This window comes from Streptomyces sp. NPDC046759, assembly GCF_040645475.1.
In the GTDB taxonomy this organism is placed as follows: Bacteria; Actinomycetota; Actinomycetes; order Streptomycetales; family Streptomycetaceae; genus Streptomyces.
Genome location: NZ_JBEYYJ010000010.1, coordinates 57,284 through 246,140, shown reverse-complemented (window position 1 = coordinate 246,140; position 188,857 = coordinate 57,284). Strand labels below are relative to the sequence as shown.

The following is a 188,857-nucleotide window of genomic DNA, read 5'->3' as shown; positions in this document are numbered from 1 at the left end:
CGCATGACGAGGGCCCCGGAACCGGCTGGGTTCCGGGGCCCTCGTCATGCGCGGAAGGGGAGCGGGGGCCGCACGACCGGCCACGGCGGCGCCGCGGACTCACGGCGGCAGGTCGCGGCGATCCCCGCGCAGCGCTACGCCTTGGTGAGGTCCTCGAGCTCCTCCTCGGGTTCGCGGCCCGGGGTGGGAAGGTTGAACTTCGTGATCGCGAAGCGGAAGACCACGTAGTAGACCACCGCGAAGGCGAGGCCGACGGGGATCAGCAGCCAGGGCTTGGAGGAGATGCCCCAGTTGATGAGGACGTCGGTCAGACCGGCCGAGAAGCTGAAGCCCATGTGCATGCCCAGCGCCCAGGTGACCGCCATCGACACAGCGGTGAGCACCGCGTGGATGGCGTAGAGCAGCGGGGCGATGAACATGAAGGAGAACTCGATCGGCTCGGTCACACCGGTGACGAACGAGGTCAGGGCCAGCGAGATCATCATGCCCAGGACCGCCTTGCGGCGCTCGGGACGGGCGGAGTGCGCCATGGCCAGGGCGGCGGCCGGCAGGCCGAACATCATGATCGGGAAGAAGCCGGTCATGAACATACCGGCGTGCGGGTCACCGGCGAAGAAGCGGGGCAGGTCGCCGTGGAAGACCGTGCCGGCGTGGTTGGTGTAGTCGCCGATCTGGAACCAGGCCACGGAGTTGACGAACTGGTGCATGCCGATCGGGATCAGCGCACGGTTGATGAGGCCGAAGAGGGCGGCACCGAAGGAACCGAGGCCGGTCATCCACTCGCCGAAGTTGGTGATCTGGTCACCGATGGGCTGCCAGCCGACGACCACCAGAACACCGAGCGCGGCGCCGACGACGGCGGTGATGATCGGCACCAGCCGGCGGCCGTTGAAGAAGCCGAGCCAGTCGACGAGCTTCTTGCGGTGGTAGCGCTGCCACAGCACGGCGGTCAGCAGACCGATGATGATGCCGCCGAGCACACCCGGGTTCTGGAAGGTGGCGGTCTGCGCGGCCTCGTGCCCCTTCTGCCAGAAGCCGCCGAAGGGGGCGACCGGGGTGTAGGTGGCGCCCTCGTGCCCGTCCTTGATGGGGAACTGGTGGATCACCGCGTAGTAGGTGAGGAAGGACACCACGGCGGCCAGCGCCGTCGAGCCGTCCGCCTTCTTGGCGAAGCCGATCGCCACGCCTATGCAGAACAGCAGCGGCAGACCGAACGAGCTGTCGAACAGGACGCCGCCGGCACCCGCGAACACCTTCGCGACGTTCGTGGGAAGGTGGAGTTTGTCCTGGACGTCCGGCTGGCCGAGACGCATCAGGATGCCCGCCGCCGGCAGCACGGCGATCGGGAGCTGCAGGCTGCGGCCGACCTTCTGCAGACCCTGGAACAGGCCGGATCCCCGCTTCTTCGCGGGAGCCGCCGTGGCTGTGGCGGTGCTCATGGTGGGTTCCTCCATCGGTGGTGGTCTACACCACTACTGGTGTAGACCTGTTGTACACGATGAAGGCGGGATAAAGGAACCACGAAATCCGCTACGAAAGGGCTACGCCCTGTGTGCCCTCAGACCTTGGTCACGTCCTCGACCTCGTCCTCCGCCTCACGGCCGGGAGTCCTCAGGTCGAACCTGGTGATGGCGAACCGGAAGACGGTGTAGTAGACCGCCGCGAAGCACAGGCCGATCGGGATGATCAGCCAGGGTTTCCTCGCCAGGTGCCAGTTGATGAGGTAGTCGATGAGCCCGGCGGAGAAACCGAAGCCGTCGTGCACCCCGAGCCCCCAGGTCACCGCCATCGACACACCGGTGAGCACCGCGTGGATCGCGTAGAGGAAGGGGGCGATGAACAGGAAGGAGTACTCGAGCGGCTCGGTGATGCCGGTGACGAACGACGTCAGCGCCACCGACAGCATCAGGCCGCCGACCTCCTTGCGGCGGTGCGGTTTGGCGCAGTGCGTGATCGCCAGCGCCGCGGCCGGCAGCGCGAACATCATGATCGGGAAGAAGCCCGAGGTGAACTGGCCCGCGTGCGGGTCGCCCTCCAGGAACATGGTGATGTCGCCGTGCACCACACGGCCGTCGGGCGTGGTGTAGCTGCCGAACTGGTACCAGATGGGCACGTTCAGGAACTGGTGCAGACCGATGACGAGCAGCGCGCGGTTGGTCACGCCGAACAGTCCCGCGCCCCAGGAGCCGGTGTCCCGCAGCCAGCGGCTGAAGCTCTCCAGGCCGTCGCCGACGGGCGGCCAGACCCACAGGCACAGGACCGCGAAGACGATGGCGACGAACGACATGATGATCGGCACCAGGCGGCGGCCGTTGAAGAAGCCGAGCCAGTCCACCAGTCTGGTGCGGTGGAAGCGGACCCAGAAGAAGGCCGTCAGAAGCCCCATCACGATGCCGCCGAAGACGCCGGGGTTCTGGAAGGTGAAGGCCGTCACCGATCCGTCCGCGACCTGGCAGCCGATCTGCGGAATCGTCTTCGAGCCGACGGGGCAGTCCGCGGGGAACTGGTGCAGTACGCCGTAGTAGACGAGGAAGCCCGCCACCGCCGCGAGCGCCGTCGAGCCGTCGGACTTCTTCGCCATGCCGATCGCGACGCCCACGCAGAACAGCAGCGGGAGCCCGAGAGAGCCGTCCAGCAGGGCGCTGCCCGCCCCTTTCATCACCTCGGCCACGGTGGTCCAGCCCAGGCCGCCCGCCCCGATCACGTCCGGCTGGGACAGCCCGATCAGCAGGCCCGCGGCGGGCAGTACCGCGATCGGCAGCTGCAGGCTGCGGCCCATCTTCTGCATGCCCTGGAACAGCCGGTGCCGGCGGGCCCGCGCGGGGTCGACCGTGCTCTCGGCGCTCATCGGCGTCCTCCCTGAACCGCGCGACCCGGGGGCGGTTTGGCGACCGTCCTGCGGGTGGTGTAGACCAGTCGACGGACGGTTCCGCTGTCGTGATCGCCATCATTGGGCACCCACGGCACGACCGCTCGCGAAGATGGGCCAACTGTGGGTTACTGCGACAAAGCGGTTCGGATCAGGGAGAAGGAACATGGCCAGCAAGGCTGAGAAGATCGTCGCCGGCCTCGGCGGCATCGACAACATCGAGGAGATCGAGGGCTGCATCACCCGGCTGCGCACCGAGGTGTCCGACCCCTCGCTGGTCGACGACGCCGCCCTGAAGGCCGCCGGCGCCCACGGCGTCGTGAAGATGGGCACCGCCGTCCAGGTCGTCATCGGCACCGACGCCGACCCGATCGCCGCGGAGATCGAAGACATGATGTGAGCCGACGGGCTCACCGGCAAGGGGCTCCCCGACTCGGGACGAGCCCCTTCCGTATGTACGGCTAGGCTCATCGGCATGTCTCGCATCGACGGCCGTACTCCCCAACAGCTCCGCCCGGTCACCATCGAACGCGGCTGGAGCAAGCACGCCGAAGGCTCCGTCCTCGTCTCCTTCGGCGACACCAAGGTGTTCTGCACCGCCTCCGTGACCGAGGGCGTCCCGCGCTGGCGCAAGGGCAGCGGCGAGGGGTGGGTCACCGCCGAGTACGCCATGCTGCCCCGCGCCACCAACACCCGCGGCGACCGGGAGTCCGTCAAGGGCAAGATCGGCGGCCGTACGCACGAGATCTCCCGGCTCATCGGCCGCTCCCTGCGTGCCGTCATCGACTACAAGGCACTCGGCGAGAACACCATCGTCCTCGACTGCGACGTCCTCCAGGCCGACGGCGGCACCCGCACCGCGGCGATCACCGGCGCGTACGTCGCCCTCGCCGACGCCGTCGCCTGGGCCCAGGGCAAGAAGCTGATCAAGGCCGGCCGGCAGCCGCTGACGGGAACCGTGAGCGCCGTCTCGGTCGGCATCGTCGGCGGCGTGCCGCTGCTCGACCTCTGCTACGAGGAGGACGTGCGCGCCGAGACCGACATGAACGTCGTCTGCACCGGCGACGGCCGCTTCGTCGAGGTCCAGGGCACCGCCGAGGCCGAACCCTTCGCCCGCGAGGAGCTGAACGCGCTGCTCGACCTCGCCGTCACCGGCTGCGCCGACCTGACCGCCCTCCAGCGCGCCGCCCTCGAGGCGACCCCCGCCGAGTAAAGGCAGCCTCAAGGGCGGTGGGTGCACCGACGCAACCCCCGCCCCCCTCCCGGCGTCCTACCGGTACGGGCGCACGGCCACCGCCGTGCGCTCGGCCAGTCGTACCAGGGGAGGAAGACCACCATGGCCGCCAGCCGACGCCGAGGCCGTCTCACCGTGGTCGTAGCGACCGCGGCGCTCGCCGCCGGACTCGTCAGCGGCTGCGGCACCGTCGGCAAGGCCCTGGACTGCGTACAGACCGCCGACTCCATCGCCGACAGCGTCACCGACCTGCAGCAGGCCGTGGAGAACGCCGCGGACGACCCGGCCCGGGCCGACTCCGCCCTCGACAGCATCCGGAAGAACCTGCGGAAGATCGGCGACAAGACCGACAACACCGACGTCAACAAGGCCGTCGACCACCTCGGCAGGGCCGTGGACCACGTCCGCACGGCGATCAGGAACGGCGACCGCACCCCGGACGTCAGCCCCGTCACCGACGCGGCCGGCGAACTGACCAAGGTGTGTACGAAGTAGGCCCACCACCTCCGACGGGGCCCGGCCGGGCAGGCGTCGAGGGGGGATGGCGCCCGGGAGGGCCGGGCACCATCATGGCTCCGGCGCCACGATCACCACCGCACGCCCGACCCACCGGCACCGCCCAGGCAGCATCCGCACGCCGCACTGACAGGCCGTACCCGCAGGCAGCATCAGCACGCCGCACCGCCAGGCCGTACCCGCAGGCAGCATCAGCACGCCGCACCGACAGGCAGCACCCACCGGCCCCACCCAAGGAGCGGACATCGCCATGACACCCAGCCGACACTTACGCCGAGGTTTCGTCACCGCTGTCACCGCCGCGGCGGCCGTCGCGCTCACCGTCGCCCTCACCACCGGCTGCGACGCCGCGCACAGGGCGCTGGACTGCGCGCGGACCGCCAACGCCGTCGCCGACGACGTCGGCAACCTCCAGAGCGCCGCACGGGACGCCGCGCTCGACCCGTCCAAGGCCGGCACCTACTTCGACCCCATCGAGAAGGACCTCGAGAAGATCGGCGACCAGCGCCACAACGTCGACGTCGGCAAGGCGGTCGACGACCTCGCCAAGGCCGTGGGGAACGTCCGTACGTCCGTGCAGAACGGCGACAGGGACCCGGACCTCACACCGGTCGGGAACGCGGCGGGCGAGCTGACCAAGGCCTGCACCCGCTGACCGCCGCGCCGCGGAGCACCCGGCGCTCAGGACCCGTCGTACCGCCGCCGCTCCCGCTCGTCGCGCCGTTCCTCGCGCCGCTCGCGCAGCAGCTCGTGCCGCTGCTCCCTGCGCTCGAGCTTCTCCTGGCGGCGCCGCTCCGTCAGCCGCTGCTGCTCGGCGCGGGTGACCTTGCGCGTCACGTCGACCCCGCCCCAGAAGGCGACCCCGCCGATGATCACGCGCGGAGCACCCGGCTCGGGCGACCCGTCGTCCCTGGGATGGTCGAAGCCGCCCATGATGCCGATGCCACGGACGACGACCTCGACGCCGGGCGGCACGATGACCTGCACACCGCCCATGATCGCCACGCAGTTGATCTCGACCTCGCGATCCGCGAAGTCGGCCTCCCGCAGGTCGATCTCGCCGCCGCCCCAGAAGGCGAAGCAGTTGAACTGCTTCGGCACGGTCCAGTGCCCCTTGCGCTGGAACCCCGACATGATGGCGACCGCGCCCGTCGAGGACCCCTGGCCGCCGACGATCCGGCCGGCCCAACTCCCGCCCGGTGCGGGCTCCTTGGTGAAGGACACGGCAGCGGGCGACGCCGCGGTACCGGCCGTCGGCAGGTCGCGGGTCAGCGGTGCCAGCTCGCCGTACGTGCGCGCCTTGTACAGCGCCTCCAGCCGCTCCTCGAACTCCTCCATGTCGAGCCGGCCCTCGGCCAGAGCGTCCCGCAGGACCTCGGCGACCCGTTCACGGTCGGCGTCGGACGCCCGGAGCTCCGGACTTGCGTCGTCGGTCATGGCAGAAGCCTACGAGACCGCCTTCTCCGCGTACATCTTCGCGATGACGGCCTCGATGTCCGGCTCCCGCACCGACAGGTCCACCAGCGGGTACTCCGCCGCGAGACGCGCGACGAGCGGCGCCGCCGACTGACCCGCCGGGAACGCCAGCCACTGGCGCGGCCCCTCCACCCGCACCACCCGCGCCGACGGCACCCGGACCGGCGGGAGTTCGCGTTCCAGGTCCACCACCAGGGTGCGTTCGCTCTCCCCGGCCTCGTGCAGCCCCGCCAGCGGGCCGTCGTACATCAGCCGGCCGTGGTCGATCACCATCACCCGCGAGCACAACTGCTCGATGTCCTGCAGATCGTGCGTGGTCAGCAGCACCGTCGTGCGGCGCTCGGCGTTCAACTCCCGCAGGAATCCACGCACCTTCGCCTTCGACACGACGTCCAGGCCGATCGTCGGCTCGTCCAGGTACAGCACCTCCGGGTCGTGCAGCAGGGCCGCCGCGATGTCCCCGCGCATGCGCTGCCCCAGCGAGAGCTGCCGTACCGGCACGTCCAGCAGGGCGGCCAGATCCAGGAGTTCCACCATCCGGTCCAGGTTCTCGCGGTAACGGCCCTCCGGGATCCGGTACATGCGGTGCGCCAGCCGGTAGGAGTCGATCAGCGGCAGGTCCCACCACAGGGTCGTGCGCTGCCCGAACACCACTCCGATCCGGTGCGCCAGCCGCCTGCGCTCGCGCGACGGGTCGATGCCCGCCACCCGCAGCCGGCCCGCGCTCGGCGTCAGGATGCCGGTCAGCATCTTGATCGTGGTCGACTTCCCGGCGCCGTTCGGCCCGATGTACCCGACCATCTCCCCGCGCGCCACGGTGAACGAGAGCGAGTCCACCGCCCGCACCTCGCGCCGCTCCCGCTTCAGGAACCCGGTCTTCCTGCGTACCTCGAAGACCTTCTCGACCCGCTCCAGTGTGATGAAGCCGGCGTCGAAGTCCGCGATCACATCAGTCACGCTAACTCCCTGTGCTCCGGTACGAACGAAGTCCCGCCCGCCAGGCCAGCCCCGCCAGCGCACAGCACCCCACCGCCACCAGCGGCGAGGCGAACGCCGTCCACCGCGGCAGCCCCAGCGGATACGGCCGCCCCAGCACGTACGTCGCGGGCAGCCAGTTGACGAAGGCCAGCGGCAGCACGAACGTCACCCCGCGCACCAGGTCCTTCGCGAAGACCGTCGGCGGGTACTGCAGCAGCGCCGTGCCGCCGTAGGTGAAGGCGTTCTGCACCTCGGAGGCGTCCTGCACCAGGAACTGGAAGGCGGCCCCCGCCACGAACACCGCACAGAAGATTGCGCAGCCGCTTACCACGATCACCGGCATCAGCAGCAGCTTCAGCGGCGTCCAGCCGATGTCGAGCCGGACGACCGCCCATCCCAGCACCAGCAGCCCCTGCGTCACCCGGCCCAGCCGCCGGAGCGCGAACCGGTCGGCCGCCATCTGCGCCAGCACCGGCGCCGGACGCACCAGCAGCGTGTCCAGCGTGCCGTCGCGCACCCGGCGCCCCAGCCGCTCCATCGACCCGATCACCAGGTCGGCAAGGCCGAAGGCCGTACCGGACAGGCCGTAGAGGAAGGCCACCTCGGGCAACGACCAGCCGCCCAGGGCGTCCACCCGGGAGAACATCAGCATGATCGCCACGAAGTCGAAGAAGGTCGTCGCGAAGCTGCCGAACGTGGTCATCGCGAACGAGGCGCGATAGGCCATCGTGGACCGCACCCACATCCCGGCGATCATCAGATACGTTCGTACGCCCTCCCGCACCCGGCCGGTGCCCGCCTCACCCACCCTGGACCACCACCCGCCGCGTCGCCGCCGACTGCATCAGCCGCCCGGCGCCCAGCAGCACCACCGCCCAGGCCCCCTGGAACACGTACGTGCCCAGCGGATCACCGTGGCCCAGCAGGATCTGGGCCGGCGCCTGGAGCAGCGAGGACCAGGGCAGGGCCCGTACGACCTCGCCGAGCGTCCCCGGGAAGATGTTCAGCGGCAGCAGCATGCCCGAGCAGAAGTAGCCGACCAGCCACGACATCTGCGTCACACCCGTGCCGTCCAGGAACCAGAACGTGCTGAGCGCCACCAGATACCGGATCCCGAAGCCGACGAGCATCGCGAGCAGCACGGCGACGAAGAAGGCGACCCAGGTGCCGGCGTCCGTCGGCAAGTACGCCGGAAAGCACAGAGCCCCGAAGGCGAAGGGGATCAGCCCCCGCCCCAGCAGCTGGAAGAACGCCCGGCCCAGGTCCGTCGCCAGCCACCACAGCTGCAGATCGGCCGGCCGGTACAGGTCGGTCGCCACGTCCCCCGTACGGATGCGTTCCATCAACTCGTTCTCGACGCCCCCGCCGCCGATCGCGAGCGTCGCCAGGAACGCCTGGCCCAGCCACACGTACGTCACGACCTGCGCCTGGTCCCAGCCCCCGAGGTGCGGCCGCTCGTCCCACAGCGCGCGATACGTGTAGACGAGGATCAGCCCGAAGGCCGTGTTCGTGAACACCCCTGCCGCAGTGGCGGCCCGATACGTCGCGTACCGTCTGAATCCCCCCACCGCGACGGCCACGTACAACCGTCCCGCGCCCACGCCAGTCAACCTCCCGGGACCGCTCGACACCGAAGCGCAGGAGCCTAGTCCCGGAGCCCGGCGGCCGGCCACGGATTATCCGTGCCGGAAGAGTGCCGGAAGCCGGGAACGGAACGCCAGGTGCGAGAGTCTTCAAACTGGGGGCGCAGAAGCGTACGAGGCGTACGGGAACGTACGACGCGAAACAGGAGTCCGTGCACGACATGAGCGACGAGCCGCAGCCGCAGCAGCCGAACGAAGGCGAGCCGCCGAGAGAGCCGCTGCCGGCTGAAGGGCCCGGTGATCCCGGGGGCCGCGAGGAGACGCCGCCCGCCACGGTCACGGGGACCGGCAAGCCGACACAGCCCGAGGACACCGGCCGGCCGGCCGGCTCCGAGGGGTCCGGCACCCCGGGCAAGGACGGCGGTGAGACCCGTTCGGCCGAGCTGGGCCGAACGGGTGACCGTGCGTCGTCCGAGAACCCGGCGACCCCGGCGGCGCGGCCGGCTTCGGCGGAGCGGTCCACCTCGGCAGAGCGGGCGACCGTGGACCGGACGGTGTCCATGGCCCGGGCCCGCCAGGCGGCCCAGGGTGGCCGCAGCGAGCGGCAGAGGACTTCGGCGGCCGGCGGGGGCGCGGCTTCCGGCGCGGCTCCGACGGGTGCCGGCACCGGTCGGCCGACGGCCTCTGCGGGGCCGGCGTCCGGTGGGGGCAGGGGCGCCGGTGAGGCTTCCGTGGCTGGCGGGGGCTCACCCTCCGATGGAGCCTCGCGCTCCGCTGGGGGGTCGGCGTCCGGTGGGGCCTCGGGCTCTGCTGCGGGGTCGGCGTCCGGAGGGGCTTCTCGCTCCGCTGCGGGCTCGGCTTCCGGCGGTGGGCCGGCGTCTGGGGCTTCTCGCTCCGCTGGGGCCTCGGGCTCTGCTGGGGGCTCGGGCTCCGCTGGGGGCTCGGGCTCTGCTGAGGGTTCGGGGTCCGCTGGGGCAGGCGGCTCCGGTGGGGGTTCCGTGGCTGACGGGACCTCCGTTTCGGGCGGTGCTGAGGGTGATGCTTCAGCGGCACGTGGGGGCCGTGCGTCCGCTGAGGCCTCTCGGCCCGCTGGGGCGTCCGGTGGGGGCAGGGGCGACGGTGAGGCTTCCGTGGCTGGCGGGGGCTCACCCTCCGATGGAGCCTCGCGCTCCGCTGCGGGCTCGGCTTCCCGCGGTGCGCCGGCGTCCCAGGAGGCCGATCCGGCCGGCCGGCGGCATGACGGGTCCGGGAAGGCGCAGGTGCCGGGGGCCCGGGGCGGCTCCGAGCAGGCGCAGTCGGCCGAGAGCACGCAGGTGCTCCGGCGGGTCACGCCGCCCCGGGCGTCCCAGGAGGACCGGTCCGGCACGTCGGCCGGCGACGCCGGTGGGACGGGGGCACCGGAGACCACCCAGGTCCTCCGGCGGGTCAACGCATCCCGACCGGCCGAGCCCGGCGAGCCCGCCGGGCCCGACGCCACCGGCGGTACATCCCCGGTGACCGGATCGAACGCCGCCGGCCGAACCTCTCGTACCACCGCTCCCGGCTCCGTCCCCGGGCCCGCACGCCCCGGCGGCGGGGCGAACCGCGCCACCCAGGCGGCCGGAGCGGCCGCAGCGGTCGGCGCCGCCGCCGGTGCCGCGAGCGCCGCAGGCCAGGCGTCCCAGGCCGGCCCCGCCGGCGCCGCAGCCGCGCTCGGCGCGGCCGGAGCAGCCACCCGCGGCCCCGGCGGCGGCCCCCGGACCGGCACCGGCACCACCGGCACCGGCACCACCGGCACCGGCACGAACGCCCGCTCCGCCACCGGCCCCACCACCGCATCCCCCTCCGAGAAGGACACCGGCCTCCTCGCGGACACCCCCGGCGGCCCTCAGCCCGCCGGAGGCGAAGGCAACGGGAAGAAGACCAAGCGGCCCAAGCGCACCGGGTGGCGGCGGATCGTCCCCACCTGGCGCATGCTGCTCGGCACCTTCATCGTCGGCGTGCTTCTGCTCATCGGCCTCTTCTTCCTCGGCTACTCGCTGGTGAAGATCCCCCCGGCCAACGCCTTGGCCACCAAGCAGGCCAACGTCTACCTCTACGCCGACGGCTCCCAGATCGCCCGCGACGGCCAGATCAACCGGGAGAACGTCAGCCTCGCCCAGGTCTCCAAGGACGCGCAGCACGCCGTACTGGCCGCCGAGGACCGCGACTTCTACAGTGAGTCGGCCGTCGACCCCGCCGCGATGCTCCGCGCCGCCTGGAACACCGCGACCGGCAAGGGCAAGCAGTCCGGCTCGACGATCACCCAGCAGTACGTGAAGAACTACTACCTGGGCCAGGAGCAGACGGTCACCCGCAAGGCCAAGGAGTTCTTCATCTCGATCAAGCTGGACCGCAACAAGACCAAAGACGAGATCCTCGAGGGCTACCTCAACACCAGCTACTTCGGCCGCAACGCCTACGGCATCCAGTCCGCGGCCCAGGCCTACTACGGCGTCGACGCCAAGGACCTCGACCCGGCCCGCGCCGCCTACCTCGCCGCCCTCGTCAACGCGCCCAGCGAGTACGACGTCGTGGCCCACCCCGAGAACAAGGCCGCGGCCGTCGCCCGCTGGAACTACGTCCTGGACGGCATGGTCAAGAAGGGCTGGCTCAGCCCGTCCAGCCGCGCCGGCATGAAGTTCCCCATGCCGAAGGAACAGACGGTCTCCACCGGCCTGTCCGGCCAGCGCGGCTACCTCGTGGAGGCGGTCAAGCACTACCTGACCACCAACAACATCCTCACCGACGACCAGCTCACGGCCGGTGGCTACCGGATCACCACCACCATCCAGAAGAACAGGCAGGACGCCTTCGTCAAGGCCGTGAACGACCAGCTGATCTCCAAGCTGGACAAGAAGAACAACAAGGCCGACCGCTACGTCCGCGCGGGCGGCGCCTCCGTCGACCCGAAGACCGGCAAGGTCGTCGCCATGTACGGCGGCATCGACTACGTGAAGCAGTACACCAACGGCGCGACCCGCGGCGACTTCCAGGTCGGCTCCACCTTCAAGCCCTTCGTCTTCACCTCGGCGGTGCAGAACGGCTCGTCCACCCAGGACGGCCGCACCATCACCCCGAACACCGTGTACGACGGCACCAACGAGCGCCCCGTACAGGGCTGGAGCGGCGGCGCCTACGCCCCGCAGAACGAGGACCAGAAGTCGTACGGCCAGATCACCGTCACCAAGGCGACGGACCTGTCCGTCAACGCCGTCTACGCGCAGATGGCGGTCGACGTCGGCCCCTCCAAGGTCAAGCAGACCGCGATCGACCTCGGCGTCCCCTCCGACACCCCGGACCTCCAGCCGTACCCGTCCATCGCCCTCGGCACCGCCACCGCCAGCGTCCTGGACATGGCGGAGTCCTACGCGACGCTCGCCAACCACGGCAAGCACGGCGCCTACACCCTGATCGACAAGATCACCAAGGACAACTCCGAGGACGTCAGGCTGCCCGACCAGGAGGTCAAGCAGGCCGTCAGCCGCGAGGCCGCCGACACCACCACCTCGATCCTGCGGAGCGTGGTCGACAACGGCACCGCCACCGCCGCGCAGAACGCGGGCCGTCCGGCGGCCGGCAAGACCGGTACCGCCGAGAACGACACGGCCGCCTGGTTCGCCGGTTACACCCCCGACCTGGCCACGGTGGTCTCCGTGATGGGCCAGGACCCGGTGACGGCCAAGCACATGCCGCTGTACGGCGCCCTCGGCCAGGCCCGCATCAACGGCGGCGGCCCGCCGACCCAGATCTGGGCCCAGTACACGCACGACGCTCTGCAGGGCACGCCGTCCTCGGACTTCGACCTGCAGCTGCAGCAGGGAGCCGACCAGCCGCAGCCGCCCAGCGCCACCGGCTCGGCCCAGCCGGGCACGACCGGTGAACAGAACAACGGCGGCACCACCGGCACCCCGACGAACGGCGGTGCGACCACCAGCCCGACCGTCGGCGGCACCACCGGCACCCCGACGAACGGCGGCCCGACCACCGGCGGCGACACGAACACCACCGGCGGCGACGCGACCGGCGGCAACACGAACACCACCGGTGGTGACGCCACGGGCGGAGGCGTGAACGGCGGCGGAGATCCCACGGGCGGCGGCACCAACGGCGGCGGCACCGACGGGGGCGGCACAGCCACCGGCGGCGGGACCGACGGCGGAGGAGTCACCGTCGGCACGGCCGCCGGCGCCCAAGGAGGCGACCCCGGCGCCTGACGGCCCAGTGACGCCCCCATGACTCCTCAGTGACCGCTGGTCGCCTTCAGCCCCACCACGGCGACCAGCAGCAGGCACACGAAGAAGATCCGGGCGGCGGTGACCGGCTCACCCAGCACCACCATGCCGAGCACCGCCGCCCCGGCCGCCCCGATGCCCACCCACACGCCGTACGCCGTGCCGATGGGCAGCGACTTGGCGGCATACGACAGCAGCACCATGCTGGCGACGATCCCGGCCCCGGTGAACAGACTGGGAACCAGCCGGCTGAAGCCCTCGCTGTACTTCATCCCGATCGACCAGCCCACCTCGAGCAGACCGGCGACGACAAGCAGGACCCAGGCCACGACGAACACCTCCGGAAGACATCTCTGAACGGGGGTGCGTCGTCTTTGCCTGAGGGTCGGGGATCCCGGTACGGCGCGTCTCGTCGGGCTGGCCCTCCCGAACCTAGCAAAGACACGGAAAAGGGCTGGTGACGACGGTCACCAGCCCTTTTCCGGGCGCTGAGTCGGATCAGCGGCGCATCACAGGTACAGGCCGGTGGAGTCCTCCGACCCCTCGAAGCGGTCCGCGGCGACGGCGTGCAGATCCCGCTCGCGCATGAGCACGTAGGCCACGCCCCGCACCTCGACCTCGGCCCGGTCCTCCGGATCGAACAGAACCCGGTCACCCGGTTCCACGGTCCGTACGTTCTGCCCGACCGCGACGACCTCGGCCCAGGCCAGCCGCCGTCCGACCGCAGCGGTGGCCGGAATCAGAATGCCGCCGCCGGACCGCCGCTCGCCCTCGCCCGTCTCCTGCTTGACCAGAACCCGGTCGTGCAGCATCCGGATGGGAAGCTTGTCGTGCCGGGGGGTGCTGTGCTCGTTTCTGTTGGCGCTCACGTCTCGAACCTACCTGCCTTCGCCGTGCTCGTCCCCGCCCGGGTCAGCCCTTGCGCCGCTTCCTGCCCACGGCGAGCAGCCCGACGACACCCACGGCGAGCAGCGCCACGGGCACGACCCGCTCCATCCGGGGCCGGCCCTCCTCGTCGACGAACTGGGCCCGCACCTCACTCACCACCCGGTTGACCTGGACGTACGCCCGGCCGACCGTGTGATCGAGATTGGCGACGACCTTGGCCTTCGCATCCCCGATGATCGTCTGCGGGTGCACCCGCACCCCGATCTCGTCGAGCGTCTCGGCCAGCACCTCGCGGCGGCGCTTGATGTCCGCCTCGATCTGCGCCGGGGTTCTCGTGTCCGACGTCTCCGCCACCGTACGGCCTCCGAAATCTCCTGATGCTGTTCCGGACAGTCTGTCAGCTTCTCCTCGCGGTGCACCGCAAGGCCCCCCGGTTACGCTGGCCCGATGAGCGAGCGACTCCAGCCGGGGGACGTGGCCCCCGCCTTCACCCTCCCGGATGCCGACGGCACCGAGGTGTCCCTTTCCGCCCACAAAGGCCGCAAGGTCATCGTCTACTTCTACCCGGCCGCCCTGACCCCAGGCTGCACCAAGCAGGCCTGCGACTTCACGGACAACCTGGAGCTCCTGGCGGGCGCCGGCTACGACGTCATCGGCATCTCCCCGGACGCCCCGGAGAAGCTGGCGAAGTTCCGCGAGAAGGAGTCCCTGAAGGTCACCCTGCTCGCCGACCCGGACAAGAAGGTCACCGAGGCCTACGGCGCCTACGGCGAGAAGAAGAACTACGGCAAGACCTACATGGGCGTCATCCGCTCCACGATCGTCGTCGACGAGGAGGGCAAGGTCGAACGAGCCCTCTACAACGTCCGCGCGACCGGCCACGTGGCAAAGATCATCAAGGATCTGGGTATCTGACCGTCGGGCCCCGCTGCCCGGCCGCTAGCATGGCCGGGCAGTACCACGCGGCCGTGGTGGAATTGGCAGTCACGCTGGGTTTAGGTCCCAGTGGGGTAACTCCCGTGAGGGTTCGAGTCCCTCCGGCCGCACGAGAGTTCAGCCGAGCAGCTCCCGCACCACCGGCACCAGCGCCCGGAACGCCACCCCCCGATGGCTGATCGCGTTCTTCTCCTCCGGGCTGAGCTCGGCGCACGTCCGCGTCTCGCCCTCCGGCTGGAGGATCGGGTCGTAGCCGAAGCCGTTGGTGCCCGCCGGGGCGTGCCGCAGGGTGCCTCGCAGCTGCCCCTCGACCACCCGTTCCCTGCCGTCCGGCAGTGCGAGCGCCGCCGCGCAGGCGAAGTGGGCGCCCCGGTGCTCCTCCGTGATGTCGGAGAGCTGGGCGAGGAGGAGGTCGAGGTTGGCCTTGTCGTCGCCGTGGCGTCCGGCCCAGCGGGCGGAGAAGATGCCGGGGGCGCCGTTCAGGACGTCGACGCAGAGGCCGGAGTCGTCGGCGACGGCCGGCAGGCCGGTGGCCTGGGCGAGGGCGTGGGCCTTGAGCAGGGCGTTCTCGGCGAAGGTGACGCCGGTCTCCTTGACGTCGGGGATCTCCGGAAAGGCGTCCGCGCCGACGAGTTCGTGGCTGAGTCCGGCCTCGGCGAGGATCGCCCTCAGCTCGGTGATCTTTCCGGTATTGCGGGTGGCGAGGATCAAGCGGGTCATGCCCGCCAGTATTCCCCGCCCCCGGATCGGCGGTCCGCCCGCCCCGCTACAGCTCCGCCTGCCCCGCGCCCCTGAGCGCGCTCAGGTCGAAGACCTGGGCCATCCGGCTGAAGCCCAGGTCGCTGGGGTGCAGGTGGTCGCCGGAGTCGTAGTCGGGGAGCAGCCGGCGCGGGTCGTAGGGGTCGCGCAGGGCCTTGTCGAAGTCCACGACGGCGTCGTAGACCCGCTCGGCGCGGATCCGGGCGTTGATCTGCTGCCGTACCGCCTCGCGGGCCGGGGTCCAGCCGCGGTGGCCCCGGAAGGGCGTCAGCGTGGCGCCGACGACCTTCAGGCCGCGGGCGTGTGCCTCGCGGACCAGGGTGCGCAGGCCGGCGGTGATCCTGTTGGGGTCGGCGAGTCCCGGGTTGCGCAGGATGTCGTTGATGCCGAGGTCGATGACGACGACCTTGAGGTTCGGGTGGGAGAGCGCGTCGCGGCCGAAGCGGCCGAGGCCGCTCTGGTTCTCGGCGGGCCGGCCGAGTCCGTCGGCGAGGACCTGGTTGCCGCTGATGCCCTCGTTGACGACGCTGTAGCGCGGCAGGTGCTGGCCGCCCTCGATCGCGGTGCGCAGGCGGCGCGCGAGGATGTCGGGCCAGCGGTGGTTGGCGCCCGTGGTGGAGGTGATGCCGTCGGTGATGGAGTCGCCGAAGACGGCGACGGTGCCGTCGGCCTCGTTGCTGAGGACGTCCAGACTCGTCAAGTACCGCCAGTAGGGCGTCTGTTGGGTGTAGGGGGTGCCGGTGGCGTCCTCGGTGCGGTCGCCGGCCGCGACGTAGGAGATCTGCCGGGCGTGCGGGTGGTAGGTGACCGGGCCGGACGGGGTGGGGGAGTAGGTGGTGACCAGGACGTCGCTGTCGTGCGGGAGGGCGAGGTGCACGGCGTCGCTGACGATCTGTTCGCCGGCCGGTATGACCACGGTGGTGGAGCCGTCGAAGGTGAGCCGGCGCATGGAGTCCGGGTCGGCCGCCGCGGTGCCGTCGCCCGCGGAGAGCGCGATCGAGGCGTGGGTGATGGTCAGCGGGGTCTGGCCGTAGAGGTTGGACAGCGTGATCCGGGCGCTGGTGCCGCCGGGGCCGGTGTGGACGACGTTGCGCACCGAGCGGCCCGTGAGGCCTTCCGTCCCGGTGCCGGGTTCGCCGCCCACGGGGGAGGCGGACCAGGCGCCGACCCAGGTGCCGGTGGAGGCGGGGGCGACGGAGGCGCCGTGGTGGGGGCGGTCGTCGGTGAGGGCGCCGTGCGGGGTGCCGTCGCCGGACACCGTGGTGAGGTAGATGGCGGCGGACACGGCCAGGACCAGTGCGACGAGCGCACTCAGTACCGCATAACCACGACGTCTGGTCACGCTTGTGTTGTTCTCCTCGAGGATGGGAGCCCGGGCTCCGATCTTGGTGCGCCCATGATGCGTCATGGGTGGGGGAGGGCTGTCAGGGCCCTGCCCAAAACCCCCCGGGGAGATAGACGCCGGGAACTCTTGTTCCGTTCCGGGAGTCGGTCAGGAAGGGACAATTGTGTGCGGGATCACCGGGCGGAGCTGAACGGGTGGAGCTGATGGGACCTACGGAGACCGGAACAGCGCCGGGACGGGGCGTGTCGTACCGAACGATGACCGCCTTCACGCCGGCCGACGAGGAGCGCCGGCGCGGAGTGCGGCGGATGAAGCTGACGGCGACGGCCATGCTGCTGTTCGTGGCGGTGGTGTACGTCCTGGCGAAGCTCGCCTCGCACGAGGGGGCCGGAAACTGGGCGGGCTATGTCGCCGCGGCCGCCGAGGCAGGCATGGTGGGCGCGCTGGCCGACTGGTTCGCCGTCACCGCGCTGTTCCGGCACCCGCTGGGGCTGCCGATCCCGCACACCGCGATCATCCCGACCAAGAAGGACCAGCTGGGTGTGTCGCTCGGGGAGTTCGTCGGTGAGAACTTCCTGTCCGAGGACGTCGTACGGCAGCGGCTGCGCGCGGTCGGGATCGGCAGCCGGCTGGGGGCGTGGCTGGCCGAGCCGGGGCACGCGGACCGGGTGACGGCGGAGCTGGCCACCGCGCTGCGCGGTGCGCTGACGGTGCTGCGGGACGCGGATGTGCAGGCGGTGGTGAGCGAGGCGATCACCCGGCGGGCGAACACCAAGGAGATCGCGCCGGCGGTCGGCAAGATGCTGGAGGGCGTCGTGGCCGATGGCGGGCACCGGCGTGCGGTGGATCTGGTGGTGGCACGTGCGCACGACTGGCTGGTGCTGCACCGGGACGACGTGATGGTCGCGGTGGAGGGCGGCGCGCCCGGCTGGACCCCGCGGTTCGTGGACCGGAAGGTCGGCGAGCGGGTCTACAAGGAGCTGCTGCGCTTCGTCACCGAGATGCGTGACATGCCCTCTCACCCGGCGCGTGGCGCGCTGGACCGGTTCCTCACCGACTTCGCCTCCGACCTGCAGTCCGACACGGACACCCGGGCGCGGGTGGAGCGGCTCAAGGGGGAGGTGCTGGGCCGGAGCGAGGTGCAGGATCTGATCGCGTCCGCCTGGACGGCCGTACGGTCGATGGTCGTGGCGGCGGCCGAGGACGAGCGCAGCGAGCTGCGGACGCGGGTCCGGGCCGCGCTGCTGTCGCTCGGCCGGCGGATGGCGACCGAGCCGAACGTGCAGGAGAAGGTCGACAGCTGGGTCGAGGGCGCGGCGGTGCACGTCGTGACGACGTACCGCAAGGAGATCACCTCGCTGATCACGGACACCGTGGCGAGCTGGGACGCCGAGCACACCACCCGGAAGATCGAGGCGCACATCGGCCGCGACCTGCAGTTCATCCGGATCAACGGCACGGTCGTGGGCTCGCTGGCGGGACTGCTGATCTATGCGGTGACACGGACGCTCGGCGCCTGAGCCGTTTCGAGCGTTCCCGGCTCTTCCGCGTGTTTCCGCGGGTCGGGGGCACCCGACAGCAGTCCCCCCGCTGGGTGCCGGGGGGCGTCCTTCGACGTGGAGGGAGCCCATGAGCGCAGCCGAGACACCGGTGCCGTCCCCGCGGACCGGCCGGACCATCACCACCGACATCCCCGCCCGGCTGGACCGTCTGCCCTGGTCCCGCTGGCACTGGACGATCGTGGTCGGCCTGGGGACCGTATGGATCCTGGACGGTCTGGAGGTGACCGTCGTCGGCAACATCGCCAGCCGGCTGGCCGAACCGGGCAGCGGCCTCGCGATCTCGTCGGGGCAGATCACCGGCACCGCCGCCGCGCTGTATGTGGCCGGTGCCTGTCTGGGTGCCCTGTTCTGGGGCCGGCTGACCGACCGTTTCGGCCGCAAGAAGCTCTTCATGATCACCCTGGCGGTGTATCTGGCGGCGACGGCGTTGACGGCGGTGTCGTGGGAGGCCTGGTGGTTCTTCCTGTTCCGCTTCCTCACCGGTTTCGGTATCGGCGGCGAGTACGCGGCGATCAACTCCGCGATCGACGAGCTGATCCCGGCGCACTACCGCGGCCGGGTCGATCTGATCATCAACGGCAGTTTCTGGCTGGGCGCGGTGGGCGGCTCGCTGCTGTCGATCGTCGCGCTCAACACGAACCTGCTGGCCGCGAACGTCGGCTGGCGCCTGACCTTCGCCCTGGGCGCCGTCCTGGCCCTGGTCATCCTGCTGGTACGGCGCCATGTCCCGGAGAGTCCGCGCTGGCTGCTGATCCACGGCAGGGACCGGGAGGCGCAGGAGATCGTCTCCGACATCGAGCGCCGGGTGGAGGGGGAGAAGGGCGTACGGCTGCCCGAGCCGGAGGGCGAGCTGGAGATCCACCAGCGCAAGAGCGTGACGTTCCTGGAGATCGCGCGCACGGTCTTCGGCCGGTACCGCCGGCGCGCCGTGCTCGGCTTCTCCCTCTTCATCGGCCAGGCGTTCTTGTACAACGCGATCACTTTCGGCTTCGGCGCCATCCTGACCAAGTTCTTCGACGTGCCCTCCGACCACACCGGCTACTACTTCGCGGTGATCGCGGTCGGCAACTTCTGCGGACCGCTGCTGCTCGGTCACCTCTTCGACACGGTGGGCCGCCGGGTGATGATCTCCTCGACGTATCTGCTGTCGGGCCTGCTGCTGTTCGGTACCGCGTGGTTGTTCGACCGGGGTTCGCTGAGCGCGGACACGCTGACCGCCTGCTGGTGCGCGGTCCTCTTCTTCGCCTCGGCGGGCGCCTCCAGCGCCTACCTCACCGTCTCCGAGATCTTCCCCATGGAGACGCGAGCGATGTCGATCGCCTTCTTCTACGCGCTGGGTACGGCGGCCGGCGGCATCAGCGGCCCGCTGCTGTTCGCCGACCTGACCGGCACGGGCAAGGTGGGCGACACGGTGCTGGCCTTCTCCATCGGCGCGGCCCTGATGTGCGCGGCGGGCCTGGTCGCGGCGGCTCTCGCGGTACGGGCCGAACGCCGCTCCCTGGAGGACATCGCCCGCCCGCTGACGGCGGTGGCGAGCCGGGCCAGGGAGGCGACACGGGGTGCCAGGCCCGCTCCGGGCACCCAGGAGGGCCGGGGGCCTGCGGCTCCGCCGGCGCCGAGCAGGCCGTGACGGCCGAGCCGTGAGGGCGGCGAGGGTCAGGCGCCGGTGGTGGATCCCGGCCGCACGATCATCAGGACGGTGACGGTCGCCCACAGCAGGTTGAACATCCCGGTGAACATGGCGAGCCGCGCGGGATTCGCCTCCCGCCCTTCCACGAGGGCGCTCTGGGCGGGAAGGACCAGCGCGGCCAGGACGGCGGCGGCGAGAGCCGTCAGCCCGATGGACACGATCAGCCAGGCGCTGCCGAGCACGCCCATCCCGCTCGCGGTGGCGAACCCGAAGACGGGGACGACGACGCCGACGAGGGCGTACACCCGGCAGATCCGGTGCAGCAGCCGCAGCGTCCCGGCGGCGCCCTCGTCCTGTGGGGCGCGGAGCGCTCGCCGCGCGGCGGGCGGGAACATGCTGGCGGCGACGGTCACGGGGCCCACGGCGACGATGGCGGCGAGGACGTGGACGGCGAGGAGGAACTTGTTCACGCGGTGACGGTAGGCGGGGGAGGGATCTTGCAGAAGTGGCGGGACTGCCGACATTCAACGGATTCCCGCCAGTGCGACGAGCAGCCGCCGGTGCCCTATGGCCCTGCCCAACCCCGTCGGACGTGGTTGGCGGGAACCGGTCGCACACAGGTGTTCCCGCCCGGCCGCAGGTCAACGATCCCGGCCGTGGGCCTACGATCCCGCCATGCACACCGTGGCCGTACTGGCGCTGGAAGGCGTCGTCCCGTTCGACCTCTCCGCCCCCATCGACACCTTCGGGTGGGCGCGGCTGCCCGACGGCCGGGCGTCGTACCGGGTGCGGGTGTGCTCGGTGCGGGAGGAGGTGAACGCGGGCGCCTTCACGGTGCGGGCGCCGTACGGCCTTAGGGCGCTGGCCGAGGCGGACACGATCGTCCTGCCGGGTGTGGCGGAGCCGCCCCAGCAACTGCCGCCCGGTGTCGCGGAGGCGTTGCGCGAGGCGGCGGCGAAGGGCACCCGCATCGCCTCGATCTGCGTCGGCGCCTTCCTCCTCGCGGCGACGGGCCTGCTGGACGGGATGCGCGCGACGACGCACTGGTACGCGGCCGGCCGGCTGCAGGAGAGACATCCGGAGGTGACGGTCGACCCGAACGTGCTGTACGTGGACAACGGTCAGTTCCTGACCTCGGCGGGCGCGGCGGCGGCCCTGGACATGTGCCTGCACATGATCCGCAAGGACTTCGGCTCGGCCGTCGCCGCGCACGCGGCCCGGATGTCCGTGATGCCGCTGGAACGGGAGGGCGGGCAGGCCCAGTTCATCGTGCACGACCTGCCGCCCGCGCCTTCCGGTGCCACTCTGGAGCCGCTGCTGCACTGGCTGGAGGACCACTGCGACCGTGACCTGACGGTGGACGAGATCGCGGCCCGGGCGGGCATGAGCACCCGCACCCTCAACCGCCGCTTCCGCGAGCAGACCGGCACGACCCCGCTGCAGTGGCTGCACCGGGCCCGGGTACGACGGGCCCAGCACCTGCTGGAAACCACGGCTCACCCTGTCGAGCGCATCGCCGCCCAGAGCGGCTTCGGCTCGCCCACGGCGTTCCGGGAACGCTTCCGGAGGGTGGTGGGCACGAGCCCGCAGGCGTACCGGCGGTCGTTCCGGGCGGGGGCGCTGTAGGTGCCGTCGGTGGGCCGTCAGGCCTTGCGGTCGGCGACGGCCCAGGAGGCGAGGGCGACGGCGCCGGCGACACCGAGCACGGACGGCCAGGCGCCGATCTTCTTCGCCAGCGGGTGGGACCCGGCGAACGCGGCGATGTACGCGGCGCTCAGCGCGCCCGCGGCCTTCCCGCCGGCCTGCGCGCGCCACTGCTGAGCCGCGGCGGCCCCGGCGACGGCCAGCACGGCCCCGCCCAGCTGCCGCTTCTTGGTCCAACGGGCCACGCCGTACCCACCGACGAGCCCGGTGGCGGCGACGACCGCACTCGGAACCCTGGCCATGCTGCCTCCTCTTCGCGCTGTGCCCTGTCTGCGCTTGTCCTGCCTGCTGTTCGTCCGGTCCTGAGGCTAACGCGCAACCGAACGCGCTCCCCTAACCTGAGTCTCGGCTTGTCAAGTTTCCCGCGGAGAGCTATATAAGAAGCCGTAGGGCATCGCCTCCCAGCCCCTGGAGAGAGGAGTGACCTGTGATGCTCATGCGCACGGACCCCTTCCGTGAATTCGACCGTCTGACGCAACAGCTCTTCGGAGACGCCACGCGCCCGGCCGCGATGCCGATGGACGCCTACCGCGCCGGAGACGACTTCCTCGTCCACTTCGACCTGCCCGGCATCGACCCGGAGACGATCGAGCTGGACGTCGAGCGCAACGTCCTCAACGTCCGCGCCGAGCGCCGCAACCCGGCCCCCGAGAACGCGGAGGTGCTCGTCGCCGAGCGCCCCAAGGGAACCTTCACCCGTCAGCTCTTCCTCGGCGACACCCTCGACACGGAACGCATCGATGCGTCGTACGAGGCCGGCGTCCTGACGCTGCGCATCCCGGTGGCCGAACAGGCCAAGCCGCGCCGCATCCAGATCACGGGCGGCACCGGGGACCGTAAGCAGATCGGCAGCTGACCGTCTGTCAGGTGACCTCTGTGTCTGCCCGTAGGCGCCCGTCACCGTTCGTCGGCGGGCGCGCCACGGCCGGCGCCACCGTCGTCGCCACGCGTCCCGGATCTCCGGTCACGGGCCCCGCCCGCGCTCCGGGGCGCGTGGCGCGCCGAACCCACCCATCACACAAGACGGCTTTCGCACTGCATGCCACCACATGCCACACATGACACGAACTCCCGCTCATGGTCCTCGCATTACGGGGTACCGGCCTTCCGGTGCCGGAAGCGGCGGACTGCCGCACTGCCGAGCCGGAGAACCGGAGAACCGACGATCTGCCGAACGTCGAACGGTCGCACCGCCGATTGGCCGAGCCGGCGAACTGCCGAAGCGTCCTGGAAGAGGAGCCACCACGATGACGGTGACGACACCGCAGCCGAGAACGACGATCCCCGCGCCGCCGGCCCTCTCACGTGACGCCGACACCGCACGCTGGGACGAACTGACCGAGAAGGTGCGCGAGGCGGGCCAGTACCCCACGAAGGCGGAGGCGGAACACGTGACCCGCACCGTCCTCTCGGCCCTGGGCGGCCACGTGACCGGTGACGAACGCGTCGCCCTCGCCCAGTCCCTCCCCCTGGAGGCGGCCCGGTTGATCGCCTCCCAGATCCCCGCGACCCACCCCCTGACGGCGAGGGAGTTCGTGGAGTCGGTGGCCACCCGCATCGAGGGCTCGACGCCCGCGACGGCCCGCTGGCACGTCAGCTCCGTCCTCGGCGTCCTGGCCGACTGGGTCGGCGTCCCCCTGACCACCCACCTCCTCGCCCAACTCCCCCCGGGTTACGCCCTCCTCTTCGGCCGGGCGGACCTGGCGCGGACGGCGTAAGCGCGGTTCGCGCACGAGGACCGGGCGTCGCCGGCCATCTCCCCCCCCGCCCCGCCCCGCCCCGCCTCGAACCAAGCAGAGAAGCCACCGGCTGCGGGGGCTTCTCGGTGTGCTCCGTCGTTCACCGGGGATGCGCGTGCGGGTTCACGCCGGGATGTGTCCGTGCGCGGGTTAAGTCACCGCGCATGTCCCGTACCGGCGGCGGGCAGGCCGACCCACCGGACGGCCGGCCTGCCCCCGCTTGCCGCAGTCAAGGAACGCGAACCGACCTCTTAAAAGGCCTTGTTGCTGCAGCCCATCGTCGAGCCGATGTGGGTGTCCTGCGCGCCCGGGTTGCCCTCACCGTTCAGCGCGTTGCCCAGCACGCCGTTGGCGATGCCCACCTCGCCGAGGATGTCCAGGTTGAGGTCGTGCGACCTGCAGTTCGTGCTCTGCAGGACGCTGCTGCCCCCGCCGCCCTCACCGCCGGCGTAGGCGGTGCCGGAGGCCAGGAACCCGACACTGCCGAGGGCTGCGACCAGGACGGCAGTCTTGCGAAGCGTGTGCATGTCATCTCCATGGTGCGAGTGGTGTGGATGCGGTCGGTGACAGTTCGACCGCTTGCGGTTATGGAGGCTAGTGCGAAAATACCCCAAACCGGACAGCGGCGCGCCGACCTTGTGAGGGGGTTCGGGGCGACTGTGGCGACCTGTCATCCGCTGCCGTTCCGTCGATCGGCGGGGCGAGAGAGCTCCCGAGGTGTCGCGGTCGGCGGGCAGGGCGCCTGTCTTCGAGGCCAGGGGCTGCTGGCGTGGCGCGTCGTTGGCGGGGTGCATCAATCGTCCGGAGTAGTGGCGCAAGGCAATGGTGCGGTGTCGCCATGGGGCGCGGGAGGCGCACGGCCGCCGCGGGGCCAGGCCAGTGGGCGGAGTCCACGGAGGAAGAGGCGAGCCCCTCAGTGCCCAGAACCCTCATTGGGCCTGCCGCACCTCCGGCACTGACACGGCGGCCACTCGGCAGTGATCAGGGGCGGTAGACCAGCCGCGGCGAATACAGCCCGGGTAGGTCCCCATGTCTTGCCGGAGTCCTGCGAGACACGAATGGTCATGAGCGGACTATCGGTAAAAAGCCCAGCCTTCTCGCCGTGGCTCACGATGCGTACACCTCTGCCTGGTGCCAAGACGGCCGCGCTTCAGCCTCCTTCAGCGTCTTCTCCACGAGCATGGCGACCCATCACCGCCCGGCGTTATGACGCGTGCGAGCCGTCTCAATGAGAGTGATGATCGACCGCGGCGTGCATAGGTCACCCTCGTACCGGGGTGGGATCACCCAGTACGTCCCCGGCGGCTGTTGCTGGTCTAGTCGCGGCACTCCGAGGTACGTCCCCTCACCTAGACACGCGACGATGTCTCCATACGCCCAAGCCAGACCGGTGTGCGCCTGGATCAGTGCGTAATACGTCTCGCCGACGGCACGACGGTCGTAGATGATCGAGCCTCCCAGAGACGCACCAAGTGCGGGTGCCACTTCGTCGGGCTCACGCGCGCCCACAGCGGCGTGTACTACCTCTCCGGGCATGCGTACGGCAGCGAACCGAACACCGAGAGGCAGTAACGCAACGCCTTGAGTCGCCCACTCTGCCCGGGCCCGCTCCGGTGACGGGTGAGCGCGGACCAGCCATTCGCCCACCGCTTCGTCCAAGGCCTCTTGCGTGTCCAACGGACCACCTCCAGTACTGAGCTTCGGTCGAGCGTGCGCTAAGCGTCTAGCAACTCGGTGGCACAATCGAGGACTTATCAAGGCCACTAAAAGGACTCTAAGAGGGCGTACTTGACGCCCGGCGAGGGAAGGGTGCCGAACAGAGGACGGATGTGGGAGTGTTGAAGGAACCGCAGCAGGAGGTGTCCACGTGTCCAGGCCCAGCGGCAACGTCCGACTCAAGGCCGCTCGAGTAGCCGCCGGGTTCAACTCGCAGCAAGACCTGGCAGACGCCCTGACCCGGCATGCCGAGGACATGGGCCTCCGAGGGCTGTCGATCGGCGTGCGACAGGTTCGTCGCTGGGAGTCAGACACTCCGCCCTGGCCACAGCCGGACTGCCAGCGGATGCTTGTCCACCTGCTGGGGCAGAGCATGGAGGCCCTTGGCTTCACGCCTCCGTGGGCCCCTGATGGTGTGCAGCACGCGGAGCCAACGCGGCGTGCTGTGGTCGCAGGGGGAGCAGCGGCTTTCGGCGTGGCATCCCTGCCGCCCCGAGCTGCCGCGGCACCACAGCCCTCGACTGCTGGGACCGACTTTCAGGCAGTCACTCGGTCCCACCGAAGGCTCTACTGGTCTGTCGCCCCGCCCCAACTCCACCCCGCCGTCATCGCTCACGCGAGGCTGGGTTGCGCCTTGCTCCCGGACACCTCGGACTCGACGCGTCGAACGGTCGCCGCCGCGCTGGGGGAGACGTACCTCTTGGCAGGCCGGATTGAGTTCTTCGACCTTCGTGAACCGAGTGCCGCCAACGCTACGCTCCTCCTGGCACTGCAAGCCGCGGGTGAGGCCGATGATTCACTGCTTGGCTCGGCGATCCTCGCGCACATGGCTTTCATTCCTGGCTGGTTGGCGGATCGTGACGGCGCCTTGGAGCGGATGACGGCGGCCCGCACGTACGCTCGACGTGCCGCGGCATCAGCCGAATTCCTCGCCTGGCTCGATGCGGTGGAGGCTGAATGCGAGACCAGGTGCGGCAACACGCGCACCGCGCTGCATCTGATCGGGCATGCAGAGGACGTCCTGGCGGCCGGCAACGGACATTCGTCCCCAGAGTGGATGGACTGGTTCTCCCCGGGCCGCTTGGGTGCTTTCAAGGGAAACACACAGATGATCGCGGGCCACCTCCCCCAGGCTCGCGAGAGCCTGCTCCGAGCTTTGACATCCATGACGCCAGCCGAGGACAAGCAGCGCACGGTGGTCTACGGCGACTTGGCAGCAGTGGAGGCGGCGTCGGCGAATCCGGAGGGGGCCTGCGAGTACGCGGGTAAGGCCCTGGATCAGCTAGCCGTCACCTGGTACGCCACCGGTATGGAGCGAGTACGCGAGGTCCGTCGTGCGCTCGCGCCCTACCAGCACGAGCGCTGCGTACGTGACCTCGACGACCGGCTGTACGACTGGGCTACGACGCTCAGCGCACTGAGTCGTTGAACTCACGGATCAGTGCCGGCAGTTCCAGCAGGCTCTCCACTCGAAAGGTGGGTAGCTCACTGGCCTCGGGGGAGTGCCACTGAATCGTGGCCCAGGGGCCTCGATGCACGAGCGCAGTGTGCATACCTGCAAGGCTGGCCGGGCGGATGTCGTTGTCGCAGCGGTCTCCGACGTAGAGGATCTCATCGACGTCGAAGGGCACGACTTCGGCGACGCGTTTGAAGAACGCTGGGTCAGGTTTGCTAGCGCCCCAGTCATCCGAGGTACCGATCAGATCCACGTCGTTCGAGAACAGTTGACGCAAGATGCGCCCTGCTCGAACGGTCTGGTTTCCAGCGATGCCAAGCCACACTCCGTCGACCCGGAGCCGCGCCAGGGTGGGGCGGACATCGGCGTACAGGTCCTGCTCCCCAAACGTCTCCGGCTGTCCGGCTGCGGCACGCTTCTCCCGCTCCTGGTAGAGGTCGAACCCCGCACGGAACTCCTGGAAGACCTCCCGGTAGTCACGCCCTTGCGCGACAACAGCGCCGAACATCGCATGGAAGGTGTGCCGAGGCACGCCCATCCAGTCAGCCCAGGTCCCGTACTCCCGGGTCTCGTCTACCAGGCACTCACCGACGTCGAAGACCACTGCGCGAATCATGGGTGCAGCGTATCGATGGCCCCAAGTGGCATTGGCGGATGCGTCCCGGGCACCGATGACAGACCTACAGGTCCGACGGGTGCAGCCAGATTCGTGCAACCTCGTGACACGAGTGATCATCTTGCGCCACCATGGGGCGATGACAGAGCGAGTCATCGGTCACATAGATGGGGTAGTTCCAGGGGCGGTGTTCCGGCGCCGGACGGACGTGCTTCACGCCAAACTGCATGGCGACACACAACGAGGCATCTCTCGGCTAAGGGACACTGACGGCAGTTACGTAGCGGATGCGATCGTCTTGAATGGCGGCTACGAAGACGATCAGGATGATTGGGTTCGAGTCAAGTACACCGGCGCCTCGCCAAACAAGGACAAGACGCAGGACGGTAAGAGGCTCCTGCAGAGTCAATCTTGGGAATACCGGGATAATGCTGCACTCAAGCTCAGCTTCGAGCGAAATTACCCCATCCGCATCATTCGTGGTCCAGACGGAGACGAACGCTATTCACTGCCGGACGCGTACAGATACGACGGACTGTACGCGATCACGGAGATCCGTACAGCCTCCTCTATATCACCAGCTTCAGATGGCTCGCCGCTAAAGATATGCCAGTTCGAACTGGAGAGGCTTCCTCTGCCCGAGCAGGAGCAGACACCCGTAGAGCGGGAAATCGCATCTGTATTGATGGAGCAGCAGGAACTGTTGAAAGGCCAAGAAGCTGCCCCTGAGCTTGGTGAGCGTGCGTGGACGGACGGGGAGAGGTTCCCCGTGACGCGCGCTACTTCCATTCAACGAATCGTCCGCGACGCTGCCGCCGTACGTCGAGTCAAGGAGTTGTACGAGCATGAGTGTCAGATTTGCGGGGTGCGCTTGCTTGGGGCGGACGAGAGGCCCTACAGCGAGGGTGCTCACATAAAGCCGTTGGGAAAGCCGCACAACGGGCCGGATGTGGAGAGGAATATTCTCTGCCTCTGCCCCAACTGTCATGTGCGTCTTGACCTTGGGGCTGTCGTCATTGAAGATGATTGGTCGATCGTCCTGCGCGCCGGCATGTTTGGTGAAAACGTCCGCGCAAAACTGAAGCGACACAAGAAGCATAAAGTGCACGAAGAGTACGTGCGTTATCACCGAGATTGGTGGCGACTTGAGGGTGGCCCCGGCCAACCGTAAGGCCGGGGCTTCACGCACGTAGCACTGATGTCGCGGACCGAGTCACCTACTCAACCCGTGGCAGTCCGCGTACGTCCGCTCTGTTCCACACCAACACCCAGCCCCCCTCTGCGGCGGCCACCCCACCGCCCGCCCCCGTGCCGCCAAGGTCGTCGCGTACTGGGGGAGCAGGGTGGTGTCTGCCGGGGAGGAGCCCTCCGACGCGGCGAAGGCCTCGTACGACGGGACCGTGCCCGTGACGATGCCGAGGTTCGGCGTGCCCGAGGACGACAGCTCGCGCAGCGACGACTCTATGGTCGACAGGTGCGTCTCGTGGGACGGGTACTCCGAGGACAGGGCCGGATACGTCGAGAGCAGCTCGGTGAGCTCCTCGGCCGGCCAGTGGAGGACCGCCACCGGGAAGGGGCGGGAGAGGGCCTCGCGGTAGGCGCCCAGTTCGGCTCGCAGGCGGGAGATCTCCGCCGCCAGCTCCGCCGGGTTGTCCGAGCCCAGGGACCAGACCCGCTTGGGGTCGTGGAGTTCGTCCAGCGATACGGGGGACGTGTGGAGCGAGTCCGCCAGGGTGTCCCAGGCGTCGTGCGGGAGTCCCAGCATGCGGCGGACGCGGTGGCGGCCGTAGAGGAGGGGGTGGGTGGAGGGGGCGGGGTCAGGGCCGGCCTCCGGGCCCTCCGCGGGCGGCAGGAGCAGGCGGGCCCCCTCCGTGAAGGTCTCCGCCGCCGCCTCCAGTTCGTCGTGCGACTCCAGGGACTCGGCGATGATCACCCAGGGGGCGGGGTCGCGCGGGGCGGTCACCCGGATGCCCTCGATGATCGCCCTCGCCTCCGCCTCGTGGCCGTATTCCCAGAGGTTGGAGGCCTTCAGAGCCCTCACCAGGGCCGGGCTCTCCAGGCCGGCGGCGGACGACAGCAGGCGGTCGTAGAGCGCGGTGGCCGAGGGGCGGTCGCCGGACAGTTCCAGGTGGGCCGCGGCGCGGAGCAGCAGGGCCTCGGCGTCCTCGGGATACAGTCCGGCGGTCCGCTCCAGGCGTGCCGCTTCGGCGGTGTGGTCGACGTTCTCGGCAGGCGTGTCGGGGCGCATGGGGGACACCGTACTGCCGAGCAGTGACGGAAGGGAGCAAGTCCTGGTCAGGCTCCCCTCAAGATCCCCGATTGCACCGTCACCCCGTCCACCTGCGGCGTCTGGACCGATTTCGCCGCGAACGCGACCGACAGCGCGACCGACAGGAAGTTCCGGGAAAGGCGGGGGCCCGTGGTTTCTCGGCCTCGTTGAGGAAGTCGTACGACGTTCCCGGTCCCCCTCGGCTATGGCCAGTTGTACGCGCTGCGCCTACCCTGCGGGCGGCTCCCGTGGAGGTGGGTGCGGATGCTTGCGTCGTCGGGCGTGCGGGTCGTACGGCACACGGACCGGCGTCGGCGTGCCCGACGCCGGCGCGTGCTGTGGGGCGGGGCCGAGGCGCTCGTCACCGTGGGGGTGCTGCTCCTGCTGCTGGTCGTGCACCAGCTGTGGTGGACCAACCGGGAGGCCCGGCGCGGGGCCGAGCGTCAGGTGGAGGCGCTGGAGCGGGAGTGGGGGAGCGGGGGGTCCGGTAGGGGCGGCGGCGGCCCGGGGGCCGCGGAGGCTCCGGCCACCGCCTCGCCCGCGGCTCCCGCGTCGGTCCCTGGTGCGTCCAAGTCCCGTGCGCCGCAGCGCTCGTACGTCCCCGCCGCCCTGCCCCGGCGGTCCCAGGCGTACGCCGTCCTCATCATTCCCCGGCTGGGTCTGCGGGTGCCCGTCGCCGAGGGCGTGAGCAGGACGGATGTCCTCGACAAGGGGTACGTCGGGCATTACCGCGGGACCCAGCAGCCGGGCCAGGCGGGCAACTTCGCGCTCGCCGGGCACCGGAACACGCACGGCGAGCCCTTCCGGTACCTGCCCCGGCTGCGGCGCGGGGACGACATCGAGGTGGAGACGCGGACGGCGACGTACACCTACGACGTCGACCAGATCCTGCCGCAGACCTCCGCCCTGGACGCGGGGGTCGTCCGGCCGGTCCCGCGCTCCCTCGTCCGGCCCCGGTACGGGTACGACCGGCCCGGTTACTACATCACTCTGACCACCTGCACCCCCGAGTTCACCTCGCGCTACCGCATGGCGGTCTGGGGCAAGCTGGTCTCCGTGCGGCCCCGCTAGTGCTGCCCCCGCTCCCGCAGGGCCGGCACGGTCACCGCCCCGGCCGCCGCCAGCCCCGCCGACACCAGCAGGGCGATGTTCGCGCCGTCGGCCAGGGTGCGGGCGGAGGTGGCGAGGGCGATGGTCAGGGCCACGCCGGTGCAGGAGCCGATGTAGCGCAGGGTCTGCTGGGCGCCGGAGCCCATCGCGGCGCGCTCGCGCGGGACCGACTCGACGGCCAGCGACGGCAGCGCGCCGTTGAGCAGGCCGCTGCCGATGCCGCTGATGACCAGGCCGGGCAGCAGGCGGGTCCAGGACCCGGAGGCGACGGCACCGAGCATGGTCAGCACGGCGACGGTGTGGAGGGCGAAGCCGACGGCCAGCTGCGTGCGCGGGGCGATACGGCCGGCCAGGTGCTTGACCTGGAGGGCCACCGTGAAGCTCAGTCCGGACCAGATCAGCAACAGCCAGGCCGTGGCGAGCGGGGACAGCCGGAGCGCCTGCTGGAACAGGGCCGGCAGGAAGCTGAACGGGCCGATCACCCCGAGGCCGGTGAACAGGCCGCCGGCGGCCGAGGCCAGGAAGGGCGCCCGGCGCAGCAGGCCGAGGTCGATCATGGGGGTGGCGGTGCGGTGTTCGACCGCGGTGAACAGCGCGATCAGGAGGACCGCGGCGGCGAGGAGCAGGCCGACGGGGGCGCGCAGCCAGCCGTCGCGGCCCAGGGTCAGGGCCGCGACCAGGGCGACCAGGGCGAGGCCGAAGGTCAGGGCGCCGAGGACGTCGGGCCGGCCGCCGCGCGGGGCGCGGGACTCGGTGAGTGCCCGGGCGCCGAGCGCGGCCACCAGGAGCGTGGCGGCGCCGAGGACGCCGTACGCGATCCGCCAGCTCGGCAGCGCGCCCGCGATCAGCGGCCCGACCGCGATGCCGCCGCTGACGAAGGCGCCCCACACTCCGGTCGCGTGCAGCCGGCCGCGTGGTGAGGGGAAGGCCGCCACCAGCAGACCGAGGCTGCTCGCCAGGATGGCCGCGCTCGCCGCGCCCTGGCCGATGCGGGCGAGAGCGAACTGCCAGGTCGACGTGGTGAGGGCGCCGAGGGCGGTGGTGAGACCGAGGGCCAGCGTGCCGCCGAGGAAGATCCGGCGGCGGCCGTAGTCGTCGGCGAGACTGCCGACCACCAGCAGCAGGGCGGCGAGGCCGAGCGGGGTGCCGTTCAGCAGCCAGGCCTGGGCGGAGAGCGGGGTGTGCAGGGCGGCCGCCGTGTCCGGCAGCGTGACCATCGGGGCCGTGTACGTCATCAGGGCCACGGCGGTGGCCGCGCTGGTCAGGGCGAGGGTGGCCCGGGGGCGTACGGGGGCGTTCCGGACGGTCGCGGCGCGAACGGCTGCTGCGGTGGGGGTGGGGGTGGGGGTGGGGGTGGCGGTGGTGGTGGGGGAGTCGAGCCCGGTCATGGCGTGGTCCTGTCCTTCCGGGGCCTGCGGTGACGTGCGGGTCGGTCGTGGAATCCGGCACGTAGGTTCGTTCATTGAACTGACGTGGCCTCTTCACCGTAACACCATCGGTTCAGTGAATGAACTCAGGTCGGGAGGGTGGCTACAGTGGACGGCATGGCACTGGGCAAGGACTATGCGACACAGCAGTGCTCGATCGCCCGCGCGCTCGAGGTCATCGGCGAGCGCTGGACGCTGCTCGTCGTCCGGGACGCGCTGTACGGCGTGCGGCGGTACAACGACTTCCTGGTCCACCTCGGCATCCCGCGCGCCGTCCTGGCCGCCCGTCTGCAGACCCTGACCGCAGAGGGCATCTTCGAGAAGCGCCGGTACCAGCAGTCGCCGCCGCGCGACGAGTATGTCCTCACCGAGCGGGGCATCGCCCTGTGGCCCGCCCTGCGCGCCCTCGGGCTGTGGGGCCGCGAGCACCTGGGCGAGACGCAGCTGCGGTACTTCCGGCACGCCGCATGCGGCACGGAACTCGGCTCGTACGGCGAATGTGCCGCGTGCGGGGTCGTCGTACCGGTCGAGGACGTCGTCATGGAGCCCGGCCCCGGCCTCGACCACGACCCGGCGGACCCGGTCAGCCGGGCCCTGCTGAAGCCCAGGCGGCTGCTGGAGCCCCTGGAGACGGAACCCGCCTGACCACCCTGACCGCGCGGGCGGTCGGCTCAGGGCCCCGGGGTGCTCAGGCTGGTGTCCCGTGGTACTCAAGCGGGCGTCCCGTGGTGGTCAGGCGGGCGTCCCGTGGTGGTCAGGCGGGTGTCCCGGGGTGCTCAGGCGGGTGTCCCCGGGTGGTCAGGCGGTCCGTGAGGTGCTGCCCGTGAGCAGGTCGACGCCCATCCGGTCGGTCTGCTCCGCCCGGCCGCCCAGCCGGTGGACGACCACCCACCGGCCGTCCTCCACGGCTCCCGCGAAGAGTGAGGCGTGGCGGGTCGCGCCGTTGTGCCAGTGCAGCTCCCCGGTCTTCTGCCACGAGGGGGCGGGATCGCCCAGCCGGCGTTCGATCACCAGCCGGACCAGCAGCTCGGCGACCGCCTGCGGGGTGGCCCACAGGCCGCCCGCCGGAAGGATCGCCCCGTCCATGGTCCACGGCCTGCGGTCCCTGCCGAAGAGACCCGGCGCGAGCAGGCGCCGGGCGGCGTCGGGCCGTGCGCTCACCTCGTGGACGTCCAGCGGCCGCAGGACGTGTTCCGCGAGCAGTTCCTCGTACGGCCGGCCGGCCGCGGCGACCAGCGCCGCGCCCAGCACGGCGTACCCGAAGTTGGAGTACTCCTCCTCCTCTCCCGGCGGCCGTACCGCGACCTCGTCCAGCCGGCCGAGCGACCGGCGCAGAGCGTCACCGTCGAACGCGGCGTACGGATCGCGGCCCGCGACGCCGGGCGGGAGGCGCGGCAGTCCGGAGGTGTGCTCGGCCAGGTGGCGCAGCGTGATACCGGTGCCGGGGGCGGCGGGGAGCCAGTGTTCGACGGGGTCCTCGGTGCCGAGCAGGCCCGCGGCTGCCATGCGCATCAGGGCCGTACCGGTGAGCACCTTGGTGAAGGAGCCGATCTCGACGAACCGGTCCGGCGCGTGGCCGTCCTCGGCGCGTGCGGAGGACGCGTCGCTCAGGACGCAGGTGGGAGTGCGAGGCACGAAAGGGCGCCCTTCGGCTGCGGCGGTCGGTGTCGTCGGCGGGGCCGCTCGGCGAAGGGGCCCCGCTCATTGTCCGTCAGGTGCACGCGGCGGGAGCGGGTTTCGGTCATCCCCGGCCGCCGTGTTCGGTGTTCCGCATCCTCGCTGCTCAGGTATAAAGGGCAGGTAGACATGGGCGGTTGGCCGTGGGGAGGGGGGCGAGTGGTCCGCAGGCTCGCGCGGTCGCGTGCGTTCGCCCCGCTGCTGCTTCTGCTGCTGCCGGTCGTACTGCTCGACACCGGCAGCCTGTTCGCGGCCGTGGCGCTGGCCGCGACCGCCGCCGGTTCCGCGCTCGCCCTCTGCTCCCTCCTCGCCGCCCGCTCGGCGCCGGCCGTCCCGCCCACCCGGGTGCGCACGGCGATGCGCGACCGGGCCCGGCGCACGGCCTTCCTGCCGCAGCGCGATCCCGACGCGCCCGGCCGTCGCCGGCCCAGGGCACCCGGACGCGCCCTGCCGGCGACCGCCGCGTAGGGCACGCCCCACCGCACCTCAGCTGCGCGCGTGACCCGCGCGGGTCGTCATGCCGTTCTCACCTCTTCCGGCACGACGAGACCCCCGGAGGGCTCACCCATGTCCGTCTTCTCCGTCTTCGCCCACCTGGTCGAGCAACTCGCCGACCTGCTCCAGCCGCTCTTCCGCGGCTCAGCGGCCGCCGCCGCGATCGTCCTGTTCACCGCGCTCGTACGACTCCTCGTCCACCCCCTGTCCCGCGCCGCCGCCCGTGGCCGGCGTGCCCAGGCGGCGCTCCGGCCCCGCATCGCCGAACTGCGCGGGAAGTACGCCAGGGATCCCGAGCGGTTGCAGAAGGCGGTGCTGGACCTGCACGCGAAGGAACGGGTCTCGCCGCTCTCCGGCTGCCTGCCCGGTCTCCTGCAACTGCCCGCGTTCTTCCTGCTCTACCACCTCTTCTCCAGCCCCACGGTCGGCGGCCGAAGCAATGAGCTGCTGGCGCACCGGCTGTTCGCGGCGCCGCTCGACGGACGGTGGGCCGACGCGCTCGGCGCCGGCGGAGTGTTCGGGGACGCCGGGCTGGTCTATCTCGGGCTCTTCGCGATCGTCTTCGCCGTCGCCGCCTTCAACTACCGGCTTGCCAAGCGGACGAGGGCGAACAACCCGGTTGCGGTGGGCGCCGGGGGCGGTGAGCAGGTGCCGGGGCTCGGCGCGGTCGCCAGGGTGATGCCGTTCATGTCCTTCTTCACGCTGGTCACCGTGGCCGTCGTACCGCTCGCCGGCGCGCTCTACGTCCTCACCAGCACGGCCTGGACCGCGGTGGAACGGGCTGCGCTGGACCGGTGACCGGGTGCGGTTACGGTCCAGTACGTGAACAGGGTATTGCGGAGTGGACAGCGTGATTGGAGGATCGACCAGTCCTCCGATGGCTGCACCCATCGGTCCGGGCGCCCGCGATCGAGGGAGACGGTGACCATGAAGCTGCTGCGAGTCGGTACGGCGGGGGCGGAGCGGCCCGCGCTGCTCGACGCCGACGACACCCTCCGGGACCTGTCGGGCATCGTGGACGACATCGACGGCACCCTCCTCGCGGACGCCGCCGCGCTCGGCCGGGTACGGGCCGCGGCCGAGTCCGGCGAGCTGCCCGCGCTCGACGCGGCCGGGCTCCGCATCGGACCGCCGCTCGGCCGCATCGGCAAGATCGTGTGCATCGGGCTCAACTACCACGACCACGCCCGCGAGACCGGTGCCGAAGCGCCCGCCGAGCCGGTGGTCTTCTTCAAGGCGCCGGACACCGTCGTCGGGCCCCACGACACCGTGCTGGTGCCCCGCGGGTCGGCCAAGACCGACTGGGAGGTGGAGCTGGCCGTCGTGATCGGGCGCACGGCCCGCTATGTGGAGTCGGCCGAGGCGGCGCTCGCGCATGTCGCGGGGTACGCGGTGGCCCACGACGTGTCCGAGCGCGAGTTCCAGATCGAGCGGGGCGGCACCTGGGACAAGGGCAAGAACTGCGAGACGTTCAACCCGCTGGGTCCGTGGCTGGTGACGGCGGACGAGGTCGCCGACCCGCAGAACCTGTCGCTGAGGCTGTGGGTCAACGGGGAGCTGAAGCAGAACGGCACGACGGCCGAGCAGATCTTCCCGGTCGGCGAAGTCGTGCGGTACGTCAGCCAGTTCATGACGTTGTACCCCGGGGACGTCATCAACACCGGAACGCCGGCGGGGGTGGCCATGGGGCGCCCCGAGCCGAAGCCGTATCTGCGGGCCGGGGACGTGGTGGAGCTGGAGATCGAGGGGCTCGGCCGGCAGCGGCAGGAGCTGAAGGACGCCTGAGCGCCGCACCGACGGGCCGCTCCGCCCGGCCGGGCGGAGCGGCCGGTCCGTCATGGCCGGGGTGCCGGGCCCGGGCCGGCCGGCCGCCGTGAGCAGGGCGTCAACCGCGGTCCGCGTGGCGCGGCGGGCCGTTGCGGCGTCGGTACCCCGCTGCACCAGTGGGGCCGGCCGGCCGCCGCGAGCGGGCGTTGAGGAGAGCGGACCTCTCCTCCTCGCGCAGCCGGTCGCGTTCGGCGGAGAACACCCGGCGATCTGGTGCAGCCGTCGCTCCGCGGGCGCGTCGGCGAGGGCCGGGACGCGTCGGCGAGGGCCGGCTTGTCCGCCGAATGATGCAGCACCAGGCGCCTTGGCGCCCCGGCCCGTTGGGTGCCCTTCCCGGCGTCGATGATCTCTCGCGGGTACGCCGGCCGTGCGCCGCGGGGCCGCTCGTGGCAGGGCCGCTCGTGACGGGGCCGCTCGCGGCGGCCTGGCCCTGCTGGGCCGGGCCGCCTGATGGCCGGCGAAGGACCTGGACCGGCTGCCTCCTCGTGCCGCCGTCGAGTTGCCGGGTGAGTGAGGGGCAGGAGGTCCGCTCGCACCGGTGCTCAGGCCAGGAGAGAGGCGAGCCTGCGCCATCCTTCCCTCGGGAGGGCGTCCCTGTCGCCGCCGGTGATCAGCTGGAGGGCCACATGGTCGGCGCCCGCCTGGTGGAACGTGTCGATGCGGGACCGGACGCGGTCCTCGTCGCCCCAGGCGAACACCGAGTCGACCAGGCGGTCGCTGCCGCCGTCCGCCAGGTCGTCCTCGGTGAAGCCCAGGCGCAGGAAGTTGTTGGTGTAGTTCGGCAGGGCGAGGTACATCGCGAGGGCGCCGCGGGCCAGGGAGCGGGCGCGGACCGCGTCGGTCTCCAGGACGACCTTCAGCTCCGGGGCGAGCAGCGGGCCGGCGCCGAGGATCTCGCGGGCCCGGGCGGTGTGCTCGGCCGTGACCAGGTACGGCACCGCGCCCGCCGCCCTGTCGCGGGACAGCTCGAGGGTCTTCGGGCCGAGGGCGGCCAGCAGCCGGCGGTCCTCGGGCACCCCCGCCGCGTCGAGGGCGTCCAGGTAGGCGACCAGGGCCGAGTACGGGCGGCGGTACTGGTCGGCGAGCTTGGCGTGGCTCACGCCGAGGCCGAGCAGGAAGCGGCCGGGGTGGGCCGCGTCCACCTCGGCGAAGGCGGCCGCGCTCGCCACGGCGTCGTACTGCCAGATGCTCTGGATGCTGGTGCCGACGGTGAGGGAGCGGGTCTCCTCCAGGAGCGGCACGGCGTGCCGGGCGGCGCTGCTGCCGCCGAGCCAGACGGCTCCGTAGCCGAGTTCCTCCAACTCGGCGGCAGCCTCGCCGAGTTCGCCGCGCCGGCCGGGTTCCTCCGCACGCAGGCCGATGCTCCAGATGCCGTAACGGCCGATCCTGTCCTTCGAAGCGCTCATGGGCCGATCCCTCCGGGTGGGGCCGTGATCTTCACGTCTGCAGGCATTCCCAACCGGAGGGACCGCGCACGTCATTCCCGCGGGGCGATCCCCGCGTCACACCTTCAGGAACCGCTCCAGCGCCTCCACCACGAAGCCGTGGTCCTGCAGCTGAGGCAGGCCGGACACCGTCACCGCGCCGATGACGCCCACGTTCTCCACGGTCACGGGGAACGAGCCGCCGTGCGCCGCGTAGGTGTCGGGGTCGAGGCGGGAGGAGTCCTCGAAGGTGGTGCCCTTGGCGCGGAAACGGGCGCCGACCAGGTAGGAGGAGGCGCCGTAGCGCTCCACCACACGGCGCTTGCGGGCGATCCAGGCGTCGTTGTCCGGGCTGGCACCGGGCAGGGCCGCGTGGAACAGCTGCTGTCCGGCGCGGTGGATGTCGATGGCGACCGGAGCCTGCCGCTCCCGGGCCAGCTCGACCAGGAGCGAGCCGAGGGCCCAGGCGTCGTCGAAGGTGAACTGCCGGAAGACCAGGCGGCGTTCCTGCGCCTCCAGCTCCTCGACGGACGGGGCGAGCTCGGGGGTGGACCTGGATGTGGCCTGTGGCTGGTGCTGCTGGTGCTGCATCAGAGGGTCACCGTCACCTTCTCCGCGGCCGACTTGCGGGCCGCTTCCAGTACGTCGAGGGCGGCGGCCGCCTCCAGTGCGGTCACCGGGTTGGGGCCGTCGCCGGACAGGGCGCGGGCGACGGCCGCGTAGTAGGCGGGGTAGTCGCCGGGGAGGGTCGGTACGGCCGTGCCGCCGCCGGTCAGCGGCGACTCGCCGGCGCCGATGCGGCCCCACAGCGACTCCGGCTCCTGACCCCAGCGGGGGCCGGGGCGCAGGCCTTCGCGCAGGGCCGCCTCCTGCGGGTCGAGGCCGTACTTCACATAGCCGGCGCCGGAGCCGAGGACCCGGAAGCGGGGACCGAGCTGGGCGGTCGTCGCGGAGACGTAGAGGTGGGAGCGGACGCCGCTCGCGTGGGTGAGCGCGATGAAGGTGTCGTCGTCCGTCTCGGCCCCGGGGCGGCGGACGTCCGTCTCGGCGTACACCTCGGCGGCCGGGCCGAAGAGCACCAGGGCCTGGTCGACGACGTGGCTGCCCAGGTCGTAGAGCAGACCTCCGATCTCTTCCGGGTCGCCGGACTCGCGCCAGCCGCCCTTGGGCTGGGGGCGCCAGCGCTCGAAACGGGACTCGAAGCGCAGGACCTCGCCGAGTTCGCCCTCCGTCACGAGCCTGCGGAGGGTCAGGAAGTCGTTGTCCCAGCGGCGGTTCTGGAAGACGGACAGGAGCAGGCCGCGCTCCTCGGCGAGGGCGGCGAGGCCGCGGGCCTCGGCCGCCGTGCCGGCGACGGGCTTGTCGACGACGACCGGCAGGCCCGCCTTGAGGGCGGCGGAGGCGAGCGGGACGTGCGTCCTGTTGGGGGAGGCGATGACGACCAGGTCCAGCTCGTCCGCGCGGTCGAACAGCTCCTCGGAGCCGGCGGCGAGCGTCACGTCCGGGAACTCGGCGCGGGCCTGCTGCTGCCGCTCCGGGTTGGAGGTGACCACGGTGTCCAGGGTCAGGCCCTCGGTGGCGGCGATCAGCGGGGCGTGGAAGACGGAGCCGGCGAGGCCGTAGCCGATCAGGCCGACGCGGAGGGGGGTTGCAGTCATGCCTCCTACTTTCGCAACGCTGTTGCCAAAGTGCAAGCGCAGGAGACAATGGGGGGCGTGAACAGGACCAGGACGGGGAAGGCGGGCGCGGTGGGCGCCGGCACGGTGCCGGGCCGCGGCGGGCCGGCGGGGGCGAATCTCGGCGCCCTGCGGTCCCACAACACCGCGCTGGTGCTGGGACTGCTGCGGGACGCCGGGGCGCAGGGCGTCAGCCGGCTCGAGCTGGCCGAACGCACGGGGCTCACCCCGCAGGCCGTCAGCAAGATCACGGCGCGGCTGCGGGAGGAGGGGCTCGCGGCGGAGGCCGGGCGGCGGGCGTCGACCGGGGGCAAGCCGCGGACCGTGCTGCGGCTGGTGCCGGAGGCGGGGCATGCGGTGGGCGTGCACCTCGACCGGGACGAGCTGCGGGTGGTGCTGGCCGATCTGGACGGGGCCGTGGTGCGGGAGCGGCGGGCCGACCTGGATCTGGGGGCCGGTGCGGAGGCCGTGCTCGGCGCGGTCGGGGACGTGGTCGAGGAACTGGTACGGGACGGCCTCGGCCCGGGTGCGCAGGAGCCCGCCGGTGCGGGGACGCTGCTCGGGGTCGGGGTGGCCCTGCCGGGGCCGCTCGATCATGCGCGGGGGGTGCTCCACCGGGTCACCGGCTTCCCGGAGTGGGACGGGTTTCCGCTGCGGGACGCGCTCGGGGAACGGCTGGGCGTGCCGGTGGTGGTGGACAAGGACACCAATGCGGCGGCGCTCGGGCTGGCCGTCGGGGGCGAGAGCGGCTCCTTCGCGTATCTGCACCTCGGTACCGGGCTGGGGGCCGGTCTGGTGATCGGCGGGCGCGTGCATCGGGGGGCGCGGACCGGGGCGGGGGAGTTCGGGCACCAGGTGGTCCAGCTGGACGGGCCGCTGTGCGAGTGCGGGGACCGGGGGTGCGTGGAGGCGCTGTGCCTGGCGGCGGTGGGGCGCGGTGAGGTCGCCGAGGCGGCGCGTGTGCTGGGGGTCGCGGCGGCGAACCTGGTCGGGCTGCTGGACATCGACGTGGTGCTGCTCGGCGGGCGGACGGTCGCGGCCGCGCCGGGGGCGTTCGCCGCGGGGGTCGGCGAGGTCGTGGAGGCGCGGGCCCGACGGGAGGGGGCGCGCGGGGAGTCGGTGCCGGTGCGGGTCGCTCCACGGGGGGAGCGAGTGGTGGCCGAGGGAGCTGCGCAGCTGCTGCTGGCGCCGGTGTTCGGGCGGGGCGATGCGTGACGCCGGCGCTGTGCCCCGGCGGGCCGGGGGCGGGTTCCGTCGGCCGGTGCCGTCCAGGGCCCTGTTCCCGCAGGTGCGGGGAGCTGTGCGATCGGCCCCCACCCGTCCGCAGACGGGTGACCGGCTGTAGGCCGACGGCGGGGACTTCGCGGCTCCCACCGGCGTGGCGGAGCCGACGGGACCGGTGTGATCGGCATGGTCATGTGTTCATGCGACTGTGCACACCCCTGTCCCCCTGCGTCGCCGCAGCCGCCGCCGCGTCCGCCTCCGCCCTCGTCGTGGTCCCGGTGGGGCCGGCCGACGCCCTCGAAGACCCGCCGCCCGCCTGCGTCGGCGCCGACGCGCGGGCCTTCCCGCTGGCCACCCGGATCCGTGGCGGCCCGGACTCCTACGAGGCCGGCGGCGGATACGGCACCTGGTACATCGACCTCACCAACACCACGAACCGGACCTGCACCGGCGTCCACCCGGTGATCGTCCTGGTCGACGACAAGCGGGCGCTGCGGCCCGACCAGCCCCAGCTGGAGTTCTACGACGGCCCCACGGCCCGGCGGGTGACGTTCCAGGGCACCGACGAGCAGGAGCTGATCGGGGTGCTCGACGCCGCGGGGTTCGCCGGGTTCGCCGTACCGCCCGGCCGTACCGTCAGCATCAAGGTCAGACTGGAGCTCCCCTCCGGGGCCCCGTCCGAGCAGGTCACCGCCAACGCCGCCGTCGTCCAGCGCCGGGGCGACGACGGGGAGTGGATCGGGGAGTCCAACGCCTACCGGTTCGGGATCAGCCACGACGGGGACGAGCCGACGCCGGATCCGGACCGCACCCAGGAGGGCGGGGATGTCCGGCCCAGCCCGTCCGGCAGTGCGCAGGCCACGCCCGGCACCGGCACGGCCAGCCCCGCTCCCGACCCCGAGCCGCCGTTCGCCGTGGAGGCGGGGATGGCCGCGGAGCGGGACCGCGAGCTGGCGCGCACCGGAACCGACCTCGCCCGCGGGCTGCTCGTGGCCGGCGCGACGCTCCTCGTGGTCGGCGGCGCTGCGCTGCTGCTGGCCCGCAGGCGCCGCTGAGCCGGGGGCCGTACGGACGCCACCTGCCCGTCTGCGACGATCCCTGCGTGGACTACCCGAACGACCAGGCCCCCGGCGCCCCCGTCCGCTCCGGCATTCCCGAGCACGGGCGCGTCCCCAAGTACTACGCGGTGAAGGCACGGATCGCCGCGCTGCTGGAGGAGCTGGGGGAGGACAGTGTCATCCCCACCGAGCGGGACCTCGCCGAGCGGTACGACGTCGCGCGGGAGACCGTGCGGCAGGCCGTGCGGGAACTGGTGCTGGAGGGAAGACTGAGGCGGAAGGGGCGCGGGACCGTCGTCGCCGGCCCCAAGCTCGCCCAGCCGCTGTCCCTGGCCAGCTACACCGAGGGTGTGCGGCGGCAGGGCCGTACACCCGGTCGTACGCTCGTCTCCCTCGACCGCTTCCCCTGCCCGGACGCGCTCGCCGCCGAGACCGGACTGACCCGGGGCGAACCCGTCTGGCACCTCGAGCGGGTGCTGCTCGCCGACGAGGAGCGGGTCGGCCTGGAGAGCACGTACGTCGCCGTCGAGCGGGTGCCCCGGCTGGACTGCGACTTCGACCCCGACTCCTCCTTCTACGGCTACCTCGCCGCCCAGGGCATCACCTTCGGCGACGCCGACGAGCGGATCGAGACCGTGCTGGCCACGCCCCGCGAGGCCCTGCTCATCGGCACCCCGCCCGCCCTGCCCATGCTGCTCATCCACCGCGTCTCCCGGGACACCGGGGGCCGGCCGCTGGAGCGGGTGCGGTCGCTGTACCGGGGGGACCGGTTCTCCTTCACCGCTCACCTCGCGGGCTGAAGGACACCGGTACCGCCCCTCGGTCCAATGTCACGAAAGCATAACGGGTCTAGCCCAAAAGTGATGGGTCGTTCACGCTCTCGTTGTCAGCCGGATGTCTCCGGTTCCCCGGTCGCGAGGAGCGTTGCCGTCGTGAAAGTGACAGTCGTCGGAGCAGGCGTGGTGGGCACCATGCACGCCTGGCAAGCAGTGCAGCGGGGCCACCAGGTCGTCCAGATCGAGCGCGAGGCCGAGGCGCGCGGCGCCTCGCTGCGCAACTTCGGGCAGATCTGGGTCAGTGGCCGCGCCGGTGGAGAAGAGCTGGAGACCGCGCTGCGGGCGCGGGAGCTGTGGGAGGGCATCGGTGCGCGCGTTCCGGCGCTCGGGTTCCGGGCCAACGGGTCCCTGACCCCCCTCCGCAGTCCCCTCGAAACCGCCGTGGCCGAGGCCGCCGTGGGCCGCCCGGACGCCGCCGCCCGCGGTTACAAGCTCCTCACCCCGGGCGAGGCCCGCGCCCTCAACCCCGCCCTGCGAGGCGACTTCACCGCCGCCCTGTACTGCGAGCGGGACGCGGCCGTGGAGCCGCGCACCGCGCAGCTGGCCCTGCGGGAAGAACTGCTGAAGTCCCCGGACTACACCTTCCTGCCGGGACGGGAGGTGCGCGAGGTGGCCGGCGCCGGAACCGTCCGGGACGACCACGGGGACGTGCACCGGGCCGACGCCGTCGTGCTGTGCACCGGCGCCTGGCTCGGCGGACTGGTCCGCGAACTCGCCGGGCCGGACCTGCCCGTGCGCCGCGTCCGGCTGCAGATGATGCAGACCGACCCGCTGGGCGAGCCGCTGCCGACCTCCGTCGCCGACGCCGACAGCTTCCGCTACTACCCGGCCTACGCCTCCCCTGCCCTGGACCGGCTCAACGCCGACCAGCCCCAGCCGCAGACCGCCGCCACGCACAAGATGCAGCTGCTCATGGTGCAGCGTGCCGACGGCGGCCTGACCATCGGCGACACCCACGAGTACGAGCACCCCTTCGCCTTCGACACCGTCGAGGAGCCGTACGAGCACCTGACCGGTGTCGTCGAGTCCCTGCTCGGCCGGCCGCTGCCGCGCATCCGCCGCCGCTGGGCGGGCGTGTACGCGCAGTGCACCGAGGCCGGCCGGGTGGTGCACCGCCAGCAGGTGCGCGAGGGGGTGTGGCTGGTCACCGGGCCCGGCGGGCGCGGCATGACCTGCGCCCCCGCGATAGCCGAGACCACCGCGAACGAACTGGGCTGGTGAGCACCAGATGACCGACATCCGCAACGACATCCGGCTCGTCGTGCTGGACATGGCCGGCACGACCGTCGCCGACGGCGGCCTGGTCGAGCGCGCCTTCGAGGCCGCCGCCACCGAACTCGGCGTCGAACCGGGCTCGGCCCGGCACGCCGAGCACCTCGCCCACGTCCGCGCCACCATGGGCGAGTCCAAGATCTCCGTCTTCCGGCACCTGTTCGGCGACGAGGACCGCGCCCGGCGCGCCAACACCGCCTTCGAGGAGGCGTACGGCGATCTCGTCGACGACGGCCTGATCGCCCCCGTGCCGGGGGCCGAGGAGGCCATCCGGGAGCTGGCCGGCAGCGGCCGTACCGTCGTCCTGACCACCGGCTTCGCCCGCGTCACCCAGGACGCCGTCCTCGCCGCCCTCGGCTGGCGGGACCTCGTCCCACTCACCCTGTGCCCGGCCGACGCCGGCGGGCGCGGACGGCCCTACCCGGACATGGTCCTGGAGGCGTTCGTCCGCACCAAGGCCGCCGAGGACGTACGCCAGGTCGCCGTCGTCGGGGACACCTCCTACGACGTGCTCAGCGGGGTGCGCGCCGGAGCCGGACTGGTCGCGGGCGTGCGCACCGGCGCCCACGGCGAGGCGGAGTTCCGTACCGCCGGTGCCACCCACGTCCTGGACTCCGTGGCCGGCCTGCCCGCCCTGCTGGGAGACCGGTGAGATGAGCATCCGCTTCGACTCCGTCACCGTCGCCTACGACGCGAACGTCGTCCTCGACGCCCTCGACCTGACCGTCGAGCCCGGCGAGGTCATGGCGCTGCTCGGGCCGTCCGGCTCCGGCAAGACCACCGCGCTGCGGGCGGTCGCCGGTTTCGTACGGCCCGTGGCCGGGCGGGTGCTCCTCGGCGGCCGGGACGTGACGGACCTGCCGCCGTACCGGCGGGGCATCGGGATGGTCGTCCAGCAGTACGCGCTGTTCCCGCACATGCGGGTGGACGAGAACGTGGCCTTCGGTCTCAAGGCCCGCCGGACGCCCCGCAACGAGATACGGCCACGGGTCGCCGAGGCACTGGAGATGACCGGCATGGCCGCCTACGCCCGCCGGCATCCGCGTGAGCTGTCCGGCGGGCAGCAGCAGCGGGTCGCCATCGCCCGCGCGCTGGCCATCCGGCCGCACGTGCTGCTCCTGGATGAGCCGCTGTCCGCGCTGGACGCCCAGCTGCGGTCCGGGATGCTGGCCGAACTCGCCCGGCTGCACCGGGAGCTGCCGGACCTCACGATGCTGTACGTCACCCACGACCAGGTCGAGGCGCTGACCCTGGCCGACCGGATCGCGGTGATGGACGCCGCGCGGCTTCAGCAGTGCGGGACGCCTCGCGAGCTGTACCGTTCGCCGAAGAGCGAGTTCACGGCTTCCTTCGTGGGCGGCGCGAACCTGCTGCCCGTGACCGTCGGCGCCGCAGGCGTCGGCTTCGCGGGGACCGAGCTGAAGGTCGACACGGGGGACGCGGCCGCGGGGGCACGGGCCACGTTGTGCGTGCGGCCGCATCTGGTGGGGCTCGGGGACGGTCCCAACCGGCTCGCCGGTGTCGTCCGGGAGATCCAGTGGCGCGGGGCCACTCATCGGCTGTACGTCGAGGTCGGCGGGCACACGGTGATGGCGGACCTGCGTGAACTGAAGGATCCGCCGGCGTACGGCGACGACGTCAGCCTGCACTTCGCGGCCGAGGACGCGGTGTTGCTGCCCGCCGGAGTCGGTCATGAGTAGGCGGCTGTTGTGGGCCCTTCCCCCCGTCGCCCTCCTCGCCCTCTTCTTCCTCTACCCCCTCGCCCTCGTCGTCCAGCAGTCCTTCCAGCCGGACGGCGGAGGCACCTCCCTGCAGCCGTACGCCGACGTCTTCGCCTCGCAGGCCTTCCGGCACGCGCTGTGGACCACCGTCTGGCTGGCACTGGCGTCCACCGCAGGGTGTCTCGTCCTCGGATTCCTGCTGTCGCTGGTCATCTCGTTCGTACCGTTCCCCGGAGCGAAGGGGGTGGCCCGGTTCATCGATGTGTACCTGTCCTTCCCGTCCTTCCTGATCACGCTCGCGCTGCTGTTCATCTACGGCACGACCGGGATCATCGGCTCCTTCCAGTTCCTCACCACGCCCTGGGGCGTGCTGCTGGCGGAGGTCACCTACTTCACGCCGTTCGTGATGCGGCCGCTGCTCGCCGCCTTCTCGCAGCTGGACACCGCTCAGCTCGAGGCGGCCGGTTCGCTGGGGGCACGAGCGCCGAGGATCGTCCGGCAGGTGATCCTTCCGGAGGCGCTGCCCGCCCTGGCCGCCGGCGGGAGTCTCGTCCTGGTGCTGTGTCTGAACGAGTTCGGGATCGTGCTGTTCACCGGCGCCAAGGGCGTCACCACCCTGCCGGTGCTCGTCTACAGCAAGGCGATTCTGGAGTCCGACTATCCGGGCGCGTGTGTGGTCGCCGTCGTCAACGTCCTGATCTCCGTGGGCCTGTACGGCCTCTACCGGGTGGTGAGCCGTCGTGCTGGTGCATAGCCGCTGGGCCAGGTGGGCCGTGTGGGCGGTGTTCCTCGTCCTGTTCGTGCCGCTGTTCGCGCTCCCCCTCCTCGTCGTCCTCGGCGCCTCCTTCGCCACCCACTGGTCCGGCGTCCTGCCCTCGGGGCTGACCACCGCCGACTACCGGGCGGCGACCCGCGGCGAGGCGCTGCAGGCGCTCACCACCAGTCTCCTCACGGCCACCGCCGCCAGCCTGCTCGCGCTGGCCGTCGGCACCTGGGCCGCACTGGCCGGGGCGGCCCTGAAGGAGCGCCACCGCACGGTCATGGACGCGCTGTTCGTGCTCCCGGTCGCCGTACCGTCGGTCGTGGTCGGACTGGCGGTCCTGGTGGCGTTCTCCAAGCCGCCGATGCTGCTCAACGGCACCCGGTGGATCGTGATCCTCGCCCACGCCGTCCTCGTCACCGCCTTCGCCCACCGGTCCGTGTCGGCGGCGATCACCCGCCTCGACCCGGCCTGCGAACAGGCCGCCGCCTCCCTCGGCGCCCGGCCCTCCTACGCGCTGTGGCGGGTACGGCTGCCCCTGCTGCTGCCCTCGCTGACCGCCGCGGCCGGCCTCTGCTTCGCCCTCTCCATGGGCGAGCTGAGCGCCACGATGATGCTCTATCCGCCGGACTGGATCCCGCTGCCCGTCCTGATCTACGCGGCCACCGACCGCGGTGCCCTGTTCATCGGCTCCGCCGTCGCCGTGGTGCTGATGGCCGCGACCCTGCTCGTCCTGTTCGCCGTCTCCCGGGTCCGCACCCGGGCGTCGTACCGCTGACCACTCACTCCGCAACCTCCGTACACGCCAGGAGTTGGCCCCGCCATGCCCAGAAACCGCCTCACGCTCGCCGTAGCCCTCGCCCTGCTCGCCACCCCCGTGCTGTCCGCCTGCGGCTCCTCCTCGGCCGCCTCCGACGCCAAGGTCGTCACCGTCTACAGCGCCGACGGCCTCAAGGGCGAGAACGGTGACGGCTGGTACGACAAGGTCTTCGCCGACTTCACCAAGCAGACCGGCATCAAGGTCAAGTACGTCGAGGGCGGCTCCGGCGAGATGGTGCAGCGCGCCGTCCGCGAGAAGAGCAACCCGCAGGCCGACGTGCTGGTCACCCTGCCGCCCTTCATCCAGCAGGCCGACGGCAAGGGCCTGCTGCAGAAGTACCAGCCGAAGGACTCCGACCAGGTCAGCGGCGGCGACAAGGCCGTCGACGGCACCTGGACCTCCGTCGTGAACAACTACTTCGGGTTCGTCTACAACAAGAAGGAGCTGAAGCAGGCCCCCAAGACCTGGGACGAGCTGCTCGACGCCAAGTACAAGAACAAGCTGCAGTACTCCACCCCGGGCGTCGCCGGCGACGGCACCGCGGTCCTCATCAAGGCCGTCCACGACTTCGGCGGCAAGGACGCCGCCCTCGCCTACCTGAAGAAGCTGCAGGCCAACAACGTCGGCCCGTCCGCCTCCACCGGCAAGCTCGCCCCCAAGGTGGACAAGGGCGAACTGCTCGTCGCCAACGGCGACGTGCAGATGAACTACGCCCAGGCCAAGGACATGCCCGACCTCGGCATCTGGTTCCCGGCCGGCAAGGACGGCAAGCCCACCACCTTCGCGCTGCCGTACGCGGCCGGCCTGGTCACCAAGGCCCCGCACAGCGAGAACGGCCGCAAGCTGCTCGACTTCATGCTCGCGCAGAAGCAGCAGCAGGAGGTGAGCGAGATCGGCGGCGGCTTCGCCGCCCGCCAGGACGTCAAGGCCACCGACGCCAACGCCATCGCCCTCACCAAGATCATGGACGGTGTCGACCTCTTCCAGCCGGACTGGAACGACATCGACAAGAACCTCACCTCGTACGTCGAGGACTGGAAGTCCGCCACCGGAAGCTGAGCCGATCGGCCGCCGTACGCGCGGGTCAAGATCAGGCCACCCTGATTAGGCTGGGGGCGTCGGTACGCCGTGGTTCCGGCGCCCCCAGCCTTGTCGACCGTACGCACGCCAGGAGACGCACAACATGGCAGACCGCAAGCCGATCGAGTCGTGGCTCACCGACATGGACGGTGTCCTGATCCACGAGGGTGTTCCGATTCCCGGCGCCGACGCCTTCCTGAAGAGGCTGCGCGAGTCCGGGCGCCCCTTCCTGGTGCTGACCAACAACTCCATCTACACCGCCCGCGACCTGCACGCACGGCTGCGCCGCATGGGCCTGGACGTGCCGGTGGACAACATCTGGACCTCGGCGCTCGCCACCGCCCAGTTCCTGAACGACCAGCGGCCCGGCGGCAGCGCCTACGTCATCGGCGAAGCCGGCCTGACCACGGCGCTGCACGACATCGGCTACGTCCTCACCGACCACGAGCCCGACTTCGTGATCCTCGGCGAGACCCGCACCTACTCCTTCGAAGCCCTCACCAAGGCCGTGCGGCTGATCAAAGCCGGCGCCCGGTTCATCGCCACCAACCCCGACAACGTCGGCCCGTCCACCGAGGGCGACCTGCCCGCCACCGGCTCGGTCGCCGCCCTGATCACCGCCGCGACCAGGAAGAAGCCGTACTTCGTCGGCAAGCCCAACCCGCTGATGATGCGCGCCGGGCTGAACGCCATCGGGGCCCACTCGGAGACCTCCGCGATGATCGGCGACCGCATGGACACCGACGTCCTCGCGGGCCTGGAGGCCGGAATGCGTACCTTCCTGGTGCTCAGCGGCGTCACTCAGCCCGACGACGTCGACCGCTATCCCTTCCGCCCCTCCGAGGTCGTCGACTCCATTGCGGACCTGGTCGACCTGGTCTGACAGGCACCCGCCCCCTCCCCAACCCCGGTTCACCTGGGGTTTTCAAACCCTCATCCACCCGTTCGGAGCAATCGGGCGCCCTCCGAGGATGCGGGGGCGCCCGGGGCGGGGGAGCCTCCTGATAACTGGAGGTTCACGATGGGCTCACTACGCCTCACTCTCTGTACGGGGATCCTTGCCGTCTCCGTGTTCGCCCCGGCGGCCCACGCGGCCGACACGGGCCCGGTCTCCGTGACGCCCGCTGCCCCGGCGCCCGGCACCGACGTGTCCGTGCGCGTCCGGGGCTGCGCCGGGCAGCAGGGCACCGCCGTCTCGGCCGCGTTCGTCACCGACGCCCGGCTGACCGGCAGCCAGGGCACCCTGGACGGTGAGACCCGCGTGCGCTCCTCCGCCGCGCCGGGCACGTACGACGTCAGGATCACCTGCGGCGATTACGTGATCAACGGGAGGATCACGGTGACCGGCAGGGGCGCGGGGCAGCCCGACGAGCAGCCCGGGCGGCAGCCCGCCGATGCCGCCTCGCCCGTCGCTCCCGTGCCCGCGGGCGGCGGCGGCACCGCGCACTTCGCCACGGTGGCCACCACCGAGTCCGGCCCCGACACCGTCCAGACGGTGACCGGCCTGGCCCTCGCCGGGATCGCGGCGGCCGCAGTAGGGCTGCGCACCCGCCGCGACCGCAGTGACCGCTGACGGCGGCCCATGTCCGACGACCACGGGCACGCCACCGGCGCCGGGCGGCTCATCACCGGCCTGACCTGGGCGGTGCTGCTGCTCGGACTGTGGCTGTGGGGGCGCGGGGTGACGGGCGTACCGCACACCGCGCACGGCCCCGCCGCGGGTGACCTCTTCGCCGTCGCACCGGCCGACCCGGTCCGGCTGCCCAGCCCGGCCAGACCGCTCGGGTACGCGCTGCCCCAGCGCGTCGACATCCCGCAGCTGGGCGTGCAGGCACCGGTGGTGAGCCGGGGCCTGGACGCCGAGGGCGCCGTCGACCCGCCACCCTTCGACCAGCCGGGCGTGGTCGGCTGGTACGGCGCCGGCACCGCACCCGGCGCCGCGGGAGCGGCACTTCTGGTCGGGCACGTCGACACCGAGACCCGGCCCGCGGTCTTCTACAAGCTCAGCACCCTCGAGCCCGGCGAGACGGTCCGGGTGGTCCGCTCCGACGGCAGGGTCGCCCGGTTCACCATCGACGGCGTCCGCGTCCTGCCCCGCGCGGATTTCGACGCCCGGCAGGCCTACGGCCCGCACCGGGCCGGCCGCGCCGAGCTGCGCCTGATCACCTGTGGCGGCTCCTTCGACCGCGCCAGCCACAGCTACACGGCCAACGTGGTGGTCTCCGCGTACCTCACCGGAACCACCCGCTGACCCCCGTACGCCCCACCCCGTACGCCCCGCCGTGCGACCTCGCGGCCTCGTGACGGACCGGCCGGATATGCCACGATTGGACACCCGGACCAGTGCGCCCAGGGGGGAATCGCATGTACGACAGCAGGGGGGCCCGTTCTTCCGCGCGGGCGTCGGCGGCGGTGGTGCTGGGGGCGGCACTAGTGCTCGCCGGATGCTCCTCCGGAGGCGGGGACGAGAACGGGGAACCGTCGGCCCGGATCACCCAACAGCCCAAGGCCGCCGACCCGTTCTGGGTGAACCCGGACGGCACCGCGGCCCGCCGGCTCGCCGCCTACGAGAAGTCCGGCAAGAAGACGGAGGCCGCGCAGATCCGCAAGATCGCCGAGCAGCCGGTGGGCGAGTGGATCGGCCCGGAGAACCCGGAGCGGGAGGCCCGCGGCTTCACGGAGGCCGCCCGGCAGTCCGACCGCACGGCCCTGCTCGTCCTCTACAACATCCCGCACCGCGACTGCGGTCAGTACTCCCAGGGCGGCGCCGCCGACGGCAACACCTACCGGGCCTGGATCGACGCGGTGGCCCGGGGCATCGAGGACCGCTCCGCCATCGTGATCCTGGAACCGGACGCCGTACTCCACCTCGTCGACGGCTGCACCCCGGCCCGGTTCCAGGAGGAGCGCTACGACCTCCTCAGGGGCGCGATCGCCAAGCTGAAGTCCCTGAAGAACACCAGGGTCTACCTGGACGCCGGCAACGCCGGCTGGGGCCACCCCGACCAGATCTTCCAGGCCCTGAAGCAGGCCGGCATCGACCGGGCCGACGGCTTCTCCGTCAACGTCTCCAACTTCTACTCCACCCAGGACTCCATCGCCTACGGCAAGCAGCTCTCGTCGAAGGTGGGCGACAAGCACTTCGTCATCGACACCAGCAGGAACGGCAACGGCCCCTACACAGGCGGCGACCCGGCCCAGCGGTGGTGCAACCCGCCGGGCCGGGCCCTGGGAGAAACCCCGACGACGAAGACCGCGGACCCCTCGGTGGACGCCTACCTGTGGGTCAAGCGCCCGGGGGAGTCGGACGGAACGTGCAAGGGGGGTCCGAAGGCGGGGCAGTGGTGGGCGAGTTACGCACTCGCCCTCGCCGAGAACAGCAGGTGACTACGGAACCCTCACCCACTGCGCCTTGCTCGGCGTCCCCTGATCGTCGTCCACGAACAGCATGTACCACCCGGAGGTCACCAGGTTCCGGTTCTTCGGGACCGTCACCGTGATCTTGTTCCCGGACGTCTTGAAGTCCAGGGCGACCGACCGCTGGTCGACGTCCGTCACATGCGTCGAAGCGCTCGGCCGGATCAACCGCACCTTCTTGACACCGGCCGCGTGATCCGACGTGAACGTCCCCGAAGCGCCGCGGGCGATCGTCTGCGGACCCCCACTCAGCGTCGGCCGGGAGTCCCGGTACAGATAAGGCGGCGTGTAGATCTCGATCCGCTGCTCGAACTTCCCCGGCTTGGTGTTCGCCTTGTCCCCGTAGAGCGAGTCGGACCCGAAGAACATCACCCGCCCGTCCGGCAGCAGGATCGACCCGGAGTGGTAGTTCCGCCCCACCAGCGGATCGGCGACCCGGGTGAAGCTGTCGCTGCCGGGGTGGTACAGCCGCGCCTGGAGGATGTCGGAGTCGCCGCGGCCCCGGTAGTCCTCCGAGCCACCGGACACCAGCACCGTGTCGTCGGGCAGGATCGAGGCCTGCGGATACCGGGTGCCCTTCTCCAGCGCGGGCCCGTCCACGAACTTCGGGTTCCTCGCTTTCAGGTCGATCAGCCGGGTCCTCCTGCTCGACAGCTTCGACTCACCGACGCCGCCGCCCCCGATCACCATGAACCTCTCGTTCTGCGCCGGAGGCAGCAGCACGGTTCCGGAGGTCTCCATCATGTTCGGGTCGCTGAGCCCGGGCAGCTTCGTGAACCGGTTGGTGTCGACGTCCCAGATGCCGGGATCCCGGCCCACGTCGTCCGGGCCGTACCCCGCGTTCGAACCCGAGTAGAAGATCTTCCCGTTCTGCATCAGGAACAGCGCCGGATAGGTCGGGAACTGCCGGATCCTCTTGGTGTACGTCCACTTCCTGGTCTTCGGGTCGAAGATCTCGTTCTTGCCGGGCACCAGCTGACCGATGTCGTCGAGGCCGGAGACACTGAGAACCCTGCCGTCCGACAGCGTGGTGAGCGTCGGGTACCAGCGGGCCTCGTTCATCGGGTCGACCTTGATGTACCGCTCGGCGACCGGATCGAACTCGTAGGCGTCCTTGATCCCCTCGAAGTCCTTCTTGTCGAAGGCGAGTTTCTGCGCGATGCCGTAGGTGTTGCGCGCGTCGGCGCCGGTCAGGCCCCGGATCCGGTAGTTGTCCTGGGTGCCGGTCTCGTACTGGGCGCCCTCGGCCCGAGCCTCGACGTAGACCCGGCCGTAACCGGGGTTGTTCCGCAGCCACTTGCCGGTCTTGTCGAAGACCTTCGTGGCGCGCGGGACCAGCACCGGGTCCTGGGAGACGAACGTCCTGCCGTTCTGCCTGCCGGTGAACCGGGTCCCGGCGGGCAGTGTGATCGGTTTGTCCGGGTTCTCGTTGTAGAGGATCATGACGCCGCCGGCCTTCTTGACGTCGCCCTTGAGCTTCTCGTACCGCTTGGTCCCACCCGCGATCAGCAGGTTGCCGTTGGCCAGTTGCGTGTGGCCGGTGCAGAACAGGTCGTTGGGCGTGGGGATCTTCTTGATCGTGCCCTTGACCGGGTCCCAGATCCGGGTGTCGAACCTCTTCTTGTCGAAGTTGTCCTGGTTGTTGCCCGAGCCCGCGACGAGCAGCACCTTGCCGGTGTGCAGGAGCGCCGCATGGATGGTGTCCTGCCGGTACTCCGGCGGGAACTGGATGATGTCCCAGTGGCCGTTCCCGGCCTTGTACTCCGGTCTGTTGATCTTGTACTGGTGGTACTGCGCGGTACCGAAGCGGTAGACCCACGGCCCGTTCATCCCGGCCAGCGCGAGTACCACCGCCGTACCGATCGCGAGCCTGCGGGCGCGGCGGCGGCCGGCCTGGTCCTTCATTCCTCACGTCCCCCAAGTCCGCCAAGGGCGATCTGCATGGTCTGCTCGTTCTCCCCGTCCCGGTCCCCGTCCCGGTCCCCGTCCCGGTCCCCGTCCCGGTCCGCGTGCTGTTCGCCGGCCGCCCAGGTGGGCCGCTTGAGCGGCAGATGGGCCGCGTACGGCCCGGGCACCGCGTCCCGCGGTTCGGCGGCCGTCGCAGCCGCCGGTTTCGGCCTCCTCCGCTCCCGCCGCAGCGCGTACTGCCAGGCGAAGATCGGCGAGGCGGTGATCAGCAGGGCGACGCACGCCCAGGTGATCATCGCCGGGTGGGAGTGGCCGCACACGAAACCGGCGGCGAGCGATCCGGCGAAGACCAGGATGAAGAACCAGTGGACCCGGAACGTCCCGAACAGCGTGTCGGGGCTCGCCGACTCGCCCTTGGGGGTCACCACGAACTTGCTCTTGCGGCGCAGCACGGCGTCCATCAGGGAGCGGGCGTAGATCGGCGCGGACAGCGCGGACATCATCATGCCCGCGACACCTCCGGAACCCTCCGGCTCGTGCGGGGAGACGTTGTGCCGCCGGTTCCACACGTACAGGCCGATCTGGAGCGCGGAGGCGTTGCCGTACAGCATCAGCCACACGGTCGGGTCGATGTTCACGCCCGAGGCGCCCAGGCCGAGGAACAGCGCACAACTCAGCGCCGCGAGAATCCAGTTGAGGGCGGACATCGGATAGAAGACGATCATCATCGTGTAGTTGAAGAGCTTGCCCGGCCCCAGCGTGAACAGGCCCTTCCAGTACTGCTTGAGGATGGTCTCGTACGTCCCCCGCGACCAGCGCAGCTGCTGGGTGAAGAAGTCGGTCCAGGCGTTCGGGCCCTCGCCGACCGCGAGCACGTCCGGAGTGTAGACCGACTTCCACTTCCGGCCGGTCGCCGGGTTCTTGGCGCGGTGCATCTCGAAGCCCGTCGCCATGTCCTCGGTGATGGAGTCGTACAGGCCGCCGATCTGCTTGATGGCGCTGATGCGTACGGCGTTGGAGGTGCCGACGAACATCGGGGCGCCGTAGCGGTTGCCGGCGCGCTGGATCAGGGCGTGGAAGAGGAACTGCTGGGACTCGGCGGCCTTGGTGACGAACGTGTCGTAGTTGCCGTACACCTGCGGGCCGATGACGAAGCCGACGTCCGGGTCGCGGAAGTAACCGAGCATCCGCTCCAGGTAGTTGGGCAGCGGGACATGGTCGGTGTCGACGGAGGCGAAGAAGTCGTAACCGTCGCCGTGCGCCTCCAGCCAGGCGTTGTAGTTGCCGTGCTTGGTCCTGGCGCGGTGCGGGCCCTTCGGCTGGTTCCACCGCGCGACATCCTTGCGGGTGAAGTGGTGCACGCCGAGCCGGGCGCAGACCTCCTTGACGGCCGGGTCGTCGCCCTCGTCCAGCAGCCAGACGTGCAACACGCCCCGGTGGCGCAGCTTCACGGCCGCCTCCAGGGTCTTCGTCACCATCTCCAGCGGCTCCTTGCCGGGCACGTAGGTGGTGATGAAGGCGACTCGGGTGCCGGTCTCGGGGACCACGGGGACCGGGTCGCGGGCGACGAGTGTGGCGTGCGCGTTGGACAGCACGTTCATGCAGCGGAAGAACTCGATCAGGCCGATCGAGACGAGCATGACGACGTCGAGGGCCGGTAGGAAGGCGTGGGCGGGATAGTCGCGTTCGGTCCAGTGTCGCGGCTGGAGCAGCCAGAACAGCAGGACCAGGGAGAGTACGGGGGCCGCGCCCAGCACGAGCGCGGCGCGGATGCGGTGCGGCTCCTGCGAGAGCAGCGACCGGTACTGCACCTTGTACGGCACCGCCGGGTCGGGCTGGGTGAGGGGGCCCGCGAGTCGGCTGTAGTGCTCGTAGTCGTATCTCGGCAGGCTCTTTCTCAGCCGGCGGAACTGGCCCGTCCGGTGCCCGATCGTCCTGAGCTGTGTGGTCTGTGACGGGTCGTCGTGAACGTGGCTCGGTCCGGCGCCCCTCGGCGTCGACGTCATGAGTCATTCCCCCCACACGCAGGTCACCGCGTGTTTCGTCGGTTCCTTCCCGCCCGGCCGGCTCCCCTTGTGCCCGCACGCGCGGATCAGTGGTGGTGTGCTGTCCCCACGTCTTCCCCACGTCCATAGACACGGGACAGCGACCTTCCGGTTGCATGATGCCCCCCTCGGCATCGCTTCATGAGCGGGCCCCCTCCCGCCGTCCGGCAACCGGTTGTCTCCCCCCAACTGCCTGCAGACGGAGGCAGCTTGGGCATCCAAGGGTTCTACGGCGTTCCACGTGATCGCAAGACGCGAAACGCGGTGTTTACCGGTCAAACCCGTTCATTGCGGCGCGTGTGGGTGCCGGGAGGCGGGGGTGCGCCGGTGTCCCCGGAGGACCGGGGTGCGCCGGTGGCGGAGAGGCGGACACGGATGTTGCCGAAGTGGTCTCTTATGGCCTCCTCCGCCCGCAGTGAGTCGCCGGACCGGACCGCGTCCAGGATCTCCCGGTGCTGGCGGCAGGTGACCCTGGGGTCCTGCGGCACGTCCACCAGATCCCGCTGCACCCGGTGAAAGGCGTCCCAGAACGCCTCCAGCACCTCGCTCAGCAGCACGTTGTCCAGCCCCCGGTAGAGGGTGGCGTGAAAGGCCCGGTCGGTCTCGGCGAGGCCCGCCCCTTCGGCAGCCTCCCGTTCCATACGGTCCACGAGGGCGTCCAGTTCAACGAGGTCCGCCTCGGGCAGCCGCCCGGCCAGCCGCGAGACCAGCCCGGTCTCCACGGCCTCGCGCAGCTCCAGCAGCTGCAGCAGGGAGTCCTCGCCCCGGTAGTGCCCGGCGACGGTGCGGAAGGCCAGTCCCTCGATCATGGGTGCGAACGACATCGAGCCGACGTACGTGCCGAAGCCGTGCCGGATCTCCACGATCCCCATCGCCTGCAGTGCCTTCAGGGCCTCGCGCACGGAGTTCCGGCTCGCGCCGAGGTACTCCATCAGCTCCGGCTCCGTCGGCAGCGGGGCCCCCGAGGGCAGCCGCCGGTCGACGATCAGCTTCTTGATCCGCTCCTGAAGGTCCCGGGCTGCCATGGCCAGAGGGTATCCGGCCAAACGAGGGGATCGGCAGGGGCATGTCGGGGCGTGCAGAATGCCTCCCGCCGGCGCGCGGGGCTTTCCGGTCGGGGCGGGGGCGCGGAGCCCCCACTCCCGCGGCGCGGCCGCGCAACAACAGAGATGGCGACCCCCGTCCGCGCTTCTTGCGGACGTGGATCGCCATCGTCATCGTGCGCCGCCAGGGACTCGAACCCCGGACCCGCTGATTAAGAGTCAGCTGCTCTAACCAACTGAGCTAGCGGCGCCTGCTGACGGGGACAACTCTACCTGACCTCCAGGGGTGCCGATGACCACCCCCACGTGACCAGTGGGGGCGCAGGGGCCCGTGTACATCATTCGGACCGTCAAAGTGGCGGTCGGTTGGACAGTTGGGAAACTGACCAACGTGCACACTAGCGGACAAATCTCCCCCGAATGTGAGGCAGATCGCATGACGGTTCCGGTGTTCGTGGAATTCGACCCCGCGATCGACTGCGACTGTCCCGGTTGCGTCCAGGGCCGACGGGCGAGCCCTCGCCCGTCGTCGGGCCGACCCGGTGGCTTCGCGCTGACCTGCGGCATCGTGGCCTTGGCCGCCGCCGGCGCCGTTCTCGGCGCAGCCACCCCGGCCGTCGCCCGCACCCTGGGCCGTCCCGCCGAGGAGCGCCCGCACGAGTCCGGCGACGGTGAGCCCGCCACCCCCCAGGGCCCCAGGGCTCCGCTGTACGGCCCGAAGGGTCAACCGGCGCAGCCCCCCACCGTCCCGATCCCCGCGACCACCCGAACCAGGATCATCGACCGGGCCAAGATCTGGGTGGCCGCAAAGGTCCCGTACAGCATGAACGACTACTGGTCCGACGGTTACCGGCAGGACTGCTCGGGCTATGTCTCCATGGCGTGGGGCCTGCAGAGCAACGAGTGGACGGGCAGCCTCGACCAGTACGGCGTGAAGATCACCAAGGACGAGCTGCAGCCCGGAGACATCCTGCTGTACCACAACCCCGACAACCCTGAGGCAGGTTCCCACGTGGTGATCTTCGGCGGCTGGACGGACGACGCGCACACCTACTACACGGTCTACGAGCAGACGCCCCCGCAGACCCGCAGCCAGCCCACGCCGTACCCGTACTGGAGCAACGCCGCCAAATACGTCCCCTACCGCTACAAGGGCCTGGCCTCCGGCAGCAAGGGCGCGCAGCGGGCGGCCGCGGGGGCGAAGGTCTCCTATCCGGAGGCGGGCGGTCCCGATCGGCTCGCCGTGCAGGGGGCGCCCGCCTCGCACGGGGTGCCCGGCTATCCCGGGCGGAACCACTTCCGGCCCGGCGCGGAGAACGCGTACGTCACGCAGCTGGGCCGGCAGCTGACGGAGAAGGGGTTCGGCAGGTTCTACGCCAACGGTCCCGGTCCGCGCTGGGGCGACGCGGACCGGCGCGCGGTGGAGGCGTTCCAGCGCACCCAGGGCTGGCGCGGCGGCGCGGCGGACGGCTACCCGGGACCGGAGACCTGGCGCCGGCTGTTCGCGGACGCCGGCCCGGACCGGGTGAGCGACCTGTGACCGTCCGGCCGCCCGGTCGCCCCCCCGGCCACCGAGGCCCCTGTCCACCCCACCCCTGTCCATGACGCGTCTGGCGCGGAGGCTGGAGGCACACATGAGTACGACCACGTCACACACACCCCCCGAATCCGAGGGGCAGCCGGAGGGCACCCCGGGGCCGGGCGGGCGTCCGGCCCGGCTGATCCAGAACGAGACGACCGCCGAGATCCCGGTCCATCTGCTCTTCCGTGACGGCCCGGACCCGGGGAACCCGGTGAAGGTGCCGCTCACGCCCGCTGTGGTGGCCCGTCGGCAGGGCACCGGCGAGCAGCCCCGGCTCCGGGGCGCGCCGCCGGTGCGCCGCAGGCCGCTGCCGGAGGTCGACCCGGGCCTGGCGGAGCGCCCGGCGAGGGTGCTGCCGGGGGCGGCCGGACTGTTGGCCGGGGCATGCGGGGTCACCGGCTGTGCGGCGACCTCGTGGTGGGCGGGTCTGCTGTCGCCGGCCGTGGTGGAGACGCTGGGGCTGCCCGCGTCCCTGGGCGCGGGTCTCGGCCCGGCGCAGTGGGCGGTGTACGCCGGGGCGGGTGTGCTCGGGACGTTCGGCTTCGCCGGGCTGACCCGGGGCCGGAGCGGACAGGCCTGGGTGCTCGGCCTCTTCGGCCGCTACCGGGGGACGGTGCGGCGCACCGGACTGCTCTGGGTGAACCCGCTCCTGGCGCGCCGTCGGGTCGATGTGCGGCTGCGGCACTGGCGCAGTGAGGCGATGCCCGCGGCGGACCCCGACGGGGTGGCGCTGCGGGTGGTGGTGCTGGTGGTGTGGCGGGTGCGGGACACCGCCCGGGCCGTGCTCGGCGTCGAGAACCACGAGGCGTACTTGCGCGGGTGCGTGGAGGCGGCGCTGGCCCGGGTGCCGATGGAGCCGGCGGGCGGCACTGGCGGCCCGGGCGCTGCGGGCGACGGGGCGACGGCGGCCGGGGACGTACTGACCCGGCTGGTGGCGGAGGAGACCGCGCCGGCGGGGATGGAGGTGTTCTCGGTGCAGCCGGTACGCGTGGAGTACGCCCCGGAGGTGGCCGCCACCATGCGCCGGCGGCGGATCGCCGCGCTGGACGCGCGGCAGCGGGCCGGCATGCTCAGCTCGGTGGTGGACTCGGTGGAGGACACCGTGACCCGGCTGACCACGCGCGGGCTGGTCGAGCTCGACGACTACGAGCGGAAGGTGCTGGTGCGGGATTTGACGGTCGCCTTCTGCTCGGGGCACGGGGGACTGCCGTAGCACAGCCCGTACGGTGCGGGCGCGCTTCCTGTATGGACACAGTCAACCCACGGCAATAATCTGACACTTGGTCTAGACCTACCTGCACAGCTCACCGAACTCCCCACGTTCTCCAGGAGCGGCAGTATGCACACCAGGACCAAGCTGTCCGCGGTCGTGCTGGGCGTGGTGACCGCCGGAGCGTTCGCGCTCTCCACCGGCGGCGCCAGCGGGCACGGCTACACCGACCTCCCCATCAGCAGACAGAAGCTCTGTGCCAACGGCACGGTGACGGGCTGCGGCGACATCCAGTACGAGCCGCAGAGCGTCGAGGGCCCCAAGGGCTTCCCGGCCGCGGGGCCCGGCGACGGCCAGATCTGCAACGGCGGCCTGAGCCGGTTCGCCCAGCTCAGCTCGCCGGCCACTCCGTCCGGCGGGGCGTGGCCCACCACCAGGGTGACCGGCGGGCAGACGTACACCTTCCGCTGGCAGTTCACCGCCATGCATGCCACGACCGACTTCAAGTACTACGTGACCAAGCAGGGCTGGAACCAGAACCACCCCCTGTCCCGCTCCGACCTCAACCTCACCCCGTTCCTGACGGTCCCGTACAACGGGCAGCGTCCGTCGGCCACCCTCAGTCACAGCGGCACCCTGCCCACCGGGCTGAGCGGGCACCACGTCGTCCTCGCGGTGTGGACGATCGCCGACACGGGCAACGCGTTCTACGCCTGCTCGGACGTCACCTTCTGAGTGTTGTTGCGGTACGGCCCGGAAACCGGGCTTGTGCGAGCTGTTCTTCCAGGCCGTGCCGTGACAGCTCTCCCCATCTGACGCTACGTCAGTTAACGTGCGCCCTCATGGAGTCCAGTGCGCACACGGTCGCCGAGCTGGTCGCGGCGCGGTGGGGGGACCAGCGGCCGGGGCTGTGGTGCGGGGAGAGGGTGCTGACCCAGCACGAGTTCGCCGCGGGCGCCGCCGCCCGGGCCGCGCTGCTCGCCGACCTGCTGCCGCCGGGCGCCCCACCGCACGTCGGCGTGCTCCTGGACAACACCGAGGAGTTCCCGCTGTGGCTCGGTGCCGCCGCCCTCGCCGGCGCGGCCGTGGCAGGGATCAACCCCACTCGCCGCGGCTCCGAGCTGGCCCGGGACATCCGGCACACCGACTGCCCGCTCCTGGTCACCGACCGGGCCCACCTCCCCCTGCTCGCGGGCCTGGAGCTGCCCTGGGGGTCCCCCAGCGCGAGGGGGGCCGGGCGTGCGGCGGTGATGATCCTCATGACGGACGACGAGGAGTACGGCACCCTCCTCGCCCCCTACAGCGGAGCCGTGCCCGACCCGAGCCGCGCCGCACCCGCCGACCGGCTGCTGCTGTACTTCACCTCCGGCTCCACCGGCGCCCCCAAGGCGGCCATCTGCTCCCAGGGGCGGCTGGCGGCGGCCGGGCAGGCACTGGTCCGGCAGTTCGGGCTGCGCGCGGACGACGTGCACTACCTCTGCATGCCGCTGTTCCACGGCAACGCGGTGATCGCCGGCTGGGCGCCCGCGCTGGCCGCCGGCGCGGGGGTCGCGCTGCGGCGGCGGTTCTCGGCGTCCGGTTTCCTGGCCGATGTACGCCGGTACCGGGCGACGTACTTCACCTACGTCGGACGGGCGATCCAGTACGTCCTGGCCACCGAGGAGCGTGCGGACGACCGCGACAACCCCCTGCGGCTCGGCTTCGGCACCGAGGCCGGCGCGGTGGACGCGGCGGCCTTCGAACGGCGGTTCGGGGTGCGGCTGGTGGAGGGATACGGCTCCTCCGAGGGCGGCGCGGCGATCCAGTGGGCGCCCGGCACGCCGAAGGGCGCGGTGGGACCGGCGGGGCCGGGGCTGGTGGTGCTGGATCCGGCCACGGGGCGTGAGTGCCCGCCGGCCGTGTTCGACTCCGCGGGGCGGCTGCTCAACGGGGAGGAGGCGATAGGGGAGCTGGTGAACCGGGCGCCGAACCCCTTCGAGGGCTACTGGAGGAATCCGGCCGCCGAGGCCGAGCGGCGCCGGGGAGGGGCGTACTGGACCGGCGACCTCTTCTGCCGCGACGCCGAGGGATACCTGTACTTCGCCGGCCGCACCGACGACCGGATCCGGGTCGACGGGGAGAACCTGGCCGCCGCGATGATCGAGAACATCCTCGCCCGGTACGAGGGCGCGGTGGCCGTGGCCGTGTACGGGGTGCCGGACCCGGTGACGGGGGACCAGGTGATGGTGGCCGTCGCCGGATCCTTCGAGCCGGCGGGCTTCGCGGAGTTCCTCGCGGCCCAGCCCGATCTCGGGACGAAGATGGCGCCCCGGTTCGTGCGGGTGGTGCAGCGGATGCCGGTGACGGCCACGAACAAGATCCACCGGGCGCTGCTCAGGCGCGAGGGGTACGTGTGCGCCGATCCGGTGTGGTGGCGGCCACCGGGGGAGACGTCGTACCGGCGACTCACCACGGAAGACGCCGAAGGGCCCCTCGCCGTGGCGAAGGACCCTTCGGTCGTGGTGCGCCGCCAGGGACTCGAACCCCGGACCCGCTGATTAAGAGTCAGCTGCTCTAACCAACTGAGCTAGCGGCGCATGACTCCCGCCCGCTGCGGTTTTCGTCTTCCGCGGCTGGCGACGAAGAAAATACTACCTGGTTCCGAGGGGTGCTCGTGACCACCCCGGCCGACTAGATCGCCAGGGAGAGGAGGACCGGTGCCGCGCTCCGGTTGAGCGCTTCCGCGGCCTGCCTCAGGCGGTGTGCCTTCTCCACCGGCAACGACAGCGCCAGGCAGCCCACCGAGGAGCCGGCCGTGATCGGGACGGCCGCGCAGACCGTGCCGATCGCGTACTCCTGGAGGTCCAGCACCGGCACTGTGGGCGGCTGCGACTCCAGGCGGGAGAGCAGCAGCTTGTGGCTGGTGATGGTGCGGGAGGTGAGGCGGGCCATCCTGTGCCGGGAGAGGTGGTCGCGGCGGGCGTTGTGGTCCAGCTGGGTCAGCAGGCTCTTGCCGACCGCCGTGGCGTGGGCGGCGGTGCGGAAGTCGACCCACTCGTTCACCGCCGGTGTGGTGGGTCCGGCGGCGTACTGGGTGACCTTGACCTCGCCGTCGACGTACCGGCTCATGTAGATCGCCGCGCCCACCGAGTCGCGCAGCCGGTCCAGGGTGTGCTGGAGCTTCTCGCGCACGGCGCGCTCGCGGTCGTGCGCTGAGGTGAGACGGCGCAGGGTGTCGCCGGTCACGTACGCGCCGTCGGTGATCTGTTCGACATAACCCTCGCGGCGCAGCATGCGCAGCAGGGCGGTCAGCCGCTCGGAGCCGAGGCCGGTGCGGCGGGCCAGCTCGGTGTCGGTGACGCCGGCGGAGTGGCGGGCGACGGTCTCCAGCACGCGCAGGGCGTCCTGGGCGGAGTGGTACGGGGCGGTCGGCTCGTGCATCAGCGCCACGGTGTCCCCCTGCGCTCGCCTGTCTTGGCCGCGATTCCGGTCGGCGGATCGTTACCACGATAACGGGCAAACCCGCTGCGGGGAGAGGGGGTTGGCGAGATTGTTCCGCCCGCCAGGCCCCTCCCAACTGCGACGCAGACCCTCTGGCATATGTCAAAGTCATGACCCAACGGCCGGACCTCGAGACATTCCGCATCCAGACCCCGTCATCACAGGACCGCGCTGAGGAATTCCCGGGTACGGTCCTGCTCCGGCTCGGTGAAGATCTTCTCCGGGGAACCCGACTCGATCACCCGGCCCCCGTCGAACATGAGCACCTGGTCGGAGATGTCACGGGCGAAGCCCATCTCGTGGGTCACGCACAGCATCGTGATGTCGGTGCTGCGGGCGATGTCCCTGAGCAGGTCGAGCACGCCCGCCACCAGCTCGGGATCGAGCGCGGAGGTCACCTCGTCCAGCAGCAGCACCCGCGGCCGCATCGCCAGCGCCCGGGCGATCGCCACCCGCTGCTGCTGCCCGCCGGACAGACGCGTCGGCCGGGCGTCGCACTTGTCCGCCAGCCCCACCAGGTCCAGCAGCTCCCGCGCCCGGTGCTCGGCCTCGTCCCTGGACATGCCGAGCACCTGGACCGGCGCCTCGGTGACGTTGCGCAGCACGCTCATGTTCGGGAACAGGTTGAACTGCTGGAACACCATCCCGATCTTCTTGCGGACCTCGCGCACCCGCTTCTCCGGCGCCGGGAAGAGCTGCTCGCCGTCGACGGTGATCGTGCCCTCGTCCGGTGTGGTGAGGGTCATCAGGAGCCTGAGGATCGTGGTCTTGCCCGATCCGGACGGGCCGATCAGGGTCACGTGTTTGCCGGGGGCGACGGTGAAGCTGAGGTCGTCCAGGACGGTGTTCGCGCCGAACCGCTTGGTGACGCCGTCCAGCCGGACCAGTTCACCGCCGGCCGTGAGCGTGCCGGCGCGCGGCTCGGGTTCTTCCATCAGGGGAGTGTCAGCGGACAAGACGTCGCTCCAGGGCTCGCATGAGAAGGGAGGCCAGGTAGGAGATGAGGATGAAGGCCACGCCGATCACGGTGACCGGCTCGGTGAACTGGAAGTGCTGCTGGGAGTAGAGCCGGGCCTGGCCGAGCATCTCCAGCACGGTGATCACCATCAGCATCGGCGTGTCCTTGAGCATGGAGATCACGTAGTTGCCGAGCGCGGGCACCACCCGGCGGATCGCCTGCGGCAGGATCACCGCGGTCCAGGTCCGCCGCCGGGGCAGGTTGAGCGCCGTGGCCGCCTCCCACTGGCCCGCCGGGACCGCCTCGATACCGGCCCGGTAGACCTGCATGGTGTACGTCGAGTAGTGCAGCCCGATCGCGAAGACACCGGTGGTCAGCGCGGAGAAGGTCAGGCCCCACTCGGGCAGCACGTAGAAGAGGAAGAACAGCTGCACCAGCAGCGGGGTGTTGCGCACGAACTCCGTGACCACGCCGACCGGCCAGCGCACCCACCGGGCGGCCGTCCGCATCAGCAGCGTCCACACCAGGCCGAGGCTGAAGGACAGCAGCGAACCGAGGGCCAGGGCCTCCAGGGTGACCCGCAGCCCGTCCCAGAAGTGCGGCATGAAGCCGCTCACCGCGTTCCAGTCCCACTTCATACGAGACCACTCCCGCCCCCGTTGATGCCGACACCGGTCCTCTGCGCGCGCCCCAGCTCACGCGCCGCCGTGAACGTGCCGGCGTCCTTGCCGACACCGGCCTTCAGCCGCTTCTCCAGGGAGCGCATCAGCCGCGTCAGCACGAAGGCGATCGCGAAGTAGATCAGCAGGACGTACGTGTAGATCTCCGCGCTCTGCTGCAACGCCAGCCGGACCAGGTTCGCGCTGAACGTCAGATCGCCCATGCCCATGGCCGACACCAGCGCGGTGCCCTTGAGCAGCTCGATCAGCAGATTGCAGAAGGACGGGATCATCTCCGGCACCGCCTGCGGCAGCACGACCAGCCTCAGGCGCTGCCAGGGCGTGAGGCTGAGCGCGATCCCGCCCTCCTTCTGTGCCGGGTCCACCGCGTTCAGCGCGCCGCGCACGATCTCCGAACCGTACGCGCCGTACGTCAGGCCGAGCGCCAGCGTGCCCGCCCACATCGGCACCAGCTGCCAGCCGAAGGCGACCGGCAGCACGAAGAACACCCAGAAGATCATCACCAGCGCGGAGGTGCCGCGGAACACCTCGGTGTAGAAGCCGGCGACGAAACGCACGATCCACAGCCGGTGGGTGCGCGCCACACCGACGGCGAAGGACACCGCGGTGGCCAGCAGTCCGCTGAACACCAGCAGCTGGACGGTGGTCCAGACGCCCTTGAGTACCAGGTCCCACAGCCCCGAGGTCATCCGCCGCACAGCTCCTTCGCGGTGAGGCCGGTCATTTCGGCCTTGGTGAAGCCGAACGGCCTGAGGATGCGGAACAGTTCACCGCTCCTCTTCAGCTTGCGCAGCTCGACGTTGAAGGCGTCGCGCAGGTTCGTCTCGGTCGGCCGGAACGCGAACGCGCCGCCGTCGACGTGCGGTCTGCCCTTGACCAGCGGCGCGAAGGGCGCCGTGGCCTCCGCCTTGGCCGACTTCCTCACCACCTCGCGCGTGGTGAGCGCCGTACCGGCGAAGACGTCCACCCGGCCCGCCTCGACGGCGTTCAGCCCGGCCACCTGGTCCGGGACGATCAGGATGTCGCTCTGCCTGTACCCGGCCTCGACGGCGTACTGGATCTCCGCGTATCCGGTGCCGGTGGCGAACTTGGCCTTCTTCGCGACGACGTCCTTGTAGGAGTGCAACCCCATCGGGTTCCCCTTGCGGACGATGAACGAATCCAGCATCTGGTAGTCCGGATCGGCGAAGATCACCTGCCGGCAACGCTCCGGGTTGACGTACATCCCGGCCGCCACGACGTCGAACTGCTGCGAGTTGAGTCCCGGGATCAGCGAGCCGAACTCGGTCGGCACCGGCTGCACCTCGTCCACCCCGAGCCGCTTGAAGACCACCTTGGCCAGCTCGGGCGCCTCACCGGTGAGATGGCCGTCCTCGTCGATGTACCCGAACGGGACCTCACCGGCGATCCCGAGCCGTACGACGCCCTGTGCGCGGAGCCGGCCGAGCAGGTCGCCGCCCTTCTTGCCGGACGCCTCGGCCACCCGCGTGCAGCCCGCCGCGCCCAGCACACCGAGGGCCGCGAGACCGCCGAGCACGGACCGCCGGGTGCGTCTGTGTTCCGCCCGTATTGTGTGTGCGTCGTTCCCAAGTGGTGGAGCCATGGCGGCGCGGCTACCCAAGCGCACCCCGGCTATGCACCCTTGTTTTCATGGCCGATCGATTCGTCACCGTCTCGCTCGACAAGCGGGACGTGCACTGCACGGCACGACTGCTGACCGACCGCGCGCCCCTGACCTGCGCGGCGGTGTGGGACGCGCTCCCGCTCGCGGGGGACGTCTATCACGCGAAGTACGCGCGCAACGAGATCTACGCCCTCTTCGCGCCGTTCGCCTCCACGGAACCCCCACTGGAGAACCCGACGGTCACCCCGATTCCCGGCGACCTCTGTTACTTCTCCTTCGCCGGCACCGAGCTCGGCACCCGGGCCTACGGCTACGACCGCGAGGTCCGCCCCGGCACCACGGTGGTCGACCTGGCCCTGTTCTACGAGCGCAACAACCTGCTCCTCAACGCGGACGTGGGATGGGTGCCGGGAATCGTATGGGGCCAGGTGATCGACGGACTGGAGGCGATGGCCGAGGCCTGCAACGACCTGTGGCGGACGGGCGCGGCGGGGGAGACGCTGGCCTTTCGGCGGGCGTGAGGGGCCTCGCGCCCGCGCTGCAGCCGCCGTCCGCGCCCGCCGTTCAGGCCGTGCCGAGCGGGTTGAGCACGGCGAACCGCCGGCAGCCGTCGGCGCCCCGGCACGCGATGCCGGCGGTGGTGCCGGCCGGGGCGGCACGCTCGCCGTCGCTCGCCGACGCCCGAGTCGCCCCGGAGGCGCGACGCCGGCTCGTGCACGCCGGTCTGCCGGTCGCCGCGATCGGCCAAACGCCCGGCTTCTCGGAGCCCACCGACTTCGGCACGATCCTCACCCGAGAGACCGGCGAGGGGCGGGCGCCTTCCGCGCCCGCCGGCGTCGGCTACACCCCCGGCGCACGGGCGGCGCCGACCGCCGGTGCCGACGCCACGTCGGCCTCGTACAGCGCGTGCGCGGCCCGCAGCACGAGATCGTCCCGGTGCCGGGCGGCCACGATCTGCATGCCCACGGGCAGCCCGTCCCCGTCCGTTCCCACCGGGACGGTGGCGGCGGGCTGCTGGGTCAGGTTGAACGGGTAGGTGAACGGCGTCCAGCCCGTCCAGCGCCGGTGCGCCGAACCCCTCGGCGCCTCCAGGCCCGCCTCGAACGCCGTCACCGGCAGCGTCGGCGTCACCAGCAGGTCGTACCGCTCGTGGAAGCGGCCCATGCGCCGGCCCAGGTCCATCCGGACGTCCACCGCGGCCAGGTAGTCCAGCGCGCTGTACCGGGCGCCCTGCACACAGATCTCCCGCAGGCCCGGGTCCAGCAGCCGGCGCCGGTGCGGGGAGAAGCACTGGGTGAGCCGGGCCGCCCCGCTGAACCACAGGGTGTGGAAGGCCTCCACCGGGTCGCTGAAGTCGGGGTCGGTCTCCTCGACGAACGCGCCGAGGTCCGCGAGGGCGGCCACCGCGCGCCGTACCGCCGCCGCGACCGCCGGCTGCACCGCCACCTGGCCGCCCAGCGACGGCGAGTACGCCACCCGCAGCCCGTGCACGCCGCCCTTCAGCCCCTGCGTGAAGGAGCCCGGCGCGGCCGGCAGTCCCGACCAGTCGCGTGCGTCCGGGGCGCCGACGACATCGAGCAGCAGGGCCGCGTCGGCCGCGTCCCGGGTCATCGGACCCACGTGCGACAGCGTGCCGAACGCGCTCGCCGGATACAGCGGCACCCGCCCGTACGTCGGCTTCAGCCCGAAGATCCCGCAGAACGCGGCCGGGATGCGGATGCTGCCGCCGCCGTCCGTGCCCAGCGACAGCGGGCCGGCGCCGAGCGCCACGGCCGCCGCGCTGCCCCCGCTGGAGCCGCCCGCGGTCCGGGAGTGGTCGTGCGGGTTGCGGGTGATTCCCGACAGCGGTGAGTCCGTCACGCCCTTCCAGCCGAACTCGGGGGTCGTGGTCTTGCCGAGGAAGACCGCGCCGTGTTCGCGCAGCCGGGCCACCGAAGGCGCGTCCTCGTCCCAACTTCCCTGCTCGGAGATGGTTGTGGAGCCGCGCAGGGTCGGGTGGCCGCGCAGCAGCAGGATGTCCTTGACCGTCACCGGCACCCCGTCGACCAGCCCGGCCGGCTCACCGCGCCGCCAGCGCTCCTGCGACTCCCTCGCCCGTGCCCGCGCGTCCTCCTCGGTGAGGCGCACGAACGCGTTCACCTCCGGCTGGATCCGCCGGGCCCGCTCCAGGGCCTGCTCGGTCGCCTCCACGGGGCTGAACTCGCCCTTGCGGTAACCGTCGAGGAGCGACACGGCGGTGAGGTCGGTGAGCTGCATGCACCCTCCAAGGAGGTCAGTGACCGGGCACGTAACCACGCTTCTTGTCGACCACGTTCACCAGTGATCTTCCCGCCGCCCACCGCTCGTACAACTCGACGAACTGCACGGCCAGTTCGTCCCGCCAGCCGACCGTGTCCCCGCTCATGTGCGGGGAGACGATCAGCCCCGGAAGCCCCCACAACGGGCTGTCCTCGGGCAGGGGTTCGGTGGTGAACACGTCCAGTGCGGCGCCCGCGATCCAGCGCCGGTCCAGGGCCTGCGCGAGGGCGTCCTCGTCGACGAGCTGGCCCCGGCCGACATTGACGAAGAACGCCGAGGGCTGCATCACGCCGAACCGGTGGCCGTCGAACATCCGGTACGTCTGCTCGGTGAGTGGCGCCGCCGCGATCACCCAGTCCGCGCGGGAGACCAGCCGGTCCAGGTCGGCCGGACCGTGGATGCCGGTCCGCGGGACCCGGCCGACCAGCGCCGTCGTCACGCCCAGCGCCTTCAGGGTCCGTACGATCGCCCGGCCGATCGGCCCCGATCCGACCACGCACGCGCGCGTGCCCGCCACCCGCCGGCCCTCCCGGTGCCGCCAGGTCCGCTCCCGCTGGAGCTCCAGCGTGCGCGGCAGGTCCTTGGCGACCGCCAGCACGAGAGCCGCCACGTACTCGGCGATCGGCTGGTCGAAGATCCCGCGCGCGTTCGTCACCACCGTGCCGGAGGCGGCCAGCTCCGGGCACATCAGATGGTCCACGCCCGCGCTCGCCGTGTGCACCCAGGCCGGCCTCGGCCCGTCCCCCGGCCAGGCCTCGCGTACCGCGTGCGAGGTGAAGTCCCAGACCAGCAGGGCGTCCGCCCGCGGCAGCCGCTCCGCCAGGCGCGCGGCGTCGGTGTGCACGATCCGGGCGCGCCCGGTGAGCCGGCCGAGCCGGGGCGGCGGCTCCGCGTCCAGGACGAGGAGGGTGGGGAGGGTCGTCATACGGGGCGGCTCCGGGCGTCTGACATGCGCGGATTGTGTGCGGATTGACCACGCTCGCACCCGAACCTACCTTCGTCAACACGGGCGTACTCGCGATCCGTTGCCCACTCGTCCACTCACGGTGAGGCCGGTGCCAGCCATGGACGTCTCTTTTCTCGGCGGCCCCCGTCGCCAGCGCGGCGTCGGCGTGGTGGCTCCCTTCGACTTCGCCCTCGACCGCGAGCTGTGGCGCTGGGTGCCCGACGACGTGTCGCTGCATCTGACCCGGACCCCGTTCGTGCCGGTCGAGGTGAGCCTGGACCTGGCCCGGCTGGTGAGCGAGCACGAGACCCTGGGCGACGCCGTGCGCGCGCTGACCGCGGTCGCGCCCGAGGCCGTCGCCTACGCCTGCACCTCCGGCAGTTTCGTCGGCGGGATCGCCGGGGAGCGGGCGATGCGCGCCGCCATGACCCTGGCCGGCGCGCCGCCCTCGGTGACCACCTCGGGCGCGCTGCTGGAGGCGCTGGCCGAGCTGCGGATACGCCGGGTCGCCCTGGTCACGCCGTACACGGTGTCGGTGACCCGGGCGCTGGAGGACTTCGTCGCCGAGGCCGGTGTCCAGGTCACCGGGTGCGCCTTCATGGGGCTGACCCGGCACATCTGGCAGGTGCCGTACCGGGAGGTCGTCGCCATGGCCCGGCAGGCGGTACGGCCCGGCACCGCCGACGCGCTCTTCATCTCCTGCACCAATCTGCCGACGTACGACGTGATCCCCCAACTGGAGGCCGAGCTGCGCATCCCGGTGCTTTCTGCCAACCAGGTCACGATGTGGGCGGCACTGCGCCGGCTGGGTACCCGAGCCGTGGGGCCGTATCAGGCGCTGCTCGACGAGGCCGCGCGTGCCTGGCCCCCGGTACTGCCCGAAGAGACGCAGGAAGGCTGGACATGACCGCACTCGGATTCCTCTACCCGGGCCACTCCGCCGAGGACGACTATCCACGCATCGAGCAGCTCCTGGGCAGCGACATCCGGGTAGACCTGGTCCACACCGACATCGGCGAGGACGCGCACCGGGTGGCCGCCCTGCGTGAGATGGGTTCCGCCGAGCGGCTCGCCGCGGGCATGGAGAGCCTGCGGCTGACCGGGGCCGAGACGGTGGTGTGGGCCTGCACCAGCGGCGGCTTCGTGCACGGCTGGGAGGGCGCCCAGGAACAGGTACGCACGCTCGCGAGGCTGGCCGGGATGCCCGCGTCCTCGACGTCGTTCGCCTTCGTGCACGCGGCCCGGGAGATCGGGGCGCGACGGGTCGCGGTCGGGGCGACCTATCCGGAGGACGTCGCCGCGCTGTTCGCGGACTTCCTGCGGGCCGGTGGTCTGGAGGTGACCGGGATGCGGTCCTCGGGGATCATCACGGCGGCGGAGGTCGGCACCTGGGGCGAGGAGGACGTGCTGACGCTGGCGCGTGCCGCGGACGTCTCCGACGCGGAGGCCGTGCTGCTGCCGGACACCGCCTTGCACACGGCGGCGCATGTGCAGCTGCTGGAGAAGGCGCTGTCCAAGCCGGTGCTCACGGCGAACCAGGTGTCGGTGTGGGAGGGGCTCAGGCTCGCCGGCCGGAGGGTGAACGCTCCGGCCCTGGGGGCGCTGTTCACCAGGGAACCGATCGTGCAGGCCTGACCCGCGCCCGGCGCCCCCCGTCCCGGCCGGCGGCCGCCCACCCGTCCCGGCCGGCGGCCGCGGCACCGCCGCGGAATAAGCGGAGACCGCCTCCTGTTACGGCACCACTGGACGCCCACGCCACAAACAGGAGGCCCACACCGTGTCGGCAGACGAGATCCGGGGCACGACGCACGGGACCGCCCCCGTCCCCCTCTCCGTACTGGACCTGGTGACCGTCGGTGCGGGCAGCACCGCCACCGACGCCCTGCGCACCAGCGTGGAGCTGTCCCGGTTCGCCGAGGCCCGCGGCTTCCACCGGTACTGGGTCGCCGAGCACCACTCCATGCCGGGCGTCGCCTCCTCCTCGCCCGCCGTGATCCTCGCCCACCTCGCCGCCCACACCGACCGCATCCGGCTCGGCTCGGGCGGCGTCATGCTGCCCAATCACGCGCCCCTCGTCATCGCCGAGCAGTTCGGCACGCTGGAGGCGATGGCGCCGGGCCGCATCGACCTCGGCCTGGGCCGCGCCCCCGGCACGGACGGCGCCACGGCCGCGGCCCTGCGCCGCACCGAGACCCTCGGCGAGGGCGCCGACGACTTCCCGCAGCAGCTCGCGGAACTCACCCGCTTCCTGGACGACGACTTCCCCGACGGCCACCCCTACCGCCGTATCCACGCGATCCCGGGCCCGGTGCAGAGCACCGCCCCCGGTGGCGTCCAGTCCCCGCACCGTCCGCCGGTCTGGCTGCTCGGCTCCTCCGGCTTCAGCGCGCGCCTGGCCGGACTGCTGGGCCTGCCGTTCGCCTTCGCCCACCACTTCTCCGCGCAGAACACCATCCCGGCCCTGGACCTGTACCGGCAGACCTTCCGGCCCTCCGCGGTCCTCGACGAGCCGTACGCCCTCATCGGCGTCTCCGCGCTCGCCACCGACGACGCGCGCGAGGCACGCCGCCAGACCCGGGCGATGGCCCTGAACATGCTTCGGCTGCGCACCGGCCGGCCCGGCCTCTTCCCCGACCCGGACGAGGCCGAGAAGCACGAGTTCAGCCCGGTGGAGGAGGAGTTCATCACCTCCTGGACGTCCAACATCGTGCACGGCACGGCCGACGAGGTCCGCGCCGGCCTGGACGATCTGCACAAGCGCACGGGCGCCGACGAGCTGATGCTCGTCTCCCACGCACACCGCGGTGAACTGCGGCTTCGCTCCTACGAGTTGGTCGCTGACGCCTACGGCTTGCCCGCCGCGTAGGTCTGGGCGCCGAGGAGTTCGGAGATACGATCCGGCGGCACCGGGCGGGAGTACAGCCAGCCCTGGCCGGTGTCGCAGCCGATGCGGCGCAGCCGGGTGGCCTGCGCCGAGGTCTCCACGCACTCCGCGGTGACGGTGATGCCGAGCCGATGGGCGAGCTGGATCATCGCCTCGACGATGACCTCGTCGGCGGGGTTGGGGCTGATCGCCGGGTTCTTGTCGGCCTCGTACTGGAAGCCGCGCACGAAGGACCCGTCCAGTTTCAGCGTGGAGACCGGCAGGCGGCTGAGGTAGGCGAGGTTGGAGTAGCCGGTGCCGAAGTCGTCGATGGCGATGCGCACCCCCATGTCGCTGAGCGCCTGCAGGGCCTGCAGCGGCCGGCCGGCCGAACCCATCACGGCCGACTCGGTCAGCTCCAGCTGGAGCAGGTGCGGGGCGAGCCCGGTCTCGGCGAGGATCCGCGCCACGTCGGCCACCAGGTCCGAGTCCCACACCTGCCGCACGGCCACGTTGACGCTGACGAAGATCGGCGGTTCCTCGGGGTGGTCCAGCTGCCAGCGGCGGGCCTGGCGGCAGGCGGTGGCGAGCGCCCAGCGGCCGAGCTGCACGATCGAGCCGTCCTCCTCGGCCAGTCCGATGAACCGATTCGGCGTCAGTGTGCCGAACTGAGGATGATTCCAGCGGATCAACGCCTCGACGCCGGAGAGGCGGCCGTCCTCCATGCCGACCAACGGCTGGTACTCCAGCGCGAATTCATTGCGTTCGATGGCGGGACGCAGGGTGGAGGCCAAGGCCTGACGGGTCATCCGGTGTGCGTTGCGCTCGGGGTCGAACAGGGTCCAGCGGGCCTTGCCGTCGGCCTTGGCCCAGTACAGGGTCGTATCCGCCGCCTGCATCAGGCCGGTCGCGGTCGTGCCCGTCGCGTGGCGTTCCACGACACCGATGGAGGCGGTCAGCGACAGGCGCTGACCCGCCAGGTCGAAGGGCTCCTCCAGGGCCTTCAGCGCCGACTCGGCGAGATCGGCGAGCTGTTCGGTGCCGGTGGAGTCCTCCACGAGCAGCGCGAACTCGTCGCCGCCGAGCCGGGCCACCAGCGGGGTCACCGCGCGGGCGTAACCGGCTTCGTCGGCCACCCGGGTCAGGCGCTCGGCGACGGCGGCGAGGAGGCGGTCGCCGACCCGGTGGCCGAGGGTGTCGTTGACGGCCTTGAAACCGTCGAGGTCCAGATAGCACAGGCCGATCCGGCCGGTGCCGCTCTGCTCGTACGACTCCGCCTCCAGCGCGGCCGACAGCCGCTCGAAGAACAGCGTGCGGTTGGGCAGCCGGGTCACCGGGTCGTGCATCTGCAAGTGCCGTAGCTGCGCCTGGAGTTCGCGCCGGGCGCCGATGTCGGCGACGGACAGCAGGACGCCGGACTCACCGCTCAGCGGGGCCACGGTCACCTGCACCCACACGGAGTGCCCCTCGGGATGCTTCAGCCGGCGGGTGCAGCGCAGCCGGGCCTGCCGGCCGCGCAGGACCTCGCGGTAGGCGTGCCAGCTGCGGGTGTCCGAGGCCAGGTCGACCAGGTCGGCGGCGACCCGCCCGGTGAGCGTCTCCGGATCGGTGCCGAGCAGCTCGCCGAAGGCCGCGTTGGCGCCGGAGACGAGTCCCGCGCGGTCCACGACGGCCATGGCGAGCGGGGCAGCCGCGAAGACACGGTGGTAGGTGGTGTGGTCACTGTCTGTTACGGCTGACCGGTCGAGGTCTGCCGCGGGCGTCGGCCCTTCGGACGTTCCGCTCACCGCTCGCTCCCGCAGTGCACTCGATCGCTGTCCGTGCCGGAAAGTGTGCCGATCATAGAGGCTGGCCCCGGGCCCTTCCAGCCGGTCTCCATTGTCCCGGACCGGACACCGGTTCTGGCAGATCGTTTCTGCCCGCACCTGGACGGGTTCTTCGGGCCCTCGACCAGTTGTGACGTTCCGTGAGTGCTTCGGGGTGTCGGGCGCCGGAGTGCGCCGGCGCATCAGGGGGCGCACTCACCCTTGTGGTGCAGGCAAACAGGGCACGGCTTGTCAAACAGCAGCAATCTGGATGCGGATCCAGCGAACCGCATCCGGAGGTCATGTCCGTGCCCATGCTGCGCAGCACCGCCGCCGTGTGCACCACGCTGTCGGCGCTCGCCGCGACGACGATCCTCTCCGGTCCGTCGGCCGCCGAGCCCTTCTCCACGACACCCTGCGCCCTGCACCGGACCGATGCCCACCACTCCGAGGGCGTGGACACCTGGAACCCGGACTACACCCGCCCGATCGGCGCGCTGGACGCCGTGATGATCTTCCTCTCCTTCCCGGACGCGAGCCCGCGTACCACCCCCGCGGAGCTGACCGCCGACCACTTCCCGGCCACCAGCCACTACTTCGAACAGGCTTCCTACGGCAGGTTCACCCTCCGCCCGCACCCGCTGAAGCACTGGCTGCGCATGCCCCGCTCGTCCACGGCGTACGCCATAAAGCGGGACTGGAGCGCGGACGACCGGGCCGCCTATCTGCGCGACGCGTTCGCGGTGGCCGACAAGGAGGTCGACTTCTCCCGCTACCAGGTCGTGTACTTCGTCGCCGACCCGGACGCGCCCGGCGTCGACTCCGACGCCACGAAGGTCGTGAACCTCGACACGCCGGTGCACGTGGACGGCACGGACATCCGACGGGTCGTCACGGTCTTCGAGAAGCACCCGCCGGACCGGCTCGTCCTCGCACACGAGACCGGCCACATGTTCGACCTGCCCGACCTCTACCACCGCCCGGTCGACGGCAAGGGCGACTGGGACACCTACGTCGGCGACTGGGACCTGATGGGCAGCCAGTTCGGCCTCTCGCCCGACCTGTTCGCCTGGCACAAGTGGAAGCTCGGCTGGCTGGATCCGCGCCAGGTGGTGTGCGTGCGCGGCGCCGGGCCGACCCGGCTGACCCTGGAGCCGCTGGAGGCCGGCCCGGGGGTCCCGGTGCAGGGCACGGCGGGCGCCCCGGCCTTCGGCCTCGGACACGGGGTGAAACTCGCGATCGTGCGCACCGGCGCCGACAGTGCCCTGGGCTTCGAGGCGCGCGGCTCGGCCGGCAGCGACCGGGGCACCTGTCGGCAGGGGGTGCTGGTGTACCGGATCAGAGGCGAGGCGGAGTCCGGCGGCGGCCCGGTCGAGGTCGTCGACGCCCACCCGCGCACCGGGGCCTGCTGGGAGAACTCGGTCTACCCGCCCCTCGCCGACGCCCCGGTCGCGCTCGGCGAGAGCTTCACCGTGCCCGGGGAGGGCGTCAAGGTGGAGGTGGAGGGGAGGACGACGTCAGGGGCGTGGACGGTGCGCATCACGCCGGGGGTGCACGACGGCTGACCCTCGCGGGCCACGCCACCGGGTGCGCCGGCTGGCGGTCGGCCGGTTGTCGGGTCGCCGGCTCGTCCCGTCGGCGATGGCTGAACCGCTTGGCTCTCCCCGCCGAGGCTCATTGGGTGGCCGGCTGTCGGTCGGCCGGTTGTCGGGTCGCCGGCTCGTCCCGTGGGCGATCACTGAACCGCCTGGCAGTCCCCGCCGACGATCATCGGGTGGGCCGGCTGTCCGGCCGACGGCCACCGGACCGCCCCGATGGGGGCGTGGGTGGCGAAGCCCCCACACGCGCGGCGAAGCCGCGCAAAAACAACGATGGCGAGACACTCCGCGCGTTCTGCGGACATGCCTCGCCATCGCCATCGTGCGCCGCCAGGGACTCGAACCCCGGACCCGCTGATTAAGAGTCAGCTGCTCTAACCAACTGAGCTAGCGGCGCCTGCTGACGTCGTAGACATTAGCATCCTGGTCGGCGGGAGGAAAAATCGATATCCGCACCGCGGCGCGGGCCGCGCGCACGGCTGCCCAGAGGACGACTTCGGGGCCCGGCAGCCAAGGGTGACGGGTGTCCGGGGCGACCAGCCAGCGAGCGGTGCCGGTGCCGTCGTCCCCGGTGGGCGCCGGGACGGTCACCGCGTCGCCCGTGCCGTGACACAGCAGCGGCGGCACCGCCTCCGTACGGTGCGAGCCCCACTCCTCCCACGCCAGCAGCGAGGGCAGCCGATGGGCCGTGCCCGGTGCGGCGAACAGCAGCACGCGGCCCCGGAACACCGCGACCGGGCCCGAGCCCGGCCCGTCCTCCCACAGCCGGTCCAGCATCCGGCGGCCGAAGACCACCGGAGCGCTCACCACGTCGAAGACGGTGCCGCAGGGCAGGACGACCGGAGCGGTCGGGCGCTCGTCCCAGAGGGCCTGCATGCTCCGCGGATACGCCCCCGCCGAGGCGAGCCAGTCGACGCCGTCGGAGGTGACTCGGGTGACGTTCGGTGCGCTGGTCATGTCACCAAGGTGTACCGGCCGTGAGTGCGCGATTCCCCTGAGTTGCGGAAAGCCGGGACAGGGAGGTGAAGGCAGGAGTATCTTGCCCGCCTGGCATATGCCAAGCGAGGGATCACACGGGGTCGGCGGTCGTCCGCCCCTCGGCGTTCCCCCGCATCAGGTCCCGCCCGAACTCGACCATCTTCTTCGCGTAGTCCTCGGTCCACTCCGCCCGGTCGGCGATGTCCGCAGGGGTCAGCCGGTCGAAGCGGCGCGGGTCGGCGAGCTGGGCCGCCGCGATGGCCTGGTATTCCACGGCCCGGTCGGCCGCCGCGCGGAACGCCTGGGTCAGCTCGGTCGCCCGGACCAGCAGCGCCCGCGGATCCTCGATCGACTCCAGGTCGAAGAAGTGCTCGGGATCGGCGGCCGCCTCCGCGGGCTCGAAGATCAGGGGCGCGGGGCGTAGCCGCGGTTCGTTGCGACGCGGCGTGGGCTCCGCCATGTCGTGTCTCCTCCTCGTACGGTTCGCTGGGCACCGCCTTCAGGTGGGCCACCGTCCATTGTCCCGCGCGCACGCAAGGGGCCCTACGGCCGCAGGCTTCACCAGGCGTTCCGGTCACGCTCGCCAGGTCAAGCAGCAGGCTTCACCCCTGTTCCTGTCACGGTCGCCAGGTCACCCGGTGTTCTGTCAGGTGGGCCAGGACCGCATGGTTGGCCTCCCAGCCGTCCGGGCTGCATTCATCGGCCGCCTGCGGCGGCGTGCCGGACTCCGTCCGGCCGGGCGGGGGGAGTCGGTGGGAGGCGCGTCGAGCCGCTGCCGTGTTCCTGTCACGGTCGCCAGGTCACCCGGTGTTCTGTCAGGTGGGCCAGAACCGCATGGTTGGCCTCCCAGCCGTCCGGGAACTTCACCAGGGTTCCCAGCTGGACCGGTTCCGTGGACGGGTAGTCGTCCAGGAGGTCGCCCACGCCGGCGCGGCAGACCACGATGCAGGCGTGGCGGTGGCGGGAGGCCAGGACGCACAGGCGGCCGGTCTCCAGGTGGAAGGCGGTGGCGTCCGGGCGGCCGGAGAGCGGGTGCAGGACGACCGTGACGTCGTACTCCCGGCCCTGGAGGCGGTTCGCGGTGTCGACCGTGACGTCGGTGACGCCCAGCTCGGTCAGTGCCGTGCGGACCGCCGCCGCCTGGTCGCGGTGGGCCGTGCCGACGGCGATGCGGTCCGCGGTGAGGGGAGCGGGGGCCGGTGAGCGCTCCGAGGTCGCCGCGCCGCCTCTGTCCAGCAGGCGCCGGACGACCGTGGCCACGGCCCGCACCGCCTCCGGATCCGTGCGCGGGGTGTGCCGGGCGGGCAGTTCCAGCAGGCCCCAGCCGGATTCCGCCGCCTCGTCGAGCACCTGGTCCGGCCCGGAACCGTCGGACGGGACCGCGAAGGTCAGACGGCGGTCGCCGTGGTCCGTGCCGCTGCGGAAGGGCGTGTACGGGTAGAAGGCGTCCGAGACCAGCGGCGCCGCGGAAGCCGGCAGCCGCCAGGAGACCGGGAGGCGGTGCTGCGGCAGGCCGGGATTGTGGGCCAGCAGCGTCGTCACCGCGGAGGCCGACGGGTCGTACGAGAGGCTCGCCCACTGCTCACTGCCGACGATCGCGAACGGGTCCAGCTGGCCCGGGTCGCCGACGAACAGGGCGCGCTCGAACAGCCCGGCCACGGCGAGCAGGGAGTCGGAGCGCATCTGGTACGCCTCGTCCACGATCGCGTGCCGCCAGGGCTCGTCGACCTTCACATGCGCCCACTTCGCCGCCGTGGACAGGACGACCGGCAGGCCGTTCAGCTCGGCCGCCTTGGCCGACGTGCGCACCTGCGGCAGGTCGTCGAGCGCCTTGTCGTACGCGTCGGTGTCGCTGCTGTGCAGCCGGCCGACCGGCAGGTCCGGGTTCTCCCCGGCGAGCCGGAGGACGAGGTCGTCCACCTGGGCGTTGGTCTGCGCCACCACCATCAACGGGCGGCCCGCCTCGGCCAGTTCGAGAGCCGCGCGGACCACCAGCGTCGACTTGCCGGCGCCGGGCGGGGAGTCGACCACCACGCCGCGCTCGGTGCCGTGCAGGGTGTCGCGGAGGATCGCGTCGGTGGCGCGGGCGGCCGCGGCTCCGGGGCCGACGTCGACGGTCGTCACAGCACGTCCTCCTCGGTGACGGGATCGGCGGTCTCCGGCACGGCCTCACCGGGTGGGCCACCGTGGGTCCACGGGGTCTCCTCCGGATCGGGCAGCTTCGCGCCGCCGCGCTGTTCGTGCTCGAAGAGGGTGAAGCACACCCGGTCGCCCTTCTCCGGCACCGAACCGGGCTCGGGCTCCTTGCCGCGGCCCATCTTGTCCAGGATGCGGAGGATCAGCACGTCCCCGGCCGAGGGGTCCTCGTACCCGACGAACTCGGCCGACTGCGGCTTGCCGGCCAGCGAGCGGTACACCTTCGCCCGCTCGCCGAGGTGCGGCCGGTCCTGGGTGCGGACCGTCACCAGCGGGCGCGGACTCGGCCGCTTGCCCTCGCTGTACGCCATGACGACATCGGTGACCTCGCCGGCGAACGCCTCCCCGGCCAGCCGCCGTCCCGCCATCACCAGCGGGTCGTCCAGCGCCTCCTGCGCCTCCAGCCGTGCCTGCTCGCGCTCGCGCGTGGCCAGCTTGTTCGCCGCCGTCACCGCGTCGTCCCGGCGCGGCTGCGGGGGCTCGCCCGCCAGCACCCGGTCGCGGTGGCCGGTGAACGACCAGCGGTCCCGGGTCCAGCGCTCCTCCACATGCGCCCCCTCCGGCAGCTCCCGCAGCAGGTCCAGGCCCCGCCACACCGCGTCCCAGGTGGGCCGGGCGCGGCTCGCCACCAGGTCGCGGATCTCCCGCTCGGCCGCGGTCAGCACGGCCAGCCGGTCGTCGGCGGCCAGGGCGTCCTCGGCGGCGGCGAGTGCGATGCGGGCGCGGTCGTAGCGCTCGATCGCCGGGGCCAGCAGCTTGTTGTCGAACGCCGGGTCGGTGGCGGGACCGGCCGGCGGGCACAGCAACTGGCCGGCGGCGTCCCGGGCGAGCTCGGCCCGGCGCGCGGCCTCGGCGCCGGACGTGTCCTGCGGAGGGTCGATCCAGGCGAGCAGCGCGCCCAGGTGCTGGTCCTCCAGACTCGACTGGCCGGTCGCCCAGTGCCGCGACAGCACCTCGGTGAGGGCGAGGAGCAGGGAGGAGCCGGGGACCCGGGACCGCTCGCCGTAGTGGGTGAGCCAGCGGCCGAGCAACGGCACCCGGGGCGGCGCCGGGTAGGGGGCCTCCGGGTCCTGCTCGGCGGTTCGGCGGAAGCGCATGGAACGGCCCAGCAGCCGTACGAAGTCCAGACCGGCCCGGCTCGGCACGATCAGCTGCGGCGCGTCCGCGCACAGCTCCACCTCGACCTTGACCCGCTTGCCGGTCTCCGGGTCGGTCTCGGTGCGCTCGGCGGCCTCCACCGATCCGGCGTAGGAGTCGATGTGGGGCAGGACGACGTCGGCCAGGTCGGCGAGGAAGGAGAACCGCAGGTCACGGTCGCGGGGCTGGGGTACGGCCAGCAGGCGCGGGCTCTCCCGGTCGGTGCCGACCAGCGCGCCGAGCGGGGCTCCGGCCTCGCCGGCGGTGGTGAGCGGCACGAACACCAGCGGGCGATCGGACAGATGCCGGTGCCGGACGGTCGCGGCGGGCCGGGCCCGGCCGCTGCTGACGGCCTCGAGCCGGGCGAGCGTGGTGATCAGGGACACAGCGCCGCCCCCTGCGCACATGCCAGCGCCTCGGCGCGCAGGGCGGCCGCCCGGCGCAGGGCCGCGACCGCCGGGTCGTCCGGGTCGCCGCTCACGCCGCGGGCCGCCGCGAGAACGCCCTCCACCGTGGTCAGACCGCCCAGTTCCGCGCGCAGCGGCCGGCCGAGCCGGGTGACGGCATCCTCCTCGCGGGAGCGTTCCCGGCAGTGGAAGGCCAGCTCACAGGCGGACAGGCACTCGGGCGCGTACGTCGCCGGGACCGCCTCCACGGCCGCCGTCAGCTCCTCGGCGCTCCGGTCGGGCGCGAAGCAGGTGCCCTGAGGCAGCATCCCGGCGATCTCCTCGATACGGGTGAGCCGGGCGAGCTGACGGGCGGTGACCGCGCGCTGCTTGCGGATGTCGACGGCGGAGGCCGCGGGCAGGTTGGAGAAGTCCTTGGGGCACACCAGCAGCACCCGGTGGTGCACGCGCGGCGGGGGTTCGAGGCGCCCGGCGACCTCCTCCAGGGCGAGCACGTACACCGCCGCCTGCCGGGCCGCCGCACCGACCTTCGCCGGGTCCGCGGAACCGTCCACCATCGGGAAGGACTTGATCTCCACCACCGACCAGCTGCCGTCCGGGTGCACCACCACCGCGTCCGGCTCCAGGAACGCGAGCGAACCCGCCACGTCCAGCGCCAGCATCGGATGGTCCAGCAGCGTCCAGCCGCCCGCGAGCGTGGCCTCGCGCAGCGCCAGCGCCGTGCGCGCCGTACGCCCCTCGGGGCCGTGCGCGGTCAGGTCGGGTACGGCGGCGGCCTCCGGCGGTCCGGCGCCCGGGTCGAGGCGGGCGTGCGCCAGCCGCAGCAGTTCCGTGCCGCCGTCGGCCTTCACGCGCGCCTCGAACGCGTTGCCCCGGGTCAGGGCGAACTGCGACTGGCCGAAGCCGGACGGCGCGCCCAACGCGCCCGCCAGGCGTGCCTTGTCCACCCCGGCGCCGTCCAGGATCGCCCGCCGCGCGCACCCGGGGTTCGCGGCGAGCGCCGCGAGGGCGCGCGCGTCAAGGGCCTTGGCCGGTACGTCGGGACCGCGCAGCTCAGCGAGCCGGTGCCGCAGCCCCTTCTCCCGCGTCGCTGGGGGAGGTGTCCGGTCCGGCCCCGGCGTCGAGCTCGGACTCGCGCTGCCGTGGAAATCGCTCACCCGCGGAAGTCTGGCATCCGGCACTGACAATCGGGGAGCCCGTGCCGTCCGTGACCGGTGTGCGGCCCGGGAACAGGCGCACCCGGACCAGGTCCAGCGCCCGCGTGACGCGAGGTGCCAGCAGGAAGCCGACGCCCATCACGGCGACACCCGCGACCGCGTCCAGGAAGTAGTGGTTGGCGGTGCCCATGACCACGAGCGCGGTGCCCAGCGGGTAGAGGACGCCGAAGACCTTGGCCACGCGCGTGCCGCCGTACCGCCACAGCATGATCCCGCACCACAGCGCCCAGCCGACGTGCAGACTGGGCATCGCCGCGTACTGGTTGGTCATCCCGCCCATGCCGCGCGGCGCGCTCGCCTCGCCGCCCCACCAGCCGTACGAGCTGTAGTGCGCCATGGTGTCGACGAAGCCGTGACCGGCCGAGAGCAGCCGGGGCGGGCAGGTGGGCAGCAGCGTGAAGCCGATCAGTCCGATGAACGTCGACGTCATCAGCCAGGTGCGCGCGCGCCGGTAGTGCTCGGCGCGGGCACGGAACAGCCAGACCAGGATGGCGGGGGTGATCAGGTAGTGCAGCGAGGCGTACCAGAAGTCCGCCGGCACACCGAGCCAGGGTTCGCGGGTGAACAGCCGGTTGAGCGGATGCTCGGCGTTGAGGTGCAGCGCCTGCTCCAGGCGCAGGATCGCCAGACCGTGGTCGACGGCCAAGGCGACGTCGCCGCGAGCGAGGAGGCGGCCGGCCGAGTAGCAGCCGTAGACGAGGAGGATCAGCGGCAGCTCGGTCCACCAGCGCAGCCGGGTAGGCGGGGCCACCTCGGTGCCCGGTGTCACGGTCTGCGGCATCCGATCGCCCTCCCCCTTCTGCTGTGCGGCACGCCCGGGCGGGCGACCGTGCCACTTTACGGTGTCCGTCTGCGAGCATCGCGGGCGCTCCCGGGCGGGCCGTACGCGCGCTCAGACCTCGAAGACGCCGGGATCGCCCGCCGGGTTGCTCCGGCAGCGGGTGAGCGATGATGGAAGGGTTCCCTTCGCTTCCGGAAAGGTCTCTCATGGCACCGCGCATCCTGCTGGCCCGGCACGGACAGACGCAGTGGTCACTGTCCGGCAAGCACACCGGCAGGACCGACGTGCCGCTGCTGGAGGAGGGCCGGCGGGGAGCCAAGCTGCTCGGCGAGCGACTGCACCGCGCTCCGCTGGACGGACTGCCGGGCGTGGAGGTGCGCACCAGCCCGCTGGCACGCGCGCGTGAGACGTGCGAACTGGCCGGCTTCGGTGACCGGGCCACCACGTGGGACACGCTCATGGAGTGGGACTACGGCGCCTACGAGGGCATGACGCCGGCCGAGATCCAGGCCGTGCGGCCGGGGTGGCTGATCTGGCGGGACGGGGTGCCGCAGGGCGAGAGCATCGCCGAGGTGACCGCACGCGCGGACGAGGTGGTGGCGTGGGCCCGCTCGGCCGGCCGCGACGTCCTCGTCTTCGCCCACGGCCACATCCTGCGCTCCCTGGGCGCACGGTGGCTCGGCCTGCCGCTGGACTTCGCCGCCCGGATACGCCTCAGTCCCACCTCGCTGTCGGTTCTCGGCTGGGCGTACGGGGAACCGGCGATCGAGAGCTGGAACGACTTGGGGCACTTGGCCGGCTGAGCGGGGGCCGGGTTCGCCCGCCTACGCCCGCCCGGCCCGCGGCAACGACGCATGCCGGTCCAGGAACTCCGACACCCCCGATGCCCGCCGGTGCGGCAGCAGCACCCGCGCCGTCCCCGCCAGCATGCTCTGGATGCGGGAGGACTGGACCTGGTCGAGCAGCGACAGCACCCGCAGACCGGCGGCAGCCGCCTCGTCGGGGCGGCCCTCGCGGGCGAGGTCGTCGGCCAGCTCCGCGGTGTAGAGCGCGATGTTCCGGGTGAAGTGCGGATCCTGCAGATGCGCCGCCCGGCGCGCATGCCGGGACGCGCGCCGCCAGTCGCCCAGCGTGGACCAGCACTGTGCCTCGAGACCCTGCAGCTCGGCCTCTCCGTAGAAGCTCATCCACTCGGGGTCGGCGTCCGAGCGGCCCCGCTCGAAGAGGGTCTGCGCCCGGACGAGCGCCTGCTCGCATCCGGTGCGGTCGGCGAGCCCCGCCCAGCCGCCCGCCTCGCGCAGCGCGAGCAGCGACATCAGGCGGGCGGAACCCAGCGGGCGGGCGGCGCGCTGGGCGGCCTGGGCGGCGCGGACCGCCTCGCGCGGGCGGCCGGTGTCCCGTGCCAGGAAAGCGGTGTTGCAGAAGGCGTGTGCCTCCAGCGCCGGGTCTCCGGTCATGCGCGCCGTGGCCAGTGCCTCCGCGTAGTGCGAGCGGGCGTCGTCGAAGCGGCCGGAGTCGTGGGCCAGCCAGCCCACGGAGATGGCGAGTTCACCGGCGCCCGAGTGCAGCCGGTCCGCGGTGGTCTGACGGGTGGCACCGGCGTCCAGCAGCGCGTACGCGGTGCGCAGCGGAGCCGCCGCCCGCCGGTAGAGGCCGTCCGCGCCGTGCCGGTCGTCGAGCAGCCGGATCCGGCGGACGGCCTCCTCGAGGGCGAGTGCCTCCGGCGTTCCGGGCCGGCGCGGGGGCCGTACCGCGGCCGCGGCGTCCGTGGTGAGCCCCAACGGGCTCAGCGTGGCGGCGGCCACCGTGGCGCCCCCGCCGGTCATGAATGCGCGACGCAGCACGTCGCTCTCCTCGTGGTTCAGGTGGTCTTTCACGTACGGCTCGTGCGGTTCGTGCGGGTCGTACGGTTCCTGCGTGTCATACGGCTCCGTGGCCGCCCGTGACTCACCGGGCGACCCCGTGGCGACGCACCCCTCGGGCGTGTCCGCCGCCGGACGCGCCGCCCGGCCGCGTACCGACGAGCGGGGCGCGAAGCCCAGGTCGGTGAGGGTGCGACCAGGGAACATGTGCAGGAACACCCGTTCGTACGCGTAGTTGGGGCAGCGGATCTCACCCGCCTCGACCCTGCCGATGTACCGCGCGTCACAGCTCACCCGCTCACCGATCTCGCGCGCGGCGCGCCGTACGAGCGCCGCGAACTCGGCCGGTGAGCGTCTGCCACGCAGTCGCCGGAAGGCGAGGTTCGGCCGGGGTGGCCGTTCGGGCTGTGACGAGGTCACGGTTGACGACGCCATGGCCGGGTCCTCTCGTGCGAACCGTCGAACCATGCCGGACCCGGGGCGGATTCGGGACGAGTTGTCCGAGTGACGCCCTGGTTCCGGCGGGCATGAACGTACCTGCTGTGAAGGCCCCGACACGCAGTGTTTGGCTACAAACCGGATATCTCATCCACGATCTGCCATGAAGTGCCATCCTTTGCGGCGCACTTGTGCCGTAGCCGTTGACGCGCTCACGCGTTGGACCCCACGGACCGCAACAGGGCTGTGTGGTGGAGGCCGGCATGGAGACCAGCCAGAGCAACGAACCTTGTACGTCACCGTCATCGGCCGTGGAGGACGCGGCGGTGTGCGACGTGGTGACGGTACCGGCCCGGCAGGGCCTCGAGGCGGTCGACATCCTGCGGCGCGGCGCCGGTGACGCGGTGGGGTCCGTGCTGCACGACGGCGGTTGTGCCACCCTCGGCTTCCTGGTTCCGGCCGGCACGGCGGCCGGCTGGGACGTGCCCGGCAGCACCTGCACGCAGACCGACGGGCGCGGACTCAGATGGAACCCCGTGCCGCCGGTGGAAGGGTCCGCCTGGCTGCTGCCGCCCGGCGAGGCCGACCTCGCCACCGACCCGGTGGTGCTGCGCCGCGCCCTCGGAGAGGCGGCCCGGCTGATCGCGGCGGCCGACAGCTGCCGGTGAGGCGTGGCCCCGGACCACCTGCGACAATGGTCCGATGGGCGGGTCCGGGAGCACACGGCGCACACGGCGCGGGGCGGCCGGCGCCGAAGCCGTCGTGGAGGCGGTCGACGGCGGGCTCGCACAACTGGTGCCGGACCCCGACCGCGGCCGCGCCTGGACGCTGCTGATCGACGGCGCGCCCCAGTCGCACGTCGACCTGGACGACCCCGCGTACCTCGCCTTCGAGTACCAGCGCCGCCTCGGCCATGTCATCGACCTGCTCGCCCCGCCCGGCAAGCCCGTGCACGCCGTGCACCTCGGCGGCGGCGCCTTCACCCTCGCCCGGTACACCGCCGCGACCCGCCCCCGTTCCACCCAGCAGGTCGTCGAACGCGACGCGGCCCTGGTCCAACTGGTCCGCCGGGAGCTGCCGTTGCATCCGAACGCCCGGATCCGGGTGCGGTCGGTGGACGCCCGCGCGGGCCTGGCCAAGGTGCCGGACGGCTGGGCGGACCTGGTCATCGGAGACGTGTTCAGCGGTGCCCGCACCCCGGCCCACCTGACCTCCACCGAGTTCCTGGACGAGGTCCGCCGGGCGCTGAAGCCGTCCGGGGTCTACGCCGCCAACCTCGCCGACGGCCCGCCGCTCGCCCATCTGCGCGGCCAGATCGCCACGGCCGCCGCCCGGTTCGGCGAACTCGCGCTCGTCGCCGACGCGGCCGTACTGCGCGGCAGGCGCTTCGGCAACGCCATCCTGGTCGCCTCCGACGCCCCGCTCCCGCTCGCCGAACTCACCCGCCGCGCCGCCTCCGACTCCCACCCCGGCCGGGTCGAACACGGCAGGCCGCTCACGGACTTCACCGGCGGCGCGCTCCCGGTCACGGACGAGACGGCGACGGCCTCCCCGGCCCCGCCGCCGTCGGTGTTCCGCTGAGCACCGCCCCGGTCAGTAGTTCCCGACGTCCACATGCGGGGGCCCGTCGTGCCACGTGCACATCACCGACACCCGGCCGGTGCCCCTGCTGAACTCCACCCGGATCCAGGTCGCGGTCTTCCACACCTGCATCGACCAGCCGGTTCCCGGGGTCGCCGAGACGAGGGTCGCGTCGGCGGTGCCCAGGTCGAAGACGGCCCGGCCGCCGTCGGTGTCGTAGGACCTGATCCGTCCCGAGGGCGCGGCGGCGGCCGGGGGCGGGCTGGTGGCACCGGCCGGGCTGCGGGAGGGCGTGGGCTCTGCCGCCCCGGGGGACGTGCTCCTCGACGGTGCCGGCGAGGGCGGGGTGGACGACGTGTCCAGCCGCTTCGAGCGCTGCGTGGTGGTGTCGGCCGCCGTGATCGGCAGCGCACGCGGCGGGTCGTACGCCGTCCCGGCCATCACCGTGTGCACACCCCACCACGACAGCGTGACCGCCGCTCCCGTCGCGAGCAGCCACGCCAGTACGTGTACGAGTCCTCTGCGCATCGCGGGCCATACTGCCCCACGGCGACCGCCGTGCGCACATGACTGGAGTTATCCACAGGCGCCGGATGGGGATCGCCCGCATGGCGTACGGTGCGGCGCATGGCAAGTGTGCTCGTGGTCGAGGACGACCAGTTCGTACGCTCGGCGCTCATCCGGCATCTGACCGACGCCGCACACACCGTGCGCAGCGTGGGTACGGCACTGGAGGCGCTGCGCGAGGTCGCCCATTTCCCTTTCGACGTCGTCATCCTCGACCTCGGACTGCCGGACCTGGACGGCTCCGAGGCGCTGAAGATGCTGCGCGGCATCACCGACGTGCCCGTCATCATCGCCACCGCCCGGGACGACGAGGCGGAGATCGTACGGCTGCTGAACGCCGGGGCGGACGACTATCTCACCAAGCCGTTCTCCGTCGAGCACCTGTCCGCGCGGATCGCCGCGGTGCTGCGCCGGACCCGTTCCGGCGGCGCGGAGGCCCCGCCCTCCTCCGTGCTGCGCGTCGGCGGCCTGACCGTCGACCCACTGCGCCGCCAGGCCGAACTGGACGGGGTCCGTCTCGACCTCACCCGCCGGGAGTTCGACCTGCTCGCCTTCCTCGCCGGCCGGCCCGGAGTGGTCGTCCCGCGCAGGGAGCTCCTCGCCGAGGTCTGGCAGCAGTCCTACGGCGACGACCAGACCATCGACGTCCATCTGTCCTGGCTGCGCCGGAAACTGGGGGAGACGGCCGCTCGGCCCCGCTATCTGCACACCCTCCGGGGCGTCGGCGTGAAGATCGAGCCTCCTGCCGGCGGGGGCGACGGGGGGCCGGCGCGATGAGATGGGCCCTGGTCAAGGTCTGCCTGGCGGTCACCACGATGGTCGTGGTCGCCTTCGCGGTCCCGCTCGGCCTGGTCGTCAAGGAGATGGCCCGCGACCGCGCGTTCTCCAATGCCGAGCGGCAGGCAGCCGCCGTCGCACCCGCGCTGTCCATCACCACCGACCGGGACGAGCTGGAGCGCGTCGTGGCCTCCGCCGGCGCCGACTCCGGGATGGCCGTCCACCTGCCCACCGCCGACGGCCGGACCGCGCTCGACCTCGGCCGGCAGCGCGCCGCACGCCGCGACATCGAGGCCGTACGGAAACTGGGCCGGGCCTCCACGACCTCCGTGTCCGGCGGCTCCACGCTGCTGCAGCCGGTCGCGCTGGGCTCCGGCGCCATCGCGGTCGTCGAGGTCTACGTCCCCGAGGCCGAGGTGACCAACGGCGTCGGCACGGCCTGGGCGGTGCTCGCGGCCGTCGGCCTCGCGCTGATCGTCGGCTCGGTCGCGGTCGCCGACCGGCTCGGGGTGCGCATGGTGCGGCCCGCCCAGCGGCTGGTGCAGGGCGCGCACGAGCTGGGCGAGGGCAAGCTGGGCGCCCGGGTGCCGGAGGACGGCCCGACCGAACTGCGGCTCGCGGCCGTGGCGTTCAACTCCATGGCCGACCAGGTGGTGCAGCTCCTCGCGAACGAGAGAGAGCTGGCCGCCGACCTCTCCCACCGTCTGCGCACACCGCTCACCGTCCTCCGGCTCAACGCGGCCTCCCTGGGCGGCGGACCGGCCGCCGAACAGACCCGGGCCGCCGTCGCCCAGCTGGAGCGCGAGGTCGACACCATCATCCGCACGGCCCGGGAGGCCAAGCCGCAGACGGCCGCGGCCGTGTCCGGCGCCGGGTGCGACGCGGCCGAAGTGGTGCGCGAGCGCATGGAGTTCTGGTCCGCCCTCGCCGAGGACGAGGGCCGCAAATGGCGGGTGGCCGGCGTCGAGCGGCCGGTGCGCATACCCGTGGCCCGCGCCGATCTGGCCGCCGCGCTCGACGCCCTGCTCGGCAATGTGTTCCGGCACACCGCCGAGGGCACGGCCTTCGCGGTCGACGTGCACAACGGCGAGGAGGCGGTGATCGTGCTGGTCTCCGACGCAGGGCCCGGCATACCCGACCCGGAGGCGGCGATGGCCCGCGGCCGGGGCTCCGGGAACGCCGGTTCGACCGGTCTCGGCCTCGACATCGTGCGCCGGCTCGCCGAGGCCACCGGTGGGGACGTCCGGATCGGCGCCTCGGTGCTGGGTGGCGCCGAGGTGCGGATCTGGTTCCAGCTGGACGGCCGGAAAGCGGCCGGGCGGCGCCCCCGGGGGCGGGTGCGCAGGCGCCGATGGCGCAAACCGGCCCTGACTGGTCTCGACCATTAATCGTCCCCGATGCCTTCCTTAAGCGAACCCTAAGGTCTGCAACGGCCGTCCCGATAAGGCCGTTTGCCCGATTCCGGCTCGCTAGCGTGCTGCCGCACCTCACCCCAGTGAACAGCGAAGGCAGGCACGCGCATGAGCACGCACCGGCGCAGGATCAGTGGCAGGAACAAGGCGATAGGCGGTCTCGCGGCCGCGGCCGTGGTCGGTGGCGGCGCGGTCCTGCTCACCGGCACGGCCAACGCGGCCGGTGTGAACGCCGCGTACACCAAGACCAGCGACTGGTCGACCGGTTACACCGGCCAGTACGTCGTCACCAACAACAGCGCCCAGACCGAGAAGACCTGGACCCTGCAGTTCGACCTTCCGGCGGGCGCCAGGCTCGGCTCCCTGTGGAACGGCGAGTCGAGCGTCAGCGGTTCGCACGTCACCGTGAAGCCCGCGAAGTGGGACACCGGGGGTCTCGCTCCCGGCAAGTCGGTGACCGTCGGCTTCGTGGTCGACGGCAAGGGCGACCCGACGGGCTGCCGTATCGACGACACCCAGTGCTCCGCGGCCGACGGCGCCACCCCCGAGCCCAGCGGCCGCCCCACCCAGACCCGCTCACCTGCCCCGACCGCCACGCCCACCAGGACCGCCACGCCCACCCCGACCAGGAGCGCCACCCCGACCCCGACGGCCACGCAGACCACCGGGAGCGGCAGCGGCAGCACCGCCTCCGCCGGCTTCGCCCCGTACGTCGACACCTCCCTCTACCCGGCCTTCGACCTGGTCGGCGCGGCCGAGGCGACCGGCGTGAAGAACTACAACCTCGCCTTCGTCACCGACGGCGGCGGCTGCACCCCCAAGTGGGGCGGCGTGACCGACCTGACCAGCGACGCCGTTGCCGCCCAGATCGGCTCCCTGCGTGCCGAGGGCGGTGACGTCCGGGTCTCCTTCGGCGGCGCCTCCGGCTCCGAACTGGCCACCACCTGCTCCTCCGCGGACGCCCTGGCGGCGGCGTACGGCAAGGCGGTCGACGCGTTCAAGCTCACCAAGGTCGACTTCGACGTCGAGGGCGGCGCGTTGCCCAACGCCGCGGCCAACACCCGCCGCGCCCAGGCCATCGCCAAGCTCCAGCAGCAGCACCCGGGCCTGGACGTCTCCTTCACCCTCCCCGTGCTGCCGCAGGGCCTCACCCAGGACGGCGTGAACCTCCTGTCCGACGCCAAGTCCAACGGCGTGAAGATCTCCGCCGTCAACATCATGGCGATGGACTACGGCCCCTCGTTCAGCGGTGACATGGGCGACCTGGCCGAACAGGCGGCCACCGCCACCCAGGCCCAGATCAAGAGCGTCCTCGGGCTGTCCGACTCCGCCGCCTGGAAGACGGTCGCGGTCACTCCGATGATCGGTGTCAACGACGTCTCCTCCGAGATCTTCAAGGTGGACGACGCCACCCAGCTGGTGAACTTCGCCAAGTCCAAGGGCCTCGGCGGCCTGTCGATGTGGTCCGCCGCCCGCGACAAGCAGTGCGACGGCGGCGCCAAGAACTCCGCCGACGCCACCTGCAGCTCCATCGTCCAGGACAAGTTCGCCTTCTCGAAGGCGTTCGGCGCTTTCAACTGACGCACCCCCACGCGAAGGGGCGCGGCGATCCGGGGGGATCGCCGCGCCCCTTCCGGGTGCCTCAGACAGCCGGCGCCGGCGCCGGCAGCGTGCGTGTCCGCGCCGCCTCCCCGTACCACCGGGCACTCGACTTCGGCGTCCGCTCCAGCGTCGTGTAGTCGACGTACACCGCGCCGAACCGCTTGCCGTAGCCGTACGCCCACTCGAAGTTGTCCATCAGGGACCAGAGGTAGTAGCCGCGCACATCGGCGCCGTCGGTGATCGCGCGGCGGACCTCGGACAGATGGCCGTGCAGGTAGGCGATGCGCTCGGGGTCGTGGACACGGCCGTCCGGGTCGGGCTTGTCGTCGTAGGCCGCTCCGTTCTCGGTGATGTACAGGGGGAGCCCGGGGGCCTCCCGCGAGTACCGCATGACCAGGTCGTACAGGCCCGTCGGATCGATCGTCCAGCCCATCTCCGTGCGCTCGCCCGGCGTCTGGTGGAACTGCACGTCGTCGGCGCCCGGCCAGGGCGTGTGGTCGCTGGCACCGTGGCCGTCCGCCCGCGGCCCCCCGGCCTCGGCGGACGCGGCGGAGACCAGGGCCGGGGTGTAGTAGTTCAGGCCCAGCGCGTCCAGCGGGACGTTGATCGTGCGCAGGTCGCCGTCGAGGACGTACGACCAGTCGGTGATCGGGGCCGTCGCGTCCAGCAGCGACGAGGGGTACGCGCCGTGCAGCATCGGACCGTGGAAGACGCCGTTGGCCAGGTCGTCGATCCGGCGGGCCGCGGCCAGGTCGGCCGGGTCCTGGGAAAGGGGCCGTACGACCGAGGAGTTCAGGCTGATCGCGATCTCGTTGCGGGCGGGCATCACCGAGCGCAGCGCCGAGGCCGCCAGGCCGTGGGCCAGATTGAGGTGGTGGGCGGCGCGCAGGGAGGCCGCCGGGTCGGTGCGGCCCGGGGCGTGCACACCGGAGCCGTAGCCCAGGAAGGCGCTGCACCAGGGCTCGTTGAGGGTGATCCACTGCTCCACCCGGTCGCCGAGTGCCTCGGCGACCATCCCCGCGTACTCGGCGAACCGGAACGCGACGTCCCGCTCGGGCCAGCCGCCCGCGTCCTCCAGCTCCTGCGGCAGGTCCCAGTGGTAGAGGGTGAGCGCCGGCTTGATGCCGTGCGCGAGGAGTTCGTCCACCAGGCGGCGGTAGAAGTCCAGGCCGCGCTGGACCGCCGGGCCGCGGCCGGTGGGCTGCACCCGGGACCAGGAGACCGAGAAGCGGTATGCGGTCAGGCCCAGCTCCGCCATCAGCGCCACGTCCTCGCGGTAGCGGTGGTAGTGGTCGACGGCGATGTCGCCGGTCTCACCGCCGGCCGTCCTGCCCGGTGTATGGCTGAAGGTGTCCCAGATCGAGGGCGTGCGGCCGTCCTCCCGGACCGCCCCCTCGATCTGGTACGCCGAGGTCGCGGCGCCCCAGAGGAAGGCGGGAGGAAAGGTCGCGGAGGTAACGGGTTCAGACATGGAAGCGCTCCCATTGGGGTGGTGAGAGACCTGGCGTAGTGGCTCAGGAGGAAGAAGCAGGGGCCGGGGCGCCGGAGGCCCGGCCCCTGGGGAAAGGGCCCTCAGCCCTTGATCGCGCCCTGCATGATGCCGCCCACGATCTGCTTGCCGAACAGCAGGAAGGCGACGAGCAGCGGCAGCGTGCCGAGCAGCGCGCCCGCCATGATCACCGCCTGGTCCGGGACGTACCCGGTGCCGAGCGAGTTCAGGGCCACCTGCACGGTCGGGTTCTGCTGGTTCAGGGCGATGATCGGCCACAGGAAGTCGTTCCAGGCGAACACGAACGTCAGCAGGCCGAGCACCGCCATCGCGGGCCGCGCGGCCGGGAAGACGACGTGCCAGACGACCCGCAGGCTGCTCGCGCCGTCCACCCGGGCCGCCTCGATCAGCTCCGTCGGCAGCGCCTGCACCAGGTACTGCCGCATGAAGAACGTACCGAACGCGGTCACCAGGCTCGGCAGGATCACCGTCTGCAGCTGGTTGGACCAGCCGAGGTCCGACATCCACAGGTACAGCGGTACGACGGCCAGCTGCGGCGGGATCATCATCGTGCCGACGGTCAGCAGCAACAGCAGGCCGGAGAACCGGAACCGCAGCTTGGCGAAGGCGAAGCCGGCCAGTGTGGAGAACAGCACCGTGCTCACCGTGATCGCGCCCGCCACGATCACCGAGTTGAACATCGCGGTGCCGAGGCCCGCCTGGTCCCAGGCCGTCCGGAGGTTCGCGAACAGGTTGCCGCCGAACCACAGCGGCGGCGGGGTCTGGGCGAGGCGCCGGTCGGTGCGGGACGCGGCGATCGCCGTCCACACCAGCGGGGCGAGGGAGACCAGCGCGAAGACGCTGAGCACCACATACGTCACCGGGCCCGCGTGCAGCTGCTTGCCGGCGCCCATCCTGCCCCGGGGCCGCCGCGCCTCGCCGCGCACCTGGGGCAGCGTCAGTTCACTGGTCGTCATTGGGACTTCCTCAGCCGTCGGGTGAGCAGCAGGTTGACCGCGGCGATGATCAGCAGGATCAGGAACATCGACCAGGCGATCGCGGACGCCTTGCCGAGGTTGCCGATGATCCAGCCCTGGTCGTACATGTACAGGCCCAGCGTCTGGTACTGGTGCTCGGAACCGCCCTTGGACCCGCTGACCCCGCCGAACAGCAGCGGCTCACCGAAGAGCTGGGTGGCGCCGATCGTCGAGACCACGACCGTGAACAGGATCGTCGGCCGCAGCTGCGGAATCGTCACGTGCCGGAACTGCTGCCAGCGGCTGGCGCCGTCGATCGCCGCAGACTCGTACAGATCGGACGGGATCGCCTGCATGGCGGCCAGGTAGATCAGCGCGTTGTAGCCGGTCCACCGCCAGATGACGATCGACGACACCGCGAACTGCGAGCCCCAGTCCGACTCGCGCCAGTTGATCGGGTTCACCCCGAAGAAGTGCAGGATCCAGTTGACCATGCCGCCGTCCCACGAGTACAGCAGCGTGAACACCAGGGTCGCCGCGGCCACCGAGGTGGCGTACGGGGTCAGCATCACCACACGCCAGACGGTGGAGCCCCGCAGCCGGTAGTTCAGCAGGTGCGCGAGCCCGATCGCGGCCAGCAGCTGCGGCACCGTCGAGATGACACCGATGGTCAGGGTGTTCTTCAGGGCGTTCCAGAAGAAGTCCGAGGACCACAGGTTCTTGTAGTTGTCCAGGCCCGCCCAGGTCTGGTGGTCCAGCGAGGCCAGCTGCACGTGGTGCAGCGAGTACCAGGCCGTGTAGAGCAGCGGGACCAGGGTGAAGGCCCCGAAGAGGACGAAGAAGGGGGTGACGAACGCGTACGGCGACGCCTTCATGTCCCAGCGGTACAGCCGGCTGCGCCAGGAGTCGGCGCCCGCCGGCGCACCGCGACCGTGAGCGCCCCGGGCCGCGCCCGGCGGGGTGCCGGGCGCGGCCTCGGCGCTCGCCGCGAGATGCGCGAGAGCCTGCTTGGGGCCGGTCACTGGCCGAGCACGTCCTTGATCTCGTTCTTCGCCGCGTCCCAGCCCTGCGACGGCGACTTGCCCTTCTGCTCGACCTGGAGGATGCCGACGTCGGTGATCGCGGAGTTGATCGGCTGGTCCTTGATGCCGAAGTACTGCGTCGGGATGGTCTTCGCCGAGTCGGAGAAGATCTGGGTGAGCGGCGCGTTCGAGAAGTACGCCGTCGTGTCGGCGGCCGGCTTCAGGCTCGCGTAGGCCGACGGGGTCGACGGGAAGCTCGCCTGCTTGGCGAAGACCTTGGCCTGCTGCTCGGGCGCGGTCAGCCACTTGGCCAGCGCGACGGCCTCCTTCTGGTGCTTGCTCGCGAGCGGCACGCCGAGCCAGGATCCGCCCCAGTTGGCCGCGGTGGGCGCCGCCGCCACGTCCCACTTGCCCTTGCCGGAGTCACCGGACTTCTGCTCGATGTAGCCGATCATCCACGCCGGGCAGGCGACGGTGGCGAAGGTGCCGTTGGCGTAGCCCTGGTCCCAGGTGGGGTCGAACTGCTTCAGCTTCGCCGACATGTTGCTGGTGGCGACGTCCATGGCGACGTTCCAGGCCTTCTTCACGCCGTCGGACTTGTCCCAGGCGACGCTGCCGTCCGTGTCGTAGTACCGCTCGGTGCCGCCGCCGAGGGCCGCGTTGTAGACGGAGGCCGCCGAGTCCACGAACTTGGTGCCCTTGGGCGCCTTCTTCATGTACTGCTTGCCGACGTCGACGTACTTGGCCCAGTCGCCCTTCCACATCTCGGCGAGCTTGGTCCGGTCGGTCGGCAGACCCGCCTTCTGGAAGAGGTCCTTGCGGTAGCAGATGGCCATCGGCCCGATGTCCGTGCCGAGCCCGATGAGCTTGCCGTCCTTGGTGGTGGCCTGGGCGTTCTTCCAGTCCAGCCACTGCGACTTGTCGACCTCCTTGCCCAGGTCGACGAACTTGGCCGCCTGCGTCTGCACGGCCTCGGTGATGTTGCCGATCTCGATGGCCTGGACGTCGTCCGTGCCGGAGCCGGCCTGCAGGCGGGTGAGCACCTTTGGCCAGTACACGTCGGTACGGGTGGTGACGTTCTCCTTGATGCTGATGTCCGGATGGAGCTTCATGTACTCGTCGTAGAGGCCGGACTGCTTGTAGCCGAAGACGCCGAAGGTGCCGATGGTCAGCGTGATCTTGCCCTTGCCACTGCCGTTTCCGCTGCCGTCCGAGTTGTCCGACGAGCCGCTGTCCTTGGCGCAGCCGGCCAGCAGCCCGGTGGTCAGCGCGGCCACGGCCGCGAGGGCCATCAGCCGCTGGGACCGGCGGATGCTCGTGCGCATTGCGTCCTCCTGTTGCCTGACGTGCCGACCCCCCGGCCAACTGCATGGAAATGGGCCCGTTCAAACTCGCTGCGGCTCGGGCGGGGAACGTGCGGGATGTGTAGGTGCCAGGTAGCGTGGGAGCGCTCCCACAAGTGATGTGTTGAAGAGTCGTGGGTCACACGCGGGGTGTCAAGGGAGCGAACAACGGCAACCGCGTTCAGTTATCTGAGCGTTAGCCGGGTCCACCCACGGGCATCGGCAGCCGATGCCCGCGCCCGTCCGGTGGTCGAGGACGAGGCCGAAGGCCGGCGGGCGGGGGTCCGGGGGGTGGCAGCCTCCAGGGACGGTCGTCGCGGCGATCGGTGCTGTTAGATTCCAGGCCAGTACCAGAGTCGGTGGTGAGAGGCGGAGGCCATGGCAAGCCACGGAGCGCGGGGCCGGAGCGGAGGCCGGCCCACGCTCGAGGAGGTCGCCGCCCGGGCCGGAGTCGGCCGGGGCACGGTGTCCCGGGTGATCAACGGCTCTCCGCGGGTCAGCGACGCCACCCGCGCCGCGGTCGAGGCGGCCGTCGCCGAGCTGGGCTACGTCCCCAACACGGCTGCCCGCGCCCTCGCCGCCAACCGCACCGATGCCATCGCACTCGTCGTCCCGGAGCCGGAGACCCGGTTCTTCGCCGAACCGTACTTCTCCGACATGCTGCGCGGCGTCGGCTCCGAACTCTCCGACACCGAGCTGCAGTTGCTGCTGATCTTCGCGGGCGGCGACCGGGAACGCGCGCGCCTCGCCCAGTACCTGGCGGCCCACCGGGTGGACGGCGTGCTGCTGGTGTCGGTCCACGCCGACGACCCCCTCCCCGACCTGCTGGCCCAGCTGGAGATCCCGGCCGTGATCAGCGGCCCCCGCTCCGCCGGCGAGACCCTCACCTCGGTGGACTCCGACAACTACGGCGGCGCCCGTTCCGCGGTGGAGCACCTGCTCTCCCGCGGCCGCGGCCGCGTCGCCCACATCACCGGGCGCCACGACGTCTACGGCGCCCAGCGCCGCGTCGACGGCTACCGCGACGCCCTGCGCGACGCGGGCCGCGAGGTCGACCAACTCCTCGTCGCACCGGGTGACTTCACGGAGGAGGGCGGCCGGCGGGCCATGGCCGAGCTGCTGGACCGGCGCCCGGACCTGGACGCGGTGTTCGCCGGCTCGGACGTGATGGCGGCCGGCGCCCGGCAGGTGCTGCGCGAGGCGGGCCGCCGTATCCCCGACGACGTGGCCCTGGTCGGCTACGACGACTCCGCCATCGCCCGCCACATGGACCCGCCGCTGACCAGCGTCCGGCAGCCCATCGAGGAGATGGGCCGCGCGATGATCGACCTCCTCCTGACGGAGATCGCCGACCGCCGCCCGCCCACGTCCCGAGGGCCGGAGCGGCGGCATGCGGTGCTGCCCACGGAGTTGGTGCGGCGGGCGTCGTCCTGACACGGATCCACGAAGGGGGGAGTCCGTGCCGGCACCAGGGGTCGGGGCGGACGCGGACCGGTACCGGTCGCTGCCGTTCTCCGCTGCCGGCCGCCTGCCGACCGGAGTCGACGCGCCTTCCGGCAGTACGACGCCGAGGGGCGCGTGGCCGGTGTGGTCGAGCTCGACATCGCCGGCGGCATGGTCCGGGGGATCCGCGCCGTGTCCCATCCCGACAAGCTCGAGCACCTCGGGCCGGTGTCGGACATCGGGCGACTCCCCAAGAGGCGAGCCGCCGCACACTGACCGGCGGGGCCGGCCCGGTGCGGCACAAACACATCAGCCGGTGACTCGTCCTGCGACGCAGTCACCGGCTGATCGGTGAGGGTGAGTGACGGGACTCGAACCCGCGGCATCCTGGACCACAACCAGGTGCTCTACCAGCTGAGCTACACCCACCATGACCAGCGGTCGAACTTGTCGTTTCCCCGACCGGCCGAGAAGAAGTCTACAGGGTCCGAAGGGGTGCTCGCGCACAGGTTTTCGCGCGGGCCTCCGAGCGGACCCCGAAGCACCCCCGGACGGGCGCCTACTGCGCCGGCAGGACGTGCTTGGCGGCGATCGCCCTGGCCGTGTCGGAGTCGGGACCGGGCTGCGGGACGAAGACGGCCTCGCGGTAGTAGCGCAGCTCGGCGATCGACTCGCGGATGTCGGCCAGGGCCCGGTGGTTGCCGTTCTTCTCCGGGCTGTTGAAGTACGCCCGCGGATACCAGCGGCGGGCCAGCTCCTTGATGGAGGACACGTCGACGATCCGGTAGTGCAGCCAGTCCTCCAGGGTCGGCATGTCCCGCAGCAGGAAGCCGCGGTCGGTGCCGACCGAGTTGCCGCACAGCGGGGCCTTGCCGGGCTCCTTCACGTACTCCTTCACATAGGCGAGGACCTGCTCCTCGGCGTCCTGAAGGGTCGTGCCGTTCGGGAGCTCGGCGAGCAGCCCGGACGCGGTGTGCATCTGACGCACCACCTCCGGCATCGTCTCCAGCGCCTGCTCCGGCGGGCGGATGACGATGTCCACCCCCTCGCCGAGTACGTTCAGCTCGGAGTCGGTGACGAGGGCGGCCACCTCGATGAGCGCGTCGTCGGACAGCGAGAGGCCGGTCATCTCGCAGTCGATCCACACCATGCGATCGTTCATGCGACCACCCTAAAGCTGACTTCAGCTTTTGGGATGCCCCGTGCTGATGCCGGCCCTGGGCAGACGGGTGCCGACCTGTACAGGGACGGGTGCCGGCCTGTACGGAAAGGAGGGGCGAGCGCCTGCTCGCCCCTCCTTTCCGTCACCGCTCTCAGCTACCGCTCCTGGGCCCCGGCAGCAGTCCCACCGCGCCCGCCGCAGTGCGGCGGCTCTGCATCGGGACGCCGCTGTCGCGGTCCGGGTGCAGCAGGGCGGGTGCGTGACCCACGGGTCCGGGGCTCGCCAGGCCCGGATGGCCGGACGCGGCCAGTGGCTCCGCGTCGGCCGGCCTGTCGCTCTGTGGCCTGCGGGCCCGGTAGGCGGCCCGGTAGGCGGCCGGGGACGAGCCGAGCTGGCGGCGGAAGTGCCCGCGCAGTGCGACGGGGGAGCGGAAGCCGCAGCGGCCGGCCACCTCGTCCACGGAGAAGTCGGACGTCTCCAGCAGCCGCTGCGCCTGCAGCACCCGCTGTGTGATCAGCCACTGCAACGGCGCGCTGCCGGTCAGCGAACGGAAGCGGCGGTCGAACGTACGGCGGCTCATGTAGGCGCGTGCCGCCAGGGTCTCCACGTCGAACTGCTCGTGGAGGTGTTCCAGCGCCCAGGCGACGACCTCGGCGAGCGGGTCGGCGCCGATCTCCTCGGGTAAAGACCTGTCGAGATAGCGCTCCTGACCGCCGCTGCGGCGCGGCGGGACCACCAGGCGCCTTGCGAGCGCACCGGCCGCCTCGTTGCCGTGGTCCGTCCGCACGATGTGCAGACAGAGGTCGATTCCGGCCGCCGTCCCCGCGCTGGTCAGCACATCGCCGTCGTCGACGAACAGCTCACGCGGATCGACGTGCACCGACGGATAGCGCTTGGCCAGCGTCGGCGCGTACATCCAGTGAGTCGTCGCCGGGCGGCCGTCCAGCAGGCCCGCCGCCGCGAGGACGAAGGCGCCGGTGCACAGTCCGACGATGCGTGCGCCCTCCTCGTGCGCCCGGCGCAGTGCGTCGAGCGCCTCCTCCGGTGGCGGCGCGGTGATCGACCGCCAGGCCGGCACGACGACCGTGCCGGCGCGGGAGATCGCCTCCAGTCCATGCGGTGCGGAGAGTTCCAGGCCTCCTGTGGTCCGCAGTGGGCCTTCCTCGCCGGCGCACACCAGCAGCCGGTAGCGCGGCACGCCGGCGTCCTGGCGGTCTATCCCGAACACCGACAGCGGAATGGAACTCTCGAAGATGGGGCCGCCGCTGAACAGCAGCACCGCGACGATCTCCTTGCGACGTCGCCCGGAAAGTTTCCGGGCCGCGGCTTCCGGCGCGGCAGTGGAGTCGTGGCTCATACTGCTAAGCCCCCCTCGGTGGTCGCGGCTCCTCGGTTGTGTCGCTCCTGCACGTTTCCCCTCGGTCCTGCACGAGTCCCCCGCCGTAAGACAGTCAAGATCGAATCTACTGGTTCCCGCGGTCTGACGGTGACCAGTTCCACACGCCCCAGATTGTCGACATGACAACTTGGCGTGAAGCATTCGATCACGAAGCGTTGCACTCGTGGAGCGTGCAGGGAAGTGCGCCTCGTCGTAGTGGCTAAACCGCGTAGGGTGCACCGCCGCCCGTAGACCCTTTCCGTGCAGGTCGAACGGGGGTTGGGGGGTGGTTGGGGGCCCTCTTCGACGGGATTCAGAAGTTGGCTGAAAAGAAGCGTTCAGGGGTACGGAAACAGGTCAGTCGACCGGTGTCCGTCGGCGGGTGTGACGTCCGCCTCTTTGCTCGGCGCGATGTGCGGCACCCCGCTCTGCGCCTCGCCCGGCGCACTGCTCGGACCGGCGCAGCAGCAACCGGCACACGGCCGTGACGGCGGCCAGGCCCAGCGCCGCGCCCGCCGCGCCGGCCAGTGACGTGCCGTACCAGACCAGGACCACGGGGACGAGCACGCAGCTGAAAGCGGCCCAGCGGATCACATCGCTCACGGTGTCCGGCGCGGGGTGCGGCTCGGGGGCTGATCTGCGACCGGACATCACTGGTACTCCCTGGGGCGGTGGCTCACCGGTGATCAACGCCTGTTCGACCGGTCGGTCACCCGCCGTACACCTGCTGGTGCTGTGCGAACCGCCTGTACGGGGCAGCAACCATTGCGTTACGGGCGCCGCTCGTGCATGCTCCGGTGAACCCCTACGGACGTCGGGGGACCGCTTACGGAGCGTGCGCGGGAACTGGGCTCAGGAGGCGTGCCGCCGTACCCTTGGGGGTATGGGGTTGGGAAGATGTTTCCCGGACACAGCTCCGCCGCACACTGTCGTCCCATCCATAAAAGGATCACAACGCCGAGACAGTCATGGCCGGTCACGAATTCTTCGAACCCGCGGACCGCAAGCGGCCGGTCGCCGATCCCACGGCGGCCGATCCCCTGGCGGCGGAAGAGTCACGCCCCTCATGCGACCCTGCCTTCCGGCACGGAGTCGTCGTCGGCTTCGACGGCTCCACCTCCAGTGAGCGCGCCCTCGCCTACGCGATCGGCATGGCCCACCGCTCCCACTCGGGCCTGATCATCGTCCATGTGGCCAACCGGCTGCCCACCACCGTCTGGGCCGGCTGTGAACCGCCCGTCTTCGTCGACGTGCCGGACCACCGCACCGAGGTCCTCGGCCTCGAGCTGGCGTGCGCGGACTATCTGGCCGAGGTGCCGTGGATCCTGGTCGAGCGCGGCGGGGACATCTGCCGCGAACTCGAAGAGGTGGGGCGGGAGTACGAGGCGGACGCGATCGTCGTCGGCTCCACGCACGGCATCGTCGGCCGGATCTTCGGCTCCGTGGCGGGGCGGCTCGCCAAGAGGGCGCAGCGGCCCGTGATCGTCGTTCCCTGATCCGGGCGGCACCCTCTCAACTCCCTTTGTGCAACGCGAAACTACTCGCGGGTAAAGGTGGTTTGTGTCCTTGTGAAGGGCATATATCGGTCACCGCGCAACTGCACAGCATGAAGGGAGCCCGCCGTGGACAACGAAGTCTCCGCGGGAAACGGAAGCACCATAGTGGTCGGCCGACTCGCCCTGGGAATCACCCTGTTGGCGTTCGGCCTCGGTACGACTGGCGTGATTCACGGCGTGGCAGCGTCCGACGCCGTGTCAGTGGCCCACTACGTGGGCGGAGTTGCCCTGTTCCTCGTCGGCCTGCTGGCCTTCCGCGGCGGTGACGCCGCCTCCGGTACGGGCTTCGTGGCCCTCGGCGCACTGTGGTTCACCTGGGCCGTCGCGGACCACGGATCGTCCGACGCGGCCGGACTCTTCCTGCTCCTCTTCGCTCTCGTGGCTCTCACCCTGACCCTCGCGGGCGGGGACAGCCTGGGCCAGGTCATGCACGGGCTGCTGTTCCTGGCGATGCTGGTGCTGGCCGTCGCGGCCTTCGCCGACAGTTCGTCCCTGGCCAAGGTCGGGGGCTGGGTCGCCGCCGTCTCCGGTGCGGTGGCGTGGTACGCCGCCACGGCCGCGCTGGCGCACTGGCCGACGGCGCTTCCCGGGCGTGCCGCCCGCCGGGGGGTGACGGCCACCGGCTGATGAGCAGCGGCACGGAAAGGACCCCCGCGTGAAGGTGGCCACGCGGGGGTCCTTTCCGTTGTCGCGGAACTACTCCACCGTCACCGACTTCGCCAGGTTCCTCGGCTTGTCGATGTCCCGGCCCAGGACCTTCGCCGTGTGGTAGGCGAGGAGCTGCAGCGGGATGCCCATCAGGATGGGGTCGAGCTCGTCCTCGTTCTTCGGGACGACGATCGTCTGGTCGGCCTTGTCCTGGGGCTGGTGGGCCACCGCGAGGATCTTGCCGCTGCGGGCCTTGATCTCCTCCAGGGCCGCGCGGTTCTTCTCCAGCAGGTCGTCGTCGGGGACGATCGCCACCGTCGGCAGGGCCGGCTCGATCAGGGCCAGCGGGCCGTGCTTCAGCTCGGAGGCGGGGTAGGCCTCGGCGTGGATGTAGGAGACCTCCTTGAGCTTCAGGGAGGCCTCGCGGGCCACCGGGTAGCCCCGGACGCGACCGATGAAGAGCATCGAGCGGGCGTCGGCGTACAGCTCCGCCAGCTCCTTGATCTGCTCCTCCTGCTTGAGGATCTCGGTGATCTGCTCGGGCAGCTTCCTGAGGCCCTCGATGATCCGCTTGCCGTCGCGGACCGACAGGTCCCGGGTGCGGCCGAGGTGCAGGGCGAGCAGCGCGAAGGCGACCGTCATGTTGGTGAAGCACTTGGTCGACACCACGCAGACCTCGGGGCCGGCGTGCACGTAGATGCCGGCGTCCGCCTCGCGGGCGATCGCCGAGCCGACCACGTTGACGACGCCGAAGACCCGGGCGCCCTTGCGCTTCAGCTCCTGGACGGCGGCGAGCACGTCGTAGGTCTCACCCGACTGGGAGACGGCCACGTACAGCGTGTCGGGGTCCACCACCGCGTTGCGGTAGCGGAACTCGGAGGCCGGCTCGGCGTCGGCGGGGATACGGGCGAGCTCCTCGATCATCTGGGCGCCGATCATGCCCGCGTGGTACGAGGTGCCGCAGCCGAGGATCTTGACGCGGCGGATCTGCCGGGCCTCGCGGGCGTCCAGGTTGAGGCCGCCGAGGTGCACCGTGGAGAAGCGGTCGTCGATGCGGCCGCGCAGCACGCGGTCCACGGCGTCGGCCTGCTCGAAGATCTCCTTGTGCATGTAGGTGTCGTGGCCGCCCATGTCGTACGACTCGGCCTCCCACTCCACCGTGGTGGGCTCGGCGGTGGTGCGCGTGCCCTCGGTGGTGTAGGTGCGGAAGTCGTCGGCCTTCAGGGTGGCCATCTCGCCGTCGTCGAGGGTCACTATCTGGCGGGTGTGCATGACCAGGGCGGCGATGTCGGAGGCGACGAACATCTCCTTCTCGCCGATGCCGAGGACGACCGGGGAGCCGTTGCGGGCCACCACGATCCGGTCGGGGAAGTCGGCGTGCAGCACGGCGATGCCGTAGGTGCCCTCGACCAGCCGGACCGCCTGGCGGACCTTGTCCTCCAGCTTCTCGGCGCTGGAGCGGGCGATGAGGTGGGTGAGGACCTCGGTGTCGGTCTCCGAGAGGAACTCGACGCCGTCCGCCTCCAGCTTGCGCCGCAGGTCGGAGGCGTTGTCGATGATGCCGTTGTGCACGACGGCGACCTTGCTGTCGGCCGACATGTGCGGGTGGGCGTTCACGTCGGAGGGGGCGCCGTGGGTGGCCCAGCGGGTGTGGGCGATACCGGTGGTGCCCTTGAAGCGGGCCGGGACCTTGGCCTCCAGGTCGCGCACCCGGCCCTTGGCCTTCACCATCTTCAGGCCCGGGCTCTTCGGGGAGGTGACGACGATGCCCGCGGAGTCGTAGCCGCGGTACTCCAGCCGCTGCAGCCCTTCGAGCAGCAGCGGAGCCACGTCACGCTTCCCGATGTAACCGACAATTCCGCACATATGCAGGTATCCCTCAGCCTGGCGTCTCAGCCGTAGACCATGCGGCGCAGCTGCCTGAGCGTGAGCTCCGGCGGCGCCACCGCCCGGTATTTCAGGTCCGCCTCGATCTGTTCGAAGATCTCCACGTTCACCAGGCCCTGGGCCTGCAGTTCGCGGTGGCGGCGACGGACGAAGTCCTGGGTCGTCTCGTCGAAGTAGGCGAGCACGTCCTGGACCACCCGCAGCGCCTCGCCCCGGCTCAGGGGCGTGGAACGCGTCAGATGATCAACCAGTTCGTCGTGCACCCGGTAGATCCTGGAGTACCGGCGTCGGTTTCGCAAGAAACCTGCCCGATATCGGGCAGTGTGCTGTTGTCGGGCTGGTGGAACTCTGTTCGCCCCCTGTCCACTCTGTGTCCTGCGTCTCGTTGGGGATGTGGACCATTTTCAGTCGTCATGGACATTCCTCGTATGGGAGTACCGGAGAAGCTGGCCGCGCGCATGAGCATGGCCGAGCAGCACGAGTACCTGCGCGCCAGATTCTCGCGGCGCGCCATGATCAGAGGCGGTGCCGTCACGCTGGGCGCCGTCGCCGGTGGCGCTTTCGTGCCGGGCGCCACCGCCCAGGCGGCCGTGCCGACGCAGCGCACCGCGCCCGCCGCCGAGACGGTCGACGGCGCCCTGGTCGCTCCCTTCGGCCGTCACCTCGCCTACGGCAGTGACCCGCGCACGGAGATGACCGTCTCCTGGCAGGTCCCCGTCGCCGTGAAGAAGCCGTTCATCCGCATCGGCGCCCACCCCTGGGACCTCTCCCGCAGGATCGAGGCCGAGGTCCGCACCCTCTACACCCCGGCCGGTGTCGGCGCGAGCGGCGACCACACGCAGTACTACCTGCACGCCCGGCTCACCCACCTGCGCCCGGGCCGCACCTACTACTACGGCGTCGGACACGAGGGCTTCGACCCGGCCCAGCCGCACCTCGCCGGCACCCTTGGCACCTTCACCACCGCCCCCGCGCACAAGGCGCCGTTCACCTTCACCGCCTTCGGCGACCAGGGCGTCAGCTACCACGCGCTGGCCAACGACAGCCTGATCCTCGGCCAGAACCCGGCCTTCCACCTGCACGCGGGCGACATCGCCTACGGCGACCCGGCGGGCCAGGGCAAGGCCACCGACACCGGCTTCGACTCGCGCACCTGGGACCAGTTCCTCGCCCAGACCGAGTCGGTCGCCAAGCAGATCCCGTGGATGGTCTCGTACGGCAACCACGACATGGAGGCCTGGTACTCGCCCAACGGCTACGGAGGCGAGGAAGCCCGCTGGACGCTGCCGGACAACGGGCCGGACGCCAAGAACCTGCCCGGCGTCTACTCCTTCGTCCACGGCAACACCGCGGTCATCTCGCTGGACCCCAACGACGTCTCCTTCGAGATCCCGGCGAACCTGGGCATTTCCGGTGGAAACCAGACCAAGTGGTTCGAAGCCGAGCTCAAGAAGCTCCGGGCCTGTGACGACATCGACTTCGTCGTCGTGTTCTTCCACCACTGCGCCTACTGCACCTCCACCGCGCACGCCTCGGAGGGGGGCGTGCGCCAGGAGTGGGTTCCGCTGTTCGAGAAGTACCAGGTCGACCTGGTCATCAACGGCCACAACCACCAGTACGAGCGCACCGACGTCATCAAGGGCGGCGCGGTCACCAAGAAGCTCCCGATCGGCGGCACCGCCTACCCCGAGACCGAGGGCGTGGTCTACGTCACCGCGGGCGCGGCGGGCCGCAGCCTGTACGCGTTCAGCGCCCCGGACTCCTACGAGGGCAACGAGCACGAGGTCGACTCGGTGGCGTCCTTCATCAACACCAAGGACGGCAAGGTCAACGAGACCGTCGCCTGGTCCCGCGTGCGGTACCTCAACTACTCCTTCCTGCGCGTGGACGTCACCCCCGCGCCGAAGGGCCGGCAGACCACGCTGAAGGTGTCGGGCATCGCGGAGACCGGCGACCGCATCGACCACTTCACGGTGTCCCGCACGGCGAAGTAGGGACTCACCGGCGGCCCCGGTTCCCGGGCGGTCCTCACCCGCGCTCTACATGCGCTTGAGGACCGCCTGCTTGGCCAGCGTGAACTCCTCGTCGGTCAGGACCCCGTCGCGGCGCAGGTCGCCCAGCTCGCGCAGGCGGCGCAGCAGGGCGTCGTGGTCGTCGCCGGCGGGCGCCGTGTCGGGCACCGGCGGGTCCTGCGGCACGTCCGCCGCTGCCGCTGCCGGGTGCGGCAGCCGTGCCTGCACGGCGGCGGCCACCAGGGCCATCAGCGGGTCCCTCTTGAAGCCCCACAGCTCGACCGCGTTCGGGTCGTACTTGGGCGGGGCCGTCACCGGCACGCCGCGCACCAGGAGGCGCAGGTGGCCGTTCTCCAGTCCGGCCGCCGGCTGCCAGTCCACGCCGAGGACGTCCGAGAGGGGGACCGTACGGGGACCGGTGGCGGCCTTGGCGTCCTCCGTCTTCCAGTTCCACTCCAGCCGCACCGACTCCCCGTCGAAGCTCGCCGTGCCGTCCCCCGCGGAGGCGGACACCGGCAGCAGGTACCCGGCGACCGGGTCCGGTGAAATGCCGTCCAGCAGCAGCGCGTTGCGCACCTCGTCCGCGAAGTACTGGGCGACGCCGTACCGGTCGGACTCCACCGGCAGCTGGTACGGGTCGCTGGCATCCCCGAGCCGGCCGCCGGTGGCCTGCGTCAGCGGATCGGCCCCGTCGCGCAGCCGCAGCCTCAGCCGCCCCGACCTGCGCCCCTGCTCGAAGGAGACACCGGCCAACGCCTCCAGCGGTACGACGAGTTCACCCAGCTCACGGCGGAGCAGGCTCACGTTCTTGTCCCGGCCCGGGGTGAGCCGCAGGGTGTCGCCGTCGAAGGTCCAGGTGCCGTCCTTCTGGATGATTTCCGCCATGGAGGGATTGTTTCACCGGATCTGCGGGACAGTGGTCTCGACCATGTCGGACCGCCGGGCCCGGCCGTCGCGTGCGGCGGCGGGGCCTGACGGCGCGTCCGACGGTGCGCATCATCCGAAGGGAGCGCATGTGAGACGGAACCACGGCACGACTCCCCGAACGCCCCGCATCCTCGGATCCCTGCTGCTCCTGGCGGCGGCCGGGGTCTCCACCCTGGGCGCGGCCCCCGCGTCCCCCGCGGCACGGGCGGTCGCGCCCACACCGCTGGACCGGGTGGTCCCCGCGCCCGCCTCGGTCGAGCACGGCGGGGCCCCGTACCGCATCACCCGCGCGACCGGCGTCCACGTCGACGACGTCGCCGACGTCCGCCGGATCGGCGCGTACCTCACCGGCATCCTGCGGCCCTCCACCGGCTATCCGCTGCCCCTCACCGACCACGGCACCGGAGGCATCCGGCTCCGACTCGCCAAGGGCGACTTCGGCGCCGAGGGCTACCGGCTGCACAGCGACCCGGGCGGCGTCACCATCACCGCGAGCGCCCCCGCCGGGCTCTTCCACGGCGTCCAGACGCTGCGTCAGCTCCTGCCGGCGGCCGTCGAGAAGAAGACCGTGCAGGCCGGCCCCTGGCAGATCGCGGGGGGAACCGTGGAGGACCGCCCGCGCTATGCCTACCGCGGCGCCATGCTGGACGTCTCCCGGCACTTCTTCACCGTCGCCCAGGTCGAGCGGTACATCGACCAGCTGGCCCTGTACAAGATCAACGAGCTGCATCTGCACCTCAGCGACGACCAGGGCTGGCGCATCGCCCTCGACTCCTGGCCGCGGCTCGCCTCCTACGGCGGCTCCACCGAGGTCGGCGGCGGAAAGGGCGGGTACTACACCAAGGCCCAGTACCGGCAGATCGTCTCCTACGCCGCCTCCCGCTATCTGGAGGTCGTCCCCGAGATCGACATGCCCGGTCACACCAACGCGGCCCTCGCCTCCTACGCCGAGCTCAACTGCAACGGCGTGGCACCCCCGCTCTACACCGGCACGGACGTCGGCTTCAGCTCGCTGTGCGTGCCGAAGGACGTCACCTACACCTTCGTGGACGACGTCGTCCGCGAACTGGCCGCGCTCACACCCGGCCGTTACCTCCACATCGGCGGCGACGAGGCGCACTCCACCAGCCATACCGACTACGTGACGTTCATGGACCGGGTGCAGCCGATCGTCGCCCAGTACGGCAAGACGGTCATCGGCTGGCACCAGCTGACCGGCGCCCACCCGGCCGCGGGCGCCCTCGCCCAGTACTGGGGCCTGGACAGCACCAGCGCGGCCGAGAAGGCCCAGGTCGCCAGGGCCGCGCAGAACGGCACCGGGCTGATCCTGTCCCCGGCCGACCGGATCTACCTCGACATGAAGTACACCAAGGACACCAAGCTGGGTCTGGACTGGGCAGGCCTGGTCGAGGTGGAGCGGTCCTACGACTGGGACCCGGGCGCCTACCTGCCCGGCGCGCCGGCCTCGGCCGTCCGGGGCGTGGAGGCGCCCCTGTGGTCGGAGACCCTGAAGAACTCCGCCGACATCGAGTACATGGCGTTCCCGCGGCTGGCCGGCGCGGCCGAGCTGGGCTGGTCGCCGGCGGCCACCCACGACTGGAACGCGTACAAGGTACGGCTGGCGGCCCAGGGCCCGCGCTGGGACGCCCTCGGCATCAGCTACTACCGCTCGCCGCAGGTCCCCTGGCCGGCCCGGTAGCCGGGACGGCCGACGGGCACCCCGGAGGACCGTGCTCCGGGGCGCCCGTCCGCCTGCCGGGCCGGTCACAGGCCCGCTATGGGGTTCTCCAGGGTGCCCACCAGCTGGAGGGCACCGGAGGGATCGGCGAGGTCCACCATCTCGCGGTTGTTCCGCAGCTGGAGCCGGTTGAGACAGGACAGCGCGAACCGGGGGGCGAACATGTCGTACCGCCGGAACCTGCCGGCCAGTTCCGGGTGCGCGTCCTGGTACTCGCGGGTGACCTCCGCGACCGTGCGCCAGAAGCCGTCCTCCTCCAGGACGCCCTCGGCGGCGAGGTGCGCGGCCAGGAAGCGGAAGAAGCAGTCGAAGACGTCCGTGAAGATCGACAGCAGCTTCCTGTCCTCCGGGACCTCCACCCGGATCCGGCGTACCTCCGGCGGCAGCGCGGCGTCCGGGTCCATCACCGCGATCTCCTCGGCGATGTCCTTGTAGACCGCGCGCTGCACGACCGAGTCCTTCAGCACCAGGACCACGTTCTCACCGTGCGGCATGAACACCAGGTCGTAGGCGTAGAAGCTGTGCAGCAGCGGGACGTAGTAGGCCCGCAGGTACGCCCGCAGCCACTTCGCCGGCGTGCGGCCCGACCGCTCGATCAGCGCGCCCGCGAAGGAGGCGCCGGTGTGGTCCACGTGCAGCAGCGAGGCCATGGTCGCGAGCGACTCGCCGTCCCGCAGCGAGGGCACGGGGCTCTCCCGCCACAGCGCGGCCAGCATCTTCCGGTACGGCGAGTGGCGGGCGGTCGCGTGCTCGTACTCCAGGTGCCGGTAGCCGACGGCCGCCCGCTCCCGGATGATCGTCAGACCGGTGGACTTCAGTACCGGGTCGCTCTCGACCAGCCGGGCCAGCCAGTCGTTGATGGCCGGGGTCGCCTCCATGTAGGCGGCCGAAAGGCCGCGCATGAAGCCCATGTTGAGCACGGACAGGGCCGTCTTCACATAGTGCTTCTCCGGGTGGGAGGTGTTGAAGAACGTGCGGATGGACTGCTGGGCCAGATACTCGTCGTCGCCCTCGCCGAGGCAGACCAGGTGCCGGCGGGCGACCTCGGCGGCGAAGGTGACGGAGAGCTTGTTCCACCACTGCCAGGGGTGGACGGGGATGAGGAGGTAGTCGGCGGGGTCGAGGCCCTGCTCGGTGAGTGTGGCGAGGAAACGGTTCAGCGTCCGCTCGCCCAGCTCCTCCCGCAGGAAGGACTCGTAGGCGATCCCGACGCCCGCCGTGAACACGGCCCGCGAGCGGTGCGCGGCGAGCCACACCAGCCGGACGGGGCTCGCGGTCTCCGGCGCGTACGACAGGTACTCGTGGACGCCGAAACCGAGCCGCCCGTTGTTGGCGACGAAGCAGGGGTGCCCCTCGGTCATTCCGGTCTCGATCGCCTGGAAGCCCTGGCGGGCCAGCTCGGCGGAGGTGGTGCGGGGCTTGGTGAGCTTGTAGCAGGTGCCGGAGAGGGTGGAGGAGACCTCCTCCAGATAGACCGGCAGGATCTCGTCGCTCAGTCCCAGTGAGCCCCGCAGCTCGATGAAGAAGTCCAGGGCGGCGAGCGGGAGTTCCGCGCCGTCGCGATGCCGGGTGAGGGACTCCGCATCGACCTGCCAGTGGTCCAGGGCGCGCCGGACGGCGGAGAACCGGTAGGAGGTGCCCCCGTCGTCACTGCGGACGACGTAGTGTTCCCCCTCTCTCTCGGGCGTGATCAGGCGCTCGTGCGCGAACTCGGCGAGCGCCTTGCGTATGAGCAGGCGGTTGGCGGTTTCCCAGCGCTCGGGGGACAGGTGCGCCACGGCGTCGGCGACGCTCATGCGGCCACCCCCGTCGCCGCGGCGAACCGCTCCCGCGTGCAGAAACTCAGCAGCGCCTGCTTCTCCGGCTTCCGGATCTCCCGCTCGGCCACGAACCCGACGGCCTCGTTCAGGGCGCGCACGGCCGTGTTGCGCACGTCGGGTTCGACCACGACACGTCGCGTCGCCGGGTCCTCGAAGAGATGTTCCAGGACGGCGGTGATGACAGCCCTGGTGAATCCGTGCACGGGCCTGTCGGTCGCCGGGGTGAGGAAGTGCATGCCGACGTCGCCCTGCCGTGCCTCGTACAGGCCGGCCAGCTCCCGGTGCGCCGGGTCGTACCTCTCCATCAGGAACACCGGCTCCCCGTCGCGCAGCCCGAGCAGCGCGTGGTGGTGCTCGTCCGCCGCGATCTCCATGTACACGCGCTCGACGTCCTCCAGCCTGGCGCCCTGCATCATCCAGAAGGCCGCCTTGGGGTGGGTGACCCAGGAGTGCAGCAGCTCGGCGTCCTGCAGCGGGTCGACGGTACGGAACGTGAAGGTCCTGGTGGTGCTGGTCATGCTGCGAACTCCTGGAAGGCGACCGTCTTCTCGACTGGGTAGTACTCGGTGCCGAGCAGCTCGCGGATGATGCACGAGTTGCGGTACGCACCCATGCCCAGGTCGGGGCTGGTGATGCTGTGGGTGTGGACGCCGGCGTTCTGGAGGAAGACGCCCCGGCCGGTGACGTCGATGGCGTAGTTGCGGGCGACGTCGAAGCGGCCGTGGCCGTCGAAGCGGAGGCGGTCCCGGATCGGGTCGAGGAAGGCCGGGGGTTCGTAGTGGTAGCCGGTGGCCAGCAGCAGTCCCTCGGTGCGGATCTCGAAGTCCTTGCCCTGCTCGTCCTGGTGGAAGCCGAGGGTGTAGGCGCCGTCCTGGTGGGTCGCCCGGACAAGCGTGGAGTTGGTGAGGAGGCGGGTGGGCAGCGGGCGGTCGCCGCTCTCGACGTCCTTCTGGTAGAGCAGGTCGAAGATCGAGTCGATCAGGTCCGAGTTGATGCCCTTGAACAGGCCCTTCTGCTGCTTCTCCAGCCGGTAGCGGGTCTCCTCGGGAAGCGCGCGGAAGTAGTCGATGTAGTCCGGGGAGGTCATCTCCAGGGTCAGTTTGGTGTACTCCAGGGGGAAGAACCGCGGGGAGCGGGTCACCCAGTTGAGCTGGTAGCCGTGGACGTCGATCTCGGCGAGCAGCTCGTGGTAGATCTCGGCCGCGCTCTGGCCGCTGCCGACGATCGTGAGGGACTTCTTCGCCTGCAGCTGAGCCTTGTGGTGCATGTACTGCGAGGTGTGCAGGACGTCACCGCCGAGCCCCTGACAGGCCTGGGGGACGGAGGGGACGGTTCCGGTGCCGAGGACCAGGTGCCGGCCGCGGAACGTCTCGCCGGTGTCGGTGCGGACGGCGTACAGTCCGTCCTCGTACGTCACCTCGGTGACCGTCGTCCCGAAGCGGACACCGGTGAGTCCGCTCGCCGCCCAGCGGCAGTAGTCGTCGTACTCCACCCGCAGGGGATAGAAGTTCTCGCGGATGTAGAACGAGTACAGTCTGCCCTTCTCCTTCAGGTAGTTGAGGAAGGAGTACGGCGAGGTCGGGTCGGCGAGGGTGACCAGGTCCGACATGAACGGGGTCTGGAGATGGGCGCCGTCCAGGAACATGCCCGCGTGCCACTCGAAGCCGGGCTTGGATTCGATAAAGACGCCGTCCAGTTCGGCGATCGGCTCGGTCAGACAGGCGAGGCCGAGGTTGAAGGGGCCGAGTCCGATCCCCACGAAGTCGTGGATGCGGCTGGCTTCAGGAAGCGCGGTCAAGGGACTCTCCCAGGTACTGCTCGGCGTGGCCGGCGATCAGATCGAGGACGGCGGCGATGTCGGCCGCCTGCGTCTCGGGGTTGAGCAGGGTGAACTTCAGGTAGTGGCGGCCGCCGACCTTGGTGCCCGCGACCACGGCCTCACCGGAGGCGGACAGCGCCTTGCGGGCGTGGAGGTTGGCGCGGTCGATCCGCGTGGGGTCGGTGACGGGCGCCGGGATGTAGCGGAAGACCAGGGTGGACAGGGCCGGTTCGACGACGACGTCGTAGCGCGGGTCGGCGGCGAGCAGCCTCCAGCCCTCGGCCGCCAGGTCGCAGACCTCGTCGAAGAGCGCGCCGATCCCGTCCGCGCCCATCACCCGCAGGGTCAGCCACAGCTTCAGGGCGTCGAAGCGGCGCGTGGTCTGCAGGGACTTGTCGACCTGGTTGGGGATGCGCTCGGTCACCATGCGGCGCGGGTTGAGGTAGTCGGCGTGGTAGGTGGCGTGCCGCAGGGTCGCCGCGTCCCGTACCAGCACGGCGGACGAACTCACCGGCTGGAAGAAGGACTTGTGGTAGTCGACCGTCACCGAGTCGGCGCGCTCGATACCGACGAGCAGGTGACGGCGCTTGAGCGAGGTGAGCAGGCCGCAGCCGTAGGCCGCGTCCACGTGCATCCACACGCCGTACTGGGCGCAGAGTCCGGCGATCTCCGGGAGCGGGTCGATGGAGCCGAAGTCGGTGGTGCCGGCGGTGGCGACGACCGCCATCGGAACCAGTCCGTCGCGCCGGCAGCGCTCGAGCTCGTGGGCGAGGGCGACGGTCTGCATCCGCTTGTCGTGGTCGACGGGGACGGAGACGACCGCCTCCGGGCCCAGCCCCAGCAGTTCGGCGGACTTCTGCACGCTGAAGTGGCCCGCCTCGGAGGCGAAGACGCGCAGTGTCGCCAGGCCGTCGCTCTTGGCCTCCTCCCTGGCCAGCAGCAGCGCCTGGAGGTTGGACTGGGTGCCGCCCGAGGTGAACACGCCGTCGGCGGCGGGTCCGAGGCCGATCCGGGCGGCCGTCCAGTCGATGAGCCGGCGCTCGATGAGGGTGCCGCCGGCCGACTGGTCCCAGGTGTCGAGGGAGGAGTTGACGGCGGAGAGCACGGCCTCGCCGAGCACCGCCGGGATGACCACCGGGCAGTTGAGGTGGGCGAGGTAGCGGGGGTGGTGGAAGTAGACGGCGTCGCGCAGGTAGACGTCCTCCAGCTCGTCCAGGGCGGCGGTGGTGTCGCCCAGCGGCCGGTCGAGGTCGACGGCGTCGATACGGGGGGAGAGGGCGTCCACGGTGACGCCGGTGAACGGACGGTCGGTGGTGGCGAGTCTGGCCGCCACCCGCTCGACTCCTTCGGTCACGGAGCTGCGGTAGTGCTCCGTGGTCCGGCCGTTGAGCAGGTGCGAGCGCATGTGGGGGTCCTCCGAGGGGACAGGCCGTGCATGATGTGAAGGAAGGTGTGGAGTTAGGTTAGCCTAACCTAAGTTTTTTGGATCAAGGCATGCCTCGCCGGTGACCGCCGTCACCCGCAAGGGAGTTACTCCGTGGCGCGCAGCTGTTCCTCGGTCAGCCCCTGCCGCCAGTAGCCGACGAAGGTCACCCGCCGCCGGTCGACCCCGCGCTCATGGACGAAGTGCCGCCGCAGAGCCTTCACCTGTCCCGACTCGCCCGCGATCCACACGTAGGGCCGCTCGGCGAGCGGGAGCCGTGCGGCCCGTACGGCGTCGACGGCCATGGGGGACCCGTCGTGCCGTACGAGCCACGTGATCTCCGCGTCCGCCGCCGTGCGCACGTCCTGGACGTCACCGGCGCGGGGCACCTCCAGCCAGGCCCGGACACGGGTGCCGGCGGGCAGCGACTCCAGGACGGCGGTCGCGGCCGGCACGGCGGCCTCGTCACCGCACAGGACGACGAGACCGGTGTCCTCGGGCGGGCGGAAGCGGATGGCGCGGTTGTCGGCGACCGCCGGGCCGAGCAGCAGCACCCGGTCACCGGGGGCGGCCCGGGAGGCCCAGCGGGAGGCGGGGCCGGCGGGGGCGTGCAGGACGAAGTCGATGTCGACCTCGTCGGGGGAGCGGCGCAGGGACCGGAGCGTGTACGAGCGCATCACGGCCCGTACGCCGTCGGGCAGTTCCCGCCAGGCCTGCCACCACGTGTCGCCCAGATCCAGGGGTACGACGGGCTCCGGCTGACCCGGGTGCGGCAGGAACAGCGACAGGGACTGGTCGCGCCCGTCGGAGTGGAACGCGTGCAGACCGCTCCCGCCGAAGGTGACGCGAACGAGAGACGGCCCCAGCCGCCTCGTGCGTACGACCTGCAGGGAGAAGAATCGGAACGGGGTGGCCACGGCCGTCGTCACAAGGGGCTCCTCAGCTGACCTTCTTCGCCTTTTCCAGGGCCTCGGCCAGCTCGGTGAGCAGCGGCACGCACTTGTCGTACGACAGGATCGGCTCGGGCGACCGGGCGATGACCTGCCCCGCCTTCACCGCCGGCAGCTGCTTCCAGGTCGGCTTGGTGATGGCGGCGGGCTGGATCGCCGATGACCGGTCGTCCATCATGATGATGTCGGCCCGGTACTTGTCGACGTTCTCCCAGCTCAGCGATTCGTACCAGCCGCCGCCCTGCTTCTTCGCGCTCTCCGGCGGCTCGACGAAGTTCACGCCGAGGGCCTTGAAGTACTCCAGGTCGACGGAGAGGTGGGTGCCGGAGACGTAGAACAGCTGGTCGCTCGCGCTGCCGGCCATCACCTTGAGGTCCGGCTTGGCCTTGGCGGCGGCGCGCAGCCGGGCGGCGGCGGCCTCGAACCGCTGCTTCGCGTCCGTCACCTCGGGGGCCCTCATGTCGGCGCCGAGCGACTCGGCCAGGTCCCACATGCGCTGCAGCGGCCGGGTGAGTTGGCGGTCGTAGACGGAGATGCCGATGCCGGGGGCCAGCCGGGCGATCTTCTTCTTCGACTCCTCGGGCACGTACCAGAGCGTGCCCGCGCCGTCGAACATCGTCGTGATCAGCACGTCCGGCGCGAGCGAGGCGTACTTCTCGATGTTGAACTGCCCCCAGGCGTTGCCGAGGACCGTCACCTTGCTGACGTCCATGTCGCCGGCCTGGACATCGGCCTTGCCGTCCTTGGTCGTCGTCGGGCCGAAGACGCCCTTGACCTGGATCCCGTAGTGGTGGAGCGCGGCGCCGACGCCGGTGAACGCCACGATGTTCGCGGGGACCCTGTCCAGGTTCACGGTCGTGCCGCGGTCGTCCTTGAAGGACCACGGTCCGGACCCGGCAGCCTTCCCTGCGCTGCCGGAGCCGCCGGCTTCGCCCTTGTCCCCGCAGGCGGCGAGCGCGGCACCGAGGGCGAGGGTGCCGCCTGCGGCGAGAATGCCGCGGCGATCGGGGTGCAGGGCAGGGGAGTTGGGCATGGCTCGGCTGCTTTCGGAACAGGGCGGGGCGACCCACCGGACTGGTCGAGGTAAGGTTAGCCTAACCTTCCTTGATGCCCCAGAGGTGGGTTGCCGCCCCGGTGTCCGGGGATCGTCCGATGGCGCGGACCGTCCTGATCAGCGGCCGGAGTCGTGCGCGCACGGCCGGCTCGGCCGACTGCGACGGACATGGGTCCGACGTCCCCTCGCGCGGCACCGCCCCGGCTCGGCCGACCTCCCGCTCAGCGTGCCGTGACGTGGCCGGCACCCGGCGCCCGAGCGCAGAGCAGCGGGACGCGGCCGGCGGTACGGAACCGGACCGACCGGCACGGCGCCCCGCTCGGCCGCCGCCGCTGCCTCAGCTCACCAGCCCCAGCTCACGGGCGATCAGCATCCGCTGGACCTCGCTCGTGCCCTCGCCGATCTCCAGGATCTTGGAGTCGCGCCACATACGGGCCACCGGGTACTCGTTCATGAAGCCGTAGCCGCCGTGGATCTGGGTGGCGTCGCGGGCGTTGTCGACGGCCACGGTGGACGAGTACAGCTTGGCCAGGGCCGCCTCCTTCTTGAACGGCTCGCCCGCGACCAGGCGGGAGGCCGCGTCGCGCCAGGCGAGGCGGGCCGTGTGGGCCTTCATCTCCATGTCGGCGATCTTGAACTGGATGGCCTGGTTGGCCCCGATGGGACGACCGAAGGCCTGCCGCTCCTTGGCGTACTTCACCGACTCGTCCACGCAGCCCTGCGCGAGACCGGTCCCGAGCGCCGCGATGGCGATACGGCCCTCGTCGAGGATGCGCAGGAACTGGGCGTAGCCCCGGCCCTCGGTGCCGAGCAGGTTGGCCGCCGGGACCCGGACGTCCTGGAAGGACAGCTCACGGGTGTCGGAGGCGTTCCAGCCGACCTTGGAGTAGGGGGCCGCCACGGTGAAGCCCGGCGTGCCGGACGGAACGATGATCGACGAGATCTGCGGTTTGCCGTCCGGCTTGCGGCCGGTCACGGCGGTCACCGTCACCAGGCCCGTGATGTCCGTGCCCGAGTTGGTGATGAAGCACTTGGTGCCGTTGATCACCCACTCGTCCGTGTCCGGATCCAGGCGGGCGGTGGTGCGGGTCGCGCCCGCGTCGCTGCCGCCGTCCGGCTCGGTCAGACCGAAGGCGCCGAGGATCTCACCCGCGCACAGCTTGGGCAGCCACGCGCGCTTCTGCTCCTCGGTGCCGAACAGGTGGATCGGCATGGCGCCCAGAGACACCCCGGCCTCCAGGGTGATCGCCACCGACGAGTCCACCCGGGCCAGTTCCTCCAGAGCGATGCCGAGCGCCAGATAGTCGCCGCCCATGCCGCCGTACTCCTCCGGGAACGGCAGCCCGAACAGGCCCATACGGCCCATCTCGCGGACGATCTCGTACGGGAACTCGTGCCGCTCGTAGAAGTCGCCGATCTTCGGCGCCACCACGTCGTGCGCGAACTCCTCCACCGTACGGCGGAGTTCCTCCAGCTCGGGGCTGAGACGGTGGTCCATGCTGATCACTGGTCCTTGTGGGAGAGAGCGCGGACGGTACGGGACGGGCTGGGCCGGTCCAGATGGGCGGCCATCCACACGCTGGTGGCGGTCAGACGGCCGAGGTCGACCCCGGTCTCGATGCCGAGGCCGTGCAGCATCCACACGAGATCCTCGGTGGCGAGGTTGCCGGTGGCGGACTTGGCGTACGGGCAGCCGCCGAGCCCGCCGGCCGAGGCGTCCACGGTGGTGACGCCGTGCTGGAGGGCGGCCAGGGTGTTGGCGAGCGCCTGGCCGTAGGTGTCGTGGAAGTGCACGCCGATCATGCTGGTCGGCACGTGTTCCTCGTTGAGCAGGTTGAGCAGCTCGAGCACATGGCCGGGGGTGGCCACGCCGATCGTGTCGCCGAGGCTCAGTTCGTCGCAGCCCATGTCCCTGAGGGCCGCGCAGACGCGGGCCACCTGGTGCAGGGGGACGGCACCCTCCCACGGGTCGCCGAAGCACATCGACACATAGCCGCGCACATGCACGTCCTGGTCCTTCGCCCGCCGCACCACCGGCTCGAACACGGCGAGCGACTCGTCCACCGTGCGGTTGAGGTTGGCCCTGGCGAAGGACTCGGTGGCGCTGGCGAAGACGGCGACCCGGTCGGCGCCGAGCGCCAGCGCACGGTCCAGGCCGCGGTGGTTGGGCACCAGAACCGGGAGCGAGACCCCGGGAAGGCCGCTGACCATCGGGAACAGCTGCTCGGCGTCGGCCAGTTGGGGCACCCACTCGGGGCGCACGAAGCTGGTCGCCTCGATGGTGGTCAGGCCCGAGTCGGCGAGCCGGCGGATGAACTCCGCCTTGATCTCCGTCGGTATGGCCCGCTTCTCGTTCTGCAGCCCGTCGCGCGCACCGACCTCGTGAATGCGCACCCGCGCGGGCAGGCCCGGGGCCGGTACGGCCATGGGCAGTCCCTCGGCGGTCACTCGGCCACCACCTCCTCCTCGTCGTACGGTGCGATCACGGCGAGCACCTGGTCCATGGCGACTGTCGTGCCCGGGGACACGTCCAGCTCGGCGACCGTGCCGGCGTGCGGGGCGGAGATGACGTGCTCCATCTTCATCGCCTCCACCACCAGCAGGCTCTGCCCGGCGGCCACCTCGTCGCCGACGGCCACCTTCACCACGGTGACCGTGCCGGGCATGGGCGCGGTGAGGGAGTCGGCACCGGCGTGCGCGGACCTGCTGAGGGACGCGGCCACCGGGTCGTGGTCCCGTACCTGCCAGGCGTCGCCGTCCCGGCCGATCCAGTCACCGGCCCGGTGGAAGGTGTGGCGGACGCCGTCCAGGGTGACGGAGACCGTGTCCTCGCCGACGGAGGCGGTGCCCCGCGGGGTGTACGTCACCGGTTCCTGCACCCGGAGGTGGAAGGCGGGCGGCTTGGGGGTGCCGCCGAGCCGCCAGCCGCTCGGCACCGAGAAGGGGTCGACCCAGCCGTCCGCGCGGGGCTGGAGCGCCTGCGCGCGCACGGCCGCCGCGGCCTCGTACACCTCCTCCGGTACGTCGGTGGTGACCAGCTCGTCCACCACCCGCTCGACGAGCCCGGTGTCCAGTTCGCCCGCCACCACCGCCGGATGCCCCAGCAGCCGCCGCAGGAAGCCCGCGTTGGTCTGCACGCCCAGCGTGACCGTCTCCGCGAGGGCCGCCCGGAGTCTGCGGAGCGCCGTCTCGCGGTCGGGGCCGTAGGCGATCACCTTGGACAGCATCGGGTCGTAGAGACTGCCGACCTCGGTGGCCTCGCTGAGCCCGGAGTCGGTGCGCACGCCGTCGCCCTGCGGCTCGTCCAGCAGCAGCACCGTGCCGCCCGAGGGGAGGAATCCGCGTGCGGGGTCCTCGGCGCAGATCCGGGCCTCGACCGCGTGCCCGGTCAGCGTCACGTCCTGCTGCCCGAAGCCCAGCCGCTCACCCGCCGCCACCCGCAGCTGCCACTCCACCAGGTCCAGGCCGGTGATGAGCTCGGTGACCGGGTGCTCCACCTGGAGACGGGTGTTCATCTCCATGAAGTAGTACTGCGACGGGTCCCCGCCCGGCACGATGAACTCCACCGTGCCCGCGCCCCGGTACCCGCAGCTGCGTGCCGCCTGCACGGCCGCCTCGCCCATCGCGGCCCGGGTGGCCTCGTCGAGGAGCACACTCGGTGCCTCCTCGATGATCTTCTGGTGGCGCCGCTGGAGCGAGCACTCGCGCTCGCCGAGGTGCACCACGTTGCCGTGGGCGTCGGCGAGCACCTGGATCTCGATGTGCCGGGGCCGGTCGATCCACCGCTCCACCAGCAGCGTGTCGTCGCCGAAGGAGGCGCGGGCCTCGCGGCGGGCGGCGGCGATCTCCTCGGCCAGCACGTCGGCGTCCCGCACCAGCCGCATGCCCTTGCCGCCACCGCCGGCGGACGGCTTGAGCAGGACCGGTGTCCCGATCTCCCGTGCGGCCTGGGCGAGTTGGGCGTCGGTCAGCCCGCTGCCGCTGGAGCCGGGCACCACCGGCACACCGGCCGCCTGCACCGTCTCCTTGGCGCGGATCTTGTCGCCCATGAGGGCGATCGCGTCCGCGGGCGGGCCGATGAAGACCAGCCCCGCCTCCTGGCACGCGCGCGCGAAGCCCGCGTTCTCGGCGAGGAAGCCGTAGCCGGGGTGGACGGCCTGGGCGCCGGTGCGTGCGGCGGCGTCCAGGAGGCGGTCGATGGACAGATAGCTCTCGGCGGCCGGCGCCGGGCCGATCCGCACCGCGGTGTCGGCCTCCCGGACGTGCCGCGCGTCGGCGTCCGCGTCGGAGAAGACCGCCACCGAGCGCACGCCCAGCGAGCGCAGCGTACGGATCACGCGTACGGCGATCTCGCCCCGGTTGGCCACCAGTACTGTGTCGAACACGGTTCCCCTCCTCACATCCGGAAGACGCCGAACTGGGGGTCTCCCAGAGGCGCGTTGGCACAGGCCGTCAGGGCGAGGCCCAGCACCTGACGGGTCTCGAGCGGGTCGATCACACCGTCGTCCCAGAGGCGGGCCGTGGCGTAGTAGGCGCTGCCCTGGCGCTCGTACTGGGCGCGGATCGGAGCCTTGAAGACTTCCTCGTCCTCGGCGGACCACTCCTCGCCGCGTGCCTCCAGCTGGTCCCGCTTGACGGTCGCCAGCACGGACGCGGCCTGCTCGCCGCCCATGACGGAGATCTTGGCGTTGGGCCACATCCACAGGAAGCGGGGCGAGTACGCCCGGCCGCACATCGAGTAGTTGCCCGCGCCGTAGGACCCGCCGACGACGACGGTCAGCTTCGGCACGCGCGTGCAGGCCACCGCCGTCACCATCTTGGCGCCGTGCTTGGCGATGCCGCCCGCCTCGTAGTCCTTGCCGACCATGAACCCGGAGATGTTCTGCAGGAAGACCAGCGGGATCCCGCGCTGGTCGCACAGCTCGATGAAGTGGGCGCCCTTCTGGGCGGACTCGGAGAACAGGATGCCGTTGTTGGCGACGATCCCGACCGGGTGGCCGTGGATGCGGGCGAACCCGGTGATCAGGGTCTGCCCGAACTCGCTCTTGAACTCGGCGAACCGTGAGCCGTCGACCACGCGCGCGATGATCTCGCGGACGTCGTAGGGGGTGCGGGAGTCGACCGGGACGGCGCCGTACAGACCGTACGGGTCCACCTTCGGCTCGACGGACGGCCTCACCTCCCAGGGCAGGGACTGCCTGGCCGGGAGCGTGGCGACGATGTTCCGGACGATCCTCAGGGCATGCGCGTCGTCCTCGGCGAGGTGGTCGGTGACACCCGAGATGCGCGAGTGGACCTCGCCGCCGCCCAGTTCCTCCGCCGTCACGACCTCACCGGTGGCCGCCTTCACCAGCGGGGGACCGCCGAGGAAGATCGTGCCCTGGTTGCGGACGATCACCGCCTCGTCGCTCATCGCCGGGACGTACGCCCCGCCGGCCGTGCACGAGCCGAGCACCGCCGCGATCTGCGGGATGCCCGCGCCGGACATCCGGGCCTGGTTGTAGAAGATCCGCCCGAAGTGCTCGCGGTCCGGGAACACCTCGTCCTGCATCGGCAGGAAGGCGCCGCCGGAGTCGACCAGGTAGACGCACGGCAGCCGGTTGTCGAGGGCCACCTCCTGGGCGCGCAGGTGCTTCTTCACCGTCATCGGGTAGTACGTGCCGCCCTTGACAGTGGCGTCGTTGGCGACGATCACGCACTCGCGCCCGCTGACCCGCCCGATCCCGGCGATCACACCGGCGGCCGGGGCCTGCCCGTCGTACAGCCCGTCGGCGGCGAGGGGCGCCAGCTCCAGGAACGGCGACCCCGCATCGAGCAGCGTGTCCACCCTGTCCCTCGGCAGCAGCTTGCCCCGCGCGGTGTGCCGGGCCCGAGCCCTCTCGCCGCCGCCGAGTGCAGCCGCGGCCAGCTTGGCGCGCAGCTCCTCGACGAGCTCGAGATGGGCTTGTTCATTGGCCCGCCAGGCGTCCGACGCGGGATCCGCCGCGCTCGTCAGCTCCGGTGCCTCGTGCATCCTGCGGTCCCCTCACACGGTGATCGAACCTGTTAATGAGCGTTAACCATTTCCTTCAGGTTAACGACCGCTAACCTCGCTGTCTAGAATTGCCTGCATGGTCACCAGAACCGACGCCCTCAGCCGCCGCGAGCAGATCCTCAAGGAGGCCGCCCGGCTCTTCGCCGAGCGCGGTTTCCACGGCGTCGGCGTCGACGAGATAGGCGCCGCCGTCGGCATCAGCGGCCCCGGCCTGTACCGGCACTTCGCGGGCAAGGACGCGATGCTCGCCGAGCTGCTGGTCGGCATCAGCGGCCAGCTGCTCACCGGCGCCAAGCGCCGCCTGGCGGAGGCCGACGGCCACAGCGGCGCCTCGGCGGTCCTCGACTCCCTCATCGAGGGCCACATCGACTTCGCCCTGGACGACCGCCCCCTCATCACCCTGCACGACCGCGAGCTGGACCGCCTGCGCGACAGCGACCGCAAGCTGGTGCGGCAGCTGCAGCGGCAGTACGTCGAGCTGTGGGTGGAGGTGGTCCGCGAGGTGTACCCGGCCCTGACCGAGCCGGCGGCCCGCTCGGCGGTCCACTCGGTCTTCGGCCTGCTGAACTCCACGCCCCACCTGGGCCGCGCGGGCACCCTCCCGGGGCGGGGGGCCATGGCGGCGCTGCTGCACCGGATGGCCCGGGGGGCGTTCGGGGCGGCGGGGGAGCGGTGATGCGGTAGTTCCGCCGGCCCGAGAAAGGGGACTGGCCGGGGGTGCGTGGCCAAGCTCACCCTGGACGCCCGAGCGTACTCGCCGGTATCTTCGAGTCTGAGCAAGCGCTTAGACAGGTACGTGGAGGTGGGCGGCGTGCGCCGTACGGTGTTCAACGAGGATCACGAGGCGTTCCGGGAGACCCTTCGCGCCTTCATCGAGGCCGAGGTCGTACCCGTGTACGACGAGTGGTTCGCCGCCGGCCAGGCGCCGCGCGACTTCTACTACAAGCTCGGCGAGCTGGGCATCTTCGGCATCAACGTGCCCGAGGAGTTCGGCGGCGCGGGCATGGACAGCCACAAGTTCGAGGCCGTCCTCTACGAGGAGACCGCCCGCGCGGGCGTGCAGTTCGGCGGTTCCGGCGTGCATGTGCTGCTCGCCCTGCCGTACATCAAGATGCTCGCCACCGACGAGCAGAAGAAGCGCTACCTGCCGAACTTCGTCACCGGCGAGGAGATGTGGGCCATCGCGATGACGGAGCCGGGCACCGGTTCCGACCTCGCGGGCATGAAGTCCACCGCCAAGCTCTCCGAGGACGGTACGCACTACGTCCTCAACGGCGCCAAGACCTTCATCACCGGCGGCGTCCACGCCGACCGTGTGATCGTCTGCGCCCGCACCGCCGCGCCGACCGCCGAGGACCGCCGCCACGGCATCTCCCTGTTCGCCGTGGACACCAAGTCCGAGGGCTACTCCGTCGGCCGCAAGCTCGACAAGCTGGGCCTGAAGACCTCCGACACCGCCGAGCTGGCCTTCGTCGACGTCAAGGTCCCGGTCGAGGACCTGCTCGGCGAGGAGAACAAGGGCTTCTACTACCTCGGCCACAACCTGGCCTCCGAGCGCTGGGGCATCGCCTTCGGCGCCTACGCCCAGGCCAAGGCCGCCGTCCGGTTCGCCAAGCAGTACGTGCAGGAGCGCACCGTCTTCGGCAAGCCGGTCGCCCACTTCCAGAACACCAAGTTCGAGCTGGCCGCCTGCCAGGCCGAGGTGGACGCGGCCGAGGCCGTCGCCGACCGGGCGACGGAGGCCCTGGACGCCGGCGAACTGACCCCCGCCGAGGCCGCCTCCGCGAAGCTGTTCTGCACCGAGGTCGCCCACCGCGTGATCGACCGCTGCCTCCAGCTGCACGGCGGCTACGGCTACATGAACGAGTACCCGATCGCCCGTCTGTACGCGGACAACCGCGTCAACCGCATCTACGGCGGCACCAGCGAGATCATGAAGACGATCATCGCCAAGGACATGGGCCTGTAGGCAGTCCGCGATCACTGGCCGGTACAACTGACGATATGAGCCAGGCACTTCAGGATCTCCTCGATCTGCTCGACCTCGAGCAGATCGAGGAGAACATCTTCCGCGGCCAGTCCCGCTCCGCTGTCGTCCCCCGCGTCTTCGGTGGACAGGTCGCGGCGCAGGCGCTGGTCGCCGCCGGGCGTACCGTCCCCGCGGACCGGCCCGCCCACTCCCTGCACGCGTACTTCCTGCGTCCCGGCGACCCCGGCGCGCCGATCGTCTACACCGTGGACCGCATTCGCGACGGGCGGTCGTTCACGACCCGCCGTGTGGTCGCCGTCCAGCACGGCAAGCCGATCTTCCATCTGTCGGCGTCCTTCCAGGTGTACGAGGAGGGGCTGGAGCACCAGGCGCCCATGCCCGCCTCGCCCGACCCGGCGACCCTGCCCACCTCCCAGGAACGGCTGCGCGGTTACGGCCACCTGTCCCCTGAGGTCGTCGAGAGGTTCCTCGAGGCCCGCGAGGCGATCGACCTCAGGTACGTGGAGGAGCCGCCGTACGGGCAGTTCGGCGAGCCGCGCGAGCCGCACTCGCAGGTGTGGTTCCGCACCAACGGCAAGCTGGACGACGACCCGTTGCTGCATGTCGTCCTCGCCACCTACGTCTCCGACATGACCCTCCTGGACTCCGTGCTGCTCGCGCACGGCCGGGGCGGCTGGGCCGTGGGTGATGTCGTGGGAGCCTCCCTGGACCACGCGATGTGGTTCCACCGGCCCTTCCGCGCCGACGACTGGCTGCTCTACGACCAGGAGTCGCCGTCCGCGCACGGCGGCCGCGGCCTCGGCCAGGCCCGTATCTACACGCGGGACGGACAACTCGCCATCACCGTCATCCAGGAGGGCGTGGTCCGCGTTCCGCGTGACTGACAGCGCCTCGAGATGCCGAGTGACGCGTGGGGCATTAATCTCGATGAGTGACAGCCGCAGCACACGGCGTAACCGGCCGGCAGTTTCCGGATACCGGGAACGGCAGATGCCGGCAGCGACGTCCGTGTGGCCAGTCTTCTGCGGTGACACCTGAAGAGTGCGCCGTGTGTTCCCCCTCAGTGAGCACGGCGCCGGCCATCCACTCCGCGTCTTCCCCAGGAAGCCGCGGGAGATGATGGAAACAGAAGGGTAAACCCATGCGAGCTCAGCGCATCAGGCGTTATGTCGTGGCGTCCGCAACCGGCCTCGTGCTGGCCGGCGGAGCCGCGATCGGCACGGCGGGCACCGCTTCGGCAGCCACCACAGAGCAACACACCTACAGTTCGGTCCAGCACGGTAACAACTGGGGTTGGGGCGGCCACCACCGCCGCCACTGCCGCGGCGGCTGGGGTTGGGGCGGCCGCGGCGGCTGGGGCTGGGGTTGGGGCGGCCGCGGCGGCTGGGGTTGGGGCGGCGGCTGGGGTTGGGGCGGCAACGGCGGCTGGGGCTGGGGCGGCAACGGCAACTACAGCGGCAGCAAGAGCGGCAGCAGCAGCAGCAACACCAGCGGCGGCGGCAGCAGCAGCGGTAGTAGCACCAGCAACAGCAGGAGTAGCAGCAGTAGCAGCAGCAGTAGCAGCAACAGCGGTGGCGGCAACGGGCGTTGATGTCCGAACGCCGATCGCAACCACACTGTGCGGCTCCGCTCGCGGGGCCGCACAGTGCCGTGCCGGGGCCGCGCCGCCCCGGCCGCAGGGTCAGGAAAGCCCCGCCTCCGCCAGCAGGTACGCCGTCATGAGGTCGTAGTGACGAGGGCTGACCACGTGGTCGTCGAGCGGTACGACGACCTGGAGGGTGCCCTCGGACTCGGCGAGGAACAGCGCCGGGTCGTTGCTGTCGGCGTATCCGACCGAGTCCAGGCCGTGCTGTCCGGCGTATCCGGCCCAGCCGTGGTCGGCGACGACCAGGTCGGGCAGCGGGCGGCCCTCGCGCTCAAGTCCCGTCAGGATGGCCCGCATCGGCTGGCCGGAGTGGGTGTGCCACAGCGTCGCCCCGTGCTCCAGCACCGCGACGTCCGCGAACTGCATGACGTACCCCTCGTCCGTCTGCAGCCCGTCCGGGATGACCACGATCTCGCAGCCGGCGGCGCGCAACGCGGCGGCCGTGGCCCGGTGGACGTCCAGCAGGCCGCCCGGATGACCGGTGGCGAACAGCACCCGCTGCCGCCCCTCGGCCGCCTTGCGCAGCCGCCCCGCCATCCGCTCCAGCGCGTCCACCGTCAGCTCGGGGTCGATGGTGTCCTGTCCGTACCGGTACTCCGGGTCGTCGTTCACCCCCACGCGTTCGGCCATCACCGCGAGCACGTCCTGCTCGTCCGTCCAGCGGTCGCCCAGCTCCAGGCCGAGCCAGAAGTTGCGGACACCGTTGGCGAGCTGACGGTAGTGGGAGAGGTTGTTCTCGCGGGGCGTGGCGACGTCCCCCGCGATACGGGTCCTCACCAGGTGGTCGACGAGCTGGGCGCGGCTGGGTGTCCCGGATATCGGCATGCCTCCCATTGTGGGGCAGCGCGCTGCGGGCGTCCTCGGCATACCGCCCGCTGGGACGCGGCTCACGTGCCGCCGGTCAGCCGTGCCGCAGCGCGAACCACAGCTCCATACGCACGTCCGGGTCGTCCAGGTCGGCGTCCAGCAGGGCGGCGCAGCGGGCGATCCGCTGCCGCACGGTGTTGCGGTGCACCTCCAGCGCCACCGCCGTACGGTCCCAACTCCCGTGCAGAGCAAGCCAGTTGCGCAGGGTCTCGGCGAGTTCGGGCCGGCCGGCCAGCGGTGCGAGCAGTGCACGGGCGTGGGCCTCGGCGTGCGCCTGCGGTACCAGTTCCTCCAGCCCCGGCCGGGCGCCGTGCGCCACCAGCGGGGCGCGGACGGCGCGCGCCCGGGCGAGGGCACGGGCCGCCTGGGCGTCGGCGGCCGGCCACTCCCGCGGCTCCACGGCCGCGCTCACCCCGAGCGTCCAGCCGGCCTGCGGATCCGGTGCCCGCCCGCCCGGCACCAGCACCCGTACGACGTCGTGCCCGAGGTCGACCAGCGGTGAGCCCAGCGCGGCACCGAGCGCGGAGGCGGCGACGGCATCGGGCAGCTGGGTCTCCGGCCGTGCGTGCACGACGACCCACTCCCCGCTGCCGAGCAGCGGGGCCACCTCCTCGGGCGGGGAGCCCAGCAGCAGTCGCGCGAGGGCGGAGGAGCGGGCGGCGCCGGCGCCACTTTGGTGTTCACCGGTCAGCAGGGAGAGCAGCACGGCGGCGACGGAGGCGATGGTGTGGTCACCGGGATCACGGTGGGGGGCGGCCACGCCGAGCAGGAAACCCTCGTCGGCGCCGAGCGCGTAGACCGCCAGGTGGCAGTCGCCGACGGTGTCGGTGGCGGAGGTCGCCCTCGGCGCCGTACGCCCCGTGGGCCGTACCACGCCCGCGAGTTCCACGAGGGCGGCCCGCATCCCCTCCGCCGGTTCCCGGCCCGCCGCCGCGACCTGGCTGCCGTCGGGGCCGTAGAGGACCGCGTGGCCCGAGAGGTGCTGGGCGAGGCGGCGCAGGACCGAGGGCACCGGGTCCGGGCGCGAGGCCGCCGCGGCGAGGCTCTGCTGCGCCTCGGTGACGCGGCGCAGCTCGGCCAGGCGGGCCTGGGCCATCAGCTGCCAGACGGCGCGGGCCACGCCGGAGAAGGTGGTCTGGGGCGGCACCTCCAGCAGAGGCAGGCCGTGGGCGTCGCAGGCGGCGACCAGGGCGCGCGGGACCGTGTCGTGCACCGGGGCCAGGCCGAAGCCGAGGGCCGCGCCGCCCGCCGCGACGATCCGGGACACGTAGTCGTCGAAGTAGTCCCGCAGTCTCGCATCCTCCCCCGCTCTCGGCTCCGCTCGGGCGGGGGGACCCCCATGACCGGGGACGCCCCCGTCCGAACCCGCCGCCTCCGGGATGTGCACCCCCGCCGTGAGCAGCAGCTCGCCGCCCAGCAGATAGGGGTACGGGTCGGCCATCTCCGAGGTGTGCGCCCAGTGGATCACGGTGGACGGATCCCGCGGGCCCGCGATCTGGCGCAGGGCGAGGTCCTCACGGGCCAGAAGGGCCGAGAGCGGTACCGGCGGGGTCGGTGGGACCGCTGGGGTGATCGTCTCCGGCATCGGTGTGCGTTTCCTCCATCCACCCCCGGTCATATGGATGAAACGTACACTTCGCAGTCGCTTTCCGGCCACCTAGTGTCAAGTCAGCACGGCAGCCGCGGGTACGGGCGGATGTCCCCGCGAGCCGCTGCCGTCGCTCCTCCGCGGCACACGTCCCGGAGGAACCCCCCACGTCTCTGCACGACACGCCACCGACAGTGCGCGAAGGAGGGCCGCCCCATGGCCGTCGACTACACAGTGATCGTCGTCTATCTCGCCGGCATGCTGGCAATGGGCTGGTGGGGCATGCGCCGCGCCAGGTCGAAGAGTGATTTCCTGGTGGCGGGCCGCCGCCTCGGCCCCGCCATGTACTCCGGCACCATGGCGGCGATCGTCCTCGGCGGCGCCTCCACCATCGGCGGGGTCGGCCTCGGCTACCAGTACGGCCTCTCCGGCGCCTGGATGGTCTTCACCATCGGTCTCGGCCTGCTCGCGCTCTCCGTCTTCTTCTCCGCACGCATCGCCCGGCTGAAGGTCTACACCGTCTCCGAGATGCTGGACCTGCGCTACGGCGGCCGGGCCGGCGTGATCTCCGGCGTGGTCATGTGGGCGTACACCCTGATGCTCGCGGTGACCTCGACCATCGCCTACGCCACGATCTTCGACGTCCTGTTCGACATGAACCGGACCGTCGCGATCATCCTCGGCGGTTCGATCGTCGTCGCCTACTCGACCCTCGGCGGCATGTGGTCCATCACGCTGACCGACATGGTCCAGTTCGTGGTGAAGACCATCGGCGTGCTGCTGCTCCTGCTGCCCATCGCCGTGGTCAAGGCGGGCGGCTTCTCCGAGATGAAGGCCAAGCTGCCGACCTCGTACTTCGACCCGCTGGGCATCGGCGGCCAGACGATCTTCACCTACGTCCTCATCTACACCTTCGGCATGCTGATCGGCCAGGACATCTGGCAGCGCGTGTTCACCGCCCGCGGCGACAGGACCGCCAAGTGGGGCGGCACGGTGGCCGGAACCTACTGCCTGGCCTACGCCCTCGCCGGTGCGGTGATCGGCACGGCCGCCAAGGTGCTCTACCCCAAGCTCGGCAGCCCCGACGACGCCTTCGCCACCATCGTGAAGGACGAACTCCCCGTCGGCGTGCGCGGCCTGGTCCTGGCCGCCGCCCTCGCCGCCGTGATGTCCACCTCCTCCGGCGCGCTGATCGCCTGCGCCACGGTCGCCAACAACGACATCTGGTCGCGTCTGAAGGGTGCCGTGCGACGTGACGGCGAGCAGCACGACGAGGTCGCGGGCAACCGGGCCTTCATCCTGATCATGGGCGTGGCGGTGATCGGCACGGCGATCGCGCTGAACAACGTGGTCGAGGCGCTGACCGTGGCGTACAACCTGCTCGTCGGCGGGCTGCTCGTCCCGATCCTCGGCGGCCTGCTGTGGAAGCGCGGCACGGTGCAGGGCGCGCTGGCGTCGGTGATCGTCGGCGGCCTGGCGGTGATCGGTCTCATGGCCGGATACGGCATCCTCGCCAACGAGCCCGTCTACTACGGTCTGCTCGCCTCCCTCGCCGCCTACCTCGTCGTCTCCCTGGCGACCAGGCCCACCGACGAGGCCGTTCTCGCCACCTGGCGCGAGCGCCTCGCCGGACGGTCCCCCGAACTCGCGTCCGAACCGGTCCCGGCTCACCAGTAGAGTCGTAAGGAAAGCAGTACATGCGCGACGAAGCGCAAGAAAGAAGGCATTTGACATGAGCAGCAACGAGACGCCCCGCGGCCCCGTCGACTCCTCCCGCATCCCGCGGTACGCCGGCCCCGCGACCTTCGCCCGGCTGCCCCGCCTGGACGAGGTCGGCACCGCCGATGTCGCCGTGGTGGGCGTGCCGTTCGACTCCGGCGTCTCGTACCGGCCGGGCGCCCGCTTCGGCGGCAACGCCATCCGCGAGGCGTCCCGGCTGCTGCGCCCGTACAACCCGGCGCAGGACGCCTCCCCCTTCGCGCTCGCGCAGGTCGCGGACGGCGGCGACATCGCCGTGAACCCGTTCAACATCAACGAGGCCGTCGAGACCGTCGAGGCCGCCGCCGACGAGCTGCTCGGCACCGGCGCCCGCCTGATGACCCTGGGCGGCGACCACACCATCGCCCTGCCGCTGCTGCGTTCGGTGGCGAAGAAGCACGGCCCGGTCGCCCTGCTGCACTTCGACGCCCACCTGGACACCTGGGACACCTACTTCGGTGCCGAGTACACCCACGGCACCCCGTTCCGCCGCGCGGTGGAGGAGGGCATCCTCGACACCTCGGCCCTGTCCCACGTGGGCACGCGCGGGCCCCTGTACGGCAAGCAGGACCTGACGGACGACGAGAAGATGGGCTTCGGCATCGTCACCTCCGCCGACATCTACCGTCGCGGCGCCGACGAGGTGGCCGACCAGCTGCGCCAGCGCATCGGCGACCGCCCGCTGTACATCTCCATCGACATCGACTGCCTGGACCCGGCCCACGCGCCCGGCACCGGCACCCCGGAGGCGGGCGGCATGACCTCCCGCGAGCTGCTGGAGATCCTGCGCGGCCTGGCGTCCTGCAACCTGGTCTCCGCGGACGTCGTCGAGGTCGCGCCGGCGTACGACCACGCGGAGATCACCTCCGTCGCGGCCTCCCACACGGCGTACGAACTGACCACCATCATGAGCCGCCAGATCGCGGCGGCCCGGAAGGACCCGGAAGCGAAGTGACTCACGACCACGACCTGGTACTCCGCCCGACGCCGGCACAGATCACCGCGGCCCTGAACCCTCCTGCGGGGCGCAACGGCGGAGACCTGGTCGTGGAGACCCTGGCCGGGCTGGGAGCGACGACCGTCTTCGGCCTGCCCGGCCAGCACGCCCTCGGCATGTTCGACGCCCTGCGCCGCTCGTCGCTGAACTACGTCGGCCTGCGGGTGGAGAACAACGCGGGCTTCGCGGCGGACGCCTACGGCCGGATCACGGGCGAGGCGGCCCCGCTGCTGCTCTCCACCGGCCCCGGCGCGCTCACCTCGCTGGCCGCCCTCCAGGAGGCGGCCGCGGCCTCCGCCCCCGTGCTGGCGATCAGCAGCCAGATCCCCACGGCCGGCCTGGGCGGCGGCCGCCACGGCTATCTGCACGAACTCCCGGACCAGGCGGCCTCGTTCCGAGGCGTGGTGAAGTCGGTTCACACGGTACGCACCCAGTCCCAGATCCCCTCCGCGATAGCGGCGGCCTGGAAGTCGGCGCTCACCGCTCCGCACGGCCCGGTCTGGGTGGAGATCCCGCAGGACGTGCTGCTCGCGCAGACCTCACTGCCGGTGGCGACCGCGCCGGACGCCACCCCCGAGGACCTGGTCCCGCGCCCCGAACTCACGGCGGTGGCAGCCCACCTGCTGTCGGGTGCGGCCCGCCCGGCGATCATCGCGGGCGGCGGAGTCGTACGCGCGGACGCCTCCGGCAAGCTGCTCCTGCTGGCCGAGAGGCTCCAGGCCCCCGTGGTGACGACCTTCGGCGGCAAGGGCGCCTTCCCCTGGGAGCACCCGCTGTCCCTGCAGTCATGGCTGGAGGACCGGCACACCACGGACTTCCTGGAGGATGCCGACGTCCTGCTCGTGGTCGGCTCGGGCCTCGGCGAACTCTCCTCCAACTACCACACGTTCGCACCGCGCGGCCGGGTGATCCAGGTCGAGGCCGACCTCGGCAAGCTGGAGTCCAACCACCCGGCGCTGGGCATCCACGCCGACGCCCGCCTGGCGCTCCAGGCCCTGCTGGAGACGGTGGAGGAGCGCACGGACGAGTCGGCGCCGGGGCGGGTGCGGGAGCTGCTGGCGAAGGTGGCGTCCCGTATCGCGGGCCAGGAACTGGCCCTGGAACAGGACGTGCTGGCCTCGGTCCGCCGGGCCCTGCCCTCCGGTTCCCCGTCCTTCTGGGACATGACGATCCTGGCGTACTGGGCCTGGTCGGCCTTCGACCCGCGCGGTGCGAACACCATGCACTCCGCCCAGGGCGCCGGCGGCCTCGGCTACGGCTTCCCGGCGGCGCTGGGCGCGGCGGCGGCCGACCCGACCCGCCCGGTGCTGGCGGTGTCCGGCGACGGCGGAGCGCTGTACTCGATCGCGGAGCTGGCCACGGCCCGCCAGTACGACCTGCCGGTCACCTGGCTGATCGTCGACGACGGCGGTTACGGCATCCTCCGCGAGTACATGAAGGACGCCTTCGGCCGGGCGACGGCGACGGAACTGACGCGCCCGGACTACGTGGCCCTGGCGGAGTCCTTCGGCGTCCCCGGGGTCCGTACGACGCCGGAGACCCTGGAGGAGGACCTGGCGAAGGCGCTGTCCGCGCCCGGCCCTTCAGTGGTCGTACTTCCGGCGGTACTGCGGATGTTCGCGCCCACGCACCTGGGATAGGGCGCCGGCGTCTCCCTCCCCCCTAAAATGATCACCGACTCCGGGGCAAGCCCCGGCCAGGCGGCCGCCGGAGGCGCACCCCGGGACAGCCGGGGCGCTGCAAGGCCCTGGCCCGTCTTCGGCCTGGAGGTGGGCCTTGGCCCCACCCACGTCTCCCTTCCCGCCCACCTGATCTCGGCGCGGCAGGCCGAGAACATCGTCCGCAAGCAGCAGGAGAAGGGCCGCGCCGACACCACGGGCCTGCGGATCCACGCCGGCCCCCTCACGACCGAACGCGCCAAGGGCGACACAGGCCCCTGGCGGGCGATCCGGTCGGTGGTCGTCACCGACGACACCCCGTGCGCCTCCGCCGCGGACGGCATCGACTGCGAGCCCACCACGGTGAAGTTGGACGCGCGCACCGGGGCGGACGTGGGGTGAGCCCCTGCTCCGTCGCGGGGCCTTCCTTCAGCGCATCGAGGAAGCGGCCGAAGGCTCCGCCGGGGCCAGCTGGTGGATGAAGTCACGCGGGTGTTCGGGTTCGAGCGACGCGGCCTCCACCTTACGGAGGCTCGTTCGACAGGTGTTGAGCTGTGCCTCGGAATCGATGAACGCCGAACCGTGCAACGCGTCGCGGACGACCGTGTCCAGCTTGAGCACGGGACCGCCCACGTACCTCATCGTGCTGGAGGCGCTGGCGAAGCCGTCCACGAGATCGGCGCGCCGCGTGGATGTCCGGCTCAGGTCACGTCCGACGGGTCCAGACGGTAGACCGTGGACCGGTGGGTGACGGAGGCCGTACTCCCGCCGTACGCGCTCTCCTTCACCTTCGTGCCGTGCTTCTGCACCCAGGACGTCACCGCCGAGCTGACGCTGTTGCCGCCCCCGCCCGGCCCGCCGCCCGTCATGCCGCCGCCCAGCTGGACGTAGTGCAGCTCGCCTTTCCTCACCAGCTCCTCGAGCTTGGCGACGGTCATCGCGTCGTCGCTGCCGGTGAAGCCCCACATCGAGATGACGGGCTCCTTGGCGGTCAGCTCCAGCTGTGCGGCGGACTGCGAGTCGGGGACCGCCAGAAGCCAGGTGGCGCCGTCCTGATGCTGCTTCAGGTAGGTGATCAGTTCGCGGCTCGCCGTGCCTCCCATGGGACCCCCGCCGAAGCCGCCGCGCTGTCGCGTGGCACCGCCCGTGCCGCCGGGGAGCGCACCGCGCGCCTCCGCGGTACCGCCGGGTGCCTGACCGCCTGCGGGGAACTCGCCGTTCCGGCCGGCCGGACCACCGCTCGGGAACCCACCGTCCTGACCGCCGGTGCCACCGCCCGGAAGCTCGCCGTTCGCGCCGCCCGGCCCCGTCCGCCCGGCCCCGGGCAGCTCACCGTTCGCGCCGCCCGGCATCCCGCCGGCCTCGGTGTTCTGGACATCGCCCCGTGCGCCGCCGGGGAAGCCGCCCCGGCCCGCGCCCGGCGCGCCGCCGAAGCCGCCGCCGGTCGACGGCCCCGCCGTGGGGTTCGTACCGCCCATGCCGCCGCCGGATCCCGACGGCACCGACCAGGCGTACGCCGCCGGACCCGCCAGGGCCGCGACCACCGCCGCCGCCAGGGAAGCGGCCAGCAGCCGGGCCCTGCGGCCGGTGCGGAAGACCAGCATGCCCACGATCCCGGCCACCGTCAGCAGTCCGATCGCCGGCCACAGCCAGGTGTTCCAGCCGGAAGCGCGGCGCAGGAGGACGATCGCCCAGAGGCCGGTGACGGCGAAGCCGAGCGGGAGGATCCATGCCCAGCGCCTGTCGGCGCGGAACGCGTTCAGCAGCATCGTGCCACCGCCGCCGCACAGCGCCGCGATGCCCGGGGCGAGCGCGGTCGTGTAGTACGGGTGCATGGTGCCCTGGGCCGTGGCGAAGATCACGTAGTGGAGCACGGTCCAGCCGCCCCACAGGACGAGAGCCGTCCGCCTGAGGTCGGTGCGCGGGGCGCGGCCGCACAGCGCCAGTCCGCCGATCAGCGCGATCGCCGAGAAGGGCAGCAGCCAGGAGATCTGGCCGCCGAGGATGTCGTTGAACATCCGGCCGAGGCCCGAGGTACCGGAGAAGCTCGCACCGCCCCCGCCGTTGCCCTCGCCGCCGAAGACGCGGCCCAGACCGTCGTACCCCATGATCAGGTCCCAGGCGGTGCCGTCCGTCGAACCGCCGATGTACGGCCGGTCGGCGGCCGGGACCAGGGAGACGGCCAGCGCCCACCAGAAGCTGGAGACGGCCAGGACGGCCGCCGCGCTCAGCAGATGGACGAGCCGCTTCACCCACGGGGCCCGCGACGCGCAGAGGTGGACCGCGAAGACGGCCGGCAGGGCGATGTAGCCCGCGAGCAGCTTGGTGTTGAAGGCGAGGCCGAAACAGGCCGCCGAGCCGAGCAGGGGCAGCAGTCTGCCGTCACGGGTGGCGCGCAGCGCGAGCGCCGCGCCGGACACCATGAGGAACACCAGGAGCGTGTCCGGGTTGTTGTCGCGGTTGATGGCGACCGTGATCGGCGTCAGGGCCAGGACGAGGGCGGCCACGGCCGCCGCGCCGTGCCCCCACACCCGCTTCACGGACGCGTGCAGGATCCAGATCGTGGCCAGCGCCGCCGCGATCACCGGCACCATCATCTGCCAGGTGCCGAAGCCGAGGAGGCGGCACGACAGGCCCATGACCATGAGCGCGAGGGGCGGTTTGTCGACGGTGAGGAAGTTGCCCGGGTCCAGCGATCCGAAGAACCAGGCCTTCCAGCTCTTCGTGCCGGCCCAGACGGCGCCGCTGTAGAAGGTGTTGAGGCTCGAACCGGAGAGGTTCCAGGCGTAGAGCGCGGCCGCCAGCAGCAGGATCGCGAGCAGGACGGGCAGCGACCAGCGGGGCGCCCTCGGCGGCGCGGTCGTGTCCGGTGCCGGCGGGCCCGGGGCCGCGGCCGCCGGGTGGGGGAGGGGATCGGTGGCAGATGTCACCAGTGCACCGTGCAGAGCGCCGATGAGTACGGGCTGTGGTGCGCCTGGGCGGAAGCTGTGGGTGAGCGCGGGGCCCGCCCGGCAGCGCGGAGAACAGGCGGGCGCCGTGGGCGGTGCTCCCGGAAGGTGGTGATCCGGGCCTCGTAGCCGGTCTTGAACCCGGCGAGCTGCGGACCGTTCAGGGAGCCGGGGCACGGTGCCCTCCGCCAGGAAGTCCGGTATCGAACGGAACGCCGCGGCTGCCGCCTCCGGCGAGGCGCGGCACCGTCCGTGCCGCGAACAACCGCCCCGACCACTTGGGTTGGCCTTCCCGCCGTCCCGCCGGGTGCGAACCATTGCCACCCGGTGAACGCTCGGAACGCCCTCCTGGGACCGTGCGTACAACTTTCGGCCGTCCGTGCGAGTCAACCCAACGGGCGCAGGCGTGCGCCCGCACACCGTACCCAGGGGGGACCCTTCCATGACCCACCGCTCGACCCGTCGTGCCAGAGTGCTGGCGGCAGCTCTCGGCGCCGGCGTGCTGATACCCACCGTGGCCGCCGCCGCGCCGGCCGCCGCGGCCACGCCCGCCGTCAGTTGCACGTCCGCCAAGGCGGGCCTCGCCGCCAAGCTGCAGAAGGACATCACGGCCGCCCTCGCGAACCGCAGGAGCACGGTCGCGATCGGCCTGTACGACCGCAGTACCAGCACCACCTGCACCCTGCGCGCCACCAGCTCCTACGACTCGGCCAGCACCGTCAAGGTCACCGTGCTCGCGACGCTGCTGTGGGACGCCAAGAAGCACAACCGGTATCTGACGGACCGTGAGACCACGCTCGCCAAGGCGATGATCACCCAGTCGGACAACGACGCCACGACCGCGCTGTGGAAGCAGCTCGGCATGACGAAGATCAAGGGCTTCCTGGCCGCCGCCGGGATGACGAAGACCGTGCCCGGCACCAACGGTTACTGGGGCCTGACCCAGGAGAACGTCACCGACGAGCAGAAGCTGCTCAAGCTCGTCACCGCCGGGAACAGCGTGCTGAGCGACAACTCCCGCGCCTACATCCTGAAGCTGATGGGCCAGGTCGTCTCCTCGCAGCGCTGGGGCACCCCGGCCGGCGCCCCGTCCACCGTCTCGGTGCACGTCAAGAACGGCTGGCTGCAGCGCGCGACGCACGGCTGGCGGGTGCACAGCCTCGGCACCTTCAACGGCGCCGGGCACGACTACATGATCTCGGTGCTCACCCAGGACAACAGCACCATGGACTACGGCGTCACCACCATCCAGAACGTCGCCAAGGCCATCCACAAGGACCTGGTGCCGACCACGTCCGGCACGGCCGTCTACACCCCGACCAGCAAGCCGAGCGAGGCGTTCGTCGCGGTGCCGCCACAGGGCTGACGCCGCACGGGGCGGTTCACGGGGCGGTCTCCCGCAGGACAGCCGTCCGCCCTACGGTGACGGGCATGCGCCTGACAACCGTACTCGCCACCCTGACCGCCGGCCTGGCGGTGGCCGCCTCCCTGGCCGCCGCCGGGCCCGCCGGTGCTGACCCGGCGAGCTCTCACGCCTGTTCGCCGGCCGTCTCCGTCGACCGCTTCTCCGACGCGCTCGACAAGACGACGTACGACGGCACGTTCGCCGGCAACTTCTCCGCGCTCGCGGTGGACCGGGACGGTTCCCTGGCCGCGCTGGAGGACCGGTCCGTCCTGTTCGGCCTGGACGCGAGGACCCTGCGGCCCCAGCGGGCCGTCCACCTCGCCGACGAGCAGGGCGCCGACCTCGACTCCGAGGGGCTGGCCGTCGACCGGGACGGCACCCGGCTGGTCACCTCCGAGACCGAGCCGTCCGTGCGCCGCTACTCGGCCGACGGCAAGATCCTCGACCGGCTGCCGGTCCCGTCCGCCCTCCTGGTCGCCCCGGCCGGCCGCGCCACCGGCAACCAGACCTTCGAAGGGCTGACCCTGCTGCCCGGCGGCCACACCCTGCTGGCCTCCATGGAGGACGCGATCTCGGGCGACTCGACGGGGATCGTCCGCTTCCAGACCTGGCGCCGCACCCGGGCCGACCACTTCCGCCTCCGGGCCCAGTACGCCTACCGCACCGACGCCGGCCTCGGCGTCCCCGAGGTCCAGGCCACGCCCGACGGCCGCCTCCTGGTCCTGGAGCGCGGCTTCACCTCCGGCGTCGGCAACACCGTCCGCCTCTACCTGGCCGACCTCCGCCACGCGACCGACACCAGCGGCGTCGCGAACCTCACCGGACAGCCCGCGGTCCACCTCGTCAGGAAGACCCTGCTGGCCGACATCGCCGACTGCCCGAGCCTCGGTGCCACGGCCAGGCAGCCCCAGTCCAACCCCCTGCTGGACAACATCGAGGGCATGGCGATCACCGGCCGTGATCACGAGGGCCGCCTGCAGGTCCTCCTGGTGAGCGACGACAACCAGAACCCGGTCCAGACGACGAGGTTCTACTTCCTGCGGGTACGGGTCTGACCTCGCCCGCGCCGTTCCTCGGCCGTCTGCTCCGCCGCCGCCCCCGTTTTGTTGCGGAGGGATGAAATCCGCTTCGCCCGACGTTGGTGCCTTCCGGTAGAGCAGGCCTACAGGAAGGCACCCGCGTGGCAGCGCAACGGGGATGGGCACGACGCCTGGCGAGCTACGCCTGGCGCTATCCGAAGGACGTCGTCCTGGCCCTCGGCTCGTCCCTGGGCGGCATGGCCGTCATGGCCGTGGTCCCGCTGATCACCAAGGTGATCATCGACGACGTGATCGGGAACCACACCCGCTCCATGGCCCCCTGGGCCGGTGCCCTCGTGGGCGCCGCCCTCCTCGTCTACGTCTCCGCCTACGTACGCCGCTACTACGGCGGCCGGCTCGCCCTGGACGTCCAGCACGACCTGCGGACCGAGATGTACGGCACGATCACCCGCCTCGACGGCCGCCGCCAGGACGAGCTGTCCACCGGCCAGGTCGTCGGCCGCGCCACCAGCGACCTGCAGTTGATCCAGGGCCTGCTCTTCATGCTCCCCATGACCCTGGGGAACGTCCTGCTCTTCCTGATCTCCCTGGTCATCATGGCCTGGCTGTCGCTGCCGCTGACCCTGGTCGCGCTCGCCGTGGCGCCCGCGCTCGGCTACATAGCCAAGCGCAGCCGCAGCAAGCTCCACCCCGCCACCTGGTACGCCCAGGCCCAGGCCGCCGCCGTCGCGGGCGTGGTCGACGGCGCCGTCAGCGGCGTGCGCGTGGTGAAGGGCTTCGGGCAGGAGGAGCAGGAGACCGGCAAGCTCAGGCAGGTCGGTCGCCGGCTCTTCGCGGGGCGGCTGCGCACGATCCGGCTGAACAGCAGGTACACCCCCGCCCTCCAGGCCGTCCCCGCCCTCGGTCAGGTCGCCATGCTGGCCCTCGGCGGCTGGCTGGCCGTGCGCGGGCACATCACGCTCGGCACCTTCGTCGCCTTCTCCAGCTACCTCGCCCAGCTGGTCGGCCCCGTCCGCATGCTCGCGGTGGTCCTCACGGTCGGCCAGCAGGCGCGCGCCGGCACCGAGCGGGTACTGGAGCTGATCGACACCGAGCCGACCCTGAAGGACGGCGGCAAGCAGCTGCCCGCCGACGCGCCCGCGACCGTCGAGTTCGACGACGTGTCCTTCGGGTACGACCATGAGCGCCCGGTCCTGGACGGGCTCAGCTTCGAGATCCGGCCCGGCGAGACCCTCGCCGTCGTCGGTTCCTCGGGCTCCGGCAAGTCGACGCTCTCCCTCCTGCTCCCGCGCTTCTACGACGTCACCCACGGCGCGGTCCTGATCGGCGGCCACGACGTGCGCGAGCTGACCCTGGAGTCGCTGCGGGCGGCGATCGGACTGGTCCCGGAGGACTCCTTCCTCTTCTCCGACACCGTCCGCAACAACATCGCCTACGGCCGCCCGGACGCCACCGAGGAGGAGATCGAGGCCGCCGCCCGCGCCGCCCAGGCGGATCGTTTCATCGCCGAGCTCCCCGAGGGCTACGACACCAAGGTCGGCGAGCAGGGCCTGACCCTCTCCGGCGGCCAGCGCCAGCGTGTCGCACTCGCCCGCGCCCTGCTCACCGACCCGCGCCTGCTCGTCCTGGACGACGCCACCTCGGCCGTGGACGCCCGCGTCGAGCACGAGATCCACGAGGCGCTGAAGCAGGTGATGCAGGGCCGTACGACCCTGCTCATCGCGCACCGCCGCTCCACCCTCAACCTCGCCGACCGCATCGCCGTGCTCGACGGCGGCCGACTCGCCGCCCTCGGCACGCACGACGAACTCCAGGAGCGGTCCGCGCTCTACCGCCGCCTGCTCACCGACCCGGACGAGCTGGGCGGCGTCTCCCCGGGGCACACCGCGCCCGCCGTACCGGCGGAGGACACCTCCGTACGCGAGGAGCTGGACGCCGAGTTCGACGCCGAGCGGGGGGTGACCCCCAGGCTGTGGACGGGCGACCGGGAGCCCAAGGACCAGGCGCTGTCCGGCACCCCGGCCACCCCGGAACTCCTCGCCCAGGTGGAGGCGCTGCCCCCGGCCACCGACACCCCCGGCATCGACGAGGCAAGGGCGGTCCTGCCGGAGGACTCCTACGGCCTGCGCCGGCTGCTGCGCGGCTTCGGCCTGCCCCTGCTCCTCAGCCTGCTGCTGGTCGCCGTGGACGCGGGCGCCGGCCTGCTGCTGCCGGTGCTGATCCGGCACGGCATCGACGCGGGCGTGACCAAGATGGCCGTCGGCGCGGTCTGGTCGGCCTCGCTGCTCGCGCTGCTGACCGTGGTGGTGCAGTGGGCCGCGCAGATCGGCGAGACCCGGATGACCGGCCGTACCGGCGAGCGGGTGCTGTACGCGCTGCGGCTGAAGATCTTCGCGCAGCTGCAGCGGCTCGGGCTGGACTACTACGAGCGCGAGCTGACCGGCCGGATCATGACCAGGATGACGACGGACGTCGACGCCCTGTCGACCTTCCTGCAGACCGGCCTGGTCACGGCGTTCGTCTCGGTCGTCACCTTCTTCGGCATCATGGTCGCCCTGCTGGTGATCGACGTGCAGCTCGCGCTGGTCGTCTTCGCCACCCTGCCCCCGCTCGCCGTCGCGACCTTCTTCTTCCGCCGGGCGAGCGTGAAGGCGTACGAACTCGCCCGGGAACGCGTGTCGGTGGTCAACGCCGATCTGCAGGAGTCGGTCGCGGGGCTGCGGATCGTGCAGGCGTTCCGGCGCGAGCGGGACGGCGGGCGGCGGTTCGCCGAGCGCAGCGCCGACTACCGCAGCGCCCGTATCCGCGGCCAGTGGCTGATCTCCGTCTACTTCCCGTTCGTGCAGTTCCTGTCCTCCGTCGCGGCGGCCTCCGTGCTGATCGCGGGCGCGGGCCGGGTCGAGGCCACCACCCTGACGACCGGTGCCCTGGTCGCCTACCTCCTCTACATCGACCTGTTCTTCGCCCCGGTCCAGCAGCTGTCCCAGGTCTTCGACGGATACCAGCAGGCCACGGTCTCCCTGGGCCGCATCCAGGAGCTGCTGCGCGAGCCGACGTCCACGAGGCCGGCGGACGAGCCCCGTGAGGTCCTGTCCCTGCGCGGCGACATCGCCTTCGAGGGCGTGCGCTTCGCGTACGGCGCCGCCGACAGGGGCGAGGCGGCCCTGAGCGGCATCGACCTGAGGATCCCCGCGGGGCAGACGGTGGCGTTCGTCGGCGAGACGGGCGCCGGCAAGTCGACGCTGGTCAAGCTGGTGGCGCGGTTCTACGACCCCACCGCCGGGCGGGTCACGGTCGACGGCACGGATCTGCGCGCCCTGGACCTGACGTCCTACCGGCACCGGCTCGGGGTCGTCCCGCAGGAGGCCTACCTCTTCCCGGGCACGATCCGGGACGCCATCGCCTACGGCCGCCCGGACGCCACCGACGCCGAGGTGGAGGCGGCGGCCCGGGCGGTGGGCGCCCACGAGATGATCGCCACGCTGGAGGGCGGCTATCTGCACGAGGTCGCCGAGCGCGGCCGCAACCTCTCGGCCGGGCAGCGCCAGCTGATCGCGCTCGCCCGTGCGGAACTCGTCGACCCGGACATCCTGCTCCTGGACGAGGCCACGGCTGCCCTGGACCTGGCCACGGAGGCACAGGTCAACCAGGCCACCGACCGCCTCGCGGGCCGCCGCACGACGCTGGTGGTCGCCCACCGGCTGACCACGGCCGCCCGCGCGGACCGGGTGGTGGTGATGGACCACGGGCGGGTCGCCGAGGACGGCTCCCACGACGAACTCCTCGCCCGCGACGGCCGGTACGCCGCACTGTGGCGCACCTTCGTCGGCCGCCCCGAACCGGAGGAGCCGGTCACCGCCTCCCGCTGACTCTGCGCCCCCCTGCCGACGTGTCCTGCTGACGGCCGTGCAACCATCCGACATACGTCCTGCGTCCGTACAGCCGTACGACTCATGGGGGAGCGGGACCGTACTACGGGGAGGAACGAAGTGGACAGTGGTGGGATACGCCGGCGCCTCGCGCTCGGTGCGGCCGTGCTGGCTGCGACCGGGGCGCTCGGTCTTGTGACATCGGGCACCGCCCAGGCAAGCACCGCGGGCGGCTGCGACGGGCAAGAGGTGCGGGCGCTGCCGTTCAGCAGCGGGGTCACGCATGTCTACCGGCACGACGGCTACGTCTGCGCGGTCACCGTGGCCCGCCATACCGGCGGCCCCCAGGCCATGTCCGTCAGCGTCCAGGCCCGCGGCGGCCGCCCGGTCGTCGACACGGGCCTCTACCGGCACCACGCGGGTCCGGTGACGGTCCACGCCGGCCACCGCTGCGTGTGGATCAAGGGCTCGGTGGGGCAGCACGGCTCGGTCAGCTCGGGCTGGATCCTCTGCTGACGGACCGCCTCGTCAACTCGCTTCGGCGGCTGCGCGAACACCTCGCGGACCCCGGGGAACGTCCTGCGGACACCGCCGGTGTCGTCGTGCGGGAACCGTCCCGGGTCCGCGCCCGTCCAACGGCCAGGCTGCCGGACGAGTCCTCCGTGGTGCGGTGTCGGCCTTCCCGCCTGGCAGCGAGCGCCGACGCACCCTCTCCGCCGCACCCGGCCGACAGCCCTCCGCCGTCGGCGCGCCCCCCTCAATGCGCCGACGGCGGCCCCTCGCTGGTTACTGTGCATTCCCTTGACGGAAAGAAACTTCCCGGATATTGGTGACTCCTCGGAAGTTTCCTTCAGCGGTTCTCCTCTGGAAGGAGCGCACGTGCCCGACACCAGCACGGGAAGCACCGGAAACGCCGCAAGACCCTCCAGACGTGCCGTCCTCGCCGCGACCGCGGGCCTCACCGCCGCGCTGACGGTCCCGGCGACCGCAAGCGCCGCCACGCCCGGCGACGACCGCCGGCTGCGGGCCCTGATCTCGCGGATGACGCTTCAGGAGAAGGTCGGCCAGCTCTTCGTGATGCGGGTCTACGGTCACTCCGCCACCGCCCCGGACCAGGCCGACATCGACGCCAACGTCACGGAGATCGGCGTCCGTACGGCCGCGGAGCTGATCGCCAGGTACCGCGTCGGCGGGATCATCTACTTCACCTGGGCCCACAACACCCGTGACCCGCACCAGATCGCCGGCCTCTCCGACGGCCTCCAGAAGGCGTCCCTGGACCAGCCGCGCGGCCTTCCGGTGCTGATCGCCACCGACCAGGAGCACGGTGCGGTCTGCCGGGTCGGCAAGCCCGCCACCCTCTTCCCCGGCGCGATGGCGCTCGGTGCCGCCGGCTCCCGCGCGGACGCGCACACCCTCGGCCGGATCTCCGGCGCCGAGCTGCGCGCGATCGGCATCAACCAGGACTACTCCCCGGACGCCGACGTCAACGTCAACCCGGCCAACCCGGTGATCGGCGTGCGGTCGTTCGGCGCCGACCCGGACGCGGTCGCCGCCCTGGTGGCCGCCGAGGTGAAGGGGTATCAGGCGTCCCGGGTCGCCGCGACCGCCAAGCACTTCCCGGGACACGGCGACACGGCCACCGACAGCCACACCGGCTTCCCGGTCATCACCCACAGCCGGGACCTGTGGGAGAGGCTGGACGCCGTCCCCTTCCGGGCCGCGATCGCCGCCGGCATCGACTCCATCATGACCGCACACATCCAGTTCCCGGCCCTGGACGACTCCGGCGACCCGGCCACCCTCTCGCACCCGATCGTCAGCGGCATCCTGCGCGGCGAACTCGGCTACGACGGCGTGGTGATCACCGACTCCCTCGGCATGGAGGGCGTGCGCACCAAGTACGGCGACGACCGGGTGCCGGTGCTGGCCCTGAAGGCCGGTGTGGACCAGCTGCTCAACCCACCGTCCCTCGACGTGGCCTGGAACGCGGTGCTCAAGGCCGTCCAGGACGGCGAGCTGACCGAGTCCCGCCTCGACGAATCGATCCTGCGCATCCTGCGGCTCAAGGCCCGGCTCGGCCTCTTCGACGACCGGCGCGCGGGGCGGCCCGGCGGCATCGAGCGCACGGTGGGCACCGGGGCGCACCTGGCCGCCGCCGACCGGATCGCCGAACGCACCACGACCCTGCTGGTCAACGAGGACCGGATGCTGCCCTTCTCCCCGCGCACCGAGCGCCGGATCCTGGTGGTCGGCGCGGCCCCGGCCTCCCCCTCCGGCACCACCGGGCCGCCCACCGGCGTGCTGGCCGCCGCCCTCGGCGAGCTGGGTTTCACCGCCACCGCCCTGCCCACCGGCACCGCACCCTCCGCCGCGACCGTCGCCGAGGCGGTGACGGCCGCACGGGACGCGGACGCGGTCGTCGTGGCGACGTACAACGTGACGGCGCGGGACGCGCAGCGGACGCTGGTGGAACAGCTGCTGGCCACGGGCAGGCCGCTGGCGGCAGTGGCCGTCCGCAACCCCTACGACGTCGCCCAGTATCCGTCCGCCAAGGCCTGCCTGGCCTCCTACGGCTGGACGGACGTCGAAGTGCGCGCCGCCGCACGGGTGATCGCCGGACACGTCCCGCCGCGCGGCAGGCTGCCGGTGCCGGTACAGCGCGCCGACGATCCCACGCAGGTGCTGTACCCGATCGGGCACGGGCTGACGTACTAGCCGTACGCCACACACCGGGCGCAATACCCCCAACGGGCGGAAACCCTCCCACATGTCTGGCGTGGCCGCCGTGCCGAGGGCCACGCTGGACCGGGGTGGCAGGGGGGTGGCGATGCCTGGGAAGGGTGCCGCAGGAGTGGTGTGCCTCGTGTGGCTGCTGGCGGCCGCCCTGCTGACCGGCTGCCGGGGCCCCGCGGGCGCCCCCGTCGGCGACGCCCGTCCCACCCCGGCCGCGACCGGCGGCTACGGCGCCGAGTTCCTCGCGGTCGGCGAGTGCAGCTCCTTCGGCACGACCAGCTTCACGGAGGTGCCCTGCGCGAGCGAGCGCGCGGCGGCCAGGGTCGTCGCCCGTTACGACGGCGCGGTCGCCGACGGCCCCCTGTGCCCGGGCACCACCGACTTCGTCCTGCACATCAGCGCCCAGTCCGCGGACGCCGACGAGGACGGCGACGGCGCGATCGCCCAGGGCTACGCATGCATGCGCAACCTGGAGCCCCCGCACCCCGGCGACCCGGGGGGCGGGGGCGGTCCGCGCACGATCCCCGGCGACTGCGTGTACACCTCCGGCGCGGGCCAGGTCCGTGAGACCCCCTGCGACGGTTCCGGCAAGCACCGCCCCCAGTACCGGATCACCGAGGCGGTGCCCGCGCGGGAGGACTGCCCGCCGTCGACGGTGCTCTACGTCCAGCTGGGCGGGACCCGACCGGTGGGCTGCGCCCGGAGGATCTAGGGAGCAATCGGAGCAATCGGAGCAACCGACCTCGTATCAGGGGAAGTAGGGCCGGGCTGTGTCGCACCGCCCGGCCCCCCAGAGCGCTAGGCCGCCTCGCCCAGCAACCTCAGCAGGTGGTCCCGGCCGGACCCGAGCAGCTCCGGAAGCGGTGCGGCCCCCTCGTACCAACGCTTCTCGTACTCCCAGCACAGCCAGCCGTCCCAGCCGTGCCGGCAGAGCACGTCCACGCACTCGGTCAGGGGCAGCACGCCCGTGCCGAGCGGCAGCGGGGTGGTGTCCTCGGCCGAGGCGATGTCCTTGACCTGCACATAGCCGAGGTGCGGGGCGAGGGCCGCGTAGGTGTCGGCGGGCTGCTCGCCCCCCAGCCAGGTGTGCATCACGTCCCACAGCGCGCCGACCTGGCGGTGTCCGACCGGGCCGAGGACGCGGATGGCGTCGGCCCCGGTGCGGTGCGAGTCGTGTGTCTCCAGCAGGATTCGCACCCCCAGCGCGCCGGCGTCCTCGGCCGCGGTGCCCAGCCGGCGGGCGGCCACGGCGTCGGACTCCTCGCGGGGGAGGCCGGGGTCGGCACCGGGGAGGACCCGGACGAAGGGCGCGCCCAGGTCGTGGGCGAGGTGCAGCAGGTCCCGGATCTCCGTCAGCACGGGCGCGTCGTCACCGGGCGCGGCGACTCGCGCGTACCCGGCGACACCCAGCACCTCGACGCCGGCCTCCTTGAACAGGTCCGCGGTCGCGGTGCGTTGGGCGGGGGCGAGGCCGGGATGCACCGGTTCGTCGGGGTGGGCGCGCAGTTCGACGCCGTGGTATCCGTGCGCGGTCGCGAGCGCCAGGACCTCAGGGACGGGCAGGCCGGGGACACCGAGAGTGGAGAACGCCAGCTTCATGGGGCGGACCCTACTCGTCACGCGCCCGGATCGCGCAGATCCAGCCGCCAGTCCTGGCCGACGAGATCCTTGCCGAAGGACCGGTGCGGTTTCTCGGCGACCAGGACGAAGCCGTGCCGCTGGTAGATCCGGCGGGCACCGCTCAGCACGTCGTTGGTCCACAGCACCAGCTCCCGGTAGCCGACTGCGCGCGCGAAGTCGATCACGGCCCGCACCAGCCGGTCGCCGACGCCGTGCCCGCGCGCCTCGGGCTCGACCAGGAGCAGCCGCAGCCGCGCGGTACCGGGCGCCTCGTCCCGTACGCACATCACGCAGCCCACCGCCCGGCCCGCCTGCTCGGCGATCCACACCCGTTCCAGATGCGGGTCGTGATCCTCGGCGAAGTCGGCGACGATCCGGGCGACCAGGCCCTCGTAGTCGGCGTTCCAGCCGTGTTCGCCCGCGTAGAGGGCGGCGTTGCGCTGGACGATCCAGCCGAGGTCGCCGGCCCGCGGCTCGCGCAGCACGACCTCGGCGGACCGCGCGGATTCCGCGCCGAGGACGTCCCGGATGGTGCGCATCGCCTCCGCCAGCCGTGGCCGCTCGGCCGGGGCCACGGTGTCGAGCAGGGCTGCGACCGTGTCCCGGGCCCGCGCGTCCAGCAGGGCGGCGGCCTCCCGCCCGCGCGCCGTGAGCTGCACCCGGCGCCGGCGCGGATCGCTCTGCGAGGGACCGCGCTCGATCAGCCCGGCGCCCTCGAACTTGTTCAGGATCCGGCTGAGATACCCGGCGTCGAGGTGGAGCAGGGAGCGCAGGTCGGCCACGTCCCGGTGCGGGGCCTGGGCGAGTTCGTACAGCACGCGCGCTTCGGTGAGGGTGTACGGGGCGTAGAGATGACGGCCGTGGTCGAGAGCGCCGATGACGCCCGTGTAGAAGCGGTTGAAGGCGCGGACGTCCTGGACGGTCATGATCGCCCCCGGATGTTTGACTGCGTCAGAGATGCCGTACCCGCGAGCGTAGACCCGCCGCCCGCCGGCGTCGACCGACAGGCCGCCCAGACGCGAATCCGCCTGCGGGGCAAGGGTGTTGGCAGCCGGACCCCGGTCCGCTCCCTTTACCTTTTCTTTAGATCGCTCCCGGGCTCTCGTTTTGACGGCGACGCGATCTCAACGTACGTTTAAATCGAACGTCACTTATATCCCTTTTGTCGGGAAGTGGCGGTCCGTCGCCGGAGCGCGAATCGCAGGTGGCGGACGGCGCACGGAGCTACGCGCAGGTTCCGGCGCGCAGGCGACGGCCCGTCGAGGCCGCCGGAAAATCAATCACACCCTCCGGAGAGGGGATCATCATGCGCGCACACAGCACCCGTATGAAGAGAGTGGCCATCGCAGTGTGCTCGGCACCGATCCTGGCCCTCGCTGCCGGAGCCGGCGCCGCTCAGGCTGCCACCCACACCGCTGCGCCCACCCACACTGTCGCGTCGTACAACCACGGCGGCGGCTGGGGCTGGGGCTGGGGCGGCGGCTGGGGAGGCGGCTGGGGCTGGGGCTGGGGCTGGGGCGGCTGGGGAGGCGGCTGGGGCTGGGGCGGCGGCTGGGGCTGGGGCGGCGGCTGGGGCTGCTGACTCTCAGGCGTGACCCAAACCCCATGACAGCGAAAGGCGGATCCGGGTGCCCGACCCCATCGGGCACCCGGATCCACATGAAGGAGCCCGTGATGTCTCGATGTGGCCGTGAAGGCGGAGGGACCGGATGAGGATCGTCTGTGTGGGTGGAGGCCCGGCCGGGCTGTACTTCGCGATCTCCGCGAAACTGCGGGGCGCCGGACACGAGATCACCGTGATCGAGCGGGATCCGCCGGAGGCGACGTACGGCTGGGGGGTCGTGTACTGGAACGATCTGCTGGACATCATGCACCACAACGACCCCGAGAGTGCCCGGGCGGTGAGCGCCGGTTCGGTGCTCTGGCAGGACCAGGAGATCCGCCTGCACGGCAGCCGGCACGACGGCACCGCGTACTTCGGGGGCTACGGCTACAGCATGGGCCGCGCGGCTCTGCTGGAGATTCTGACCCGCCGCGCACAGGCGCTCGGCGTCGACGTGCGGCACGGCGAGAAGCTCGACGATCCCGCGGACCTGCCGGAGGCCGACATCGTCGTGGCCGCCGACGGCGCAGGCAGCCGCATCCGGCAGAGCCGTGCCGAACGCTTCGGCACCGAAGTGGACACCGGCCGCAACCCCTACATCTGGCTCGGCACGGACCGGCAGTTCGAGAGCTTCGTCTTCGACTTCGAGGAGACCCCCGCGGGCTGGATCTGGTTCCACGCCTACCCGTCGATCAAGGGGAAGATCAGCACCTGCATCGTGGAGTGTTCCCCGCAGACCTGGCGGGGTCTCGGCCTCGACACACTCGACCCCGAGGACGCCGTCCCGCTGCTGGAGAAGATCTTCCACCGCGCGCTCGACGGTCACAACCTGATCAGCAGGTCACGCGGCGAACCGGCGAGGTGGCAGCGGTTCTCGCACCTCAGCAACCGGACGTGGGTCGACGGCAATGTCGTCCTGGCCGGCGACGCCGCGCACACCACCCACTTCACGCTCGGCTCCGGGACCCGGCTCGCGATGATCGACGCGATCGTGCTGGCCCACAGTCTGTCGCAGTACCCGGATCCGCAGGTGGCGCTGCGCGAGTACGACCAGCACCGCCGCGCCGAACTGCAGCCCATCCAGGCCGCAGCGCGCACCAGCATGTCCTGGTTCGAGCAACTGGACGACTACCTGGACCGTGACCCGGTCTCCTTCGCCTACGCCATGTCGGTACGCCACGGTAACCAGAGCTCCTGGCGCCACCGGGTCCACCTCGCCACCCAGATCGCCGCGGTGCGCAGGGCGCGGCGCGCCTATGAGAGCGGAAAGCGCTGGTACGAGGACCGGAGCAGGGCGCGAGGCGCCACTGCCCCCGCTGGGACGGTCACTTCCCGAACGGCGGTGGAAGGTCACACGCGCGGTACCCCCGAAGACCCCCGGACCATCAATTCCCCCTGAACGGCGGCAATGCCTCCGGGCGGAGCGTCCTCGCGGCCCATGGCGATGCGCCCGGCCCGCGCCCCCGCCTCGGCGAGCGGCAACCGCACCGTCGTGAGCGAAGGCACCGCGTCCACGCTGAACGGCAGATCGTCGAACCCGGCGACCGAGACGTCGGCCGGAATCCGCAGCCCCGACTCCCGCAGCGCCGCGCACGCCCCCAGCGCGACGGAGTCGTTCGCGGCGACGACGGCGGTGAGGGAGGGATCGCGGCGCAGCAGTTCCAGCGTGGCCTCGTAGCCGGACTGGCGGTCGTAACGCCCGTGCACCGTCCAGCGGGGATCCTCGTCGACGCCCGCGGCCTTCAGTGCCGCCCGGTGGCCCTCCAGCCGGTGCCGGGTCGTCGTGCGTTCCTCGGGACCCGCGATGTAGCCGAGGCGGCGGTGGCCGAGGCCGAGCAGGTGGTCGGTGAGCCGGCGGGCGCCGCCGCGGTTGTCGAAGGTGAGGGCGACGGCCCCGGTTCGGTGCGCCGGGGGCCGTCCGCACAGCACCACGCGGGTCCCGGCCTCCGTGAGCTTGCGCAGCTTGGCCGCGACCGCCGCCGCGTGCGGCGCGTCCTCCACGGCCCCGCCGGTCAGCACCACGGCGGCCGCCCGCTGCCGCTGCAGCAGGGTCAGATACGTCAGCTCGCGCTCGGGGGAGCCGCCGGTGTTGCAGACCACCGCGAGCCGCTCACCGCCCGCCCGGCCACCCCCGACACCCCCGATCTCGGCCTGGATCGCGCTCGCCATGATCCCGAAGAACGGGTCGGCGATGTCGTTGACGAGGATGCCGACCAGGTCGGACGTGGCCGCGGCGAGAGCGCTCGCCGGACCGTTGAGGACGTAGTCCAGCTCGTCCACCGCCCGCAGCACCCGCTCGCGCGTGGAGGCGGCCACCGGGTAGTTGCCGTTCAGCACGCGCGACACCGTCGCGGGTGAGACCTGGGCGCGGGCCGCCACATCTGCCAGGGTCACCGTCATGTCGTCGTCCTCCGGTCGCGCTCGTGTCGTACGCCCTCGTAGACAGCCAGGCATTGCCGCTGGTTCCGGGAATCCGTGGAGCAGACCTTAAAGCCATGGCCCCCGGTCGTTCGCCCCCTCGAACAACTCGAAGGGGACACGGTCTTGTACGGACACCGTCCCGGGGCTAGGTTCTCCAGGGTAGAAAGCGCTTGCTGCACCCGCTTGCCGTACCGATCCAGGGCGTCCGGCGCCCACGAAAGGGACTGACGTGACACGCAAGACGGTGCGTATCGCCATGAACGGTGTGACGGGGCGCATGGGCTACCGCCAGCACCTCGTCCGGTCGGTCCTCGCCCTGCGCGAGGCGGGCGGCCTCGGCCTCGGCGACGGCACCGTGCTGTGGCCCGAGCCGATCCTGGTCGGCCGCCGTGAGCGCGCCCTGGAGGAGATCGCCGGACGGCACGGCCTGGAGCACGTCTCCACCGACGTCGACGCAGTGCTCGCCGACCCGTCCGTCGACATCTACTTCGACTCCCAGGTCACCTCCGCCCGCGAGGAGGCGCTCAGCAAGGCGATCGCCGCCGGGAAGCACGTCTACACGGAGAAGCCGACGGCGACGGGGCTGGAGGGTGCCCTGCGCCTCGCCCGCCTCGCCCGCGACAAGGGCGTCAAGCACGGCGTCGTCCAGGACAAGATCTTCCTGCCGGGCCTGCTGAAGCTGAAGCGGCTCGTCGACAGCGGCTTCTTCGGCCGCATCCTGTCCGTGCGCGGCGAGTTCGGCTACTGGGTGTTCGAGGGCGACCGGCAGCCGGCCCAGCGGCCCTCCTGGAACTACCGCGCCGAGGACGGCGGCGGCATCGTCGTCGACATGTTCCCGCACTGGGAATACGTCCTGCGCGAGCTGTTCGGCCGGGTGAGGTCCGTCCAGGCCCTCGCCACCACCCACGTCCCGCAGCGCTGGGACGAACGGGGCAAGCCCTACGAGGCCACCGCCGACGACGCCGCGTACGGCATCTTCGAACTCGAGGGCGGCGCGATCGCCCAGATCAACTCCTCCTGGACCGTGCGCGTGAGCCGCGACGAACTGGTCGAGTTCCAGGTCGACGGCACCGAGGGCTCGGCGGTGGCCGGTCTGCGCGGGTGCCGCGTCCAGCACCGCTCCGTGACCCCCAGGCCGGTCTGGGACCCGGACGTCCCCGCCACCGAGGTCCACCGCGACCGATGGCAGGAGGTGCCGGACAACGCCGAATTCGGCAACGGCTTCAAGGCCCAGTGGGAGCTGTTCCTCGAACACGTCTACGCCGACGCCCCGTACCACTGGGACCTGCTGGCCGGCGCCCGCGGCGTACAGCTCGCCGAACTGGGCCTGAGGTCCTCCGCCGAGGGCCGCCGCATCGACGTCCCGGAGATCTCCCTGTGACCATCCGACTGCCGGACGCCCAGGGGCGGTTGCGCCGGTACGAACCCCGCGCCGAGCCGCCGGCGATCGTGCCGGGCACCCCCTTCACCTCCCGTACGGTCTTCTCGGCGGCGCATGTCGTGGCCGACCCGTACGCGGACGTGTCGCCCGACTCGCCCGCGGCCGTCGACTGGGACGCCACCCTCGCCTTCCGCCGCCACCTGTGGGCGCACGGTCTCGGCGTCGCCGAGGCGATGGACACCGCCCAGCGCGGCATGGGCCTGGACTGGGCGGCCGCGGCCGAGCTGATCCGCCGCAGCGCCGCGGAGGCCAAGGCGGCCGGCGGGCGCATCGCCTGCGGGGCCGGCACCGACCAGCTCGCGGCCGGCACGCTCGCCGGCATCCGCGCCGCCTACGAGGAACAGCTCGCGGTCGTCGAGGAGTCGGGCGCCCAGGCGATCCTGATGGCGTCCAGGGCGCTGGCCTGCGCCGCCACCGGCCCCGAGGACTACCTGGAGGTCTACGGCCACCTGCTGCGCCAGTCCGCCGAACCGGTGATCCTGCACTGGCTGGGCCCGATGTTCGACCCGGCGCTGGAGGGCTACTGGGGGTCGGCCGGCCTGGACGCGGCGACGGACACCTTCCTGCAGGTCGTCGCCGCGCATCCCGACAAGGTCGACGGCGTCAAGATCTCCCTCCTGGACGCCCGGCGCGAGATCGACCTGCGCCGCAGACTGCCGCGAGGCGTCCGCTGCTACACCGGCGACGACTTCCACTACCCCGAGCTGATCGCGGGCGACGACTCGGGCTTCAGCCACGCCCTGCTCGGCATCTTCGACCCGCTGGGCCCGCTGGCCGCCCAGGCGGTACGGATCCTGGACACGGGCGACACGGCGGGTTTCCGTGAACTCCTCGACCCCACCGTCGAGTTGTCCCGCCACCTCTTCCAGGCCCCGACCCGCCACTACAAGACCGGCGTGGTCTTCCTCGCCTGGCTCGCCGGTCACCAGTCGCACTTCACGATGGTCGGCGGCCTGCAGTCGGCCCGCTCCCTGCCGCACCTCACCCGCGCCTACGAACTCGCCGACGGCCTCGGCCTGTTCCCCGACCCCGGGCTCGCCGAGGAGCGGATGAAGACCCTGCTGTCGCTGTACGGAGTGGACCAGTGACCGATCTCGCGCGCTTGAGCATCAACCAGATGACCGTCAGGCAGCTGACCTTGCCGGAGCTTGCCGAGGCCTGCCTGGAGCTGGGCGTTCCGGGCGTGGGTCTGTGGCGGGAGCCGGTGCGGGCCCACGGTGTCGAGGCGACCGCGAAGCTGGTGCGGGGCGCGGGCCTGGCGGTGACGTCGCTGTGCCGCGGCGGCTTCTTCACGGCGATCGATCCGGCGGCGCGTGCCCGCGCCCTGGACGACAACCGGCGGGCGGTCGAGGAAGCGGCGGCCCTCGGCACGGACACCCTGCTGCTGGTCTCCGGCGGCCTGCCCGCGGGCTCCAGGGATCTGCGCGGGGCGCGGGAGCGGATCGCCGACGCCCTCGCCGAACTGGGTCCGTTCGCCGGGCAGCACGGCGTACGACTCGCCCTGGAGGCGCTGCACCCGATGTACGCCGCCGACCGCTGTGTCCTCTCCACGCTGGCCCAGGCGCTGGACCTCGCGGAACGCTTTCCGGCCGACCAGGTGGGCATCGCGGTGGACACCTACCACGTCTGGTGGGACGACGGGGCGCCCGGGCAGATCGCCCGGGCGGGCGCGACGGGGCGCATCCACGCCTTCCAGCTCGCTGACTGGACCACCCCGCTGCCTGCGGGCGTCCTCGACGGCCGGGGCCAGCTCGGCGACGGAGCCGTCGACATGCGGGAGTGGAGGGGGTATGTGGAGGCCGCCGGCTACACCGGCCCCATCGAGGTCGAGCTGTTCAACGAGGCTCTGTGGGCCCGCGACGGCCGCGAGGTGCTGCGGGAGACGGCCGCACGCTTCGCCGAACACGTCTCCTAGCGAAAAAACCCGAGAAACCCTGCAACCCTTTCCGGGCCGGGAGTGTCGTACCTGTCGTCGGAACCCGGGAGGGGACCCGGGGGGGATTCACGGGGTTCCGGCACGGAGGGGAAAGCCGAGGGGGCGTGCCCAGGCCGACGGGCCGGTGCACGCCCCCTCGAAGTCGTCGGTCGTCACCCGGCGCACCCGGCGCGCCGGTCAGGGGGCGGCCGAGGTCCCCGCCTGCTTCACAGGGCGTCGACCTCCTCCGCCGTCGGGTACGACTCCTGCGCGCCCCGCTTCGTCACGGCCGCGGCGCCCACCCGGACGGCATGGGCCGCCGCGTCGGCCAGTGCGGCACCCGTCCCCAGCTTCCAGGCCAGCGCGGCCGCGAACGCGTCGCCGGCGCCCGTGGTGTCGACCGTGTCCACCTTCACCGACGCCACCGGCGTCACCCCGGAGTCGTCGCACACCAGCGCGCCCTGCGCGCCCAGCGTCACCACCACCGAGCGCGGCCCCTTGGCCAGCAGCAGCCGCGCCCAGTCCGCCGGGTCCTCGCTCACACAGGCGTCGCCGAGGATCACCCGGGCCTCGTGCTCGTTCACGATCAGCGGGTCGCAGACCGCCAGCACCTCCGAGGGCAGGGGCCGCGGCGGCGACGGGTTCAGCACGAAGCGGCCGTCCGGGGACAGGTTCCGTACGACCTCCACGACCGTCTCCAGGGGGACCTCCAGCTGCGCCGACACCACCCGCGAGGCCAGGAACAGGCTGACGGCCGCCCGGACGTCCGCCGCGGTGAGCCGCGCGTTCGCCCCCGGTGACACCACGATGCTGTTGTCTCCGGAGGGGTCCACGGTGATCAGTGCGACGCCCGTCGGCGCCCCGCCCACCAGCACACCGACCGTGTCGACGCCGGCCGCGTGCAGGGAGTCGAGGAGCAGCCGGCCGTAGGCGTCGTCACCGACCCGGGCCAGCAGGGCCGTGGCCGCGCCGAGCCGGGCGGCCGCGACCGCCTGGTTGGCGCCCTTGCCTCCCGGGTGGACGGTCAGGTCGCCGCCGAGCACCGTCTCACCGGCGGCCGGCCGCCGCGCGACGTCGATCACCAGGTCGGCGTTGGCCGAACCCACGACCAACAGGTCGTAGTCATACATCAGTTGACTCCCCTGAGAGACGACCCGGGGCGGACGGCCGTCACCCGAGGTGCGCCCCATGGTGTCACCACGGCCCCTCCGCCGTACGCCCGCCCGTCCAGCGTCCGCCGTTGTCCGCCGTCGAAGCCGCTCGGAGCCGCTCACGTCGAGGCGTGACCTGCTGGGGGAGTGCCCTTCGAAGGGGACCGGTCCTGGCCCACGGCCGCCCGCCCGCGCTGGAAGGAAGCTGCGGCGAGTCCGTTCCCGTCCGGCGCCGCTGGTGCGCCCACGCGCCGAGCCACCCGTAGGCCCGTCCGAGGGCGCCGGGACGAGGCGGTGCCCGGTGTCAGACGCCGCATGTACGGTCGGATCATGTCCAACCGCGCGGGGAACCCCACGACCGAGCACCGGCTCGCCGTGCTCGAAGGCGTGCTGGAGCGGATCACGTACGCCAACGAGGAGAACGGCTACACGGTCGCCCGGGTCGACACGGGAAGAGGTGCCGGTGACCTGCTCACGGTGGTCGGCGCACTGCTCGGTGCCCAGGTCGGGGAGTCGCTGCGCATGGAGGGGCGCTGGGGGTCCCACGCCCAGTACGGCAAGCAGTTCCACGTGGAGAACTACACGACGGTCCTGCCCGCCACCGTCCAGGGCATCCGGCGCTACCTGGGATCGGGGCTGGTCAAGGGGATCGGGCCGGTCTTCGCCGACCGCATCACGCAGCACTTCGGGCTGGACACGCTGAGGATCATCGAGGAGGAGCCCAAGCGGCTCGTCGAGGTGCCGGGCCTCGGCCCCAAACGGACCAAGAAGATCGCAGACGCCTGGGAGGAGCAGAAGGCGATCAAGGAGGTCATGCTCTTCCTCCAGACCGTCGAGGTGTCGACGTCCATCGCCGTCCGGATCTACAAGAAGTACGGCGACGCGTCGATCTCCGTCGTCAGGAACCACCCCTACCGGCTCGCCGCCGACGTCTGGGGCATCGGCTTCCTCACCGCCGACAAGATCGCCCGGTCCGTCGGCATCCCGCACGACAGCCCGGAGCGGGTGAAGGCCGGGCTGCAGTACGCCTTGTCCCAGTCCGCCGACCAGGGTCACTGCTTCCTTCCCGAGGAGCGGCTGATCTCCGACGCCGTGAAACTGCTCGCCGTCGACACCGGGCTTGTCATCGAGTGCCTCGCCGAGCTGGCCCTGCCACCGGAGGACGGCGCGGACCCCGGGGTCGTACGGGAGAAGGTCCCAGGGCCGGACGGCGACGAACCCGTCAGCGCCGTCTACCTCGTCCCCTTCCACCGCGCCGAGCTCTCCCTCTCCTCCCACCTGCTGCGTCTGCTGCGCACCGACCAGGACCGGATGCCCGCCTTCCGGGACGTGGACTGGGACAAGGCGCTCGGCTGGCTGAGATCCCGCACCGGTGCCGACCTCGCCCCCGAACAGGAGGCCGCGGTCAGGCTCGCGCTGACCGAAAAGGTGGCCGTCCTGACCGGAGGCCCCGGCTGCGGCAAGTCCTTCACCGTCCGCTCGATCGTGGAGCTGGCCCGCGCCAAGCGCGCCAAGGTCCTGCTCGCCGCTCCCACCGGGCGTGCCGCGAAGCGCCTGGCGGAGCTGACCGGCGCCGAGGCCTCGACCGTCCACCGGCTGCTGGAGCTCAAGCCCGGCGGGGACGCGGCGTACGACCGGGACCGGCCGCTCGACGCCGACCTGGTCGTCGTCGACGAGGCCTCCATGCTCGACCTGCTGCTCGCCAACAAGCTGGTCAAGGCCGTACCGCCGGGCGCCCATCTGCTCTTCGTGGGAGACGTCGACCAGCTGCCCAGCGTCGGCGCGGGCGAGGTCCTCCGGGATCTGCTCGCCGAGGGCGGTCCCGTTCCCGCCGTCCGGCTCACCCGTGTCTTCCGGCAGGCCCAGCAGTCCGGTGTCGTCACCAACGCGCACCGGATCAACGCCGGACAGCATCCGCTGACCGACGGGCTGAAGGACTTCTTCCTCTTCGTGGAGGACGATACGGAGGAGGCGGGGCGGCTCACCGTGGACGTGGCGGCGCGTCGGATCCCGGCCAGGTTCGGGCTCGACCCGCGCCGGGACGTCCAGGTGCTCGCGCCGATGCACCGGGGGCCGGCGGGTGCGGGAGTGCTCAACGGGCTGCTCCAGCAGGCCGTCACCCCCGGCCGGCCCGATCTGCCGGAGAAGCGGTTCGGCGGTCGGGTCTTCCGGGTCGGCGACAAGGTCACCCAGATTCGCAACAATTACGAGAAAGGGAAGAACGGTGTCTTCAACGGCACCGTGGGCGTCGTCACCTCGCTCGATCCGGTCGACCAGCGGCTCACGGTGCTGACGGACGAGGACGAGGAGGTTCCGTACGAATTCGACGAACTGGACGAACTGGCCCATGCGTACGCCGTGACCATCCACCGTTCGCAGGGGAGTGAATATCCCGCTGTGGTGATCCCCGTCACCACCGGAGCATGGATGATGCTTCAGCGGAACCTCCTGTACACGGCGGTGACACGGGCGAAACGACTGGTTGTCCTCGTCGGTTCACGCAAGGCGATCGGACAGGCGGTGCGCACGGTGTCGGCGGGGCGGCGCTGTACGGCACTGGACTTCAGGCTTCGCGGCTGCTGACCGCCCCTGAGCAGGGGCGTCGAACCGCATCACAAAAAATGATCGATCAAATGAGTCGTGAAGGTCACAGAGCACTTCCAGATGCCGTTCGGAGGGGGCAGGATGGCAGGTTGGCGGCACTGAGTGCCGCCAATAGGCCCAATGGTCGACCCCGAGTGCACTCTCCTGAGCCAAATGGGGGATGGTAGAGACAGTCAGGGCACCTCGAAGATGAGGCACTACGTCGGTGAGGGAAGACGTGAGCGACAACTCTGTAGTACTGCGGTACGGCGACGGCGAGTACACCTACCCGGTGGTCGACAGCACCGTCGGCGACAAGGGCTTCGACATCGGGAAGCTCCGCGCCCAGACCGGTCTGGTGACTCTGGACAGCGGTTACGGCAACACGGCCGCCTATAAATCCGCTGTCACCTACCTCGACGGCGAGGCGGGCATCCTCCGCTACCGCGGCTACCCCATCGAGCAGCTGGCCGAGCGCTCCACCTTCCTCGAGGTGGCGTACCTGCTGATCAACGGCGAGCTGCCCACCGTCGACGAGCTGACGACGTTCAAGAACGACGTCACGCGGCACACCCTGCTGCACGAGGACGTCAAGAACTTCTACAAGGGCTTCCCGCGCGACGCCCACCCGATGGCCATGCTGTCGTCGGTCGTCTCGGCGCTGTCCACCTTCTACCAGGACAGCCACAACCCGTTCGACGAGAAGCAGCGCGACCTCTCCACGATCCGGCTGCTCGCCAAGCTCCCGACGATCGCGGCGTACGCGTACAAGAAGTCGATCGGCCACCCGTTCGTCTACCCGCGCAACGACCTCGGTTACGTCGAGAACTTCCTGCGCATGACCTTCTCGGTCCCGGCGCAGGAGTTCGACCTCGATCCGGTCGTCGTCGCCGCGCTGGACAAGCTGCTGATCCTGCACGCCGACCACGAGCAGAACTGCTCGACCTCCACGGTCCGCCTGGTCGGTTCCTCGCAGGCCAACATGTTCGCGTCGATCTCGGCCGGCATCAGCGCGCTGTGGGGCCCGCTGCACGGCGGCGCCAACCAGTCCGTGCTGGAGATGCTCGAGGGCATCCGCGACTCCGGCGCCGACGTCGACACCTTCATCCGCAAGGTGAAGAACAAGGAGGACGGCGTCCGCCTGATGGGCTTCGGCCACCGGGTCTACAAGAACTTCGACCCCCGCGCCAAGATCATCAAGGCCGCCGCGCACGACGTCCTCTCCGCGCTGGGCAAGGAGGACGAGCTCCTCGACATCGCCCTGAAGCTGGAGGAGCACGCGCTTTCCGACGACTACTTCGTCGAGCGCAAGCTGTACCCGAACGTCGACTTCTACACCGGTCTGATCTACCGGGCCATGGGCTTCCCGACCGAGATGTTCACGGTCCTGTTCGCCCTCGGCCGTCTGCCGGGCTGGATCGCCCAGTGGACCGAGATGATCAAGGAGCCGGGCTCGCGCATCGGCCGCCCCCGCCAGATCTACACGGGTGTCGTCGAGCGCGACTTCGTGCCGGTCGAGGAGCGCTGAGCGCGCACTGAGTGACAGGGCCTGCCCGGGAGGCGGGCCCTGAATCAGTGCTGCAGGGGAAGGCTGACAGCCGAGCCGGGCGAGCGGAACCCGGCAGGCGAGGCCTGGCAAGCGAAGAGTAAGCGGAAGGCGCCCTGAGACGCCGGTCCCCCCACGGGCCGACGACCAGGGCGCCTTCCCATGTCCCGGTGCGGATTCCCCCCACGGGATCCGGCCGGGCGCTCGGAGAGGACAGCGCCTGAACCGCTGTCTGTGAGCAGAACGAGCAAAACTCGTCCCGCTCCAGTGACACGGTGCGATCTGCCGGGACAACGCACGCTGGGAGGGCCGCTCAAAGCTTCCCGTCGCGCGTGCCCCGGCAACGCATCTCTGAGGAAGTCCCCCAAGACATCCCCAGATGCCAGTCAGCGCCCCCCAAGACGCTGCTCTGACATCGCCAACTTAGACCTTCGAACCCCTTCGATGGTTACGTTCGCATCACTGTGATCTGCGTCTCTTGCATATGTCCTTTAGGTACGCAAGAGCCCCGATACGGCGATCGGGGCCCAAGCGTAAGGATGATGCGCGAGCCTTGTGAAGAGCTTATGTGAGGCTCGCGCCGGACTCTAGGGGGTCTCTTACTTCGACTGCGGCTAACCGCCGGTAACCTCGCGGGACTTCAGCGGAAGCGGCGCAGCCGCAGGCTGTTGGTCACCACGAAGACCGAGGAGAAGGCCATCGCGGCGCCGGCGATCATGGGATTGAGCAGCCCGGCGGCGGCCAGCGGCAGTGCGGCCACGTTGTAGCCGAAGGCCCACGCCAGGTTCCCCTTGATCGTGGCCAGCGTCCGCCGGGAGAGCCGGATGGCGTCGGCGGCCACCCGCAGGTCCCCGCGCACCAGGGTCAGGTCGCCGGCCTCGATCGCCGCGTCCGTGCCGGTGCCCATGGCGAGGCCCAGATCGGCGGTGGCGAGCGCGGCCGCGTCGTTGACGCCGTCGCCGACCATCGCCACGGTCCGCCCCCCGCGCTGCAGCCGTCGTACGACGTCCACCTTGTCCTCGGGGAGCACGTCGGCGAACACGTTCCCGGTGTCGATGCCGACCGCCTTCGCGACCGCCTCCGCGACCGTCCGGTTGTCACCGGTGAGCAGCACCGGGGTGAGTCCGAGGCCGCGCAGTTCGCGCACCGCCTCGGCGCTGGACTCCTTGATCGCGTCGGCGACGGCGAGGACCCCGCGGGCCCGCCCGTCCCAGCCGGCCACGACGGCCGTACGGCCCTCCTGCTCGGCCTCGCGCGCCGCGCGGGCGAGCTCCTGCGGGAGCTCGTCGTACAGGCGCCCCACGGTCACTTCGTGGCCTTCCACGCGTCCGCGTACGCCCCGCCCGGGGACGTTCTCGAAGAACTCGACCTCGGGGAGTCTTCCGGCCCGCTCCTCGGCGCCGGCGGCTATCGCGCGGGCGACGGGGTGCTCGGAGGCGTGTTCCAGGGCGCCCGCGAGCCGCAGCAGCTCCTTCTCGTCCTCGCCGTCGGCCGCGTACACCGCCTGCAGCGTCATCCGGCCGGTGGTGACGGTCCCGGTCTTGTCCAGAACGACCGTGTCGACGCGGCGCGTGGACTCCAGGACCTCGGGGCCCTTGATGAGGATGCCGAGCTGGGCACCCCGGCCGGTGCCGACCATCAGCGCGGTCGGGGTGGCGAGGCCCAGCGCACAGGGGCAGGCGATGATCAGGACGGCGACGGCGGCGGTGAACGCGGCGACCGTGTCATCGGTCGCGCTCAGCCAGACGGCGAAGGTGCCCAGCGCGATGAGGATGACGACCGGGACGAACACCCCGGAGATGCGGTCGGCGAGCCGCTGCACCTCGGCTTTGCCGTTCTGGGCCTCCTCGACCAGCTTCGCCGTCCTCGCCAGCTGGGTGTCGGCGCCGACCCGGGTGGCCTCGACGACCAGCCGGCCACCCGCGTTGACCGTGGCGCCGGTGACCGGGTCGCCGGGCCCGACGTCCACCGGCACCGACTCGCCGGTCAGCATGGAGGCGTCGACGGCGGAGACGCCCTCGGTCACCGTGCCGTCGGTGGCGATCTTCTCGCCGGGCCGCACGACGAACCGGTCGCCGACGGCCAGGGACGACACCGGGACGCGTGTCTCGCGGCCGTCGCGCAGGAGCGCCACGTCCTTGGCGCCCAGTTCCATCAGCGCCTTCAGGGCCGCGCCCGCCCGTCGCTTGGAACGGGCCTCCAGATAACGGCCGAGCAGGATCAGCGCGACGACTCCGGCGGCGACCTCCAGGTAGATGGTGGAGGTGCCGTCCATGCGCGAGACGGTCAGGCGGAGCTCGTCGTGCATGCCCCGCATGCCCGCGTCACCGAAGAAGAGCGCCCACAGCGACCAGCCGAACGCGGCCAGCGTGCCGACGGAGACCAGGGTGTCCATGGTGGCGGCGCCGTGCCGGGCGCTGGTCCACGCGGCCCGGTGGAAGGGCGCGCCGCCCCAGACGACGACGGGTGCCGCGAGGGTGAGGGAGAGCCACTGCCAGTTGTCGAACTGCAGCGCCGGGATCATCGCGAGCAGGACCACGGGCGCCGCGAGCAGTGCGGAGACGAGCAGGCGGTGGCCGAGGGCGCCGAGTTCGGGGTCGCGCCCGGGGGTTTGCGGGGCCGCCTCGGGTCCGGGCTCCGGTGGCGCCGGCTCCTCGGCGGTGTAGCCCGTCTTCTCCACGGTGGCGATCAGGTCGGCCACCCGGACGCCCTCGCCGAAGGCGATCTTCGCCTTCTCGGTGGCGAAGTTGACGGTGGCGCTGACGCCCTCCATCCGGTTGAGCTTCTTCTCCACCCGCGCCGCACAGGAGGCGCAGGTCATCCCGCCGATCAGCAGCTCGACCTCGGAGGTGCCGGCTATCGCGGCCGCCTTCTGCGTGGTCGCGCTCTCTGCGGTGGTGCTGGTCATGTCCGGACTCCAGACATCGGACCGGACGGTACGGATCCAGTATCAGCTGGTCGGCACGGTCCGGTCGGGGAAAGGTTTCGGGTCCCTGCTCGCGGTGCGGGACCGGTCGTTCGAGCCCTCTCGCTCAGACCCTGTCGTGCGCCTCAGGCCTTGCCGGCCAGCTCGAAGCCGGCCTCGTCGACGGCGTCGCGCACGGCCTCGTCGTCCAGCGGGGCCGCGGAGACCACGGTCACCTCGCCGGTCGACGCGACGGCCTTCACGGAGGTGACGCCGGGGATCCGGGAGACCTCGCCGGAGACGGAGCCCTCGCAGTGGCCGCAGCTCATGCCGGTCACCTTGTAGACGGTGGTGACGGAGCCCGGAGTGTCGGTGTGGGCGGTCATGTCGTTACTCCTCGTCGAGGCGGGTGGGGCGACTGGGGCCCGCGAGGGAACCCCACGTTTCTCACACTATACCCCTAGGGGGTATTTCTCCAAGAGGTGTCCCGGCGGACCAGTTCCCGCACCCAGCCGACCCCGGCCAGCGCCACCAGGGCCAGCCCGCCGACGGAGAACAGCGTGAACAGGTCTTCCTGTTCGGGACTCGGCCGTACGAGGTGCTCCAGCGCGAACAGCCGCCTCTCCAGCCCGGTGCCGGTCAGCCGGGCGACCGCCCAGATCGCGAGGCCGTGCGTGGCGTTCCACAGCGCGTGCAGAAGGGCGACTCCCAGGTACGCGCCGACGGCCGGCGGGGTGAGGCGGAAGCAACCGTTCAGGCGGCGCCGGGACAGCAGGACGCCGCCGGCGATCGCGGTCCACAGCCCGTGCCCGAAGGGGGCGAGTACCCCGCGCAGCATCTCCGTCTCCAGCAGGGCGCGCAGATCGGTCCCGTTCGTGCCGACGGCCGCGGCGAAGGCGTACCCGGCGCTCTCCAGGGCGGCGAAGCCGAATCCGACGGCCGCGCCGAGCACCAGTCCGGCGCGCAGTCCGCGGACGGCCGGCTGCCGCCGCAGCGCGAACATCAGCGCCGCGAGCTTCGCCGCCTCCTCGACCAGGGCGACGCCGGCGGACGTGGTGAGGGAGGCGGGCGGCAGATGCGCCTCCATCGGCGAGGCGCCGAGCGCGCCGAGGGTCCCGCCGGCCAGGAAACAGCCCAGGATCGCGCTGACGCCCAGGTCGCGGCCGTGCCGCTCGTACGCCCACAGCACGAAGGCGACCGGCACGAGAAGGCTGCCGAGCAGGATCGGTGTCGGCAGCAGCGTGCTGTCCCGCGTCTCGTACGTGCCCCACGCGGTCAGCGCCCACAGGGCGAGTCCACCGGCCAGACTGCGCCGCCACAGACCCGCGCCGATGCGGGGGTACGGCGGTGGCGGTTGCTGGGGGCCGGGAATGCGGGCCTTGGGCGTGCCGGGAGGCGGGGAGTGACTCACGGGGGTCCCCTCGGACAACGTCTGGGCGATTCTGGGCGATTCATCCGCAGCCTAGGCAGATGTGCCGGTCGTCGCAGTCCGGGTGGGCCCCTGGGGTCACCCGCGGGCGGATGTCCTCATGGGTGAGCTGTCGGTGGGCGGCCCGCGTGGATCACCGGCGGCCGATCCGGTCGCCCACCAGCGGTTCCAGGTAGCGGATCAGAACGGTCTTGATCTCCTGGACGTAGGCGGCGCGCTCGGCGCCCTCGTGGGCGAGAACCAGCTCCAGGCCCGACTTGTAGATGCCGAGGCAGACATGTGCCGTGCGGGTGACGTCGGGCGGGGAGGCGCCGGGCATGAGGGAGGCGAGCAGGTCCTCGATCCGGCCGGTCAGGGTGGAGTGCAGCTGGTCGTGCGTCTCGGCCATCCGGCCCGGGATGTCGGGGCCGTGCATCAGCGTGAAGAAGACCGGGTGCTCGGTGTTGAAGGCCATGAACCGGTCGATGGCGGAGCCGACGGCCGTCTCCAGCGAGGTGGCGGGGTCGACGGGAGCCAGCGCCTCGCCGTAGGTCTCCCGCATCTCGTGGACGAGCCGGTCGCCCAGCTCGAGCGCGATCGCCTCCTTGTTCGGGAAGAACTGGTAGAGCGTGCCGGGCGAGACGCCCGCCTCGCGGGCGATGGCGTTGGTGCTGGCGGCGGTGTAGCCGGTGGTGCAGAAGACCCGGGCGGCCGCTTGGAGCAGCTGGGCGATGCGGCGCTCGCCGCGGGCCTGCCGACGGCGCGGCTGCTCCTTCTCCCTCGGCTGCTCCTGCTCCGAGGTGTCCGAGGTCTCCGAGGTGTCGGACACGCGTTATCCCCAGCTCTCCCGAAGGTCATTGACAAACGCGAGCGCTCGCTCGCATTCTGGAGAAACGCGAGCGATCTCTCGTGTTTGCCAGTCTATGGCAATGAGCGGCCCATGCTGCCTGTCTGCGCGGACATGGGCCACGGTGAAGGGGACACCGCACGATGACCGAAGTCAACACGCCAGCGCAGGCGGCGGAGGGGGCGCCGGGCGGTGCGCCGCCCCGTCCCGGCCGCCACACCCGCTTCGTGACCGCCCGGCCACGCCTGTCCCTGCTCGTGGCCCTGGTGCTCACGGCGCTCGCCGTGCTGGCCGGCAGCGGGGTCGCGGACCGTCTCGGCAGCGGCGGCTGGGAGGACCCGGCAGCCGAGTCGACGTACGCCACCAAGGCGCTGGAGCGCGAGTTCCCCGCCTCCCAGCCGAACCTGCTGCTCCTGGTCGACTCCGGCCGCGCCTCCGTCGACGCTCCGGCGGTCACCGCCGAGGCCCGCGACCTGGCCGCCCGGCTGGCCGGGGAGAAGGGCGTGACCGGCGTCGGCTCCTACTGGCAGGGCCGGTCACCGGCGCTGCGCGCAGCGGACGGCCACGAGGCGCTGATCGCCGCCCGCATCACCGGCGACGACAACGCGATGGGCAGGACGCTCGACCGCATCGCCCCGCACTACCGGGGCACGCACGGCCCGGTCCGGGTGAAGATCGGTGGCATCGTCGCCGTCCGGCACGAGATGCAGACGGTCATCAAGGAGGACCTGGCCCGCGCCGAGCTGATCGCGCTGCCGATCACGCTCGTGCTGCTCGTGATGGTCTTCGGCAGCGCGATCGCCGCCCTGCTGCCGCTCGGCATCGGCATCGTGGCCATCCTCGGCACCAACGCCGTCCTGCGCGCTCTGACGTCCTTCACCGATGTCTCCGTCTTCGCGCTCAACCTCACCACGGCCCTCGGTCTCGGCCTGGCCATCGACTACGCCCTGTTCATCGTCCGCCGCTATCGCGAGGAACTGTCCACGGGCGCCGACCCGTTGACGGCCGTCGCCGCGACCCTGCGCACCGCCGGGCGCACGGTGCTCTTCTCCGCCCTCACGGTGGCCGTGTCCCTGGCCGCGATGATGGTCTTCCCGCAGTACTTCCTGCGGTCCTTCGCCTACGCCGGCATCGCGGTGGTCCTGCTCGCCGCGGCCGCCGCCCTGATCCTGCTCCCGGCCGCCCTGGTCCTGCTCGGCCACCGGGTCAACTCGCTCGACCTGCGCCGCCTGTTCCAAGGGCGCCGCGAGCCGAAACCCGCCGAGCGGACGGCCTGGGCGCGGACCGCCGGCCTGGTGATGCGCCGCGCCCCGCTCTTCGCTCTCGGCACCACCGTCCTCCTCGTCACCCTGGGACTGCCCTTCCTCGGCGTGAAGTTCGGCACCGCCGACGACCGTCAGCTGCCCTCCACCGCCGAGTCCCATGTGGTGCAGGAGCACATCCGCGACGGCTTCCCGGGCAACCCCGGGAGCGGCCTGGAGATCCTCGCCGAGGGAAGCGCCACCGAGGCCCAGTACGCCGGCTACAAACAGCAGGTGGCCGCGCTGCCCGAGGTGGCCCGCGTGGACGGCCCGCTCGTCAAGGGGGACACGGCCTACTTCACGGTCCAGCCGAAGGGCGAGGCGGTCGACGACCCGGCCCAGCGCCTGGTCGGTGACCTGCGCTCGCTGGACGCCCCCTTCGGCACCAAGGTGACCGGCACGGCCGCCGTGCTCGTCGACACCAAGCATGCGATAGCCCAGCGCCTGCCCTGGGCGGCCGCGTTCATCGCCGTCGTCACCCTGCTCCTGGTCTTCCTGCTCACCGGCAGCGTGCTGATACCCGTGCAGGCCGTGGTGCTCAACGCGCTCAGCCTGACGGCGATGTTCGGCGCCCTGGTCTGGGTCTTCCAGGACGGCCATCTCTCCGGTGCGCTCGGTTTCACCAGCTCCGGCTCCATCGAGACGACCCTGCCCGTGCTGATGTTCTGCGTGGCCTTCGGACTGTCCATGGACTACGGCGTGTTCCTGCTCTCCCGCATCAAGGAGGAGTACGACCGCACGGGCGACCATGACGCGGCCGTGCGCCACGGACTCCAGCGCACCGGCGGGCTTATCACCGCGGCGGCGGTCATCCTCGCGGTGGTCATGGTCGCCATCGGCACCTCACGGGTGACCAACACCAAGATGCTCGGACTGGGCATCGCGCTCGCCGTGCTGATGGACGCGATGGTGGTGCGCAGTCTGCTGGTCCCGGCGATCATGCGCCTCACGGGCAGGGCCACGTGGTGGGCGCCGGCCCCCTTGCGCCGCCTTCACGAACGGTTCGGGCTCAGTGAAGGCGAGCCTCAAGCGCACCAGGGGAGCGCGGGGGACGGCGCGACCGGCACGCACGAACCGGAACCGGCCACACAACCCGGCGGCGCCCGGGCCCTCTAGTCTTCGCGGAGGTTTCCGAAAGGAGCGCGCATGCGAGCCGTCGTCTTCGACCGGTACGGCGCCCCCGCCCAGGTGCGGGACGTACCCGATCCAGAACCCGCGGAGCACGGCGTGGTCGTCCGGGTGGAGGTCACCGGCCTGTGCCGAAGCGACTGGCACGGCTGGATGGGACACGACCCCGACATCGCGTTGCCGCACGTGCCCGGGCACGAACTCGCCGGCGTCGTCGAGACGGTGGGTTCCCGGGTGACCGGGTGGCGGCCCGGCGACCGGGTCACCGTGCCGTTCGTCTGCGCCTGCGGCACCTGCCCGGCCTGCTCGGCGGGCGACCAGCAGGTGTGCGAACGCCAGACCCAGCCGGGCTTCCACCACTGGGGCTCCTTCGCCGAATACGTGGCGCTCGGCCACGCCGACGTCAACCTGATCGCGATCCCGGACGACATGGCGTACGCCACCGCCGCCGCCCTCGGCTGTCGTTTCGCCACCGCCTTCCGCGCGGTGGTGCAGCAGGGCCGGGTGGCGGCGGGGGAGTGGGTCGCGGTGCACGGGTGCGGCGGGGTCGGGCTGTCGGCGGTGATGATCGCTGCGGCCTGCGGGGCGCGGGTGGTCGCCGTCGACGTGTCACCCCAGGCCCTCGATCTGGCGCGGAAGTTCGGCGCCGCCGCATGCCTGGACGCGACCGGTGTGCCGGACCCGGCCGCGGCCGTCCGCCGGCTGACCGACGGCGGCGCCCATCTCTCCCTGGACGCTCTGGGCTCGCCCGCGACCTGCGTGGCCTCCGTGAACGGCCTGCGCCGCCGCGGCCGGCACATCCAGGTCGGGCTGCTGCCCTCGGCCGACGGCACCACGCCCGTCCCGCTGGCCCGCGCCGTCGCCCTGGAGCTCGAACTCCTCGGCAGCCACGGCATGGCGGCCCACGCGTATCCCGGCATGCTCCGCCTGGTCCGCTCCGGTGTTCTGCGCCCCGACCTCCTGGTGACGTCCACCATCACGCTCGACGCGGCACCGGCGGCCCTGGCGGCGATGGGTACGGCGCCGGGGGCCGGGGTCACGGTCATCGAGCCGTGGAGCTGAGGCCGACTGCGCACCTGCGGTGTACGCCCTCGGCCGCGAACCCGGAGCGACCGTGCCCCGTACGGCAGGTGGGGCGTGGTCGATCGACGCCGGAGTCACATGCGGCCGCGGTTGCGCGGCCGGGAGGCCACCCAGGCGCGGACCGTGTCCGCGTACCAGTAGGGTTTGCCGCCCTCCACATGGTCGGGAGGGGGCAGCAACCCGTGCTTGCGGTAGGACCGCACGGTGTCGGGCTGCACTCTGATGTGCGCCGCGATCTCCTTGTAGGACCAGAGCCTTCGGTCGGTCATGAGTTGCACCTCCCTGCGCGCGCCGCAGCGGCGACCGGGGGCGGTCGTCGGGGGAGCCGGGCGCTGCGCTGGCGATCACAAGCCTGCGCCCGGTGAACGACGCAGAGTGACCGCGGGACAGGGCCTGTCGTCACCATGTGACGCAGCACGCGCGTACATGCGACATGTGTGACACGGAGGCGTTGTTTGTGACACGGCCGCCGCAAAGGCGTACGCCGGGGCGGTCCCGGGGCCCGTGAAAACCACGCGGTCCCGGATCAGTCGACATCGCGTGGGCGGCCCGGAACGCGAATCACCCGCAGCGGACGGAACCCGGCACCCCGGCGAGCGCCCCTACACCCCGCACGACCGAAGGAAGGCCCGAGTCCGCCGGGCGATGGGCAGCGGAGCGTCCGGCTCGCACGGATACATGTCCTGCTCCACGATCGCGAACAGATCGACCCCCAGCCGCCGCGCTGCATCCAGCACAGGACCCAGCTCCGGGACGCCCCGCGGGGGTTCGCACATCACACCCTGTGCCACGGCGGGCCCGAACGGCGTCCCCCCGGCCCGTACGTCCGCCAGGACCGCCGGATCCACCTGCTTGAGATGCAGGTACCCGATCCGTTCCCCGTACGTCTCGATCAGCTTGACGCTGTCCCCGCCGCAGTACGCGTAGTGCCCGGTGTCCAGGCACAGCGACACCAGCTCGGAGTCCGTGCCGTCGAGGAAACGGCTGACGTTCTCCTCGCTGTCGATGTGGGTGTCGGCGTGCGGATGGACGACGATCGTCAGCCCGTACCGCTCCCGCACCTCCCGCCCGAGCCGTTCGGTCAGCGAGGTCAGGTTCCGCCACTGCTCGGCCGTCAGTTCGGACGGCTCCAGCACCTGGCCCGTCTTGTCGTCCCGCCAGAAGGAGGGGATGACGACCAGATGGCGGGCGCCCATCGCCCGGGTCAGGGCCGCGATGTCCGACACGTGCTCCCAGGTCGTGTCCCACACGGCCGCCCCGCGGTGCAGGCCGGTGAAGACGGTGCCGGCCGACACCTTCAGTCCGCGCCGTGCGGTCTCCTCGGCGAGCACCGCGGGGTCGCTGGGCAGATAGCCGTAGGGACCCAGCTCGATCCACTCGTAGCCGGAGTCGGCCACCTCGTCGAGGAAGCGCTGCCAGGGCACCTGCCGGGGGTCGTCGGGGAACCACACGCCCCAGGAGTCGGGCGCCGAACCGATGCGGATACGGGACAGTGAGGAGGAGGGTGACAGCGACGTCATGGGCGCCAGCGTGCGGCCGTTCGGAGAGGCTGTCAAGGACTGGTCCGAATGTCTGGACAAACTATTGACAGGGTTCGCCGTGCGGGACTAGAAAGCCGGGGAGAGCCATGACGAAGGGAAGCCGATGGCCTACGACCTGATCACCATGGGGCGGATCGGAGTGGACCTCTACCCGCTGCAAACCGGTGTCCCGCTCGCCCAGGTGTCGTCCTTCGGCAAGTTCCTCGGCGGGTCGGCGGCGAACGTGGCGGTCGCCGCGGCCCGGCTCGGCCGGCACACCGCCGTGATCACCCGTACGGGCGACGACCCGTTCGGCGCCTATCTGCACCAGGCGCTGCGCGACTTCGGCGTCGACGACCGCTGGGTCACCCCGGTGGCCGGACTGCCGACCCCGGTCACCTTCTGCGAGGTCTTCCCGCCGGACGACTTCCCCCTCTACTTCTACCGGCAGCCCAAGGCGCCGGACCTGGAGATCGACGCCCACGACCTGGACCTCGACGCCGTCCGCGGAACCCGCATCTTCTGGATGACCGGCACCGGCCTGAGCGAGGAGCCGAGCCGTACGGCGACCCTGGCGGCCCTCGCCCACCGGGCCAAGTCCGGCACCACCGTCTTCGACCTCGACTGGCGCCCGATGTTCTGGAAGGACCCCGCCGAGGCCCGTCCCTTCTACGCCGAGGCCCTGCGCCACGCCACGGTCGCCGTCGGCAACCTGGACGAGGTCGAGGTGGCGACCGGCGTGCGCGAGCCGTATGCCGCCGCCCGCGCGCTGCTCCGGGCCGGCGTCGAGATCGCCGTGGTCAAGCAGGGACCCAAGGGCGTCCTGGCGGTCGGTGCGAGCGGCGAGTCCGCCGAGGTCCTGCCCCTGCCCGTGGAGGTCCTCAACGGCCTGGGCGCCGGTGACGCCTTCGGCGGCTCGCTCTGTCACGGTCTCCTCGAGGGCTGGGACCTGGAGAGGATCATGCGGCACGCCAACGCGGCCGGCGCCATCGTCGCCTCCCGCCTGGAGTGCTCCTCCGCGATGCCCACCGCGGACGAGGTGGCCGCCGCGCTCGAGGCCGGAGCGGTCCTGTGAGGGCCGGCCGGGTGGCGGGCACGCACACCGAGGGCGGGGACGCCGGCCGGCGGCCCCGTGTCGACGTGGCCGAACTCGTCCGCATCCGCACCCACCACCCCGAAGCGATCGCCGAGGCCGCCACCCGCCGAGCCCGCAGGCCGCTGCTCAACGAGAACGGCAAGCTGATGATCGTCGCCGCCGACCACCCGGCGCGTGGCGCGCTCGGTGTCGGCGACCGCAGGCTCGCCATGGCCAACCGTGCCGATCTGCTGGAACGGCTGTGCCTGGCACTGTCCCGGCCCGGCGTGGACGGCGTCCTCGCCACCGCCGACATCCTGGACGACCTGCTGCTGCTCGGTGCCCTCGACCACAAGGTGGTCATGGGCTCCATGAACCGGGGCGGACTGCAGGGGGCCCGCTTCGAGATGGACGACCGGTTCACCGGTCACCGCCCCGAGGACATCCAGCGGCTCGGCTTCGACGCGGGAAAGCTGCTGCTGCGCATCGACTACGACGACCCCGGTTCCCTGACCACCCTGGAGTCCACCGCCCGCGCCGTGGACGAGATGGCCGCGCGCCGCCTGCCGGTCTTCGTCGAGCCGTTCATCAGCCGCCGTACCCCCGAGGGAAAGGTGCGCAACGACCTGTCCGCGGAGGCGGTCACCAGGTCCATCGCCATCGCCTCCGGGCTCGGCGGGTCCTCCGCCTACACCTGGCTGAAGGTGCCCGTCACCGAGAACCCCGACGACATGGCCCGGGTCATGGAGACCTCCACCCTGCCGGCCGTGCTGCTCGGCGGGGACATCGGCGACTCGCCCGAGGACCAGGTCGCCGCCTACGAGAAGTGGCGCAGCGCGCTCCAACTGCCCACCGTGCGCGGCCTGGTGGTCGGCCGCTCGCTGCTGTACCCGGCGGACGGCGACGTGGCCGCCGCCGTGGACACCGCCGTAGGACTGCTGTGAGGGCCGCATGACCAGCACCGACCTGCATCTGCCCGCGGGCACCACCGCGAACGCCCAGTACGCCGTCGACATCGACCCCAAGTTGGCCGGCTGGACACACAGCAGCCTGCGCGTGGTCGAGTTGGCGCCCGGCGGCAGCCATATGTTCACCACCGGCGACAGCGAGTGGATCGTGCTTCCGCTGGAAGGCGGATGTACCGTACAAATTGAGACGGCATCAACCGGGAAGGACGAGTTCCAACTCCTGGGGCGGGAAAGCGTGTTCGCGGACGTCTCCGACTTCGCATACGTTCCCCGGGACGCCCGGGCCCAGATCGCCTCCGGCGCGGGAGGCCGCTTCGCCCTGGCAGGAGCGAAGTGCGAGCGACGACTCCCCGCCCGCTACGGCCCCGCGCCGGAGGTCCCCGTCGAGGAGCGCGGCAGCGGCACCTGCGCCCGCCGGGTGCGCAACTTCGCCTCGGCGGACTCGTTCGACTGCGACAGCCTGATCGCCGTCGAGGTGATCACACCGGGCGGCAACTGGTCGTCGTACCCGCCGCACAAGCACGACGAGCACCGGCCGGGCGAGGAGTCCGAGCTGGAGGAGATCTACTACTTCGAGATCGCCGGCCCGAACGGTCTCGGCTACCAGCGCGTGTTCCCCTCGCGCGAGGGCGGCGCGGACGTCCTCGCCGAGGTCCGTTCCGGCGACACCGTGCTCGTCCCCGACGGCTGGCACGGCCCGTCGATCGCCCAGCCCGGGCACGACATGTACTACCTGAACGTGATGGCCGGCCCGGGCGAGACCCGGGAGTGGCGGATCTGCTTCCACCCCGACCACGTAGACAGCACAGGGGGCTACCGATGACGATCCGGCTGACCGCCGCCCAGGCACTCGTCCGCTTCCTCGCCGCGCAGTACACCGAACGCGACGGCGAGCGGCAGCGGCTGATCGGTGCCACCTGGGGCATCTTCGGCCACGGCAACGTCGCGGGGCTCGGCCAGGCCCTGATCGAGTACGCGGACGTCATGCCCTACCACCAGGGCCGCAACGAGCAGTCCATGGTGCACGCGGCCGTCGGCTACGCCCGCCAGTCGGGCCGCCTGTCCACGCACGCGGTGACGACGTCGATCGGCCCCGGGGCCACCAACCTCGTCACCGGCGCCGCCCTCGCCACCATCAACCACCTGCCGGTGCTGCTCCTGCCCGGCGACGTCTTCGCCACCCGCCCCGCCGACCCGGTCCTGCAGCAGCTGGAGGTCCCGTACGCGGGCGATGTGTCGGTGAACGACACCCTGCGCCCGGTGTCCAGGTACTTCGACCGCGTCACGCGCCCCGAACAGCTCATCCCGAGCGCCCTGCAGGCCATGCGGGTCCTGACCGACCCGGTCGAGACGGGCGCGGTCACGCTCGCCCTGCCGCAGGACGTGCAGGCGGAGGCCTTCGACTGGCCGGAGCAGTTCTTCGCCCAGCGCGTGTGGACCGTACGGCGGCCGGGCGCGGACCCGACCGAGCTGGCCGAGGCGGTCAGGGCGGTGCGGGAGGCGCGGCGGCCCCTGGTGGTCGCGGGCGGCGGGGTCCACCACAGCCGCGCCGAGACCGCCCTCGCCGAGTTCGCGTCGGCCACCGGCATCCCGGTCGCCTCCACCCAGGCCGGCAAGGGCTCCCTGCGCCACGACCATCCGCAGGACGTCGGCGGGGTCGGCCACACCGGCACCGCGACCGCCGACGAACTGGCCCGCACGGCCGACCTGGTGATCGGCGTCGGCACCCGGTACACCGACTTCACCACGGCCTCCGGCACCCTCTTCGGGAACCCGGACGTCCGCTTCCTCAACCTCAACATCGCGCCCTTCGACGGCCACAAGCTCTCCGGGCTGCCGCTGGTCGCCGACGCCCGCAGCGGCCTGGGCGAGCTGACCGAGGCGCTGGTGATGCACGGGCACCGGGTCGCCGACTCCTACGTCACCGAGTACACCGAGGACAAGGAGCGCTGGGAGCAGCGCGTCGACGCCTGCTTCGAGGCGGACGAGATCGACGTACGGCCGACCCAGCCGCAGGTCATCGGCGCCCTGGACGCCGTGGTGGACGAGTCCGACATCATCATCAACGCGGCCGGCTCGCTCCCCGGCGACCTGCACAAGCTGTGGCGGGCCCGGTCGCACGACCAGTACCACCTGGAGTACGGCTACTCCTGCATGGGCTACGAGATCCCCGCCGCGCTCGGCGTGAAGCTCGCCGCACCCGAGCGGAACGTGTGGGCGCTGGTCGGCGACGGCACCTATCTGATGATGCCCACCGAGATCGTGACGGCCGTGCAGGAGGGCATAGCGATCAAGATCCTGCTGGTGCAGAACCACGGGTACGCGTCCATCGGCGGCCTGTCGGAGTCGGTGGGCGGAGAGCGGTTCGGCACCGCGTACCGCTTCCAGGCCGACGACGGCACGTTCACCGGCGCCCCGCTGCCCGTCGACCTGGCCGCCAACGCCGCGAGCCTGGGCATGCGGGTGCTGCGCGCGAAGACCGTACGGGACCTGCGCGCGGCCCTCGCCGAGGCGCGGGCCGCCGACACTCCCACATGTGTCTACGTGGAGACCGAAACGTCCGACACTGTGTCGGGCGCGCCTCCGGCGCAGGCCTGGTGGGATGTTCCTGTGGCCGAGACCGCGACCCGACCGTCGGCGGTCAAGGCACGTGAGCTGTACGAACGGCACGTCTCGACCCGACGCCGCCATCTGTAATAAGGAGTCTCTGGGCATGACGAAGATCGTCAACCACTGGATCGGCGGGAAGACCGTCGAAGGCGCGTCGGGTACGTACGGGCCGGTCACCGACCCGGCCACCGGCGCGGTCACCACGAAGGTCGCGTTCGCGTCGGTCGAGGAGGTGGACGCGGCCGTCGCGGCGGCCAAGGACGCCTACCTGACCTGGGGCCAGTCCTCGCTGGCCCAGCGGACCACCATCCTCTTCCGGTTCCGCGCGCTGCTCGACGCCCACCGCGACGAGATCGCCGAGCTGATCACCGCCGAGCACGGCAAGGTGCACTCCGACGCGCTCGGCGAGGTCGCGCGCGGCCTGGAGATCGTCGACCTGGCCTGTGGCATCAACGTGCAGCTGAAGGGTGAGCTGTCCACGCAGGTCGCGAGCGGCGTGGACGTCTCCTCCATCCGCCAGCCGCTCGGTGTCGTCGCCGGCATCACGCCGTTCAACTTCCCGGCGATGGTCCCGATGTGGATGTTCCCCATCGCCATCGCGTGCGGCAACACCTTCGTGCTGAAGCCGAGCGAGAAGGACCCGTCGGCCTCCGTCAAGATCGCCGAGCTGCTGGCCGAGGCCGGTCTGCCGGACGGCGTCTTCAACGTCGTCCACGGCGACAAGGTGGCCGTCGACCGCCTGCTGGAGCACCCCGACGTCAAGGCCGTCTCCTTCGTCGGCTCCACCCCGATCGCCCGCTACATCCACACCACGGCCTCCGCGAACGGCAAGCGCGTGCAGGCCCTGGGCGGCGCCAAGAACCACATGCTGGTCCTGCCGGACGCCGACCTGGACGCGGCGGCGGACGCGGCGGTGAGCGCGGCGTACGGCTCCGCGGGCGAGCGTTGCATGGCGATCTCGGCCGTCGTGGCCGTGGGCGCGATCGGGGACACGCTGGTGGAGAAGATCCGCGAGCGTGCCGAGAAGATCAAGATCGGTCCGGGCAACGACCCGGCGTCCGAGATGGGCCCGCTGATCACCAAGGTGCACCGGGACAAGGTGGCGTCCTACGTCGAGAACGCGGCCTCCGAGGGCGCCGAGGTGGTGCTCGACGGCACCGGCTGCACCGTGGAGGGCTTCGAGGACGGTCACTGGATCGGCATCTCGCTGCTGGACAAGGTGCCGACCAGCGCGAAGGCCTACCAGGACGAGATCTTCGGCCCGGTGCTGTGCGTGCTGCGCGTGGACTCGTACGACGAGGGCGTCGCGCTGATCAACGCGTCCCCCTTCGGCAACGGCACCGCGATCTTCACCCGGGACGGCGGCGCGGCCCGCCGCTTCCAGCTGGAGATCGAGGCCGGCATGGTCGGCGTGAACGTGCCGATCCCGGTGCCGGTCGGTTACCACTCCTTCGGTGGCTGGAAGGACTCGCTCTTCGGCGACCACCACATCTACGGCAACGACGGCACGCACTTCTACACCCGCGGCAAGGTCGTCACCACGCGCTGGCCCGACCCGGCCGACGCCCCGGCGGGCGTGGACCTGGGCTTCCCGCGCAACCACTGACCGTAGCAAGAACCCGACGTCAGGCCGTCCGGATACCGGACGGCCTGACATTTTTTTGACACCTTCGCTGCGGTTCCCGTTCACGGCGGACGAAACGGATGATGAAGGGGTTATGAGGGAATTGCCTTCGAATGCAAGGTCACAATCACCTAGGGCTTGATGGATGCCTCTACCGGGCTTGCTGGCCTGGGAATGTGGTGTGACCCGTGCCGCTGACCAAGTGCGGATTCCGAAGGTAAACGGCCATTGACGCGGCGGTTTTCGTCGGGGTTCGCTATGCACCGCCGGGAGCGGACGAGACGTACGCAGGACGAGCCGCCGGAGGCGATAGCGCTCCCGACCCCCACCCTCAGCCGCACCAGTCGATCGGAACCGCCGCATGACCGACACGCTCCCGAAGTCCGTGGTCGATACCGAGCCCGCCCCCGCACCGGGCCTGAAGCGTTCCATCGGAGTCGTCGGCGGCACCCTGCTGACACTGTCCTGCGTCACCCCCGCCTCCACGCTGTTCGTGATCGTGCCCGACCTGTTCTCCAGCCTGGGCACGGCGACGGCGCTCTGCCTCGTCATCGGCGCGCTGCTCTGCATCCCCGTGGCGTTCTGCTACTCGGAGCTGGGCACCCTCATCCCCAGCGCGGGCGGCGAGTACGCCATCGTCTCCACCCTCGCCGGACGGCTGGCCGGCTGGCTCGCCTTCGTGATGTCGCTGCTCGTGGTGATGATCGTCCCTCCGGTCATCGCGATGGGCACCGCCGACTACCTCGCCCCGGTCGTCCACCTCGACCCGTCCTGGACGGGGGCCGGCGTGATGATCGCGGCGACCCTGGCCGGTCTGCTGGACCTGCGCGCCAACGCCTGGATCACCGGCATCTTCCTGGTCCTCGAGGTCGTCGCCGCCGGCGTCGTCGCCATGCTCGGCTTCACCCACTCCCACCGCGGCCTCGGCAGTCTCGGCAGCCTGCAGATCGCCGGCGAGCACGCGCACGTCAACCCCGTGACGGCCATGATGGTCCTGTCCGGGCTCGCCATCGCCCTCTTCGCCACCCAGGGCTTCTCCACCGCCGTCTACCTCTCCGAGGAGCTGGAGAACCCGCGCCGCAACGTCGCCCGTACCGTCCTCGCGACCCTCGCCATCTCCAGCGTCGTCATCCTGGTGCCGGTCGTGGCGATCACCCTGGGCGCCGGTGACCTGAAGGCCCTGACCGGCGGCGACATCTCGAGCATGGTCATCGCCTGGAGCAACTCGTCCGTCGGCACCTTCGTCAGCCTGTGCGTCGCCCTCGCGATCATCAACGCGGGCATCGTCATGGTCATCCAGAACTCCCGCGTCCTGTTCGCCTCCGCCCGCGACAAGGCCTGGCCGGCGCCGGTCAACAATGCCCTCTCCCGGCTCGGCCGCTTCGGCTCCCCCTGGGTCGCCACCCTCGTCGTCGGTGTCCCCGGCGCCTTCCTCTGCTTCGTCGACCTGGACACCCTCTACGGCGTCACCGGCGTCGCCGTCACCGGCCTGTACCTGCTGGTCGCGGTCGCCGCGCTGCTGGCCCGGCGCGGCGCGCACGGCGGCAGGAGGGCCTGGCGGATGCCGCTGTGGCCGGCGATGCCGGTCCTGCTGATCGCCGTCCTCGTCTACATCCTGGTCGAGCAGGACCCGTCGTACCTGTGGTGGACCGGCGGCATCACCGCCGTCGCCACCCTCTACTGGGCCTTCTACCTCCGCCCGCGCCGCGAGACCCGCTGGCTGGTGTCCCTCCCGGAGGACGTCCAGCTCGCCGACGAGGCGGCGGCGTAGGAGGAGGCGTGGCAACGGCGCCGCACCCGCACGGCGCCGGGCCTTCGTACCGCGTCCGAAGTACGCCGGGCCGCCCCGTACTCCTGGGGGAGGGCCCGGCGTTCAGCCCACCGGCTTGCCTGGATGTCCGTGGCGGCCCGTACCGTTGAGGGCATGGATCTTCGGGTGCCCTCGGTGCGGGGACTGCTCAAGGGGCCGCGCCGGCTGTTCGCCGCCGCGGCCGCCGTCGTGGTGCTCGCCGGTGCCGGCACCTGGACGGCCGCCGCATCCGGTGACACACCCCCGGTGCACAGGACCGACCAGGTCATGGCGGTCGACGGCGTCCACCTGGACACCTCGTTCTTCACCCCGGCCGGCGCCGGACGGCACCCCGCCGTCCTGCTGGCGCACGGCTTCGGCGGCAGCAAGGACGACATGCGGCAGCAGGCCGAGGACCTCGCCCGGGACGGATACGCGGTCCTGACCTGGTCCGCGCGCGGCTTCGGCAGCTCCACCGGGAAGATCGGGCTCAACGACCCGCGGGGCGAGGTCGCCGACGTCTCCCGGCTGATCGACTGGCTGGCGAAGCGGCCCCAGGTCCAGCTCGACAGACCGGGCGACCCGCGCGTGGGCATGGCGGGCGGCTCCTACGGCGGCGCGGTCTCGCTGCTCGCCGCGGGATACGACCACCGGGTCGACGCCATCGCCCCGGCCATCACCTACTGGAACCTCGCGGACGCCCTGTTCCCGAACGGCGTGTTCAAGAAACTGTGGGCCGGTGTCTTCCTCAACACCGGCGGCGGCTGCGCCCGCTTCGAGCCCGCGCTGTGCCGGATGTACGACAGGGTCGCCGAGTCCGGCACCCCGGATGCGGCCGCCCGCGAGATGCTCCAGGAGCGCTCGCCGTCCGCCGTGGGCTCCCGCATCAAGGTCCCCGCACTGCTGCTGCAGGGCCAGACCGACTCCCTGTTCACCCTCGCCCAGTCCGACGCCGCCGAGAAGGCGATCCGGGCGAACGGCGCCCCCGTGGACGTCGACTGGATCGCCGGTGGCCATGACGGCGGCGACATGGAGACCGGCCGGGCGCAGGCGCGCGTGCGCGGGTGGTTCGACCGGTATCTGAAGGGCGACACGAGCGCCGGCACCGGGCCCGCCTTCCGGATCACCCGCACCGGAGGCGTGAACTCCACCGACGGCACCGCCCAGCTGCGCGGCGCGTCCGCCACCGCCTACCCCGGCCTGCGCGACCACCCGCGCGGCATCGCCCTCACCGGCGGCACCCAGCACGTCACCAACCCGGCCGGCGCCAGCCCACCCGGTGTCTCCGCGCTGCCCGGCCTCGGCGGCTCCGGCGGTCTGACCCAGCTCTCCGCGCTCGGCCTCGGCGTCTCCCTCGACTTCCCCGGCCAGTACGCGAAGTTCGACTCGACGCCGCTCACCCGGGACCTGCAGATCACCGGCACCCCGACCGCGACCGTCCACATCACCTCGACCGGCGGGGACGCCGTCCTCTTCGGCAAGGTCTACGACGTCGGGCCCGACGGCACCCGGCAGGTGCTGCCTTCCCAGCTCGTCGCCCCCTTCCGGGTGACCGGCGCCAGAGCGGGCAAGGACGTCACCGTCACCCTCCCGGCGATCGACCACGAGGTGCAGAAGGGCCACCGGCTCCGCCTGGTCCTCGCCTCCACCGACCTCGGTTACGCCTCACCGGCCGCCCCGGCCACCTACACCGTCTCCCTGCGGGGAGACCTGAGCGTGCCGACGGCCCCCGCCGTGACCACCGCGGCGGCCCCTCTGCCCGCCTGGGTCTGGTGGCTGCCGGCTGCCGGCGCGGTGGCCGCGCTCACCCTGCTGCTCACCGCCCGCCGCCGGACGGCCGGCCCCGCGCCCGACCCCGGGCTGGCCGAAGTCCCGCTCGTGATCAAGGACTTGAGCAAGCGGTACGCGAAGTCCGCCGACCGGTACGCGGTGCGCGAGCTGTCCTTCCGGGTGGACAAGGGCCAGGTGCTCGGCCTGCTCGGCCCCAACGGCGCGGGCAAGACCACCACCCTGCGCATGCTGATGGGGCTGATCACACCGGACGACGGAGAGATCCGCGTCTTCGGCCACGCCATCCGGCCCGGCGCGCCCGTGCTGTCGCGGGTCGGCGCCTTCGTGGAGGGCGCGGGGTTCCTGCCGCACCTGTCCGGCCGGGAGAACCTGGAGCTGTACTGGCGGGCCACCGGCCGCCCGCCCCAGGACGCCCACCTGGACGAGGCGCTGGAGATCGCCGGGCTCGGCGACGCGCTCGCCCGCGCGGTGCGCACCTACTCGCAGGGCATGCGCCAGCGCCTCGCCATCGCCCAGGCCATGCTCGGCCTGCCCGACCTGCTCATCCTCGACGAGCCCACCAACGGCCTCGACCCGCCGCAGATCCGCGAGATGCGCGAGGTGATGATCCGCTACGCGGCCGGCGGTCGCACGGTGATCGTCTCCAGCCACCTCCTCGCCGAGGTCGAGCAGTCCTGCACCCACCTGGTCGTCATGGACCGCGGCCGGCTCGTCCAGGCCGGCCCGGTCGGCGAGATCGTCGGCTCCGGCGACACCCTGCTCGTCGGCACCGCCACACCCGTCGAGGAGCCGGTCGTGGAGAAGGTGGCCGCGCTGCCCGGCGTCGCCTCCGCCGTGGGCACCGGCGACGGGCTGCTGGTCCGGCTCGAACCAGGCGGCACGGCCGAGCGGCTGGTCGTGGAGCTGGTCCGGCTGGAGGTGCCCGTCGCCTCGGTCGGCCCGCACCGCCGCCTGGAAGACGCCTTCCTCACCCTGATCGGAGGTTCAGCATGAGCACGCTCACCGAGGTCGCCTCCGGGTATCAGACGCGGCACACCCTGCCCCTGCGCGTCGAACTGGTCCGGCAGCTCAAGCGGCGCCGCACCCTGATCATGGGGGCGGTCCTCGCCCTGCTGCCCTTCGTGCTGCTGATCGCCTTCGCGATCGGCGGCGACCCGGCGAGCCGCAACGACCGGATCACCCTGATGGACACGGCCACCGCGTCCGGCGCCAACTTCGCCGCGGTGAACCTGTTCGTCTCGGCCGGCTTTCTGCTGGTGATCCCGGTCGCCCTGTTCTGCGGGGACACGGTCGCCTCGGAGGCGAGCTGGTCCTCGCTGCGGTATCTGCTCGCCGCCCCCGTGCCCCGCGCCCGGCTCCTGTGGTCCAAGCTCGTCGTGGCCCTCGGGCTGAGCCTCGCCGCGATGATCCTGCTTCCGGTGGTCGCCCTCGCCGTCGGAACGGCTGCCTACGGCTGGGGTCCGCTGCAGATCCCCACCGGCGGTGCGCTGGACACCGGCACGGCGGTGCAGCGCCTCGCGGTGACGGTGGCGTACATCTTCGTGTCCCAACTGGTCACGGCCGGGCTCGCGTTCTGGCTGTCGACGAAGACGGACGCCCCGCTCGGCGCGGTCGGCGGCGCGGTCGGCCTGACCATCGTCGGCAACGTCCTGGACGCCGTCACCGCGCTCGGCCACTGGCGCGACTTCCTGCCCGCGCACTGGCAGTTCGCCTGGGCCGACGTCGTCCAGCCGCACCCGGAGTGGTCCGGCATGATCCAGGGCACCGCGATCTCCCTCACCTATGCCCTGGTGCTGTTCGCCCTGGCCTTTCGGGGATTCTCCCGTAAAGACGTGGTGTCATAGTTTTCTTTTAGGATCAATTGATTCGCCGACCACATGTGAATAACTCCAGGGAAACCAGAGTAATGCGCTTCTTCACTCCCTTTGTATTCACGCGTATGGAGTAGTGCCTCGCTTTGGACGGACTGTGGACTGCTATGTTCTGCATCTGTCGGATCAGAGGTAACTTCAAGTGAGGTGAATCATGAAGAAGGCAGTTTTCACCACTGCGGCGTTGGCCATTGGTGCGGGTCTTGTGGGTGGTTCCGCGGTGGCGGCGTCGGCCGCCACCAAGGCACCTGACCGCGAATCCGGTCCGCTGGGACTCATGTCCCAGACCGAGGTGACGCCGGCGCTCGTGCCCGCGGCGGACACGGTGATGCGTGTGGCCAAGCAGGGCAACCTCACCAAGGGCAGCGCGTTCGACGCGAACCAGGCGTCGTCGGTCACCGGCAGGAACAAGGCGGCGAAGGTCTCCGGTGTGTACCTCGACGGTATGAGCCGCGCCGGCAGCAAGAAGCCCGCGATTCCGGTGAAGAACCCGCTCGGGACCGGCTCCGTCCAGGTCCACCCGCTGAACGGGCCGACCAGTGCCGGTCTCGGCAGCCTGTTCAACGGGTGACACGGAAACCTCCAGGAGTCGGCGCGGCGGGAGTCTTCCCGTACACCGTTCTTCCGCTGCCGTGTGCTCCCCTCTGTTCGTGAGACAGAGACGGGACCGGAATCCCGACACTCTGATCCGGTTCTGGTCCGCCCCAGGCCCCGCCCCTCGGCCGACGCCGCAGTACCGCGGGATGGAACGCCCCGGCGGACACCTGGTGAGACCCTCGTCCGGCGCCGCTGAGCCGCAGGCCCAGAGAGCGCGGCCGGACCGGTGGCTCCGCACCCGTTCCGGCGCCCGATGCGTGCCGGGGAATATGCCTCAAGCCTCCGGCCTACTGGACTCCTCCTTGCCAGTGGGCCGGACGCACGTCGGGCGCTATTCCGGTGCATGCGGTCGGGGTAATCGGCAGAAGAAGGCGTTCCGCCATCCGGTGGAATCCGTCCCGAATGAGCGTTGTCCGCGTGACTTTTCGCCACATATTTCGGTTTCTTGCTATGTAAGCGCGGCTTACCGTGAATCCAGGAAGGAACCGAGTTGACCAGGAAGTTCGCGGTCGTCACTGCACTCGCCCTTAGCGCGCTCTGCGGCAGCGCTGGCGTTGCCTCCGCCCACTCGAACTCGACCGACGTCACTGGTGGTGGCGGCTTTTCGGAGTCCCCGGTCGTCGTGAACGCCCCTCAGCAGGGGGTTGTCGTCGTCAACGGCTCGCTCGTCGACGGCCGCTGCATCGCGCCGTGGTCCGACGGTGCCGTCGGCGCCGCCATCGGCGGTGCCGCGACCATCGTGCCGAACTCGCACTACGCCGCCTGTGACACGGCGAGCGTGAACCAGGCGCAGAACGCCGGTTACCAGGGCGGCCTGCTCTTCTGACCCCTGCTTCGAGTCATCCCGAGCAGGTGAACCCCCTCGCAGTCCGGAAAGGACACTCCATGCGTAACAAGGTTACGGCCATCTCCGCCCTCGCCGCGGGTGTCGTCCTCGCGACCGCCGGCACCGCCGCAGCCGACAACTGCACGACGGTCACCGGCGGCAAAGGCTTCTCGTCGTCCCCGGTCGTCGTGAACGCCCCGCAGCAGGGCGCCGTCGTCTCCAACGGCACGCTCGCCGACCTGCGCTGCGTCGCTCCCTGGTCCAACGGCGCCGTCGGCGCCGTCATCGGCGGTGCCGCGACCATCGCGCCGAACTCGCACTACGCCGCCTGCGACACGGCGAGCGTGAACCAGGCGCAGAACGCCGGTTACCAGGGCGGCCTGCTCTTCTGAGCCCCCTTTGCGCTCCGAACCATCCGGAGCAGGGCGGGGACGTCGGCTGACGTTCCCGCCCGACCTTCCCCTCCCATCCCGAAAGGCGCATCTATGCGTAAGAAGGTTACGGCCCTGTCCGTCCTGGCCGCGGGTCTCGTCCTGGCGGCCGGTGGCGCCGCTGCGGCCGACGACAACCACACCAACGTCACCGGCGGCAGCGGCTTCTCGGAGTCCCCGGTCGTCGTGAACTCCCCTCAGCAGGGCCTCCTCGTCTCCAACGGCTCGCTCGTCGACGGCCGCTGCATCGCGCCGTGGTCCAACGGCGCCGTCGGCGTCCTGGGCGGCGCCGCGACCGTCGCGCCGAACTCGCACTACGCCGCCTGCGACACGGCGGACGTCAACCAGGCGCAGAACGCCCCCTACGTCGGCGGCCTTCTGTTCTGAGCAGCTCACAGCCTGGCGGCCCGTCGATACTCGGTGGGCCGCCAGCTGCTTTTCCCGCACACGAAGAAGGCCGGCTCCGCGGCAGGCGGAGCCGGCCTTTTCGGCCCGGCAGGACACGTCCTCTACTTGAGGGCCGGAAGCGCGGCGGGAGGCTTGCCGTTGAGGGGGTTCGGCAGCATGCCGCCGAAGACGGGGGTCTTGACGACGCCGGACTTCTTCACGCCCTGCGCCGTCTCCTTGACGTTGCCGGCCAGTCCGCCCGCGGGGACCTCGGCTGCGTTCGGGAGCGTGCGGGCGACCGACTTCCCGTCCTCGAGGAGGCCCTGCCCCGGCAGGTCCGCGGCAACAGCGGGCGCCGCGGCGCCGGCGATGACCAGGGCCCCGGCCATGAGAGCGGCAGCCTTCAGATTCTTCATGGGGTTCCTTTCGACTCGCTTCCGCTGGGATAACGAGTGGAAGGCGTCGCGGGAAACTCCGCAGGCGGCAGGTTCCCGGAACTCATACATCCTGAATGACTCCGCGGAATTTTTATCGGATTATTCCCCTGAAAGGGGTCGTGTTTTCCGACACGATTGACGGCCTCCCGGGAAAAGGCGGATAAGCGGCTAGTGTTGCATCTCGAATCCGATGTGTTTATGTCGAACCTGCGTTCCCTGCGCTCCGTGACGGGGTTCGGAATGTTTCTTCGGAAGGGAAGCCTCGGTCATGCGCATTCCCCTCGTATCCGTCCCGCGCCGTGCGCCGCGGTCCGCCGCGCGCGAGCCGCATGTCCTGCACGTCACTCAGCCCGTGGAGGGCGGTGTCGCCCGGTTCGTGACGGACCTGGCCGCGGCACAGGTCGCCGCGGGGCTGCGCGTCACCGTGGCCTGCCCGCGGGACGGCAGGCTGACGGACGCACTGCGCGCGGCGGGCTGCAGGGTGCTGCCCTGGGATGCGACCCACCCACCGGGTCCTCAACTCGCCGGTGAGGTGGGGCGGCTGGCGCGGTTGCTGCGCGAGGCGCGGCCCGACGTGGTGCATGCGCACAGCGCGAAGGCGGGGCTCGCGGCGCGGCTCGCGGTGCGCGGCCGGGTCCCGACCGTCTTTCAGCCGCACGCCTGGTCGTTCGAGGCCGTGGACGGCGTCATGGCCCAAGCAGCCCTGCGCTGGGAGCAGTTCGGGGCGCGGTGGGCGACGCGGGTGTTGTGCGTGAGCGAGGCGGAACGGTGCACCGGCGAGCGGAACGGCATCACCGCCCAGTGGCATGTGATCCCCAACGGCGTCGACACCCACAGGTTCCGGCCGGAAGGCATCAGGGCCCGGACCGGAACGAGCCCCCTCGTCGTATGCGTGGGGCGGCTGTGCCGGCAGAAGGGCCAGGACGTGCTCCTGCAGGCCTGGCCCGCCGTCCTGCGGCAGGAGCCCGCCGCCCGGCTGGTGCTGGTCGGCGACGGTCCGGACGAGGACCGGCTGCGCGCGATGGCCCGCGAGTCGGTGGAGTTCGCCGGCCCCGCACCGGACGCCGCGCCCTGGTACCGGTCCGCCGACGTCGTGGTGCTGCCGTCCCGCTGGGAGGGTATGGCGCTCGTACCCCTGGAGGCGATGGCCTGCGCCCGGCCCATCCTGGTCACGGACGTGGACGGAGCCCGCGAGAGCCTGCCCCCGGGGCACCTGCCGCACTGCCTGGTGCCGCCGGAGGACCCCGAGACGCTGGCACGGGCACTCGCCTCGCTGCTGCGCCGCGCACCGTTGCGCGCGGCACTGGGCGCACAGGGCCGCGCGCACGTGGTCGCGGCCCACGACGTCCGGCAGACCACGGACGCGGTGATCGACGTGTACCGCGAACTGCTCGGCATGGTCACCACGCCGGTCGTGGTACCCAACCAGAGCAGGGAATCCATCACCACATGACCGCGCAGAGCAGCGTCCTGGCTGCTGCCGGGCGGTCGCCGGCGGCGGTGCTGCCACCTCTGGCGCTGACGGCGCTGCACCGTGCCCTGCCGGTCCTGCCCGTCGTGGCGATCGTCGTCATGATGGGTCTGCCGACCGCACCCGACAGCAGGGCCACCCCCGCCGACGCGGTCTCGGGGCTGGTCGTGCTGTGGGCCGTCGTATGGACCGCGCGGCGGGCACGGCGCCCGCTGACGGGGACCGCCGCGGTCCTGATGGGGCTGCCGGTGGTGGGCATCGCGGTCGCCGCGATCGGGGCGGCGACGCCCGGTGACAGCCTCGCCGGACTGGCCCGCTACCTGCAGCTGTTCGTACTCGTCCCGGTCGCGGTGGTGCTGCTGGTGCGCGACCGGCACGACGCCCGGCTGGTGCTGTGGTCGCTGGTCGGCCTCGCGCTGTGGCAGGGCGCGATCGGGGTGCACCAGTACCTCACGGCGACCGGGGCCTCGTACCAGGGGGCCGACATCCGGGCGGTGGGCACGTTCGGGCCGACCGATGTGATGGGCATGGCCACCGTCGTGGCGTTCGGGACGGTGGCTGCGACCGGCCTCGCCATCGGCGCCGCGCGGCGCCGGCAGCGGATCGCGGCGGCCGCGTGTGCGCTGGTGCTGCTCGTGCCGCTCACCGTCTCCTTCAGCCGCGGCGCCTGGATCGCCACGGCCGTCGCCTGCGGGGCGCAGCTGCTGTCGGCCGGGCCGGCCCGCGCGGCGAAGGTGTGCGCGGCCGCGGTGGCGGCCTCGGTGGTGCTGGTCGGCGGTCTCGGTGTGGGCACCGCGGCCCTGCAGGAGCGGCTGGCCAGCATCACCCGCGTCACCGACGCACCGGACCAGTCCGTGGTCGACCGCTACAGCCTGTGGACGGCGGCCACCGGCATGTGGCGCGAACACCCGGTGACGGGCGTCGGGTTGAAGGCCTTCCCCGTGCACCGGGACGGGCATGCCTCGCTCGCGCTGTCGTCGGGCAGCGACACGGAGGGGGCGGGCCGGCCCTACTGGCGCCAGCCCCTGCTCTCGCCGCACAACATGTATCTCCTGATGCTCAGCGAACAAGGCCTGCTGGGCGTGCTCACGGTGGCGGGCAGCTGGATGGCGCTGCTGGTGCGCGCACTGGGACGGCTGCGGCGGGCGCAACGCGCCCGGGACTGCGCCGTCGCCGTCTGCGGGCTGCTGCTGTGGCAGCTCGTCGACTACCTGTACTCCGACATCGGCGGCCCCAACAGCGTCCTGACGGCCGTACTCCTGGGGCTCGCCGCCTGGTGGGCCGTCGCCCCCGGCGCGGCGGCCGCCCCGGCCCGGGCGACGTCGGAGGTCCCACGATGAGACCGACGCCCCCGGCGGCGCAGGACACGTCCGGGCCGACGGTGCCCGAGCCGGGCACGGCACACGGCCGCGAGACGGCGGGCCCCCCGGCCGCAGCCGGCACCCACCGCGACGCCGCCCCGGCCACGGCGCAGGAGACCTTCCCGGGACCCGTCTCGGGCCGCTTCCTCGCGAAGGCCACCCTGATCTCCGCCGCGCTGTCCGTGGCCGGGTCACTGCTCGGGCTCGGACGGGACCAGGCCCTGGCCCATCTCTTCGGGGCCGGGGCGGACACCGATGCCTTCCTGGTGGCCTGGACCGTGTCCGAGACGGCGGCGACGCTGCTGATCGATGCCGGCATGGCCTATGTGCTGGTCCCCGCGTTCAGCGTGGCACTGGCCCGGCGGGGCCGGGCGCCCGGTGCGGTCGACCCGGTGCGCGCGCTGGTCGCCGCCTCCCTGCCACGACTGTGCCTGGGCCTCGCCGCAGCGGCCCTGGCGCTCGTCGCGGGCGCACCGCTGCTGGTCTCCCTCCTCGCGCCCGGCCTGCCCGAGGCGTCCCTCGCCGCGGACTGCACCCGGCTGACCGCGACCTGTGTGCTGACCTTCGGACTGGCCGGGTACTGCAGTGCGGCGCTGCGGGCGCACGGCTCGTTCGTCGCTCCGGCGGCGATCTCCGTCGCGCTCAACATCGCCGTCATCGGCACGGTGTACGGCTTCGGAGCACACTGGGGTGTACGGGCGGCCGCGCTGGGCGTGGCGCTCGGCGGATGCCTGATGGTCACCCTCCAGGCCCCGTCCCTGTGGCGCAGGATCTCCGGTGGACCCGGCCCGCAGCCGCTGCCCGCCCGGGCGGGGGACGGCCTGCGGCCGCTGACGCCGGCCCTGGTCACGTCGGTGCTGCTGTTCGTGCTGTGCCGCCAGGCGCAGGTCTTCGCGGAACGCTATTTCGCGTCCGCGCTGCCCGCCGGTGCGATCTCACACCTCAACTACGCCCAGAAAGTGGCGCAGTTGCCCATGTCGCTGTCGCTGATGGTGTGTGTGGTCACCTTTCCCGTGCTGGCGAGGGCCATCGCCGAGGGCGACCTGCGGCAGGCCCGGGACCGGACCGAGCGGGACCTGGTGCTGGTGGGCTGTCTCGTGCTGCTGGGCACCGCCGTGATCGTGGCCTGCGCACCGCAGATCATCGAACTGCTCTTCCAGCACGGCGCGTTCACCGCCGCGGACACCGCCGCGACCGCGTCCACGATGCGGGTGTACGCGCTCGGGCTGCTCGGCCACACACTGGTCGGGGCGCTCGTGCGGGCCTACTTCTCGACGGGCCGCGCCACCTGGTACCCGCTGGGCGCGATGGCCGTGGGCCTGACCGTCACCATCGGCGCCGGCGCCTGGGCGGTGGGGTTCTGGGGCGCGCGCGGCATCGCCGCGGCCAACGCCGCCGGCATCACGCTCACCGCGCTGCTCCTGCTGCACGGGCTGGGCGCCCGCAGCGTACCCGTGCGTGTCCACCGGGTCGTGGCCGAGCTGGCCAAGCCGGTGGGCGCCGCCCTGTGCGCCGCCGGAGCCGGCGCCGTCTGCACAAGGCCGTTCACCTCGCCCCCGGCCGCCGTCGCCGTGGGCTGCGTGAGCGTGACGGCCGTCTTCCTCGCGCTGGTCTGGGCTCTCGACGTGGCAGGAACCCGGTCCCTGCCGGCCCGCGCCGCGCACACAGTCCGAGGCCTAGTCGAACGAGGGGCAAGCCATGGCCGTTGACGTCCCGGTACCTCCCCACCCCACCGAGCCGGGCTGCGACCCGGTCGCACGGGAACGCCGGAAACAGGGGCCCGCGGCCTGGGTGGCCATGTACCACTCCGTCTCGGACGACCCGGAGGACCCGTACGACATCACCGTCTCGCCCGCCCGACTCGACCGCCAGCTGGCCTGGCTGCGCCGCCGCGGTCTGCGCGGGGTCAGCATGCGCGAGCTGCTGGCGGCCCGGGCACGGGGACAGGAACGCGGACTGGTCGGGCTCACCTTCGACGACGGCTACGCCGACTTCGTCACCGCGGCGCTGCCCGTTCTCAGCCGCCGGGAATGCGGGGCCACCGTGTTCGTGCTGCCCGGGCGGCTCGACGGCGAGAACGACTGGGACCCGCTCGGCCCGCGCAAGCGTCTCCTCGACGCCGACGGCATCCGCCGGGCCGCGGCCGCGGGCATCGAGATCGCCTCGCACGGCCTCACGCACCTCGACCTCACCCAGGCCGGCCCGCAGGAACTGCGCGCCGAGGTCGAGCGCAGCCGCTCCGCCCTGGCCGCGCTCCTCGACGCCGACGTAGAGGGATTCTGCTACCCCTACGGCCGGGTCGACGCGCGCGTCCGGGCCGCCGTACGCGACGCCGGCTACGCCTACGCCTGCGCCATCGCGCCCGCTCCCGACCTCGCAGGCGACCTCGCGCTGCCTCGGCTGCACATCGCACAGGCCGACAGCCCCGTACGCCTCGAACTGAAAAGACGCCTCGCCCGTCTCCGCGGTCGAGCCCTGGGGGCACGGTGAAGGCCCTGCACGTCATCACCGGCCTCGGCGTCGGCGGCGCGGAGCAGCAACTGCGCCTGCTGCTGCGGCACCTGCCCGTCCGGTGCGACGTGGTGACGCTGGCCAACCCGGGCCCGGTCGCCGAGGGTCTGCGCGCCGACGGCGTCCGGGTCACCGACCTCGGCATGAGCGGCAACCGCGACCTGAGCGCCCTGCCGCGGCTGACCGGCCTGATCCGGGACGGCGGCTACGACGTCGTGCACACGCATCTGTACCGGGCCTGTCTGTACGGCCGGATCGCGGCGCGCCTGGCCGGGGTGCGGACGGTGGTGGCCACGGAACACTCCCTGGGCGACACCCGGATCGAGCGACGCCGACTGACCCCCGGCGTCCGGGCCCTGTACCTGGCCGGCGAGCGGCTCGGACGCGCCACGATCGCCGTCTCACCGACCGTGGCCGAACGGCTGCGCCGGTGGGGTGTGCCCGGCCCGCGCATCCGGGTCATCCCCAACGGTATCGACGCCTCCCTGTTCCGTTACGACGCGGCGCGGCGCGGGCAGGCCCGTGCGTTCCACGGGATCCCGCAGGACGCGTACGTCGTCGGCGGCATCGGCCGCCTGACCGTGGGCAAGCGCTTCGACCTCCTCGTGCGTGCGCTGGCCCGGCTCCCCGGCGACGTACGGCTGCTGCTGGTCGGCAGTGGCGGCGAGGAGGGGGCGCTGCGGCGCACCGCCCACGACCTGGGGGTCGCCGACCGGGTGGTGTTCACCGGGGAGCGGCCGTATCTGCCGGCCCCCCGGGACCACACGCCGGGTCTGGCCTCCCTGCTGTCCGCGATGGACGTGCTCGCCGCCCCGTCGGCCGAGGAGGCCTTCGGCCTGGCCGTCCTGGAGGCGCTCGCGGCCGGGTTGCCCGTGCTGTACACGACGTGTCCCGCCGTCGACGACCTGCCGCCGGACTTCGCGCCGGGCGCCCGACGCGTCGCGGGCGGCACCGACGCGTACGTCCGGGAACTGCTGCGGCTGCGCGCGGCGGGCCCCGGCGAACGTGCCGTCCCGGACGCCGTGCGGCACTACGGCATCGAGCGAACCGCCGGGCAGCTGATGGACGTGTACACGGCCGTGCTGTCCGGACCGACCAGGAAGTG

The 188,857-nt window shown here is 71.6% G+C and carries 166 protein-coding genes, 5 tRNA genes and 2 pseudogenes (1 of these 173 only partly in view); 92 read left to right on the top strand and 81 right to left on the bottom strand.

Annotation, left to right across the window (positions count from 1 at the left end):
- Positions 1–134: 134 nt before the first annotated feature.
- Together ABZ919_RS16730 and ABZ919_RS16725 are read right to left on the bottom strand one after the other, a co-directional pair.
- Positions 135–1,439: a PTS transporter subunit EIIC gene (locus tag ABZ919_RS16730; protein WP_361248015.1), complete on the bottom strand. Its 1,305-nt coding sequence runs from the start codon at positions 1,437–1,439 to the stop codon at positions 135–137.
- A gap of 119 nt (positions 1,440–1,558) precedes the next feature.
- Positions 1,559–2,848 (bottom strand): PTS transporter subunit EIIC, encoded by a 1,290-nt coding sequence (locus ABZ919_RS16725; protein WP_361248013.1) that lies wholly within the window; start codon positions 2,846–2,848, stop codon positions 1,559–1,561.
- A gap of 187 nt (positions 2,849–3,035) precedes the next feature.
- On the opposite strand from ABZ919_RS16725, the gene ABZ919_RS16720 reads away from it, so the two are divergent.
- The 4 genes from ABZ919_RS16720 (at position 3,036) to ABZ919_RS16705 (ending at position 5,274) form a co-directional block, all read left to right on the top strand.
- Positions 3,036–3,269 (top strand): PTS glucose/sucrose transporter subunit IIB, encoded by a 234-nt coding sequence (locus ABZ919_RS16720; RefSeq protein WP_361248011.1) that lies wholly within the window; start codon positions 3,036–3,038, stop codon positions 3,267–3,269.
- Positions 3,270–3,344: 75 nt separating this feature from the next.
- The gene (rph, locus tag ABZ919_RS16715; protein WP_361248009.1) at positions 3,345–4,082 is read left to right on the top strand and encodes a ribonuclease PH; all 738 of its coding nucleotides are present in this window, start codon (positions 3,345–3,347) and stop codon (positions 4,080–4,082) included.
- A 123-nt stretch (positions 4,083–4,205) separates the two neighbouring features.
- Positions 4,206–4,598, top strand: a complete 393-nt coding sequence (locus ABZ919_RS16710) for a hypothetical protein (RefSeq protein ID WP_361248008.1) — start codon at positions 4,206–4,208, stop codon at positions 4,596–4,598.
- A gap of 271 nt (positions 4,599–4,869) precedes the next feature.
- On the top strand, positions 4,870–5,274 hold the full coding sequence (locus ABZ919_RS16705; RefSeq protein WP_361248006.1) for a hypothetical protein: 405 nt from the start codon (positions 4,870–4,872) through the stop codon (positions 5,272–5,274).
- 26 nt (positions 5,275–5,300) lie between these two features.
- On the opposite strand, the gene ABZ919_RS16700 is transcribed toward ABZ919_RS16705, so the two are convergent.
- From ABZ919_RS16700 to ABZ919_RS16685, 4 genes are read right to left on the bottom strand one after another with little or no spacing between them, the layout of a single operon-like run.
- Positions 5,301–6,056, bottom strand: coding sequence for a DUF1707 domain-containing protein (locus ABZ919_RS16700; protein WP_361248004.1), 756 nt, complete (start codon positions 6,054–6,056; stop codon positions 5,301–5,303).
- Between the two features lie 9 nt (positions 6,057–6,065).
- Positions 6,066–7,052 carry an ATP-binding cassette domain-containing protein gene (locus ABZ919_RS16695; protein WP_361248002.1) on the bottom strand — a complete coding sequence of 329 codons (987 nt, stop codon included), beginning with the start codon at positions 7,050–7,052 and terminating at the stop codon, positions 6,066–6,068.
- 1 nt (position 7,053) lies between these two features.
- Entirely contained in the window at positions 7,054–7,830 is a 777-nt protein-coding gene (locus ABZ919_RS16690) for an ABC transporter permease (protein WP_361248033.1), read from the bottom strand.
- A gap of 43 nt (positions 7,831–7,873) precedes the next feature.
- Positions 7,874–8,674: an ABC-2 family transporter protein gene (locus tag ABZ919_RS16685; protein WP_361248000.1), complete on the bottom strand. Its 801-nt coding sequence runs from the start codon at positions 8,672–8,674 to the stop codon at positions 7,874–7,876.
- A 1,241-nt stretch (positions 8,675–9,915) separates the two neighbouring features.
- On the opposite strand from ABZ919_RS16685, the gene ABZ919_RS16680 reads away from it, so the two are divergent.
- Positions 9,916–12,891 (top strand): transglycosylase domain-containing protein, encoded by a 2,976-nt coding sequence (locus ABZ919_RS16680; RefSeq protein ID WP_361247998.1) that lies wholly within the window; start codon positions 9,916–9,918, stop codon positions 12,889–12,891.
- A gap of 26 nt (positions 12,892–12,917) precedes the next feature.
- On the opposite strand, the gene ABZ919_RS16675 is transcribed toward ABZ919_RS16680, so the two are convergent.
- The 3 genes from ABZ919_RS16675 to ABZ919_RS16665 form a co-directional block, all read right to left on the bottom strand.
- The gene (locus tag ABZ919_RS16675; protein WP_361247997.1) at positions 12,918–13,238 is read right to left on the bottom strand and encodes a multidrug efflux SMR transporter; all 321 of its coding nucleotides are present in this window, start codon (positions 13,236–13,238) and stop codon (positions 12,918–12,920) included.
- 180 nt (positions 13,239–13,418) lie between these two features.
- Positions 13,419–13,778 (bottom strand): co-chaperone GroES, encoded by a 360-nt coding sequence (locus tag ABZ919_RS16670; protein ID WP_361247995.1) that lies wholly within the window; start codon positions 13,776–13,778, stop codon positions 13,419–13,421.
- A gap of 43 nt (positions 13,779–13,821) precedes the next feature.
- The gene (locus ABZ919_RS16665; protein WP_361247994.1) at positions 13,822–14,151 is read right to left on the bottom strand and encodes a DUF3618 domain-containing protein; all 330 of its coding nucleotides are present in this window, start codon (positions 14,149–14,151) and stop codon (positions 13,822–13,824) included.
- A gap of 93 nt (positions 14,152–14,244) precedes the next feature.
- Between ABZ919_RS16665 and bcp the strand changes: the two genes are divergently transcribed.
- On the top strand, positions 14,245–14,712 hold the full coding sequence (bcp, locus tag ABZ919_RS16660) for a thioredoxin-dependent thiol peroxidase (protein ID WP_361247992.1): 468 nt from the start codon (positions 14,245–14,247) through the stop codon (positions 14,710–14,712).
- A gap of 47 nt (positions 14,713–14,759) precedes the next feature.
- A tRNA-Leu gene (locus ABZ919_RS16655) sits at positions 14,760–14,843 on the top strand.
- A gap of 7 nt (positions 14,844–14,850) precedes the next feature.
- Here ABZ919_RS16655 and rdgB read toward each other — a convergent pair.
- Together rdgB and ABZ919_RS16645 are read right to left on the bottom strand one after the other, a co-directional pair.
- Positions 14,851–15,453, bottom strand: coding sequence for an RdgB/HAM1 family non-canonical purine NTP pyrophosphatase (gene rdgB / locus ABZ919_RS16650; protein WP_361247990.1), 603 nt, complete (start codon positions 15,451–15,453; stop codon positions 14,851–14,853).
- Positions 15,454–15,499: 46 nt separating this feature from the next.
- Positions 15,500–16,834, bottom strand: coding sequence for an SGNH/GDSL hydrolase family protein (locus ABZ919_RS16645; RefSeq protein ID WP_361247988.1), 1,335 nt, complete (start codon positions 16,832–16,834; stop codon positions 15,500–15,502).
- A gap of 260 nt (positions 16,835–17,094) precedes the next feature.
- Here ABZ919_RS16645 and ABZ919_RS16640 point away from each other — a divergent pair, with 260 nt between their 5' ends.
- Positions 17,095–18,357 carry a DUF445 domain-containing protein gene (locus ABZ919_RS16640; protein WP_361247986.1) on the top strand — a complete coding sequence of 421 codons (1,263 nt, stop codon included), beginning with the start codon at positions 17,095–17,097 and terminating at the stop codon, positions 18,355–18,357.
- A gap of 109 nt (positions 18,358–18,466) precedes the next feature.
- Positions 18,467–20,029: an MFS transporter gene (locus tag ABZ919_RS16635; protein ID WP_361247984.1), complete on the top strand. Its 1,563-nt coding sequence runs from the start codon at positions 18,467–18,469 to the stop codon at positions 20,027–20,029.
- A 26-nt stretch (positions 20,030–20,055) separates the two neighbouring features.
- On the opposite strand, the gene ABZ919_RS16630 is transcribed toward ABZ919_RS16635, so the two are convergent.
- Positions 20,056–20,499 carry a hypothetical protein gene (locus tag ABZ919_RS16630; RefSeq protein WP_361247983.1) on the bottom strand — a complete coding sequence of 148 codons (444 nt, stop codon included), beginning with the start codon at positions 20,497–20,499 and terminating at the stop codon, positions 20,056–20,058.
- 205 nt (positions 20,500–20,704) lie between these two features.
- On the opposite strand from ABZ919_RS16630, the gene ABZ919_RS16625 reads away from it, so the two are divergent.
- Positions 20,705–21,655 (top strand): helix-turn-helix domain-containing protein, encoded by a 951-nt coding sequence (locus tag ABZ919_RS16625; RefSeq protein ID WP_361247981.1) that lies wholly within the window; start codon positions 20,705–20,707, stop codon positions 21,653–21,655.
- Positions 21,656–21,672: 17 nt separating this feature from the next.
- Here ABZ919_RS16625 and ABZ919_RS16620 read toward each other — a convergent pair whose 3' ends face one another.
- Positions 21,673–21,975, bottom strand: coding sequence for a hypothetical protein (locus tag ABZ919_RS16620; protein ID WP_361247979.1), 303 nt, complete (start codon positions 21,973–21,975; stop codon positions 21,673–21,675).
- 188 nt (positions 21,976–22,163) lie between these two features.
- On the opposite strand from ABZ919_RS16620, the gene ABZ919_RS16615 reads away from it, so the two are divergent.
- Together ABZ919_RS16615 and ABZ919_RS16610 are read left to right on the top strand one after the other, a co-directional pair.
- The gene (locus tag ABZ919_RS16615) at positions 22,164–22,589 is read left to right on the top strand and encodes an Hsp20/alpha crystallin family protein (RefSeq protein ID WP_361247977.1); all 426 of its coding nucleotides are present in this window, start codon (positions 22,164–22,166) and stop codon (positions 22,587–22,589) included.
- Between the two features lie 391 nt (positions 22,590–22,980).
- On the top strand, positions 22,981–23,451 hold the full coding sequence (locus ABZ919_RS16610) for a DUF2267 domain-containing protein (protein WP_361247975.1): 471 nt from the start codon (positions 22,981–22,983) through the stop codon (positions 23,449–23,451).
- Between the two features lie 272 nt (positions 23,452–23,723).
- Here ABZ919_RS16610 and ABZ919_RS16605 read toward each other — a convergent pair whose 3' ends face one another.
- Positions 23,724–23,999, bottom strand: coding sequence for a hypothetical protein (locus ABZ919_RS16605; protein ID WP_361247974.1), 276 nt, complete (start codon positions 23,997–23,999; stop codon positions 23,724–23,726).
- Positions 24,000–25,339: 1,340 nt separating this feature from the next.
- On the opposite strand from ABZ919_RS16605, the gene ABZ919_RS16600 reads away from it, so the two are divergent.
- Positions 25,340–26,617: a transcriptional regulator gene (locus tag ABZ919_RS16600; RefSeq protein ID WP_361247973.1), complete on the top strand. Its 1,278-nt coding sequence runs from the start codon at positions 25,340–25,342 to the stop codon at positions 26,615–26,617.
- On the opposite strand, the gene ABZ919_RS16595 is transcribed toward ABZ919_RS16600, so the two are convergent.
- Entirely contained in the window at positions 26,598–27,260 is a 663-nt protein-coding gene (locus ABZ919_RS16595) for an HAD family hydrolase (protein ID WP_361247971.1), read from the bottom strand. The two genes, ABZ919_RS16600 and ABZ919_RS16595, sit on opposite strands and share 20 nt — an antisense overlap.
- 139 nt (positions 27,261–27,399) lie before the next feature.
- Here ABZ919_RS16595 and ABZ919_RS16590 point away from each other — a divergent pair, with 139 nt between their 5' ends.
- Complete coding sequence (locus ABZ919_RS16590; RefSeq protein ID WP_361247969.1) at positions 27,400–28,431, top strand: YDG/SRA domain-containing protein; 1,032 nt, start codon at positions 27,400–27,402, stop codon at positions 28,429–28,431.
- 42 nt (positions 28,432–28,473) lie between these two features.
- Here ABZ919_RS16590 and ABZ919_RS16585 read toward each other — a convergent pair whose 3' ends face one another.
- Entirely contained in the window at positions 28,474–29,508 is a 1,035-nt protein-coding gene (locus ABZ919_RS16585) for an SEC-C metal-binding domain-containing protein (protein WP_361247967.1), read from the bottom strand.
- 285 nt (positions 29,509–29,793) lie between these two features.
- Here ABZ919_RS16585 and ABZ919_RS16580 point away from each other — a divergent pair, with 285 nt between their 5' ends.
- Positions 29,794–30,600: a class E sortase gene (locus ABZ919_RS16580; protein WP_361247965.1), complete on the top strand. Its 807-nt coding sequence runs from the start codon at positions 29,794–29,796 to the stop codon at positions 30,598–30,600.
- On the opposite strand, the gene ABZ919_RS16575 is transcribed toward ABZ919_RS16580, so the two are convergent.
- The gene (locus tag ABZ919_RS16575; protein ID WP_361247963.1) at positions 30,597–32,027 is read right to left on the bottom strand and encodes an MFS transporter; all 1,431 of its coding nucleotides are present in this window, start codon (positions 32,025–32,027) and stop codon (positions 30,597–30,599) included. The two genes, ABZ919_RS16580 and ABZ919_RS16575, sit on opposite strands and share 4 nt — an antisense overlap.
- Before the next feature lie 156 nt (positions 32,028–32,183).
- Between ABZ919_RS16575 and ABZ919_RS16570 the strand changes: the two genes are divergently transcribed.
- Entirely contained in the window at positions 32,184–32,711 is a 528-nt protein-coding gene (locus ABZ919_RS16570; RefSeq protein ID WP_361247961.1) for a helix-turn-helix domain-containing protein, read from the top strand.
- Positions 32,712–32,864: 153 nt separating this feature from the next.
- On the opposite strand, the gene ABZ919_RS16565 is transcribed toward ABZ919_RS16570, so the two are convergent.
- Positions 32,865–33,701 (bottom strand): serine hydrolase domain-containing protein, encoded by an 837-nt coding sequence (locus ABZ919_RS16565; RefSeq protein WP_361247959.1) that lies wholly within the window; start codon positions 33,699–33,701, stop codon positions 32,865–32,867.
- Between the two features lie 201 nt (positions 33,702–33,902).
- Here ABZ919_RS16565 and ABZ919_RS16560 point away from each other — a divergent pair, with 201 nt between their 5' ends.
- From ABZ919_RS16560 to ABZ919_RS16550, 3 genes are all read left to right on the top strand, one after another.
- Positions 33,903–34,211, top strand: a complete 309-nt coding sequence (locus tag ABZ919_RS16560) for a DUF6412 domain-containing protein (RefSeq protein ID WP_361247957.1) — start codon at positions 33,903–33,905, stop codon at positions 34,209–34,211.
- A gap of 99 nt (positions 34,212–34,310) precedes the next feature.
- On the top strand, positions 34,311–35,036 hold the full coding sequence (gene yidC, locus ABZ919_RS16555) for a membrane protein insertase YidC (RefSeq protein ID WP_361247955.1): 726 nt from the start codon (positions 34,311–34,313) through the stop codon (positions 35,034–35,036).
- A gap of 129 nt (positions 35,037–35,165) precedes the next feature.
- The gene (locus ABZ919_RS16550) at positions 35,166–36,023 is read left to right on the top strand and encodes a fumarylacetoacetate hydrolase family protein (RefSeq protein ID WP_361247953.1); all 858 of its coding nucleotides are present in this window, start codon (positions 35,166–35,168) and stop codon (positions 36,021–36,023) included.
- Positions 36,024–36,607: 584 nt separating this feature from the next.
- Here the strand turns inward: ABZ919_RS16550 and ABZ919_RS16545 are convergent.
- From ABZ919_RS16545 to ABZ919_RS16535, 3 genes are all read right to left on the bottom strand, one after another.
- On the bottom strand, positions 36,608–37,471 hold the full coding sequence (locus ABZ919_RS16545; protein ID WP_361247951.1) for an LLM class F420-dependent oxidoreductase: 864 nt from the start codon (positions 37,469–37,471) through the stop codon (positions 36,608–36,610).
- A gap of 96 nt (positions 37,472–37,567) precedes the next feature.
- Entirely contained in the window at positions 37,568–38,080 is a 513-nt protein-coding gene (locus tag ABZ919_RS16540; protein ID WP_361247949.1) for a heme-degrading domain-containing protein, read from the bottom strand.
- Positions 38,080–39,147 (bottom strand): Gfo/Idh/MocA family oxidoreductase, encoded by a 1,068-nt coding sequence (locus tag ABZ919_RS16535; protein WP_361247947.1) that lies wholly within the window; start codon positions 39,145–39,147, stop codon positions 38,080–38,082. Before ABZ919_RS16535 ends, ABZ919_RS16540 begins: the two co-directional genes overlap by 1 nt.
- A gap of 90 nt (positions 39,148–39,237) precedes the next feature.
- On the opposite strand from ABZ919_RS16535, the gene ABZ919_RS16530 reads away from it, so the two are divergent.
- From ABZ919_RS16530 to ABZ919_RS16470, 13 genes are all read left to right on the top strand, one after another.
- Positions 39,238–40,380 carry an ROK family transcriptional regulator gene (locus ABZ919_RS16530; RefSeq protein WP_361248031.1) on the top strand — a complete coding sequence of 381 codons (1,143 nt, stop codon included), beginning with the start codon at positions 39,238–39,240 and terminating at the stop codon, positions 40,378–40,380.
- 209 nt (positions 40,381–40,589) lie between these two features.
- The gene (locus ABZ919_RS16525) at positions 40,590–41,444 is read left to right on the top strand and encodes an LPXTG cell wall anchor domain-containing protein (RefSeq protein ID WP_361247945.1); all 855 of its coding nucleotides are present in this window, start codon (positions 40,590–40,592) and stop codon (positions 41,442–41,444) included.
- A 47-nt stretch (positions 41,445–41,491) separates the two neighbouring features.
- Positions 41,492–42,247 carry a GntR family transcriptional regulator gene (locus ABZ919_RS16520; protein ID WP_361247943.1) on the top strand — a complete coding sequence of 252 codons (756 nt, stop codon included), beginning with the start codon at positions 41,492–41,494 and terminating at the stop codon, positions 42,245–42,247.
- Between the two features lie 132 nt (positions 42,248–42,379).
- On the top strand, positions 42,380–43,504 hold the full coding sequence (locus ABZ919_RS16515) for a TIGR03364 family FAD-dependent oxidoreductase (protein ID WP_361247941.1): 1,125 nt from the start codon (positions 42,380–42,382) through the stop codon (positions 43,502–43,504).
- Between the two features lie 7 nt (positions 43,505–43,511).
- Entirely contained in the window at positions 43,512–44,207 is a 696-nt protein-coding gene (locus ABZ919_RS16510) for a phosphonatase-like hydrolase (protein WP_361247939.1), read from the top strand.
- A 1-nt stretch (position 44,208) separates the two neighbouring features.
- A complete protein-coding gene (locus tag ABZ919_RS16505) occupies positions 44,209–45,255 on the top strand; it encodes an ABC transporter ATP-binding protein (RefSeq protein ID WP_361247937.1) in 1,047 nt (348 codons plus the stop codon).
- Entirely contained in the window at positions 45,248–46,030 is a 783-nt protein-coding gene (locus ABZ919_RS16500) for a 2-aminoethylphosphonate ABC transporter permease subunit (RefSeq protein WP_361247935.1), read from the top strand. The genes ABZ919_RS16505 and ABZ919_RS16500 overlap by 8 nt, the downstream gene beginning before the upstream one ends.
- Positions 46,017–46,814, top strand: coding sequence for an ABC transporter permease subunit (locus tag ABZ919_RS16495; protein WP_361247933.1), 798 nt, complete (start codon positions 46,017–46,019; stop codon positions 46,812–46,814). The genes ABZ919_RS16500 and ABZ919_RS16495 overlap by 14 nt, the downstream gene beginning before the upstream one ends.
- A 45-nt stretch (positions 46,815–46,859) precedes the next feature.
- Positions 46,860–47,915 carry a 2-aminoethylphosphonate ABC transporter substrate-binding protein gene (locus ABZ919_RS16490; protein WP_361247931.1) on the top strand — a complete coding sequence of 352 codons (1,056 nt, stop codon included), beginning with the start codon at positions 46,860–46,862 and terminating at the stop codon, positions 47,913–47,915.
- Positions 47,916–48,039: 124 nt separating this feature from the next.
- The gene (locus tag ABZ919_RS16485) at positions 48,040–48,819 is read left to right on the top strand and encodes an HAD-IIA family hydrolase (RefSeq protein WP_361247929.1); all 780 of its coding nucleotides are present in this window, start codon (positions 48,040–48,042) and stop codon (positions 48,817–48,819) included.
- Positions 48,820–48,957: 138 nt separating this feature from the next.
- Positions 48,958–49,509 carry a hypothetical protein gene (locus ABZ919_RS16480; protein WP_361247928.1) on the top strand — a complete coding sequence of 184 codons (552 nt, stop codon included), beginning with the start codon at positions 48,958–48,960 and terminating at the stop codon, positions 49,507–49,509.
- A 9-nt stretch (positions 49,510–49,518) separates the two neighbouring features.
- Positions 49,519–50,187 carry a class F sortase gene (locus tag ABZ919_RS16475; protein ID WP_361247926.1) on the top strand — a complete coding sequence of 223 codons (669 nt, stop codon included), beginning with the start codon at positions 49,519–49,521 and terminating at the stop codon, positions 50,185–50,187.
- Between the two features lie 113 nt (positions 50,188–50,300).
- Positions 50,301–51,323 carry a glycoside hydrolase family 6 protein gene (locus tag ABZ919_RS16470; RefSeq protein WP_361247924.1) on the top strand — a complete coding sequence of 341 codons (1,023 nt, stop codon included), beginning with the start codon at positions 50,301–50,303 and terminating at the stop codon, positions 51,321–51,323.
- On the opposite strand, the gene ABZ919_RS16465 is transcribed toward ABZ919_RS16470, so the two are convergent.
- The 4 genes from ABZ919_RS16465 to ABZ919_RS16450 all read right to left on the bottom strand — a co-directional run bounded on the left by ABZ919_RS16465 (position 51,324) and on the right by ABZ919_RS16450 (position 56,600).
- Entirely contained in the window at positions 51,324–53,258 is a 1,935-nt protein-coding gene (locus ABZ919_RS16465) for a kelch motif-containing protein (protein ID WP_361247922.1), read from the bottom strand. It lies immediately after the preceding gene.
- Complete coding sequence (locus ABZ919_RS16460; RefSeq protein ID WP_361247920.1) at positions 53,255–55,267, bottom strand: glycosyltransferase family 2 protein; 2,013 nt, start codon at positions 55,265–55,267, stop codon at positions 53,255–53,257. The genes ABZ919_RS16465 and ABZ919_RS16460 overlap by 4 nt, the downstream gene beginning before the upstream one ends.
- 314 nt (positions 55,268–55,581) lie before the next feature.
- On the bottom strand, positions 55,582–56,331 hold the full coding sequence (locus ABZ919_RS16455) for a FadR/GntR family transcriptional regulator (protein WP_361247918.1): 750 nt from the start codon (positions 56,329–56,331) through the stop codon (positions 55,582–55,584).
- Between the two features lie 195 nt (positions 56,332–56,526).
- Positions 56,527–56,600: transfer RNA gene (locus tag ABZ919_RS16450), tRNA-Lys, on the bottom strand.
- A 185-nt stretch (positions 56,601–56,785) separates the two neighbouring features.
- Here ABZ919_RS16450 and ABZ919_RS16445 point away from each other — a divergent pair.
- From ABZ919_RS16445 to ABZ919_RS16430, 4 genes are all read left to right on the top strand, one after another.
- Entirely contained in the window at positions 56,786–57,889 is a 1,104-nt protein-coding gene (locus tag ABZ919_RS16445; protein ID WP_361247917.1) for a peptidoglycan-binding protein, read from the top strand.
- Positions 57,890–57,983: 94 nt separating this feature from the next.
- Positions 57,984–59,144, top strand: coding sequence for an SPFH domain-containing protein (locus ABZ919_RS16440; protein WP_361247915.1), 1,161 nt, complete (start codon positions 57,984–57,986; stop codon positions 59,142–59,144).
- A gap of 126 nt (positions 59,145–59,270) precedes the next feature.
- The gene (locus tag ABZ919_RS16435) at positions 59,271–59,876 is read left to right on the top strand and encodes a lytic polysaccharide monooxygenase (protein ID WP_361247913.1); all 606 of its coding nucleotides are present in this window, start codon (positions 59,271–59,273) and stop codon (positions 59,874–59,876) included.
- A gap of 107 nt (positions 59,877–59,983) precedes the next feature.
- A complete protein-coding gene (locus tag ABZ919_RS16430) occupies positions 59,984–61,678 on the top strand; it encodes an AMP-binding protein (protein WP_361247911.1) in 1,695 nt (564 codons plus the stop codon).
- Here ABZ919_RS16430 and ABZ919_RS16425 read toward each other — a convergent pair.
- The 6 genes from ABZ919_RS16425 to ehuB form a co-directional block, all read right to left on the bottom strand.
- A tRNA-Lys gene (locus tag ABZ919_RS16425) sits at positions 61,641–61,717 on the bottom strand. The two genes, ABZ919_RS16430 and ABZ919_RS16425, sit on opposite strands and share 38 nt — an antisense overlap.
- A gap of 94 nt (positions 61,718–61,811) precedes the next feature.
- On the bottom strand, positions 61,812–62,570 hold the full coding sequence (locus ABZ919_RS16420; RefSeq protein WP_361247909.1) for an IclR family transcriptional regulator C-terminal domain-containing protein: 759 nt from the start codon (positions 62,568–62,570) through the stop codon (positions 61,812–61,814).
- A gap of 209 nt (positions 62,571–62,779) precedes the next feature.
- A complete protein-coding gene (gene ehuA / locus ABZ919_RS16415) occupies positions 62,780–63,556 on the bottom strand; it encodes an ectoine/hydroxyectoine ABC transporter ATP-binding protein EhuA (RefSeq protein ID WP_361247907.1) in 777 nt (258 codons plus the stop codon).
- Positions 63,557–63,566: 10 nt separating this feature from the next.
- Positions 63,567–64,217, bottom strand: a complete 651-nt coding sequence (ehuD, locus tag ABZ919_RS16410) for an ectoine/hydroxyectoine ABC transporter permease subunit EhuD (protein WP_361247905.1) — start codon at positions 64,215–64,217, stop codon at positions 63,567–63,569.
- Entirely contained in the window at positions 64,214–64,948 is a 735-nt protein-coding gene (gene ehuC, locus ABZ919_RS16405) for an ectoine/hydroxyectoine ABC transporter permease subunit EhuC (protein WP_361247904.1), read from the bottom strand. Before ehuC ends, ehuD begins: the two co-directional genes overlap by 4 nt.
- Positions 64,945–65,862: an ectoine/hydroxyectoine ABC transporter substrate-binding protein EhuB gene (gene ehuB / locus ABZ919_RS16400; RefSeq protein WP_361247902.1), complete on the bottom strand. Its 918-nt coding sequence runs from the start codon at positions 65,860–65,862 to the stop codon at positions 64,945–64,947. Before ehuB ends, ehuC begins: the two co-directional genes overlap by 4 nt.
- Before the next feature lie 47 nt (positions 65,863–65,909).
- Between ehuB and ABZ919_RS16395 the strand changes: the two genes are divergently transcribed.
- Complete coding sequence (locus tag ABZ919_RS16395) at positions 65,910–66,404, top strand: DUF3830 family protein (RefSeq protein ID WP_361247900.1); 495 nt, start codon at positions 65,910–65,912, stop codon at positions 66,402–66,404.
- A gap of 43 nt (positions 66,405–66,447) precedes the next feature.
- Here the strand turns inward: ABZ919_RS16395 and ABZ919_RS16390 are convergent, their stop codons facing one another.
- From ABZ919_RS16390 to ABZ919_RS16380, 3 genes are read right to left on the bottom strand one after another with little or no spacing between them, the layout of a single operon-like run.
- On the bottom strand, positions 66,448–66,666 hold the full coding sequence (locus tag ABZ919_RS16390; protein ID WP_361247898.1) for a hypothetical protein: 219 nt from the start codon (positions 66,664–66,666) through the stop codon (positions 66,448–66,450).
- A gap of 57 nt (positions 66,667–66,723) precedes the next feature.
- On the bottom strand, positions 66,724–68,139 hold the full coding sequence (locus ABZ919_RS16385; protein WP_361247896.1) for an amidase: 1,416 nt from the start codon (positions 68,137–68,139) through the stop codon (positions 66,724–66,726).
- Positions 68,140–68,155: 16 nt separating this feature from the next.
- Positions 68,156–69,106, bottom strand: coding sequence for a D-2-hydroxyacid dehydrogenase (locus ABZ919_RS16380; protein WP_361247894.1), 951 nt, complete (start codon positions 69,104–69,106; stop codon positions 68,156–68,158).
- A gap of 139 nt (positions 69,107–69,245) precedes the next feature.
- Between ABZ919_RS16380 and ABZ919_RS16375 the strand changes: the two genes are divergently transcribed.
- From ABZ919_RS16375 to ABZ919_RS16365, 3 genes are all read left to right on the top strand, one after another.
- Entirely contained in the window at positions 69,246–70,034 is a 789-nt protein-coding gene (locus ABZ919_RS16375) for an aspartate/glutamate racemase family protein (RefSeq protein ID WP_361247892.1), read from the top strand.
- On the top strand, positions 70,031–70,762 hold the full coding sequence (locus ABZ919_RS16370; RefSeq protein ID WP_361247890.1) for a decarboxylase: 732 nt from the start codon (positions 70,031–70,033) through the stop codon (positions 70,760–70,762). The genes ABZ919_RS16375 and ABZ919_RS16370 overlap by 4 nt, the downstream gene beginning before the upstream one ends.
- A gap of 142 nt (positions 70,763–70,904) precedes the next feature.
- Positions 70,905–71,993 (top strand): LLM class flavin-dependent oxidoreductase, encoded by a 1,089-nt coding sequence (locus ABZ919_RS16365; protein ID WP_361247888.1) that lies wholly within the window; start codon positions 70,905–70,907, stop codon positions 71,991–71,993.
- Here the strand turns inward: ABZ919_RS16365 and ABZ919_RS16360 are convergent.
- Positions 71,972–73,777: a bifunctional diguanylate cyclase/phosphodiesterase gene (locus tag ABZ919_RS16360; protein WP_361247886.1), complete on the bottom strand. Its 1,806-nt coding sequence runs from the start codon at positions 73,775–73,777 to the stop codon at positions 71,972–71,974. The genes ABZ919_RS16365 and ABZ919_RS16360 overlap by 22 nt on opposite strands.
- Before the next feature lie 320 nt (positions 73,778–74,097).
- On the opposite strand from ABZ919_RS16360, the gene ABZ919_RS16355 reads away from it, so the two are divergent.
- Positions 74,098–75,360 (top strand): M6 family metalloprotease domain-containing protein, encoded by a 1,263-nt coding sequence (locus ABZ919_RS16355; RefSeq protein ID WP_361247884.1) that lies wholly within the window; start codon positions 74,098–74,100, stop codon positions 75,358–75,360.
- Positions 75,361–75,716: 356 nt separating this feature from the next.
- On the opposite strand, the gene ABZ919_RS16350 is transcribed toward ABZ919_RS16355, so the two are convergent.
- The 7 genes from ABZ919_RS16350 to ABZ919_RS16320 form a co-directional block, all read right to left on the bottom strand.
- Positions 75,717–75,790: transfer RNA gene (locus tag ABZ919_RS16350), tRNA-Lys, on the bottom strand.
- On the bottom strand, positions 75,781–76,350 hold the full coding sequence (locus ABZ919_RS16345; protein ID WP_361247882.1) for a bifunctional DNA primase/polymerase: 570 nt from the start codon (positions 76,348–76,350) through the stop codon (positions 75,781–75,783). Before ABZ919_RS16345 ends, ABZ919_RS16350 begins: the two co-directional genes overlap by 10 nt.
- A gap of 112 nt (positions 76,351–76,462) precedes the next feature.
- A complete protein-coding gene (locus ABZ919_RS16340; protein WP_361247881.1) occupies positions 76,463–76,831 on the bottom strand; it encodes a hypothetical protein in 369 nt (122 codons plus the stop codon).
- Between the two features lie 326 nt (positions 76,832–77,157).
- Entirely contained in the window at positions 77,158–78,495 is a 1,338-nt protein-coding gene (locus tag ABZ919_RS16335; RefSeq protein ID WP_361247879.1) for an AAA domain-containing protein, read from the bottom strand.
- On the bottom strand, positions 78,492–80,090 hold the full coding sequence (locus ABZ919_RS16330) for a hypothetical protein (protein ID WP_361247877.1): 1,599 nt from the start codon (positions 80,088–80,090) through the stop codon (positions 78,492–78,494). The genes ABZ919_RS16335 and ABZ919_RS16330 overlap by 4 nt, the downstream gene beginning before the upstream one ends.
- Positions 80,081–81,184 carry a hypothetical protein gene (locus ABZ919_RS16325; protein WP_361248029.1) on the bottom strand — a complete coding sequence of 368 codons (1,104 nt, stop codon included), beginning with the start codon at positions 81,182–81,184 and terminating at the stop codon, positions 80,081–80,083. Before ABZ919_RS16325 ends, ABZ919_RS16330 begins: the two co-directional genes overlap by 10 nt.
- Entirely contained in the window at positions 81,165–82,109 is a 945-nt protein-coding gene (locus ABZ919_RS16320; protein WP_361247875.1) for a phosphatase PAP2 family protein, read from the bottom strand. Before ABZ919_RS16320 ends, ABZ919_RS16325 begins: the two co-directional genes overlap by 20 nt.
- Positions 82,110–82,315: 206 nt before the next feature.
- Here ABZ919_RS16320 and ABZ919_RS16315 point away from each other — a divergent pair, with 206 nt between their 5' ends.
- Positions 82,316–82,912: a histidine phosphatase family protein gene (locus tag ABZ919_RS16315; protein ID WP_361247873.1), complete on the top strand. Its 597-nt coding sequence runs from the start codon at positions 82,316–82,318 to the stop codon at positions 82,910–82,912.
- A 21-nt stretch (positions 82,913–82,933) separates the two neighbouring features.
- Here the strand turns inward: ABZ919_RS16315 and ABZ919_RS16310 are convergent, their stop codons facing one another.
- Positions 82,934–84,406, bottom strand: a complete 1,473-nt coding sequence (locus tag ABZ919_RS16310) for a hypothetical protein (protein ID WP_361247871.1) — start codon at positions 84,404–84,406, stop codon at positions 82,934–82,936.
- A gap of 266 nt (positions 84,407–84,672) precedes the next feature.
- Between ABZ919_RS16310 and ABZ919_RS16305 the strand changes: the two genes are divergently transcribed.
- Both ABZ919_RS16305 and ABZ919_RS16300 read left to right on the top strand, forming a co-directional pair.
- Positions 84,673–85,077 carry a hypothetical protein gene (locus tag ABZ919_RS16305; protein ID WP_361247870.1) on the top strand — a complete coding sequence of 135 codons (405 nt, stop codon included), beginning with the start codon at positions 84,673–84,675 and terminating at the stop codon, positions 85,075–85,077.
- A 34-nt stretch (positions 85,078–85,111) separates the two neighbouring features.
- Complete coding sequence (locus ABZ919_RS16300) at positions 85,112–85,990, top strand: fused MFS/spermidine synthase (RefSeq protein ID WP_361247868.1); 879 nt, start codon at positions 85,112–85,114, stop codon at positions 85,988–85,990.
- A 12-nt stretch (positions 85,991–86,002) separates the two neighbouring features.
- Here ABZ919_RS16300 and ABZ919_RS16295 read toward each other — a convergent pair whose 3' ends face one another.
- Positions 86,003–86,518 (bottom strand): hypothetical protein, encoded by a 516-nt coding sequence (locus ABZ919_RS16295; RefSeq protein WP_361247866.1) that lies wholly within the window; start codon positions 86,516–86,518, stop codon positions 86,003–86,005.
- A gap of 99 nt (positions 86,519–86,617) precedes the next feature.
- Between ABZ919_RS16295 and ABZ919_RS16290 the strand changes: the two genes are divergently transcribed.
- The 3 genes from ABZ919_RS16290 to ABZ919_RS16280 all read left to right on the top strand — a co-directional run bounded on the left by ABZ919_RS16290 (position 86,618) and on the right by ABZ919_RS16280 (position 90,327).
- Positions 86,618–87,334, top strand: a complete 717-nt coding sequence (locus ABZ919_RS16290) for a response regulator transcription factor (RefSeq protein ID WP_361247865.1) — start codon at positions 86,618–86,620, stop codon at positions 87,332–87,334.
- A complete protein-coding gene (locus ABZ919_RS16285; RefSeq protein WP_361247864.1) occupies positions 87,331–88,722 on the top strand; it encodes a HAMP domain-containing sensor histidine kinase in 1,392 nt (463 codons plus the stop codon). Before ABZ919_RS16290 ends, ABZ919_RS16285 begins: the two co-directional genes overlap by 4 nt.
- Positions 88,723–88,854: 132 nt before the next feature.
- Entirely contained in the window at positions 88,855–90,327 is a 1,473-nt protein-coding gene (locus tag ABZ919_RS16280) for a cellulose binding domain-containing protein (RefSeq protein ID WP_361247862.1), read from the top strand.
- Between the two features lie 61 nt (positions 90,328–90,388).
- On the opposite strand, the gene ABZ919_RS16275 is transcribed toward ABZ919_RS16280, so the two are convergent.
- The 4 genes from ABZ919_RS16275 to ABZ919_RS16260 form a co-directional block, all read right to left on the bottom strand.
- The gene (locus tag ABZ919_RS16275) at positions 90,389–91,819 is read right to left on the bottom strand and encodes a GH1 family beta-glucosidase (protein ID WP_361247860.1); all 1,431 of its coding nucleotides are present in this window, start codon (positions 91,817–91,819) and stop codon (positions 90,389–90,391) included.
- A gap of 101 nt (positions 91,820–91,920) precedes the next feature.
- Positions 91,921–92,814 (bottom strand): carbohydrate ABC transporter permease, encoded by an 894-nt coding sequence (locus tag ABZ919_RS16270; protein ID WP_361247858.1) that lies wholly within the window; start codon positions 92,812–92,814, stop codon positions 91,921–91,923.
- The gene (locus ABZ919_RS16265) at positions 92,811–93,836 is read right to left on the bottom strand and encodes a sugar ABC transporter permease (protein WP_361247856.1); all 1,026 of its coding nucleotides are present in this window, start codon (positions 93,834–93,836) and stop codon (positions 92,811–92,813) included. Before ABZ919_RS16265 ends, ABZ919_RS16270 begins: the two co-directional genes overlap by 4 nt.
- The gene (locus tag ABZ919_RS16260) at positions 93,833–95,161 is read right to left on the bottom strand and encodes an ABC transporter substrate-binding protein (RefSeq protein WP_361247854.1); all 1,329 of its coding nucleotides are present in this window, start codon (positions 95,159–95,161) and stop codon (positions 93,833–93,835) included. Before ABZ919_RS16260 ends, ABZ919_RS16265 begins: the two co-directional genes overlap by 4 nt.
- Positions 95,162–95,557: 396 nt before the next feature.
- On the opposite strand from ABZ919_RS16260, the gene ABZ919_RS16255 reads away from it, so the two are divergent.
- Both ABZ919_RS16255 and ABZ919_RS16250 read left to right on the top strand, forming a co-directional pair.
- A complete protein-coding gene (locus ABZ919_RS16255; protein ID WP_361247853.1) occupies positions 95,558–96,613 on the top strand; it encodes a LacI family DNA-binding transcriptional regulator in 1,056 nt (351 codons plus the stop codon).
- A 144-nt stretch (positions 96,614–96,757) separates the two neighbouring features.
- Entirely contained in the window at positions 96,758–96,898 is a 141-nt protein-coding gene (locus ABZ919_RS16250) for a hypothetical protein (protein ID WP_361247851.1), read from the top strand.
- 80 nt (positions 96,899–96,978) lie between these two features.
- Here ABZ919_RS16250 and ABZ919_RS16245 read toward each other — a convergent pair.
- From ABZ919_RS16245 to ABZ919_RS16230, 4 genes are all read right to left on the bottom strand, one after another.
- Positions 96,979–97,051: transfer RNA gene (locus tag ABZ919_RS16245), tRNA-His, on the bottom strand.
- A gap of 130 nt (positions 97,052–97,181) precedes the next feature.
- Positions 97,182–97,784: an oligoribonuclease gene (orn, locus tag ABZ919_RS16240; RefSeq protein ID WP_361247849.1), complete on the bottom strand. Its 603-nt coding sequence runs from the start codon at positions 97,782–97,784 to the stop codon at positions 97,182–97,184.
- Positions 97,785–97,935: 151 nt separating this feature from the next.
- Positions 97,936–99,141: a helix-turn-helix domain-containing protein gene (locus ABZ919_RS16235; protein ID WP_361247848.1), complete on the bottom strand. Its 1,206-nt coding sequence runs from the start codon at positions 99,139–99,141 to the stop codon at positions 97,936–97,938.
- Between the two features lie 378 nt (positions 99,142–99,519).
- Positions 99,520–99,813 carry a hypothetical protein gene (locus ABZ919_RS16230; protein ID WP_361247846.1) on the bottom strand — a complete coding sequence of 98 codons (294 nt, stop codon included), beginning with the start codon at positions 99,811–99,813 and terminating at the stop codon, positions 99,520–99,522.
- A gap of 317 nt (positions 99,814–100,130) precedes the next feature.
- Here ABZ919_RS16230 and ABZ919_RS16225 point away from each other — a divergent pair, with 317 nt between their 5' ends.
- Both ABZ919_RS16225 and ABZ919_RS16220 read left to right on the top strand, forming a co-directional pair.
- A complete protein-coding gene (locus ABZ919_RS16225) occupies positions 100,131–100,658 on the top strand; it encodes a universal stress protein (RefSeq protein ID WP_361247845.1) in 528 nt (175 codons plus the stop codon).
- A gap of 126 nt (positions 100,659–100,784) precedes the next feature.
- The gene (locus ABZ919_RS16220) at positions 100,785–101,345 is read left to right on the top strand and encodes a GPR1/FUN34/YaaH family transporter (protein ID WP_361247843.1); all 561 of its coding nucleotides are present in this window, start codon (positions 100,785–100,787) and stop codon (positions 101,343–101,345) included.
- Between the two features lie 69 nt (positions 101,346–101,414).
- Here the strand turns inward: ABZ919_RS16220 and glmS are convergent, their stop codons facing one another.
- Both glmS and ABZ919_RS16210 read right to left on the bottom strand, forming a co-directional pair.
- A complete protein-coding gene (glmS, locus tag ABZ919_RS16215; RefSeq protein WP_361247841.1) occupies positions 101,415–103,232 on the bottom strand; it encodes a glutamine--fructose-6-phosphate transaminase (isomerizing) in 1,818 nt (605 codons plus the stop codon).
- 26 nt (positions 103,233–103,258) lie between these two features.
- Positions 103,259–103,516 (bottom strand): hypothetical protein, encoded by a 258-nt coding sequence (locus ABZ919_RS16210; protein WP_361247839.1) that lies wholly within the window; start codon positions 103,514–103,516, stop codon positions 103,259–103,261.
- Between the two features lie 165 nt (positions 103,517–103,681).
- On the opposite strand from ABZ919_RS16210, the gene ABZ919_RS16205 reads away from it, so the two are divergent.
- Positions 103,682–105,247: a metallophosphoesterase family protein gene (locus ABZ919_RS16205; protein WP_361247837.1), complete on the top strand. Its 1,566-nt coding sequence runs from the start codon at positions 103,682–103,684 to the stop codon at positions 105,245–105,247.
- Between the two features lie 45 nt (positions 105,248–105,292).
- Here the strand turns inward: ABZ919_RS16205 and ABZ919_RS16200 are convergent, their stop codons facing one another.
- On the bottom strand, positions 105,293–106,150 hold the full coding sequence (locus ABZ919_RS16200) for a DUF4429 domain-containing protein (RefSeq protein WP_361247835.1): 858 nt from the start codon (positions 106,148–106,150) through the stop codon (positions 105,293–105,295).
- Positions 106,151–106,280: 130 nt separating this feature from the next.
- Here ABZ919_RS16200 and ABZ919_RS16195 point away from each other — a divergent pair, with 130 nt between their 5' ends.
- Positions 106,281–107,891 (top strand): beta-N-acetylhexosaminidase, encoded by a 1,611-nt coding sequence (locus ABZ919_RS16195; RefSeq protein WP_361247833.1) that lies wholly within the window; start codon positions 106,281–106,283, stop codon positions 107,889–107,891.
- Between the two features lie 65 nt (positions 107,892–107,956).
- Here ABZ919_RS16195 and ABZ919_RS16190 read toward each other — a convergent pair whose 3' ends face one another.
- The 10 genes from ABZ919_RS16190 to ABZ919_RS16145 all read right to left on the bottom strand — a co-directional run bounded on the left by ABZ919_RS16190 (position 107,957) and on the right by ABZ919_RS16145 (position 121,009).
- On the bottom strand, positions 107,957–109,726 hold the full coding sequence (locus ABZ919_RS16190) for an IucA/IucC family siderophore biosynthesis protein (RefSeq protein ID WP_361247831.1): 1,770 nt from the start codon (positions 109,724–109,726) through the stop codon (positions 107,957–107,959).
- Positions 109,723–110,268 carry a GNAT family N-acetyltransferase gene (locus ABZ919_RS16185; RefSeq protein WP_361247829.1) on the bottom strand — a complete coding sequence of 182 codons (546 nt, stop codon included), beginning with the start codon at positions 110,266–110,268 and terminating at the stop codon, positions 109,723–109,725. The genes ABZ919_RS16190 and ABZ919_RS16185 overlap by 4 nt, the downstream gene beginning before the upstream one ends.
- The gene (locus tag ABZ919_RS16180; RefSeq protein WP_361247827.1) at positions 110,265–111,548 is read right to left on the bottom strand and encodes a lysine N(6)-hydroxylase/L-ornithine N(5)-oxygenase family protein; all 1,284 of its coding nucleotides are present in this window, start codon (positions 111,546–111,548) and stop codon (positions 110,265–110,267) included. The genes ABZ919_RS16185 and ABZ919_RS16180 overlap by 4 nt, the downstream gene beginning before the upstream one ends.
- Positions 111,532–112,974, bottom strand: a complete 1,443-nt coding sequence (desA, locus tag ABZ919_RS16175) for a lysine decarboxylase DesA (RefSeq protein ID WP_361247825.1) — start codon at positions 112,972–112,974, stop codon at positions 111,532–111,534. The genes ABZ919_RS16180 and desA overlap by 17 nt, the downstream gene beginning before the upstream one ends.
- A gap of 125 nt (positions 112,975–113,099) precedes the next feature.
- Entirely contained in the window at positions 113,100–113,921 is an 822-nt protein-coding gene (locus tag ABZ919_RS16170) for a siderophore-interacting protein (RefSeq protein ID WP_361247824.1), read from the bottom strand.
- Between the two features lie 10 nt (positions 113,922–113,931).
- Positions 113,932–114,975, bottom strand: a complete 1,044-nt coding sequence (locus ABZ919_RS16165; protein ID WP_361247822.1) for an ABC transporter substrate-binding protein — start codon at positions 114,973–114,975, stop codon at positions 113,932–113,934.
- Positions 114,976–115,333: 358 nt separating this feature from the next.
- Complete coding sequence (locus ABZ919_RS16160) at positions 115,334–116,494, bottom strand: acyl-CoA dehydrogenase family protein (protein WP_361247820.1); 1,161 nt, start codon at positions 116,492–116,494, stop codon at positions 115,334–115,336.
- 5 nt (positions 116,495–116,499) lie between these two features.
- Positions 116,500–117,444 carry a hydroxymethylglutaryl-CoA lyase gene (locus ABZ919_RS16155; RefSeq protein WP_361247819.1) on the bottom strand — a complete coding sequence of 315 codons (945 nt, stop codon included), beginning with the start codon at positions 117,442–117,444 and terminating at the stop codon, positions 116,500–116,502.
- Positions 117,441–119,381: an acetyl-CoA carboxylase biotin carboxylase subunit gene (locus tag ABZ919_RS16150; RefSeq protein WP_361247817.1), complete on the bottom strand. Its 1,941-nt coding sequence runs from the start codon at positions 119,379–119,381 to the stop codon at positions 117,441–117,443. The genes ABZ919_RS16155 and ABZ919_RS16150 overlap by 4 nt, the downstream gene beginning before the upstream one ends.
- Before the next feature lie 11 nt (positions 119,382–119,392).
- Positions 119,393–121,009 (bottom strand): carboxyl transferase domain-containing protein, encoded by a 1,617-nt coding sequence (locus tag ABZ919_RS16145; RefSeq protein WP_361247815.1) that lies wholly within the window; start codon positions 121,007–121,009, stop codon positions 119,393–119,395.
- A 97-nt stretch (positions 121,010–121,106) separates the two neighbouring features.
- Here ABZ919_RS16145 and ABZ919_RS16140 point away from each other — a divergent pair, with 97 nt between their 5' ends.
- The 3 genes from ABZ919_RS16140 to tesB all read left to right on the top strand — a co-directional run bounded on the left by ABZ919_RS16140 (position 121,107) and on the right by tesB (position 123,904).
- The gene (locus ABZ919_RS16140) at positions 121,107–121,706 is read left to right on the top strand and encodes a TetR/AcrR family transcriptional regulator (protein WP_361247813.1); all 600 of its coding nucleotides are present in this window, start codon (positions 121,107–121,109) and stop codon (positions 121,704–121,706) included.
- A gap of 135 nt (positions 121,707–121,841) precedes the next feature.
- Positions 121,842–122,999, top strand: a complete 1,158-nt coding sequence (locus ABZ919_RS16135; RefSeq protein WP_361247811.1) for an acyl-CoA dehydrogenase family protein — start codon at positions 121,842–121,844, stop codon at positions 122,997–122,999.
- Between the two features lie 35 nt (positions 123,000–123,034).
- A complete protein-coding gene (gene tesB, locus ABZ919_RS16130; RefSeq protein WP_361247809.1) occupies positions 123,035–123,904 on the top strand; it encodes an acyl-CoA thioesterase II in 870 nt (289 codons plus the stop codon).
- A gap of 565 nt (positions 123,905–124,469) precedes the next feature.
- Here the strand turns inward: tesB and ABZ919_RS16125 are convergent.
- From ABZ919_RS16125 to ABZ919_RS16115, 3 genes are all read right to left on the bottom strand, one after another.
- The gene (locus ABZ919_RS16125) at positions 124,470–124,601 is read right to left on the bottom strand and encodes a hypothetical protein (protein ID WP_361247807.1); all 132 of its coding nucleotides are present in this window, start codon (positions 124,599–124,601) and stop codon (positions 124,470–124,472) included.
- Positions 124,602–124,701: 100 nt separating this feature from the next.
- A complete protein-coding gene (locus tag ABZ919_RS16120) occupies positions 124,702–125,490 on the bottom strand; it encodes a phosphatase (protein ID WP_361247805.1) in 789 nt (262 codons plus the stop codon).
- 76 nt (positions 125,491–125,566) lie between these two features.
- On the bottom strand, positions 125,567–127,117 hold the full coding sequence (locus tag ABZ919_RS16115; protein ID WP_361247803.1) for a helix-turn-helix domain-containing protein: 1,551 nt from the start codon (positions 127,115–127,117) through the stop codon (positions 125,567–125,569).
- Between the two features lie 219 nt (positions 127,118–127,336).
- Here ABZ919_RS16115 and ABZ919_RS16110 point away from each other — a divergent pair, with 219 nt between their 5' ends.
- Genes ABZ919_RS16110 through ABZ919_RS16095 form a run of 4 tightly spaced genes read left to right on the top strand, consistent with a single transcriptional unit; the run spans position 127,337 to position 131,935 of the window.
- Positions 127,337–128,797, top strand: coding sequence for a sodium:solute symporter (locus ABZ919_RS16110; RefSeq protein ID WP_361247801.1), 1,461 nt, complete (start codon positions 127,337–127,339; stop codon positions 128,795–128,797).
- A 55-nt stretch (positions 128,798–128,852) separates the two neighbouring features.
- Positions 128,853–129,833 (top strand): agmatinase, encoded by a 981-nt coding sequence (gene speB, locus ABZ919_RS16105; protein ID WP_361247799.1) that lies wholly within the window; start codon positions 128,853–128,855, stop codon positions 129,831–129,833.
- Positions 129,830–131,515 carry a thiamine pyrophosphate-binding protein gene (locus tag ABZ919_RS16100; RefSeq protein WP_361247797.1) on the top strand — a complete coding sequence of 562 codons (1,686 nt, stop codon included), beginning with the start codon at positions 129,830–129,832 and terminating at the stop codon, positions 131,513–131,515. The genes speB and ABZ919_RS16100 overlap by 4 nt, the downstream gene beginning before the upstream one ends.
- 27 nt (positions 131,516–131,542) lie before the next feature.
- On the top strand, positions 131,543–131,935 hold the full coding sequence (locus ABZ919_RS16095; protein ID WP_361247795.1) for a hypothetical protein: 393 nt from the start codon (positions 131,543–131,545) through the stop codon (positions 131,933–131,935).
- A 27-nt stretch (positions 131,936–131,962) separates the two neighbouring features.
- Here the strand turns inward: ABZ919_RS16095 and ABZ919_RS16090 are convergent.
- Together ABZ919_RS16090 and ABZ919_RS16085 are read right to left on the bottom strand one after the other, a co-directional pair.
- Positions 131,963–132,205, bottom strand: a pseudogene (locus ABZ919_RS16090) (hypothetical protein); the annotation flags it as partial.
- A gap of 29 nt (positions 132,206–132,234) precedes the next feature.
- Positions 132,235–134,463, bottom strand: coding sequence for a glycosyltransferase family 39 protein (locus ABZ919_RS16085; RefSeq protein WP_361247793.1), 2,229 nt, complete (start codon positions 134,461–134,463; stop codon positions 132,235–132,237).
- 460 nt (positions 134,464–134,923) lie between these two features.
- Between ABZ919_RS16085 and ABZ919_RS16080 the strand changes: the two genes are divergently transcribed.
- From ABZ919_RS16080 to ABZ919_RS16055, 6 genes are all read left to right on the top strand, one after another.
- Positions 134,924–135,847, top strand: coding sequence for a serine hydrolase (locus ABZ919_RS16080; protein ID WP_361247791.1), 924 nt, complete (start codon positions 134,924–134,926; stop codon positions 135,845–135,847).
- A gap of 65 nt (positions 135,848–135,912) precedes the next feature.
- Complete coding sequence (locus ABZ919_RS16075) at positions 135,913–136,941, top strand: esterase-like activity of phytase family protein (protein WP_361247789.1); 1,029 nt, start codon at positions 135,913–135,915, stop codon at positions 136,939–136,941.
- Between the two features lie 125 nt (positions 136,942–137,066).
- On the top strand, positions 137,067–140,795 hold the full coding sequence (locus tag ABZ919_RS16070) for an ABC transporter ATP-binding protein (RefSeq protein WP_361247787.1): 3,729 nt from the start codon (positions 137,067–137,069) through the stop codon (positions 140,793–140,795).
- A 120-nt stretch (positions 140,796–140,915) separates the two neighbouring features.
- Positions 140,916–141,311: a hypothetical protein gene (locus tag ABZ919_RS16065; RefSeq protein WP_361247785.1), complete on the top strand. Its 396-nt coding sequence runs from the start codon at positions 140,916–140,918 to the stop codon at positions 141,309–141,311.
- Between the two features lie 363 nt (positions 141,312–141,674).
- Positions 141,675–143,513 carry a glycoside hydrolase family 3 protein gene (locus ABZ919_RS16060; protein ID WP_361247783.1) on the top strand — a complete coding sequence of 613 codons (1,839 nt, stop codon included), beginning with the start codon at positions 141,675–141,677 and terminating at the stop codon, positions 143,511–143,513.
- Positions 143,514–143,625: 112 nt separating this feature from the next.
- A complete protein-coding gene (locus ABZ919_RS16055; protein ID WP_361247782.1) occupies positions 143,626–144,243 on the top strand; it encodes a hypothetical protein in 618 nt (205 codons plus the stop codon).
- An 86-nt stretch (positions 144,244–144,329) separates the two neighbouring features.
- Here the strand turns inward: ABZ919_RS16055 and ABZ919_RS16050 are convergent, their stop codons facing one another.
- Complete coding sequence (locus ABZ919_RS16050) at positions 144,330–145,130, bottom strand: sugar phosphate isomerase/epimerase family protein (RefSeq protein ID WP_361247780.1); 801 nt, start codon at positions 145,128–145,130, stop codon at positions 144,330–144,332.
- A 17-nt stretch (positions 145,131–145,147) separates the two neighbouring features.
- Positions 145,148–146,077, bottom strand: a complete 930-nt coding sequence (locus ABZ919_RS16045; protein WP_361247778.1) for a bifunctional helix-turn-helix transcriptional regulator/GNAT family N-acetyltransferase — start codon at positions 146,075–146,077, stop codon at positions 145,148–145,150.
- Positions 146,078–146,457: 380 nt separating this feature from the next.
- On the opposite strand from ABZ919_RS16045, the gene ABZ919_RS16040 reads away from it, so the two are divergent.
- Both ABZ919_RS16040 and ABZ919_RS16035 read left to right on the top strand, forming a co-directional pair.
- A complete protein-coding gene (locus ABZ919_RS16040) occupies positions 146,458–146,733 on the top strand; it encodes a hypothetical protein (protein ID WP_361247776.1) in 276 nt (91 codons plus the stop codon).
- A 127-nt stretch (positions 146,734–146,860) separates the two neighbouring features.
- On the top strand, positions 146,861–148,153 hold the full coding sequence (locus ABZ919_RS16035; protein WP_361247774.1) for an FAD-dependent monooxygenase: 1,293 nt from the start codon (positions 146,861–146,863) through the stop codon (positions 148,151–148,153).
- On the opposite strand, the gene ABZ919_RS16030 is transcribed toward ABZ919_RS16035, so the two are convergent.
- Entirely contained in the window at positions 148,105–149,154 is a 1,050-nt protein-coding gene (locus ABZ919_RS16030; RefSeq protein ID WP_361247773.1) for a LacI family DNA-binding transcriptional regulator, read from the bottom strand. The two genes, ABZ919_RS16035 and ABZ919_RS16030, sit on opposite strands and share 49 nt — an antisense overlap.
- Positions 149,155–149,404: 250 nt before the next feature.
- On the opposite strand from ABZ919_RS16030, the gene ABZ919_RS16025 reads away from it, so the two are divergent.
- The 3 genes from ABZ919_RS16025 to ABZ919_RS16015 are packed head-to-tail and all read left to right on the top strand — an operon-like array spanning position 149,405 to position 152,531.
- Positions 149,405–150,556 (top strand): Gfo/Idh/MocA family oxidoreductase, encoded by a 1,152-nt coding sequence (locus tag ABZ919_RS16025; protein WP_361247771.1) that lies wholly within the window; start codon positions 149,405–149,407, stop codon positions 150,554–150,556.
- On the top strand, positions 150,553–151,704 hold the full coding sequence (locus tag ABZ919_RS16020; protein WP_361247769.1) for a dihydrodipicolinate synthase family protein: 1,152 nt from the start codon (positions 150,553–150,555) through the stop codon (positions 151,702–151,704). The genes ABZ919_RS16025 and ABZ919_RS16020 overlap by 4 nt, the downstream gene beginning before the upstream one ends.
- A 29-nt stretch (positions 151,705–151,733) precedes the next feature.
- Positions 151,734–152,531: a sugar phosphate isomerase/epimerase family protein gene (locus ABZ919_RS16015; RefSeq protein ID WP_361247767.1), complete on the top strand. Its 798-nt coding sequence runs from the start codon at positions 151,734–151,736 to the stop codon at positions 152,529–152,531.
- A gap of 227 nt (positions 152,532–152,758) precedes the next feature.
- Here the strand turns inward: ABZ919_RS16015 and ABZ919_RS16010 are convergent, their stop codons facing one another.
- Positions 152,759–153,661: a ribokinase gene (locus ABZ919_RS16010; RefSeq protein ID WP_361247765.1), complete on the bottom strand. Its 903-nt coding sequence runs from the start codon at positions 153,659–153,661 to the stop codon at positions 152,759–152,761.
- 351 nt (positions 153,662–154,012) lie between these two features.
- On the opposite strand from ABZ919_RS16010, the gene ABZ919_RS16005 reads away from it, so the two are divergent.
- Positions 154,013–156,265 (top strand): ATP-dependent RecD-like DNA helicase, encoded by a 2,253-nt coding sequence (locus ABZ919_RS16005; protein ID WP_361247763.1) that lies wholly within the window; start codon positions 154,013–154,015, stop codon positions 156,263–156,265.
- A 238-nt stretch (positions 156,266–156,503) separates the two neighbouring features.
- The gene (locus tag ABZ919_RS16000) at positions 156,504–157,793 is read left to right on the top strand and encodes a citrate synthase (protein WP_361247761.1); all 1,290 of its coding nucleotides are present in this window, start codon (positions 156,504–156,506) and stop codon (positions 157,791–157,793) included.
- Between the two features lie 658 nt (positions 157,794–158,451).
- Here ABZ919_RS16000 and ABZ919_RS15995 read toward each other — a convergent pair.
- From ABZ919_RS15995 to ABZ919_RS15980, 4 genes and pseudogenes are all read right to left on the bottom strand, one after another.
- A pseudogene (locus ABZ919_RS15995) lies at positions 158,452–160,736 on the bottom strand (heavy metal translocating P-type ATPase).
- Between the two features lie 126 nt (positions 160,737–160,862).
- On the bottom strand, positions 160,863–161,102 hold the full coding sequence (locus ABZ919_RS15990) for a heavy-metal-associated domain-containing protein (protein WP_361247759.1): 240 nt from the start codon (positions 161,100–161,102) through the stop codon (positions 160,863–160,865).
- 74 nt (positions 161,103–161,176) lie between these two features.
- Entirely contained in the window at positions 161,177–162,127 is a 951-nt protein-coding gene (locus ABZ919_RS15985) for a PrsW family intramembrane metalloprotease (protein WP_361247757.1), read from the bottom strand.
- A gap of 151 nt (positions 162,128–162,278) precedes the next feature.
- Complete coding sequence (locus ABZ919_RS15980; protein ID WP_361247755.1) at positions 162,279–162,953, bottom strand: TetR family transcriptional regulator; 675 nt, start codon at positions 162,951–162,953, stop codon at positions 162,279–162,281.
- Between the two features lie 161 nt (positions 162,954–163,114).
- On the opposite strand from ABZ919_RS15980, the gene ABZ919_RS15975 reads away from it, so the two are divergent.
- Both ABZ919_RS15975 and ABZ919_RS15970 read left to right on the top strand, forming a co-directional pair.
- Positions 163,115–165,388, top strand: coding sequence for an MMPL family transporter (locus tag ABZ919_RS15975; RefSeq protein WP_361247754.1), 2,274 nt, complete (start codon positions 163,115–163,117; stop codon positions 165,386–165,388).
- A gap of 30 nt (positions 165,389–165,418) precedes the next feature.
- On the top strand, positions 165,419–166,462 hold the full coding sequence (locus tag ABZ919_RS15970; RefSeq protein ID WP_361247752.1) for a zinc-dependent alcohol dehydrogenase family protein: 1,044 nt from the start codon (positions 165,419–165,421) through the stop codon (positions 166,460–166,462).
- 95 nt (positions 166,463–166,557) lie between these two features.
- On the opposite strand, the gene ABZ919_RS15965 is transcribed toward ABZ919_RS15970, so the two are convergent.
- Positions 166,558–166,752 carry a MerR family transcriptional regulator gene (locus tag ABZ919_RS15965; RefSeq protein ID WP_361247751.1) on the bottom strand — a complete coding sequence of 65 codons (195 nt, stop codon included), beginning with the start codon at positions 166,750–166,752 and terminating at the stop codon, positions 166,558–166,560.
- A 333-nt stretch (positions 166,753–167,085) separates the two neighbouring features.
- Positions 167,086–168,003 carry a sugar phosphate isomerase/epimerase gene (locus ABZ919_RS15960; protein ID WP_361247749.1) on the bottom strand — a complete coding sequence of 306 codons (918 nt, stop codon included), beginning with the start codon at positions 168,001–168,003 and terminating at the stop codon, positions 167,086–167,088.
- Between the two features lie 124 nt (positions 168,004–168,127).
- On the opposite strand from ABZ919_RS15960, the gene iolC reads away from it, so the two are divergent.
- From iolC to ABZ919_RS15900, 12 genes are all read left to right on the top strand, one after another.
- Complete coding sequence (gene iolC, locus ABZ919_RS15955; protein WP_361247747.1) at positions 168,128–169,078, top strand: 5-dehydro-2-deoxygluconokinase; 951 nt, start codon at positions 168,128–168,130, stop codon at positions 169,076–169,078.
- A gap of 11 nt (positions 169,079–169,089) precedes the next feature.
- The gene (locus tag ABZ919_RS15950) at positions 169,090–170,022 is read left to right on the top strand and encodes a deoxyribose-phosphate aldolase (RefSeq protein ID WP_361247745.1); all 933 of its coding nucleotides are present in this window, start codon (positions 169,090–169,092) and stop codon (positions 170,020–170,022) included.
- 7 nt (positions 170,023–170,029) lie between these two features.
- On the top strand, positions 170,030–170,869 hold the full coding sequence (gene iolB / locus ABZ919_RS15945; protein WP_361247743.1) for a 5-deoxy-glucuronate isomerase: 840 nt from the start codon (positions 170,030–170,032) through the stop codon (positions 170,867–170,869).
- The gene (gene iolD / locus ABZ919_RS15940; RefSeq protein WP_361247741.1) at positions 170,866–172,743 is read left to right on the top strand and encodes a 3D-(3,5/4)-trihydroxycyclohexane-1,2-dione acylhydrolase (decyclizing); all 1,878 of its coding nucleotides are present in this window, start codon (positions 170,866–170,868) and stop codon (positions 172,741–172,743) included. Before iolB ends, iolD begins: the two co-directional genes overlap by 4 nt.
- 16 nt (positions 172,744–172,759) lie before the next feature.
- Positions 172,760–174,262, top strand: a complete 1,503-nt coding sequence (gene mmsA / locus ABZ919_RS15935; protein ID WP_361247739.1) for a CoA-acylating methylmalonate-semialdehyde dehydrogenase — start codon at positions 172,760–172,762, stop codon at positions 174,260–174,262.
- A gap of 379 nt (positions 174,263–174,641) precedes the next feature.
- Positions 174,642–176,051: an APC family permease gene (locus ABZ919_RS15930; RefSeq protein WP_361247737.1), complete on the top strand. Its 1,410-nt coding sequence runs from the start codon at positions 174,642–174,644 to the stop codon at positions 176,049–176,051.
- A gap of 153 nt (positions 176,052–176,204) precedes the next feature.
- Positions 176,205–178,853: a CocE/NonD family hydrolase gene (locus tag ABZ919_RS15925; protein ID WP_361247735.1), complete on the top strand. Its 2,649-nt coding sequence runs from the start codon at positions 176,205–176,207 to the stop codon at positions 178,851–178,853.
- Complete coding sequence (locus ABZ919_RS15920) at positions 178,850–179,704, top strand: ABC transporter permease (RefSeq protein ID WP_361247733.1); 855 nt, start codon at positions 178,850–178,852, stop codon at positions 179,702–179,704. Before ABZ919_RS15925 ends, ABZ919_RS15920 begins: the two co-directional genes overlap by 4 nt.
- 304 nt (positions 179,705–180,008) lie before the next feature.
- On the top strand, positions 180,009–180,302 hold the full coding sequence (locus ABZ919_RS15915) for a hypothetical protein (protein ID WP_361247731.1): 294 nt from the start codon (positions 180,009–180,011) through the stop codon (positions 180,300–180,302).
- Positions 180,303–180,950: 648 nt separating this feature from the next.
- Positions 180,951–181,154 (top strand): hypothetical protein, encoded by a 204-nt coding sequence (locus ABZ919_RS15910; protein ID WP_361247729.1) that lies wholly within the window; start codon positions 180,951–180,953, stop codon positions 181,152–181,154.
- 59 nt (positions 181,155–181,213) lie between these two features.
- Positions 181,214–181,546, top strand: a complete 333-nt coding sequence (locus ABZ919_RS15905; protein WP_361247728.1) for a hypothetical protein — start codon at positions 181,214–181,216, stop codon at positions 181,544–181,546.
- Between the two features lie 93 nt (positions 181,547–181,639).
- Complete coding sequence (locus ABZ919_RS15900; protein ID WP_361247726.1) at positions 181,640–181,972, top strand: hypothetical protein; 333 nt, start codon at positions 181,640–181,642, stop codon at positions 181,970–181,972.
- A 122-nt stretch (positions 181,973–182,094) separates the two neighbouring features.
- Here ABZ919_RS15900 and ABZ919_RS15895 read toward each other — a convergent pair whose 3' ends face one another.
- Positions 182,095–182,388: a hypothetical protein gene (locus ABZ919_RS15895; RefSeq protein WP_361247724.1), complete on the bottom strand. Its 294-nt coding sequence runs from the start codon at positions 182,386–182,388 to the stop codon at positions 182,095–182,097.
- A gap of 289 nt (positions 182,389–182,677) precedes the next feature.
- Here ABZ919_RS15895 and ABZ919_RS15890 point away from each other — a divergent pair, with 289 nt between their 5' ends.
- From ABZ919_RS15890 to ABZ919_RS15870, 5 genes are all read left to right on the top strand, one after another.
- Complete coding sequence (locus ABZ919_RS15890; RefSeq protein WP_361247722.1) at positions 182,678–183,862, top strand: glycosyltransferase family 4 protein; 1,185 nt, start codon at positions 182,678–182,680, stop codon at positions 183,860–183,862.
- A 119-nt stretch (positions 183,863–183,981) separates the two neighbouring features.
- Positions 183,982–185,220: an O-antigen ligase family protein gene (locus ABZ919_RS15885; RefSeq protein WP_361248027.1), complete on the top strand. Its 1,239-nt coding sequence runs from the start codon at positions 183,982–183,984 to the stop codon at positions 185,218–185,220.
- Positions 185,217–186,950, top strand: a complete 1,734-nt coding sequence (locus ABZ919_RS15880; protein ID WP_361247721.1) for a lipid II flippase MurJ — start codon at positions 185,217–185,219, stop codon at positions 186,948–186,950. Before ABZ919_RS15885 ends, ABZ919_RS15880 begins: the two co-directional genes overlap by 4 nt.
- Before the next feature lie 88 nt (positions 186,951–187,038).
- A complete protein-coding gene (locus ABZ919_RS15875) occupies positions 187,039–187,731 on the top strand; it encodes a polysaccharide deacetylase family protein (protein ID WP_361248025.1) in 693 nt (230 codons plus the stop codon).
- Positions 187,728–188,857, top strand: the 5' portion of a protein-coding gene (locus ABZ919_RS15870; protein ID WP_361247719.1) for a glycosyltransferase. 1 nt of this gene lie beyond the right edge of the window; 1,130 of the gene's 1,131 nt are visible here — the first part of the coding sequence; it begins with the start codon at positions 187,728–187,730; only part of the stop codon is in view: it crosses the right edge, with 2 bases visible at positions 188,856–188,857. Before ABZ919_RS15875 ends, ABZ919_RS15870 begins: the two co-directional genes overlap by 4 nt.

Excerpts from the sequence above, each read along its gene's own strand:
- ABZ919_RS16535 (WP_361247947.1), bottom strand. The coding sequence starts at position 39,147 with ATGACTGCAACCCCCCTCCGCGTCGGCCTGATCGGCTACGGCCTCGCC.
- ehuA (WP_361247907.1), bottom strand. The coding sequence starts at position 63,556 with ATGGAAGAACCCGAGCCGCGCGCCGGCACGCTCACGGCCGGCGGTGAA.
- ABZ919_RS16550 (WP_361247953.1), top strand. The coding sequence starts at position 35,166 with ATGAAGCTGCTGCGAGTCGGTACGGCGGGGGCGGAGCGGCCCGCGCTG.
- ABZ919_RS16725 (WP_361248013.1), bottom strand. The coding sequence starts at position 2,848 with ATGAGCGCCGAGAGCACGGTCGACCCCGCGCGGGCCCGCCGGCACCGG.
- ehuC (WP_361247904.1), bottom strand. The coding sequence starts at position 64,948 with ATGACCTCGGGGCTGTGGGACCTGGTACTCAAGGGCGTCTGGACCACC.
- ABZ919_RS16545 (WP_361247951.1), bottom strand. The coding sequence starts at position 37,471 with ATGAGCGCTTCGAAGGACAGGATCGGCCGTTACGGCATCTGGAGCATC.
- ehuB (WP_361247902.1), bottom strand. The coding sequence starts at position 65,862 with ATGGCTCCACCACTTGGGAACGACGCACACACAATACGGGCGGAACAC.
- ABZ919_RS16395 (WP_361247900.1), top strand. The coding sequence starts at position 65,910 with ATGGCCGATCGATTCGTCACCGTCTCGCTCGACAAGCGGGACGTGCAC.
- ABZ919_RS16290 (WP_361247865.1), top strand. The coding sequence starts at position 86,618 with ATGGCAAGTGTGCTCGTGGTCGAGGACGACCAGTTCGTACGCTCGGCG.
- ABZ919_RS16345 (WP_361247882.1), bottom strand. The coding sequence starts at position 76,350 with ATGACCAGCGCACCGAACGTCACCCGAGTCACCTCCGACGGCGTCGAC.
- ABZ919_RS16430 (WP_361247911.1), top strand. The coding sequence starts at position 59,984 with ATGGAGTCCAGTGCGCACACGGTCGCCGAGCTGGTCGCGGCGCGGTGG.
- ABZ919_RS15905 (WP_361247728.1), top strand. The coding sequence starts at position 181,214 with ATGCGTAACAAGGTTACGGCCATCTCCGCCCTCGCCGCGGGTGTCGTC.
- ABZ919_RS16525 (WP_361247945.1), top strand. The coding sequence starts at position 40,590 with ATGCGACTGTGCACACCCCTGTCCCCCTGCGTCGCCGCAGCCGCCGCC.
- ABZ919_RS16435 (WP_361247913.1), top strand. The coding sequence starts at position 59,271 with ATGCACACCAGGACCAAGCTGTCCGCGGTCGTGCTGGGCGTGGTGACC.
- ABZ919_RS16370 (WP_361247890.1), top strand. The coding sequence starts at position 70,031 with ATGACCGCACTCGGATTCCTCTACCCGGGCCACTCCGCCGAGGACGAC.
- ABZ919_RS16015 (WP_361247767.1), top strand. The coding sequence starts at position 151,734 with ATGACCGTCAGGCAGCTGACCTTGCCGGAGCTTGCCGAGGCCTGCCTG.
- ABZ919_RS16110 (WP_361247801.1), top strand. The coding sequence starts at position 127,337 with ATGGCCGTCGACTACACAGTGATCGTCGTCTATCTCGCCGGCATGCTG.
- ABZ919_RS15975 (WP_361247754.1), top strand. The coding sequence starts at position 163,115 with ATGACCGAAGTCAACACGCCAGCGCAGGCGGCGGAGGGGGCGCCGGGC.
- mmsA (WP_361247739.1), top strand. The coding sequence starts at position 172,760 with ATGACGAAGATCGTCAACCACTGGATCGGCGGGAAGACCGTCGAAGGC.
- ABZ919_RS16470 (WP_361247924.1), top strand. The coding sequence starts at position 50,301 with ATGTACGACAGCAGGGGGGCCCGTTCTTCCGCGCGGGCGTCGGCGGCG.
- ABZ919_RS16010 (WP_361247765.1), bottom strand. The coding sequence starts at position 153,661 with ATGTATGACTACGACCTGTTGGTCGTGGGTTCGGCCAACGCCGACCTG.
- ABZ919_RS16320 (WP_361247875.1), bottom strand. The coding sequence starts at position 82,109 with ATGCCGCAGACCGTGACACCGGGCACCGAGGTGGCCCCGCCTACCCGG.
- ABZ919_RS16260 (WP_361247854.1), bottom strand. The coding sequence starts at position 95,161 with ATGCGCACGAGCATCCGCCGGTCCCAGCGGCTGATGGCCCTCGCGGCC.
- orn (WP_361247849.1), bottom strand. The coding sequence starts at position 97,784 with ATGAACGATCGCATGGTGTGGATCGACTGCGAGATGACCGGCCTCTCG.
- ABZ919_RS16640 (WP_361247986.1), top strand. The coding sequence starts at position 17,095 with ATGACCGCCTTCACGCCGGCCGACGAGGAGCGCCGGCGCGGAGTGCGG.
- speB (WP_361247799.1), top strand. The coding sequence starts at position 128,853 with ATGAGCAGCAACGAGACGCCCCGCGGCCCCGTCGACTCCTCCCGCATC.
- ABZ919_RS16030 (WP_361247773.1), bottom strand. The coding sequence starts at position 149,154 with ATGACGGTGACCCTGGCAGATGTGGCGGCCCGCGCCCAGGTCTCACCC.
- ABZ919_RS16035 (WP_361247774.1), top strand. The coding sequence starts at position 146,861 with ATGAGGATCGTCTGTGTGGGTGGAGGCCCGGCCGGGCTGTACTTCGCG.
- ABZ919_RS16080 (WP_361247791.1), top strand. The coding sequence starts at position 134,924 with ATGACCCACCGCTCGACCCGTCGTGCCAGAGTGCTGGCGGCAGCTCTC.
- ABZ919_RS16595 (WP_361247971.1), bottom strand. The coding sequence starts at position 27,260 with ATGATTCGCGCAGTGGTCTTCGACGTCGGTGAGTGCCTGGTAGACGAG.
- ABZ919_RS16605 (WP_361247974.1), bottom strand. The coding sequence starts at position 23,999 with ATGCACACGCTTCGCAAGACTGCCGTCCTGGTCGCAGCCCTCGGCAGT.
- ABZ919_RS16465 (WP_361247922.1), bottom strand. The coding sequence starts at position 53,258 with ATGAAGGACCAGGCCGGCCGCCGCCGCGCCCGCAGGCTCGCGATCGGT.
- yidC (WP_361247955.1), top strand. The coding sequence starts at position 34,311 with ATGTCCGTCTTCTCCGTCTTCGCCCACCTGGTCGAGCAACTCGCCGAC.
- ABZ919_RS16200 (WP_361247835.1), bottom strand. The coding sequence starts at position 106,150 with ATGGCGGAAATCATCCAGAAGGACGGCACCTGGACCTTCGACGGCGAC.
- ABZ919_RS16485 (WP_361247929.1), top strand. The coding sequence starts at position 48,040 with ATGGCAGACCGCAAGCCGATCGAGTCGTGGCTCACCGACATGGACGGT.
- ABZ919_RS16295 (WP_361247866.1), bottom strand. The coding sequence starts at position 86,518 with ATGCGCAGAGGACTCGTACACGTACTGGCGTGGCTGCTCGCGACGGGA.
- ABZ919_RS16055 (WP_361247782.1), top strand. The coding sequence starts at position 143,626 with ATGCCTGGGAAGGGTGCCGCAGGAGTGGTGTGCCTCGTGTGGCTGCTG.
- bcp (WP_361247992.1), top strand. The coding sequence starts at position 14,245 with ATGAGCGAGCGACTCCAGCCGGGGGACGTGGCCCCCGCCTTCACCCTC.
- ABZ919_RS16570 (WP_361247961.1), top strand. The coding sequence starts at position 32,184 with ATGGCACTGGGCAAGGACTATGCGACACAGCAGTGCTCGATCGCCCGC.
- ABZ919_RS16145 (WP_361247815.1), bottom strand. The coding sequence starts at position 121,009 with ATGCACGAGGCACCGGAGCTGACGAGCGCGGCGGATCCCGCGTCGGAC.
- ABZ919_RS15930 (WP_361247737.1), top strand. The coding sequence starts at position 174,642 with ATGACCGACACGCTCCCGAAGTCCGTGGTCGATACCGAGCCCGCCCCC.
- ABZ919_RS16235 (WP_361247848.1), bottom strand. The coding sequence starts at position 99,141 with ATGAGCCACGACTCCACTGCCGCGCCGGAAGCCGCGGCCCGGAAACTT.
- ABZ919_RS16475 (WP_361247926.1), top strand. The coding sequence starts at position 49,519 with ATGTCCGACGACCACGGGCACGCCACCGGCGCCGGGCGGCTCATCACC.
- ABZ919_RS16625 (WP_361247981.1), top strand. The coding sequence starts at position 20,705 with ATGCACACCGTGGCCGTACTGGCGCTGGAAGGCGTCGTCCCGTTCGAC.
- ABZ919_RS16225 (WP_361247845.1), top strand. The coding sequence starts at position 100,131 with ATGGCCGGTCACGAATTCTTCGAACCCGCGGACCGCAAGCGGCCGGTC.
- ABZ919_RS16075 (WP_361247789.1), top strand. The coding sequence starts at position 135,913 with ATGCGCCTGACAACCGTACTCGCCACCCTGACCGCCGGCCTGGCGGTG.
- ABZ919_RS16590 (WP_361247969.1), top strand. The coding sequence starts at position 27,400 with ATGACAGAGCGAGTCATCGGTCACATAGATGGGGTAGTTCCAGGGGCG.
- ABZ919_RS16615 (WP_361247977.1), top strand. The coding sequence starts at position 22,164 with ATGCTCATGCGCACGGACCCCTTCCGTGAATTCGACCGTCTGACGCAA.
- ABZ919_RS15900 (WP_361247726.1), top strand. The coding sequence starts at position 181,640 with ATGCGTAAGAAGGTTACGGCCCTGTCCGTCCTGGCCGCGGGTCTCGTC.
- ABZ919_RS16580 (WP_361247965.1), top strand. The coding sequence starts at position 29,794 with ATGCTTGCGTCGTCGGGCGTGCGGGTCGTACGGCACACGGACCGGCGT.
- ABZ919_RS16385 (WP_361247896.1), bottom strand. The coding sequence starts at position 68,139 with ATGCAGCTCACCGACCTCACCGCCGTGTCGCTCCTCGACGGTTACCGC.
- ABZ919_RS16505 (WP_361247937.1), top strand. The coding sequence starts at position 44,209 with ATGAGCATCCGCTTCGACTCCGTCACCGTCGCCTACGACGCGAACGTC.
- ABZ919_RS16050 (WP_361247780.1), bottom strand. The coding sequence starts at position 145,130 with ATGAAGCTGGCGTTCTCCACTCTCGGTGTCCCCGGCCTGCCCGTCCCT.
- tesB (WP_361247809.1), top strand. The coding sequence starts at position 123,035 with ATGAGCCAGGCACTTCAGGATCTCCTCGATCTGCTCGACCTCGAGCAG.
- ABZ919_RS16705 (WP_361248006.1), top strand. The coding sequence starts at position 4,870 with ATGACACCCAGCCGACACTTACGCCGAGGTTTCGTCACCGCTGTCACC.
- ABZ919_RS16460 (WP_361247920.1), bottom strand. The coding sequence starts at position 55,267 with ATGACGTCGACGCCGAGGGGCGCCGGACCGAGCCACGTTCACGACGAC.
- ABZ919_RS16455 (WP_361247918.1), bottom strand. The coding sequence starts at position 56,331 with ATGGCAGCCCGGGACCTTCAGGAGCGGATCAAGAAGCTGATCGTCGAC.
- ABZ919_RS16355 (WP_361247884.1), top strand. The coding sequence starts at position 74,098 with ATGTCCGTGCCCATGCTGCGCAGCACCGCCGCCGTGTGCACCACGCTG.
- ABZ919_RS15990 (WP_361247759.1), bottom strand. The coding sequence starts at position 161,102 with ATGACCGCCCACACCGACACTCCGGGCTCCGTCACCACCGTCTACAAG.
- ABZ919_RS15895 (WP_361247724.1), bottom strand. The coding sequence starts at position 182,388 with ATGAAGAATCTGAAGGCTGCCGCTCTCATGGCCGGGGCCCTGGTCATC.
- ABZ919_RS16500 (WP_361247935.1), top strand. The coding sequence starts at position 45,248 with ATGAGTAGGCGGCTGTTGTGGGCCCTTCCCCCCGTCGCCCTCCTCGCC.
- ABZ919_RS15880 (WP_361247721.1), top strand. The coding sequence starts at position 185,217 with ATGAGACCGACGCCCCCGGCGGCGCAGGACACGTCCGGGCCGACGGTG.
- iolD (WP_361247741.1), top strand. The coding sequence starts at position 170,866 with ATGACGATCCGGCTGACCGCCGCCCAGGCACTCGTCCGCTTCCTCGCC.
- ABZ919_RS15915 (WP_361247731.1), top strand. The coding sequence starts at position 180,009 with ATGTCCCAGACCGAGGTGACGCCGGCGCTCGTGCCCGCGGCGGACACG.
- ABZ919_RS15885 (WP_361248027.1), top strand. The coding sequence starts at position 183,982 with ATGATGGGTCTGCCGACCGCACCCGACAGCAGGGCCACCCCCGCCGAC.
- rph (WP_361248009.1), top strand. The coding sequence starts at position 3,345 with ATGTCTCGCATCGACGGCCGTACTCCCCAACAGCTCCGCCCGGTCACC.
- rdgB (WP_361247990.1), bottom strand. The coding sequence starts at position 15,453 with ATGACCCGCTTGATCCTCGCCACCCGCAATACCGGAAAGATCACCGAG.
- iolB (WP_361247743.1), top strand. The coding sequence starts at position 170,030 with ATGACCAGCACCGACCTGCATCTGCCCGCGGGCACCACCGCGAACGCC.
- ABZ919_RS15890 (WP_361247722.1), top strand. The coding sequence starts at position 182,678 with ATGCGCATTCCCCTCGTATCCGTCCCGCGCCGTGCGCCGCGGTCCGCC.
- ABZ919_RS16275 (WP_361247860.1), bottom strand. The coding sequence starts at position 91,819 with ATGTCTGAACCCGTTACCTCCGCGACCTTTCCTCCCGCCTTCCTCTGG.
- ABZ919_RS16480 (WP_361247928.1), top strand. The coding sequence starts at position 48,958 with ATGGGCTCACTACGCCTCACTCTCTGTACGGGGATCCTTGCCGTCTCC.
- ABZ919_RS16230 (WP_361247846.1), bottom strand. The coding sequence starts at position 99,813 with ATGTCCGGTCGCAGATCAGCCCCCGAGCCGCACCCCGCGCCGGACACC.
- ABZ919_RS16140 (WP_361247813.1), top strand. The coding sequence starts at position 121,107 with ATGGTCACCAGAACCGACGCCCTCAGCCGCCGCGAGCAGATCCTCAAG.
- ABZ919_RS16255 (WP_361247853.1), top strand. The coding sequence starts at position 95,558 with ATGGCAAGCCACGGAGCGCGGGGCCGGAGCGGAGGCCGGCCCACGCTC.
- ABZ919_RS16005 (WP_361247763.1), top strand. The coding sequence starts at position 154,013 with ATGTCCAACCGCGCGGGGAACCCCACGACCGAGCACCGGCTCGCCGTG.
- ehuD (WP_361247905.1), bottom strand. The coding sequence starts at position 64,217 with ATGAAGTGGGACTGGAACGCGGTGAGCGGCTTCATGCCGCACTTCTGG.
- ABZ919_RS16040 (WP_361247776.1), top strand. The coding sequence starts at position 146,458 with ATGCGCGCACACAGCACCCGTATGAAGAGAGTGGCCATCGCAGTGTGC.
- ABZ919_RS16540 (WP_361247949.1), bottom strand. The coding sequence starts at position 38,080 with ATGCAGCACCAGCAGCACCAGCCACAGGCCACATCCAGGTCCACCCCC.
- ABZ919_RS16375 (WP_361247892.1), top strand. The coding sequence starts at position 69,246 with ATGGACGTCTCTTTTCTCGGCGGCCCCCGTCGCCAGCGCGGCGTCGGC.
- ABZ919_RS15965 (WP_361247751.1), bottom strand. The coding sequence starts at position 166,752 with ATGACCGACCGAAGGCTCTGGTCCTACAAGGAGATCGCGGCGCACATC.
- ABZ919_RS16340 (WP_361247881.1), bottom strand. The coding sequence starts at position 76,831 with ATGGCGGAGCCCACGCCGCGTCGCAACGAACCGCGGCTACGCCCCGCG.
- ABZ919_RS16095 (WP_361247795.1), top strand. The coding sequence starts at position 131,543 with ATGATCACCGACTCCGGGGCAAGCCCCGGCCAGGCGGCCGCCGGAGGC.
- ABZ919_RS15925 (WP_361247735.1), top strand. The coding sequence starts at position 176,205 with ATGGATCTTCGGGTGCCCTCGGTGCGGGGACTGCTCAAGGGGCCGCGC.
- ABZ919_RS15875 (WP_361248025.1), top strand. The coding sequence starts at position 187,039 with ATGTACCACTCCGTCTCGGACGACCCGGAGGACCCGTACGACATCACC.
- ABZ919_RS15970 (WP_361247752.1), top strand. The coding sequence starts at position 165,419 with ATGCGAGCCGTCGTCTTCGACCGGTACGGCGCCCCCGCCCAGGTGCGG.
- ABZ919_RS16205 (WP_361247837.1), top strand. The coding sequence starts at position 103,682 with ATGGGAGTACCGGAGAAGCTGGCCGCGCGCATGAGCATGGCCGAGCAG.
- ABZ919_RS16190 (WP_361247831.1), bottom strand. The coding sequence starts at position 109,726 with ATGAGCGTCGCCGACGCCGTGGCGCACCTGTCCCCCGAGCGCTGGGAA.
- desA (WP_361247825.1), bottom strand. The coding sequence starts at position 112,974 with ATGCGCTCGCACCTGCTCAACGGCCGGACCACGGAGCACTACCGCAGC.
- ABZ919_RS16185 (WP_361247829.1), bottom strand. The coding sequence starts at position 110,268 with ATGACCAGCACCACCAGGACCTTCACGTTCCGTACCGTCGACCCGCTG.
- ABZ919_RS16120 (WP_361247805.1), bottom strand. The coding sequence starts at position 125,490 with ATGCCGATATCCGGGACACCCAGCCGCGCCCAGCTCGTCGACCACCTG.
- ABZ919_RS16635 (WP_361247984.1), top strand. The coding sequence starts at position 18,467 with ATGAGCGCAGCCGAGACACCGGTGCCGTCCCCGCGGACCGGCCGGACC.
- ABZ919_RS16305 (WP_361247870.1), top strand. The coding sequence starts at position 84,673 with ATGGAGACCAGCCAGAGCAACGAACCTTGTACGTCACCGTCATCGGCC.
- ABZ919_RS16380 (WP_361247894.1), bottom strand. The coding sequence starts at position 69,106 with ATGACGACCCTCCCCACCCTCCTCGTCCTGGACGCGGAGCCGCCGCCC.
- ABZ919_RS16285 (WP_361247864.1), top strand. The coding sequence starts at position 87,331 with ATGAGATGGGCCCTGGTCAAGGTCTGCCTGGCGGTCACCACGATGGTC.
- ABZ919_RS15960 (WP_361247749.1), bottom strand. The coding sequence starts at position 168,003 with ATGACGTCGCTGTCACCCTCCTCCTCACTGTCCCGTATCCGCATCGGT.
- ABZ919_RS16690 (WP_361248033.1), bottom strand. The coding sequence starts at position 7,830 with ATGATCGCCGGGATGTGGGTGCGGTCCACGATGGCCTATCGCGCCTCG.
- ABZ919_RS16490 (WP_361247931.1), top strand. The coding sequence starts at position 46,860 with ATGCCCAGAAACCGCCTCACGCTCGCCGTAGCCCTCGCCCTGCTCGCC.
- ABZ919_RS15920 (WP_361247733.1), top strand. The coding sequence starts at position 178,850 with ATGAGCACGCTCACCGAGGTCGCCTCCGGGTATCAGACGCGGCACACC.
- ABZ919_RS16575 (WP_361247963.1), bottom strand. The coding sequence starts at position 32,027 with ATGACCGGGCTCGACTCCCCCACCACCACCGCCACCCCCACCCCCACC.
- ABZ919_RS16445 (WP_361247917.1), top strand. The coding sequence starts at position 56,786 with ATGACGGTTCCGGTGTTCGTGGAATTCGACCCCGCGATCGACTGCGAC.
- ABZ919_RS16720 (WP_361248011.1), top strand. The coding sequence starts at position 3,036 with ATGGCCAGCAAGGCTGAGAAGATCGTCGCCGGCCTCGGCGGCATCGAC.
- ABZ919_RS16115 (WP_361247803.1), bottom strand. The coding sequence starts at position 127,117 with ATGCCGGAGACGATCACCCCAGCGGTCCCACCGACCCCGCCGGTACCG.
- glmS (WP_361247841.1), bottom strand. The coding sequence starts at position 103,232 with ATGTGCGGAATTGTCGGTTACATCGGGAAGCGTGACGTGGCTCCGCTG.
- ABZ919_RS16310 (WP_361247871.1), bottom strand. The coding sequence starts at position 84,406 with ATGGCGTCGTCAACCGTGACCTCGTCACAGCCCGAACGGCCACCCCGG.
- ABZ919_RS16160 (WP_361247820.1), bottom strand. The coding sequence starts at position 116,494 with ATGGACCACCGTCTCAGCCCCGAGCTGGAGGAACTCCGCCGTACGGTG.
- ABZ919_RS16300 (WP_361247868.1), top strand. The coding sequence starts at position 85,112 with ATGGGCGGGTCCGGGAGCACACGGCGCACACGGCGCGGGGCGGCCGGC.
- ABZ919_RS16270 (WP_361247858.1), bottom strand. The coding sequence starts at position 92,814 with ATGACGACCAGTGAACTGACGCTGCCCCAGGTGCGCGGCGAGGCGCGG.
- ABZ919_RS16620 (WP_361247979.1), bottom strand. The coding sequence starts at position 21,975 with ATGGCCAGGGTTCCGAGTGCGGTCGTCGCCGCCACCGGGCTCGTCGGT.
- ABZ919_RS16710 (WP_361248008.1), top strand. The coding sequence starts at position 4,206 with ATGGCCGCCAGCCGACGCCGAGGCCGTCTCACCGTGGTCGTAGCGACC.
- ABZ919_RS16585 (WP_361247967.1), bottom strand. The coding sequence starts at position 29,508 with ATGCGCCCCGACACGCCTGCCGAGAACGTCGACCACACCGCCGAAGCG.
- ABZ919_RS16730 (WP_361248015.1), bottom strand. The coding sequence starts at position 1,439 with ATGAGCACCGCCACAGCCACGGCGGCTCCCGCGAAGAAGCGGGGATCC.
- ABZ919_RS16610 (WP_361247975.1), top strand. The coding sequence starts at position 22,981 with ATGACGGTGACGACACCGCAGCCGAGAACGACGATCCCCGCGCCGCCG.
- ABZ919_RS16700 (WP_361248004.1), bottom strand. The coding sequence starts at position 6,056 with ATGACCGACGACGCAAGTCCGGAGCTCCGGGCGTCCGACGCCGACCGT.
- ABZ919_RS16045 (WP_361247778.1), bottom strand. The coding sequence starts at position 146,077 with ATGACCGTCCAGGACGTCCGCGCCTTCAACCGCTTCTACACGGGCGTC.
- iolC (WP_361247747.1), top strand. The coding sequence starts at position 168,128 with ATGGCCTACGACCTGATCACCATGGGGCGGATCGGAGTGGACCTCTAC.
- ABZ919_RS16280 (WP_361247862.1), top strand. The coding sequence starts at position 88,855 with ATGAGCACGCACCGGCGCAGGATCAGTGGCAGGAACAAGGCGATAGGC.
- ABZ919_RS16440 (WP_361247915.1), top strand. The coding sequence starts at position 57,984 with ATGAGTACGACCACGTCACACACACCCCCCGAATCCGAGGGGCAGCCG.
- ABZ919_RS16510 (WP_361247939.1), top strand. The coding sequence starts at position 43,512 with ATGACCGACATCCGCAACGACATCCGGCTCGTCGTGCTGGACATGGCC.
- ABZ919_RS16165 (WP_361247822.1), bottom strand. The coding sequence starts at position 114,975 with ATGCCCAACTCCCCTGCCCTGCACCCCGATCGCCGCGGCATTCTCGCC.
- ABZ919_RS16315 (WP_361247873.1), top strand. The coding sequence starts at position 82,316 with ATGGCACCGCGCATCCTGCTGGCCCGGCACGGACAGACGCAGTGGTCA.